The sequence below is a fragment of the Peribacillus frigoritolerans genome (genome assembly GCF_004358755.1).
Lineage (GTDB): Bacteria > Bacillota > Bacilli > Bacillales > Bacillaceae > Bacillus_P.
In genome coordinates this window covers 971,976-1,202,661 of sequence record NZ_SMZY01000001.1, presented here as the reverse complement: position 1 = coordinate 1,202,661, position 230,686 = coordinate 971,976, and the positions used below count along the sequence as shown (strand labels likewise).

231 protein-coding genes, 1 pseudogene, 2 riboswitches and 2 other annotated features (1 of these 236 running past the window's edge) are annotated in these 230,686 nt (G+C 40.9%); of the genes and pseudogenes, 53 read left to right on the top strand and 179 right to left on the bottom strand.

Annotated elements, in window-relative coordinates; genetic code table 11:
• From moaD to speD, 7 genes are all read right to left on the bottom strand, one after another.
• Positions 1-198, bottom strand: the 5' portion of a protein-coding gene (gene moaD, locus E2R53_RS06235) for a molybdopterin converting factor subunit 1 (protein WP_133310878.1). The gene continues 36 nt to the left of window position 1, outside the view; 198 of the gene's 234 nt are visible here — the first part of the coding sequence; the start codon lies at positions 196-198; the stop codon falls past the left edge of the window.
• Positions 199-666, bottom strand: coding sequence for a molybdenum cofactor biosynthesis protein MoaE (locus E2R53_RS06230; protein WP_133310877.1), 468 nt, complete (start codon positions 664-666; stop codon positions 199-201). It lies immediately after the preceding gene.
• Positions 647-1,177: a molybdopterin-guanine dinucleotide biosynthesis protein B gene (mobB, locus tag E2R53_RS06225; protein WP_133310876.1), complete on the bottom strand. Its 531-nt coding sequence runs from the start codon at positions 1,175-1,177 to the stop codon at positions 647-649. Before mobB ends, E2R53_RS06230 begins: the two co-directional genes overlap by 20 nt.
• A complete protein-coding gene (locus E2R53_RS06220) occupies positions 1,147-2,433 on the bottom strand; it encodes a molybdopterin molybdotransferase MoeA (protein ID WP_133311184.1) in 1,287 nt (428 codons plus the stop codon). The genes mobB and E2R53_RS06220 overlap by 31 nt, the downstream gene beginning before the upstream one ends.
• A gap of 25 nt (positions 2,434-2,458) precedes the next feature.
• A complete protein-coding gene (gene moaA / locus E2R53_RS06215; RefSeq protein ID WP_133310875.1) occupies positions 2,459-3,469 on the bottom strand; it encodes a GTP 3',8-cyclase MoaA in 1,011 nt (336 codons plus the stop codon).
• 77 nt (positions 3,470-3,546) lie between these two features.
• Positions 3,547-4,341, bottom strand: coding sequence for a formate dehydrogenase accessory sulfurtransferase FdhD (fdhD, locus tag E2R53_RS06210; RefSeq protein WP_133310874.1), 795 nt, complete (start codon positions 4,339-4,341; stop codon positions 3,547-3,549).
• 121 nt (positions 4,342-4,462) lie between these two features.
• Complete coding sequence (gene speD / locus E2R53_RS06205; RefSeq protein WP_133310873.1) at positions 4,463-5,281, bottom strand: adenosylmethionine decarboxylase; 819 nt, start codon at positions 5,279-5,281, stop codon at positions 4,463-4,465.
• Positions 5,282-5,516: 235 nt separating this feature from the next.
• Between speD and E2R53_RS06200 the strand changes: the two genes are divergently transcribed.
• The gene (locus tag E2R53_RS06200) at positions 5,517-5,801 is read left to right on the top strand and encodes a phospholipase (RefSeq protein ID WP_133310872.1); all 285 of its coding nucleotides are present in this window, start codon (positions 5,517-5,519) and stop codon (positions 5,799-5,801) included.
• Positions 5,802-5,893: 92 nt separating this feature from the next.
• Positions 5,894-6,460, top strand: coding sequence for a DUF6944 family repetitive protein (locus E2R53_RS06195; RefSeq protein ID WP_133310871.1), 567 nt, complete (start codon positions 5,894-5,896; stop codon positions 6,458-6,460).
• 39 nt (positions 6,461-6,499) lie between these two features.
• On the opposite strand, the gene E2R53_RS06190 is transcribed toward E2R53_RS06195, so the two are convergent.
• Positions 6,500-6,736: a hypothetical protein gene (locus E2R53_RS06190; RefSeq protein WP_133310870.1), complete on the bottom strand. Its 237-nt coding sequence runs from the start codon at positions 6,734-6,736 to the stop codon at positions 6,500-6,502.
• A gap of 104 nt (positions 6,737-6,840) precedes the next feature.
• On the opposite strand from E2R53_RS06190, the gene E2R53_RS06185 reads away from it, so the two are divergent.
• Positions 6,841-7,026: a hypothetical protein gene (locus tag E2R53_RS06185; protein WP_133310869.1), complete on the top strand. Its 186-nt coding sequence runs from the start codon at positions 6,841-6,843 to the stop codon at positions 7,024-7,026.
• A 13-nt stretch (positions 7,027-7,039) separates the two neighbouring features.
• Here E2R53_RS06185 and E2R53_RS06180 read toward each other — a convergent pair whose 3' ends face one another.
• A complete protein-coding gene (locus E2R53_RS06180; protein ID WP_133310868.1) occupies positions 7,040-8,959 on the bottom strand; it encodes an endonuclease MutS2 in 1,920 nt (639 codons plus the stop codon).
• Between the two features lie 487 nt (positions 8,960-9,446).
• Between E2R53_RS06180 and pxpB the strand changes: the two genes are divergently transcribed.
• The 4 genes from pxpB to E2R53_RS06160 are packed head-to-tail and all read left to right on the top strand — an operon-like array spanning position 9,447 to position 13,145.
• Positions 9,447-10,157, top strand: a complete 711-nt coding sequence (gene pxpB / locus E2R53_RS06175) for a 5-oxoprolinase subunit PxpB (RefSeq protein ID WP_133310867.1) — start codon at positions 9,447-9,449, stop codon at positions 10,155-10,157.
• Positions 10,154-11,149, top strand: a complete 996-nt coding sequence (locus tag E2R53_RS06170) for a biotin-dependent carboxyltransferase family protein (RefSeq protein WP_133310866.1) — start codon at positions 10,154-10,156, stop codon at positions 11,147-11,149. Before pxpB ends, E2R53_RS06170 begins: the two co-directional genes overlap by 4 nt.
• 13 nt (positions 11,150-11,162) lie before the next feature.
• The gene (locus tag E2R53_RS06165; RefSeq protein WP_133310865.1) at positions 11,163-11,933 is read left to right on the top strand and encodes a LamB/YcsF family protein; all 771 of its coding nucleotides are present in this window, start codon (positions 11,163-11,165) and stop codon (positions 11,931-11,933) included.
• 21 nt (positions 11,934-11,954) lie between these two features.
• Positions 11,955-13,145, top strand: a complete 1,191-nt coding sequence (locus tag E2R53_RS06160; protein WP_133310864.1) for an NRAMP family divalent metal transporter — start codon at positions 11,955-11,957, stop codon at positions 13,143-13,145.
• A gap of 135 nt (positions 13,146-13,280) precedes the next feature.
• Here E2R53_RS06160 and E2R53_RS06155 read toward each other — a convergent pair whose 3' ends face one another.
• The 26 genes from E2R53_RS06155 to E2R53_RS06030 form a co-directional block, all read right to left on the bottom strand.
• Positions 13,281-14,000: a LutC/YkgG family protein gene (locus E2R53_RS06155; protein WP_133310863.1), complete on the bottom strand. Its 720-nt coding sequence runs from the start codon at positions 13,998-14,000 to the stop codon at positions 13,281-13,283.
• Positions 13,987-15,420: a LutB/LldF family L-lactate oxidation iron-sulfur protein gene (locus E2R53_RS06150; protein ID WP_133310862.1), complete on the bottom strand. Its 1,434-nt coding sequence runs from the start codon at positions 15,418-15,420 to the stop codon at positions 13,987-13,989. Before E2R53_RS06150 ends, E2R53_RS06155 begins: the two co-directional genes overlap by 14 nt.
• 1 nt (position 15,421) lies before the next feature.
• Positions 15,422-16,144 carry a (Fe-S)-binding protein gene (locus tag E2R53_RS06145; protein ID WP_133310861.1) on the bottom strand — a complete coding sequence of 241 codons (723 nt, stop codon included), beginning with the start codon at positions 16,142-16,144 and terminating at the stop codon, positions 15,422-15,424.
• 132 nt (positions 16,145-16,276) lie between these two features.
• On the bottom strand, positions 16,277-16,849 hold the full coding sequence (locus E2R53_RS06140; RefSeq protein ID WP_133310860.1) for a DJ-1/PfpI family protein: 573 nt from the start codon (positions 16,847-16,849) through the stop codon (positions 16,277-16,279).
• A 270-nt stretch (positions 16,850-17,119) separates the two neighbouring features.
• A complete protein-coding gene (locus E2R53_RS06135; RefSeq protein ID WP_133310859.1) occupies positions 17,120-18,901 on the bottom strand; it encodes an L-lactate permease in 1,782 nt (593 codons plus the stop codon).
• A 249-nt stretch (positions 18,902-19,150) separates the two neighbouring features.
• Positions 19,151-19,918: an IclR family transcriptional regulator gene (locus E2R53_RS06130; RefSeq protein WP_133310858.1), complete on the bottom strand. Its 768-nt coding sequence runs from the start codon at positions 19,916-19,918 to the stop codon at positions 19,151-19,153.
• A gap of 73 nt (positions 19,919-19,991) precedes the next feature.
• Positions 19,992-20,768, bottom strand: a complete 777-nt coding sequence (locus E2R53_RS06125) for a fumarylacetoacetate hydrolase family protein (protein ID WP_133310857.1) — start codon at positions 20,766-20,768, stop codon at positions 19,992-19,994.
• A 13-nt stretch (positions 20,769-20,781) separates the two neighbouring features.
• Positions 20,782-21,969 carry an NAD(P)-dependent malic enzyme gene (locus E2R53_RS06120; protein ID WP_133310856.1) on the bottom strand — a complete coding sequence of 396 codons (1,188 nt, stop codon included), beginning with the start codon at positions 21,967-21,969 and terminating at the stop codon, positions 20,782-20,784.
• A gap of 30 nt (positions 21,970-21,999) precedes the next feature.
• A complete protein-coding gene (locus E2R53_RS06115; RefSeq protein WP_133310855.1) occupies positions 22,000-24,180 on the bottom strand; it encodes a malate synthase G in 2,181 nt (726 codons plus the stop codon).
• A 117-nt stretch (positions 24,181-24,297) separates the two neighbouring features.
• A complete protein-coding gene (locus E2R53_RS06110; protein ID WP_133310854.1) occupies positions 24,298-25,752 on the bottom strand; it encodes an FAD-binding oxidoreductase in 1,455 nt (484 codons plus the stop codon).
• Positions 25,752-27,116 carry a (Fe-S)-binding protein gene (locus E2R53_RS06105; RefSeq protein ID WP_133310853.1) on the bottom strand — a complete coding sequence of 455 codons (1,365 nt, stop codon included), beginning with the start codon at positions 27,114-27,116 and terminating at the stop codon, positions 25,752-25,754. Before E2R53_RS06105 ends, E2R53_RS06110 begins: the two co-directional genes overlap by 1 nt.
• Positions 27,117-28,424: an FAD-binding oxidoreductase gene (locus tag E2R53_RS06100; RefSeq protein WP_286166090.1), complete on the bottom strand. Its 1,308-nt coding sequence runs from the start codon at positions 28,422-28,424 to the stop codon at positions 27,117-27,119.
• A 60-nt stretch (positions 28,425-28,484) separates the two neighbouring features.
• Entirely contained in the window at positions 28,485-29,177 is a 693-nt protein-coding gene (locus tag E2R53_RS06095; RefSeq protein WP_133310852.1) for a FadR/GntR family transcriptional regulator, read from the bottom strand.
• 164 nt (positions 29,178-29,341) lie between these two features.
• Positions 29,342-30,364, bottom strand: coding sequence for a zinc-binding alcohol dehydrogenase family protein (locus E2R53_RS06090; protein ID WP_133310851.1), 1,023 nt, complete (start codon positions 30,362-30,364; stop codon positions 29,342-29,344).
• 128 nt (positions 30,365-30,492) lie between these two features.
• Positions 30,493-31,578 carry a Gfo/Idh/MocA family protein gene (locus tag E2R53_RS06085; protein WP_133310850.1) on the bottom strand — a complete coding sequence of 362 codons (1,086 nt, stop codon included), beginning with the start codon at positions 31,576-31,578 and terminating at the stop codon, positions 30,493-30,495.
• Positions 31,565-32,479 (bottom strand): sugar phosphate isomerase/epimerase family protein, encoded by a 915-nt coding sequence (locus E2R53_RS06080; RefSeq protein ID WP_133310849.1) that lies wholly within the window; start codon positions 32,477-32,479, stop codon positions 31,565-31,567. The genes E2R53_RS06085 and E2R53_RS06080 overlap by 14 nt, the downstream gene beginning before the upstream one ends.
• A 9-nt stretch (positions 32,480-32,488) precedes the next feature.
• A complete protein-coding gene (locus E2R53_RS06075) occupies positions 32,489-33,472 on the bottom strand; it encodes a Gfo/Idh/MocA family protein (protein ID WP_133310848.1) in 984 nt (327 codons plus the stop codon).
• Between the two features lie 16 nt (positions 33,473-33,488).
• Positions 33,489-34,316 carry a carbohydrate ABC transporter permease gene (locus tag E2R53_RS06070; RefSeq protein ID WP_133310847.1) on the bottom strand — a complete coding sequence of 276 codons (828 nt, stop codon included), beginning with the start codon at positions 34,314-34,316 and terminating at the stop codon, positions 33,489-33,491.
• Between the two features lie 11 nt (positions 34,317-34,327).
• Positions 34,328-35,272 carry a carbohydrate ABC transporter permease gene (locus E2R53_RS06065; protein WP_133310846.1) on the bottom strand — a complete coding sequence of 315 codons (945 nt, stop codon included), beginning with the start codon at positions 35,270-35,272 and terminating at the stop codon, positions 34,328-34,330.
• 62 nt (positions 35,273-35,334) lie between these two features.
• A complete protein-coding gene (locus E2R53_RS06060) occupies positions 35,335-36,618 on the bottom strand; it encodes an ABC transporter substrate-binding protein (protein WP_133310845.1) in 1,284 nt (427 codons plus the stop codon).
• A 208-nt stretch (positions 36,619-36,826) separates the two neighbouring features.
• Positions 36,827-37,963 carry a GntR family transcriptional regulator gene (locus tag E2R53_RS06055; RefSeq protein ID WP_133310844.1) on the bottom strand — a complete coding sequence of 379 codons (1,137 nt, stop codon included), beginning with the start codon at positions 37,961-37,963 and terminating at the stop codon, positions 36,827-36,829.
• Positions 37,964-38,131: 168 nt separating this feature from the next.
• A complete protein-coding gene (locus E2R53_RS06050) occupies positions 38,132-39,277 on the bottom strand; it encodes a Gfo/Idh/MocA family protein (protein WP_133310843.1) in 1,146 nt (381 codons plus the stop codon).
• A gap of 169 nt (positions 39,278-39,446) precedes the next feature.
• The gene (mgrA, locus tag E2R53_RS06045; protein WP_133310842.1) at positions 39,447-40,442 is read right to left on the bottom strand and encodes an L-glyceraldehyde 3-phosphate reductase; all 996 of its coding nucleotides are present in this window, start codon (positions 40,440-40,442) and stop codon (positions 39,447-39,449) included.
• A gap of 136 nt (positions 40,443-40,578) precedes the next feature.
• Positions 40,579-41,832: a YeeE/YedE family protein gene (locus E2R53_RS06040; RefSeq protein ID WP_133310841.1), complete on the bottom strand. Its 1,254-nt coding sequence runs from the start codon at positions 41,830-41,832 to the stop codon at positions 40,579-40,581.
• A 244-nt stretch (positions 41,833-42,076) separates the two neighbouring features.
• Positions 42,077-42,742, bottom strand: a complete 666-nt coding sequence (locus E2R53_RS06035) for a GNAT family N-acetyltransferase (protein WP_133310840.1) — start codon at positions 42,740-42,742, stop codon at positions 42,077-42,079.
• A gap of 12 nt (positions 42,743-42,754) precedes the next feature.
• Positions 42,755-43,639 carry a carbon-nitrogen hydrolase family protein gene (locus tag E2R53_RS06030; protein WP_133310839.1) on the bottom strand — a complete coding sequence of 295 codons (885 nt, stop codon included), beginning with the start codon at positions 43,637-43,639 and terminating at the stop codon, positions 42,755-42,757.
• A gap of 158 nt (positions 43,640-43,797) precedes the next feature.
• On the opposite strand from E2R53_RS06030, the gene E2R53_RS06025 reads away from it, so the two are divergent.
• A complete protein-coding gene (locus E2R53_RS06025; protein WP_133310838.1) occupies positions 43,798-44,310 on the top strand; it encodes an ion channel in 513 nt (170 codons plus the stop codon).
• 26 nt (positions 44,311-44,336) lie between these two features.
• On the opposite strand, the gene E2R53_RS06020 is transcribed toward E2R53_RS06025, so the two are convergent.
• Positions 44,337-45,446, bottom strand: a complete 1,110-nt coding sequence (locus E2R53_RS06020) for a histidine kinase N-terminal domain-containing protein (protein ID WP_133310837.1) — start codon at positions 45,444-45,446, stop codon at positions 44,337-44,339.
• A gap of 201 nt (positions 45,447-45,647) precedes the next feature.
• On the opposite strand from E2R53_RS06020, the gene E2R53_RS06015 reads away from it, so the two are divergent.
• Positions 45,648-46,544 carry an ABC transporter permease subunit gene (locus E2R53_RS06015; protein ID WP_165970906.1) on the top strand — a complete coding sequence of 299 codons (897 nt, stop codon included), beginning with the start codon at positions 45,648-45,650 and terminating at the stop codon, positions 46,542-46,544.
• Positions 46,537-47,448, top strand: coding sequence for an ABC transporter permease subunit (locus E2R53_RS06010; protein WP_133310835.1), 912 nt, complete (start codon positions 46,537-46,539; stop codon positions 47,446-47,448). Before E2R53_RS06015 ends, E2R53_RS06010 begins: the two co-directional genes overlap by 8 nt.
• A gap of 52 nt (positions 47,449-47,500) precedes the next feature.
• Here E2R53_RS06010 and E2R53_RS06005 read toward each other — a convergent pair whose 3' ends face one another.
• Positions 47,501-48,181 (bottom strand): cyclic nucleotide-binding domain-containing protein, encoded by a 681-nt coding sequence (locus tag E2R53_RS06005; RefSeq protein ID WP_133310834.1) that lies wholly within the window; start codon positions 48,179-48,181, stop codon positions 47,501-47,503.
• Between the two features lie 92 nt (positions 48,182-48,273).
• Here E2R53_RS06005 and E2R53_RS06000 point away from each other — a divergent pair, with 92 nt between their 5' ends.
• Both E2R53_RS06000 and E2R53_RS05995 read left to right on the top strand, forming a co-directional pair.
• The gene (locus E2R53_RS06000) at positions 48,274-48,696 is read left to right on the top strand and encodes a DMT family transporter (protein ID WP_133310833.1); all 423 of its coding nucleotides are present in this window, start codon (positions 48,274-48,276) and stop codon (positions 48,694-48,696) included.
• Between the two features lie 12 nt (positions 48,697-48,708).
• A complete protein-coding gene (locus tag E2R53_RS05995; RefSeq protein WP_133310832.1) occupies positions 48,709-49,158 on the top strand; it encodes a DMT family transporter in 450 nt (149 codons plus the stop codon).
• Between the two features lie 14 nt (positions 49,159-49,172).
• Here E2R53_RS05995 and E2R53_RS05990 read toward each other — a convergent pair whose 3' ends face one another.
• The gene (locus tag E2R53_RS05990) at positions 49,173-49,655 is read right to left on the bottom strand and encodes a CBO0543 family protein (RefSeq protein ID WP_133310831.1); all 483 of its coding nucleotides are present in this window, start codon (positions 49,653-49,655) and stop codon (positions 49,173-49,175) included.
• Positions 49,656-49,769: 114 nt separating this feature from the next.
• Here E2R53_RS05990 and E2R53_RS05985 point away from each other — a divergent pair, with 114 nt between their 5' ends.
• Entirely contained in the window at positions 49,770-50,012 is a 243-nt protein-coding gene (locus E2R53_RS05985) for a hypothetical protein (RefSeq protein ID WP_286166089.1), read from the top strand.
• Positions 50,013-50,034: 22 nt separating this feature from the next.
• Here E2R53_RS05985 and E2R53_RS05980 read toward each other — a convergent pair whose 3' ends face one another.
• The 16 genes from E2R53_RS05980 to E2R53_RS05905 form a co-directional block, all read right to left on the bottom strand.
• Positions 50,035-50,499: a DinB family protein gene (locus tag E2R53_RS05980; RefSeq protein ID WP_133310830.1), complete on the bottom strand. Its 465-nt coding sequence runs from the start codon at positions 50,497-50,499 to the stop codon at positions 50,035-50,037.
• The gene (locus E2R53_RS05975) at positions 50,499-51,200 is read right to left on the bottom strand and encodes a peptidase E (RefSeq protein WP_133310829.1); all 702 of its coding nucleotides are present in this window, start codon (positions 51,198-51,200) and stop codon (positions 50,499-50,501) included. The genes E2R53_RS05980 and E2R53_RS05975 overlap by 1 nt, the downstream gene beginning before the upstream one ends.
• A gap of 18 nt (positions 51,201-51,218) precedes the next feature.
• Positions 51,219-51,503 (bottom strand): hypothetical protein, encoded by a 285-nt coding sequence (locus tag E2R53_RS05970; RefSeq protein WP_133310828.1) that lies wholly within the window; start codon positions 51,501-51,503, stop codon positions 51,219-51,221.
• A 40-nt stretch (positions 51,504-51,543) separates the two neighbouring features.
• The gene (locus E2R53_RS05965; protein ID WP_133310827.1) at positions 51,544-52,074 is read right to left on the bottom strand and encodes a DUF3307 domain-containing protein; all 531 of its coding nucleotides are present in this window, start codon (positions 52,072-52,074) and stop codon (positions 51,544-51,546) included.
• On the bottom strand, positions 52,071-52,835 hold the full coding sequence (locus E2R53_RS05960; RefSeq protein WP_133310826.1) for a hypothetical protein: 765 nt from the start codon (positions 52,833-52,835) through the stop codon (positions 52,071-52,073). The genes E2R53_RS05965 and E2R53_RS05960 overlap by 4 nt, the downstream gene beginning before the upstream one ends.
• Positions 52,836-53,033: 198 nt before the next feature.
• Complete coding sequence (locus E2R53_RS05955) at positions 53,034-53,432, bottom strand: MaoC/PaaZ C-terminal domain-containing protein (protein ID WP_133310825.1); 399 nt, start codon at positions 53,430-53,432, stop codon at positions 53,034-53,036.
• The gene (locus E2R53_RS05950) at positions 53,429-53,878 is read right to left on the bottom strand and encodes a MaoC family dehydratase N-terminal domain-containing protein (protein ID WP_133310824.1); all 450 of its coding nucleotides are present in this window, start codon (positions 53,876-53,878) and stop codon (positions 53,429-53,431) included. Before E2R53_RS05950 ends, E2R53_RS05955 begins: the two co-directional genes overlap by 4 nt.
• 16 nt (positions 53,879-53,894) lie before the next feature.
• On the bottom strand, positions 53,895-55,070 hold the full coding sequence (locus E2R53_RS05945) for an acyl-CoA dehydrogenase family protein (protein WP_070877486.1): 1,176 nt from the start codon (positions 55,068-55,070) through the stop codon (positions 53,895-53,897).
• Between the two features lie 93 nt (positions 55,071-55,163).
• Positions 55,164-55,562 (bottom strand): acyl-CoA thioesterase, encoded by a 399-nt coding sequence (locus E2R53_RS05940; protein ID WP_133310823.1) that lies wholly within the window; start codon positions 55,560-55,562, stop codon positions 55,164-55,166.
• Complete coding sequence (locus E2R53_RS05935) at positions 55,543-56,745, bottom strand: iron-containing alcohol dehydrogenase (RefSeq protein WP_133310822.1); 1,203 nt, start codon at positions 56,743-56,745, stop codon at positions 55,543-55,545. The genes E2R53_RS05940 and E2R53_RS05935 overlap by 20 nt, the downstream gene beginning before the upstream one ends.
• Complete coding sequence (locus E2R53_RS05930; RefSeq protein WP_133310821.1) at positions 56,742-57,233, bottom strand: GNAT family N-acetyltransferase; 492 nt, start codon at positions 57,231-57,233, stop codon at positions 56,742-56,744. Before E2R53_RS05930 ends, E2R53_RS05935 begins: the two co-directional genes overlap by 4 nt.
• Before the next feature lie 64 nt (positions 57,234-57,297).
• Positions 57,298-59,520: an AAA domain-containing protein gene (locus tag E2R53_RS05925; RefSeq protein ID WP_133310820.1), complete on the bottom strand. Its 2,223-nt coding sequence runs from the start codon at positions 59,518-59,520 to the stop codon at positions 57,298-57,300.
• 98 nt (positions 59,521-59,618) lie between these two features.
• Complete coding sequence (locus E2R53_RS05920) at positions 59,619-61,070, bottom strand: CoA-acylating methylmalonate-semialdehyde dehydrogenase (RefSeq protein ID WP_286166088.1); 1,452 nt, start codon at positions 61,068-61,070, stop codon at positions 59,619-59,621.
• A complete protein-coding gene (locus E2R53_RS05915; RefSeq protein ID WP_133310819.1) occupies positions 61,067-62,269 on the bottom strand; it encodes an iron-containing alcohol dehydrogenase in 1,203 nt (400 codons plus the stop codon). The genes E2R53_RS05920 and E2R53_RS05915 overlap by 4 nt, the downstream gene beginning before the upstream one ends.
• Before the next feature lie 28 nt (positions 62,270-62,297).
• A complete protein-coding gene (locus tag E2R53_RS05910; protein ID WP_165970905.1) occupies positions 62,298-63,218 on the bottom strand; it encodes a 3-hydroxyacyl-CoA dehydrogenase family protein in 921 nt (306 codons plus the stop codon).
• 431 nt (positions 63,219-63,649) lie between these two features.
• On the bottom strand, positions 63,650-65,011 hold the full coding sequence (locus E2R53_RS05905; RefSeq protein WP_133310817.1) for an aspartate kinase: 1,362 nt from the start codon (positions 65,009-65,011) through the stop codon (positions 63,650-63,652).
• 187 nt (positions 65,012-65,198) lie between these two features.
• Here E2R53_RS05905 and E2R53_RS05900 point away from each other — a divergent pair, with 187 nt between their 5' ends.
• Positions 65,199-66,425, top strand: a complete 1,227-nt coding sequence (locus tag E2R53_RS05900) for an MFS transporter (protein WP_286166087.1) — start codon at positions 65,199-65,201, stop codon at positions 66,423-66,425.
• A gap of 130 nt (positions 66,426-66,555) precedes the next feature.
• Positions 66,556-67,833: a 3D domain-containing protein gene (locus E2R53_RS05895; protein ID WP_133310816.1), complete on the top strand. Its 1,278-nt coding sequence runs from the start codon at positions 66,556-66,558 to the stop codon at positions 67,831-67,833.
• Positions 67,834-68,060: 227 nt separating this feature from the next.
• On the opposite strand, the gene E2R53_RS05890 is transcribed toward E2R53_RS05895, so the two are convergent.
• Positions 68,061-68,672 (bottom strand): TetR/AcrR family transcriptional regulator, encoded by a 612-nt coding sequence (locus E2R53_RS05890; protein WP_133310815.1) that lies wholly within the window; start codon positions 68,670-68,672, stop codon positions 68,061-68,063.
• Between the two features lie 384 nt (positions 68,673-69,056).
• Here E2R53_RS05890 and E2R53_RS05885 point away from each other — a divergent pair, with 384 nt between their 5' ends.
• Entirely contained in the window at positions 69,057-70,550 is a 1,494-nt protein-coding gene (locus tag E2R53_RS05885) for a peptide MFS transporter (protein ID WP_133310814.1), read from the top strand.
• Between the two features lie 61 nt (positions 70,551-70,611).
• Here the strand turns inward: E2R53_RS05885 and metE are convergent, their stop codons facing one another.
• Entirely contained in the window at positions 70,612-72,891 is a 2,280-nt protein-coding gene (metE, locus tag E2R53_RS05880; RefSeq protein ID WP_133310813.1) for a 5-methyltetrahydropteroyltriglutamate--homocysteine S-methyltransferase, read from the bottom strand.
• A 150-nt stretch (positions 72,892-73,041) separates the two neighbouring features.
• Positions 73,042-73,245: riboswitch (cobalamin riboswitch) on the bottom strand.
• Positions 73,246-73,313: 68 nt separating this feature from the next.
• Positions 73,314-74,117 carry a GNAT family N-acetyltransferase gene (locus E2R53_RS05875; RefSeq protein ID WP_133310812.1) on the bottom strand — a complete coding sequence of 268 codons (804 nt, stop codon included), beginning with the start codon at positions 74,115-74,117 and terminating at the stop codon, positions 73,314-73,316.
• 229 nt (positions 74,118-74,346) lie between these two features.
• Here E2R53_RS05875 and E2R53_RS05870 point away from each other — a divergent pair, with 229 nt between their 5' ends.
• The 3 genes from E2R53_RS05870 (at position 74,347) to E2R53_RS05860 (ending at position 76,246) form a co-directional block, all read left to right on the top strand.
• Positions 74,347-74,733 (top strand): LytS/YhcK type 5TM receptor domain-containing protein, encoded by a 387-nt coding sequence (locus E2R53_RS05870; protein WP_133310811.1) that lies wholly within the window; start codon positions 74,347-74,349, stop codon positions 74,731-74,733.
• Positions 74,723-75,604: an ATP-binding protein gene (locus E2R53_RS05865; RefSeq protein ID WP_165970904.1), complete on the top strand. Its 882-nt coding sequence runs from the start codon at positions 74,723-74,725 to the stop codon at positions 75,602-75,604. The genes E2R53_RS05870 and E2R53_RS05865 overlap by 11 nt, the downstream gene beginning before the upstream one ends.
• A gap of 81 nt (positions 75,605-75,685) precedes the next feature.
• Positions 75,686-76,246, top strand: a complete 561-nt coding sequence (locus E2R53_RS05860) for a GNAT family N-acetyltransferase (RefSeq protein WP_133310809.1) — start codon at positions 75,686-75,688, stop codon at positions 76,244-76,246.
• A gap of 39 nt (positions 76,247-76,285) precedes the next feature.
• On the opposite strand, the gene E2R53_RS05855 is transcribed toward E2R53_RS05860, so the two are convergent.
• The 27 genes from E2R53_RS05855 to E2R53_RS05725 form a co-directional block, all read right to left on the bottom strand.
• Positions 76,286-77,158 carry a Cof-type HAD-IIB family hydrolase gene (locus E2R53_RS05855; protein ID WP_133310808.1) on the bottom strand — a complete coding sequence of 291 codons (873 nt, stop codon included), beginning with the start codon at positions 77,156-77,158 and terminating at the stop codon, positions 76,286-76,288.
• Positions 77,155-77,925, bottom strand: a complete 771-nt coding sequence (locus E2R53_RS05850) for a DeoR/GlpR family DNA-binding transcription regulator (RefSeq protein WP_133310807.1) — start codon at positions 77,923-77,925, stop codon at positions 77,155-77,157. Before E2R53_RS05850 ends, E2R53_RS05855 begins: the two co-directional genes overlap by 4 nt.
• Positions 77,926-78,095: 170 nt before the next feature.
• Positions 78,096-79,880 (bottom strand): IucA/IucC family protein, encoded by a 1,785-nt coding sequence (locus E2R53_RS05845; protein WP_165970903.1) that lies wholly within the window; start codon positions 79,878-79,880, stop codon positions 78,096-78,098.
• Positions 79,881-79,893: 13 nt separating this feature from the next.
• On the bottom strand, positions 79,894-81,204 hold the full coding sequence (locus E2R53_RS05840; protein ID WP_133310806.1) for a lysine N(6)-hydroxylase/L-ornithine N(5)-oxygenase family protein: 1,311 nt from the start codon (positions 81,202-81,204) through the stop codon (positions 79,894-79,896).
• Positions 81,194-81,745, bottom strand: a complete 552-nt coding sequence (locus tag E2R53_RS05835; protein WP_133310805.1) for a GNAT family N-acetyltransferase — start codon at positions 81,743-81,745, stop codon at positions 81,194-81,196. Before E2R53_RS05835 ends, E2R53_RS05840 begins: the two co-directional genes overlap by 11 nt.
• Positions 81,742-83,532: an IucA/IucC family protein gene (locus E2R53_RS05830; RefSeq protein WP_286166108.1), complete on the bottom strand. Its 1,791-nt coding sequence runs from the start codon at positions 83,530-83,532 to the stop codon at positions 81,742-81,744. The genes E2R53_RS05835 and E2R53_RS05830 overlap by 4 nt, the downstream gene beginning before the upstream one ends.
• The gene (locus E2R53_RS05825; RefSeq protein ID WP_133310804.1) at positions 83,519-85,039 is read right to left on the bottom strand and encodes a pyridoxal phosphate-dependent decarboxylase family protein; all 1,521 of its coding nucleotides are present in this window, start codon (positions 85,037-85,039) and stop codon (positions 83,519-83,521) included. Before E2R53_RS05825 ends, E2R53_RS05830 begins: the two co-directional genes overlap by 14 nt.
• 12 nt (positions 85,040-85,051) lie before the next feature.
• Positions 85,052-86,404 carry a diaminobutyrate--2-oxoglutarate transaminase gene (locus tag E2R53_RS05820; protein ID WP_133310803.1) on the bottom strand — a complete coding sequence of 451 codons (1,353 nt, stop codon included), beginning with the start codon at positions 86,402-86,404 and terminating at the stop codon, positions 85,052-85,054.
• Positions 86,405-86,455: 51 nt separating this feature from the next.
• Positions 86,456-87,415 carry an alpha/beta hydrolase gene (locus E2R53_RS05815; RefSeq protein ID WP_133310802.1) on the bottom strand — a complete coding sequence of 320 codons (960 nt, stop codon included), beginning with the start codon at positions 87,413-87,415 and terminating at the stop codon, positions 86,456-86,458.
• The gene (locus E2R53_RS05810; protein WP_286166086.1) at positions 87,412-88,149 is read right to left on the bottom strand and encodes a GNAT family N-acetyltransferase; all 738 of its coding nucleotides are present in this window, start codon (positions 88,147-88,149) and stop codon (positions 87,412-87,414) included. The genes E2R53_RS05815 and E2R53_RS05810 overlap by 4 nt, the downstream gene beginning before the upstream one ends.
• Before the next feature lie 92 nt (positions 88,150-88,241).
• Positions 88,242-88,697 (bottom strand): GNAT family N-acetyltransferase, encoded by a 456-nt coding sequence (locus E2R53_RS05805; RefSeq protein ID WP_133310801.1) that lies wholly within the window; start codon positions 88,695-88,697, stop codon positions 88,242-88,244.
• Between the two features lie 185 nt (positions 88,698-88,882).
• On the bottom strand, positions 88,883-89,539 hold the full coding sequence (gene thiE, locus E2R53_RS05800; RefSeq protein WP_133310800.1) for a thiamine phosphate synthase: 657 nt from the start codon (positions 89,537-89,539) through the stop codon (positions 88,883-88,885).
• On the bottom strand, positions 89,529-90,350 hold the full coding sequence (gene thiD, locus E2R53_RS05795) for a bifunctional hydroxymethylpyrimidine kinase/phosphomethylpyrimidine kinase (RefSeq protein WP_133310799.1): 822 nt from the start codon (positions 90,348-90,350) through the stop codon (positions 89,529-89,531). The genes thiE and thiD overlap by 11 nt, the downstream gene beginning before the upstream one ends.
• Positions 90,337-91,161, bottom strand: a complete 825-nt coding sequence (gene thiM, locus E2R53_RS05790; RefSeq protein ID WP_133310798.1) for a hydroxyethylthiazole kinase — start codon at positions 91,159-91,161, stop codon at positions 90,337-90,339. Before thiM ends, thiD begins: the two co-directional genes overlap by 14 nt.
• A 51-nt stretch (positions 91,162-91,212) precedes the next feature.
• Positions 91,213-91,321: riboswitch (TPP riboswitch) on the bottom strand.
• Positions 91,322-91,369: 48 nt separating this feature from the next.
• On the bottom strand, positions 91,370-92,485 hold the full coding sequence (locus E2R53_RS05785) for a GerAB/ArcD/ProY family transporter (protein ID WP_133310797.1): 1,116 nt from the start codon (positions 92,483-92,485) through the stop codon (positions 91,370-91,372).
• Between the two features lie 24 nt (positions 92,486-92,509).
• Entirely contained in the window at positions 92,510-93,688 is a 1,179-nt protein-coding gene (locus E2R53_RS05780) for a Ger(x)C family spore germination protein (RefSeq protein WP_165970902.1), read from the bottom strand.
• 10 nt (positions 93,689-93,698) lie between these two features.
• Positions 93,699-95,180 carry a spore germination protein gene (locus E2R53_RS05775; protein ID WP_133310795.1) on the bottom strand — a complete coding sequence of 494 codons (1,482 nt, stop codon included), beginning with the start codon at positions 95,178-95,180 and terminating at the stop codon, positions 93,699-93,701.
• A 136-nt stretch (positions 95,181-95,316) separates the two neighbouring features.
• Positions 95,317-95,940, bottom strand: a complete 624-nt coding sequence (locus E2R53_RS05770) for a LysE family translocator (RefSeq protein ID WP_133310794.1) — start codon at positions 95,938-95,940, stop codon at positions 95,317-95,319.
• A gap of 68 nt (positions 95,941-96,008) precedes the next feature.
• Positions 96,009-97,367 (bottom strand): sodium-dependent transporter, encoded by a 1,359-nt coding sequence (locus E2R53_RS05765; RefSeq protein ID WP_133310793.1) that lies wholly within the window; start codon positions 97,365-97,367, stop codon positions 96,009-96,011.
• Positions 97,368-97,430: 63 nt separating this feature from the next.
• Positions 97,431-97,655: a binding site (T-box leader), on the bottom strand.
• Positions 97,656-97,770: 115 nt separating this feature from the next.
• Positions 97,771-98,037: a hypothetical protein gene (locus E2R53_RS05760; RefSeq protein ID WP_070877517.1), complete on the bottom strand. Its 267-nt coding sequence runs from the start codon at positions 98,035-98,037 to the stop codon at positions 97,771-97,773.
• Between the two features lie 198 nt (positions 98,038-98,235).
• Positions 98,236-98,895 (bottom strand): prolyl oligopeptidase family serine peptidase, encoded by a 660-nt coding sequence (locus E2R53_RS05755; RefSeq protein ID WP_133310792.1) that lies wholly within the window; start codon positions 98,893-98,895, stop codon positions 98,236-98,238.
• A gap of 117 nt (positions 98,896-99,012) precedes the next feature.
• Entirely contained in the window at positions 99,013-99,834 is an 822-nt protein-coding gene (yidC, locus tag E2R53_RS05750) for a membrane protein insertase YidC (RefSeq protein ID WP_133310791.1), read from the bottom strand.
• Positions 99,768-100,151 (bottom strand): hypothetical protein, encoded by a 384-nt coding sequence (locus E2R53_RS05745; RefSeq protein WP_133310790.1) that lies wholly within the window; start codon positions 100,149-100,151, stop codon positions 99,768-99,770. Before E2R53_RS05745 ends, yidC begins: the two co-directional genes overlap by 67 nt.
• 123 nt (positions 100,152-100,274) lie before the next feature.
• A complete protein-coding gene (locus E2R53_RS05740; RefSeq protein WP_133310789.1) occupies positions 100,275-100,733 on the bottom strand; it encodes a DinB family protein in 459 nt (152 codons plus the stop codon).
• A gap of 21 nt (positions 100,734-100,754) precedes the next feature.
• Positions 100,755-101,585, bottom strand: a complete 831-nt coding sequence (locus tag E2R53_RS05735) for a helix-turn-helix domain-containing protein (protein WP_133310788.1) — start codon at positions 101,583-101,585, stop codon at positions 100,755-100,757.
• Positions 101,586-101,896: 311 nt separating this feature from the next.
• Complete coding sequence (locus tag E2R53_RS05730; protein WP_133310787.1) at positions 101,897-102,670, bottom strand: SDR family NAD(P)-dependent oxidoreductase; 774 nt, start codon at positions 102,668-102,670, stop codon at positions 101,897-101,899.
• Positions 102,671-103,051: 381 nt separating this feature from the next.
• A complete protein-coding gene (locus E2R53_RS05725; RefSeq protein ID WP_133310786.1) occupies positions 103,052-103,636 on the bottom strand; it encodes a YtxH domain-containing protein in 585 nt (194 codons plus the stop codon).
• Between the two features lie 189 nt (positions 103,637-103,825).
• Here E2R53_RS05725 and pepF point away from each other — a divergent pair, with 189 nt between their 5' ends.
• Positions 103,826-105,640 (top strand): oligoendopeptidase F, encoded by a 1,815-nt coding sequence (gene pepF / locus E2R53_RS05720; protein WP_133310785.1) that lies wholly within the window; start codon positions 103,826-103,828, stop codon positions 105,638-105,640.
• Between the two features lie 345 nt (positions 105,641-105,985).
• Here the strand turns inward: pepF and recQ are convergent, their stop codons facing one another.
• A complete protein-coding gene (gene recQ, locus E2R53_RS05715) occupies positions 105,986-108,124 on the bottom strand; it encodes a DNA helicase RecQ (RefSeq protein WP_206197355.1) in 2,139 nt (712 codons plus the stop codon).
• Positions 108,125-108,244: 120 nt separating this feature from the next.
• Positions 108,245-108,442, bottom strand: a complete 198-nt coding sequence (locus E2R53_RS05710; protein ID WP_070875891.1) for a cold-inducible protein YdjO-related protein — start codon at positions 108,440-108,442, stop codon at positions 108,245-108,247.
• 252 nt (positions 108,443-108,694) lie between these two features.
• On the opposite strand from E2R53_RS05710, the gene E2R53_RS05705 reads away from it, so the two are divergent.
• Positions 108,695-109,351: a hypothetical protein gene (locus E2R53_RS05705; protein ID WP_133310783.1), complete on the top strand. Its 657-nt coding sequence runs from the start codon at positions 108,695-108,697 to the stop codon at positions 109,349-109,351.
• Between the two features lie 16 nt (positions 109,352-109,367).
• Here the strand turns inward: E2R53_RS05705 and E2R53_RS05700 are convergent, their stop codons facing one another.
• The 3 genes from E2R53_RS05700 to E2R53_RS05690 all read right to left on the bottom strand — a co-directional run bounded on the left by E2R53_RS05700 (position 109,368) and on the right by E2R53_RS05690 (position 111,642).
• Positions 109,368-109,577: a cold-inducible protein YdjO-related protein gene (locus tag E2R53_RS05700; protein ID WP_133310782.1), complete on the bottom strand. Its 210-nt coding sequence runs from the start codon at positions 109,575-109,577 to the stop codon at positions 109,368-109,370.
• Positions 109,578-109,862: 285 nt separating this feature from the next.
• Entirely contained in the window at positions 109,863-110,975 is a 1,113-nt protein-coding gene (locus E2R53_RS05695; protein ID WP_165970901.1) for an ATP-binding protein, read from the bottom strand.
• Positions 110,950-111,642: a cobalamin B12-binding domain-containing protein gene (locus tag E2R53_RS05690; RefSeq protein WP_133310780.1), complete on the bottom strand. Its 693-nt coding sequence runs from the start codon at positions 111,640-111,642 to the stop codon at positions 110,950-110,952. Before E2R53_RS05690 ends, E2R53_RS05695 begins: the two co-directional genes overlap by 26 nt.
• A 235-nt stretch (positions 111,643-111,877) precedes the next feature.
• Here E2R53_RS05690 and E2R53_RS05685 point away from each other — a divergent pair, with 235 nt between their 5' ends.
• Complete coding sequence (locus E2R53_RS05685; protein ID WP_133310779.1) at positions 111,878-113,050, top strand: alanyl-tRNA editing protein; 1,173 nt, start codon at positions 111,878-111,880, stop codon at positions 113,048-113,050.
• 13 nt (positions 113,051-113,063) lie between these two features.
• Here the strand turns inward: E2R53_RS05685 and E2R53_RS05680 are convergent, their stop codons facing one another.
• The 9 genes from E2R53_RS05680 to E2R53_RS05640 all read right to left on the bottom strand — a co-directional run bounded on the left by E2R53_RS05680 (position 113,064) and on the right by E2R53_RS05640 (position 122,423).
• The gene (locus E2R53_RS05680; RefSeq protein ID WP_286166085.1) at positions 113,064-113,801 is read right to left on the bottom strand and encodes an SDR family NAD(P)-dependent oxidoreductase; all 738 of its coding nucleotides are present in this window, start codon (positions 113,799-113,801) and stop codon (positions 113,064-113,066) included.
• 438 nt (positions 113,802-114,239) lie between these two features.
• Positions 114,240-115,235: a class I SAM-dependent methyltransferase gene (locus E2R53_RS05675; protein WP_286166084.1), complete on the bottom strand. Its 996-nt coding sequence runs from the start codon at positions 115,233-115,235 to the stop codon at positions 114,240-114,242.
• Complete coding sequence (locus tag E2R53_RS05670) at positions 115,232-116,554, bottom strand: FAD-dependent oxidoreductase (protein WP_133310777.1); 1,323 nt, start codon at positions 116,552-116,554, stop codon at positions 115,232-115,234. Before E2R53_RS05670 ends, E2R53_RS05675 begins: the two co-directional genes overlap by 4 nt.
• 224 nt (positions 116,555-116,778) lie before the next feature.
• Positions 116,779-117,624, bottom strand: a complete 846-nt coding sequence (locus E2R53_RS05665) for a GNAT family N-acetyltransferase (RefSeq protein WP_133310776.1) — start codon at positions 117,622-117,624, stop codon at positions 116,779-116,781.
• Positions 117,625-117,710: 86 nt separating this feature from the next.
• Positions 117,711-119,150 (bottom strand): phospholipase D family protein, encoded by a 1,440-nt coding sequence (locus tag E2R53_RS05660; RefSeq protein ID WP_286166083.1) that lies wholly within the window; start codon positions 119,148-119,150, stop codon positions 117,711-117,713.
• 122 nt (positions 119,151-119,272) lie between these two features.
• The gene (locus E2R53_RS05655; RefSeq protein ID WP_133310775.1) at positions 119,273-119,761 is read right to left on the bottom strand and encodes a YhcN/YlaJ family sporulation lipoprotein; all 489 of its coding nucleotides are present in this window, start codon (positions 119,759-119,761) and stop codon (positions 119,273-119,275) included.
• Positions 119,762-119,847: 86 nt separating this feature from the next.
• A complete protein-coding gene (locus E2R53_RS05650; RefSeq protein WP_133310774.1) occupies positions 119,848-120,636 on the bottom strand; it encodes an STAS domain-containing protein in 789 nt (262 codons plus the stop codon).
• A gap of 138 nt (positions 120,637-120,774) precedes the next feature.
• Positions 120,775-121,560, bottom strand: coding sequence for a glucose-1-dehydrogenase (locus E2R53_RS05645; RefSeq protein ID WP_133310773.1), 786 nt, complete (start codon positions 121,558-121,560; stop codon positions 120,775-120,777).
• Between the two features lie 11 nt (positions 121,561-121,571).
• On the bottom strand, positions 121,572-122,423 hold the full coding sequence (locus E2R53_RS05640; protein ID WP_133311174.1) for a GRP family sugar transporter: 852 nt from the start codon (positions 122,421-122,423) through the stop codon (positions 121,572-121,574).
• A 231-nt stretch (positions 122,424-122,654) separates the two neighbouring features.
• Between E2R53_RS05640 and E2R53_RS05635 the strand changes: the two genes are divergently transcribed.
• Positions 122,655-122,864 (top strand): hypothetical protein, encoded by a 210-nt coding sequence (locus E2R53_RS05635; RefSeq protein WP_133310772.1) that lies wholly within the window; start codon positions 122,655-122,657, stop codon positions 122,862-122,864.
• A gap of 434 nt (positions 122,865-123,298) precedes the next feature.
• Positions 123,299-124,786, top strand: coding sequence for an aldehyde dehydrogenase family protein (locus tag E2R53_RS05630; protein ID WP_133310771.1), 1,488 nt, complete (start codon positions 123,299-123,301; stop codon positions 124,784-124,786).
• Positions 124,787-125,100: 314 nt separating this feature from the next.
• On the opposite strand, the gene E2R53_RS05625 is transcribed toward E2R53_RS05630, so the two are convergent.
• Positions 125,101-125,304, bottom strand: a complete 204-nt coding sequence (locus E2R53_RS05625) for a DUF6501 family protein (protein WP_070875904.1) — start codon at positions 125,302-125,304, stop codon at positions 125,101-125,103.
• An 807-nt stretch (positions 125,305-126,111) separates the two neighbouring features.
• Here E2R53_RS05625 and shc point away from each other — a divergent pair.
• The gene (shc, locus tag E2R53_RS05620) at positions 126,112-127,977 is read left to right on the top strand and encodes a squalene--hopene cyclase (RefSeq protein WP_435796780.1); all 1,866 of its coding nucleotides are present in this window, start codon (positions 126,112-126,114) and stop codon (positions 127,975-127,977) included.
• A gap of 402 nt (positions 127,978-128,379) precedes the next feature.
• Here the strand turns inward: shc and E2R53_RS05615 are convergent, their stop codons facing one another.
• Positions 128,380-129,162: a DUF2935 domain-containing protein gene (locus E2R53_RS05615; protein ID WP_133310770.1), complete on the bottom strand. Its 783-nt coding sequence runs from the start codon at positions 129,160-129,162 to the stop codon at positions 128,380-128,382.
• Positions 129,163-129,471: 309 nt separating this feature from the next.
• Between E2R53_RS05615 and E2R53_RS05610 the strand changes: the two genes are divergently transcribed.
• Positions 129,472-129,954: a hypothetical protein gene (locus E2R53_RS05610; protein WP_286166081.1), complete on the top strand. Its 483-nt coding sequence runs from the start codon at positions 129,472-129,474 to the stop codon at positions 129,952-129,954.
• 343 nt (positions 129,955-130,297) lie between these two features.
• Here the strand turns inward: E2R53_RS05610 and E2R53_RS05605 are convergent, their stop codons facing one another.
• The 5 genes from E2R53_RS05605 to E2R53_RS05585 form a co-directional block, all read right to left on the bottom strand.
• Complete coding sequence (locus E2R53_RS05605; protein ID WP_133310769.1) at positions 130,298-131,455, bottom strand: GNAT family N-acetyltransferase; 1,158 nt, start codon at positions 131,453-131,455, stop codon at positions 130,298-130,300.
• 67 nt (positions 131,456-131,522) lie between these two features.
• Positions 131,523-132,293 carry an SDR family oxidoreductase gene (locus E2R53_RS05600; protein WP_133310768.1) on the bottom strand — a complete coding sequence of 257 codons (771 nt, stop codon included), beginning with the start codon at positions 132,291-132,293 and terminating at the stop codon, positions 131,523-131,525.
• A 14-nt stretch (positions 132,294-132,307) separates the two neighbouring features.
• Positions 132,308-134,095, bottom strand: a complete 1,788-nt coding sequence (locus E2R53_RS05595; protein WP_133310767.1) for a S9 family peptidase — start codon at positions 134,093-134,095, stop codon at positions 132,308-132,310.
• A 185-nt stretch (positions 134,096-134,280) separates the two neighbouring features.
• Positions 134,281-135,060, bottom strand: coding sequence for an STAS domain-containing protein (locus E2R53_RS05590; protein ID WP_133310766.1), 780 nt, complete (start codon positions 135,058-135,060; stop codon positions 134,281-134,283).
• A gap of 69 nt (positions 135,061-135,129) precedes the next feature.
• On the bottom strand, positions 135,130-136,173 hold the full coding sequence (locus E2R53_RS05585; RefSeq protein WP_133310765.1) for a C45 family autoproteolytic acyltransferase/hydolase: 1,044 nt from the start codon (positions 136,171-136,173) through the stop codon (positions 135,130-135,132).
• A 134-nt stretch (positions 136,174-136,307) separates the two neighbouring features.
• On the opposite strand from E2R53_RS05585, the gene E2R53_RS05580 reads away from it, so the two are divergent.
• Positions 136,308-137,444, top strand: coding sequence for an NADH-dependent flavin oxidoreductase (locus tag E2R53_RS05580; RefSeq protein WP_133310764.1), 1,137 nt, complete (start codon positions 136,308-136,310; stop codon positions 137,442-137,444).
• Between the two features lie 471 nt (positions 137,445-137,915).
• Here E2R53_RS05580 and odhB read toward each other — a convergent pair whose 3' ends face one another.
• The 4 genes from odhB to E2R53_RS05560 form a co-directional block, all read right to left on the bottom strand.
• The gene (gene odhB / locus E2R53_RS05575; RefSeq protein ID WP_133310763.1) at positions 137,916-139,172 is read right to left on the bottom strand and encodes a 2-oxoglutarate dehydrogenase complex dihydrolipoyllysine-residue succinyltransferase; all 1,257 of its coding nucleotides are present in this window, start codon (positions 139,170-139,172) and stop codon (positions 137,916-137,918) included.
• 2 nt (positions 139,173-139,174) lie between these two features.
• Positions 139,175-142,033, bottom strand: coding sequence for a 2-oxoglutarate dehydrogenase E1 component (gene sucA / locus E2R53_RS05570; RefSeq protein WP_133310762.1), 2,859 nt, complete (start codon positions 142,031-142,033; stop codon positions 139,175-139,177).
• A 629-nt stretch (positions 142,034-142,662) separates the two neighbouring features.
• A complete protein-coding gene (locus tag E2R53_RS05565; protein ID WP_133310761.1) occupies positions 142,663-144,585 on the bottom strand; it encodes a nitric oxide reductase activation protein NorD in 1,923 nt (640 codons plus the stop codon).
• Between the two features lie 12 nt (positions 144,586-144,597).
• Entirely contained in the window at positions 144,598-145,446 is an 849-nt protein-coding gene (locus tag E2R53_RS05560) for an ATP-binding protein (protein WP_435796779.1), read from the bottom strand.
• 370 nt (positions 145,447-145,816) lie between these two features.
• On the opposite strand from E2R53_RS05560, the gene E2R53_RS05555 reads away from it, so the two are divergent.
• Genes E2R53_RS05555 through E2R53_RS05545 form a run of 3 tightly spaced genes read left to right on the top strand, consistent with a single transcriptional unit; the run spans position 145,817 to position 149,524 of the window.
• Positions 145,817-147,307, top strand: a complete 1,491-nt coding sequence (locus E2R53_RS05555; RefSeq protein WP_133310759.1) for a spore germination protein — start codon at positions 145,817-145,819, stop codon at positions 147,305-147,307.
• Between the two features lie 4 nt (positions 147,308-147,311).
• Positions 147,312-148,433, top strand: a complete 1,122-nt coding sequence (locus tag E2R53_RS05550; protein ID WP_133310758.1) for a GerAB/ArcD/ProY family transporter — start codon at positions 147,312-147,314, stop codon at positions 148,431-148,433.
• Positions 148,430-149,524, top strand: coding sequence for a Ger(x)C family spore germination protein (locus E2R53_RS05545; protein WP_133310757.1), 1,095 nt, complete (start codon positions 148,430-148,432; stop codon positions 149,522-149,524). Before E2R53_RS05550 ends, E2R53_RS05545 begins: the two co-directional genes overlap by 4 nt.
• 30 nt (positions 149,525-149,554) lie before the next feature.
• Here E2R53_RS05545 and E2R53_RS05540 read toward each other — a convergent pair whose 3' ends face one another.
• The 4 genes from E2R53_RS05540 to E2R53_RS05525 form a co-directional block, all read right to left on the bottom strand.
• Positions 149,555-149,854 carry an iron-sulfur cluster assembly accessory protein gene (locus E2R53_RS05540; protein ID WP_133310756.1) on the bottom strand — a complete coding sequence of 100 codons (300 nt, stop codon included), beginning with the start codon at positions 149,852-149,854 and terminating at the stop codon, positions 149,555-149,557.
• Positions 149,855-149,872: 18 nt separating this feature from the next.
• Positions 149,873-150,883, bottom strand: coding sequence for an LLM class flavin-dependent oxidoreductase (locus E2R53_RS05535; protein ID WP_133310755.1), 1,011 nt, complete (start codon positions 150,881-150,883; stop codon positions 149,873-149,875).
• Between the two features lie 99 nt (positions 150,884-150,982).
• Positions 150,983-151,987 (bottom strand): LLM class flavin-dependent oxidoreductase, encoded by a 1,005-nt coding sequence (locus tag E2R53_RS05530; RefSeq protein ID WP_133310754.1) that lies wholly within the window; start codon positions 151,985-151,987, stop codon positions 150,983-150,985.
• Between the two features lie 27 nt (positions 151,988-152,014).
• A complete protein-coding gene (locus E2R53_RS05525) occupies positions 152,015-153,454 on the bottom strand; it encodes a PLP-dependent aminotransferase family protein (RefSeq protein WP_133310753.1) in 1,440 nt (479 codons plus the stop codon).
• A gap of 142 nt (positions 153,455-153,596) precedes the next feature.
• Here E2R53_RS05525 and E2R53_RS05520 point away from each other — a divergent pair, with 142 nt between their 5' ends.
• The gene (locus E2R53_RS05520; protein ID WP_133310752.1) at positions 153,597-153,797 is read left to right on the top strand and encodes a hypothetical protein; all 201 of its coding nucleotides are present in this window, start codon (positions 153,597-153,599) and stop codon (positions 153,795-153,797) included.
• Positions 153,798-154,131: 334 nt separating this feature from the next.
• On the opposite strand, the gene E2R53_RS05515 is transcribed toward E2R53_RS05520, so the two are convergent.
• A complete protein-coding gene (locus tag E2R53_RS05515; protein WP_133310751.1) occupies positions 154,132-154,497 on the bottom strand; it encodes a winged helix-turn-helix transcriptional regulator in 366 nt (121 codons plus the stop codon).
• Between the two features lie 215 nt (positions 154,498-154,712).
• On the opposite strand from E2R53_RS05515, the gene hxlA reads away from it, so the two are divergent.
• From hxlA to E2R53_RS05500, 3 genes are all read left to right on the top strand, one after another.
• Positions 154,713-155,345 carry a 3-hexulose-6-phosphate synthase gene (gene hxlA / locus E2R53_RS05510; RefSeq protein WP_133310750.1) on the top strand — a complete coding sequence of 211 codons (633 nt, stop codon included), beginning with the start codon at positions 154,713-154,715 and terminating at the stop codon, positions 155,343-155,345.
• A 4-nt stretch (positions 155,346-155,349) separates the two neighbouring features.
• Entirely contained in the window at positions 155,350-155,910 is a 561-nt protein-coding gene (hxlB, locus tag E2R53_RS05505; RefSeq protein ID WP_133310749.1) for a 6-phospho-3-hexuloisomerase, read from the top strand.
• Between the two features lie 69 nt (positions 155,911-155,979).
• Positions 155,980-156,696, top strand: a complete 717-nt coding sequence (locus E2R53_RS05500) for a 3-ketoacyl-ACP reductase (protein WP_133310748.1) — start codon at positions 155,980-155,982, stop codon at positions 156,694-156,696.
• 37 nt (positions 156,697-156,733) lie between these two features.
• On the opposite strand, the gene E2R53_RS05495 is transcribed toward E2R53_RS05500, so the two are convergent.
• Positions 156,734-157,303 carry a YitT family protein gene (locus E2R53_RS05495; protein WP_133311172.1) on the bottom strand — a complete coding sequence of 190 codons (570 nt, stop codon included), beginning with the start codon at positions 157,301-157,303 and terminating at the stop codon, positions 156,734-156,736.
• Positions 157,304-157,436: 133 nt separating this feature from the next.
• The gene (locus E2R53_RS05490) at positions 157,437-158,330 is read right to left on the bottom strand and encodes a VanW family protein (protein WP_133310747.1); all 894 of its coding nucleotides are present in this window, start codon (positions 158,328-158,330) and stop codon (positions 157,437-157,439) included.
• Between the two features lie 283 nt (positions 158,331-158,613).
• Between E2R53_RS05490 and E2R53_RS05485 the strand changes: the two genes are divergently transcribed.
• Positions 158,614-160,551 (top strand): LTA synthase family protein, encoded by a 1,938-nt coding sequence (locus E2R53_RS05485; RefSeq protein WP_133310746.1) that lies wholly within the window; start codon positions 158,614-158,616, stop codon positions 160,549-160,551.
• A gap of 87 nt (positions 160,552-160,638) precedes the next feature.
• Here the strand turns inward: E2R53_RS05485 and E2R53_RS05480 are convergent, their stop codons facing one another.
• The 6 genes from E2R53_RS05480 to cdaS all read right to left on the bottom strand — a co-directional run bounded on the left by E2R53_RS05480 (position 160,639) and on the right by cdaS (position 168,460).
• Entirely contained in the window at positions 160,639-161,208 is a 570-nt protein-coding gene (locus E2R53_RS05480) for a superoxide dismutase family protein (RefSeq protein WP_133310745.1), read from the bottom strand.
• Between the two features lie 77 nt (positions 161,209-161,285).
• Entirely contained in the window at positions 161,286-162,950 is a 1,665-nt protein-coding gene (gene argS / locus E2R53_RS05475) for an arginine--tRNA ligase (protein ID WP_133310744.1), read from the bottom strand.
• Between the two features lie 47 nt (positions 162,951-162,997).
• Positions 162,998-163,215: a binding site (T-box leader), on the bottom strand.
• Between the two features lie 248 nt (positions 163,216-163,463).
• Complete coding sequence (locus E2R53_RS05470; RefSeq protein WP_133310743.1) at positions 163,464-164,483, bottom strand: LysM peptidoglycan-binding domain-containing protein; 1,020 nt, start codon at positions 164,481-164,483, stop codon at positions 163,464-163,466.
• A 608-nt stretch (positions 164,484-165,091) separates the two neighbouring features.
• On the bottom strand, positions 165,092-166,288 hold the full coding sequence (locus E2R53_RS05465; protein ID WP_133310742.1) for an MFS transporter: 1,197 nt from the start codon (positions 166,286-166,288) through the stop codon (positions 165,092-165,094).
• 108 nt (positions 166,289-166,396) lie between these two features.
• Positions 166,397-167,731: an NCS2 family permease gene (locus E2R53_RS05460; RefSeq protein WP_133310741.1), complete on the bottom strand. Its 1,335-nt coding sequence runs from the start codon at positions 167,729-167,731 to the stop codon at positions 166,397-166,399.
• A gap of 126 nt (positions 167,732-167,857) precedes the next feature.
• Positions 167,858-168,460, bottom strand: a complete 603-nt coding sequence (gene cdaS, locus E2R53_RS05455) for a sporulation-specific diadenylate cyclase CdaS (RefSeq protein WP_286166080.1) — start codon at positions 168,458-168,460, stop codon at positions 167,858-167,860.
• 148 nt (positions 168,461-168,608) lie between these two features.
• Between cdaS and E2R53_RS23515 the strand changes: the two genes are divergently transcribed.
• Positions 168,609-168,731: a hypothetical protein gene (locus tag E2R53_RS23515; RefSeq protein ID WP_286166079.1), complete on the top strand. Its 123-nt coding sequence runs from the start codon at positions 168,609-168,611 to the stop codon at positions 168,729-168,731.
• Between the two features lie 64 nt (positions 168,732-168,795).
• Complete coding sequence (locus tag E2R53_RS05450) at positions 168,796-170,160, top strand: MATE family efflux transporter (RefSeq protein ID WP_133310739.1); 1,365 nt, start codon at positions 168,796-168,798, stop codon at positions 170,158-170,160.
• A gap of 49 nt (positions 170,161-170,209) precedes the next feature.
• Here the strand turns inward: E2R53_RS05450 and bshB2 are convergent, their stop codons facing one another.
• The 4 genes from bshB2 to rarD form a co-directional block, all read right to left on the bottom strand.
• Positions 170,210-170,878, bottom strand: coding sequence for a bacillithiol biosynthesis deacetylase BshB2 (bshB2, locus tag E2R53_RS05445; protein WP_133310738.1), 669 nt, complete (start codon positions 170,876-170,878; stop codon positions 170,210-170,212).
• A 15-nt stretch (positions 170,879-170,893) separates the two neighbouring features.
• Positions 170,894-171,244, bottom strand: coding sequence for a YojF family protein (locus E2R53_RS05440; RefSeq protein ID WP_070875938.1), 351 nt, complete (start codon positions 171,242-171,244; stop codon positions 170,894-170,896).
• Between the two features lie 14 nt (positions 171,245-171,258).
• The gene (locus tag E2R53_RS05435; RefSeq protein WP_133310737.1) at positions 171,259-171,531 is read right to left on the bottom strand and encodes a hypothetical protein; all 273 of its coding nucleotides are present in this window, start codon (positions 171,529-171,531) and stop codon (positions 171,259-171,261) included.
• Between the two features lie 90 nt (positions 171,532-171,621).
• Positions 171,622-172,563: an EamA family transporter RarD gene (rarD, locus tag E2R53_RS05430; protein WP_133310736.1), complete on the bottom strand. Its 942-nt coding sequence runs from the start codon at positions 172,561-172,563 to the stop codon at positions 171,622-171,624.
• Between the two features lie 137 nt (positions 172,564-172,700).
• Between rarD and E2R53_RS05425 the strand changes: the two genes are divergently transcribed.
• Positions 172,701-173,177, top strand: coding sequence for an Hsp20/alpha crystallin family protein (locus E2R53_RS05425; RefSeq protein ID WP_133310735.1), 477 nt, complete (start codon positions 172,701-172,703; stop codon positions 173,175-173,177).
• 134 nt (positions 173,178-173,311) lie between these two features.
• On the opposite strand, the gene E2R53_RS05420 is transcribed toward E2R53_RS05425, so the two are convergent.
• From E2R53_RS05420 to E2R53_RS05400, 6 genes and pseudogenes are all read right to left on the bottom strand, one after another.
• A complete protein-coding gene (locus E2R53_RS05420) occupies positions 173,312-173,563 on the bottom strand; it encodes a hypothetical protein (RefSeq protein WP_133310734.1) in 252 nt (83 codons plus the stop codon).
• A 109-nt stretch (positions 173,564-173,672) separates the two neighbouring features.
• Entirely contained in the window at positions 173,673-174,035 is a 363-nt protein-coding gene (locus tag E2R53_RS05415) for a DUF2188 domain-containing protein (RefSeq protein ID WP_133310733.1), read from the bottom strand.
• Between the two features lie 335 nt (positions 174,036-174,370).
• On the bottom strand, positions 174,371-174,538 hold the full coding sequence (locus E2R53_RS23145) for a hypothetical protein (protein WP_165970900.1): 168 nt from the start codon (positions 174,536-174,538) through the stop codon (positions 174,371-174,373).
• A gap of 90 nt (positions 174,539-174,628) precedes the next feature.
• Positions 174,629-174,832, bottom strand: a pseudogene (locus E2R53_RS23510) (IS1595 family transposase); the annotation flags it as partial.
• Positions 174,833-174,879: 47 nt separating this feature from the next.
• The gene (locus tag E2R53_RS05405; protein WP_133310732.1) at positions 174,880-175,608 is read right to left on the bottom strand and encodes an SDR family NAD(P)-dependent oxidoreductase; all 729 of its coding nucleotides are present in this window, start codon (positions 175,606-175,608) and stop codon (positions 174,880-174,882) included.
• On the bottom strand, positions 175,605-175,931 hold the full coding sequence (locus E2R53_RS05400; RefSeq protein ID WP_133310731.1) for a winged helix-turn-helix transcriptional regulator: 327 nt from the start codon (positions 175,929-175,931) through the stop codon (positions 175,605-175,607). Before E2R53_RS05400 ends, E2R53_RS05405 begins: the two co-directional genes overlap by 4 nt.
• Positions 175,932-176,084: 153 nt before the next feature.
• Between E2R53_RS05400 and E2R53_RS05395 the strand changes: the two genes are divergently transcribed.
• From E2R53_RS05395 to E2R53_RS05385, 3 genes are all read left to right on the top strand, one after another.
• The gene (locus E2R53_RS05395) at positions 176,085-176,708 is read left to right on the top strand and encodes a nitroreductase family protein (RefSeq protein ID WP_133310730.1); all 624 of its coding nucleotides are present in this window, start codon (positions 176,085-176,087) and stop codon (positions 176,706-176,708) included.
• A gap of 101 nt (positions 176,709-176,809) precedes the next feature.
• Positions 176,810-178,096, top strand: coding sequence for a GntP family permease (locus E2R53_RS05390; RefSeq protein WP_133310729.1), 1,287 nt, complete (start codon positions 176,810-176,812; stop codon positions 178,094-178,096).
• Positions 178,097-178,118: 22 nt separating this feature from the next.
• The gene (locus tag E2R53_RS05385) at positions 178,119-178,895 is read left to right on the top strand and encodes a 3-hydroxybutyrate dehydrogenase (protein ID WP_133310728.1); all 777 of its coding nucleotides are present in this window, start codon (positions 178,119-178,121) and stop codon (positions 178,893-178,895) included.
• A gap of 70 nt (positions 178,896-178,965) precedes the next feature.
• On the opposite strand, the gene E2R53_RS05380 is transcribed toward E2R53_RS05385, so the two are convergent.
• From E2R53_RS05380 to E2R53_RS05370, 3 genes are all read right to left on the bottom strand, one after another.
• On the bottom strand, positions 178,966-179,571 hold the full coding sequence (locus E2R53_RS05380; RefSeq protein WP_133310727.1) for an alpha/beta hydrolase: 606 nt from the start codon (positions 179,569-179,571) through the stop codon (positions 178,966-178,968).
• A gap of 63 nt (positions 179,572-179,634) precedes the next feature.
• Complete coding sequence (gene wrbA / locus E2R53_RS05375; RefSeq protein ID WP_133310726.1) at positions 179,635-180,246, bottom strand: NAD(P)H:quinone oxidoreductase; 612 nt, start codon at positions 180,244-180,246, stop codon at positions 179,635-179,637.
• Between the two features lie 388 nt (positions 180,247-180,634).
• Entirely contained in the window at positions 180,635-182,038 is a 1,404-nt protein-coding gene (locus E2R53_RS05370) for a S41 family peptidase (RefSeq protein ID WP_286166078.1), read from the bottom strand.
• Between the two features lie 292 nt (positions 182,039-182,330).
• On the opposite strand from E2R53_RS05370, the gene E2R53_RS05365 reads away from it, so the two are divergent.
• Positions 182,331-183,026, top strand: a complete 696-nt coding sequence (locus tag E2R53_RS05365; protein WP_165970899.1) for a class I SAM-dependent methyltransferase — start codon at positions 182,331-182,333, stop codon at positions 183,024-183,026.
• A gap of 82 nt (positions 183,027-183,108) precedes the next feature.
• The gene (locus tag E2R53_RS05360) at positions 183,109-183,366 is read left to right on the top strand and encodes a hypothetical protein (RefSeq protein WP_070875952.1); all 258 of its coding nucleotides are present in this window, start codon (positions 183,109-183,111) and stop codon (positions 183,364-183,366) included.
• Positions 183,367-183,396: 30 nt separating this feature from the next.
• Here the strand turns inward: E2R53_RS05360 and E2R53_RS05355 are convergent, their stop codons facing one another.
• The 3 genes from E2R53_RS05355 to deoD form a co-directional block, all read right to left on the bottom strand.
• Positions 183,397-183,921, bottom strand: a complete 525-nt coding sequence (locus E2R53_RS05355) for a mismatch-specific DNA-glycosylase (RefSeq protein ID WP_133310724.1) — start codon at positions 183,919-183,921, stop codon at positions 183,397-183,399.
• Entirely contained in the window at positions 183,921-184,697 is a 777-nt protein-coding gene (locus E2R53_RS05350) for a M15 family metallopeptidase (RefSeq protein ID WP_133311170.1), read from the bottom strand. The genes E2R53_RS05355 and E2R53_RS05350 overlap by 1 nt, the downstream gene beginning before the upstream one ends.
• A 268-nt stretch (positions 184,698-184,965) precedes the next feature.
• The gene (gene deoD / locus E2R53_RS05345) at positions 184,966-185,667 is read right to left on the bottom strand and encodes a purine-nucleoside phosphorylase (RefSeq protein WP_133310723.1); all 702 of its coding nucleotides are present in this window, start codon (positions 185,665-185,667) and stop codon (positions 184,966-184,968) included.
• A 180-nt stretch (positions 185,668-185,847) separates the two neighbouring features.
• On the opposite strand from deoD, the gene E2R53_RS23140 reads away from it, so the two are divergent.
• Positions 185,848-185,991, top strand: a complete 144-nt coding sequence (locus E2R53_RS23140) for a hypothetical protein (RefSeq protein ID WP_165970898.1) — start codon at positions 185,848-185,850, stop codon at positions 185,989-185,991.
• Positions 185,992-186,115: 124 nt separating this feature from the next.
• On the opposite strand, the gene E2R53_RS05340 is transcribed toward E2R53_RS23140, so the two are convergent.
• Positions 186,116-186,739, bottom strand: coding sequence for a phosphatase PAP2 family protein (locus tag E2R53_RS05340; protein WP_133310722.1), 624 nt, complete (start codon positions 186,737-186,739; stop codon positions 186,116-186,118).
• A gap of 24 nt (positions 186,740-186,763) precedes the next feature.
• On the bottom strand, positions 186,764-186,907 hold the full coding sequence (locus E2R53_RS23135) for a hypothetical protein (protein ID WP_154319387.1): 144 nt from the start codon (positions 186,905-186,907) through the stop codon (positions 186,764-186,766).
• A 303-nt stretch (positions 186,908-187,210) separates the two neighbouring features.
• Between E2R53_RS23135 and E2R53_RS05335 the strand changes: the two genes are divergently transcribed.
• A complete protein-coding gene (locus E2R53_RS05335; RefSeq protein ID WP_133310721.1) occupies positions 187,211-187,984 on the top strand; it encodes a glycerophosphodiester phosphodiesterase in 774 nt (257 codons plus the stop codon).
• A 46-nt stretch (positions 187,985-188,030) separates the two neighbouring features.
• On the opposite strand, the gene E2R53_RS05330 is transcribed toward E2R53_RS05335, so the two are convergent.
• The 8 genes from E2R53_RS05330 to E2R53_RS23130 all read right to left on the bottom strand — a co-directional run bounded on the left by E2R53_RS05330 (position 188,031) and on the right by E2R53_RS23130 (position 194,068).
• A complete protein-coding gene (locus tag E2R53_RS05330) occupies positions 188,031-188,873 on the bottom strand; it encodes a sulfite exporter TauE/SafE family protein (RefSeq protein WP_133311169.1) in 843 nt (280 codons plus the stop codon).
• Positions 188,874-189,081: 208 nt separating this feature from the next.
• Complete coding sequence (locus E2R53_RS05325; RefSeq protein WP_133310720.1) at positions 189,082-190,122, bottom strand: class I SAM-dependent methyltransferase; 1,041 nt, start codon at positions 190,120-190,122, stop codon at positions 189,082-189,084.
• An 857-nt stretch (positions 190,123-190,979) separates the two neighbouring features.
• The gene (locus E2R53_RS05320) at positions 190,980-191,210 is read right to left on the bottom strand and encodes a hypothetical protein (protein WP_133310719.1); all 231 of its coding nucleotides are present in this window, start codon (positions 191,208-191,210) and stop codon (positions 190,980-190,982) included.
• A 98-nt stretch (positions 191,211-191,308) separates the two neighbouring features.
• Positions 191,309-191,596 (bottom strand): hypothetical protein, encoded by a 288-nt coding sequence (locus tag E2R53_RS05315; RefSeq protein WP_133310718.1) that lies wholly within the window; start codon positions 191,594-191,596, stop codon positions 191,309-191,311.
• A gap of 188 nt (positions 191,597-191,784) precedes the next feature.
• Positions 191,785-192,249 carry a helix-hairpin-helix domain-containing protein gene (locus E2R53_RS05310; protein ID WP_133310717.1) on the bottom strand — a complete coding sequence of 155 codons (465 nt, stop codon included), beginning with the start codon at positions 192,247-192,249 and terminating at the stop codon, positions 191,785-191,787.
• A 79-nt stretch (positions 192,250-192,328) separates the two neighbouring features.
• Complete coding sequence (locus tag E2R53_RS05305; RefSeq protein WP_133310716.1) at positions 192,329-193,099, bottom strand: sporulation protein; 771 nt, start codon at positions 193,097-193,099, stop codon at positions 192,329-192,331.
• Complete coding sequence (locus E2R53_RS05300) at positions 193,086-193,904, bottom strand: serine/threonine protein kinase (RefSeq protein WP_133310715.1); 819 nt, start codon at positions 193,902-193,904, stop codon at positions 193,086-193,088. Before E2R53_RS05300 ends, E2R53_RS05305 begins: the two co-directional genes overlap by 14 nt.
• A complete protein-coding gene (locus E2R53_RS23130) occupies positions 193,904-194,068 on the bottom strand; it encodes a hypothetical protein (protein ID WP_165970897.1) in 165 nt (54 codons plus the stop codon). Before E2R53_RS23130 ends, E2R53_RS05300 begins: the two co-directional genes overlap by 1 nt.
• Before the next feature lie 99 nt (positions 194,069-194,167).
• Here E2R53_RS23130 and E2R53_RS05295 point away from each other — a divergent pair, with 99 nt between their 5' ends.
• A complete protein-coding gene (locus E2R53_RS05295; protein ID WP_133310714.1) occupies positions 194,168-195,253 on the top strand; it encodes a DUF2515 family protein in 1,086 nt (361 codons plus the stop codon).
• Positions 195,254-195,468: 215 nt separating this feature from the next.
• Here E2R53_RS05295 and E2R53_RS05290 read toward each other — a convergent pair whose 3' ends face one another.
• Positions 195,469-195,645 carry a YozD family protein gene (locus E2R53_RS05290; RefSeq protein WP_133310713.1) on the bottom strand — a complete coding sequence of 59 codons (177 nt, stop codon included), beginning with the start codon at positions 195,643-195,645 and terminating at the stop codon, positions 195,469-195,471.
• 150 nt (positions 195,646-195,795) lie between these two features.
• Between E2R53_RS05290 and E2R53_RS23125 the strand changes: the two genes are divergently transcribed.
• On the top strand, positions 195,796-195,969 hold the full coding sequence (locus E2R53_RS23125; RefSeq protein WP_165970896.1) for a hypothetical protein: 174 nt from the start codon (positions 195,796-195,798) through the stop codon (positions 195,967-195,969).
• On the opposite strand, the gene E2R53_RS05285 is transcribed toward E2R53_RS23125, so the two are convergent.
• Positions 195,966-196,592, bottom strand: coding sequence for a hypothetical protein (locus E2R53_RS05285; protein ID WP_435796778.1), 627 nt, complete (start codon positions 196,590-196,592; stop codon positions 195,966-195,968). The genes E2R53_RS23125 and E2R53_RS05285 overlap by 4 nt on opposite strands.
• Positions 196,593-196,831: 239 nt before the next feature.
• On the opposite strand from E2R53_RS05285, the gene E2R53_RS05280 reads away from it, so the two are divergent.
• Entirely contained in the window at positions 196,832-196,954 is a 123-nt protein-coding gene (locus E2R53_RS05280; protein WP_133310711.1) for a DUF4023 domain-containing protein, read from the top strand.
• A 612-nt stretch (positions 196,955-197,566) separates the two neighbouring features.
• Here the strand turns inward: E2R53_RS05280 and E2R53_RS05275 are convergent.
• The 7 genes from E2R53_RS05275 to E2R53_RS05245 form a co-directional block, all read right to left on the bottom strand.
• The gene (locus E2R53_RS05275) at positions 197,567-198,280 is read right to left on the bottom strand and encodes a YwaF family protein (RefSeq protein WP_133310710.1); all 714 of its coding nucleotides are present in this window, start codon (positions 198,278-198,280) and stop codon (positions 197,567-197,569) included.
• A gap of 107 nt (positions 198,281-198,387) precedes the next feature.
• Positions 198,388-199,182: an ABC transporter permease gene (locus E2R53_RS05270; protein ID WP_286166076.1), complete on the bottom strand. Its 795-nt coding sequence runs from the start codon at positions 199,180-199,182 to the stop codon at positions 198,388-198,390.
• 13 nt (positions 199,183-199,195) lie between these two features.
• Entirely contained in the window at positions 199,196-199,984 is a 789-nt protein-coding gene (locus tag E2R53_RS05265) for an ABC transporter permease (RefSeq protein ID WP_286166075.1), read from the bottom strand.
• A gap of 12 nt (positions 199,985-199,996) precedes the next feature.
• Positions 199,997-200,992, bottom strand: a complete 996-nt coding sequence (locus tag E2R53_RS05260) for an ABC transporter ATP-binding protein (protein WP_133310709.1) — start codon at positions 200,990-200,992, stop codon at positions 199,997-199,999.
• Between the two features lie 139 nt (positions 200,993-201,131).
• The gene (locus E2R53_RS05255) at positions 201,132-201,665 is read right to left on the bottom strand and encodes a DUF6886 family protein (protein WP_133310708.1); all 534 of its coding nucleotides are present in this window, start codon (positions 201,663-201,665) and stop codon (positions 201,132-201,134) included.
• A gap of 40 nt (positions 201,666-201,705) precedes the next feature.
• Complete coding sequence (locus tag E2R53_RS05250) at positions 201,706-202,176, bottom strand: DinB family protein (protein WP_133310707.1); 471 nt, start codon at positions 202,174-202,176, stop codon at positions 201,706-201,708.
• 116 nt (positions 202,177-202,292) lie between these two features.
• Positions 202,293-204,149, bottom strand: coding sequence for an LTA synthase family protein (locus E2R53_RS05245; protein WP_133310706.1), 1,857 nt, complete (start codon positions 204,147-204,149; stop codon positions 202,293-202,295).
• 299 nt (positions 204,150-204,448) lie between these two features.
• On the opposite strand from E2R53_RS05245, the gene E2R53_RS05240 reads away from it, so the two are divergent.
• Positions 204,449-207,511 (top strand): efflux RND transporter permease subunit, encoded by a 3,063-nt coding sequence (locus E2R53_RS05240; protein ID WP_133310705.1) that lies wholly within the window; start codon positions 204,449-204,451, stop codon positions 207,509-207,511.
• Positions 207,512-207,592: 81 nt separating this feature from the next.
• On the top strand, positions 207,593-208,138 hold the full coding sequence (locus E2R53_RS05235; RefSeq protein ID WP_133310704.1) for a GNAT family N-acetyltransferase: 546 nt from the start codon (positions 207,593-207,595) through the stop codon (positions 208,136-208,138).
• A gap of 121 nt (positions 208,139-208,259) precedes the next feature.
• Here E2R53_RS05235 and E2R53_RS05230 read toward each other — a convergent pair whose 3' ends face one another.
• Entirely contained in the window at positions 208,260-209,420 is a 1,161-nt protein-coding gene (locus tag E2R53_RS05230) for an MFS transporter (RefSeq protein ID WP_133311166.1), read from the bottom strand.
• 235 nt (positions 209,421-209,655) lie between these two features.
• Between E2R53_RS05230 and E2R53_RS05225 the strand changes: the two genes are divergently transcribed.
• Positions 209,656-210,138, top strand: a complete 483-nt coding sequence (locus E2R53_RS05225) for a hypothetical protein (protein WP_133310703.1) — start codon at positions 209,656-209,658, stop codon at positions 210,136-210,138.
• Between the two features lie 93 nt (positions 210,139-210,231).
• Here E2R53_RS05225 and E2R53_RS05220 read toward each other — a convergent pair whose 3' ends face one another.
• From E2R53_RS05220 to E2R53_RS05210, 3 genes are all read right to left on the bottom strand, one after another.
• A complete protein-coding gene (locus E2R53_RS05220) occupies positions 210,232-211,749 on the bottom strand; it encodes a LysM peptidoglycan-binding domain-containing protein (protein ID WP_286166074.1) in 1,518 nt (505 codons plus the stop codon).
• A gap of 175 nt (positions 211,750-211,924) precedes the next feature.
• Positions 211,925-212,398 carry a GNAT family N-acetyltransferase gene (locus tag E2R53_RS05215; RefSeq protein WP_133310702.1) on the bottom strand — a complete coding sequence of 158 codons (474 nt, stop codon included), beginning with the start codon at positions 212,396-212,398 and terminating at the stop codon, positions 211,925-211,927.
• Between the two features lie 369 nt (positions 212,399-212,767).
• Complete coding sequence (locus E2R53_RS05210) at positions 212,768-214,297, bottom strand: alpha/beta hydrolase (protein ID WP_133310701.1); 1,530 nt, start codon at positions 214,295-214,297, stop codon at positions 212,768-212,770.
• 243 nt (positions 214,298-214,540) lie between these two features.
• Between E2R53_RS05210 and E2R53_RS05205 the strand changes: the two genes are divergently transcribed.
• Complete coding sequence (locus tag E2R53_RS05205) at positions 214,541-214,753, top strand: hypothetical protein (RefSeq protein ID WP_133310700.1); 213 nt, start codon at positions 214,541-214,543, stop codon at positions 214,751-214,753.
• A gap of 124 nt (positions 214,754-214,877) precedes the next feature.
• Here E2R53_RS05205 and E2R53_RS05200 read toward each other — a convergent pair whose 3' ends face one another.
• The 15 genes from E2R53_RS05200 to E2R53_RS05130 form a co-directional block, all read right to left on the bottom strand.
• A complete protein-coding gene (locus E2R53_RS05200) occupies positions 214,878-215,171 on the bottom strand; it encodes a DUF3817 domain-containing protein (RefSeq protein ID WP_070875978.1) in 294 nt (97 codons plus the stop codon).
• A 108-nt stretch (positions 215,172-215,279) separates the two neighbouring features.
• Complete coding sequence (locus tag E2R53_RS05195) at positions 215,280-215,462, bottom strand: hypothetical protein (RefSeq protein ID WP_133310699.1); 183 nt, start codon at positions 215,460-215,462, stop codon at positions 215,280-215,282.
• Complete coding sequence (locus E2R53_RS05190; protein ID WP_133310698.1) at positions 215,459-215,977, bottom strand: DinB family protein; 519 nt, start codon at positions 215,975-215,977, stop codon at positions 215,459-215,461. Before E2R53_RS05190 ends, E2R53_RS05195 begins: the two co-directional genes overlap by 4 nt.
• A 114-nt stretch (positions 215,978-216,091) precedes the next feature.
• Positions 216,092-217,717 (bottom strand): MDR family MFS transporter, encoded by a 1,626-nt coding sequence (locus E2R53_RS05185; protein ID WP_133310697.1) that lies wholly within the window; start codon positions 217,715-217,717, stop codon positions 216,092-216,094.
• Between the two features lie 10 nt (positions 217,718-217,727).
• Positions 217,728-218,153, bottom strand: coding sequence for a MarR family winged helix-turn-helix transcriptional regulator (locus tag E2R53_RS05180; protein ID WP_133310696.1), 426 nt, complete (start codon positions 218,151-218,153; stop codon positions 217,728-217,730).
• Positions 218,154-218,379: 226 nt separating this feature from the next.
• Positions 218,380-218,613, bottom strand: coding sequence for a YozE family protein (locus E2R53_RS05175; RefSeq protein ID WP_133310695.1), 234 nt, complete (start codon positions 218,611-218,613; stop codon positions 218,380-218,382).
• Positions 218,614-218,700: 87 nt separating this feature from the next.
• On the bottom strand, positions 218,701-218,982 hold the full coding sequence (locus E2R53_RS05170; protein WP_133310694.1) for a YokU family protein: 282 nt from the start codon (positions 218,980-218,982) through the stop codon (positions 218,701-218,703).
• Entirely contained in the window at positions 218,975-220,387 is a 1,413-nt protein-coding gene (gene ablA / locus E2R53_RS05165; RefSeq protein WP_133310693.1) for a lysine 2,3-aminomutase, read from the bottom strand. The genes E2R53_RS05170 and ablA overlap by 8 nt, the downstream gene beginning before the upstream one ends.
• A gap of 87 nt (positions 220,388-220,474) precedes the next feature.
• The gene (locus E2R53_RS05160; protein ID WP_133310692.1) at positions 220,475-221,875 is read right to left on the bottom strand and encodes a sigma-54 interaction domain-containing protein; all 1,401 of its coding nucleotides are present in this window, start codon (positions 221,873-221,875) and stop codon (positions 220,475-220,477) included.
• 48 nt (positions 221,876-221,923) lie between these two features.
• Positions 221,924-222,778: a putative beta-lysine N-acetyltransferase gene (gene ablB, locus E2R53_RS05155; protein ID WP_286166073.1), complete on the bottom strand. Its 855-nt coding sequence runs from the start codon at positions 222,776-222,778 to the stop codon at positions 221,924-221,926.
• Positions 222,779-222,849: 71 nt separating this feature from the next.
• Entirely contained in the window at positions 222,850-224,280 is a 1,431-nt protein-coding gene (locus tag E2R53_RS05150) for an aldehyde dehydrogenase family protein (RefSeq protein WP_133310691.1), read from the bottom strand.
• A 15-nt stretch (positions 224,281-224,295) separates the two neighbouring features.
• Positions 224,296-225,618 carry a peptidase gene (locus tag E2R53_RS05145; RefSeq protein WP_133310690.1) on the bottom strand — a complete coding sequence of 441 codons (1,323 nt, stop codon included), beginning with the start codon at positions 225,616-225,618 and terminating at the stop codon, positions 224,296-224,298.
• 12 nt (positions 225,619-225,630) lie between these two features.
• Positions 225,631-226,281 carry a 3-oxoacid CoA-transferase subunit B gene (locus E2R53_RS05140; protein WP_133310689.1) on the bottom strand — a complete coding sequence of 217 codons (651 nt, stop codon included), beginning with the start codon at positions 226,279-226,281 and terminating at the stop codon, positions 225,631-225,633.
• Positions 226,260-226,958 carry a CoA transferase subunit A gene (locus E2R53_RS05135; protein ID WP_435796777.1) on the bottom strand — a complete coding sequence of 233 codons (699 nt, stop codon included), beginning with the start codon at positions 226,956-226,958 and terminating at the stop codon, positions 226,260-226,262. Before E2R53_RS05135 ends, E2R53_RS05140 begins: the two co-directional genes overlap by 22 nt.
• Positions 226,959-226,975: 17 nt before the next feature.
• Positions 226,976-228,319 carry an aspartate aminotransferase family protein gene (locus E2R53_RS05130; protein WP_133310687.1) on the bottom strand — a complete coding sequence of 448 codons (1,344 nt, stop codon included), beginning with the start codon at positions 228,317-228,319 and terminating at the stop codon, positions 226,976-226,978.
• Between the two features lie 204 nt (positions 228,320-228,523).
• Between E2R53_RS05130 and E2R53_RS05125 the strand changes: the two genes are divergently transcribed.
• Positions 228,524-228,709 carry a DUF6954 family protein gene (locus E2R53_RS05125; RefSeq protein ID WP_133310686.1) on the top strand — a complete coding sequence of 62 codons (186 nt, stop codon included), beginning with the start codon at positions 228,524-228,526 and terminating at the stop codon, positions 228,707-228,709.
• A gap of 102 nt (positions 228,710-228,811) precedes the next feature.
• Here the strand turns inward: E2R53_RS05125 and E2R53_RS05120 are convergent, their stop codons facing one another.
• Genes E2R53_RS05120 through E2R53_RS05110 form a run of 3 tightly spaced genes read right to left on the bottom strand, consistent with a single transcriptional unit; the run spans position 228,812 to position 230,499 of the window.
• Complete coding sequence (locus E2R53_RS05120) at positions 228,812-229,261, bottom strand: GNAT family N-acetyltransferase (RefSeq protein ID WP_133311163.1); 450 nt, start codon at positions 229,259-229,261, stop codon at positions 228,812-228,814.
• Between the two features lie 10 nt (positions 229,262-229,271).
• The gene (locus E2R53_RS05115; protein WP_133311162.1) at positions 229,272-229,976 is read right to left on the bottom strand and encodes a nucleotidyltransferase domain-containing protein; all 705 of its coding nucleotides are present in this window, start codon (positions 229,974-229,976) and stop codon (positions 229,272-229,274) included.
• 22 nt (positions 229,977-229,998) lie between these two features.
• Entirely contained in the window at positions 229,999-230,499 is a 501-nt protein-coding gene (locus E2R53_RS05110) for an ankyrin repeat domain-containing protein (RefSeq protein WP_165970895.1), read from the bottom strand.
• Between the last annotated feature and the right edge of the window lie 187 nt (positions 230,500-230,686).

Here is a 230,686-nt window from a genome sequence, read left to right as displayed (position 1 = left end):
GTCTCCGTCTTTAATTAAATCACTTTCATTTGCAAAGGATTCATTAACTGCTGTCATAACGCTAGTTAAACCTTGGAGACCGTGGTTTTCCTGTACCCACAGTTTTAATTCGCCCACCGTAAGGCCGCTTTTGTCAATTTCCATTGCAGCGGTACCGGCCTCATCCTGCAAATGGGCAAAAAATAAGATTTTAATCATTTATTCAGCCCTCTTTCTTCGGTTTCCCTCAGGGTATGGTGTTTGTTCAAGCTGATCGCCGATCCACATTGTTCCATCCTCCCAATGTTCTTTTTTCCAGATGGGAACAATCTGTTTGATCCGTTCAATCGCATATTCATTTGCTTCATAAGCTGTTTTCCTGTGTGGGGAGGAGACGGCAATCACAACAGCTATATCTGAAATCTCGAGCTTTCCTATGCGATGGGTAATGGCTGTTATGGCATCCGGCCATCGCTCTTTTATTTCAGTGCCAATTTGTTCAAGCATTTTAACAGCCATCGGTTCATAAGCCTGATATTCTAAATGAAGCGTTCTTTTGCCTTTTGTAAATTCTCTTACTGTGCCGATAAAGGCTGTAATGGCTCCAGCTTCTCGTCGGGCCACTTTATCCGTTACTTCATCAGCTGAAATTGGATTTTTGGTCATCTCAAAATATTCCTGACTCATGCTGGTCCCTCACAATTTCCATAATGTAATGTATGTAGTTCTTTTCGTCCTTAATATGAAAGATTGGAACTTGTATATCTAAGTTAAGAATATCAATCCAAGTAATGATGCAGATGATGCTGCTTAATTTTAAGAGAGAAAGATCATTTTCATTTTTGATTAAAACGACTTTTGGAAACTGTTCTTTTTTATATCCTTCTATGAAAATTGTATCAATTGACATCGTTTGATAGATTTCCACGAGCTTTGCAAGCGGCCATTTTTGTTCGGCGAAATTCAGCTGCAGGAGACCATCCCCTTCAACCCCTGCCAGAACAGCTCCCGCTTTTGAATGGCGATCACTGTCTTTAGCTGTAAGCCTCGAATCTGGCATGCCTCCATGGCCGTGATGTTTGATTGTACCTGTATGATGGCTATTTTCTAAAGCTTTTTTTATGAGTTTTTCCATTAAAGTCGTTTTTCCAGAATTTTGATGCCCGGTTATTTGTATGACGGCACAATGTTTTCCCATGGATACTCACTTCCCCTTTGATCATCCAATAACAGGACATCCACCATCATGCCAGCCTGATAGCCTCTCGTTCCGCCCGGCAGAATAATAAGGGCATTTGCTTCAGCCAAAGAGGAAACCGCACTTGATTTATCAAAGCCTGAAGGAAGAACGGTCAGCCTTCCATCATCATAATGAAGTCCAGCCCTGACAAACCTTGTAAATGGATTAGCCTTTGGAAAATCCTTCCCCAAATAGGCTTTTTCTTTTCTTACATGCGGTGATCTATGAAAATTATGGTGCCGGATGACCGGCCTGACAAACAATTCAAATCCTACAAAACAAGCGGATGGATTCCCCGAAAGTCCGACAAGCAATTTTTGATCCATAGCAGCAACTGTAGTGACACTTCCCGGCCTCATCGCAATTTTATTAAAGAGTACATTTGCTCCGAGCTTTTCATAAATGGACGGCAAATAATCATAATCACCCACCGACACACCGCCTGTCGTAATCAATAAATCAACTTGACTTAACGCATCTTTGACGGCAATGACACATTGTTCAAGATCATCACTGAATTTTCCGAGATATTTTGCTTCCCCTCCTGCCCGTTCAATTTGAGCAAGAATCATATAGGAGTTGCTGTTGCGGATTTTTCCGGGCTGAAGCGGTTCATTTACTTCAAGCAGTTCACTTCCAGTTGCGAGCACTCCGATTATCGGCTTTTTCACACATGGAACCTCATCATATCCGAATGTTGCAAGCAGCGCGGCAATGCCTGGTGTAATAAAGCTTCCTTCAGCTGCCAATGTAGTGCCTTTTTGTGTATCCTCTCCCTGAAACGAGATGTTTTCTCCGCTTTTTAAGGATCGTTTTAATTCGAATTTTTTTCCTTCTGCAGATTCAAGCTCTTTCGTCAGTTCAAGCATGACAACCGCATCAGTACCTGCTGGTATTTGGGCGCCGGTCATAATCCTTACTGCCTGATTTCGGCCAACTCTTCCTTGAAAGACAGAACCAGCGCCTATCTCCCCGATCACTTCAAAAACTCCTGGATTAGTCCTGGAAATCTGAGCAGTATCTGCAGCACGGACGGCAAATCCATCATAAGGGGACCTGTCAAAAGAGGGCACATCATGATCTGCAATTAAATCTTCAGCTAAAAAACGTCTGTATGAGTTTTCAAGCGGCACTGGCTCCGCTTGTCCTCTACTGGCATAGTTCATAACTTTTTGAACAGCTTCAGAAACTGCAATGGGTGTTCTTTTTTCTATCAAACTGTTATCTCCTCTCTGCCAATTATCCTCCGATATGAGACATCTCCACTTTATTCTGCCGGCGAGTCTCGCCTGTCCTTTCGTCAGAGTAACGGTCGCTTCGTTTATTCCATATGTCCTGAATGATAGCTGTCAGCTCCATGTTGCTTTTTCCTGAACGGATCAGTTCTTTGAGATCTGACCCTTTTGAGGCAAAAAGACAGGTATAAAGCTTGCCTTCAGCCGATATCCGGGCACGTGAACAAGTTGAACAAAAAGAATCGGTCACAGATGAGATGATGCCGATCTCTGCAGATTGGTCTTGATACTTATACCTTTCAGCGACTTCCCCATGATAGTTTGGAGGTATCTTAATGATAGGAAACCGTTCTTCAATCAAGTTCAAAATTTCCTTTTTTGAAACAACATGGTCAAGCTTCCATCCATTTGTGTTTCCCACATCCATATATTCAATGAATCGGAGGGTATGTCCTTTCACTTTGAAGTACTCGGCCATTGGAAGTATGTCTTCGTCGTTGATCCCTTTTTGAACGACCATATTAATCTTGACCTGTAAGCCTGCTGCAGCTGCTGCTTCAATCCCGTCAAGAATCGTTTTCACCTTGCTGCGGCGGCCATTCATTTCCGCAAAGCGCTCTTCATTCAAAGAATCCAGACTTACCGTGACTCGTCTTAAACCTGCCTCATACAGTTCATCAGCAAACGCTCTTAATAGAGACCCATTTGTCGTTAACCCGATGTCTTCAATTCCATCAACTGTTTTAAGCATCCTTATCAACACAGGAAGCTCTCTTCTGAGCAGCGGCTCTCCTCCTGTAAGGCGGAGTTTTTTAACACCTAATGATGAAAAAATGACTGCTAATCTCTCAATCTCTTCAAAAGACAAGATTTTCTCAGATGACAAGAATGAATAATCAGGTCCAAATATTTCTTCCGGCATACAGTAGCGGCAGCGGAAATTACACCGGTCTGTGACAGAAATTCTTAAATCCCTGAGCGGCCGGTTCCATGAATCCAGTACAGAATTTGTCATATTCCTCGCCTCTCTTCTGTTATGTATTTTACATGCAAGCTTCAGAATATGCGAACTAAATGAAACAATCAGATATCTTATGTGTGAATGATTCTTTGCGGATGTGTATAGACATTCAAAGAAGAATCTCTTATAAAGCCAACGACCGTCATTCCAAGTTCATCAGCCAGATTCAATGCTAATTCAGTGGGAGCTGATTTTGATAAAACGATTTCACAACCGATTTTAGCTGTTTTCATTAGAATTTCTGAAGAGATTCTCCCGCTGAACACTAGGATTTTATCACGAACAGAAATATTGTTTTTTAAACAGTGTCCATATATCTTATCCAGGGCATTATGTCTCCCAATATCCATTCTGCTTAGCATCACGCCATTTTCATCACATAGAGCCGCATTATGCACGCCTCCTGTTTGATGAAAAACAGATGCCTGACTTTGCATCTGTTTCATAAGAAAAAAACAAGTTTCAGGGGTTATTTGCACATGAATGCCGTGCATTTTCTTCGCTGTCCTTGCATCACTGGCAAAAACAAAGCCTTGCCGGCTCATCCCGCAGCAGGAAGTGACATAGCGTTTATGCTTAAAATGTTGAAAGTAAGGATTGTCTCTCACTGTTTTGACGTGAACAAAGCCTTCTTTTTTCTGCATCCAGAGCTCTTTTATATCCCTGCAGCTTTGAATGAATCCTTCTGAGGCAAGATACCCGATTACCATGTCCTCAATATATTCAGGCGAGCAGACCATAGTAACGAATTCTTCACCATTAACCTTAACCGTTACCGGATATTCTGTTACGATTGAATCCTCTTCCTTGGCAGCGTTGCCGTTTGAAATACGGAGGATCTTCCGTTTGATCTCGACTGGTTTCATAATGGCTGCTCCTTTACCCCTTTTTTCTCCCATATTTACATTATGATAATCCAACTTCCGAATTTTTGAAAGCATCAAAGCTAAGGGCCTTCCCGTATATAGCGGGAAAGCCCTCGTTGCTTCATCCTGAAAATGGTTTCATATTCTTACCGTAAAAAATTTCATCCATTTCGATTTTCAGCCGGTCTGTAATTTCGTTTCTCTCATTTTTACTGAGTTTGTCCTTTGTATAGCCAAATAAATAATTATTCAAATCAAATTCCTTCAGCTTGCATTTCGTATGGAAGATATTCTGGGGGTACACATTCACATCAATCATGTCATATGCGTCCTTTACATTTTCTGGTATGTAATTTTGAATAGAATTGATGTCATGGTCAATAAAGAGCTTTTCGCCGTTTATATCCCTCGTGAACCCTCTAACCCGGTAATCCATTGTCATAATATCTGTATCAAAAGAATGGATTAAGTAATTGAGTGCTTTTAGGGGTGAGATTTCCCCGCAGGTTGACACATCAATATCTGCTCTGAAGGTGCTGATTCCTTCATTAGGATGGTATTCGGGATATGTATGGACGGTAATATGGCTTTTATCAAGCTGCATCACCACTGAGTCAGGAAGCGGACCTGGTGATTCTTCGTATGATTCATTAGGTACTTCTACAACTGGGCCCTCTGATACGAGAATGGTCACGCTTGCTCCCTGCGGAACATAGTTTTGCTGAGCAACATTCAGCACGTGTGCACCGATAATATCCGTGACGTTTTTTAAAATTTTGGTTAAACGCTCGGCATTGTACTGCTCATCAATATACTGTATATAAGCTTCTCGCTCTTCTTTTGTCTTTGTGTAGCAAACATCGTACATATTGAAGCTGAGCGATTTCGTAAGATTATTGAATTCATGCAGTTGAATCCTTTGTTCTGAAGTGAATTTCAAGGTTTTGTTCTCCCTTCGGTTTAGAAAAAATCTCTCTTAAGCTGCTGTGAATTTAATAGGTCATATTGTTACTATATTACCCACTTTAGAAAGGAAGAAACAGAACGTACTGATTTTAAAAAACATTTCATGTATAAACAGGATGGATTTTTAATATGGCATGGGATTTCGCCAATCCCTTTATCCATGTGCATACATATAAATAGAGTATATGAATAAAAAAGGAGATCTCCAAATGTCAGGAAGAAAGAATAGGAAAAGAAGGGCACGCTGTATTTTCCCTGAATACAGATGGTGCGGGCCAGGCTGCAGCGGGCCGGGTCTGCCAATAAATGATGTGGATGCCTGCTGTCAAAGGCATGACCACTGTTTAGACCGCGGGATTTCACCTTGTGAGTGTGATTATTCTTTTATTGAATGTCTTCGTCCAAAAATCAATAATCAAACGCAAAAAGGCAGAAATGCAGCACTTATGTACAAAGTAATGAAATTAAAAACGCTCTTTATATGCGGCCGCTAAAACCGCACTGCATTCCTGCCCAAATCAACAATCATTTAATATTCCATATGCTGTAATCATTAAACTCCATCTATGGCTGCGGGGTGTCCTGTATGAAAGCAACTGAAAAAGAATTAGATGTCATCGGCGCATGGCTTATTGTGGCGGGTACACTCATTAATGCATCTGGAGAAAGCATTAATCTAATTGGCAAAGAAAAACTTTCTTATAATTTGACCGGCCAGGGCAACAGTATTGAAGCGGCAGGAAATATCCTTCAGTCAATCGGGAGAGCAGACCATCCGGAAAAGAAAGTAAGTGTAGTTGGCAGCTTGCTTCAGGCAGCAGGAAATTCAGCAAACGCCGCATCCAGAGTCTTCCTTCTTAATGATCAAAAGCGAGATGGCTATTATGTTGATGTGATAGGCAATGCGGTTCAGACACTCGGAGCAACCGCAGAAGCACTCGGAGCTGCTGCACAGAAAAATCTCACCTATCATGAACAGCTTACTGCCGGATATCTTTTAATTGCGGGCGGTGCTGCTGCAGATGGCGTAAGCGGCATTTATTTTTTAAAGGAGCTTCCTGAAACAGGAAGGGTTCTAAGCTGGTTTGGCGGATACCTTCAGGCAGTTGGCGCGCTGCTTGCAGCTGATGCCATAACATCAGAAGAAACATGATGCTTATGACACAAAAATGTAAATAAGAGAAGCCTTTTCTTAAAGGCTTCTCTTTTCGTTTCCTCTTTTAAAATTTCCGGTAGCTTTAGCTAGAAGCAGCTGAATATCTATATCAGTTTCTGCTTTCTCTGCATTTGCAAGGAATTTAGCTGCAGCCTTCCCTTTCAAGACTTTTATTTGTTTTCCGTACCAAGAAATTAGAACTGCTTGATCCTTAGTTAATTGATAACTGAACATCTCATCATTTAACCTGTTTCTCTTATCAATATTTTTCATTCTTTTATTCTCCTTTCTTATTACAATCCTTCCATTCTTTGTTTAAACAATGGCAGTCTGGGTATTTAATGAATATAAATTCTTTTAATAGGAGGGGCAATTAGATGACCTGGAAAAAGAAATGCTTAACAGGCGGAATGGCACTTGCTATCATGCTTGGCGGCCTGACTGCATGCGGTGATGGCGAACAGGATGAAATGAACGATGATGTTGAAGAAGAAGTTGAGGAAGAAACAGACGGTGATATCATAGATGAAGATAATCAGGAAATGGAGGAAGAGGGACAATGATGTCCCTCTCTTTTTAATGATCTCGTTCAATGGTTAAATCAGAGTGTCTTTTTTGCATTTGTGCCGCTTTTTTTCGATTTTCTGCTGATTCAAAAATGATATCAAAGTCGTAATCTTCCGGATAAAGCTCTTCAGCTGAAATATGAAGCTGCATTCGTTTATGATTAATAGATTGTTTTATCCCTTTAACAAAGACCGTGTAGTTTCCCCCCTTATCCGGACCGCTGTATACAATTCCGTGCTCATTTGTTGCTTTTAAAAGCACATTGTCTCCTTTTATAAAAGTCTGCACCTCTGCCTCTATTGCTTTTGTCTGTTTCTTTTTGTAACGATTGACGGAAATTTGTTTATCCAGTTCCTTTTTTTCATATAGATCATATTGAGCTTTTCCGTACCTTTTTGTTTCTTTATACGTGATGGCATGTGCTTTTTCAATTAATTCCGGATGCATGCCTAAACGGAGGGCAATGGAAAACGCCTGACTCTCCCCGCCTACGCCTATCTTAAGTTTATAGGTTGGCTGAAGGGTTTCAATATCAAAATCCATCGATCCATTTTTGAAGCCTTCTTCTTTTTCAGCAAAGTCCTTTATTTCACTGTAATGTGTCGTGGCAAGCAAGGTCGCACCTTTTTGATGAATTTTTTGAAGAATGACACTTGCAAGCCCCATTCCTTCTCCCGGATCTGTTCCTGATCCTAGCTCATCTAGCAATACAAGGCTATATTCATTTGTTTTCTTTAAAATTGAAATAATATTCGTCATGTGTGAACTGAACGTGCTCAAGTTTTGTTCAATGCTTTGCCCATCACCAATATCAAGCAAAATCTGCTGGTAAATGCCAATTGAACTTTCCTTATCAGCAGGGATATGGAACCCGGATTGTGCCATTAGAACAAGGAGACCTACCGTTTTTAAAACCACTGTTTTTCCGCCAGTATTAGGACCGGTAATGACGAGGGCCTGAAAATCCTTCCCTATTTCAATAGTAAGAGGAACGGCTTTGCTTCCCAAAAGCGGATGCCTGGCATTTTTCAGGCTGATCATTTTTTGATCATGAACAGCTGGTGCCCTGCCGTCAATCATGCGGCTGTATTTTGCTTTTGCAAATAATACGTCATAATGCACCATCACTTCTATTGATTGAAGAAGCTGTTTTTCATGAGACTCTGCCAAGCCGGTTAAATAACTTAAAATCTTTTCGGACTCCAGTTCTTCCTGTGACAATAATAGATAAATCTGATCCTGAATGGACGCTGCATCTTCAGGTTCAACATATAGTGTTGAACCTGATGCTGATGCATCCATGACCGCACCTTTAATTTTCCCTTTATATTCTCTTTTAACAGATATACATAAGCGTCCGCCGCGTTCACTTACAATGGCGTCCTGCAAGTAGCTCTTATATTTCTGAGACTTGACAATGGAGTTCAGTTTTTCTTTCAAACGGTCATTTGCAATGGCCAGCTGTTTTCTTACTTTTGACAGCTCTTTTCCCGCCATGTCGTCAACTCTGCCGTTTCGAATGCATCTGGTGATTTCAGCAGCGATCTCAGGAAGCTCTTCAATTCCATGTACATATGAGGACACACGGGGTGCCAGCATTTCTTTATCATTCATGAACCGTTTCATTTTCAAGCCGTCTTCTATAAATGACAGAAGCTGTGAAAAGTGATGCGGTCTTAAGGCAACACCTTTATTAAACTGCTTTACTATGATTTCAATGCCTTCAAGACCTGAAATAGGGACACTTGAACTTTTCTCCAAAATGGCAGCTGCTTCGTCTGTTTCTGACAAAAGGGCCTGAATCTGTTTAACATGAGACATCGGCATAATGGCTAATACCCGCTGCTTGCCAGAGTCTGTCATTGCATAAGTGCTGATTGTTTCTTTTATAGTAAGGTAATCTAAAACGTTCAAAGTATGGTTGTTCATGTAAATATTCCTCCTTTAGTAACGAAAAAAAGCCGCAATGAACAAACGTTCATTGCGGCTGAAATGGTCTATAGAGCGCTTTTTCTCCATACTGCTCTCATCCTTTTTTGGACAAATAAAAAACTGTGCATAAAAACACAGCTGAGCAGGCACCTCTCATATGCTATGATTTGTTCTTAACTCATCGATCTGCGCATAGTTAAATAAGCATTGCAAAATCTATTTTTGCACGCCGGGCACAGTGATGACCGTATGAAATTACGGATTAGTTAAGAACGACACCTAACATATAACAAAACCCCTTTTTTAAGGATGATTGTATAGAGAATATAAAAGCTTACTTCAAATTTACTTCACTTTCCTTTTCTTGTCAAACCCAAATTTTATAAAGAGTCATTTGAATTCTGAGCTTTCTTATTATAAGATGAACTACATCTAATATGAATTGATTATTCATATTTATACATCAATTTTAGGAGGTGCTGAAATGGAATTTACCCTAAGTCCTTTAGGTGATGCCGCTATTATTATTGAACTTGGAAAGATGATTGAAAATAATACTCATGAAAACGTTCAGCATGTCTTCTCCTATTTTGACCAGCATTCACCAGACTGGCTGATCGAATGCATTCCTGCATTTACAACGGTGACGCTTATCTATGATCCCATAAAAGCGAGCAGAGTGAACCCGGATTCCTATCCCTATCAGATTGTTTCAGAATACATATCAGAAACGATGAAAACGCTTGATAAAGCACAATCTGAGTCTGGAAGAACCGTTCTGATTCCTGTATGCTACGGCGGAGAGCTTGGTCCGGATCTGGAATTTGTAGCAGAACATAACAAGTTATCGCCCGAAGAGGTCATAAGCATTCATTCTGAAAGTGAATATTTAGTGTATATGATTGGCTTCGCTCCCGGCTTTCCTTACATTGGAGGAATGTCTGAAAAGATTGCGGCTCCAAGAAGAAGTTCTCCGAGATTAAAAATCCCCGCTGGATCAGTAGGAATTGCAGGTAGTCAGACAGGGATCTATCCAATTGAGACTCCTGGCGGGTGGCAGTTAATAGGACAGACTCCTTTAAAGCTTTTTCAGCCTGAAAGAAAATCTCCAAGTCTATTAAAAGCCGGTGATGTTATTAGGTTCAAACCGATTTCATATGATCAATTTCTTGAAGAAAAGGAGAGAATGATATGACGATAAAAGTCAATAAATCAGGCCTTCTGACATCTATTCAAGATCTTGGCAGATATGGTTCTCAAAAGTACGGCGTGATCGCAAGCGGTGCAATGGATACCCTCTCCCATAGAATTGCAAATATGCTTGTCGGAAATTCAGAGAACGAGGCAGCCATTGAAATGACATTGATCGGAGCACACTTTGAATTTCAATCAGATTCCATGATTTCTGTTTGCGGAGGAGATTTATCTCCCATTCTGAATGACAGGCCTGCAAAAATGTGGAAGCCATTATTTGTGAAAAAAGGAAGCTTGCTTTCATTTGGCGGAGCTAAAAAAGGGTGCAGAGCTTATCTTGCAGTCGCTGGCGGAATTGAAGTCCCTGAAGTGATGGGAAGCAAATCAACCTACCTGAGAGCAGGAATTGGCGGATATGAAGGAAGAGCCATCGAGAATGGGGATATACTATCTGTTGGAAAGATGTCTGAACAATCCATTAAACTGCATGAAGCTCTTCATGACTCGGCTCTTTATTCAGAAATCGAATGGTCTGCATCTCCCGAATTTATTCCTTTCCTGCGAGAAGATGAAAGCGTGCGTGTTATTAAAGGAAGGCAATTTGAAGACTTTTCAGAGGAAAGCAAATCCATGATTTTCTCTGAAACGTTTAAAATAACACCTAATTCTGACCGAATGGGTTACAGGATGGAAGGCCCGCAGCTTACATTAGAAGACAAAACAGAAATGATTTCCGAAGCTGTCAGCTTTGGAACGATTCAAGTTCCTGCAGACGGCAACCCGATTATCCTGCTGGCTGACAGACAGACTACCGGCGGATATCCAAAAATCGCACAGGTCGCCTCTGTCGATTTGCCCTACCTTGCCCAATTTAAACCAGGTGAGGTTGTCCGGTTCAAGGAAATATCGCTTGAGGAAGCTCAGGAGCTGCTGATAGACAGAGAAAGAAGATTGCAGCTATTAAAACAGGGCATGCTGCTGAAATTGAATTAGGGAGATGAAAGACATGCATAAGGTTGATTTAAACTGTGATATGGGAGAAAGCTTTGGTGCTTATGTACTGGGAAACGATGAAGACATATTGAATTTCGTTTCTTCTGCCAATATTGCCTGCGGATTTCATGCCGGCGATCCTTCTACTATGAGAAAAACAGTTAAACTTGCGATTGAAAAAGGTGTTGGAATCGGAGCACATCCCGGTTTTCATGACTTAACCGGATTTGGTAGAAGAAATATGGACCTCACTCCGAGAGAAGTATATGATCTTGTTGTCTATCAAATCGGCGCTTTATCAGGCTTTGCATCCTCTGAAGGAGGTTCTGTTCAGCACGTTAAACCGCATGGTGCCCTGTATAATATGGCCTCAGTCAACAGCCAAATTTCAGAAGCCATTGCGGAAGCTGTCTACAAAGTTGATTCCAGTTTCATTTTATTCGGACTGGCAGGCAGTGAGTTAATTAAAGCTGGGGAGAAATTGGGTTTAAAAACCGCAAATGAGGTTTTTTCAGACAGAACCTATCAGGACAATGGCACGTTAACCTCAAGGCGGGACCCGCGGGCTTTGATTGAGGATCAAGAAGCGGCTGTAGCACAAGTCATACGAATGGTGAAAGATGGGAAGGTCACATCCCTTTCCGGGAAAAACCTATCCATTAAAGCAGATACAATCTGCATACATGGAGACGGCGTTCATGCCCTTCCATTTGCTAAATACATATCAGTTGCCCTGCAGCATGCAGGAATAAGCATTGAAAAAGCAGGAAGTATTCTTGCTTAACAAAATTCTGGAGGTCTCATCATGAAAAAACAATCCAACTTTAGCCTGCTGCTTGGCGCAGCCTTTTTGATGGCTACTTCAGCCATCGGGCCTGGATTTTTAACTCAAACCACACATTTTACACAATTGCTGGCTGCAAGTTTCGGGTTTGTCATTTTAATGTCCATCATAATTGATCTTGGTGCGCAGCTGAATATATGGCGCATCATTGCAGTCGCTGAAAAACCAGCACAGGATATAGCGAATGCAGTCTTTCCAGGTCTTGGGTATTTCATTTCAATCTTAATCGTACTTGGGGGACTAGCATTTAATATAGGAAACATCGGCGGAGCTGGACTCGGCGCCAATGTTATGTTTGGGATGTCCTCTCAAACAGGAGCTATTCTAAGCGGCATCGTCGCAATTGGTATCTTTCTTGTAAAAGAAGCCGGTAAAGTGATGGACCGTTTTGCACAAGTAATGGGCTTTGTCATGATCGCCCTTACTGTTTACGTCATGGTATCGGCCCAGCCGCCTTATGCTGAAGCTGCAGTAAAAACGGTTATGCCTGACACGATTGATTACCTTGCGATTGTCACTCTTGTAGGAGGAACTGTTGGAGGATATATCACATTTGCCGGAGGACACCGGTTGCTTGAAGCGGGCATTAAAGGACAAGCTGCCCTCCCTCAAGTAACGAAAAGCTCCATTTCCGCAATTGGCATTGCATCCATTATGCGCATATTCTTATTCTTAGCTGCTTTAGGTATTGTTGCTCAAGGGCTGGTTTTAGATCCTGCTAATCCTCCTGCTTCAGTATTTAAACATGCCGCCGGTAATGTCGGCTACAAAATGTTTGGAGTCATCATGTGGGCTGCTGCTGTAACATCAGTAGTAGGTGCTGCCTATACATCTGTTTCTTTCATAAGAACCTTCAGTCCAATGATTGAGAAATATCATAAATGGTTTATTGTTGGCTTTATTGCCGTATCAACATTTGTATTTTCTGTAATCGGGGAGCCTGTTAAAATCCTTATTCTTGTAGGCTCACTCAACGGATTAATTTTACCTGTCGCCCTTGGAGTTATGCTGATTGCTGCACATAAAAAGAAAATTGTCGGTGATTATAAGCATCCCGTATGGATGACTATTTTTGGCGCATTGATTGTTGTAGCCATGGCGCTTATGGGCGGATACACGCTTGTCAATGGCATTCCGAAATTATTTGCATAAACTCAGGAAGAAGCCGGACAGCACCGGCTTCTTTTTACCTTTTCTCATAAACTTTTCCGCATATATGAAAGGATATAATTCAGTAAGCGCAAAACCCTGGCTGATACTTGAACAGCCAGGGTTTTTGGATTGAATTTATTTATCTTGAACAACAATATATGTGGCTTTGATTGGCCCGTGTACTCCAACAATCAGATTAAGCTCGATATCTGCACTGTTGCTTGGTCCAGTAATAAAGTCAACACATGATGATAAATGGCTGCCCTGTTTGATTTGATTGCTTATATGTAGTGCAGCTTGAGTCAATCGCGGTACGATCGTGCTTTTTGGGATGATGCAAAGGCAGGTTTTAGGAAGTAGATTTATGGACCTTCCTTTGTTTTTATCACTGAATACCACAACGGTTCCTGACTCAGCAAGGGTCATATCACTGAATATGATTCCGATATCGGCTCTTTCTGAGGCTTCAATATTTTTCTCTTTTAAATGGGGCGTCCATTCGTGAATATGTATGCCAGCCATTGGCCATGCTTTGGTTATTTCATTATCCAAACCAAATTCTTGAAAACGGTTGTCTTTAGCAATGACCGCTGATCTCACTTCATACTCGTCAAAAACATGCATCATTTTATCAGAAAGCTGAGCAGCAGTTGTTTCGATAAACTGTGTATGGATTAACAGGCACTGCTTTTTTAAAACTTCCGCCAGCTCATCAGCATCCGCATTTTTTAATACTTCCCATTGTGGAGTGATCGACCAGTTGGGTTTAGTCACTGCTTTTCTTCTGCCCCGGCCGAGTTTTGCAGCAACTGTTTCAAGAAATGGCTCTTGATTTTGTATGTTACCTTTTATCATTTCTGCTCTCCTCCCTTCCCTTCATCCAGTCTCTGAATCTCTCTTTACTTGGAGCAGGAAAGTCCCTTACATCAGTCCATGGCTTGATAGGGCCTGGTCCTTTTTTGATGCTGCCTGCACTTGTAAATGGCGACATCACCGCTGATGCTGATTTTGTTCCTGCCCCGTATAAATTTGGCGAGCTTGCAGCCAGCTGATAGCCTTTCATCGCAAGCTTTTCACCAAATGTTGATTTTCCTTCATCTTCAACAATTTTCCGGCGGTGCTTTATTAATAGTTCATGCAAAGGTATTTTCACAGGACAGGCATCTGTACACGCTGCACAGAGTGATGATGCATACGGAAGCTCTTTGTAATCTTCATAGCCTCCAAGCAATGGCGAAAGGACGGCACCAATTGGACCTGCATAAATTGATCCATAGGAATGACCTCCAATATGCCGATAAACTGGACATACATTTACACATGCTGCACACCGGATGCAATGAAGCGCGCTTTGAAACTCAGTGCCTATTATATTCGAACGTCCATTGTCTACGATAACGAGATGAAATTCTTCTGGACCGTCTGCATCCCCATCATCTTTTGGACCCGTTAATCCTGTGATATAGCTCGTTAACTTTTGTCCAACTGCGCTTCTGCACAGCAAGCTGACTAATACATCCAGCTCTTCCCAAGTTGGAACGATGCGCTCCATCCCCATCACCGTAATTTGGGTTTTCGGCAATGCTGTTACAAGGCCTGCATTTCCTTCATTCGTGACCAAACTGATTGAGCCGGATTCTGCTACTGCAAAATTGCATCCTGTGATTCCAAGATCTGCACTCAGAAAATCCTTGCGAAGCTGTTCCCTCGCAAATAAGGCGAGCTCTTCAGGCATTTCTGATTTGTCGTAGCCGCGTTTTTCTTTAAATGTGTCACGGATTTGTTCTTTGTTTTTATGGAGAGCAGGAACGACAATATGCGAAGGCGGATCATGGTCATCCAGCTGAAGGATATACTCCCCGAGATCTGTCTCAATCACTTCACAGCCTGCTTTTTCTAAAGCATCATTCAAATGAATTTCTTCTGTTACCATCGACTTTGATTTAACAACCTTTTTAGCTTGTTTCTGAATCGCAATCTCTGTTATGTATTTGTTGGCTTCTTCTTTTGTTGAGGCAAAAAAGACATGACCTCCCCGTTTTGATACATTTTCACTCAGCTGTTCCAAATAATAATCAAGATTTTCCATCGTATGTGTGCGGATTTCTTCCCCAAGTTTCCGCCACTCTTCCCAATTTCCCAGCTCTTCTGTTGCATGCAGGCGCCTTCCCTGCATTCGTTCTTGTGCAGAGGCAACAGCATTTCTCATGAACGGATTATTTACCCCTTTTTCAACCCTGTCGAAAAAAGCTTCATTTCCTATTTTCATTGGCATGTCATTTCACCCCGCTATTTAGCACTTCTGCAATATGCATCACTTTAATCGGAATCCCTTTGCGGTTGATTCTGCCGCCGATGTTCATCAGACAGCCGCAGTCTGCCCCTATTAAAAGTTCGGCATCCGTATCTTGAATATGCTTTAGCTTTTCGTCGACCATCTGCTCTGAAATCGGGACCATTTTAACAGAAAACGTTCCTCCGAATCCGCAGCAATCATGACTGTTTGGAAGAGGTGTTACGTTTAAACCGCTTACATTCCGGAGCAATCTCTCAGGTGCATCCTTGACCCCGAGCAGTCTCGTCATATGACAGGATTTATGATACGTCGCATGTGCATGCAGAGCTGCATTTACGTTATCAACTTTCAGTACTTCCAACAAAAATTGAGTAAGCTCATATGATTTTTCAGCAAGCTGATGAGCTTTTTCTCTCCAGTCAGGATCATTTGCAAACAGTTCCTCATATTCATGCAGCATAGCCACACAAGAACCTGATGGCCCTACAACATAATCAGATTGTTCAAATGTTTTGATCATATGTTTTGCCACTTCTCTCGTTTCTTTGTGATACCCGCTATTATAGGCAGGCTGACCGCAGCAGGTCTGGGATTTAGGAAAATCAACCTCACAGCCCAGCTTTTCAAGCAGTTCCACCGTGCTTTTCCCGACATTTGAATAAAAAACATCTGCTAAACAAGTGATAAACAGGGAAACTTTCATGAACTCTCCTCCTCTTATCGAAATATTCTTACTTTTATTATACACCATTTTTTAACCATATTTTTAGAGCCTCTGTATATGAACATAAAAAGACCGTGAGATTAAGTTCCCACAGTCTTATCATTCCTTTAATTAAACCCCTGTTTTCTGAGGAACATGAAGGACTTTAAAGAATTCTCTCATAAATCCCGGCAAATCAGGCCAGGCGTGCCCAGTGACCAGGTTTCCATCTACGTGAAGCATTTCTTCAATATATGTTGCACCTGCTGCTTCAACTTCAGGTCTGCATGCACTGTACGCCGTGACTTCACGTCCTTTTAAATATTCCCGGACAGTTGTCAGGACAAGCTGTCCATGGCAGATAACACCCAAGGGCTTATCCTCTTTTAAAAAATGAGCAGCAATTTCCTGAACTTTTGAATTCATGCGAATATACTCAGGTGCTCGTCCTCCGGGAATAATCAGTCCGTCAAAATCAGCAGGATCAATTTCATCAACAGATGCATGTGAATCAATTTTATAGCCTAACTTCTCTGTAAATGTATCCATTTCCGGGAGAAAATCATGAACAACTGTCTGCAGTTTCTTCTTTACAGGGGAAGCAATCGTACACGAAATATTTTCTTCCAGACATCGGTAATAAGGATAAAATACCTCCAGGGCTTCAACGGCATCTCCAGTCAGAATCAGAACATTTTTACTCATTTTTTCTACCTTCCTTCATTATGATTTCAAAGCAGGGTACGTGAGTTTGTTCTTTGGTGAGATGACTTCAGTAATGTAAAATAATTCTAAGACTAGTATAGCATTGGGTGCTATTCATTTTTTCATTACAGTTTTTTTACAATTTCTTTCAATCTTTTGTCTGAACCGATTTTAATGAGGCTGTCAGCTGCTGTCTTTATTAAAGGCTGGAAGAGCCTAATTAAATTTGAAAAAACTGCCTGTACAACAGGCAGCTTACTCAAAAACAATTTATAATTTCATGCTCTTATCGCTGCTCACAATCATTTCGGATCGCTTCTGGTTAGTCGCGACAATATATATGGCTGCCATCGCAATCGCAACGGCAATATAGGAACCAAGGTTGAAGATCCCTTTTTGCGAATACCAAACGATGGAATATCCGACTGCTCCTGATAATAAGGCATAATAAGTGAATGGAAATAATGTTTTCCGAATAACAAGGCCTTCTTTACCGAAAAGGCCAACCACTGCTGATGCCGCAACGACATTATGAACACAAATCATGTTTCCTGCAGCTCCGCCAACAGCTTGAAGGGCTACAATCCATGTAGGATCTACGCCGATTTGAGTGCCGACATCATATTGAAATAAACTGAACATCATGTTGCTGACCGTGTTGCTTCCTGCGATAAAGGCTCCGATTCCGCCGATAAAAGTAGCGAAGAATGGCCAGAACTCTCCGGCAATGGCTGCTGCTCCGTTAGCGAGTTCAATTGGCATGGCGTCAAAGCCCGCTGCTCCGCCTTTTGAATTTGTGAAGACTTGAACCATCGGAACCGTAAAGATAAGGGCTGTAGATGCAGCTAATGTTGTTTTAGCTGATTGAGACCAGGCAGATTTGTATGCGCTACCATTCATTCCGTGAAGGAAGAACGTAATGAGTGATACTAAGATAAAGATGGTTCCCGGTAAATAAAGGGGCTGAAAGCTTGCGCTTACTTCTGAGCCAAACATGTTCGGAAATGATACAACCCATGATTGAAGCCAGTCTATGACAGGAAGCGCTTTCAATCTTGATATCACTAAAAATGCTCCAACCAGAATATACGGTGCCCACGCCTTAAGCATACTCATATTTCCGCTCTTATGAGTGATATCTTTTATTTCAAGTGAACCCGTCCACTCTGGATCCCATTTTGACTTTTCTTCAAAATCCCATGCTTCTTCTTTTGGCGGCATCAGGAATCCTTTTTTAGCTGCGAAAACTACGATTGCAAGTCCTGCTAACCCGCCGACCATGGACGGAAATTCCGGTCCTAAAGTATTTGCAACAATCACATACGGAATGGTCATAGCAAAGGCAGAAAATAAGGCGAATTTCCAAACCTTCAATCCCTCAGAAAATGATTTGTTTTTTCCGAAATATCTTGTCATCAATGCGACTACAAACAGCGGAATAAGCGTTCCGGCAATCATATGTAATATCGCAACCTGGCCTCCAATTTCTGTGACAAGTGCAAGAAAATCATCTGTAATGCCTGCATCTGCGGATAAACCTGTTTGCACGCCTACAAGCATCGGCGTTCCCACTGCCCCAAATGAAACAGGAGTACTTTGAATCACCATCCCGGCAATTACAGCAGCCATAGCCGGGAATCCAAGTCCGACCATCAGCGGTACAGCAACTGCTGCCGGTGTTCCAAAGCCTGATGCTCCTTCGATAAATGAGCCGAACAGCCAGGCGATGATAATAACCTGAATGCGTCTGTCTACAGAAATATCTGTAAAGCCCTGGCGAATGGTTTTAATTCCGCCGCTCTCCTGCAATGTGTTTAACAAAAGAATCGCCCCGAAAATAATGTACAGCAGCGTGGCTGCAACTACTAACCCATTGACAGATGCAGCTGCAACAGTTGTTCCAGGCACTTTCCATACAAACAGCGAAAGTCCGATCGCGGTTAGATACGAAATTGGCATGGCTTTGCTGGCTGGCCACCTGAGACCTACCAAGAAGATACCAACAACTAAAATCGGAAGCAGTGATAAAAACCCTAACATCCCCGTACTCACAAACAATTCCCCCTTTTTGTTTCGTAATGCGCAACATCATTTCTGTTTGTTTCCAATGAAGAAACATGTTATACAACAATAGTTAATATTGTTGTATAACACGAGGTGCCTCAAATTAATTATACAAACTATGATTGTAATTTCAACAATATTTAGAAAATTTAATTTCTTATTTTTCTCCAAAAAAAATTTGTCCGGTATACCTTTAGAAAAGTGAACTCCGAACAAATTTTACCATTGAAGCTTATTCTATTTTTCAAATCCAAGTCTTAAGGATATTTGCCTGCCTATATTTCGCATGCGGGACTGAAGATGTTCCAGTCTTTCTTCTGTCATGCGAATCGTTGGGCCAGAAATACTCACAGCTGCAATAGCATTACCCATATGATCAAAAATAGGCACGGCGATGCATGTAATTCCATTTTCATTCTCTTCCAGGTCAAGAGCATAGCCTTTTTGCCTGACTGTATTCAGCTCCAGGAGGAAGTCTTCTTTATTCGTAATCGTTTTGTCAGTATGCATCGGGAGGCCTTTTCGCTCCAGAATCTCCAATACCACGCTTGACGGAAGATAAGCTAGTATGGCTTTTCCAACTGATGTACAGTGCATGGGGGCACGCTTGCCCACCTTTGAATGCATTCGCAGCGTTTCACTGCCGTCCAGCTTTTCTATATACACTACTTCACCCTGATCATACACAACTAAATGGATAACTTCGTTTGTTTCATTTTCAAGTTCCTGTAAATACATTCTCGCTTCAGCTCTTAAATCTATGGATTCAAGCAGCTTTGAACTGATTTCCAGGAATTTATAGCCAAGCTTGTACTTTCCCGTCTCAGCATCCTGTTCTATATAGCCGTATTGCACAAGTGTAGACAAAATCCTGTAAACGGAGCTTTTATTAATGTCGATTTGATTCGCTATTTCGGTGACCCCAAGTCCGCCTTTTTTTAAACTTACGAGCGTGATGATATCCAGTGCCCGGCTGACGGACTTCACCATATTTTCTCGATCCAACCCTCTCACCTCTGGTGCATATTGACTTTAACTCTAGTATATCATGCCTGATACCGGGTAAAGAAAGGATCCTCTAGCTTTTTACGCTCTCTCTAGCTTCAGCGAATGAATTCCTTAGAATGCCGATTTCTTTGATTTCGCATTCGATGACATCACCTGTATTTACTAATTCTGCCCCAACAGGACTTCCTGTTAAAATGACGTCCCCTTCCCGCAGAGTCATGACGCTGGTTAAATAGGAAATCATTTTTCGAATTGGAATAATCATAAGATCGGTCGGGCTATCCTGCTTCAAAGCTCCGTTTAATCTCGCTTCCACATTCACATTGAACGGATCAAGCTCTGTTTCAATGACTGGTCCAAGAGGTGTGAATGTATCAAATGATTTGCCGATTGTCCAGTGTCCGTCCCCGTGGAAAAAGACAGGAGCTGTTACATCATTTCCTATTGTGTAGCCAAACACATAATCCAGAACCTCTGATTCAGGGACGTTTTTCGCCTCTTTCCCTATGATAATGGCAAGCTCTGACTCAAATTTCACCTGTTTTGCGCCGGCAGGAATGACAATATTTTCTTCAGGACCAATAACGGATGAGGTCGGCTTGAAGAAAAACACCGGAATTTCAGGGAGCACCTCAGGTATATCCACCTTATTTGAGACGTAGTTTGCGCCAATTCCGATTATCTGATTTGGCAGTATAGGTGCAAGCAGCTGAACCTGCTCTTTTTGAAAAGAACGGCCTGTATACTCCCAGTCTTTAAAGATATCACCTTTTATTTCTTTGATTTCAGAGTCTTTTAAAACTCCGCTATAGACAGCTGACTGATCTTTAAATCGGACAAATTTCATGGCTGTACCCCTTTCAAAACGTAGTTTTACGTGCAGCTCCTGATCTGACGGCTGCTTGTGCAACAGCTTCTGATACAGCTGCAGCGACTCTTTTATCAAACGCATGCGGAATGACATACTCATATTCAAGCTCTGATGGTGTAATTAAATCAGCAATGGCATAAACAGCAGCCATTTTCATTTCCTCATTGATTTCAGTCGCATGCACTTGCAGGGCTCCTTTAAAAATCCCTGGAAAGGCCAGGACATTATTGACTTGATTAGGCAAATCCGATCTTCCCGTTCCCACAATTACTGCTCCAGCAGCTTTTGCGGCTTCGGGCATGATTTCCGGATCTGGATTTGCCATGGCAAAAATAATCGCATCCTTATTCATTTCTTGAACCATTTCACCAGAAACAGCTCCTGCAGCGGAAACGCCAATAAAAACATCTGCTTCCCTTAAAGCGTCATCAAGCGTCCCTTGAAATAAGCTTTTATTTGTCAGCTCTGAGATCAATTCCTTCATCGGATTCATGCCGGCTGTTCGTCCTTTGTAAATCGATCCTTTTGTATCGCACATGATGACATTTTCTGCTCCCATTTCAAGGAGGAGCTTCGTAATCGCAATCCCGGCAGCCCCGGCGCCATTTATGACGATTTTCACATTTTTAAGTCGTTTACCGACCATCTTTAATGCATTTATCAGGCCCGCGGCTGTTACAATGGCTGTACCGTGCTGATCATCGTGAAAAACAGGGATGTTCATTTCCCGTTTTAATCGTTCTTCAACGATAAAGCAATTTGGTGCTGAAATATCCTCTAAATTTACGCCGCCAAAAGTCGGTTCCAGTGCTTTCACAATTGCAATAATCTCTTCAGGATCATTTGTATTCAGACAAAGCGGAAAAGCATCAATGTCGGCAAAGGCTTTAAACAAAGCGGCTTTTCCTTCCATTACAGGCATAGAAGCAGAGGCTCCTATATTGCCTAAGCCTAATACTGCGGAGCCGTCTGAAATGACGGCAACCAAATTGCCTTTCATCGTATAATCGTATATCTTTTCAGGGTTTTGATGGATTTCTCTGCAAGGCTCTGCCACCCCTGGGGAATAAACCAGACTTAAATCATGCGAATTTTCTACAGAAACTTTAACCGTAACACTTAATTTCCCATGTGAACGCTTGTGAAGGTCCAGCGATTTTTCCCGAAGGTGCTGCATTGCCTCATCTCCTTAAAATAAATGATTAGATTATTGCTTAACTGCAAATTTAGCTTTAGCTTCCAAGCGGCGGCGGTGCAGGATTGGTTCTGTGTAGCCATTTGGCTGATCATAGCCTTCAAAAACAAGATCGCATGCAGCTCGGAAAGCAACCGAATTTTCATAATTAGGAGCCATTGGCATATAAAGCGGATCCCCTTCATTCTGTTTGTCTACCACTTTTGCCATTCGTTCAAGCGTTTCTTTTACCTGCTCTTTTGTGCAGATGCCGTGGTGCAGCCAGTTTGCAAGATGCTGACTTGAGATTCTGAGCGTAGCGCGGTCTTCCATCAAACCGACATTATAGTAATCCGGCACTTTAGAGCAGCCGACACCCTGCTCGACCCACCGCACAACATATCCAAGAATTCCTTGTGCATTGTTATCAAGCTCCTGCTGAATTTCTTCCTTGCTCCAATTCGCATTTTCAGCAGCAGGAATGATGAGAATGTCGTCTCTTAAATCCTTCACTTCTTTTTTTAGCTGATTTTGGACTTCTGTTACATCTACCTGGTGATAGTGCAGTGCATGAAGTGTTGCTGCTGTTGGCGAAGGAACCCAAGCTGTGTTTGCTCCTGCTTTTAGATGGCCAGATTTTTGTTTAAGCATCTCAGCCATCATGTCCGGCATAGCCCACATGCCTTTGCCGATTTGCGCACGGCCCTGGAAGCCGCTTTCGAGGCCTGCATAAACATTTGATTTTTCGTAGCCCAAAAGCCAAGGCGAAGATTTCATCTCATTTTTAGGAATCATCGGACCCGCTTCCATAGAAGTATGAATTTCATCACCGGTACGGTCCAGGAATCCTGTATTAATGAATGCGATCCGGTCTTTTACTTCACGTATTGCTGCTTTTAAGTTTAGAGACGTACGTCTTTCTTCATCCATTACCCCGATTTTAATGGTATTGCGTTCAAGCCCAAGCAAATCTTCGACTCTATTAAACAGATTGTTTGCAAAGGCAACTTCTTTGGATCCGTGCATTTTCGGTTTAACGATATAGACAGATCCTTTTGAAGAGTTTTGATATTGTCCGGTTCCGAGCAAGGAATGTTTTGCAAGCAGTGCAGTCATCACACAATCCAGGATGCCTTCCCTGATTTCCTCTCCGTTTTCATCAAGAATGGCATTGTTTGTCATCAGGTGTCCCACATTTCGCACAAACATCAGCGATCTTCCAGAGAGAGTAAATTCTTCACCATTAACGCTTGTATACGTTCGGTCAGGGTTCAGGGTACGTGTCATTGTCTGCTTGCCTTTTTTGAATGTAGACGCAAGATTTCCTGTCATTAAGCCTAGCCAATTGCGGTACACGATCACTTTGTCTTCCGCATCTACAGCTGTAACAGAATCTTCGCAATCCATAATAGTTGTCAGCGCTGCTTCAAGCAGAATATCTTTCACGCCTGCTAAATCTGTTTTGCCGATTGAATGGCTTCGGTCGATTTGAATTTCAAAGTGAAGCCCGTTGTTTTTAAGAAGGATGGCAGCCGGCGAATCTGCATCTCCCTGGTATCCAGCCAATTTTTCATTGTCTTTAAGACCTGTTTTTTGACCGCTGCTTAATGTGACCGATAACGCTCCATCAACAATCGCATATTCTGCTGCATCTTTATGGGATGCATCTTTTAGAGGCACTGTTTCGTCAAGAAAATTTCGCGCAAATTCAATGACTTTTTCTCCGCGGACAGGGTTATATGAGCCTTCGCGGCGGGCACCGTCCTCTTCACTGATGGCATCTGTCCCGTATAAGGCATCATATAAGCTTCCCCAGCGCGCATTTGCCGCATTGATCGCATAGCGCGCATTATTGACCGGCACGACTAATTGAGGACCAGCCTGAACAGCAATTTCATCATCAACATTTTGAGTTGTAATCTTAAAATCCTCTGCTTTTGGCTCTAAGTATCCAATTTCATGTAAAAACGCTTTATAAGCTTCAAAATCAAATGTTCCGCTGTTTTCCCTGTGCCATGAATTGATTTTGCTCTGAATTTCATCGCGGACTACCAGCAGTTCTTTGTTTTGAGGAGTCAATTCCTTAACAATGGCTTCAAAACCTGACCAGAATGCCTCCTGATCTAAACCTGTCTGCGGGAGTGCTTCTGAATTAATAAATTGATAGAGTACGTCTGCTACTTGAAGATTACCTGATCGAATATAGCCTTTCATCGTTCGTTCCTCCTTGTGTTTGTTATTACAAAACGTTGTTTTTCTTTTTGTTAAAAAAATAATAGCATGAAAATCAAAGCGTTTACAATCATTTTCAGAACATTTTACCAATTTAATTTACAGGCCTGCTGCTTTCATTTCTTTTTTTACTTCAGCACAGCGTCCTGGACTCGGAAATAATTTACCTGCATTTAATAGATTATCAGGGTTAAAGACTTCCCTGACTTTTGTCTGTGCTGAAATTTCTTCTTCCGTAAAGACAAACCGCATTTCTTCTCTCTTTTCAATACCTACCCCATGTTCACCTGTAATCGTTCCGCCAACTTTGGCACAAACCTGCAGACATGCGCTGCCGGCTTTTAAAGCCGCCTCAGTCTGACCCGGAATTCTTGAATCGAACAAGACAAGCGGATGCAGATTGCCGTCTCCAGCATGAAAGATATTGGCTATTCGGAGACCTGATTCTTTACTGATCTGATTGATTTTTTCAAGGACTTCGGGCAGTCTGCTCCGCGGAATGACTCCATCCTGTACAAGATAATCAGGTGAAATTGCTCCCATTGCTCCAAAGCCTGTCTTTCTGTTTGCCCACCATCTTGCACGCTCTGCTTCACTTTCAGCAGCCTTTACCCCACGGACATTCCATTTCGTACATACCTCTAGAATTTGAGTGATCTGTTCATCGATGCCTGCAGAAATGCCGTCTACTTCTATTAATAAGACAGCTTCAATGTCTTTTGGATGTCCTACGGGAAAAGCTGCCGCCTCTACGCCTTCAATTGCAGTTTTATCCATCATTTCAAGAGCTGCAGGGACAATGCCAGCTGAAATAATGTCTGAAACAGCGCCGCTGCCGTCTGACACACTATCAAAGTAAGCAAGGACAGTCTGCTTAGACTCAGGGTTTTTCAAGATTCTTACGGTGATCTTTGTGACGATTCCAAGCGTTCCCTCTGAACCGGTTATTAAACCAAGCAGGTCGTATCCCGGCGAATCTGGAATACCATTTTTACCAATTTCAATGATCTCGCCATTAGGCAGGACAACCTCCAGACCAAGGATATGGTTTGTTGTTACGCCATATTTGAGGCAATGGGCGCCGCCTGCATTTTCAGCAACGTTTCCCCCTATGGTACAGCAATATTGGCTTGATGGATCCGGCGCATAGTAATACCCTTTATCTGCAATGGAGTTGGTTAATTTAAGATTGACGAATCCGGGTTCAACGACAGCCCGCCTATTTTCAAGATCTACACTGATCAGTCTTTTCATTTTTACCAGACTGATAATGACTTCGCCGTTAATAGGAATGGCGCCTCCGCTTAAGCCTGTTCCCGCGCCTCTTGCAAGGAATGGCAGCTGATTTTCTGAACAATATTTGACGAGTGCTGCGACTTCTTCTGTATTTTTCGGAAAAACAACCGCTCTTGGCAAATGCTTATGAATTGTAAATCCGTCACAATCATAGGCTATTAAATCTTCTTTATGATAGAGAATATTTGATGGACCGCCTGTCAGTTTTGCAAGACTATGAATATGTTTATCTTTCGTTTTAAGTCTTTTAACAGCCATTAAAGCTCCTCCTTTCCTTTCTCCTCCATTTGATAGGCCCAATCAAGGAGCTGGACCGTATGAACAACCTTTTGATTTCTGCCGTATTTTTGTACACCCATAGCCATTTGGAGCATACAGCCTGGATTCCCCATTGAGATCATCTCAACGTCATCCGGAACATTTTCCATTTTACTTTCAAGTACAGCGTCTGCCATTTCAGGGTTTGTTATGTTGTATATTCCTGCACTTCCGCAGCATCTGTCAGCATTAGGCATATGGACCATTTCCACGCCTGGAATATCAAGTAAGATATCTCGCGGCTCCTGGCGCACACCCTGTCCATGTGCTAAGTGGCATGCATCATGATAGGTAATTCTAGTGTTCAATTCAGCTTTAGGTTTTTCATAGCCGGTATCATGGAGGTATTTTGAAACATCGACTACTTTTGCCGCAAATTCTTCTGCTCTTTCATGCCATTCTGTATCTACCTCTCTGAACAATTCACCATACTCCTTCAGCATGCATCCGCATCCTGCTGCATTAACAATGACTTTATCAGAATCTTTAAATGCCTCAATATTCTGTTTTGCAAGCCTGCGGCCTGTATCTCTGTCGCCTGCATGAACATGAAGGGCTCCGCAGCATGTCTGATTTTGCGGAATGGTCACGTCATTTCCGTTCTTCGTTAATACATTTATTGTGGATTCATTAATATCACTGAACATAACGTCCATAACACAGCCTGTCAGGAAGGCTACTCCAGTCTTTGCCGCACCCTGTGCAGGTATGACCGTTTGATTTTTGTACTTTTGGCGCACGGGCTGCTTGATCTCCGGCATAATGGCTTCCATTTCAGCCAGGTGCTTTGGCATGACCTTCAGCATCCCGGTTTTTCTCACCGCTTTTTGCATTCCGCTTTTTTGATAAAATTTAAGCAGGCTACCGACAGTATTCAATCGATTTTGATGAGGAAACAGTCCTTTTAAGAAAAATTTGCTTACAGTTCCTTTAACTCCGGTTAAAGGCATTGCCTGTCGGATCTGGCCACGGGCTTCTTCAATGAGACCGCCGACATCCACATCTGCAGGACATGCTGTCGTGCAGGCGCGGCAATCAAGGCAGGCGAAAACCGGATCCATGAATTGTTCATTCACCTGAAGCTTTCCATCTGCGACTGATTTGATCAAATGCACCCGGCCTCGCGGGGAATGCTGCTCCTGTCCTGTTATCTCATAAGTTGGACAGGACTCCAGACACATGCCGCAGTGGACGCAATCTGCCCATTTGCTCTCATCCGGATGATCCTTCCATAAATAATTGCTGAGACTTGTTTCCTTGCATGCAGGGGATGCCTGCTTTAAGTCACTTTCTCTTTTGCTCACTTATATCCCTCCCAGGTAACGTTTGTTATTCAGGATTGATTTCGGATCAATTGCTGCTTTAATCCCTTGAATCAGAAAGAAATAAGATGGCTTTTCTCCCCATACTTCCGTTTTGTGCCTTAAGGCATATGGCAGGTGCTTGATGATTGTATACCCGCCCAATCTAACCGTGATTTGCTGAATACGTTCAATTGCATTCATTACGTCATTGCTGCTTCCCCTCAGAGTGACTTGACATAAACCGTGTCCTAATCCTCCATGAGCTTCAATCAACACCGACTTATGCATACCGGCACATTCCTTCACAATTTTGAAAACATCCAGATTTTTTACGCCGATTTTCAAGGCAGCTTCAGTAACTGAACCAGGCTTTGAGCTGACCCCGCTTGGTGCTGTCTTATAAAACGAATCCCAGAATAATTCTGCTTCCGCTTGAGGCAGCAGAGAAAACAGTGTACCATCCGGCACGATGCTTTTGATAAATTCTTCTTGATAGCGGACTGAGGGTTCAAAATCCTCAAAACTGATTGCAAGCGTATACATTTCTTTGTGTGTTAAACGATTAGATAAGGCCGGACTCAAAAGTTCTAACGCGATTGGCTCCATCATGGAATCCAGCAGATTTATAACGAACAGACTCATTTCTTCCTGCATTTCAATAGGAAAAGATAAAAGAATTAGGCTTTCATATTTAGGAATGGGTCTAAGCTTTAACGTGATTTCTGTCACAACGCCAAGTGTGCCCATTGATCCTATAAAAAGCTTATTCATATCATAGCCGGCAACGTTTTTTACAACTTTCCCCCCTGAGCGAATGATCTGACCGTCAGGATAAACGATTCTAAGTCCAATCACTGAATCTCTTGAAGATCCGTAACCAAGCCGTTTGGGACCGCTTTCATTAGATGCGATAATTCCTCCGATCGTCGAATACTCTGGCCAAGACGGATCAAGTGAAACCTTTTGCCGGTGCTTTGCTAAATAATCCTGAAGCTCTTTAAACGTTGTTCCTGCTTTGACGGTTACTGTCATATCCCCGGGAGTATGCTCTGTTATTCCGGTGTAATGAGCCAGGGACAACTGGATATCTGCATATTCTGTTAATCCTCCAAATCCGCGCTTTGTCCCGCCGCCGATTATGGAAACTTTTTTGCCATTTTGATCAGCAAATTTAAGAACTTGTGTGATTTCTTCTTCTGTAGTCGGGAAAACAGTCATTTCGCCATTATTTCCAAGCAAGTGATTTGTCTGCCCCTCCGTTTTTACTTTTTCTTCAGGGAAAAGTGAGATTAATTCTGTCAGGATCAAAACTCCACCTCCATATGTTTTGTAATACCAAACACTGTTTTGTTTTATATTCAAAAAAATTCAGCTATTCTGCTTAAGACTCTTGTGAAGAATGGATTCTACGAACGTTAAATGCTGCAGCATATATTCGTTTGATTGATTAGGTGTACCGGAAGAAATGCTTTCGAAGATGCGCTCATGGTGTTCTGCAATGGTTTCTAACGCCTCTGTATCACGTTTGATAAACTGGTGAAAATCAATCATTGCATGTTTAATCGTGGTGGATATGACTTGTACAAACTGAATCAGAAGTGCATTGCCGGTTGCTTTGGCAATCGATAAGTGAAACTGATAATCATCTTCCCAGGGGGCATCAGTATGGGTTGATAAGATCATTTTCATTCGCTTAAGATCGTTTTCGGAGCGATTGCATGCAGCCATTTCAGCCATGCCTGTTTCAACGATTTTTCTTACTTGAAAAAGCTCGGTAATATCTTTTGCATTCGGGAGCATGACAGCATGGCTGAAAATTTTTCTTGAATCAAACTTACTGACATACGTGCCCTCACCCTGTTTCACTATTACAAGACCTTTTCCTTTTAAAACTGTAATGGCATCGCGGACGGCTGATCGTCCTGCTCCAAACATCTCGCAAAGCTCTCTTACAGAAGGAAGCTTTTCGCCACCAGGAAACGAGCTGTCCAAAATCATCTTCTCAATCTGCTCGCTGATCGTATCTGAAACTTTCTTTGTTGAAATCTTTTCTATTAGCACTAATTCACAGCCTTTCTTTTCAGACATCACATATCTGACAAGTGATCTGTTATAGTTTCATTTAAACATGATGAACTTCATTTTTCAAATCATTTTCGAAATTTATTAAATAATTCTGAAAATAAAACAAAAATAGCGGCGATCAGACCGCTAAATCTTTGTTTCTATTTAAATTGTTCCAGCACAATTTTCCCGATCGTTTTTCCGCTTTCTAATGATTGATGCGCTTTCTTAATATTCTCGGCATTGATCGGTGATAGAGTTTGATTTATGGTTGTTTTTAAAACACCATCATCTATCAGGGCGCTGATTTTGTTCAGCAGAATCTGCTGTTCTTGCATGTCGTCTGTTTGATACATGGCTCTTGTGAACATAAATTCCCAGACGAATGTGACACTCTTGCTTTTTAACACATTCAAATCAAGAGGTTCCTTGTTTTCAACGATTGAACAAATTTTGCCCTGAGGCTTAATCACTTCGCTCATGCCATTCCAGTGCTGATCTGTGTTATTCAGACAAAAGATATAGTCGACTTCTGTTATTTGCCGTTTTTCAAGCTCTTCTTTCAAAGATTTATGATGGTTTATGATATGATCCGCGCCATACTTCTCTGCCCATTCTATCGTTTCAGGACGTGATGCTGTTGCAATCACGTTCAGCCCTGCCCATTTAGCAAGCTGAATCGCAATAGATCCCACTCCTCCTGCTCCGCCGATGATCAAAATCTGATTTCTTTTGTTTCGCTCTTTGTCAGCAGGATCAATCTTTAATCGATCGAAAAGCCCTTCATATGCTGTAATCGCCGTCAGCGGAAAAGCAGCTGCTTCTGCATGAGTTAGGGTTTTAGGCTTTTTCCCAACAATTCTTTCATCTACCAGATGATATTCGCTGTAAGTACCTTGCCTCGTGATGCTGCCGGCATAAAACACTTCATCGCCAGGTTTAAAATCGGTACAATTCTCACCGGTTTCCACCACTGTGCCGCTTGCATCCCAGCCAAGAATTTTTGGCTCATCCTCTATTTTTTCTTTAGGTGCACGAACTTTTGTATCAACAGGATTAATGGAAATGGCTTTTACTTTGACCAGCAGATCTTTTCCTGCAGCCGCTGGTTTTTTCATTTCAATGTCGAGCAAGCTTTCTTCATGTTCAATTGGCAAGTATTTATGCAGTCCGATTGCTTTCATAAATAATTCCTCCCTATCTTATTCTATTATTAAGTATGGGGAGAATAATCGAATAAATCAATTAAATCAACTTGGATAAAATAAAAAAAAACGCCTAAAATCATAGGCGTTTCAGCAAACTGATTTACTCAAACAAATACCGGAACCTTAATATCTACTTCTTTACCAAGCGCAGAGGAACGGAGCACCCCGTCAATAATCGCCTGATTAAGTAAGATTTGCTCTGCAGGGATTGGAGCTGGACGATTTTCTTTTATGGCCGCCACAAAATCTCTAACTTTTTCATGGAAAATATCAATTTTATGATCGATGACGGGAACCTGTGTTTCTGAATGCTGTCCGACAATATCGTGAAAGAGAGAAATACTTCCAATTCCGCCGTCCCAGACTCCGCTCCAAGGTCCTTGTCCTGCAGGAGTCAGCTTAAGTCCTGCGTCTGTTCCGAGAAAAATGGTAGGTCCTAAGGAATCCATGTGCATTGCCCATGAAATTTTAAAATTAAGCACCTTTCCCCCTTCTAATCGAACTATCGCCACTCCAAAGTCTTCTACTTCAAATCTGGCTGCTTCATGATGATACAGAGGATTCTTTCCAAAATGACTGGATGTGTAGGCTGAAACTGTTAATGGCTTAGGGTAATTCAGTGCATTTAAAGCCAAGTCCAGGGAATAACAGCCAATATCCGCCATTGCTCCAGCTCCTGCCAACTCTTTATTTATGAATGTTCCGCCTGGCATCCCCCTTCTTCTGCCGCCTCCTGTCTGGATATAATAGACATCGCCAAGCTGTCCGGATTGAACAATTTCTTTGATCGTTTTCATATTAGGATCATATCTTGGCTGAAATCCGACCGTCAGCATTTTTCCTGTGCGGCGTGATGTCTCAACCATTTCAACCGCTTGTTCTAAAGTAACTGCCAGCGGTTTTTCAACTAGTACATGTTTATCTGCAAGCAATGAATCAATACTGGTTCTGTGATGTGTAACATTTGGCGTACAGACACTAACACCATCTAAATCAAGTTCAAGCAATTCCAAATGACTGTCGAATGCCTGGGCATCATGGATTCCCAGCTGTTCGATAAATTCCTTTGCTTTTCCGGGAATGACGTCTGCGACCGCAGCAATCGTGACATCCTTCATTTGCAGATAGGCTTTAGCATGTACTGCAGCAATTCCTCCGCTTCCAATAATTCCAATTTTAATGTTTGACATCCGCAATTCCTCCTGATTTCTTATTATGAAAAACCGACTGTAGAAAATCTTTAGCACGCTTAATGCCTTCTTGTTCAGAAGAAAGTGAGCCCCAATAATGATGATCCTCAAGTTCTATGCTGATTGGACCTTTATACCCGAGCGCATCTAATCTGACAGCAACCTTTCTCCAGTCAACCTCCCCATGACCCGGTATCGTATAACGCCATGCTCCTTCGGAAAAGTCATACTTAGAATCGAATACGCCGGGCAAATGGCCTAAATCATATTGTTCCTCTTTAAGCAGCGCTGTATCTTTTCCATGACAGTAAAGAATTTTTTCACCAAACTCATCAAGAAACCGAAGATAATCAATGCCAAGTCTCACTAAATGAGAGGGATCATAATTGACACCGAAATGCTTGGACGGCACCTCACCAAACATATATCTGAGCACCTCCGGAGTCGTTCCAAGAGTTGGATACGCAGGTGCAGGACCAGGCCAGCCTTCAAGTGCCAGAAAAAGATTGTTTTTCTCGGCAAGCCCGACCACCTCAGGAAATGTTTCTTTCCATATTTCTAAGCTTCTTTTTTTAGGGATCAGGCTGTTTTCCGGCACAAGACACATGAAAATCACCTTGCCTCCCAATGCTGAAACTTGTTCAAACTGTTCCTTTAAAGATAAAACTGCATTCCAGCGTTTCCCCTCATCCTCACTTAAAAGATCCGTGTTCCCAACACACCCTTTTCCATCAATCGAACCAATATCTATTTGATAGTTTGCTAATATCTTTTTAACTGACTCGTCCAGGCTGGGAAGGTCAAGTATCTTAATCCCATTTTCATTCGCCCATTTTGCTGTGTATTCAATTCCTTCTTTTCCGAAATACGGGGGTATCCTCATGCCGATTTTATTGTTCATATTTATCCCTCACACTTCCTTAGAATGATAGTCTATTTGTGATTTCTCACTGGCACCTTCATAAATGGCTTTTGTAAAATCCAAAACCTGAACAGCAAATTCGCCGGGAACTTGAACCTCTTCTTTTCCAGTAATGGCCCTGATGAAGCTTTTATCAGTGTTTGTTTTCGCAGCTTCAATACTTTGTATTTCGGGTGCTTCCCCGTTTCTGACTAATGAAACCTGTCCATTCTCGAAGAAAATGGCTCCTTGATCGCCCAAAAATGAATATGTTTCAAGCCAGCATGGTGACATTCCAGCAATCGTGATCGTTCCCATCACGTTATGTGTGTATTTGACTGTTGTAAAGGAATCAATATCTACTTCTGTTCCTCTCTGATTAATAAATGATTTTGTTTCAACCGGTGTAAGTCCAGTAATCCATAGAATAGAATCTAAGATATGACTGCCTGAATCAAACAGCATTCCGCCGCCTGACAGAGCTGGGTTCTGTCTCCATGTACCGGCTGACAAGTAAATCCAATCCTGATAAAGAGATGCATTTACACTAGTAAGTATGCCGATTTGATTTTCTTCGATCAGCTTTTTCATATGAAGAAACTCAGGCTGATAATGACGCTGGTACGAGATTTGCAGCACGCATTTTCTCTCTTTTGATAGTTCAATCAATTCTTCCGCTTCAAAGGCAGAACATACCATTGGCTTCTCAAGCAATACGTGACAGCCTTTTAAAAGAGCAGCTTTGGCATGCTTGTAATGAAGCGTATGCGGAGAGCAAATAATCACTCCTTCTACTTCAGATCGATTCAGCATTTCTTCAAAATCATCAAACTCCAAAGCTTCAAGCTCATGAGTTTGAAGGAAACTGCGTCTGCTTTCAGGATTCGGGTCGGCAATTGCTGTGACGATGACATTCTCTAATTCTTTTAGATGTGAGGCATGGTAATGGGCAATTCCTCCAGTGCCTATAAAACCAATTCTGATCTTTTCCACGCGGATTCATCTCCTGTCATCCTTTTATACCGCTGAACGTAATGCCTTTAATAAACGTTTTTTGCAGGAAGAAGAATAAGATAATGATAGGAAGCGTCATTAATGTGGAGACTGCCATCATCAATCCCCATTCCGTTCCTCTTTGGCTCTGGAATTGCTGCAGGCCTAAGGAAAGTGTGTAGGACGTTTCGTCAGTAAGATAAAGCAGCGGTCCTAAAAAGTCGGTCCAGCTTCCCATAAATTGAAACAGACCTACTGCAAGCACTGCCGGTTTTGCAAGCGGAAGCATAATCTGCCAGTATATGCGAAATTCTCCTGCTCCATCAATTCTCGCTGCATCCATCAGCGTATCAGGCAATCCCAGAAAGAATTGCCGCAGTAAAAAGATGTAGAAAGGTACTCCAAAAAAAACAGGGACAATCAGCGGGAGAGGGCTGCCAACCCAGCCGAGTTTTTCAAACAGAATGAACAGGGGAATCATCGTAACTTGTCCAGGAATCATCATGACGGCAATGGTCACTATGAATAAAGCATTGCTCCCTTTAAATTTTAATTTCGCAAATCCGTATGCTACCAAAGGGCAAGTGAGAACGGCACCAATTGTGCTGAACACGGTAATCACAACTGTATTTTTCAAATAGCTGAAAAAAGGAATATATTCTACAGCCTCCTGATAATTGCTCCATTTAAAAGGGGTTGGGATCCATTCAGGAGGAAACGAAAAAATTTGCGTTTGATCTTTTAACGAAGTAGACAGCATCCAGAAAAACGGAACTAAAAAGAGAATCGAAATCAGAATCAGAAATGCATGGGCAAAAATACGTTTTGAAGTTTTTGTTTTCATCGTATCCCTCCTTATTTTCCTTGATAATGAACCCACCTTTTAGATGTTGAAAAGATAACGGCTGTTAAGATCATAATGATGGCAAAGAGAATCCAAGCCATTGCTGAGGCATAGCCCATTTTGAAGAATTTGAATCCATTGTCATATAAATACATGACATAAAACGTTAAGGAATTTGCTGGAGTACCCTGTCCGCCAGTAAGCGCGTACGGCAATGCAAACTGCTGGAATGCGCCAATGACACCCATTACGAGGTTAAAAAAGATAACAGGAGTTAACAATGGCAAGGTAATATGTATTGTTTTCTGCAGCCAATTTGCCCCGTCCACTTCAGCAGCATCATAGTAATCTTCAGATATATCCGTAAGTCCTGCCAGATAGATAACAACTGCCTGTCCTATGCCCCAAAGTGACATTATAACGATAGAAGGCTTGGACCAGGTTTCACTTCCTAACCATGCGGGACCTTGAATTCCCAGAAGATCCAGCATTCCATTGACTAAACCAAACTGCGGGTTTAAGAGCCACATCCAAAGTACGGCAAGTGCAACCTGAGGCACTAATGTCGGCAAGAAAAAAATGGTGCGGTAAACTGTCATTCCTTTTACCTTTAAGTTCAAGATCATCGCGAGACATACACCAAATATGATGCTGAGCGGAACATAAAAGACTGCGAAATAGATGGTATTTGATACAGACTTCCAAAAAAGATCATCACTCATCAGCTCTTTATAATTCTGCATTCCCACAAACTCTCCGGGCTGAAGGATGCTATATGTCGTGAAACTGAAATAGATGGATGAAATTAATGGAAAAGCATAAAAAATAATAAGTCCAATTATCCAAGGTGATACAAATAGTAAACCGTATAAGGAAGATTTGTTTCTCCATACTTTCTTTTTTGTGACAGGAACCTCTTTTATTGTGGCTGAGTTCTTTATAACTGGCTGCTGCATGAAAACATACCTCCTTTAGTTTTGTTTCAGGGATTCCCCAATTGGAGAATCCCGTTGCAGCCCTACTTTAAAGATTTCTCTACTTTTTCATTCACTTTTTTCAGAAGTTCCTCCGGGGTTCCGTTGCCTCTAGTAGCATTTTCAACAGCACTTGCCAGTTCATTCCAATATAAGCTTCCCTGTGTCATAACAGGTCTGTGATTGCTTGAAGGCAAGATCTCAACAAATTCTTTAAGAATCGGATCATCCTTGTACCCTAATTCCTCATTTACAGAATCGATAATTGAAAAGTCTTTAGCAATTCCGCTGAAGATTTTTTGTCCTTCTTCTCCGCTGAAAAACTTAAGAAATTCCCATGCTGCTTCTTTTTCTTTCGCACCTTTAGGAATGACAACAGACCAGCCGCCAGACCAGGTTGAGTAGTTATCTCCTGTAGGCGTCGGGATAGGGAAAACGCCATACTCTAAATCCGGCTTGAATTTATTGATGGCAGACACAGTCCAAGGACCGCTTATTTTCATGCTGATTTGTTCTGTTAAGAATGGATCCATTGCACCAGTGCCTTGAGAATTTGTGAAAGCTGTAATGTCCTCGATATTGTATTTTTTAGCGTAATCTGCGATCCACTTTAAAGCTTCAACATTTTTAGGATCATCAGCAGTTACTTCCTGTGTGTCAGGATTATAAAAATCTCCTCCAAATGCCCAGCCCCAGCCGTAAAACCAGCCTTGGTCAAGCCATGGAATAAAGCCGATCTGAGAGAATCTTTTTCCTTTTTTAATCGTTAATTTTTCTGCTGCTTCTTCAAGTTCTGCAATGGTCTTAGGAGGGTTTTCTGGATCGAGTCCAGCTTTTTCGAAATGTTTTTTGTTGTAATAAACTAAGCGGGAATCTGTCGTTGTGGGTAAACCGTAAAGTTTATCTTCGAAGGTTGCTTCCTCCCATGCAAATGGGTAGAAATTTTCTTTAGAAATCTTATCTTTCTTGGCGAGATCACTTAAATCTTCAAGCGAGCCTTGTGCGGCCCAAGAAGCAATCTCGAATCTGTCAAAGTACGCGACATCTGGAGGGTTTCCGCCAGCAATGGATGAAAGCAGTTTTTCATTTGAGCCTTCACCTTGATTTGCAATATAAACCGATTTCACTTTGATATCAGGATTTTCTTTTTCAAAAGCTTTTACAACTTCTTTAACCGCATCACCAGTAATATCTGTCATTGGATGCCAAAAAGTGATTGTCGTCTTGCCATCAGCACTTTCCTTGGTTGATGCTGAATCAGAACTGCAGCCGGACAAAAGGAGTAAAAATGAAACAGCTATTAAAAAAATACTTTTCAAATGCCTCATGAAAAATCCCCCTTTATTCTTTTAATGGAAAAACGATTCTTATAACAAATCCTCCTTTCTTAAAAATAAATAAAGCGCTTTCAAATAATATAATGACATGTCATGTTGTTATGTTTTATAGTTACTATATTAATAGCTTTTGAAATTATAAGTCAATATATTTTTCAGAATATTTAAAAATAAATAAAAAAGGCCTGATTACTCAGACCTATTTCATAGCAAGAGCTTTAGTTGTCACGCCTTCGACGATCGTGTGCGGAATAAATATCTGCTGAACAGCAAAGTCTGAATCCAGCATTTTTTCTTTAAGAAGATTCACTGCTTTTATAGCGATACTCTGTTCATCCTGTTTAATATGAGTAAACTGAGTTCTGGAATTCTGAGGAGAATCAAAACAAACGACAGACACTTCATCTGGAATCCGTCTTCCAAGCCTCGATAAACCTGCAGCTACTTGTTCTCCGATAGAATGTTCACAGGCTACTATGGCTGTTATACTGCGATGCCTGTCCAGGAAATTGTCTAATATCATGGTGTCCTTTTGAAAAACCTGAGAATCCGTCATTTCGTGCAATGGCATGCTGTTTTTAATTTCAGCCAGGATATAGTCCCTATTCAGCTTCACGCCGTGTTCAGAATGGGCAATATGAAAACCCATCACTCTCTCCTCAATAGCTGTCGTTCCCTCTGAAGGCGGAGAAATGAACCCGATTTCTCTGTGTCCCATTTCAAATAAATGATTCGTTAACTCTGCCGCTGCTTTTCGGTGATCCGTACATACAAAAGAGGCAGGTATCCCTTTAATGAATCGATCAATCAAAACAACGGGGAAATTCTTAGAAACCAGTTCAAGAAGTTTATTATTTACATGCTCTCCGTGAACCGGAAAGACAATCAATCCTTCTGCCCCCATATCAAGAAAATCATTTACGGCCTGTTCCTCAATTTCTTTCTTTCCGTAGCTGAGTTTCAAGAGAATCGTAAACCCAAGTTCGCTGCACCTCTTTTCAATTCCCTTTACAAGCCCCATTCCATAGCTTTCATCAAAACTCGGCAGAATAAATCCGATTATATGACGTTTTAACCGTTCCGGCTTTGCTGCTAGAGCAGATCCATTTGCGGCATCTGGATGAATAACAAATGAACCCTTCCCCTGAATTCTTTCAATATAGTTTTCTTCAGAGAGAAGATCTAATGCTTTTTTAGTGGTTATACGGCTGACTTGGAATTGATCTGCAAGCTCTTTTTCAGAAGGAACCTTATCGCCCAGCTTTAATTTTCCGCTCTGAATTTGGTTTAACAGTAAATTATATACTTTCAGGTAAAGAGGATTAAAAGTTGTCATAGCGTCACCTTTCAACGGTTGATATATTCAATATAACAACTATTACTCCACGAGAAAAGCATTTTGTAAGAAAACTAGGAATATTCATACTTTATTTATATAGATTTATAATGTCTATTAAATAGAAAAACCTCAACAATACATAAAAAAAGCAGGATTCCTCCCGCTTTAACTCAATTGTTCAATTTTCTTTGCAATGGAAATCCATTTCTTTTCTTTTGAGGAACGTTCGATTGCTTCAAGAATGAGCTGATTCTGCAAGCCATCATGGAAATTCGGCTGTTTATGTTCATTATTTGTAATCGCTTTCATCAATTCAGATATTAAGTTCACAAATGTATGTTCATACCCGATAATATGTCCTGCTGGCCAGTAAGCATGGGCATAAGGATGCTCTTCTTCCGTACAGTTAATGACCCGAAAACCCTGAAGGCCTTTGTCATCCTCTGTTAAGTACACGTGCAAATTGTTCATGTTTTCAAGATCCCATTTGATGGAACCAAACTCAGCATTGATTTCAAAACTATTGCGATTTCGATTTCCTGCTGCAAAACGGGTTGCTTCAAAAACTCCCATTGCCCCATTTTCAAATTTCGCGATGAATGAAGCAGCATCGTCGACATCAACCTGTCCTTTTTTCCCGGCTTCTCCTTCAATAGGCCGCTCTTTAATAAATGTCTCCATGGCTCCAACTACCTCTGATATTTCGCCAACCAAAAATCTCGTAAGATCAATGATATGTGCCCCTATATCTCCCAAAGCTCCAGACCCGGTAACTTCTTTTTTCAATCTCCATGCAATCGGGAAATCAGGATCCATAATCCAGTCCTGAAGATATGTTGCACGAACATGATAGATCCGGCCCAGCCTTCCTTGTTGAATCAGCTTTTTCGCATATTGAACAGCGGGAGCGAAGCGGTAATTATGCGAGATCATATGAATCACTTTATTTCTGGTCACTGCTTCAAGCATCCTTTCAGCCTGCTCTACATTTAATGCTAAGGGCTTTTCACATATCACATGTTTTCCGGCTTCTGCGGCAGCAATTGCGATTTCTGCATGAGAATTGTTTGGAGTGACAATATCGATTAAATCAATATCATCTCTTTCTATTAATTTTCTCCAATCTGTTTCATAGGTTTCAAAGCCGAGTTCATCAGCTGCCTGCTTAACACCCTCTTCATTGCGGCCGGCAATAGCTTTGAGTACCGGCGTTGCTGAGCCTGGAAAGAAAAATGGAACATTCCGATAAGCCAGACTGTGTGCTTTTCCCATAAACTTATATCCTACCATTCCCACTCGTATTTCTTTCATAACAGATCACCGGCTTTCATATTTTGGTTGTTATAAAAATGCGGTCATTATAATCACTAATTAGTCTTAAAATAGAAATATCCTCTTTTTCTCGTTATAATTTTTTTATTTGAATCTAATATACTAGATTTCATAAAGAAAAGCCTTGCTTAAAAGCAAGGCTTTTCCATTATTTATCGCCAAGAATATTTTCTATTCTATCAAGCTCTGCCTTTGTAAATTCAAGATGGTTCAATGCGGCAACATTCTCTTCAATCTGGCTTACTCTGCTTGCGCCTATAAGAGCAGATGTCACGCGTCCTTCTCTTAAAACCCATGCCAATGCCATTTGGGCAAGATTTTGACCGCGGCTTGCCGCGATTTCATTAAGCTGCTTGATTTTATGTACCGTTTCTTCTGTCACACGGTCTTCACTGAGAGCGCCGGTTGATTTCGCCGCCCGAGAATCAGCGGGAACCCCAGATAGGTATTTGCTTGTCAGCAAGCCCTGTTCCAGAGGACAAAAAGCGATTGAGCCTACACGATTTTCCTGAAGGACATCCTGCAGACCGTTTTCAATCCAGCGGTTGAGCATCGAATAACTTGGCTGATGAATAAGAAGCGGTGTGCCGAGACGGTTTAATATTTTTACAGCTTCTTCCGTTTGCTCAGCGGTATAGCTTGAAATGCCTGCGTATAAAGCTTTTCCCTGGCGGACGATTTGATCTAATGCTCCCATTGTTTCTTCAAGAGGTGTATTAGGATCCGGACGGTGGGAGTAAAAAATATCTACATAGTCCAGCCCCATACGTTTTAAACTTTGATCCAAACTTGCAATCAAATATTTTTTAGAGCCCCATTCGCCATAAGGACCGTCCCACATGTGATAGCCTGCTTTTGAAGAAATGATTAATTCATCCCGGTAAGGTGCAAAATCTGTATTCAGCACTTGTCCAAACATTTCTTCGGCAGATCCTGGCGGCGGACCGTAGTTGTTTGCCAGATCAAAATGAGTAATTCCCAGATCAAATGCGCGGCGAAGCATGGCACGGCCGTTTTCAAACGAATCGACTCCGCCGAAATTGTGCCATAGCCCAAGTGAAATGGCCGGCAGCAGCAGACCGGAATTTCCGCAGCGGTTATACTTCATTGATTGATATCGTTCTGAACTTGCTTTGTATGTCATTTAGATTCCTCCCTTTATTATCACTTTCTTTTGTATAGTAGTTGAAGAAAGCGATTTCGTAAATGAAACTGTCTTATTTTTTAAATAATTAGTCTTTTTGAACTAATAAAAAGAAAGAACCCTCCTAAGAGAGTTCTCAGCAAATAGAGTCTGTAGATTTAGGGTTTTTCAAACCGAACAGCGGACGGATAAACAGGGCAAGGAATGTACCAAGCATGGCCATGATCATCCATACCCAGCCATGAAGACTGAATGATGCTATTCCGCCAAAATAAGCACCGATGTTGCATCCAAATGCCAATCTGGCGCCATATCCCATCAGAAGTCCTCCGATGACAGAGGCTCCTGCTACACCTGGTTTTATTTTTCCCGGTTTGAAAGTTCCTTGTGCAGCCGCTGAAATAAAGGCTCCAAGGATAATGCCAAAATTCATGACACTGGTTGAATCAGCTAGCACTGTCTTAGTAAGTGCAGCTCCGTTAGCTCCTGCAAAATAGCCCCAGCTGGAAACATCAACGCCTGAAGCCATTAATGCCTTCCCGCCCCAAAGAGCAAACGCAGAAGTGATTCCCCATGGATTTCCTCTAATTGAGAGGGTTAATGCATTTAACAGGGCTAAAATGATGGCTGCAGCAAATAATGGCCATGATCCGCGAATGATTTTTTTCCAGCCATTTGTCGTCGGCAGAGGCTTCATCATCGGCGGATTTTTCTTTTTGGCAATTTGAACGGTAATCCAATAGATGATGGCAAAAACTGCCAGCTGAACAAGCAGTGCACCGAAATATCCGAGTCCTGTTGAAGTTGCAAGGGAAATCGGCGGCAGTGCAGGCATATCTTCCATCCAGAAGGTAAAATGATACGCACCTATGACAGAGCCTGCGATAAATGAAATCAAGGTCAAAATCATGGATGAGGATCCGCCTCCAACAGAGTAAAGAGTTCCTGATGCACACCCGTTTCCAAGCTGCATCCCAATTCCGAAAATAAACGAACCGAAAATGACGCTCACTCCAACTGGAGAGACATAGCCTGCAGGTGCTGTACCTGTAAAGCTGAAGCCTGTGCTTAAAATAATGGCAAATAAAACAGAAGCAATGGCAAGCATCAGCATGTGAGCCTGAAGTCCCTGAACGTTTCCAACTGACATCAGACGGCGGAAGGCAGATGTAAAGCCAAATCGGGCATGAAGCAATGTGACTCCAAGCAGGATACCGATTATATATAACACGCCCTGCGTTGCATTCGCTGCAGTTAAAATCGCAATGAGAAGGAGGACCGCTGCAAGCACCCCTGCCGCAACAAGCGGCTTTTGCACCGGATTTAACTCAGACACCACTGTTGTTCTTTTTTTTAATGATGAAGAACTATCTAAAGTTGTTTCTGGCATTCAAATAAACTCCTTTTCCTATGAATTTAGTCGGAATATATCTATCTATTAACCATACCCTGTCTCCAACGATTAGTAAACGGAGCTGCTCAAATCCAAAAAATTCCTTATATTCATATTATGTTTATTTTTCAAACTTGATGCAAAAGCGGGAAGACCCTGTGGGTCTTCCCGCTTTGCTTTTGTACTCATATTGATAAAACCCAAAAAGAGATAGACTTTATTAACTGAAATGTCTGCTCTCTTAATTCTTAAAAGGATTTTTCCATTGCATCAAAGCTGCGTAATTGCAGGAATCTTCATCCTCTAAGTAATTTGGTGCGACATGAAGAGGGGTTCTTCCGCATCTGAGCAAAAATGTAAGAACGGGATCTTTTAAATCACCTTTAACCACTTGATCGATATATTGCAAAGGCGTTAATTTGTCTGAATGCTTCTTATAGCCAGGCATTCTGCCCCCGCCAAGCAGCCTGTTAAATCCCTTGTGTACAACCACCTCATACATGGAAAACATAAGCCATTTTCCAAGACCTAACTTCCTGTATGCTGGACGAACACCAATATCAACGACATAAAGGGTATTTCCATTTGGATCATGATTGCGAATATACCCATTGTCTGTGATCTCTGCCCATGTATGTGCAGGATGATCTGGATCAAACTGTACAAGCAATCCTGTCATGGAACCGGCAACTTCTCCATTTATTTCAATGCAGAGTGCCCCCTCTGGAAAGAGTGAAACATGATTTTTCAGCTGCTCCTTATTCCACCATAATTCAGATGGAAATGGCGGCGGAAAGCTTTCCTGCTGAATACGGATCAATGCATCAAAATCCTTTTCCGTGTAGTTTCGAACGACTGCTTTTACAGGCTTGCCGCCATCAAAAACGAAAAATTCTTTTACGTACAAGAGAACTCCTCCTTATAACAAAGTCCGATCCCCCTGCTTTGCTTCCCAGTCAGGGTATAAATCAGTGCGCCGATCACGCCATGTTGTAACAGAACCGCTCGCACGGACCTTATAAAGAAGCTCAAGATCAAGATCTGCTGTTATAATCATAGGCTGATTGATTTCGCCTTCTGCCGCGATTCCTTTAGGAGGAAACGGTATATCATTCGGCGTAATAACAGCTGCCTGACCAAAGTTTCCTCTCATAAAGTCAACTGTCGGAAGTGATCCTACCGTACCTGTTGTAACGACATAGACTTGATTTTCAATCGCGCGTGCATGACTTGTATACCGTACTCTGTGGAAACCGTGGCGGTCATCCGTACAGGACGGGCAGAATATGACATCCGCTCCTTTTGCTTTAGCGATCCGCACAATCTCTGGAAACTCAATGTCATAGCAAGTCAGCATGGCGATGGTTCCTTTTTCAGTTTCAAATACTTCAAGGTCATCTCCAGGCGTCATATCCCACTCATGCACTTCTGTTGGTGTTATGTGAAGCTTGGCCTGCTCTGCAACGCGTCCATCCGGATAAAACAAATGCGCTACATTATACAAACGGGCTTCTCTTTTAATAACATGCGTTCCGCCGATGATATGCATTCCCATTTTTTTGGCTAAGTCCGTAAACAATTCCAAGTATTGATCCGTAAAATCAGGTAAATCGTTTATAGTTAATGCTTTTCCCTCTCTATCTCCAATTGACATAAGCTGAGTTGTGAAAAACTCCGGAAAAAGCACAAAGTCAGACCCAAATTCTTCTGCTGTTTTCATATAATGCTCTACTTGATCTGCAAATTCTTTAAAAGAACTGATTGTGTGGAGATCATATTGTACAGCTGATACTCTAAGCTGCATGTTACCCCTCTCTTTCTCTTTTCGTGATAAAAACATTATTAGATAAATCAGCATATTTAACAAGTACGCACTTTTGTGATAGATAGTGAAAAAAAGTATACCGTATTAGATTTTCATGAAAGGAGAAAATAGGAAAAATACATTTTTCCGGGGGAACTATGCAGGCAAAACGAGAATTTAATAAAAAAAAGCTTTATATCTACCTGGCTCTAAACTTTTTCATGATCACCCTGCTTCTTACAGAAACGTTTTTGACACTTGATATTCCTCATACAATACTTTTTGCGGCTTTATTAGTGATGCTGCTCATTTGTTTGTATTTTCTATTTGAATTTATTATCTCTATTCCTAAAACGGAAGAAAGCCTTCAAAGCATTTTTACAGGCTCCGGTTTACTTATCACACTAATTATTACAACTTATGCAAACCTTTTTATGCAAATATACCGGATCAAAGGAGAAAAATCCTTTAAGTTCTCGGGAAAAGAACTTTCAGGAGATGATTTCTTATACTATAGCATTACAACATTCACCACAACAGGTTTTGGAGACATTACATCAATCGGTGTACTCTCTAATATGATTGCCGCTTCTGAAATGCTGATCGGATTTATTATCAGTACTTTATTTATGGCCATAATCACATCAAAGCTTATCAAAAACTTAAAATAGACCTGGATCAGGTTCCAGGTCTATTGCTATGCGGTAATATGCGGGAGGGATAGGGAAAACCGGGTCATTTGCTCATCAGAAGAACATTGAATCGTTCCTTGATGGCTTTCGATTATTTTTCTGCAGATGTACAGGCCGATTCCCGTTCCTAATTCTTTTGTTGTGAAAAAAGGTTCAAAAATCGACTGAATTTGCTTAGGCGGAATCATGGGTCCGTTGTTTCCAATATGTACGTATGTTTTATCTTCTATCATTTCAAATTCAATCGTAATCGTACGGTCAGTCTCAATTTTTTGAAGCGCATCAATGGAATTGAGCAATAGATTTAAAAAGACTTGCCTTAGTTCATCTTTGCTCGCAATAACTCTGGTCTGTCTTTTTGAGATTTCCTGAACCTTTACGCTTCCGTCAAGAAGACTGGGATACATAAATGCCAGAACCTCATCTAATAATTCACTGAGATCAAGAAGTTCCCGTTTACTTTCAATTGTCTCTTTTTTGGAGGCGTGGAGAAATTGGGATACCCTAAAATTCAGCTGATCAACCTCATGACTGATAATGTCCAAGTACTTTAAATCAGGATTTTCATTTTGTATGAGTTTAATGAAGCCTTTTACAGCAGTAAGCGGATTTCTGAATTCATGAACAAAGCTTGATGACATTTGACCCAGAATGGTCAGCCTCTCTTTATGGCTTTGATCGATGAATGAAATTTTCTCCTGCAGAATCTCTTCTTTAACCTCTGTGTATTTCTTCACGGCAAAGTAAGAAAACTGATCAAAAAGAACATTAATTTCTTCAATATACGGCTGCAGGTCGCTTCGCGGTATTCCGGAACTGACAATATACCGGATGACTTCCCGTCTTCCAAGGTTCACATTATTTATGAAATCGCCGATGTTAACATTTGCTTCTACTCGTTCCAGAGCTACTTTACTTGCCAGAAAATCAATTTCATCTGAACTTAAAGGACACAGAATCGTTTTTTTCACCAAGTCGTACATCCTCATCCCGTTTTTCTCAACTTCTTCCTGATGAAGATCGTCTTCTGAAATCGTAATTTTCTGGCGCCATGCAGCGATAAAGGTTGAAATATTATCATCTAAAAACCGAATTAATTCGTCTGAAGCTGTCATTAGTAAAAGCACCCCTAATTCTTGCAAAAGAATCATATGTATTTCTATCTCTGTTTAGTTGCGGAACAATAAATAGGGCTGAATTTTGGAATATTCCTGCTAAACTATCCAATTTACATTCTATCATAATATGAATTTTTTCGGTATTTCCCTTTTTACTTTTGGTACAATAGAATGTGCCGAAGGATGTGTCTTCCATATATGTTAAATATTAGACTAAAAATATTTGTTAACCTCTTAATTAAATTTATCCCAATACTGCTGGGCATCTGCAGTATAGCAGCGTTACCCTCTTTAATCTTCTTTGAAGAAGATGGTTTCCCTGTTGAATTTGGATTTTTTCCATTAACTTATCTAAATGCCATTGGACGTATAACCGCTGAGATTCTTACTCCATTTGATATAACGTTTGTAAGCTCCGGAGAAGAACTTGAATTGTTTCCTTTTATTTTTCATGCTTATTTTTATTCGATCAGCATCTTATTCCTTTCATTTTTGATTTCCCTGACTGCAGCGTTGCTATTATCTATCATGTATATCCTTGCTTCATCGCATGTACGCAAAATCGCCAGCGGCACCCTGATGGTCTTTGAATCTATTCCAGATGTAATCTTGATTTTGGCCCTGCAATACGCCGTTATCTCATTCTTCAAAATCACGGGAATCAAGATGCTTCAGATTTATGGCTTAGAAGATAAGGTCTACCTGTTTCCGATTCTTTGTCTGAGTTTTGTTCCAATCGCACTAATGATCCGCTCACTTATCATTATTTTAGAAGAGGAGCAAGAAAAACTATACGTCCAATTTGCAAAAGCTAAAGGAATATCTAATCTTCCTATTCTCTTTACGCATGTTTTGCGCAATGTATTTATCTCTTTGAACCATCACATTTCCTCTATTTATTGGTTTATGCTATCAAGCTTAGTAGCGGTTGAATATCTATTCCAAATGAATGGAATCACCGGCTTTTTATTTGGATTCAAGGAACAGGAAGTAATCGCAATAGGCATTCTGCTTATCCTGATTCCATTCGGTTTTCTGCAGTGGATGGTTAAAAAATGGTATTCTTTGTTGTTTAGAGGTACTCAATATGAATAAAAAGAAGCTGTTATTTGTCTTTTTTCCATGTGTGCTTATTGGGCTTCTTCTCCTTACAAGTTTTTTTTATGAGTTTGGTTTTAACACCGAGACAAGTTCTGTGATCATCAAATACGATGAAAATGGAGATGTAGCAGGAAAAGCTCCTTTTCCCCCATCTCTTCAGCAGCCATTTGGCACTGACAGAAATGGAAATGATTTAGGCCTCAAATTATTACAAGGAGCAAAATATACGATCATTTTAGCTCTTGGAGTCTCCATTCTTAGAACAGTGGCTGCTGTGGCGGCGGGATCTATTTTAGTGTTTTTGCCAAGAGCCATCCAATCATTTGTAAAGTGCTTTTTGATCCCTTATCAGTACATACCTGCGTTCATTCTGGTGTTTGTCCTGATGTGGCCTGTGAATTTTATTAGAGATGAAATTGGATATATATCTTTGGTTGCCTTTCAGTTTTCAGTTATTGTCTTCGTTGGAATTGCACCGGTCATGCTGCTGATTTCCGGCGAAATTAAGCAAACCCTTAAAGAACCGTATATTGAAGTTTCCTATCATCTTGGGGCCAGCAATAGACATGTTATTTTCAAACACATATTACCTGTGCTGAATAAACGAATTCTGATTATCTTTTTCCAGCAGGTGATTCAAACTCTTTTGCTGCTCATTTATTTAGGGGTATTTGAAATTTATATTGGCGGAGATAAACCTGGCGGAATCTTTGGGGATGAAGAACGCTTTCTTTCTCAATCAAGTGAATGGGCAGGCATGATCGGCCAAAGCAAATTTGATTTGATGACAGCACCATGGATTGTATTAGGTCCTGGAACAGCATTTATCGTTTTAATTTTACTTTTAAATAGTGTATTAAACTATTTGCTTTATCCTGACAAAAAGGAAAATGCATAGGACAGCCTCTGCATTTTGATGAAAGAAGACCCAACTATAAAGTGGGTCTTCTCTAGCGATAAATATCCCCTGCAAGGCTTCGCAGTTCACTCTCATTCATCACTTCATAAGCATTTTCTCTTTTTCGGATTGTTCCTCTTTTACAAAGCATGTCAAGCGTCCGCAGGAGATGGCGATAGCTTGTGCCGAGCATTTCAGAGAGGTATGTAAGGTTTTCTTTAAATAGGATGTGTTCCTTTTTCACCCCGGTAGCCAAAATATAGCTTGAAAGCCTGTGTTCGAGCGGATAGTACAAATTAATGGAGCTGTTTTTTGAAAGCTTGTTCAGTTTGTCGGATAAAGAAAAGCCCATAAAGGTTAAAAATACAGGATCCCGCAGCAGTTTCTCTCTTACCGGCGGCAAATAGATGCCAATGCAATATGTATCGTCAATCGCCTGAACACTTGATGCCGCTCCGCGAATTTGGAACAGTTCTACATCTCCAAGCACTTTAAATCCCTCATAAAATGAGAGCAGCAGAGATTTCCCGTTGCTTAATGTCGTGTAAACCTTCGCTCGACCATCTACAAAAAAATAGAGATAATCCATATCTGCCCCTTCCCGGCATAGATATTCATTTTTTGAAAAGAGATAGAGTTCCATCCATTCTTTCACATCTGTGGAAAAATAGCCGGCAATTTTGTTTATGGAAAGGTACTCTTCAAACAATGGCTGATTGATTATTTTTTTCATATAAAACCTCTAATTATGTGACATATGTCATCATTATACCTCTTTTATATGTGGATAATGAAACAAGACATCTATAGAAGGAGTGAATATTTTTGTACAACCTGATCTCTGCTGCTGTTGGCGCTTTTATTGCCATCATGATTGTATTTAACGGAGAACTCTCAAATGGCATAGGAAATTACACTTCAAGTGTTGCCATTCATCTCGTTGGGCTTCTTTCTATTTCCTCCGTTTTCTTATTTATAAAAAAACCGATTCGTTTTCAAAAAGGACTGCCTCTTTATTTGTACAGCGCTGGCGCCATTGGAGTGGTTACTGTCCTTTTTTCAAACATTAGCGTCATGTATCTTGGGGTATCGGTCACGATTGCACTTGGACTCTTGGGTCAGTCGCTGGCTGCCATTATCATTGATCACTACGGTCTGCTTGGCATGAAAACCGTAAAATTCAATAAAACAAAATGCATCGGTCTTGCCTTTATTCTGTTTGGCAGTGCCGTAATGACGTTCTATTAAGGAGGTTTTACAATGGTTTACTTGATCATTTCTATTTTAGCTGGTGTTTCTATAGTTATCGCAAGAATCATCAATTCCAACCTTGCAGACAAAATCGGCTTGCTTGAAGGAACGCTCATTAATTTTGTGACGGGTCTGATGTTATCAATTATTTTTCTGTTATTCAGCAGTGAAGCTGTTTCCCTTTCGTCTCTAAACTTGGATAATGTTCCAATATGGGCTTATTCAGGCGGTGCAGCAGGTGTCATCGTCATCTTTCTCTCAAGCTATCTCACTCCTAAAGTATCTGCTTTTTATTTAACACTCTTTATATTCATTGGACAGTTATTTACGGGAATCGTGATTGACTACTTTACACTAGGTGAATTGTCTGAAGGGAAAATACTTGGAGGACTGCTTGTATTAGTTGGTCTCGTCTTTAATTTGAAAATTGACCGAAAAGAAGAAATGGGATCTGCTTAAGATCCCATTTCTAATTAATAGTCCTGATATGTGTAGGCATTTTTATCTGTCCTTTTCACTAAATCAGCAAGTGCTCTTATCGTAAAAAGCGTAAAGCTGATGCTTGCAAAAGTATGAAAGACTGACCACTTTTTCCATTTAAATAAGCGGGTCCTTTTTTCCATATACCATTGGGCAATGGACATCGGCACACTCCAAGTTAAGCTTTTCAGCAGAATTCCCGGCAAATTATCTTTGTAGGATTGACGGACCCAAATTACACTTAATAACGGAAAAAACACCATATCAAACAAAATATTGGTTTTAAAAATTTTTGGAAATGGCCTTATAGGGTATTCGACTCTTTTTGTATTGACCACATAAGCATCTATCAAGGTAGACAATATCCCTTTTGCAAAAAAGACAATCAGCATTTCCTTTACATTAGGTTTCCGTATTACAAAAGGGAACATGACCGCACAAAGAGCAAACAGCCCTTTAATCATCGTTTTTTCCATTTTCAACATCCTTATCCTTTTTTGATAGTATCTGCATTTATCAAAAAAAATAATACAGGAACTTAGCTATATAGCCTGCATATGCTAATGATGACCATATTGAGGAGGTTTAACATGTATCCTTACATGCCATATTCATATGCACGATATCCTAAACCAGCCATGCAGCAACTAAAAATGTCAACATTAAGTGCAGTTCAGCCAATTGTACAGCATGGTTTAAAAGAAGCACATTTCACTTCTTACCAGCATGCACTAATGGAAGTAGCCGCCATGTCCTATCTGCTCGGAAAAGGATATGATTACAATGCTGCTTATCAATTAGTCGAAGCCTGGGAAGTGAATGAATCATTTTAAAAGGCTTGGTATCCAGCCTTTTTTATTGTAAAAACCCTCTGCCTATGAAACTGGCTCCTACAGGTTCACTTCCTATTTCTCTTGCCCAGACAGATAGCTGTCCAATGTGGTGGATTTCATGGGCAATCACATGGCGGATAATTTCCCCTTTTTTATAGGTGCCATCCATCCACGGGGGAGTTACTTTTTCATGTTCACATGCCATGGTCCAATTTTGAAGATAAGAGATCATTTCTGGCTGCAGCTCTCTTGATAATTGGTTAATCTTTTCAAGTGAGTCGTATTCCCTGATTGTAAAGTCGATGACCTCATCACCTTTAAGGACATTGATCCAGCTGTATTCCACATCAATAATATGAAGCAATGTTCCGATTATCGTGCCGACCCCTCCTGTCCGTTTTTTCCGCAATTCATCTTCAGACAAATCTTTGCACCATTCAAACCACTCTTCTCTTACCTGCCAATTATATCTAAAAAACAGCTCCATTATTTTTCACCCAGATACAATGACATTTTTTCTTCTTCGTATACGGAATTTTCTGATTTTTTGACAAGAAATGCTTTAGCTTCTTGTCTTGAACTGACAATTTTATAAATTTTTTCATCTATAAAGTGAATGGCAGCACCATCATCAAGGCCGTATCCCGCTTTCATTTTTCCGGACAAAATATACTCTTGGTAAGCAGGTCTGCGTTTTTCCTCCCCATCATAATGAGGGCAGCAGCTGCCTTGCAAAAAGCCAAGTCCGTTCAATTTATACAGCGGAGCGTTCATTGGATCCGTAAGCCCCTCATCAAACCAGCAAATGGCTCCCGCACTCAAGCCGGCAAGAATCGTTCCGTTCCCATACGCCTTTCTTATAATAGAATCCAATCCCCATTCTTTCCATAAAACCAGCAAGTTTCTCGTGCTCCCGCCTCCAACATAAAGGATGTCCTGCGACAGGACAAAATCCTCCAGATCATGAAAATGAGGATCAAACAATGCCAAATGATCAGGCACACATGGATGGGTATAAAAGGCGTCATAAAACCGCTCGATATATTGATTTTGATCCCCGCTTGCAGTCGGCACAAAACATACTTTCGGAAGATCCTTCATACTTTGCTTCAATATGTATTGATCAAGCAGCGGATTTTCAGGTTCCATACTAAAACCGCCGCCACCCATCGCTATAATCTGCCTCACAAACATCATCTCCTTCAGTTAAATTAAAACTTCCCTCAGCAGCAAACCAAAAAAAATGCCAAGAAGCATGGATGTTAATGTCCCAAGAAGAAAATACTCAGCCCAATTCCGGTCGTCCATCTGCTTAAATCGCGCGATTGACTTAGCCGTCACAATAAATGCGATCGCAGGATAAGCACTATAAAAAGTTAAAATAATGACAAGCAGCCTCTCTATGTACCCGATCAGCTTTCCGCGGGAAAGATCATGCTTATTAAAAGTATAATAATTGTACTCTTCAACAAGGCCGCCCGCACCATTCATCTGCTCCTCTTTCCGCTCATTCTTAAAAGCATACCTTCCCTCAAACGAAAGCAGCTGAGTCGGCAGCGTCCCAAGGTATTCGGATAATATGCCCGCTCACACTAGTAACCAAAATCACAATAATGATAATAAAAAGAACTGCATTCGCTATGCTCAAAGCAGAATTCTCTGTTAAGAGCTCAACTCCTTTTTCCTGCAGGTCAGTAATCGTCACCTGAAAGAACAAATGACATGCAATAATAAGCATGGCCAAATGGATGATCTGATCGGCGATAAAATAGAACAGTTTTTTTATATTTTGATGGTCGGTTGTCCTGTCCAGCAGTTTAATTTTCAGAAAATCGATCAGAAAATGCGTACCTAATAAAAACAAACCCGGTAAAACTACAAATTCCAGAGGCTTTGCAAAATCATAGGACAACGCCCAGAACAACAAAATGACAGGTAAAAGCACCAGTAAGTGATGCAGCATATGCTTTTTCAAATTCTTCAGCTTTTCTCGCACCATCTCATCCGATTGGAGAAAAAAATCAGCAATTAAATGAGCCAGAATGAGACTTAATAAAATCATAGGTTTCCCTTTCCCTCCTCCTTTTCATACCATTCGCTGTTGTTCTTCTGTAAATGAGTGCGGATGGATTGCTGCAGTTCTGTAAGAGCTTGAAGTGAATCAGGGAATTCTTTTTGCTGAAGCGAGTTTGTGACAGCTGTCAAATTAGCGAAAATCATTTCTAATTCTTCTCCGCTGCCTTTTTTAAAATGACTTGAAATCGTTGAAGGGGATTTGCTGAGAATGCCGGAAATTTTTCTTTGCTGACGGAAAATCTCATATAATGAAAACACCACTCGCTGGATCTCTGTTTGTTCATTCTTTATTTTTTGGCATAAAACTAGGAGAGAATTGATTAACACTTGAATTTCATAGCGGCTCTCATTCAGATGGAATCTGAACTGTGATCTGTCTGCTCCCTCTTTTTTCAGAGATTCATTGGCTTCTCTCGCAAGCTTTATCATCGGATGAATCCACGTTTCTATATCAATTTCTTGTAGTTCTTTATTGATGTCCCCAAAAGAAACTCCGAAATATGGAGGATTGTCCCGCAGCTTCCAAATAACACTGATGAAATGGGCAATAACATAGGCAGCGGCATATCCATTTGCGATTAAAATCACTTCATCTCCCCTGCGATGCTTCACAATCACTTCTTCATTTGTCCAAGTCTTAATCCATTTTACCATTTTTTCTAAATAGGCTGATAATTCTTCACCCATTCCTTCTGCTGAAGAATTTTGGATGTCCATGATGAAGATTGAGGCTGGGTGTTTGGGCATTCGATGTTCCTCCTAATGCAAGTATCAAACGTTCGATTATACAATCGAATATATCAAATGTTCGATTATATAGTCAAACTTTAAGGTGTTATGATGATTTCATCGAAGTCATATTAATTTAAATCTACTAAATTCGATTTCACTGATTTAATTAAAACCAAAAAAATAACAATCATTGAAGATTGTTATTTTTATCCATTATAACTTTCTAAACACAACATCCCCCTTAACAACCTCTCCCCCGTCCTGATTCACAGCCCTCACATGGAACTTTGCAGATTTGTCTTTCATCTCATAAAGATCTGCCTGCAGTGTAATCACGTCACCCAGGAACACCATTCCTTTAAAACGGATGGAATAGTCTTCTATATAGCCCTCTTCATAGAATGGAGAGAAGAGTTTAGACAGGCTGCCCATCGTCCACATCCCATGTGCAATGATGCCCGGAAGGCCTGCTTTTTCTGCTTCTTCGTCAATTGTGTGAATCGGATTGTAGTCGCCTGAAGCTCCGGAATATTTGATGAGGTCGAGCCTTGAGACAGGCGGAAGTGTAAGGTCCAATATGTGCTCACCAAGCCGAAAGTCAGCGGTTGTCATACACTCATCACCTTTCTGACTGCTTCCGTTAAAATCACGACTTGTTTCATTGTGAATAAAAGTTCTCCGTCTTTTGTTTCTCCCATTCTCTCAATTGTAAGCATGCCCATGCTTCCCCCGCTCCCAGTTCTCTCCCTGTAGTTCACAAGTTTTGAAGAGCAATAGAGGGTATCACCAACTAACAGCGGTTTTTCATAATGAAACGACTGTTCACCATGAATCATGCCTTTAGACGGCAGCTTCAATCCCCTGATTGTGCCGTAGTTCAAGGTAACGGGAAATGTGGGCGGTGCCAGATTCCGCTCATATCTTGAACGGAGCCCGGTTTCTTCGTCGATAAAAAGCGGATTTGGATCTTCTATGGCTTCAGCAAATTTCCTGACTGCACCAAGCTCAATTGAATTCTTCACCTTTTCGGAAGCGCTTTCAATCAAGTGTTTAAACATGGATTCCGCCTCCTTTTTAGATGAATTGTCCGATTTTGACATTTCCTTTTAAGAGATTGCGGGACAGAATTAAGCGCTGAATTTCATCTGTTCCGTCATAAATTCTCCAGAGGCGGGCCTCTCGATACCAGCGTTCAATCGGGAGTTCTCTTGTATAGCCCATTCCCCCATGGATTTGAAGCACGCGGTCGACAACACGATTCCCCATATTAGAGCCGTATAATTTGGCCATCGATGCCAAGTGTCGGTTGTCTTCGCCTTGATCAAGGGTGAACGCAGCATTCAATACAAGCCATTTTGCAGCTTCAATTTCAGTTGCTGAGTCTGCAATTTGCCATTGAATCGCTTGACGGTCAGCGATCGGTCTTCCAAATGTCTCCCGTTCTTTGGAATAGTCGATGGCCATCTGCAGCAGGCGTTCTGCAGCACCGACAGCTGTGGCCCCTACGATCCATCTGGCAAAGCCAATCCATTCGAGCCCCAGTTTATAGCCCCCGTGCAATTCTCCGAGTATGTTTTCTTCAGGCACGCGGACGCCATCGAAAAATAAGCTTGCCGGTCCCCACTCGCCCATTGTATGAATATATTCTGAAGTCCAGCCCATATCTCGGTCAACGATGAAACATGTCACGCCGTCACGGCCTGTTGCCCGGTGTTTTTCTTTATCTGTTATTGCAATAACCATTACGAAATCGGCTTCGTTTCCGCCTGTAATAAACGTTTTTTCACCGTTTAACACCCATTCATTTCCGTCTTTTACGGCTGTCATCTGGATATTTCTGGTATCAGATCCTGCTGCAGGTTCTGTCATCGCAAAACACGATTTTTTGTCGCCATTAATCGTTGGAATTAAATACTTTTCTTTTTGTTCTTCATTCGCATAATAGAGAATGTTGTCTGCAGAGCCGCCAAAGCGGAACGGAACGAATGTTTTAGAGACCTCCATCTGTACGATGGCTAGCATCATCTGACCAATGTCTGCACCGCCGTATTCCTCCGGAGTATTAATGCCCCAGAAGCCGGACTGCTTCGCCTTTTGCTGAAGCTCGTGCATTTTTTCTTTTGATAGACTTGGCTTTCCTTCTAATTCATTTCTAAGAACGGTATTTTCAAGAGGCATTAATTCATTTTCAACAAATTTACGGATTGTTTTTTGAACCATTCTCTGCTCATCTGTTAATCGCAAATGCATGACAATCACTCCATCCCATTTAAATACTAACCAGTTGGTATGTTACTAGTGTATTTTGAAATTTCAGAAAAAACAAGCTTTAATTTAGAAAACTCACATGTTTTTATAGAGGTGTTTCTGCAATTCCAGTCTAATGGCATCGGGGATAGGTTCTGATTTTTTTAGAGGCACATTGTAATTCACGTAGATCACGGTTCCTTTTGCACATAATTCCCCATCCTGATGAATTTCTTCATAAAGCTCCAGACTTGAATTTCCGATTCTTTTCACCCAGGAATACACTTCCGCATTTTTGCCGTAATAAATTTGACTGATAAAATCGACATTCATATTTAAAATAATCATTTTCCAGTCTTTAAATGACCGGTCAGGATTGAATAAAGCAAACAGCTGATTTCTTCCTGCTTCAAACCAGACTGGGACTGTTGTGTTATTGATATGGCCGACGCCATCTGTTTCAGAAACACGCGGTTCAATTGTTGTATGGAACATGATTCAACACTCCTTCTGCCTTTAACGTTCCATATAATGCTGCATAGTAGACTTGTTTGACATCTTGAAGCTGAAAGGTCTTTGGACTTCTTGCCAGCAGCCGTGTTTGCTTGATGCCGCCCGCCGCTAATTTATCAAGATCCTCTTCCGTAATGCCATAAGCTTGAAGGGTGTTTGGCAGCCCAACATCTTCCATCAGATTTCTAATCTCCATTACGACTGACTGAGCAAGCTCGCGATCACTTTTCCCATTTCTTTGGATATTAAGCGCTGAAGCAAGAATCGTCATTTTATGCAGGCAGGAAGGCCAAATATAGTCCAGGACATATGGGAGCAGAACGGCGTTTGACTCCCCATGCGACACTTTAAACATCCCTCCGAGCGGATAAGCTAAAGCATGTACACCTGCTACTCCCGCATTAAAGAAACTGAGTCCGGCAAGCATACTTCCCCATGACATGCTGCTGCGGGCGTCATGGTCTCCGCCCTGCCAGACTGCTGTGCGGATACTTGAGGCGATTTTCTCCACCGCTTCTAAAGCAAGAGTGTCAGTGAGGACCGTAGCGTTAATAGATAAATAGGATTCAATGGCATGTGTGAGCGCATCAATCCCGCTCGCAGCCGTTACTCTTGGAGGAAGAGAATAGGTTAACTCCGGATCTATGATGACAGCATCTGCAAGCAAATAATCATGCGAGATGACATCCTTTGTTTCTTCCAATGAAAAGACGGCGATATCTGTCATTTCTGCACCGGTGCCTGAAGTTGTGGGAATCATGATTTTAGGCAGTCCCTGCTCTGACAGTATTTTTGATCCGGATAAATTTAAGTAATCTGCAATTGTTCCCTCATTTTTTGCAAGAACCGCTGCTGCTTTAGCAATATCCAGACAGCTGCCTCCGCCAATTCCGATGACAAGGTCAGCACCTGATTTCCTGAGAGCTTTGACTGCACCATCACCAATAGAAACTTGAGGTTCAGGCTGAATGTCAGTATAGCGTTCAAATTGGATTTGATTTTCGTCTAGCGTTTGTTCAATTGAAGAAAGAGCTCCCAGCTTGATTAAAATCGGATCGGCAAAAAGAAAGATTTTAACAGCTTGATATTCTTTAATAAGTTGAAGCAAGTTTTGTACAGACCCTTCACCCGTTACGATTTTTTTAGGCGATCTAAATGTTTTCACAGTGCTCCCTCCATTTTTTCAGAACAAAAAGTTTGAATGACGCGGCCATTTTCCGCTCGTTCAGAATAATTGCCAGATGCATAATCATCAATTACCTTTCTCCAAAAGCTTTGTGCCGGTTTATTTTTTTCACTCTGTCCTACTTCCCACTTTCCGCTATGCAGCCGGAAAAGATTGTGAGCAATTTGTTTGCCGAGTCCCGATCGCCGGAATTTTTTCATAATGAAAAATTCTGCGACCGAAAAATAATCTTCAAATGCAACGTACCTTACCAGGACAAAACCGGCATTCTCTTCCTTTACTTTGATCAGATAAGGAAATCGCCCTTCTTCATTCCAGTAGTTTTCGAAATAAGGATAATCATTGAATCTTCCTTGATCATTGACACAAGCGTCGTTAAATTCAGTAAAGTCGTAAAAGTAATATTGCATCAAATTTTCAATAATGGCCCTTTCCGAATATCCAGTGGGCTTTAACCTGTATTCCATTCCTTCCACCCTTTCATTCATTATAAAGGGTAATAATTCGCGAAAAAAATGCATGTTCCTCTTTTTATGAAAAGGAGAGCTGCGTGAGAAAATGCTTTACTGTTTTTTCCGAATTCAGTCTCGCCGCTACATAAGGGGGCTGCACTCTGTTTGTTCCTTCAAATGGCTGTCCGAGCCATAAAAGTTGATCATCAATGATAACAAATGGGAATGGCAGATTTTCTTGAATCCACCTGCATGGGATTTCTGGTTTTTTTTCAGAAATGATTGTAAGGGAATGCTGGACAGTTTTCAGCACATCTGTCAAATCATTTTGAAGAGTGACCGATTTTGGAAGGGATAGAATGATCCTGTGCTTGGCAGAACGAATGTCTTTCAATATAGGTTCTTGTTTTAGAGCATGGATCCATTTCAATTTTGGATGGTGATTTTGAATCCATTTCCCTATTTGCTGATGACTGACAGTTTGATGATGTTTCTCCTGATGGTCCACAAGCTGCCTGAGCGCTTTGCTGCGGTAGACATTTTGACGGATAAAGTCTGAATTGCTGACATGTATGAACTTCCCTTTAGTCCTGGTAATGGCTACATTGATAAGCCTCACACTGTCCTTGCCGGTTGTCAGCATTCCGGCGCGCTTCTCGGGAAAGCTGTCAACACTGTCAAAAATCATTACATCCCGCTCGCTGCCCTGAAATTTATGCACGGTTGCCGCAAGTATATCGGCATTCATGAGTTCTTCTTTATATAAATCTTCTAAAAGCTGCTGCATAAGAGATGCCTGTGCACGGTAAGGTGTCACATATCCAATGGATTTTACTCCTGATAGGTAAGATTCATGAATGCTTTGAAACGAAAGCAGCAGCTGCCACAAATTAAACTTGGAGTGGGACGTCCTCTCTTTCATGCAATGCTCGCCTGTATGACTTGCATCAAGCAGAATGGATGCTCTGCCTGGAAAAGGAGCGTTTAAAACGAGCTGATTTCTGCTTTTTTTGACACTTTGATGGTCGCCTACCTGATTTTGATAGACATATTGATTGGTAAAGGCAGAGATTTCCGGATGCATTCTCCGCTGTTCTTTCAATAAAAGCATGTGCGGGTGCAATTCCTGTTTGATGTCAGCAGCGCCTGAGCGGATGAATATATCTTCTTTCAGCCATTTTTCAACTAGTTCGTGCCGGGAAGAGGCTATTGGCGGCAGCTGTTTAAAGTCTCCGCACAAAATCACCCGTCTGCCAAGCGATGCTGCAAACGCAGCCTGAGGCACATAGGCCATGCTTGTTTCATCGACAATCACAACGTCAAATTCGTCTTCGTATATGGTTGAATCGCTTGCTGCTTTTGCAAGGGTTGTCCCTACAATAAATGCTTCTTTCACAAATTCAGATTCCTGCTTGCGTATTTTCTCAAGGACTCTGCTGATTTTGGTTTCTAGATCAAGCAGCTGATTGGAATCGCGCTTGCTGAATGAATCTGATAAATCCTTTTTAATAAGTTTTCGTTCATCGAGAAGCTGCTGTCTGTCCTTTGACAGCGCAGGATCTTTCTGCATGAGAAGTTCACTTGTTGTTAAGGGTACAGGAAAGGCTGTTTCGCCGCTCCCGGTGCCGTAGCGCAGAAGTTCACCTTCTTTAAATTTCTGCTTTTTGTTAATGAAAATGGCGATTTCTTTCATTAATACATCCACAGCACTGTTGCTGTGGGACAAAATCAGCACACGTTTCCCTTTAAAATAATGATTGGCTGCTGTTCTTGCAAGCGTGTAGGTTTTCCCGGTGCCGGGCGGTCCCCAGACGAAAGTGACTGGATTGTATTTGGACCTTACATACAATTCATGGACTGAGCTTTTCCCTTCTGCTGCAGGATGCTTCGGGGGCATCGTGGGTTCCATCAGCTTTTTGATTCTGGCCCGCTTGATTTTGCTTTTTTTCATGTCATCAAGCCTTGCAATGAGTTCCTCAAGCAGTTCCCACGGATCGTGGAAAAGAAAGGCCTCATGGATGAGATCTCCGAACGACCTCTCAAATGAGAGAATGATGCTTTTCCCTTCTGAAGACAAGACTCTTCCATTGTGCTTCACGCCGTCCCTTTCTAATTTGATGGAGGATCCAACAGGGATTTTCAAAAAGCCGCTGCTTTCAAAATAGTAAGTGTATGCATCCCCTGTTGATAATAAATGTCCATTTGCAACACGGTATTTCGTGCTCCCGTATTTTTTTAAATAGCCGATTTCAATTTGTATGGCCTGCTGCCATTCTTTTAAATATGTCTTTGTTGTAGTCACGTTAATCTGCCCCGTTCATTGAAAGAGGCAAGCCCGTGTATCTCTGAGCCTGCCTGTCTGAACTTTTAACTATACAATATTTTCACTCAAGCGTCATGTTAATTAAACCACCGCTGAGTCACCACTTTTTTCCTTGTGTAAAATTCAACGCCGTCCTTGCCGTTTGCGTGAAGGTCACCGTAAAAAGAATTTTTCCAGCCTGAGAATGGGAAGAAAGCCATCGGAGCCGGAACATTTACGTTCACTCCGAGCATGCCTGCTTCAATTTTTTCACGAAATTCACGGACTGCTTTTCCGCTTGCTGTATAAAGAACGGCTCCATTGGCAAAATCAGATTCATTTGTCAGTTCAATTGCATCCTGCAGATTTTTCACACGGACAACACTTAAAACCGGTGCAAAAATCTCATCCTTCCAGATGGTCATTTCTTTTGTGACATTGTCAAAAATGGTTGCCCCGATATAATATCCTTTATCATGTTTCTTAGCATCGATTCTGCCGTCTCTAACAAGCTTTGCTTTTTCTTTTTCCCCAAGATCAATATAATTCAGGACTTTGTCAAGATGAGAACTTCTGATTACCGGGCCCAAAAACACGCCCTCATCAAGGCCGTTGCCTATTGAGATGGCGTTAGCTGACTGAACGAGTTTTTCCACAAATTCATCGGCAATTTCATCAACCACAGCGACCACAGAACACGCCATGCATCTCTCGCCTGCACTGCCAAATGCAGCACCGATTATTCCTGTGACCGCTTTTTCAATATCACAGTCAGACAGCACGATGGAATGATTTTTCGCACCGGCAAGGGCCTGTACTCTCTTTCCGTGTGAAGCTGCTGTTTTGTAAATATATTCAGCAACAGGCTGAGACCCTACAAATGAAATGGCTTTTATGCCTTTATGTTCAAGCAGACCGTTCACGACATCGTGCGCTCCATTGACGATATTGAGCACCCCGGCAGGCAGTCCTGCTTCTGAAAAGAGCTCTGCCAATCTGGAAGCTAAAATAGGCGTACGTTCTGATGGCTTTAGAACAAATGTATTCCCGCAAGCGATCGCAAGCGGAAACATCCAGCACGGCACCATCATCGGGAAGTTAAACGGAGTGATTCCGCCTACAACTCCAACAGGATAGCGATACATAGCCGACTCAATGTCTGTCGCAATATCCGGCAGGACAGATCCCATCATCAAAGTTGGCGCTCCTGCAGCAAATTCAACACATTCAATTCCCCGCTGCACCTCACCGCGTGCTTCTTCTAAACTTTTGCCGTTTTCCGTTGTAATCAAGGAAGCGAGTTCTTCGGCGTGCTTGATCAGAAGCTGCTGATAGCTGAAAAGAATTCTTGCCCGTTTTGGCACAGGTGTTTTGCTCCAGGATTCAAATGCTTCTTTGGCTGAAGTAACCGCTGCGTCTACGTCTTCTTTTCCAGAAATCGCAACCATGGCAAGTGTTTCTCCTGTTGCAGGGTTTGGCACTTCATCAAATTTGCCGGTTTTTACAGGCACCCATTCTCCATTTAGATAATTTTCAATTGTTTTCATCATTTTTCCCCTCCCGCTGTTTGTTTGTCAGTCTGATATGAATAGGTAAAAGAATATCGATAAAGCTCTGCTATCTCATCCACCGACGGCACTCTCGGATTATGACCGGGGCTGCCGCTTTCCAGGGCATCTGCCGCCATTTTCGGGATGGCCATTTCAAACGCTTGCGGATCTATGCCCCATCCCTTTAAATTTGGAATATTTAAATCCCTGCATAGTGCTTTTATTTCATCAATTGCGAGCTGTGCCGCTTCACTGTCTGACATTTTCTCTCTTGAAAAAATCCGTCCTGCATCCGCGAGCCTGCCTGTACAATGATCCTTGCTGAATTCAAGTACAGCAGGCAGCAGCATGGCGTTTGATATGCCGTGCGGAACGTGAAACAGGGCGCCGATCGGACGTGACATCCCATGTACAAGACAAACAGATGCATTGGAGAAGGCCATGCCTCCTTGAAGAGACCCTAAAGACATCGCTTCTCTGGCTTCACTGTTTGAACCATCTTCATATACATGCCTGATGTTTGGCAGAATATGATTCATGGAAGATAAAGCAAGCATATCTGTCATTGGCTGGGCTTTTCTTGACAGGTATGCCTCAAGCGCATGGCTTAGTGCATCTATTCCTGTTGCGGCTGTTATTTCTTTTGGAGATGAATAGGTTAAAACAGGATCAACGATTGCAGCGAAGGGCATGAACGCCGGCTGCTTAATCATCATTTTCACATCATTTTTCGTATTGGTGATGATGGTGACGTCTGTTGCTTCAGAGCCTGTACCTGCCGTTGTCGGGATTGCAATAAGAGGCACAGGAGGATTTGATGCGATTTTTTTGCCTCCCATATAATCTCCTATATACCCCCCGTTTGCTGCAAGAACCGCAACTGCCTTAGCAGTATCAATACAGCTACCTCCTCCAAGAGCGATCACAACATCGCATTTTTCTGATTGCAGCTGATGGAGTGCTTCCTGTACATAAATATCCGTCGGTTCAGAGGCTACGCCAAGGTAAATACTGCTTTTGCCGCCGCACTCTGTTATCAAATGCTGAGCCTTCTCTATATATCCAAGATCCATCATCACGCGATCACTGATAATGAGTGCGTTCTTCCCATATTGAGCCGTAACTGATCCCAGCTTCTGAAAAGAGTGATTTCCATAAAAACACGTTTTAGGACTTCTAAAGACAGCAAATGAATTCAATCTGATCTTCCTCCTTTATATAAAACGCTTACATTTTAAGCAGGTGAATCAGCTGTTTATCCCGGATGTCTGAAGCTCCGTCTCCTGAAGCGCTGTATTCATAAATGCCTTTGCCGGTTTTCGCACCCAAATTTCCCTGTTTGACGCTTTCCACAATAAACCGCGGAGCTTCGGTGCTGCAGTCGAGTTCTGGGAACAAATTCCCGGTTACCTTTTCCCATATATCGAGTCCTCCCATGTCCGCAATCCGAAGCGGTCCGTTTAGAGCCCATCTCATGCCGGGTCCTTCAGACATGACCTGATCAATGTCATCTGCATTTGCAACGCCTTCTTCAAGCAGATAAAAAGCCTCCCTGACTACAGCAGCCTGAAGACGGTTTGCGATAAAACCGGGAATGTCCTTATTCAGCATGACAACTTTTTTACCGGCAGCTTTTAATAGATTGATAACCTCTTCTGCTGCCCATGGAAGAGTATCCTCATGTTTAACTATTTCAACCAATTTGACTAAATGGGCAGGGTTGAAAAAATGAGTAATGAGCAAGCGCTCAGAAAACGAGCATGCCTCAGCAAGCTTTGAAATCGGAAATGTAGAAGTATTGGATGCAATGATTGCAGTTGAACGTATCATTGTTTCAAGCAATTGAAACAACTGGTGCTTAAACGCAAGCACCTCAGGAATTGCTTCTATGATCAGATCTGCGTCATGAACCGTTTCAAAAAGGTCCGTTGAATACGAGAGCAGTTCCAGCGTTTCTTTTTGTTCACTGCTGTTTATGTAGGATTCTTTTTTCATCATCTCTAAATTCTGAATGATCATTCGCTCAGCCTTCAATAATAGGTCTTCTCTTAAATCATAAATTTTTACCGGACATTGAGCAGCAGCAAACACCTGGGCTATGCCGTGCCCCATCGTTCCAGATCCAATAACAGCAACCTTCTTTATCAAACTTAGCCTCCTCCTTCTATCTGAATTATCTATATATTCTATCATTATAGACTAGTTTCATAATAATTGTCAGGATATAAGTGATAGGATCTTTTGAGTTTCAGGTAACAAAGTTCTTTTAAAAAAGTCAGGGAGAGAGGTTCAGCTGAAAATACTGGTAAGGATAAGGAGAATTGACAGCACTTTGTGAGGCAGCTTCACATTGAAAAAATGGCACCACTTTGGGGAATGCCGCCACAACTGAAAAGACATCACCTGAAAAGTGGCTGCACTCCGGGGAGTGGCGCCACTACTGAGTATGGGCCATCAAATGTCCAACAAAAAAACTTTGGCTATAGAAGCCTTTTATACAGAAAAAATCCGAACTATTAACTCCCAGTTCGGATTTTTCTTTGGCTATCTGACTTTTGTCTCAGCCTCTCTATCCTATATTAAGCATAGACTCCAACAAAAAACTCTTCATAAAGTGCCTGAACGGCTTTTTTCTCCTGTGATTCTTTTACGCCGAACATCATGCTGACCTCTGATGATCCCTGATTGATCATTTCAATATTGACGCCTGCTTCTGCCAAAGCTTTAGAAGCACGGGCTGCGGTGCCGATATTATGCCGCATGCCTTCCCCTACCATCATGATAAGTGACAGATTATGTTCAACTGTCACCTCATCAGGTTTCAGGTCTGTACGGATTCGCTCTAAAATAAGCTCCTCGGTCTCTGCATTCATTTGTTTTTGTCTTAAGATAATGCTCAAATCATCGATTCCTGAAGGACTGTGCTCATAGGTTAATCCGAAGTCCTCTAAAATGGAGAGCAATTTTCGTCCGAAACCGATTTCTTTATTCATTAAATATTTATTCACATAAATACTGCAGAAATCATCATCGCTGGCAATGCCGATCACAGGTCCATTCGTATTTTTTCGTTCGTTCACAATTCTTGTGCCTGCCGCTTCAGGATTATTTGTATTTTTAATATGAACCGGAATGCCGGCCTCAAATGCAGGTATCAGCGCTTCATCGTGAAACACAGAAAATCCTGCATATGAAAGCTCACGCATTTCACGGTATGTAAGCTCGCGGATTTCCTTTGGATTTGAAACAACATTCGGATTAACGGAATAAACCGCATCCACATCCGTGAAATTTTCGTAAAGGTCGGCTTCGATGCCATTTGCAAGAATGGATCCAGTAATATCTGACCCGCTCCTGGAAAACGTAACAACTTCGGAAGCCTCATTGTAACCGAAGAACCCAGGAAAAATAAGAATGCCGGAACGTTTCCTCAGAGATTTGAGATTTTCGTACGATTTTTTCAGAACTAGTGCTGTTCCGCCGTTTTCCTCAACAAGGAGACCTGCTTCTTTAGGATTTATATAAGTGGCCTCAATGCCTCTGCTCTTGAAATATTCAGCAATCAGCTTTGCATTGTTGTCTTCTCCGCTTGCTTTTATTGCATCTATGTAACGGGCTTGCCCGGTTTTATCTGCATTAAGCAGCTGAATCAAATCCAGTTCAATCTTGGAAACGATTTCAGCCGGCAATTTCAGCTCTTCTGCGACTTGACTATATCTGGCAATAACAGCTGACAAATATTCGGGGGCTTCTTCCCCGCGCAGTGTTCTTTCGCCAAGTTCAATTAAGAGATCCGTCACCTTGCGATCTTCCGGATACCGTTTGCCTGGAGCTGAAACAACAACCACTTTTCGATCAGGATCAGATGTTACGATATCAAATACCTTCTTAACCTGATCTCCTGATGCTAACGAACTGCCTCCAAATTTCACCACTTTCATGCGAACATCCCCTAATGTTTAAATTTTCAGGTAAATTTTAAAATCTATTTTACTCCTTTTACATGAACATTCAAGGGTTTCTTGCCCAAAAGCTTTTTTTATTTGAATTTTTCGATTTCCGGCCTCATATTTTGTGGTAAAATACATTTCGTCTATCGAAATATTATGCCGGGAAAGGACTTGTTAAATGGAAAACGCAGCTGCATTTAAAAAACCAATTTCAAAATCGTCTCCGACAATGTACAACATCCTTTTCATCATAGGTTTATGCCATTTATTAAACGATTCAATACAATCTGTGATTCCTGCAATGTTTCCGATTCTCGAAAAAACGATGGGGCTTACGTTTACACAGCTTGGCTTCATTGCTTTTACGCTGAACATGGTGTCCTCTGTTCTTCAGCCGGTTGTCGGCTGGTATACGGATAAAAGACCGATGCCCTACGCCCTTCCAATCGGACTTACGAGCAGCTTAGCAGGGATTGTGGGTCTGGCATTTGCTCCTTCTTTTTCATTGATTTTAATGAGCGTCTTTTTCATCGGACTCGGTTCAGCGGTCTTTCATCCTGAAGGGTCAAGAGTAGCCTATTTAGCAGCCGGAGAAAGACGGGGTCTTGCGCAGTCCATCTATCAAGTCGGCGGAAATACCGGATCATCTTCTGCTCCGCTGATTACAGCGCTTATTCTCGTTCCATTCGGACAGTTTGGGGCTATTTGGTTCACCATTGCAGCAGCGCTTGCTGTGATGTTCCTTATCTATATAGCAAACTGGTACACTCTGAAACTTTCAGCCATCCGAAAGGAAGAAAAGAAAAATGGCAAAATAAAAAAAGAAGTCAAACTGACAAAAGCCATATACTCTGCATTAGCAGTGATCGTCTTTCTCGTTTTTGCACGTTCATGGTATGGAAGTGCCATATCAAACTTTTATACGTTCTATGTGATTGAGAAATATCATTTAAGTATTGCCCAGTCACAGGTGTATATCTTCATTTTCCTGGCTATGGGGGCTCTTGGAACCTTTGCAGGGGGGCCTTTGGCAGACCGGTTCGGCAAACGCACGATTATCCTTTATTCTCTGCTTGCTACTGCTCCTTTTGCCCTTATTCTGCCATTCGCAGGTCCCATTGCAGCATACCCGCTTATTGCGGCTATCGGTTTTATATTAAGTTCAAGCTTTTCGGTCACAGTTGTGTATGCCCAAGAGCTAATTCCCGGAAAGATTGGAACAATGTCGGGTCTGACAGTTGGTCTTGCTTTTGGAATGGGGGCAATTGGTTCTGTTGCTTTAGGCTCATTAATTGATGCTTTTGGATTAACAGCTGTTATGACAGGCATTGCATTGCTGCCAATCTTGGGAACCCTGGCGTATCTCCTGCCTGCAGATCAGACATTAAAAGAGTGGCAGCAATAACCGACAGTATTTGGCGTTATTTTAGAGAATATTTTCATTAATTTGTCGCATATTGAATGATTTAACAGATTTGTAATCTAAAAGGCCCCTTTTTTGTGGTATAACTGAAATACAAGAGAGGGGTTGTTTTATGAGATTTTCAATGCGTATGATTACCGCGCTTTCTGTCGGTTTTGTTGCTCTATCAAGCTATAACACTGCCTTAGCAGAAACAAATCAGGACACCTTACATAAAGCTGAGAAGCAGCTTGACCAAAATCATGAAGTGCTGAAGCTAAAAGAAAAACAAAAACAAGCAGTACATACCGCAGTTCAGAAAATGGAAAACGAACTTCAGAACATGGAAGCTCTTGTAGCAAAAAATGAACAAGAATATGCTTCCATTCAAGCAGAGATTAAAAAGACGAAGCAATTAATCGAGGAAAAGAAAATAGAAATAGTAGCGCTTCAGGACAAAGTGTTAAGCCGCGAGGAAATCATGTATGCAAGGCTAACCGCTCTTCAGGAGAATGATCACGCTGATATTGTCATTCACACTTTAGTTAATGCAGAAAGTTTTTCAAACTTCTTTGAGAGAATCGGAGCTGTTGCTACTCTATTAAATGCTGATAATGACATCCTTGAACAGCAGCAGGCTGATTTAAAAAAAATTGAAGAAGATAAAAAAGAGATTGACAGACAAGAGGTTCTGCTGACTGAACAGCAGCAAACATTAGCAGCAAGCGGTGCGAGGCTTGAGGAAGCAATGCTCAACAGACAAAAGAAAATGACTTCGCTTCAAACTGAATATCAAAAGATTTCAACTGAAGTGACGCTTGCTGAACAGGAAAAATCAGCCCTTCAGGCTCAAATGATATCGATTGAAGCAAACATTAAAAAAGAACAGGAAGCAGCAAAAGCGCGTGCAGCAAGTATTGCCGCCGCGAAAAAGAAAGAGCAGGCTGCCCTTCTCGCTGAAGCTAACGCCCGTGCAGAAGCTGAAAGAGCTAAGGAAGCAGCAAAAGCCAAAGCTGCTGCTGCGGAAAAGAAAGTAGTAAAAGCAGCTGCTGCTGCACCGGCCAAACCTGTCTCTGCAGAAAAACCAGCTGCTAAAGAACCGCCAAAAGCAGAAAAAGATGAAAGCAAAATCTTCTATGTAACAGCTACAGCTTACAGTCATGAAGATACAGCCAGTGACTTTACGGCCATCGGCATAAATATTAAAGAAAATGCTAATATGAAATTAATTGCGGTTGATCCTAAAATCATTCCACTTGGCAAGAAAGTCTGGGTTGAAGGATATGGAGTTGCGATTGCCGGTGATACAGGCGGAGCAATTAAAAATCATAAAATCGATGTTTTGATGCCTAATATTGCAGAAGCAAGAAAATGGGGCCGCAAAACGGTGAAAGTGGAAGTGTTAGATTAATAGAATTCAAAAAAAGAGAACATGACCGTTCTCTTTTTTTTTTGACTCTTTTCGTAATCATTGTTGCTAATGGACTCATTGTAATAAGGCCTAAATGATAAAAGTCTTAAGTGGATTGCAGCGGATAAACTTGACTCCTGCGGGAAATTGAGCAAAATGGGAGACCATGAGCGGAAAGGAACGGACAACGTTTATAATCCATAAGAAAAAATTTTTCAATATAAAGACTATTTCAAAAGTACAGGGTCTTCCCTGAACAAACTTTTCATCAAATCTGTAAACTGAGAGGTTTGAAATTCGTAATCTGATCCGCTGTGAACGTTTCTCATTCTAAACCCTGAAGACATCAGAACAAAAAGCTCAGCTGTCTGATTGGCATCAATCTTTTCGCTGATCACTCCATTTTTTTGCCCTGATACAATCCATAGCTTTGAAAACTCAAACATCCATTGATCAAATTCACGCAGAGCTTCCTTTGCATTTTTTTGTTCATTCCTGCCAATAAAGTACAGCAGGATTTGATTGACTACATCTTTTGGATGATTAATTTCCTCGAAACTCTCTGTTAAAACATCAATAGGGTCCTTCATATCCTCTTTACTCTGTCCCATTTTTTCGAAAAATTTTTCATTAGTTTCATGAATTCTCGCTTCAAGTACTTTAGCGAATAGTTCATCTTTGCTTTTAATATAGTGATAGATGGCTCCTTTTGAAAGACCTGTCCTCTCCATAATTTCCGCAAGGGTGGTTTTGGCGCAGCCCACTTCTTTTATCAATGCAGATGCAGCTTCAAGCAAAGCTTTCTCTGAACGCACTCTTCTTTCAAATTGCTTCATCATTCGACGCCTCCTTTCTACATCTTAAAAACAGACCGATGGTTTGTAAAGTAGATTTATGTCTTCATTTGAGGATTGAAGTCTGATTAAAGCTTTCAGAGGACCGGAGCTACATATATTAAAATTGCGAAAAAGGTAAAATTGGAAAGAGGTTTAATTTTTATTTACTTCAGTTTTCTTAACCGATTAAAAGCATGGCATTTCCCTACTATGAATTTAAGGAAATATGCTAAAAAACAGAGCTGCATACAAGTTCTGTTTCTTAATGTCATTTTTGTAAAATTATATTAAAAAAATAATTCATATAGTATTTTTTCCGATTTTTTTTGACAATTCAATTTTAATAGTAGTATTATTATACATGGTAAAAAGGAGGCTTCTTGTATCATGTCATCAATTGACAAAGACAAAATTGTACAAAGTGTACCGCAACATGGTTTTTTCGGTCATCCTAAAGGATTATTCACCCTGTTCTTCACAGAATTCTGGGAGCGTTTTTCTTATTATGGGATGAGAGCTATTCTTCTGTATTATATGTATTATTCTATGAAAGATGGCGGACTTGGGCTTGATCAGACTACTGCTCTTTCCATTATGTCCATCTATGGTTCCCTCGTTTATATGTCCGGAATCATCGGAGGCTGGATTTCCGACAGATTGCTTGGAAATGCACGGACCGTTTTTTATGGCGGAGTCCTTATTATGCTCGGTCATATTATTCTTGCTTTCCCTGGAAGCATTGCAGCGTTTTTCGTTTCGATGTTCTTCATTGTAATCGGTACTGGATTGCTCAAGCCAAATATTTCGAATATTGTGGGTGATCTATACAGCAAAGAAGATAATCGCCGTGATTCAGGATTCAGTATTTTCTATATGGGAATCAACTTAGGCGGTTTGCTTGCACCAATTATCGTTGGTACTGTAGGTCAAAAATACAATTTCCATTTAGGATTTGGTCTTGCTGCAATCGGTATGGCTTTAGGATTAATCGTCTTCGTACTGACAAAAAAGAAAAATCTTGGATTAGCGGGAACAGCAGTCCCAAACCCTCTTACTCCGGCTGAAAGAAATAAAGTTTTCGGAAGATTGGCTATTGGTTTAGCTGTTATCGGAATTTTAGGAGCTATTTCAATCACAACAGGCTATCTGACGATTGCAAAATTCACTTTCTTAATCAGTATTTTAGGAATCTTAATTCCAATTGTTTACTTCACCGTGATGTACCGCAGTCCCAAGTCAACTGATGTTGAACGTTCACGACTGATTGCCTATATTCCGCTTTTCATTGCGGCAATGGTTTTCTGGGCAATCCAAGAACAGGGTGCGACCATCCTTGGAGCTTATGCAGATAAACGAACAGACCTGACATTTGGCGGTTTTGAAATTCCATCATCATTATTTCAATCGTTAAATCCATTATTTGTTGTCTTCTTTGCACCTGTGTTTGCATGGCTTTGGGTCAAACTTGGCAACAGACAGCCATCTACATCGAAAAAATTCGCATTTGGTTTGTTCTTTGCCGGTTTATCATTCCTGATTATGATTATTCCTGCTTACGTAAATGGAACGGATTCACTTGCTAATCCGATTTGGCTGATCCTTAGCTTCTTCCTTGTTGTACTTGGAGAGCTTTGTCTGTCGCCTGTCGGGTTATCTACAACAACAAAGCTTGCTCCAGCTGCATTCTCAGCCCAGACTATGAGTCTTTGGTTCCTGACTAGTGCATCAGCTCAAGCAATCAATGCTCAAATTGTCCGATTCTATAAACCAGAAACTGAAATTCTCTATTTTGGAATCATTGGCGGTATTGCAGTCCTTTTAGGAGTTCTTATGCTCATTCTTTCTCCTAAAATTCAAAGTTACATGAAGGGTGTCCGCTAATACGCCGAACAAGCCTGTTCCCTTTTAGGAACAGGCTTGTTTTGTGTTTAACCGGAAATCCTTATACAGAAGTCTCTTGGCGTGCTTTTTCTCTGCAGCTTTTAGCCGCTGCCACCATCACTTTTAATGCTTCAACTGTTTCAGATACTCCTCTTGTTTTCAGCCCGCAGTCAGGGTTGACCCAAAAGAGTTCGGGGTCTAATACTTGCAGGGCTCTTTCAATGTTCAGAACGAGCTCGTCTTTTGTCGGGATTCTTGGGCTATGAATGTCATATACACCTAATCCGATCCCTTTTTCGTATGAATATTTCTCAAAGGAATGAATGAGTTCACCGTGACTTCTTGATGTTTCAATTGAAATGACATCTGCATCCAGTGCATCAATAGCTTCGATTATATCTTCAAAATTCGAATAGCACATATGCGTATGAATTTGTGTATCCGGCTGCACGGAAGCAGTTGACCGTTTAAATGCTGTCACCGCATCTGCTAAATATTCATTCCATTTCTCTGATTTTAGCGGGAGACCTTCCCGCAGTGCAGGTTCATCTACTTGTATCATCGCAATGCCAGCCTGTTCAAGCGCTTGGACTTCTTTGCGGATGCTGAGTGATAATTGATGAAGGACAGTTGATTTTGGCAGATCATTTCGAACAAAAGACCAGTTTAAAATGGTAACAGGACCTGTCAGCATTCCTTTTACAGGTTTTTCAGAAAGACTTTGGGCAAAAACCGATTCTTTTACTGTCATAGCCTCCTCAAGTAATACATCTCCATAAATAACCGGCGGTCTGACGCAGCGCGAGCCATAGGATTGTACCCAGCCAAAAGTTGTAATCGCAATTCCGGTTAATTTATCCCCAAAGAATTCGACCATGTCCGTTCTTTCAAATTCTCCATGTACGAGAACATCAAGCTCCAGACTTTCCTGGATGTCAATCCATTTTTTTATTTCTTCTTCTATATATGCAGTGTATTGCTGTTCTGTCAGTTCGCCTTTTTTCCATTTAAGCCGCTGTGCCCGAACCTCTTTTGTTTGCGGAAAGCTGCCGATGGTTGTTGTAGGCAGCAATGGAAGGCTGAACCGTTTGTTTTGCAGTTTTCTCCGCAGACCGGCTTCCGGTCTAACTGTTGAAAAGGAATCCAGCTGCTTCATCGCATCGTGAACTGCGCTTTGATTTCTGAGCTTTGAAGTTGATAATTGATCAGCTGCTGAATCATATTCTTTAAGCGCCCCTTCTTCAGCTTCAAAGTTGAAAAATTTCGTCAACAGGCTTAGCTCTTCAAGCTTTTCATCCGCAAAAGATAGTGCGCCCTTTACAAGCGGATCTAACTTCTTTTCATTTTCTGCCGTCACCGGCACATGAATGAGACTGCATGAAGGCTGAAGAATCAGCCTGTCCCGGTCTACAGCTTCAAGGATGGTGTTGACAAGCTTTACGGTCTTTTGGAGATTTGCCTTCCACACATTCCGTCCATCTATGACCCCTGCAGCGAGAACTTTATCCCTTGGGAATCCTGCAGTTTGGAGCTTTTGAAGGGATTTCCCGCTGTCGTATACGAAATCTAGTCCAATACCATCCACTGGAAGGCTGACTAGGTGGTCGTATTGTTCAACACTTTCAAAATAAGTTTGAATCAGCAGCTTCGTATTTACGGTTTCTCTTTTGATAGTTCCATAAATTTCTTTAGCCTTTAAAAATAATGCATCATCTGCATCCGATGTCACGAACAACGGTTCATCAATCTGTATCCACTCAGCGCCTGCATCTGCAAGCTCCTGCAGCACTTGAACATACAAAGGAATTAATTTCTGAAGGACTTGGTCTTTATTTTCCCCTTTTGATAAAGCAATTAAGGTAAGCGGACCGACAAGAACAGGCTTGCCGTTTATGCCAAGCTCTTCTTTTGCTTCATGATAGAGATTCAAAAGCCGGTTTTTGGTCAGTCTTGGCTCTGCTTGACCCAGTTCAGGTACAAGATAATGATAATTCGTGTTAAACCATTTTGTCATTTCAGCCGCCACTTGATCTCTGCTGCCTCTTGCAATATCAAAATAGGTCTGAAGGGAATCAGCATCCTGCTTCCAGAACCTCTCAGGCAGGAGGCCAAACAAAACGGCTGTATCCAAAATATGATCATAATAGCTGAAGTCACCAATCTGTATAAGATCAATTCCTTTATCCAGCTGCTTTTGCAAATGAGACAATCTGATCTGTTTCATCTGCTCTTCAAATTGCTGTTCTGTTATATCGCCTTTCCAAAACGATTCCAGCGTCTTTTTCCACTCTCTTTTTTCTCCGATTCTCGGATAACCTAAGTTTGAATTTTTAATGGTCATTGCTGTTCCCCCGTTTCTTATCATCTCTCAACTTTCTGTTCATGAAAAAAACTCTCTTGCATAAAGAGAGTTTGATGGACAAAGTTAACTTGAGTTGAGACACAAGACAGGTTTCAACATATCGCATCACCCTCCCTATTTCGCGTAGGCATGAAGTGCATACGATAGGCAGGTCTCCTGACTCAGGTTCATTGTATTCTATTCCCTTCCCATTTTTCATTTGAAAAACAGTGGGTCTTTATAGAATTCTCCCCATTACAGTGGCGCGACCGCGTCGGATTTTCACCGAGCTTCCCTTTTAAGCTAAGGCAGAAATATACTCTTGCCATTAGCACCTATCGCTTGAAAATATTAAATTTTTTAAATTAAGCAACAATTGTTTTTAAGCATAGCTGAAGTTTTGTTTTCATGCAAGTATTATCTTAAGTCTTTGCAGCTATTCCAAGGACTTTCCATTTTGCTGCTTCATAAAATCCAAGCTGTTTATAAAGATTCCCCGCATCCGGATTGTTATAAAACAAATAAATGGCCCTTTCTTCAGCTGAAAGCTCATGGCAAATGGCACGTATCATTTCAGAGGCATATCCTTTTCGCCGATGCGCGTGAGGCGTAGCTACACCAGCTATAATGGCAGTGCGGCTGCTTTCAATAAATACGCCTGCTGTCGAAACCATTTTTCCATCTTCAGCCTTGTATAAAACTTTCAATTTTCCTGCTTCTATGTTTTGATAGTGATCATTTGCAAAGAAGTCTTCATTTGGGCCAACCATTTTATATTCATCGACCTGCATGAACAAATCATAAAGTTTTCGGCATTCTTCGAGACTGGTAATCACTTTTACATCCTTGCTTGGCTGAAAATCATTGCTTCCTCCATACTTGAGCAAGAACGAATCACTCTCAAGATCCATTTGAAAGTGATGTTTAAACTCATCAATCAATTCTTTTTTCCCGACAATTTTGCGGATGCCAGTTTCCTGAATAATAGATGCAAATTCAGTTAATGGGAGATTGATGACAGGACTGTAGTAATAAATTTTTTCAGGATAGATCATTAATAGGGCATTCAATTGCATATTCAGATAACTTCCGTAAACCATCATATGTTCTTCTGACAAGTCCTCGATAATCAATGCATTCAATTCTATATCGGTCTGTAAAAATTCAGCTGCATGATCGTATTCTTTTTTATCTATTAATTTAATTTGTATGTGCTGATTGCTCATTTCGCTTCTCCTGACAAAAAAAATGAAGTCTTTTAGAATATTCTAACATTCTCTAGTTAATTTGATATATATTTTAATAGAGAAGTTTTTTAGTTCGCAGGATTATTAACTTTTTCTGATCGTTTTTCTATCTCCAGCGCCTTATTCATCGGCAAAACGGATTCGCCTGTCGGAGCCGGCCGAGGTGCTTGCGCTTTACTACTATTTTTGCTTATAAGGTGGGGACTGCATGGAAATGAAGGATGTATTACTCAATTTTTTACTCGTATTATCCCCTCTGTTGATTATACAGCTTTTATACATGAGAAAAGAAACAAATAAAAAAATGAATAAATGGCTCTTTGCTTTTTTGCCTGCACTTGCGATCATTTTGAGCATGCTGTATCCGTTTATGATTGAGAATGATTTTTTCTTTGACTTCAGGCGCATCCCCTTTGTTATGGGATTGCTTTACGGAGGGTATCGTCTTGGATTCTTTTTATTTGCGGTTACGATCGTAACCCGGCTGGCACTCGGGGGGGGACGGCATCTACCCGACATTAGTGATGGCAGGTATCCTGGTTCTCATCGTGCCGATGCTTTCATCCTATTATTTAAAAAGCAGATTGAGGAATAAATTAATTCTTGTCGTTGTCATTGTTCTTGCTTCTTTACTATTTTCGATTCTGCATATTGAAATGGTTTATGGATCATTCTTTGAGCCTCAAATGTACGCTGAACTATTTGTTCTGCACATATTTGCCGCAATCGTCGGGACTATCCTGTTTGAAACGATTGTCCAGAACTTCAATTTGCTGAAAAGAGTCATTAAAGCCGAGAAACTGGAAGTAGTCAGTCACCTGGCAGCAAGCATTTCTCATGAAGTCCGCAACCCTCTGACAACAACAAAAGGATTTCTGCAGCTTTTGCGGGAAGAAGATATCAGCCAGAAAAAAAAGGAAAAATACATAGAAATCTCATTAAATGAGTTAGACCGTGCCACAAACATAATCAAAGATTACTTGACTTTCGCAAGGCCAGAAGCTGAAGATAATCATTCAATCGATATTCATTCAGAGCTCAGAAACTGCATCAACGTCTTGACTCCTCTGGCGCAAATGGAAAACGTCCAGTTTAAGGAAAGCTTCAGCTCTGAAAACATTTTTGTCCTTGGAGATCCGTTAAAACTTAAACAATCACTGATTAATATACTCAAAAATGGAATCGAGTCTTATTCAGCTGGGGGATCAATCGAAGTTTCAACATCAAAGGATCACTCCAGCATCAAAATCGTAATATCTGACCACGGTAAAGGTATGACTGAAGATCAGGTGCTGAGACTTGGGGAGCCTTATTTCTCTACTAAATCAAACGGAACCGGTCTTGGAATGATGGTATCTTTCAGCATCGTTAAAGCTATGAATGGACAAATATATGTGAAAAGCGAACCTGGTGCCGGTACTTCATTCACAATTTTTCTGCCAATTTATTTAAAAAGTGAGCGGTAGTGTTAACGCACTGGAAAGTGAAAGTCAATTTTAAAGTTTAGGCTCAATGCGAAAACAGCCAAAAAGAAAGAGGGATATGCTTTGGCAAATTATTATACTAAATCCGGCCGCCTGATCATCAGGCCTTATCAGTCAACTGACTATTTAACTTGGCTATCTGCCTATATAAATAGAAGACCGAAACAGCACAAATATGATGAAGGCAGACTGGATATGAGCGTGTGCACACCAGAATGGTTTGCTGCTTTCGCAGAGAAACACCATCAGCTCATGAAAAAAGATAAAGCATATGTCTTCGGTATATTCAGGTCATCAGACGGGATGCATATTGGGTATGTAGATTTCTCTACTCTGATTCGTGATGATTTCCAGTGGGCCCGGATGGGATATACTATCCATAATCAATTTTGGAGAATGGGCTACGGCAAAGAAGCTGTTAAAGCGGCTATCGAGCTTGCGTTTGACCAGTTGAAATATCACCGTCTTGAAGCGCATATTAATCTTGATAACCATCCTTCTGTTAAGCTTGCCGAGAGTGTGGGGATGAAGTTTGAGTGCATCCGTCAAGGGTTTCTGTATGAAAATAACCAATGGACAGATCATCTTGTTTATTATATAAATAATGATCATTACAACGTTTAGAAAAGGCCGGCCTCTTTATCAAGAGGCCGGCCTTCTCTGTCAGACTTTCTGCTTAGCATCCATCATTCTTTTTATAGCTAGCTCTACCCCGTCCTGATCATTTGTTAAAGTAATATCCCTGCAGATCGCTTTAATTTCAGGGCGTGCATTACCCATAGCAATGCTCTTTCCCGCTATTTCAAGCATTGATTTGTCATTCATGCTGTCACCGATGGCTGCAGTGTCTTTCAGTTCAATGGCAAGATGGGCAGACAATTTCTGAAGAGCAATCCCTTTAGAAGCAAGCTCATGCTCTATTTCAAAATTATGAGCGGCTGATGTAACCAAAGTGATATTTTCTGTGTCTTTAAATGTCTCCCAGCCTGCATCCAGCTTTTCCTGGTGAAAAGAAAAAGCGAGAATATTATAGATTTCCTCTGTTTGATTCAAAATGTCCATATACGATTCAACAAACCTAAAGCCTGTTTGGCTGTATTGTTTTTCAGCAGCCTGAAGAAGCTGTGAGCGGTCCGCATCAGGATTGGCACTTTCAATCCGGTCAATTTCAATATTTAAAAGCTCTCTACCGCTTTGCGGGGTATAAATAGCATCACGGCCGAACACTTCATAATAGTAATGATTGCGTTCCAAAAATTGAAGAGCCTCAGCTGCTGTATCCTTTTCCATAGGCTGTGAATGAAACAATGCCCCTTCTGGATTGTGTATCGTCGCTCCATTAGCAGCAATAACCCATGTTTTTACGCCTGTATCCTTAAAAATTTCCTTGACATCAAAATGGGCTCTGCCAGTAGCTACAACCACCTCAATTCCCTCTTTTTGTGCAGCTTTTATCGCTTTCAGATTTTCTTCGCTGATTTTATTCTCACTGTTTAATAATGTTCCATCGAGGTCTATAGCAATTAATTTTGTCATTCCATTTCCTCCTCTGCCACAAGCAATTCAACGTTATGTTTATCAAGCAGGTCTCTGAATGATTTATCAGGTTCTTTATCTGTTATTAGCAAATCGACTTCATGAAGTTCTGCGTAAAGAAAAAAATCAGTAACACCAAGCTTTGAATGATCTGCAAGCGCGATAACCTGATTTGCCTGATTGATCATTTTCCGCTTGACCATTCCGTCCTCTTCATGCGCAATGGACAGCCCTCTCTCAGAAATGCCCACAACGCCTATAAATACTTTATCAACCTGATATTTTGAAAGTTTTTCCACCACTGAGGATCCATATAAGAAACGGTGCTCTTTCTGAAGTTCTCCTCCAAGGAGGTGAATCTGAATCCCTGGTTTCGTTGATAAAATATCGGCCTGATTAATGGAATTCGTAATAATGGCCGCATATTTCACATCAATAAACTCTGCACATGCCTGGACAGTTGTGGAGGCATCTAAAATGATTCTGTCGCCTTCATTGATCAGACTTGCCGCTTTTCTTCCTATTAATTCTTTTTCATAAGAAACTGTCTGGAGACGGTTTTGATAATCTTTAATTTCAGTATGCGAGCTTGGCAAAATAGCCCCGCCTCTTGTCCGGATAATCAGTTTCTGCTCTTCCAGCTTGACGAGATCGCGCCTCGCGGTATCTTTGGAAACATCATAAAGCGAACATATTTGATCGGCCGTTATTCGTTTATTTTCTTTTAAATAGTCAATAATGGAGATTAGCCTTTCTTCTTGGTACAAAATGCCCACCTAACTTTCAGAAATGTTTCTACAATAACATAGGTTTTAAGCTTTTGTAAGTGATTATAATGTATTACCCTTTATTATTCAAGTTTTTATAATGATATGTAAGTAATTTATGCACTTTTGTAAGTGTTATGCATAAAAAAAAGAGACCCTTTTGGTCTCTTTTATCCGATGACATATTCTTCAATTGCCAACGGGTTGTTCACTTGTCCAAACTCAGAAGCATGAGGCCGGTCATCTCCATCTCCATAGCCATATTCGATCATACGGTTGCGGTTGAGACAGAGCTTTTTAAATGTCGGCCTCAGGAGGTCAAAGAGTTCGAATCGTTCTTTCAGTTCCGGAAATTCAGCTTGATAGGAAAGGATTGATTCTCTCAGCTTATTCCAAAATCTCGTTTCATCAAAGTCAGTTCTTCTGTGAAGGATATCGGCTAAATACCTGAAATGGCAGACAAATAATCCAGTGAAAATGAATTGGCACAATCCTTCAGGCGCTTCACTCCTCAGCACGGTTTTTAGCTCTCCCGAAATGGTATTAAGCTCTGTCAGCGGCTGATCGCTGATATTGACATCATCCACAAAATCCTTCACAGCAAGTCTGTGAGGTTTATAGTCTTTTAAAATGACAACCGTATTTTGTCCATGCGGTGAAAAGACCGTTCCGTATTGATAAAGATAGTGCAGAAGCGGCGGCAGGAGAACTTCAAACAGCTGCTCTGTCCATTCTTCCACGCTGAGGCCGGACTTTTCTATCAATTCCAGTGTATATGATTTCCCGTCTTCCCCTTCATATAAAAGGGCGGCAAGAGTAATGGCCTGTTCTCCCGCGTCTAAGAATGAGTAGATGCTTTCGCGCCAAATGACTCCAAGCATTTCCATAAATTGATACGGAGCTCCTTCTAGTTTTACGTAATCAGGATGATGGTAATTCATGCTCGCCACTTCTCCAGGGAGAATAACCCTGCATTTATCTCTCAAAAATGAATCATTGTCCCGGATCCCTTGAATGTGAGCAGTAATTTCTGGTGCCAGCACCACACGTTCAGACGGCAATCCCCTATATACTAATGTATTCAAAATACTCATTGGCAGCTTTACGTGATGCTTCTTTTTATGATCTATATTGACAAATGTCCGGATGGACTGCTGCGGCAGGTAATGATCTTCTCCTCTGCCAAGGTAGATGATCCGCTTTTCAAAAAGCTCTTCTGAAAACAGCTGAACAATCACGTGATTCCACTGCCACTCATGGACAGGCATAAAGAAAAAGCTTTCAGGCTGCAGTCCTTTATTAATTAGCTTTTCATTAAATTCTCTTATTGCAGAATGCCCGATCTCGCTTTCTATTAACCTGTCATACTCTACTTCTTTTGTTGAATGGAACGTCCCCCACTCCTTTGAAACGGCAATCCAGTCAAGTGTTGTCTGCTGCTTTTGTTCAGGGGCATATTGCAGGTAATCTGAATAGGAAAATCCTATGCGCCCTTTGTTATAAGTGATCCAGGGATGCCCTGTCATCTCCCCTTCAAGCTCTGCATAGTCCGAATCTGTTAAATCTGCAGTCGAACTGTCCTGCTGATTGGCGATGATATGGGCATCAGCAAGCAGAGTGCGTTTATATTCTTCTATTAAATAGGCAGCGGTAAAAGGCTTTATGTTTATTTCCTTTTGCAGGTCCAATAAAAACTCAACGGGATTCCCAGCTTCTTCCCATGAACCATGTCTATTTGTTTCAATAGAATGAGCATCAACCCAATAGCTGTCCATAAGCCTTTTTTCAGCCAGAAAGCGGTAGGATATTCCGCTCTCAAAGTTCACAATATATTTGTCATCCTTTTTTTCCGCCTGGATCATTTCTTCGTATAAAAACTCGGAGATCATTTTAGCAAGCAGCCGTCTGCTCGCTTTCTTCCAATCTTCTGCATTCCACTTTTGTTCAGCTGACATCTCTCTCACTCTCCTATACTGTTTGTTTGCTGCGGACAAAATGGCTTGTTCCAAAATGCTGAAAGACATTTTTTTCAGGCAGATCAAACACTTCTCTACAAGCAAGCTGATTAATGATCTTAGCATTCCGGTAAGCGCCTAATCCAAGATCGGGTGCGCCTACCCCGTGAGTGTGCATTTCACCGTTTTGAATATAGATTTTGTTTTCCCTTTTATCATGCAGCTCTAGTTCATAATCTTTCGAGACAACTGGACGGTTCCTGCTGTCCCATTTCAAAAGATTTGATAGATTTCCAAAAGCGCTTGGCCATACAGTCTTATAGCCGGTAGCTGCGATGACGATATCTGAATGCAGGTTAAAGGCTTTCCCCTGCTCCCATTGATGACATTCTAATTGTAAATCTGAACTGGCTGCCGCAATATCAAGTACGGCTGTTTTGGCCAATAAGTGAACATCCGGCTTTTGTCCCGCAATCGTTCTTTCATATAAAAGATCATAGATTTCAGCAATCGTATCTGCACTGATTCCTTTATAAAGAGAATCCTGTTTTGGCACGATCGTATCCTTTACTTCCTGCGGAAGCCTGTAAAAGTACTCTGTGTAGTCAGGCGAAAAATGCTCAAGTCCAAGCTTCGAATACTCCATGGGGAAAAATCCTTCCGTACGAGTAAGCCAATTTAATTGATAGCCATACTCATTTTGATCTTTCAGCAGCTCAAGGAAAATTTCCGCCGCACTTTGACCAGAACCAATGACAGAAACCGTGTCAGCCTGCAAACTCTCTTTTTTCCTATGCAAAAATTCAGCCGAGTGAAAAAGATTGTCTGATTGCCCTCTAGCTGACCATTCCGGAATATTCGGAGCACTTCCCATTCCAAGAACGACATGACGGGCTATAAAGCGTTCCATTTCCCCGGTGCAAACATCTTCAACAAGGACTTCGTATCCTTCAGTATGATGCAAAACATCTGCAACCCGTTTTCCGAATTTGCAGCTATCAAGCTCTGCTGCTACCCACTGCAGATAGTGATTATATTCTCTGCGCGGAATATGGAACGATTCAAGAAAATAGAAATGATAAAGTCTTTTTTGATGATGAAGATAATTCAGAAAGCTGTATTTGCTTGTCGGATTGACCATGGAAACCGCATCAGCCAAAAATGGCACCTGTAAGGTTGTCCCTTCGATCAAAAGTCCTTCATGCCAATTAAATTCTGGCTTTTGATCAAAAAAGAGCACCTCTAAATCCTCTACATCATCCAATAATGCTGCCATTCCAAGATTAAACGGTCCAAGTCCTACTCCAATTACGTCATAAACCATTCTCTGGCCCCCGTTCGAAATCTTCTCTTTCACAAATCATGAAAAGTGCTTTTTTATCCGGCAGCTGAATTTCCTTTTGCGGAAGGAATCCGCATTTCTTGAAAACATGAATCATTTTTTTATTTCGGCTGTCAGGCTCAGCAACGATCCTCTGTGTCCGTTTGTCTGTAAACATCTGTTTCATGATTTCATGGAGCATTGGCAGAGAAAGACCTTTACCAAGATAAGCAGGATCACCGATCAGCAAATGAACACCCTGATCGTAAGGCTCTGATCCATAATAATCTCCAATGATGTCATCCTTTGCCCAATACGTTTCCCAATAGCTCATTGGCACACTGTCCACATGCCCGATCCACAGCGTTTGATGATCATCCGCCAAAAGCTTTTTTAGATGTTTCGTATATTGGCTGAACGGAAAATCTTGATTCCAATATGGAATGACGTGAGGTTCGTGGTGCCACTTATGAAGCATGGCAGCGTCATGTTCAAATTCCGCTTTTCGAAATGTTATGGATAAATTGGTCTCAAGCTGATTCATTTCCTTGCAAAGGCCTCCTTTTTTGTGAATAAAGGGTTTCGCACTTGTACATAAACTGACTGCGTTTCAAGCGGTCCAACCAGTTCATCTAGATCGTGGAATCTCGTTAATAGATTTGCTTTGCAGGGCAAAGTCCCGTTTTCAAGCAAGGTTTTCAGCAAAAGAGATGGATGATCTGCAGAAAGTGACATCTGTTCCAATTCCTCCCTGATCAGATGAAGAAGATCCTCCTCGTCTGCCAGATTTGCCGTGCCAAATGCATTGACAAGTCCAAATAAATGGTTAAAAAAGAAATAATAGCGCAATCGTTCATCTGCAACCGCGTCAGAACAAACCGTTTCACTTTTCAAACCGATCCCAGGGAGATATGAATTCAATTCATCATGTTTTGATTCGCAAAAGTAAAAGCCCTGATTGTCTCTATAAAAAAAGCGCGATGGATAACCATTTTCAAGTTTAACAACGCTGTTTTGCTGATGTGCTTCAAGCGCAATTCCCTTTTCAAAATAAAGCCAAAGGATTGGCTTTAAAGAGATAGCCAAATAGCGTTTCATCCAGTCTGTGCTGATTTCTTCTGTTGAACGATTTTCCTTTTTGGATAGGTCACGAATGATGCTCGCAAGTCTTGATGATTGCGGCGAAATTCCGTCCTGACAAAGGGCAACAAGAGCTGTTGCTTGTTCCGCCCTTTTTTTATAGAATGGGTTTTCCCTGAGTATGACTTCAAAACCTGATTCTTTTTGATCGTGCAGCTTTAATGTAATAAATGCAGGATCGTGAATGATTTCAAAATCAGGATATTGCTCAGATAACTCACTTCCGAGCTGTGTGACCATCAATTCTTTTACTTCTACTCCCCGTTCAAGCTCTTTTAACAGGTTCGCCCGGACAGAATTGGTGATTTTGATATTAAGTGAAAACTTGAGCATGAACAATACATCGGGATGATAGACCGTCCGCAGAGATGAAGTTGCATAAAATGCCCGTCCCTGCTGTCCAAGATTTTCAAGTTTCCCTGCCTGAATGAATTCTTGAACAGATGAGTCTCTAAGCAAATACTCTGCTTGCCACGGATGGATGGGAAGAAGCGCATACTCATCCTCGCCTGCGTACCTCTCTTTAAACGCATCATCGATCTCCGGGTCATCCTTGACAAGCTGCTTTATAAGGTCAATTGCGGACTTTGGCACTGTTGACTTTGAATAAATAGACTCTGCACGAGCTCTAAAATAATGCAGCGGAAATGCTCCTTTTAATTCTGGTGAATACGTCTTCATATCCGATTCAGTCATTCCCTGTCTGCTTTTTGGTGCCGGATGAAGCAAATGGCCAAACAAAAGGGACTGTTCAGCTGCAATAAAATCAAATGAGGTTTGATATAGCTCTTTCACATCTTTAGCTCGCTCTTCTAGAAATTGAGCCATGGATTCACAGCTTTGTTTGACTCGTAAAAGCAGTTCTTCGTTTTTTTCAGCTGAATTTGAATCCAGTTCTTTCATTGTTTTTTCAATGCATGTTATGTAATCGATTTCCTCATTTTCACAGTAAACAGGATATTCTAACAAGTGACGTCCTGTCTCCGATAGATAGCTTGCAGGGATATAAAGGTTAGAATTTTGCTTGTGTAAACGAACATGAATCCATTTCCATTTTTTAATGTGCTTCTTTCTTAATGCAGCAGGTGCATCTTCACTAAGATTCCCGCTGTTTGTTTCACGCAGAAAGCAATTTAAATAGCTTTGCAGAGTTGCTTTTTCAGCAAGAGCCATCGCTTCAAGTTTGTTCATCATGCAGCCTCCTTGTTTCATCTTCTCCGATTTCCTTCATTCTTCTGATGATTTTTTCAACATCACTCATTCTTGTTAATGGGTTCAAAAAGGTGAATTTCAGACAAGCATTGCCGTCCACCTTCGTCCGGGCTATGATCACTTCTCCATTTTTCAGAAGAATTTCCCGGATTTGATAGTTTAATTGATTGAGCTGCTCATTTGGTAAAAAGTCCGTCCCGATGTATCTGAAAACAACCGTGCTCAATTCAGGCTGGTGATAGACAGTGAATTCACAGTCTTTTTTCAGCAGCTCATACGTTTTCTGTGATAGAAGCAGCGTGTGATCAATCATCTCATCCCACTCTTCTTTTCCAACTAATTGAAAGGACAGAAACGGTTTCAGTGCATCAAAGCGTCTTGTTGTCTGAATGGATTTAGAAACTAAATTCGGGATATCATTTTTCTCGTCTTCAATTGGATTCAAGTAATCCGCATGATGCATGATAAATGAAAATGACTCCCTGTTCTTTACCAGAAATGCTCCGCAGCTGATTGGCTGATAAAACATTTTATGAAAATCTACGGTAATGGAATCTGCTTTCTCTAAACCAGCAAGTTTATGCTTATGGGTATCTGTTAAGACAAGTCCGCCTCCATAAGCAGCATCTGCATGAAACCACAGATCATGTTCTATAGCCACGCTGCTCATTTCCGCAAGCGGATCAATGCTGCCAAAGTCTGTTGTTCCTGCTGTGCCGATCAGAGCAAAAGGCAAATCGCCCTTTTGTTTCAGATCGTCAATGCATGAAGCTAAATCTTCCATACACATTCGGTATTTTCCATCCGCTTTTACTAAAACAACAGAATCTTCACCTAATCCTAAAATTGACGCTGCCTGCTGTACTGAAAAATGGGCTGCTTCTGAACAGAGGATTTTCAGACGATGCTGTTCAGGGTGAAGACCTTTCTTTTTACTATTCCAGTTCCAAAATTTTAAAGCAGCACGTTCTCTTGCAAGCAGCAGCCCCATTAAATTAGACTGAGTTCCGCCGCTTGTCATCACACCATCTCCATCAGGAAGCCCGAACAATCCGCACAGTCCATTCATAACATACTGCTCAACCATAGTAGCTGCGCCGCTTTGATCCCATGAATCCATGGATTGGTTTAAGCCGGAAATAATGGCTTCAGCTGCTAAACCCGGAATCATTGGCGGACAGTGAAGATGTGCAGCAGTTGATGGATGGCTGACATGAATGGTATTTGAAGTGATGGTATCCGTAAGCTTTTCATATACCGTTTGCTCATTTTGATTCGTTTTAGGCTGAAAGTCTGGAAAATCTTGATCTAATTCATTCTTCACGTCAAAAGGACTTAACCCGCTGTATGGATCCTTGGATGACATTATCCTTTTAACGGAGTTCATCGCATGCGTCATTTGATTTTCATAACATTGAAAGCTTAATTGATGATTTGATAAAAATAGATGTTCAAAAGTTGTTTTTTCTTTGACTGCTGACATCATATGATCCACATCCTAAACTAATCTTGGGCTGAGTGTTCTTTCTGCAGCTTTAACAGATTCGAAAAATATATCACATACCGTGTCAAGCTGTTCTCTTGAAATGATCAGCGGCGGCAAGAACCGGACCACACTGCCAAAGCGCCCCCCAAGCTCAAGGATAAGCCCCCGTTTAAAGCATTCCTGCTGGATAAGCTTCGCGAGCTTCGGATGCGCAGGATAACTGCCAATGGCATCTTCAGCTGCGGTTTTATCTACAATTTCAGCGCCTACCATCAGTCCTAATCCCCGAACATCTCCAATAGACGTTACTTCTTGCTTCATTTGTTTTAAGCGCAGCATTAAGAAATCGCCAAGCAGTGCTGCCTGTTCATCAAGCTTTTCCTGCTTAATAAATTTCATTGTTGCTGTTCCGGCAGCAATCGCAATCTGATTCCCGCGGAAAGTGCCGGAATGTGCTCCAGGTTCCCATTGATCAAGATCTTTATGATAAACAACAACCGCTAAAGGCAGTGTTCCTCCGATTGCTTTTGAAAGAACAACAACATCAGGGTTGATATCAGCATGTTCAAAGGCAAACATTTTTCCAGTGCGGCCAAAGCCTGTCTGCACTTCATCGATGATGAGAGGAATTTGCTGTTCATTTGAAATCTTTCGTACTTGTCTTACCCATGCATCAGGAGCTGGAATGGCGCCGCCTTCCCCTTGCACGATTTCCATGACCATGCCCGCAGGTTTCACAATACCCGATTCCGGATCGTTCAGAGTACGGTTTATGAAAGTGGAGCCGATCGCTGCACCCTCGTCTCCTCCTATGCCAAACGGACAGCGGTACGAATAAGGATATGGGAGAAAGTGAACGTCAGACATTAAATTGGGTATTTTGCTTTTCGGTCCAAGGTTGCCCATTAGACTAAGCGAGCCATTTGTCATCCCGTGATAACCGCCCTGGAAGGATAGCATGCCGCCTCTGCCAGTTGCTGTTTTTACAAGTTTCATTGCCGCTTCTATCGCATCAGAGCCTGATGGGCCGCAAAATTGGATTTTTGCATTTTCGGCAAATTTTTTCGGGAGAGCGTCGAACAGTTCCTCAACGAACTCCTCTTTCATTGGTGTAGTAAGATCGAGCGTATGCAGCGGGCGCTTGCCTTTTATCACATTTTCCATTGCTTCTATCACTACCGGATGATTGTGTCCAAGTGCCAGAGTGCCTGCCCCTGCCAAACAATCTATGTAGGTTTTATTCTCAACATCTTTCACATAAATCCCTTCTGCCTCACTGATCGCGATTGGAATTCTGCGCGGATAAGACCTTGCATTCGATTCTCTCTTGCGCTGGCTGCTTAAGTAAAACTCATTCGTTAGCATAAATAATCACCTTTCTTATTTGAAAATAATTCTCATTCTCATTTAAAAAAATTAAAAATTTTTTCTCAGCAATAGTTTTAGCTGATTAGTCAAATCAATCATCGCAAGATCCGCCCTGTTTACTTGCCCTATCATATTTGGGAAGCTGTGCAGCAGCTTTTCATAATATAGATATGTGACAGGAACTCCTGAATCTTTAAGCTTTTCAGCATATTGCTTTCCTTCATCTCTTAATGGATCATATTGGACAGTCACGATCATTGCCGGAGTGGCGCTTGCCTTTACAGCAAGGAGCGGTGATGCATATGGATTCTTCCCCTGTTCTTGATCGTTTAAATAATGATTCCAGAACCATTCCATTTTTTCTTTTGTCAGATTAAACGAATAGCCGGAACGATAAGACTCTGTGTCAAAATTGTGATTCAATACAGGCGTGATTAAAACCTGCAATCTAAACGTCTGTTTTCCCTGATCATTTATCCAATTGACAGCTGCGGCTGCAAGGTTTGCTCCTGAAGATTCTCCTCCAAGTGCAAGTTGTGCTGGATTCCCATTCCATTTTGAGATGTTGGGAGGAACCCATTCTGAAACAGCAAGAACATCCATAAGCGCTGCAGGAAATGGGTGCTCTGGCGCAAGCCGGTATCCGACGGACACAATCAGGCAATTGGCGTTTTTTGCAAAATACCGGCACATGGAATCCGCACTTTCGAGATCTCCAAATACCCATCCTCCGCCATGCATAAATATCAATACAGGCAGCAGTTCCGATGACTTTGGCTGATAAATTCGTACTGGAATAATATGATTAGCTGATTGAATCTTTTCGTTGTAAATCATTAAGCCGTTTACTTCAATCCTTTGAAAAAATGTTCGTGCTTCTTTATAAAAATACCTTGACTGCAGAGCAGATAACTCGCTTAATGGAGGGTGTTTGAGTTCAGCCATTCTTGCACCTATTCTGTCCAGCAGTTCTTTCATATCATCATCAATAGGGAGATGAGTTTTCACATATTGCTCCTGCCTTCCACATTTAATAGCTCAATATCTTCACTTGGAAGTTTGATAAAAGTTACTTTTTTATTAGACATATAATCTTTAAAGCGATAGTGTTCCCCTATAACGAGTGCAGCTTTTTTGTGAGGGAGCAAAATGGTATCTGCAACATATCCGCCAATCTCTTTTAAAATTGGAATGACGATCCGGTTTCTGATATCAGGTTCGCCAATGATTCTTCCAGGTCCGAATTTTTTCATAAGAAATGCAGTCATCGCCCTGACAATCATTAAGCCATCCTCTTTATTTAAAAGCTCTCTTGGTCCAATTAATAAATGCATCCCAAGATCGCCCGGTTCTGCCTGATAAAAGTCACTAATTGAATCATGCTGAATTGAATAAGCAATGAGATAGCCTGCAGGCAAGTCATCTACAAAACATAGAAACACTCGTTTGTGCTCTGCTTTGACTGAGCGTTCTAAATAAGCATAAAAATCTTCTATACTCACATTCAGCTTCCAGAAAGGAGCAATATGGGGCTGGTGCATCCAGTCATATAATATGTCTAAATCTGTCATTTTTAACGGACGAAGCGAAATCGTATGATTTAACTCTCTGTCCTCTATGATGGCTTCAAATTCATATCGCGTTTCTATAGGATTCAGCTCCTTACTTCCTTGTAAGTGAATACACATAAATCTTAATTGAAAATGATTATCAATGTCAATCACTTCTGAAAAATCAGTCATTCCTGCCTATACATTCTTTAAAAATACGCGTTCATTCTAGAACATCATACCTATGGTTCAATTACATATTCTCACAAAAAAAAGAACAGAATTTAATCTGTTCTTCCGTTTTGAAGCAATGTTATTTTTAAACCGGGAGCTGCTTCAATTTCTTTTGTTTTTTCAAAACCAAAAGATTGATAAAGTGCTATAGCAGGGTGATTCTTTGATCCGGTAGATACTGTCACTCTTTTATTCAAATTCTTTTTTAAAAGATAATCAAGCAGAGTTGAAGCAATTCCTAATCGAAAAAAGTCAGGATGAACGACTAATCTGCAAATATTGAAAGATTCTTCTCCCCTTTCATAAGACAGTACACCGCGAATATCATGATCCATCATCCAGCCAATAAAGGTTTCTGTTGAAGCAGCAATGTCATCCGGGGTTTCTTTAAGCTGGGGGATATCTCTGAACCCGATTATTTCTGCTTCACATAGGTAAGCTGGGATTTGTATCCCCAGAATTTTTTCTGCTGTGCTGTAATCTTTATGGTTTAGGTGCTTTATCATTTTATCCGCTCCACTTTACATAATAATATTATTGATGCTTTTTTATTAAAATCTTTCTCCCTTTAATTCTATGCTTTTTCTTTTAATCCTTTTTAAACAATTTAACATTCTGGTCAATCATCCAAGTTAAAAAATTAAAGAAACAAAAAACGTGCAAATCATTCTCAAGATTTGCACGTTTTCTATTACTCTGAAATTCCAGCAACTGCTTTCTTCAATGCAGAAGAACGTTCAAACACATCTGCCGCAAGACTGATTGCAGTAATTACGGATACTCCATCTGCTCCTGCATCTATTACCGCACTGGCATTCCCTTCATTAATTCCGCCAATGCCAACAATAGGAATCCTTATACCGGTTTTCCTTACTTCTTCAATAAGAGAAGTTCCTTTAACAGGTTCAGCGTCTGCCTTTGTACGTGTCGGATAAATGGGTCCAGCCCCGATATAGTCGGCTCCATCAGCAATAGCCTTCTTAACTTCCATAAGCGCATGGGCTGAAACACCTACTATTTTTCCTTCACCTAATTTCTTTCTGACTGTACTTGCATCTTCATCATCCTGACCGATATGAACCCCATCCGCGTTTAAAGCAAGAGCGAGTTCTATGTCATCATTTACGATAAATGGAATGGCATGCTCTTTGCATAGATGCTGCAGTTTCTGTGCCAGGTTTATTTTTTCAGTTCCTGTAAGAGCGCCTTCTCCCTTTTCCCTGAACTGAAACATCGTAATGCCTCCATCAATGGCATCCAGGAGGACTTTTTCAGGATCTTGCTTACAGTTTGTGCTTCCCATGATAAAATACAGCTGGAGTTTTGAACGCATTTCCTCATTCCACATGTAAAGATTGCCTCTTTTTCTGCTGGTAAGCCCAATGATTTGTAGGTCCGTGCCCCTGCCCTATTTCAAGATCTTCTTTAATCGCTTCCTGAATAAATGACACGGCGGTTTCTACTGAATGATAGACTGTGTTTCCTTTAGCCATTTCAGCTGTGATTGCTGCTGCAAATGTACAACCCGTACCATGCGTATTTTTTGTCTCTATCCGTTCACTTGAAAAATAACTGAACTCAGTTCCATCATATAATAAATCCACTAACTGGTTTTCGTTTTCAACATGCCCGCCCTTAATGACAACATTCTTGACGCCTAAAGAGTGCAGAATTTCAGCTGCAGCCCGGCGATCATCAAGAGTATGAATTTTCATGCCTGTCAGCACTTCAGCTTCTGGAATGTTTGGAGTAACAATCAAAGCAAGCGGAAGCAAATGGTTTTTCACTGCTTCGACTGCTTCATCCTGCAAAAGTGATGCACCCCCCTTTGCAATCATAACAGGATCTACAATCACTTTGCTCCAGTTAAAAATTTTAATTTGTTCAGAAACTGCCTCAATAATTTCACTATTAAAGAGCATCCCTGTTTTTATAGCGTCAGCTCCAAGATCTGAGCCAATCGCTTCAATCTGCTGCACAACCGCTTCCGCTGTTAAAGGAAAGACCCCATGGACACCCAGCGTGTTTTGTGCGGTTATCGCAGTAATGGCAGACATTCCATACACATTCAATTCTTGAAACGTTTTTAAATCTGCCTGAATTCCTGCTCCTCCCCCGCTGTCAGAGCCTGCAATCGTAAGTGCTTTAGAGATTGACATGGTTAACCTCCTCTAGCAAAGACATTTTTTGAATGTCTTCTGCTGATATATGATAAAGATTGTTCAAAAGCTCGATTTGAAAGCTGCCTGGGCTTTCATATTCAATGCCTTTCGCTGCAAGTTCCGCTGCAATCCCGTATACCGCAAGTGCTGCTGCTGAAGCAAGAACATGGTCTTTTTCAACTGCACAAAATGCGCCGATAACAGAGGTTAACAAACATCCTGCACCCGTTACTTTAGTTAAAAGGGAATCACCATTATTGCAAATATACGTTTTTGACCCATCTGAAACAATATCTTGTTCTCCAGTAATTACGGCAATCGTGTTTAACTGTTTTGCAGCTTTTACAGCAAGCGCAATTAAGTCTCCTTCGCTATCACCGGAGTCGACTCCTCTAATCGCCCAGTTTTCTCCAACTACATTAGCTATTTCTGCAGCATTCCCTCTTACAACAGCGACACTCAATTCCTTAACGATTTTGCGTGCCGTTTCCGTACGATACGGTGTTGCCCCTGCCCCAACCGGATCAAAAATAACCGGCACGTTATGCTTATTTGCAGATTTACCTGCAATCAGCATCGCTTCTACATTTTCTTCATTTAAAGTACCAATATTTAATACGAGTGCCCCTGCAATTTTAGCCATATCTGCCACTTCTTCTTTTGCATAAGCCATGACTGGGGATGCCCCGATTGCCAAAAGGCCATTGGCTGTAAAATTTGTGACTACCACATTTGTAATATTGTGCACCAGAGGTTTTTCTGTTCTTAGTTTTTCTAAAGCCGCTGCAATTGTCTTCGGTTCTATCATGTTTTCCCCTCCTAAAAATAAAGAGCACTCTGCCGCGGCAAAGTGCTCATATGTATCCTTGAATCACATCCCTGCGCTGGCATTATCCAACAGGTTCATTCGGTCTTCGGCAGTTAGCCGTACTCTCAGCCTGATTCCACAAGCTCCCGATTTCATATTTACGTTTGTTAAAAAGTCTACTCTTCCCCAGACGGTTTTGCAACTGTTATTATTGCACAGGCGCATTCTTTTTCTGAAGATGCGCTTTAATCAGAAGGATAATCAGCAACAAAATAGGAACCCCAAATTGAAATGGCAGGTGGATATATACTGGAACAACTTCCAGCCCGATCTTGATATGCTCATTAATGCTGTCTGCCATAAAAAAAGTTGAAGTAAATCCAGCGGAAATAGCAGCATATACAAGATAGTTATTTTTAACTTTTGGCAATACCTCAGATAAGCCTTTTACAGATGCATAAAGGAAAAGCACCACCTTAATAAAACCTACAAAGAAAAAGACTATGACAGACAAAATCTCCACATGCTGAAAAAAATCCAGCAAATCAATGGTTTCAATTGTTTTAATGAGAGGATAGGAAAAGAATTTCGCAATTTTTGCCCCTAACATGCCGATAATGGATTCTGTAATCGCAATGATGATCAATCCGCTTAATACGACAGCCGTCCAGCCTTTTTTCAGAAGAAAACTTTGATCATTAACAGCGGGGAAAATCATGAGAAAAACGACCAATTCTCCAAATGGAAAGGTAATCTTGGCAGGGAAAATATTTCCAATAACCGTCTTCCAGTCCGGTTTTATAAGCGGAAGAACATTTGTCCATTCAAACAATGGCGTTAAGACGGTAATTAAGGTAGTTAGTGCAATCAGCAGGATGCTTCCGAAAAAGAGCAGTTCTGAAACTCTTGCAATGGCCTCTAAGCCTAAGATGCAGGCATAGCCTGCCAGCAGAACAAAAACGAGACCAATTACCCATGTCTGAATGTTGTAAAAAAGAACGGAGCTGATAAAAAATTCAAAATCCTTCACCACTCTCATGCCGATATAAAGGAAATAAGCCGAATAAAGGCCAAGTACAAATTTCCCTCCCCATTTGCCGAAACCTGTTTTTAAAAGCTCTGAAAAGGTTATTCTGCTTTGATGAATGCGGAGCAGCCAGTTATACAGAAAATAGATTCCTACACCAGCAATCATCGCAATCAAGTTCACAAGCCATGCCTCTTCCTCTGCATCAATACTAAGTCCGACAACAACTGTGCTGCCGAGGAGAAACAGTACCATTAATGAAAAAACCTGATAAGGGGTTATCTGCTGATTGATCATTCTATCATCCTTTGTTTATATGGTTTAGGGTATTTTATTAACGTCCCCCATTTTCTCAATCGTCAAGTCTACATCTACTGTAATTGGAACAGATGGATACAATTCGCTCCAATTTTTGTTGATCTCGTTAAATTCAAAAGGATTTTTTAAATAAACCTCTTTTAAAACACCAAGATAATCATTGTTTTCCTCCTGACTTTTGGCTATCAGGGAATTCATTTCGCTTTTCAAGAACGCTTCAGCCTTGGATTCAAGATTTTTTATTTTGGCCTGTTTGCATGTGCTTTCTAATACTTTCCCTTTAGCCTTGAATATTACATGAAAAGAGGGCTTGCCTTCTTGATACTCAGGTTCGACTTTGGTTTTTGACCTTGTAATGCTAATCGTAAAATATCCCTGGTCATCTGTTCCGCATCCTGTCTCGATACTTGTCTTTTTTATTCTGTTCGTGAACGCATTATAGACTTTACTTTCATCCCTGTCCAAATAACCTGCAAGCTTATCCTGCTTGAAATAGGCCATTCCGTTTATGACCAGCAGAACTGCCGGTTCAGTAGCAGAAATGTTTTCTTTTGTAAAAGCAATCTCATCATCGCTGCTTAAGGTAACAAATGGAAGTGCGGTTTGCTTTATGTTTCTGAGCAAATCGTTCATGACTTTAATTGGATACATATTAACAGCGGTTCCAATGTTTGTTTCATTGTTATATAGAATTTCATTTATTCTTTTTGAAGAAACCTTTTGTACAGGGGTTATGGTCTTTAAGATTTTACTTGCGGGAAAATTTTTTGTAACCATGATTTTTATGCTTGATGAGATCTCAGACTCCGTTAAAAAAAAGGAGGTAATGTCTTTGATTCCTTTTTCTTTTGCTATTTCATCTCCTATCAGAATCAGTTCTGCGCTGTCAAGAAAAAGCTTCCTTGAATTTCGATTTGAGATGTTTTTCATTGCTTGTGAAATTGTTTTTCCCGATTGACGGTAAATGATTGAACCAGGTTCATCACCTGATGAATCGGGTTTTGATGCTGTATTAATTACCTGGAGGGTTACTTCATACCCTTCATTACTCGAATCAATACCAATCGCAGATACAATGGCAATGGATTTAATAAGCGTATCTTCCACGTTTTTTGAAATAAACACACTGCCGCCAAGAGTAAGGACGGCGAAAAAGATTGCTGTCCATAGTTTTTTCTTCATAGCATCCTCCCTAATCATTTTTCAGGCGGTCTTTTTCTTCCGTCGTAAAGGTTTTCTTATTATTCAGCTGTTCATATATAGGCAGCCTGACTGCAGCATCCTTTTGGTCTTCCAGCTTAAATGGTGCAAACGGCGCGAGATAAGGGACGCCGAATGATCTAGAGGATGACAGCTGCAGCAAGTAATACAAAATTCCCGCAATGATTCCAAAGAATCCAAGAATGGATGCCAAAAACATAAAGATGATTGTCAGCTTTTGTGAAACGGGTGCAAGTGTATAGACTGGTATAATGCTTGAAAAAATGTAAGATGCACTTAAGACAACAAGTGTAAATGGCTGAACAAGATAAGCTTCCACAGCAGATTGCCCCAAAACGATCGCAGCAAAAACAGTGACTGTAAAGACAACAGATTGGGGAAGTCTAAGTGAACTTTCTGTAATAATTAAAATCAGAAAATAAAAAACGACGGTTTCCACGACAGTAGGAGCCGGGACAAATTCCCTCTGTGTAACGATTCCCACAAGCAGATTCGTGGGTATCAGCCCCGGATGATAAATGGTGAACGCAATGTATAAGGCTGGAAGCAAGATTGCAAAGCAGTATATTAAAATCCTGGAAAACCGTTTCACAAATATTTTTTTAGTAAGAAAGTAGTAATCATCAGGCGACTGAAACAGCTGGACAAATACGGTTGGCAGTGTAACAACAAATGGCGATCCGTCAACAATGAGAGCAATCCTGCCCTCGAGAACTTCACTGCAGACAACGTCCGGCCTGTCGGTCGAAAGGGTTAGCGGAAAGATGGAACTTGATGAGCTTGTCAGGGTTTCTTCTAGATAATTGGAATCAAGGATCACATCCATTTTTATAGTAGATAATTTTTCTTTCAGTTCTTTTAAAATTTCCTGATCGGCTTTCCCTTCCATGTAAACAATGGAAATTTTGGTATTCGAATCAATAGATTCTGGAGACTCGATCCTGAGTGTTGGATCTCTGATAACTTTTCTGATAAGCGCTGTATTCGAAGAAATATTTTCATTAAAACCTATATCAGGGCCTTTAAGTGTACGCTGTGCTTTGGGATTTGAAATACTCCGCTCAGGAAACTTGTCCGTTCCAGCCGCAATGCAGCTAGTTTGGCCTTCTATAAAGATAACAGTATTCCCCATGAGCAGTTCATTCACGGCAAGATTCATATCTGTTATTCTTCTGGTCGCCTTTAAAGCAATAACGTGATTTAGAAGAAAGTCTAATGTATCATCTGCACTTTTTGCTTTTTCCGCGTCAAATGAAGCAAGAGAAGGAAGGATAAAATCTTCCAGTTGATTGCTTTCAACAATCGTGATGATATAAACGGCCAAAAAAGAATATCCGTTGTTTTCAACATTTTTAAATTTCAGATCTGAACTGTTTCCGAGTTTCTCACTTATCCAAGATTGGCTGTCAGCCAGTGATTCAGATATTTTAGCAGAAGCAACTAATTTAGACATTTTCGTCCCTCTGTTTCTTCGTAGTTATGGATTAATATTCCTAACCGGCTAAATAATTATGTGAGTCTTAGGCAAAGAAAAAAGAACCCGCTAAAAACGGATTCTTCTACCTAGAATCAAATGATTCTGATGCTTTTCACTTTCTCTCAAACGCTAATTTAATTCCGAATCCAATGAGTACTGCTCCAGTAATGCCTTCCATCCATTTTTGCACTGCAGGCTTTTTCATGAATGCACTTAACTGATGGATCAAGTAGATATAAATAATAAACCAGATAAAAGTAAGAAGTGTGTACGTTAATCCCATGATCATAAACTGTGTAAATGTATTCAATCCAGGCTCCAAAAATTGGGGGAGAAAAGTTAAAAAGAAAACAGCAACCTTGGGATTAAGGAGATTTGTCAAAAATCCCTGTCTGTAACAGTTGATCCGTTTTGGATCAGACTTTTGCTCTTCATGATCTTGGAGGCTGGCCTGTTTATTGATGGTCCATAAAGATTTAAGTCCCAAGAAAATCAGATAGCAAGCCCCCGCGTACTTCAGGATGGAAAAAAGAAAAGCTGATTTGACAATTAGTGCTGATAAACCCAACACAGCTGCAAACGTATGAATTAAAAGGGCTGTCAAAGTCCCAAGTACTGTTTTCATACCTCCTGCTCTGCCGCTTGTGATTGTATTTTTAGTAGCAACGGCTGTATCAGGCCCCGGCAATAGAATTAATAAGATTGACATGATGACAAATAATGATAAGTGCTCCAAGATGCTCCCCCCATATTCTGAATTTTACCAATTTTAACATATGGAGGGTGCGGCCGGATAGAGGTAATTTAACGGGACAACAGTTTCCAAACTCCTAACACATCCAGCAACACAAGGAAAATAGCGATTGGAGCTACGTATCTCATTAAAAAGAACCAAGTGTTAAAAATTCCTTTAGATAAAGACGAGCCGTTAGAAATTTCTGCGTAAAGCATCGATTTTTTCATTTTCAAAGGAACAAAGATTGAAATAAGCAGTGCGCCAACCGGCATGAGAATGTTGCTGACTAAATAATCGGCTGCATCAAAAATTGATTTTCCGAAAATGCTTACGTCACTCCAGATTCCAAATGATAAGGCAGATGGCACTCCGACTGCGAATATAGTCAGTCCAATGATCCAAGACCACTTAATCCGTTTATTAGCATCACCTTTAGCAATTACAGAAACGATAATTTCAAGCATGGAAAACGCTGATGTTAATGAAGCAAATAAGAATAGCATTAAGAAGGCAACAAAGAATATCATTCCAAATGCCATTTGATTAAAAACGGTCGGCAGAACATTAAATAGCAATACAGGACCAGCATCAGGCTTTAGTCCAAATGTAAAAACTCCCGGGAATATAGCTAATCCTGCCATAATAACAATAAAAATATTCATGCCTACAATCGAGATCGCAGACTGCGGCAAATTTGAATCCTTCGGCAAGTATGAACTATAGGTAAGCATAACTGAAACACCTACACTTAGTGTGAAAAAGGATTGTCCAAGTGCTGCAAGAATGGCTTCTGAAGTTAATTTTGAAAAGTCAGGATAAAATAAAAATTGTACGCCTTCCATTGCACCTTCTAGTGTAATGGAACGGAATATCAGCACTATAAATAATAGAAATAAGGCCGGCATCATAAATTTGCTTGTACGTTCAATCCCATTTTGTACACCCTTTGCAACAACGGCAATGGTTATGATTATAAATACAAGGTGAGCTCCGACACTCAGCATCGGATTTGATATTGTAGCTCCGAATAACTCCCCAAACTGCTGTTGATTAAGTCCATTCAGTTCTCCTGATATAGCTTTAACTAAATATAAAATGATCCATCCGCCAATCACACTATAAAATGAGAGCAAAACAAAACATGTTATCATGCCCAGGAATCCAATAGAATACCACTTTGAATTTGGTGCAATTTTTTTATAAGATTCAATCGCATCACTTTGTGTGCTTCGCCCGATTGCAAACTCTGCAAGAAGTAAAGGCAATCCAAGCAGGATCGTGAACAACAGGAAAATAAAAAAGAATGCTCCCCCTCCACTCACACCTGCGATATATGGAAACTTCCAAATCGCTCCAAGCCCGATAGCAGATCCTGCTGCAGACAAAATAAATCCTAGTTTTGAAGACCACTGCTGATTTTCTTTCATATTGCACCTCTCATAAATTCTGTCGATTATTAATGAAAACGCAAAAAAGCCGCCCCTATAAAATATAGGGGCGACTTTTCATCGCGGTACCACCCTAGTTGAGAATACGATCTATCCTCCGGCTCTGAAGTCTTTATCGGGACAATCCGTTAATCCCTTCCAATAATAGGTCGAAATTAAAACTCAGGGACCGAAATTCATCTTTTTTGTATGTACTGATTTCCACCAACCATCAGCTCTCTAAAACAGTGACAATAAGATTACTATGCTTCCCATCAACGTTACGTTCCATTAATTTATAGATAATTTAAACATCTAAGACATGAGCTTGTCAACATAATTCGTATTTTATAAAAGGATCATTAAATTTCCAGCTGCTGTTCTGCAGAAAAAATGCTCATTATTATTCATCAAAAACTTCCGGTTCATTAAAAACAGTAATCACTTTTGTAGCGCTATTTATCTTGCAGTCCAAATTCCAAATGGTTTTTTTAAAGCAGACAACATCCTCATTTTCAAGGTAAAACTTTAAGAGCACATCATCTTCAGCATCAATAATCGCATATTTATCCTTGCTTCTGAAAAGCTCATGGTCTTTATGCATGACAATTTTCCAGCCATGTTCCAATGAGAATTCTTTAAAATCTTTCGTGAATTTTTTTAAATTCATAAAGCTTTACCTCCAATCAGTCTTTATTTTAATAAAAAAGCTTGTGTAGAGATGATATAAATGGTATATTACTAGAGCGATGAGCTGATTTGTGTAAGTCGAAGAACGCGCGGTTTTCCGCACACATGAATGTGGTCATGTGGTTTTTCGCCTCAAAACGCAAGGAGACGACTGTTTTTACAGCGTCTCCTTTTTTATTTACTTTGTTTGCTTTAAAAGCCATTCATAAAACTCAGGATCATTGTATGCAGCTGTCCATGAATCATGGCCTGCTTCAGGATACGAAGTAAACTTGACATTTCCTCCGGCAGCTTTAATGGCATTCACCATATCCAGGCTTTCTCTGATTGGGATGACATCATCTCTTTCCCCATGAAAGATCCACGTCGGAATATCCTTTAGCCTCTCTGCTTTTTCAGGGCAGCCTCCTCCGCAAATCGGTGCAAGCGCAGCAAATAGATCAGGCATCCTTGATGCAAGCTTAAAAGCCCCATAGGCTCCCATGCTCATTCCTGTTAAGTAGATGCGTTTCATGTCTACACGATGCGTTTTTATAACCTCTGTGAGAAGTGCAGCCACTCCATCTAATTCCATAATCCAATTTGATCTCCTTGCAGTAGAAATTGGACATTGCGGCGCAAGAAATATGAACGGAAAGTCTCCTTTTTCAACGACCTCCGGCAGACCTATTGTTTTTACAAGCTCAGGATCTGTGCCGCGTTCCCCAGCCCCGTGCAGAAACAAAACGAGCGGTACCTCTCCTGTTTCATCCTCATATCCTGGAGGCAGTTTTAATAGGTAGGACAGATTAACATCTATTACTTTTGTGATTGTTTGCTGAAATACATCTGCTCTCATCCGCTTAACTCCTTCAGTAGTTTTCATCTATGTCATGTATTACATTCTGCCTGAGATACAGCAAATCCTTTTTTAAGCAGCAAAAAAGGCCAATTCCCTTGGAATTGGCCTTGGATGTTAAGATTTAGCAACTGATAATGAGGTTGATTCTGTCTGAAACAGTTTCTTTGTCAGCTTGGTTTGAAGGATGACAAAGATTCCGCCGATCGTCCAGTAAAGCGGCAATGCTGCAGGTGCTGTAAGCGAAAATACACCGATCATGATTGGCGACAGATAGCTGAACATGGCCATTTGCTTTCTCTGCGCCTCTTCAAGACCAATTAATGAAACTCTGGACTGTATATAATAGATTCCGGCAGCTAAAAGGGTCAATGTTAAATCAGGACTGCCAAGATTGAACCATAAAAATGAATGCTCCGCAATTTCAGGTGTTCTTTGAATGGCATAATAAAATCCTGTTAAAAAAGGCAGCTGAATCAGCAGAGGCAAGCACCCGCCAAGTGCAGCCAGCGGATTAATATTATGCTTTTGATAAATCTTCATCGTTTCCTGCTGAAGCTTAGTTTTTGCCTCTGCATCTTTTGCTGTTTTCATCTTTTCCTGCAGCGCTTTTAATTCCGGCTGTGCACCAGCCATCTTGCCTTTCATTTGCATTTGGTCTTTTGACTGCTTTAATGCAAACGGAAGCAAAACAAAGCGGATCATCAGAGTGACAAGGATAATCGAGAATCCATAGCTTCCTTGAAACCAGTCTGCAAACGTTTTAAGCAATACGGAGAAAGGATAAACAAAATAGTGATTAAAAAAACCTGGTGTCTGTCCTGTAATGTCCTGAATGTTTCCACTAGCCTGCTGACAGCCGCTCAGTAAAATCAGCAGTGTAATTCCTGTGAGTGCAAGTAATGTTTTCCGTGAAATGAATGCAGCTTTCTTTTCCATATAAATCCTCCTTGGTGTTTTTCATTTTGAGCTAAACTTCCAAGAAGGATCGCGGATGGTACATCATCACCTGAATCGTACCGTCTCATTTGTTTGGTCATCCATAAAAAGATGGCATTTGTTTCATTTTGCATCAGCTGAGAGGATAATTGGCTATCCTGCTCTTTTTCCAAAACTGTTTTTAATGACGGATGTTTCTTAAAAGACTGATTCAGCAAGTAGCCGAAAGCAAACATGGCTGCTACGGTAAAGAATAAACTCAGCAGCGACAAATATGGGGTTAAATCATGGGTGATTTCAATGATCATCTGCTGCATTCACCTCCTTTTCATATCATCAGTATATACCTATGCTTTTAAAAAAGAAAGAGGATGTCAATACCAGTCTTCTTCTTGCATAAACGAAAAATGCCTGCTGACTTATCATCAGCAGGCGTTCTTTCAGCTCTTCTTAACATACATAGGAAGATCTGTGTGTCCAAGCATTCGAGCATAAACAAAAAGATTTCCTTTATGATTCACTTCATGTTCAATGCCCATTTTAATGAGTGCGGACCCGGGAACACTGAAGCCAAATATATCCTTTAAATCAATGACTTGATTTAAATCTTCGTCTGTTAAAGATTCTAGGATCTGCACCGTTTTTTCAGTATAAGCCTCAGCAAGTTTCAGCAAGTTTGTCTCCGCTATTTCAGCTTCCTGCATAAGAGGCTGCGCATTTCCAGCTTTTACTACAGCAGTAAATTTATACATCGAAGTCAGCATGTGAGTAATTAGTTTTTCTGTCGTCATAGATGTTTCTGCAGGTTTAAATTCTGGGTTATCATGCTGCATTTTTGAAATTAACTCCAAAGTAACAGCTCGGTGTGATAGAAAATGATTAATCAATTTTGCGTTCATTTAAGGGCCTCCGGCATGTTTTTATTTAGCGAATCCCATGAACTGCTTCAGCATTGAAAGGCCATATTTGCGGTCAGATCTGTCATCTCTTGTTTTCTGATGCTGCTGAACAAACGCAAGAAATTTTTGTTCGCGGATTTCAATATGCTTCTTTGCAAGTTCCCGCTCGTATCTGATTTCTTCTTGATACATATCTCTTTCGCTGCTTGACGTTTCATGGATCACATCAAGCTTATCATGTAGAGCTCTGAATTGTCCTTCAGAAGCACTCCGCTCTGCAAAAGATTGTTCATTGATCTTATTTTGGAGGGATGAGAATTGTCCCTTTACCGCACTCAGCTGAATTTTAGATTGTTCATTGATCCTATTATGAAGCGCTGTGAATTGACCTTTCGCAGAATTCAGCTGGGTTTTGGAATGCGCATTTAGCTCCTGCTTAACAGTTCTTTTCATTTCATCTATCAGGGTGAGCTCCAGCTGATCCATTTTGAGTTCTAAAATCGAAATATCCTGTTTTCCTTTTTCTTCAATTAAATTAAAGATTTCCTCAAGCGCAACTTTTATATTTTTCTTAGCTGAGAGTTCAATGTCAGGATCAGCCTTTGAAGCAGCCGCCTCTGATTTTCCGTTCATATTCAGCATTTGGACGATCGTTTCATGATCTAGCTGACTGTCTTTTAAGTGCTTGATTTTTCGCAGCATCTCAATATTTTCGGGTGAATACACTCGTGCATTTTTATGATCCCTCTCGATGTCAAGGAATGCTGAGAATTCCAGTTCCCACATTTTCAAAATATAAGAAGATTCCCCAAGCAATGATGCAACCTTTGATATATTTAATGTTTTCCCCATTTAAAACCCCGCCTTTTCTAATTTTTTGTTGCTATACCATTCGAGGCGGGCATAAGCGGATTCCTGCTAGTCGACAAAGGTTCTAAAATAAAGTCATCATCCTTTGAAATCATATGTATTTCGGCATTTTCTGCTTATTTGGAATAAATGGCTTGCTCTTTATATGAAATTGCATCTCTTTATTCTTTTTGGCTGTTTTTGCATAGATTTTTGTTTTTCATGATAAATGATTTGTTCCGTTCCTTCCGCTGCAATCCACTTATGGTTTCTAATTTTTTAGTTAATAGCAAAAATATTTACGAAAAGAGCTTTTAAAAACCCTGAATTGTCATTCCTCCATCAACAAATAAAGTTTGGCCAGTGATGTAGCTGGCTGCATCGGATCCCAGAAATACAGCCGGTCCGACAAGCTCAGGAAGCTGGCCTATTCTTTTTAAAGGGGTAACAGCTAAAATATCTGCTACATATTTTTCATCGCTGAGTATTTTTTCGGTAAGCGGTGTTTCAAAATACCAGGGACCAATAGAGTTGACGGCAATATTATGCTGCCCCCATTCAAAGGCAAGCACCTTAGTCATTTGAATCATCGCCGCTTTTGTCTGGGCATAGACGACCCCAGTACGCAATGCAGTTTGTCCCGCTACAGAAGAAATATTAATGATTCTGCCGCCACTACTCTGCTGCTTCATCATCTCTCCTGCCAGCTGGGACATAAAAAAAGCAGATTTCAAGTTGGTATTCATGATCGTTTCCCATTCTTCCTCTGTTACATCAAACGCATTTGACCGGATATTCATTCCGGCATTATTGATTAATATATCCACAGAGAGATTGTTTTCCTTTATTTGCTCAAATGCCTGATTCATACTGGCTTTATCCGTGATATCTGTTACAATTGGATAAGCTTTTCGGCCAAGGGCTTTTACTTTGTCCGCAGCCTCAAGAAGATCTGCTTCTGTTCTGGAAAGCAGCACAACGTCTGCTCCTGCTTCTGCATAACCAATCGCCAATGCTCTTCCAATTCCCCGTCCTGCACCTGTTATAACCGCGAGTTTGTTTTCAAGATTAAAAGATGGTAAATACATGCCTATCCCTGCTTTCAATAAAATATCTATTATTTTATCATATAATTCAGATTTTTCTGCTTTGAAAGCTGTCTATATGCTGAACTCTATTAGGTGTAGATTGATATGATCATAATAAAAAAAGGCTGTGTTCGCGCAGATTGTTGTTTTACGATTATGAATGTAGTTCGTTCCTTGCAGCGAGAGGAACTTGATTTCCGAGGGGAGCATGTGAGCCTCCTCGACGTTGCCTGTGGGGTCTCCCATTTTGCTCTATTTCCCACAGGAGTCAAGTTTATCCGCTGCTATCCACTTATCGTTTTAAATATCTAGAATAGAATCAACAAAGTTTACTAAAAGAACATAAAAAAAAGAGCAGACAATTGTCCGCTCCCTTCTCTATTAAAACTTTCCGACATTGCTGCCTGGAATGGATGTATGAGTTGTTGGTGTTTCCGGTGCTTTTGAAGCTTCAGGACGATTAGTTTCAGTTCCGCCAGTTAATTCCGCGCCTGCTTCTTTAACCTTTGAACCAATTGAAGCCAGATCCTTTTGTGCGTCTTTAGCTGTAGAGAGTGTATCATTTGAAATTTGAACAACGTCATTCACGTTATCCATCACATCTTCATTTAAACGGTCATACAGGTTTTTTGCTTCATTAATTGCATCCTTTAATGAATCTGCAGCACTTTTAAATTGCGATACCATTTGATTTTTGACTTCACCTGGATTTTCTTTTACTTGTGTAAAAACATCAACAGATGAATCTTTCAAGTTAACAGCTGAGTCTTTCACTTGATTGCGGGTTTTGCGGTCAAACAGAGTAACCAGTCCGCCTACAACTGCTCCTACTAACATGCCTTTTACCAGCTTGCTGTTATTTTTATCTGCGCCTTTTTTCGCAATGCTTGTCTCAGTCTTAGAAATTTCTGTTGGAGCCGGTTGTGATCCCAGTGTATTATTTTGGTTTGTGTTATAGATTGTCATTGTATAAGTCCTCCTGTTTGGTTAATGTCATACTCCATACATACCCTGCTCTTTCTATTTATTAAACCTATTATATGAAAATCATAAATAATTTTTAATAATTTAGAATAATCTGTCCATATTCTCCCTCTAGTTGTATAATTACTTAGGAACACGAAAGACCAATATTCGTTTTGGAGGGATTGTCCATTGGAAAAAACGATTGAAAAACGTTTAAATCGAAATGAAGTACCTGAAGAACTAACATGGAATCTGGAAGATTTGTTTGAATCTCAGCAAGATTGGGAGTCAGAACTAACATCTATTGAACGGGATGCAGCACAAATAAGAAAATTCAAAGGAAAGCTCGGAGACGGAGCGGATTCTCTATTAGATTGCTTTCAAGCTGAAGAAAATTTGTCAAAAAAATTGGTGAGAACGGGAACATACATTAGTCTTCTTCAATCTGCAGACGGTACAAATCCCGATCATCAAGGAAATTATTCCAGGTTTTCCGCAATCCTTTCAAAAACAAATGCAGATATATCTTTTATAGAATCTGAACTATTGTCTCTTCCCGATGGAACAATTGATGCATACATAAAAGAGCAAAGCGGATTAGAGGCATTCAGCAAAAAACTGAATGATTTGCTTCAGTCAAAAGCTCATCAGCTGTCAGAAGAAACAGAAGAAGTATTGGCAGCCTTAGGGGAAGTCCACGGTTCACCATACCGAATCTATCAAACAAGTAAATCTGCTGATATGGATTTTGAGGCAATTGAGGACGAAAACGGCAATGTTCTGCCAAATTCATTTGCTCTCTATGAAGACCGCTATGAATTTACGCCAAATACATTTGTTCGTAGAAAAGCATACGAGTCATTTACAGAAACACTGAAAAAATATAAGAATACTTTTGCATCTGCCTATGGCACTGAGGTAAAAAAACAGGTCACTCTATCACGCTTACGAAAGTATGAGTCAGTAACAGACATGCTCCTGAAGCCGCAGCATGTAACAAAAGAAATGTACCATAATCAGCTGGATATTATCCAAAATGAACTTGCGCCCCACATGAGGCGGTTTGCTGCCTTGAAAAAAAGAGTTCTGAAGCTTGAGGAAATGCATTTTTGTGATTTAAAAGCTCCGCTTGATACAGAATTTAATCCAAAAACAACCTACGCTGAAGCCGGGAATGTTATTGTCGAAGCGCTTGAAGTTATGGGACCCGAATATTTGCAAATCATGAAAAAAGCGCTAGCAGACCGCTGGGTTGACTTGGCGGATAATGTTGGAAAATCTACAGGTGCCTTCTGTTCAAGCCCTTACGGTGTGCATCCATATATTTTAATTACATGGCAGGATACGATGAGAGGCGCCTTTGTTCTCGCACATGAACTTGGCCACGCCGGACATTTCTATTTGGCAAATAAAAATCAGCGCATTATGAATACAAGGCCGTCTACTTACTTTGTTGAAGCTCCTTCAACATTAAACGAAATGCTGCTGGGAAGGCACTTGCTTAAAAAGACTCAGGATAAACGAATGAGACGCTGGGTCATCCTGCAGCTCCTGGGAACTTATTATCATAATTTCGTTACGCATTTGCTTGAAGGAGAATTCCAGTGCCGCGTGTATGATGCAGCCGAAAATGGGCAGCCGATTACAGCTAAAATGCTTTGTGATCTTAAAGGGAATGTGCTCTCCTCTTTCTGGGGCGACTCGGTAATATTGGACGCAGGAGCGTCATTAACGTGGATGAGACAGCCGCATTATTATATGGGGCTCTATCCTTACACTTATTCAGCTGGACTGACAGCTTCAACCTTGGTTTCACAAATGATTGAAGAAGAAGGAAAACCGGCAGTAGACCGCTGGATCCGTGTATTAAAAGCTGGCGGAACCAAAAAACCAGTAGATTTACTCAATGATGCAGGCGTTGATATGACAAACCCAGAAGCAATCAGAAAAGCCGTCGCCTACGTCGGCATGCTGGTGGAAGAACTTGAGGACAGTTATGAGTAACCCGAAAAGCGGAACCGACTGGCCGAGGGGCTAAGAGGTGGAGCTAGACACCGGGTAATGCGGAACCGACTGGTCAGACCGAGGAGTCAATACAATACAGAATTGATGGGGTTTCCAATTTAATTGAAGGGGTTTTGGAATTAATTCATGTGGTTTCCGAATTAATTGGAGGGGTTTCCAGTTTAATTGGAGGATTTTGTTCTGGCCGGGGGGCCAGGAGGTGGAGCTGGACAATGAGAAAAGCGAAACCGACTGGTCATACCAGACAGATAAAAAGATTCCTGCTTTAACCTTTATCATCCAATAAAGACCAGCTGAAGTTGATTTCACCTGGTCTTTTTATATTTAATCATTCTTCACTAATAAGTGAACAAGTTGTCTTTTAACAATGGCCGCTTTAATCATAAAATAAGTTACCCCATCGGGAAGGCTTTCTTTCAATGGCTTCAGCAAGCTATACCCATGTGTGCGGATCGCATCTTCTATCTGTTTTTCATATTCAGCCGGAATCCAATCGTCAAAATCAATCTCCAGTCCTTCTTTGGCACAGCGCAGTAAATGGTTTTCAATGGTTATCTCTGACAACTCTCTTTTTTCCGCAATTTCTTTTACATTCAGACCTTCTTTGTATAATTGCAGAGTATCAAGATGAGATGATTCTTTCCGTTCTTTTTTAACAGGACTCATTGTTTGAACTGATTGCTGGACATCAGGGTTCTCGTTTAAATAGGCGGTTATTTTTTCAATAAATACTTCACCGTACCTTTCTTGTTTTGCTTCTCCAACCCCCTGCACAGCAAGAAATTCTTCGAGAGACTTTGGCATTTTAGCACTCATATCCTTTAAAGATTTATCTGAAAAAACGACGAACGGCGGAACATTCTCTTCAGTTGCAAGCTGTTTTCTAAGCGCTTTAAGCTGCAAGAACAACTCATCATTTGCTGCGGCTTCCGCTATTTTCATTTTTTCCTTTCTAAGCACTTCTGCATTGCCTTTCAGGACCTCCAGTCCCTTCTCTTCAACTACCAAAACGGGGAATTGTCCGCCAGTTATTGAAATATATTGTTCTGAAGTCAGATAATCAATAAATTCACTCACTTCTTTTGCCGTACGATGCTTTAATATTGAATATGTGGAAAGTTCATTAAATTTAAAATCGATCACTTTTTTGTTTGAAGAACCCGTCAGCACCTGGCTGATCATGGTTTTACCGAATCTTTGCCCCATTCTGATCATGCATGAAAGCACCATTTGCGCTTCTTTAGTAACGTCCTCATGCGTTCGCTCGTCCATGCAATTGCTGCATTTGCCGCACGGCTCAGCTTCACTGTCACCAAAATAATTCAGAATAAATGCTTGAAGACACCCTTCTGTATGACAATAATCGCGCATTTGATGCAGTTTAACAAGCTCTGCCTGCTGTCTTTCTTTCTGGTGGGTGGATTGTTCGATTAAATAACGCTGCAATCGAATATCCTGCGGGGAATACAGCAGAATACATTCACTGTCTAAACCATCTCTTCCCGCTCTCCCCGCCTCCTGGTAATAGCTTTCCATATTTTTAGGAAGCTGATAATGAATGACATATCTGACATTTGATTTATCAATTCCCATCCCGAATGCATTAGTAGCAACCATTACAAGAATATCATCCCTCAAGAACAGGTCCTGCTGCAGTCCGCGCTGCACATCACTCATCCCCCCGTGATATCTCCCTGCCAGAATTCCTCCTTTAATAAGGAGTTCATAAATGTGGTCTGCTTCTTTTCTTGTAGCAGCGTATATGATTCCTGACTCGGTGCTGTTTTTAGCTATGTATCTTTCAATAAAGTCGTATCTGTTTTCACCTTTGCTAACATTGAATGATAAATTTCCCCGCTCAAATCCAGTTACAGTAGTATATTGCTCTTGTATTCCAAGAGATGTGCATATATCTTCTTTAACAATTGGAGTCGCTGTAGCTGTCAATGCAAGAAAAACGGGATTTGATTTAAGTTCTGTCTTTAATTCTTTAATTCTTAAATAACTTGGCCGAAAATCATGACCCCATTGTGAAATACAGTGAGCTTCATCAACGGCTACCATCGAAATATTCATTCTTTGAAGCTGCTCAATAAACATGGATGATTCCAATCTTTCAGGAGCAACATATAAAATCCGATAATTACCCGCTTCTAAATCCAGCAGTCTGGCGCTGGTTTCTGTTTGAGAAAGTGTGCTATTGAGGAAAGTCGCAGGGATTCCTGCCTGATCAAGAGAGTCCACCTGATCTTTCATAAGTGAAATAAGCGGAGAAATGACAAGGGTTATACCTGAAAATAGGAGAGCAGGAATCTGGTAGCAAATCGACTTTCCTCCTCCAGTCGGCATTATGCCTGCTGAATGATTCCCATTTAAAACGTTGCTGATAATTTCTTCCTGTCCCGGACGGAATGATGAATATCCAAAATAGTGCTGCAAATGCTCTTTCGCTTGTTCTAACAAAATGATATCCCTCCTGAAAAATGACTGTACTCCAATTTTACATGCGCGGAATTGGATTGGCTATAGCCCGAGTTAAAATCGAATTTTGTATAAATAAAAAAAACTCTAAAATAGAGTTTTTTAGTACTTTTTATGATTATTTATAACCTCTAGCACTTTAGTGCTAGCTTTCATTTCGCTTTTGCAGAGCGGACAAACCGGTGTTTCACTTTCGCTGCTTTTAAAGTTATCGCGAACCCAGCCCTTACAGTCCTCAGATGTGCAGATCCATACCTTCGTTTCCTCTGTGACGATATCTTCTGGTTTTTTTCTATACATTCATGACTCTCCTCTCAGGTTCTGTTTAATAAATAGGATGAAACATTTTTAGAAAAATCATAAACGTTATTAACTGGAAGAAAAAAATTCACCAATTATAAAAAGTACCCTTTGCGTGATGACTCTTTATAAATAGTGAATTTAAATGCAATACTGCTTGATTATTTTATATGATTTCACTGCATTTGTCAATAGAAGTTCCCATTTGCAGATAACGGCCTTCTTGAATTAAGCTTGATTAAGGAGGTGTCAATGATGGACACAATTTTATACTTAATCTTTACGTTTACTTACATCCTATTATTTGCAATTGGAATCTTTTTATTAAGAAGAAAGACATCTGTCCCAGGAATGATTTTACTCCTCGTTACCCTTGGATTAATCATTGATAATGCGATTATTGCATCAGGTGCATTTATCGGGGAAGGTCAGCCGTTAAAATCAATCAGCTTGATTCGTTTTTGGACTCATGCCCTGTTCACACCTGCTCTTGTTCTCTTTGGCTGGTATATGGCAAATGGGTTCGGGGTGAAGTGGGCAAAATCACGCTTTTCCTTTAATTTTGCTCTTGTCCTTTCCTTAGTGCTGATGATGATAGAAATAGTCACAGAAACGCTTCCTCTGACTTTAACACCTGTCAATGAATATGGTGTCCTGCGCTACTCATCGGCAAACAGCTCTGGTCCCCCAATTATGGTTTTGGTTTTAATTGTGTATCTTCTTGCTGCAGGCTTCAGCATTTGGAGAAAAACGAAATGGCCGATTATGCTGTTCGGCGTCGTCATAATGCTGTTTGGAAGTGCTGTATCTCTTCCAATACCAAGCTCAGCTGCTATAAACGCGTTTGAACTTATCTTCATTCTTGCTTTATGGATTACATACAGAAAAAGTCTTAAGGCTGCCGATTAATTCGGCAGCCATTGTTTTATTTACTGAAAGGATTGTAGTCCATTTTTATTTGCGGCAGCTCACGCACTTCTTCTGTCATCTGACTTCCGCACATCGGGCAGGACATATCTTCCGTGGAGAAATCTTTTCTCATCCAGCCATTACAAGCTTCCGATTCACAAGCGTATACCGTTGTGTCCTCAATAATTGTAACGGGTTCTTCAGCACCCTTTTTCGCAAAGTACATGAGCATAACTCCTTTTTTTATTTAGTATACGCTTTTAAAAATAAATTATTTATGTCATTTAACTTTTTTAAAATGGAATAAAAAAAGTTATGGACATGTCTTTGACCTTCAATTCTCCTAATCAGTCATCTGTGACATTTGATTCGTGAATGATTGCTCATACAGCAGAGAATATTGAGATTTTTGTAATTTTCAGCTTCATTTTCAGGATCATTTATGCCATAATTAATACTGATTTAGTCGCACAAAAAAAGCCGGATCGAATGACGCAATCCAGCTTTTGACCTATATATGAATGGGCAAAGATATGCGGAAGGCGGACCCAATCCCCTCTTCGCTTGCCACTTCAATTCTGCCATTATTCGACTTAATGATTTCAAGACAAACCGCAAGTCCTATGCCGGTTCCTTGTTCCTTGGTAGTAAAGAATGGTTTAAATAGAGAATCTACTGTTTCCTTTCCCATTCCTATGCCGTTGTCAGTAATTTGGATAACAACATGACCATCTTCGATCCTGGTTGTTATTGCAATGATTCCATTATCTTTTTGGTGACTGATTTGAATGGCTTCCATCGCATTTTTGACAATGTTCAGCAGCACTTGTTTCATTTGCTTTATATCAACAGTAATCATAAGCTCTGGATCATTGACAGTATAAGTAAGCTCGCAATTTAACAAAATCGCTTCGCTCTTACATATCAATATGATGTCATTTATCAGTTTTCGAAGCAAAATAGGCTGTATGTCTTCGTTTTTTTCTTTTGAGTTATTTAAAAACTCATAGATGATATCGTTTGCCCGGTTTAATTCTTCTAATGCAACATCAGCATAGTGTCCTTTTCCGATTTCGATTAAATGAGGTTTTAACAGCTGGAGAAATCCTTTTACGCTTGTAAGCGGATTGCGGATTTCATGGGCGATGCTTGCAGCAATTTGACTTACCGTTGCCAGGCTGTCCTGCTTTATGGCAATTTCCTTCATCTGCTGCAGCGATTTCTCAAGCTGCTCCTGCTTTTCAAGCAAATTAAGGTTTGCATAAAGCAAATCACCTTCAAGCGTTTTAACAGCCTGATAAATCTGATCCACACTTTCTTCTTTATCGATGCAAAAAATATGAATAAAGTTTTTGCCCTCATATTGAATATATACGTCAAATAATGTCATAGGATTTGATTTCGTTTTTAAATTCAGCTCAATTTTCGTAATGGACGGCGTGTCCAAAATGAACTTAGCTGCTTTTTTCTTGCTTCCAATTCCAACTATATCAAGGAAATGGCTTTCCTCATCAAATATGTTAAACGTGCATTTTGAAACTGATACGATCTTAAGCTTTCGATCGACCAGAAAATAAGGAAATGGTATTTTATCATATTTACTTGCGATTAATTGCATTTCCATGGCGATCATTCCTTGAGTTAGATTTTTCAATCCAGCTGCCGAGCTGGTCTATGTTTTGAATCACCACGGTGTTGGGCGGGCAGTAATAATCGAGATCAAAATCGCTTGTCAGTTTTCCCCCAAGCATAATCGTCGGCGAATAATTCAGCTTTTGCAGATCATCCATATATTGAATAACAGTCGGAATGTTGCAGATTACGCTTGTCGAGAATGCAATGACATCCGGCTTCCACTTTTCAGCATACTGACAAATATTATCCATAGAAACATTTGACTCAATACAGCTTGCTTCCCAGCCATATTCTTTAAATAAGAAAGAAGTCATCATCATGCCGATTGTATGTTCTTCATTTCTCATTGAAAGCAGCATAACACGCGGCTTCATTGTGGCAGGCGATAGTATATTAGGTTCTTTATGTAATTGTTCCACTTTTAAATAGTAATAACTGGAGATCATAGATTTGCAGACAGCCGCTGCTACATATTCATCTGCCACAGTCGCACGATTCATTTCCCACAATTCCCCGACATTGTCCATAGTGTCTGATAGAAACCTATACACTTCCGTACTGGTTGTATCTGCTTCAATCATACTGTTTAAGTAGTTCCAAGAAAGACTGTGTGCGCCATCGATAAACAATTGACTCAACTCTTTAACGGGATTCATAGAAATCACCAACCAATCGTTTTCATCTTCTCATCTACCTGAAAACAGCTGTCAAGAGAGAATATGCGGTAAATGGCATTATAGTTTAAGGTTAACACATAAATAGACAACTAGATACAAATATTCGTTCGTATGACGAATTTTTCTCAAATCTTTACAATCCATCCTCTCTCTTATGTGCATAGGCAGAGTTTGATACAATAATTAAGAGAAGATTTTTGAGAGGATGTTTAAGATGAATGAGAAGTTATATTATACCTCCCCTAAAACATTTGAGTGGAAAACAACGGTTACAGAAACTGCAGAACGCAATGGATTAAAACTGGTAAAGTTAAAAGAAACCGCTTTTTATCCAGAAGGCGGCGGACAGCCTTCTGATCATGGCTTCATTGATCATATTGAAATCACGGGTCTTTTAGAAATTGGCGAAGAAATCTATCATATCGTCTCTGACTTTCCATCTGAAAATGAAGTAACATGCAAAGTAAACAGCAAACGCAGAATCGATCATATGCAGCATCATTCAGGTCAGCATCTCTTATCTGCTGTCTGCATAGAATTATTTGATTTTCACACAGAAAGCTTCCACTTAGGATCTGACACAGCAACAATTGATTTACGGACGCCTCAATTAACTCCTGAGCAAATGAAGTTAGTAGAGGAGAAAACGAATCAATATATCTTTGAAAACAGAAAAATATATACTTTTTTCGCTGAAGAAGCTGAACTTCGTGATTTGCCGCTGAGAAAATGGCCAGATTTGAAAGAAAAAATCAGGATTGTTCAAATTGAAGGCATTGATACTTCTGCCTGCTGCGGAACACACGTTGAACGCACCGGAGAAATCGGATTGCTTAAGCTGATTAAGACAGAAAAACAAAAAGGCATGATCCGTCTTCATTTCAAATGCGGCTTACGCGCTCTTTCTGATTATCAGAGCATTCAAGAAACCATTCAATTTGCCGGTCAGTTCTTTCAGACGTCCGCGAATGAGATTTCAGCGAGATTGACAGCAATGGATCAGGAAACAAAGATGCTGAAAAAAGAAGCAGAACAGCTGAGAGCAGAAAATGCCGCTTTTACTGCTGAAAAATTGGAAATGAAACAAGATGGCTCCTTTAGTCATAAGCTGTTTGAAAAGAAAACGATAAAAGAGCTCCAATTGATTGCTTCCCGATTAATAGAGAATGGAAAGCAATATGTCCTTCTCGGTTCCAGCAGTGAAAAATGCGTCCTTTTCTCACAAAAAGGCACTGTTCACGCAGGTTCCTTATTTAAAAGCAATCTTGCTGATTTCGATGGAAAAGGCGGCGGCAGCGAAAAGCAGGCACAGGCAAAATTCGCAGATGCCTCTGAAACAGAACGTTTCTTTTTACGGATAACAGAAACAATGGACCAGCTTTTATAAGCTGGTCCATTGTTTATATGCCGAACGTATTTCCCCCATTTACAGAAATGGATTGGCCTGTTATGTAAGCTGAGTCTTCAGAGGCAAGATAAGCCACTGCCTTCGCTATGTCTTCCGGAGTCCCCATTCGATTAAGCGGAATGGTTGATTGATAAGCATGAATATCCGCTGCTTGAACGTTCTCATGCCTTTCAACCGGAATAAAGCCTGGATTTACAAGGTTGACGCGAATTCCATATTCTCCAAGTTCACTTGCCCAGGAACGTGTCATCCCAAGCATCGCTGCTTTTGCCGTTACGTAATTAGAAAATGACGGATTGCCAAGTGAAATGACTTCACTGCCAATGTTGATGATGGATCCGTTTTTTTGTTTTTTCATACCGGGCATCACCGCTTTCAGTAATAAGAATGGTGCTTTTACAAAGAACTTCAGCTGATCTTCATAGTCTTCCCAGCTTGCTTCTTCAATTGAAAGCTCTGGCTGAGGCCCTGTAGCATTATTGACCAATATATCAAATGTTCGGTCCATTGTGACTTGGCGGACACCTTCCTCGCTCGTGATATCTCCTTTTGCGAGAAAAGCTCTCCCGCCAGCTTGTTCAATCTGTTTTTGAACTATTTTGGCATGTTCATCTGAGTGAGCATAATTCAAATAAACATCTGCCCCCATTGTCGCCAGTTCCGCTGCAATCACTTTCCCGAGTCCTCTTGATGCACCTGTGACTAAAGCCGTTTTACTTTTCAGTTTCAATTTGATTTCTCCAATCCAATGAGCGGTGATTTTCGCATCAATACCTATAAGTTTTAAGCATCGATCAATTGAAAAATTTGAACAGATAATTCCAAAACGGCTTCCTGAGCTTGTCTGACATGCTGCAAAAGGCTAACTGAAATAATAGACAACTTCATTTACCGTCTGATCTAAAACGTACAAAACGTCATAAAACTCTTCCAAAAAAAGCTCTAAACAATAAAAGGGTGATTTCCTGCTTAGTATAATCTCTATTAAGTTTGTGTGGCAATTTTTAAACTCTTCTGTCTTTTTCTCCATAAATAGATTAATAAGACTTTGACCGTTGTTTCAAAAACATTCACATTTCAGCAAAAAACGGATACAAATTGCTGTGCAATTTATTACCCGTTTTCTATCTGTATTTTTCTGTTTTCTCCATTCATAATCCTGTATTCTTCATCTCTTTTTAACGAAAGTGGCAAAATACCAGCCGCCTTCGCGAATAATGGGTTTTAAGCCTTTCAGTTTCATATTGGATTGCTCCGCAATGGATGAAAGCTCCTGTTTTGTCGGAAGAGCATAAAGATTATCAAATGCAGTAAAGAAACTATTAAATACACTTGAAAATTGTTTGCCGTGCTTTGGTTTCCGTATTGGGGTAATAATTGAGATCATCCCGCTTGAAGAAAGACATGTGCTTAGATTTTGGATCACACTGACTCTTTTTTCGGGGGAAATATAATGAAGCAAATTATTCATCATAACTAAATCGGCCGGTGACTCTGCCCTCCACTCTTCAACATCCATGCATGTAATGGAGATGTTTGGAATGTCCCTGCATCTGCCCGCAGCTTCGTCAGCTACTTCTTCATTGATCTCAATCCCTGTCAGCTTTATTTCAGGGAGTGCTTGAGACAATTTTTGTAAATAGCCTCCATGTCCGCAGCCAACGTCGACAATCGACTGAATATGATTCTTTTTCACGAGCTGAATCAGTTTCGGATAAGCGAGCTGCTCAAGCAAGGAAGATGTCTGGGCAACGGTTGTTCCGTGCTGCTCATGGTCAAAGGTCTGTCTTTCATCTGTTTTCATAATCGCAGGATAGGTTAATAATGCAGGGATGTGCAGCTCCATCATTTCTTTAAGGAGGATACCGACTGATTTTGGATTTTTTTTGCTGTCCGGCAGCATAAAGCTCTTTGATGTCTTAAAGCGATTTTTGGAAACTTCTTTTAAGTATTTGATGGATACCCCTACCTCAACCCAATGTTCAAGCAGTTCAAGTTCTAATGAATGTATCGCTGCCACTTCATCGATCGTTTTTGGTGATTTGAAGATTTCAAACAAGTCCAGTTCATACCCTACATATGCATGCCAGCTGTACAAAAAAGGCATATTGCGCTTCATCCAGCTTCTTGCTTTAAATAAGCGTACATATTCAGCGATAATCATATGCTGTACCTCCCCTTCACTTCCCATGGATAATCATTTTCATACGTAAACATATACCTTGTATGCAACAGTTCAATATTCTGAAGGGTTCTCGGAGGCAGCATGCCAATTTGAACAAGGCGGTCGAAAAAGGACTCTTTCCAAATGCCGAGTCCTGAAATGTTCAGCATTTGTTTCGTGTGGAGTTTTTCATCCTCTGTCATCTGTTTGAGACTTCTATTTCTAAGCGATCCGAAATAACGAAACGGCTTTGAGTAAGCAAGGGCTGATAAGTGGCTTAAATTCAATATAAAATCCACTCGGGATTTGCGTACTTTTTCATACCATTTTAAGTTTTCAGGATGGTGTTCATCATGTTTGTACATCCAGCACAGGAGTTCTCCCAGTACATCCCCGTCCTGTATGGCAAGGTTCATTCCTTCACCGGCCATGGGATGAACACTGTGTGCAGAATCTCCTATGATGGCCATGTTTTCTTTTACATAGGTCTCTGCATGAAAGTGAATGGGAATCATCAGCTGAATGTTTTTCCATTCTTTAAGTTTCGTCACGTAGCCTTCAAGTTCCGGGCACAAATCAATATACTTCTTATGAAAATGTTCAATTCCCCGTTCTTTTAAGGATTGATATTCTCCTGACTGGATGAGATAAACGGTTCTGACTTGATTGTCCGGAAGCGGAAATAGACCGAGAAAAGCGTGCGGTGTTGAAATAATCTTCCCCTCTGTCATAGACTCAGGTCTTTCAAACGTGACGGTTAAAAAATGATGATCATATTCATGTTCATTTAATTTTACATTCATGGCTTTTCTGACGTTTGATCTCCTTCCTTCCGCTCCAATGAAATAATCTGCCTCAATGATAAATTCTTCTTTATTGCTTGTGACAACAGCCGCCTGATCTTTGAATTCTTTAAACTTAGCAGGCTGTATATAATGAAAAGCAGGATACTCTTTCGCTTTTTCAAGCATCATTTCTTTCAGCTTTTCATGAGGAATCATAAGGGCATAATTGTATTCGGTCTCAATTATGCTGTATCGCATAGTGGCCGTTCCAAGCCTTACATACGTTCCTTTTTTCCGTTTCATTTCATTCATTTCAATTTCATTTATTTGATGTCCGGCTTCCATAATGGGTTTATTCAGACCAAGCTGATGAAAAATTTCAAGGCTTTTCGGCTGCAGCAATTCTCCTTTGTACTTGTGAGCCGATCCTTTTGTCTGCTCAACAACACACACATCAATACCGCATTTTGCAAGTTTCAAAGCTGCTGTTAAACCGCCTACTCCGCCTCCGATTACCAATACTTGTGTTTTCATCCACTCACCGCCTTTGTCCTTTAATTTCCACTTTTGTTAAAGAATGAAACCGTATAACTCTCTAATGGGTTCCCTATTTATAAAGGCTTGCTTTTTAATGCTGATATGACTGATGGTGCCATTTTGTACCTCAAATTCGGTTCTGACACGATTATAGGGCGCTAACCCTGAGTCTGGTCCGACAATGACAAATAAAAAGACGCTTTCCTAAAGAAAGCGCCCTTTTACGAAAACGTAATCATAATCGAATCTTGAATCGGCTGATAGCCTATTTTTTGATAAATGCTGTTTGATGTCGGATTTGCTAGGTCTGTATAGAGTGTGCAAAAGGAAAAGTCTTTTAATAGAAGCTCACTGAGCTCAGCAACGCAGCTGCTTGCATACCCTTTGCCTCTGAATTCATCAGGAGTATAAACCAGCGATACGCAAATTCCATTTTTAGTGGATCTTGATTTCTTCGCCATCGATACCGGTTTATCATCTGCCATCCAAAGAAAAACGGATCTCTCTGCAATAAACTGCTTCATTCTCTGTGCCGCCTGCAGCGCTGTAATTGGAGGCTCGTTCGTATAATTCATAAAATCCATCATCCACTCGGTCAGCAGCGGCAGATGGCCTAATTCTGCCAATACAAATTCCCCGTCACTGCGTTTTAGTTTCGACACTTCCTGGAGACGATAGATCTTTTGTTCCATTACAATTTCAGCTCTGCCTTCTGTTTCGGCAGACCATATTTTTGCAAATGCCTCTGTCCATTTCCTTTCCCCGACCACGCCGGGGATATGTAAATCCTTCATAACAAGTGTCCGAACAGTTTCATGGAGAATGATCTCAGTCATTACATCACCATTAAAAGACAGGATTAAATTATGCGGAGGTGTCATCAGCAGCGTCATCGCAAGCTCTCCATCTGCTTCCACTGAAGCGGTATAGACATTCGCAGCAGGAATGGTACGTTTAAAAGCCCCCATGAGCCCAAGTGTAAGATTGTTTTCTGCTTCATTTTTTAAAAGGAAAGGTTCAGCTAGTTCAATAAAAAGACTTCTATCCGTGTATTCTGTCAATTTCATCTGATTTCACCTCTGCTATATAATTAGCTTTCGGCTTTAAAAATCCCTCCGCAAAATGCAAAAAAACTCCGGCTTTTTCGCCAGAGTTAAAAGGTTGTAAATCTGAAAAATTTCTGAACAGCATAAATTGCCCGTTTAATAAACGGCATGTCATCTCTGTACTTTTCAAAATCCAGAGTGTAATCAGCACCGTCATTTGTCCATAGTTTTTTAAAATATGCTTCTACCTCTTTCATGACTGGCTCATCAGCTGGAGCTGCAATTTTAAGATCATTTTCAAGATTCAGGTCATCGAGGTTCCGCTGAGTAAAGTTGGCAGAGCCGCTGATTATAGTTGCTTCTTCTTTGCTTTTTATGAAGAGCATTTTAGGATGATACTGCTCTTTTGTCGTATTGTACCATTTAATCTCTATTTTATTGTTTGTGTCTTCTAAGAGTTCTTCGGCGACCGGACGATTCGGAATGCCGATTTTCTCCTGCCCGAACGCATTTTGATTCGGATCGAGAATCATTTTAATTTCTGCTCCGCGATTAGAAGCCGCAACCAGTGAATCTATGACTTGGCGGTCTGCGAGATAAAACATACCAATCCAGATCTCATCGTCTTTCTTTGCGTTTCGAATCGTTTCAAGCAGCCGTTTGTAAATTTTCCCTTCTGTTAAAACCTGTACCTTAATATCGCCTTTCTCATTGTTCTTTTTCTCATATACCGGCAGTTTTGGGCCTCCGGAATAATCTGAGACTGCCTGCTCTGACTCTAGGACATCCGCAATCACATTTCCGCTTACCTGGAACGCTACATTAGAATGGTATCCGCTCGCATCATGCGGGTTGGCTGATGACACAATGGCTGTTTTCTCCGTTGCAACTGCTTTTCGGTGATTGGCTTTTACATTAAATAGTTTCAAATAAGATCTGAATGTCATATCAGGGGCTGTTTCTCCGAATGGATTAGAAAGCCATGCGGGGCCTGACTGGCCAAACCATTGAAAAAACGTTCTCCATACACTTGAATAAAGCGGGTTCGAATCTCGCAAAGCATTCAAATCTGACATTACAACGTCAATGCCGGCCTTTTTAAAAGCTTCTAATTCTTCAGATGGATGTGATCCATAAGAGGTATTGATATCATCCGTAATAAAAACAATTGGCAAATTCGGATTTTCCTTTTTTTTCTGAAGAAGTTTATCTGAAAGTTCTTTGCTGACCTGAGGGTAGATTTCTCCCCGATCATAGTATCCATTGAACAAAAACAAATCAATGACAATAAATTCTTCTGCTTCATCAATCGCTTTGTAAATCGCATCAAAAATCATTTGATCCGCTTCAACCCGGCCTTCTATTTTGTAAGTTAAGTCATACAAAAAATCCACATCTTCAACTTTGTGGACATCTCCCTCATAGGAGATATTTTCCGGCAGAGGTTTATAGCTCTGATAAATAACCGTGCCGGTTAAAATAATTATAATAAGCAATAAAAGCAGCGGCCGTTTGTTTTTCAGCCTCATAAGACGAAAACGTGACAATAAGACTCCTCCTAAATTAAGATCATAGCTTTCATTATATGCCCTAATAAAGATGTGGAAAAACCTTTTTAAAAAGAAAAAAACAGACCTGATAATATTGCCTCCGGTCTGTTTGATTCCTCTTATTTCGCTTGAGGGAAAACTCGCTTGATCATTTCGTTAAATTCATCTGCCAGGCCGGCAACCGGCTCTCCGCTGCGGATTTTATCCCCGTAATCCTTCATACGGTCAAAGAAGTCCGGATTTTCTGAAACATATACATTGCTTAGTTCCCGGTCTGTGGATCTGACCTGATCTGCTACCCTGTTTTTAAGGTCATCTGAGAGCTTCCCTTTAGGATCGCCTTCCAGAACTACTGCAGCATAAGCATTATTGTTTGTAACAATTACGTTCGCATATTTAATTTCCTTCAGGTCAGCAACCTTTTTCGCTGCATCATCCGCAACAGCCATTCGGTTCTGTTCATTTGTTTGTTCGTCATACGTGACATTTTTCAGCTCATTGTTCATTATATTATCATTTTCACGTGCATTATTATCCATTCCGCATCCTGCACTTATGAAAAGGGATAGAGCGACGGATGCACCGGTAAGTAGCTTTCGTTTTTTCATGACAGCATTCCTCCATTCATTTCATCGCCCTTATCTTCTGCAAAAATGGCATTTTTATTCACAAAAAAACGATAAGCCAATTGTGGCTAATCGCTGATTTTTTGAAGGTGATATCCTTTTTCTTTCCATATAAATTGAATCCCCTGTTTAAAGGATTGAAACGTGCGGACATTTAGGGCTATGCCGTTTAATGTAATATGCTGAACTAGTTTTGGATTCAGTCCGACAAATATTGACTCAGTGCCCATCAGCCTCAGAGCTTCCACAATTTGATTTAAGTGAAAGGAAATGGTTTCTTCAAATGTTTCTCCTATCCCGGTGAAATCAAACATGATATAGTCCGCATGCCGTTTAGACGTTTCCTGAAGAATTTTTTCTTTCATGTTTTCCATTCTGTCTTCTGTCAGAGTACCGGTCAGTGCTATTAATAAAGCCGAATCAAGAGCCGTTCCAATGATAGGCGTATACATTTCTTCAAGTAAAGCTTTTCCTTCTTCAATCACATTTTCATATTCTGTCACGTCGCGCCATGTTAAGACGAAGCCCGTTTCCTGATTTTCGTGATCTCTTAATCGGTCAACAACGATTTGCGCTGTGTAGCGGTTAAATAACTTAATTTGCCCGCTATGAGGAAAAGGTCCGCCAGCGAGAATGTTTTGCTGACGTTCGCCATGAAACTTTTGAATATTACATCCAATAAAATCTTGTGGATCTTCCATTCCAACGTACGGTCCAATTTTTTCTAATATCCGTCTTGCCGTATCATTGTACCAAATGATATTAAAATCATTATCTGCAAATATGAGCCCCTCACCGATGCTGTTCAGCAGCGCGTAAACGTTCATATTTTCCAATATGGTTGTTTTATTTGTCAATCAAGTTTTCCCCCTAAAGCATTCTTACATATATATCAATTATAAACATTTCTTTACTTTTGGGAAGGATAAAGTACCTAGATAAGAAATCACAAAGGAAACCCGCAGTTCCTCTGCGACTGCGGGTTTTTCGCAAACTTAACCTTTTCCAGCCTGAAAACTCGGGTATTTCGTCATGCCTCCATCTGCATAAAGGGTAATTCCCGTTACATAGCTTGCCTCAGATGATGCAAGCCAAACTACACAGGCAGCAATTTCTTCAGGTTTACCGATATACCCCATTGGGATCAGATCAATGACATCTTTCTTTGCTTCCGGATCTGCAAATTTTTCTGCATTAATAGGGGTATCAATCGCTCCTGGTGCGATATTATTTACACGAATCCCTGACGAGGCATACTCAAGAGCCAGTGTTTCAGTCAAAAGCTTGATGCCGCCTTTGCTTGCTGCGTAATGTGCGAAGTGAGGCCAGGGAATCTGCTGATGAACAGATGACATGTTAATGATGGAGCCTTTAATATTATGATCGAGCATATGCCTGACTGCTTCCCTGCTTCCAAGGAATGCACCTGTCAGATTCGTCTGAATGACTTTGTTCCAGCTTTCAAGCGTAAGCTCCTCTGTCGGGATTTCCGCTTGAATACCTGCGTTGTTCACCATCACATCAAGCGTTCCATAAGTTTCTACAGCAAACTGTACAATTCTTTTTACATCGTGCTCTTGTGAAACATCTCCCTGTATTTTTGAAGCCTCGCCGCCATTTGCTTTAATTTCTTCAATGACAAGATCAGGTTTGTCATCTTCAGTCAGATAATTAACCACTACCTTTGCCCCTTCTGCAGCAAAGCGCTGTGCAATGGCTTTTCCAAGGCCTGAAGAAGCTCCTGTAACAGCCACTACTTTTCCTTTTAAACTCGGATACATAAGAATTCCTCCTAGCGTTTTGTATAACCAAGCAAGACTCCGCCTGCGATAATCAGGACACAGCCGATAATGACAAAGATAATCTGTTTTTTCGTTTTCTTTTCTCCCAGCAGAAAAATTCCGCCAAGCGTAGAAATGATAATGCCTGTCTGTGAAAGAGAAAAGCTTGTTGCGACTCCGATCTTTGGAAGAGCCAAAAGCAGTCCCAGATTTCCGGCCGCCCACATTAACCCTGTTAAGATATTGCGCAGTGCAAATTTATCAAATGGCTTATGTCTGGCTGTTAAAGCTGCTGCTGCTGCAACCATTCCGATCGCCTGCGGCAAAATGGCAGCCCATCCGTCAATTTCAAAATATCTGATAATTATGACATAGCCTATGTACCCTAATGATGAAATAAATAAAATCAGCAACCCTTTTCTGAGGCTTTTGCCTGCATCTTTATCGTCTTTTTGCCCAATTGAAGTTAATACAACTCCCCCAATAATGAAAAGAATGGCGATGCTCCCAAGAATGACCGTCATTTTTGTGTCCCATTCTTTAAAGAGCAGTACACCGAATAACGTTGTTCCGATCAGCTGCATTCCTGTTGAAATTGGAACGGTTTTAGAGACGCCGATGTGTTTGACGCTTGCAAGCTGATTTAACTGTCCAACGGTCCAAAAAATACCTGAGACAATCCCGATTGACCATACGAGTGGAGTCAGGTCAGGATTTGAAAAAAAGAACATGACAAGCGAGAATAAAAACGCTCCGACAGTTATGCCCATCGTTTGGCTGTAGGCATTTCCCCCAAGCTTTACACTGACAAGCACAAGGCTTCCCCAGGCAACAGCAGGAATTAATGCAAGAAGTATACCGATCATGATGATTTCCTTTCTGTTTACATAGTCTGAGTATCCATTTTAAGGCGTGCACATATTAAAATAAGAACAGGGAACCTGCACTTAATCATTTATATGGTTTCCTGAGAGATGAAAAAATAACACGCTTTGGCATGAATCTCTTACACCTTTCCACTAATAAGGCCGGCCTAAACTTTTCTGTTTAGAAAAAGTGGATCTACTTCATACTGGTAACAGGAAAGGGTGATTATGATGGAAGAGCTTTTTAAGGAATTTGGAGCTGGGGATTTCTTTGAGCAGCATCGTTATCCGATTGAAACGTCAGGGATATTGGATTCAGTCAGTGAAATACAGCTGGTGAGCTTCTTTGAAAAATTTGAATGTGATTCTTATGAAAACTTCATATATTTTCTCACCTTATTTTTATCCATCCAAGAGAAAAACAGACATCTGGTCTGAAGGATGTCTGTTTTCTCCGCTCCAAAAACGCAGCAAAAATCATCGAATCCGACACCAGGCTCTATCCTCCTATGAAAAACGAAGCAATAGGTGTTGATTCATAAAATACTGGTTGCTGGACTGCTCAACCTCCTATGGCGATGACTGCTTCTATTTCTATCTTTCGCCTTTTAAGTGAGACAACGTTTTAAAAAAAACACAATATGCATCTCAAGCAATATTTTTATTTCTATCACTCCACCCAATCATTTCTGCGATATTCATATTTTAATAGATAACAAAGACTTATATATTGTAAATTTAGAATTTTTAGTATATTATTTTACTGTAATCGCTTACATTCGTGTGGCGCTATAATGGGCAGTCTGCTTGCCCGTCTTCAGCATGATTTCTACATATATTTTCACCAATATTATTTAGGAGGCTGATTATTGATGAGTCAAGCTACATTGAAAGTTGGAGAAAAGCTGGAGAAATTTCTGCAGGGAAAGAAAAAGCTGTTTATTAACGGGGAGTTTGTAGAGAGTGTATCTAAAAAGACGTTCAACACTCCTAACCCCGCTACAGGCGAAACACTTGCAGCCGTTTATGAAGGCGACAAGGCTGATATCGATCTTGCTGTTAAAGCTGCAAGAAAAGCGTTTGACGCGGGCCCATGGTCTAAAATGAGCGCTGCTGAACGAAGCAGACTGATGTACAAGCTTGCTGATTTAATGGAAGCTAATAAAGAAGAGCTGGCTCAGCTTGAAACGCTTGATAACGGAAAGCCAATTAATGAAACAAAAAATGCCGATGTTCCGCTCGCGATTGAACATATGAGATATTATGCAGGCTGGTCAACCAAAATTGTCGGACAAACCATTCCGGTAAGCGGGCAATTTTTCAATTACACAAGACATGAAGCTCTTGGTGTAGTCGGACAGATTATTCCTTGGAACTTCCCTCTTCTAATGGCGATGTGGAAATTGGGCGCTGCACTTGCAACAGGATGTACAGTTGTATTAAAGCCGGCAGAGCAAACGCCTCTTTCAGCTTTATACTTAGCTGAGCTGATTGCAGAAGCTGGATTCCCTGAAGGAGTTGTCAACATCGTTCCGGGCTTCGGAGAAACAGCTGGAGACGCGCTTGTGATGCATCCTGAAGTAGATAAAATTGCTTTCACAGGTTCTACGCCTGTCGGCAAAATGATCATGGAAAAAGCATCAAAAACACTTAAGCGCGTAACACTTGAGCTTGGCGGCAAGTCGCCAAACATCATACTTCCTGATGCTGATCTCTCTGCTGCAGTACCAGGTGCTCTTACTGGGGTTATGTTCAACCAAGGCCAGGTTTGCTGTGCAGGTTCACGCGTTTTCATCCATAAGAAGCACTATGATAATGTTGTGTCAGACATGGTCTCCCATGCGAAAAATATCCGCCAGGGTGCAGGCATTGAGCCAGAAACTCAAATTGGGCCTCTTGTATCAGATGAACAGCAAAACCGCGTGCTGAATTACATTCAAAAAGGTGTAGAAGAAGGCGCTGAAATCTTAACCGGCGGCGGCTCTCCATCAGAAAATGGATATTTCGTCTCGCCTACCATCTTTGCAGCTGTTAAAGATGAAATGACCATCGCAAGAGAAGAAATTTTCGGACCGGTTATTGCTGCTATGCCGTATGACGATCTGGATGAAGTGATTAACCGCGCCAACCAAAGTGAGTTTGGACTTGCAGCAGGATTATGGACAAGGGACATTGCCAATGCCCATTACGTCGCAAGCAAATTAAAAGCTGGAACGGTCTGGGTCAACTGCTACAATGCTTTTGATGCTGCATCTCCGTTCGGTGGCTACAAGCAATCCGGACTAGGACGCGAAATGGGATCCTATGCATTGTCTAATTACACTGAAGTGAAGAGTGTTTGGATTAACCTTCAGCGTTAAATAGAAAAGCGGAACCGACCGTTTAGCTCCGACAGACAGATAAGGATCAGCCAGTGAAGGCGCTTTTTGCCTTTGCTGGATGAGCCGTTCTGGCCGAGGAGTTGGAAGGTGGAGCTGGACAATAGAAAAGCGGAACCGACCGTTTAGCTCCGACAGATAGATAAGGCTCAGCCAGTGAAGGCGCTTTTTGCCTTTGCTGGATGAGCCGTTCTGGCCGAGGAGTTGGGAGGTGGAGCTGGACAATAAAAAGCAGAACCGCCTGGTAACACATGTAAAAAAAGCCATCTGAACTTTTCAGATGGCTTTTTTATCATTTATTTCTCTTCAAAATAATCCTTGTAGAAGCCGCTCACTTTGCCGTTGTTATCAATAACAAAGTAAAATTCTTCTGTTTCGTTTTTAACTTCATATGTATTTCCCGCTGTCAAAACACGGTTTACCATGTATTTTTCTGCATTTGTATGTTTGCATGTTACCACTTTGATGGTTTCTTTGTTCAGCCAATCTTGATGAATCATTTGAGCATTCTCCTTTGTGCATTTTGACCTTATTATACTATATAAACCATGTGCAGAACACCTTAACTGTGGGGTTTAGCGCACTTCCTGCAGATCTGTATTCTCAGTTCGTGCTGTAAACGCCGGTTTATCACACTTTCTGAAATGCCACACTTGCATTTTGTGCTGTAAACTCGGGTTTAGCGCACTTCCTGAAGATCGCCCGTTTGCACCTTGTGCTGTAAACTCAGGTTTAGCGCACTTCCTCAAGATCGCCGCTTGCACCTTGTGCTTTAAACTCTGGTTTAGCGCACTTCCTCAAGATCGCCGCTTGCACTTTGTGCTGTAAACTTGGGTTTAGCGCACTTCCTGAAGATCGCCCGCTTGCACTTTGTGCTGTAAACTCGGGTTTAGCGCACTTCCTGAAGATCTCCGCTTGCACCTTGTGCTGTAAACTCGGGTTTAGCGCACTTCCTCAAGATCGCCGCTTGCACCTTGTGCTGTAAACTCGGGTTTAGCGCACTTCCTCAAGATCGCCGCTTGCACTTTGTGCTGTAAACTCGGGTTTAGCGCACTTCCTCAAGATCGCCGCTTGCACTTTGTGCTGTAAACTCGGGTTTAGCGCACTTCCTGAAGATCGCCCGTTTGCACCTTGTGCTGTAAACTCAGGTTTAGCGCACTTCCTCAAGATCGCCGCTTGCACTTTGTGCTGCAAACTCGGGTTTAGCGCACTTCCTGAAGATCCTCATTTCCACTTTGTGCTGCAAACTCATAACCTCCTCTTTTCGTGAATAGATTGAATAAGATGAGGTGAATTATGTGATTTCAATAAACGATTTAAACAAGCAAATCAATAGAATGACTGATGAGATTAGACAGCTGCAGCAAACCGACGGTTCCTGGCGCTTTTGTTTTGAAGGCGGTCCGATGACAGATGCTTTTATGATCATTCTTCTCCGTTCTCTGCAGGACGATGATGAAGTCTTGATAAAAAATTTGACAAATCGGCTGCTGAATCTGCAGTCAAATGAAGGCACATGGAAGCTTTACGAAGATGAAAAAGAAGGCAATTTAACCGCAACTGTTCAAGCTTATACAGCCCTTCTCTCTACAGGTTTATATAAAAAATCAGACCCTTTGCTGAATCGGGCAGAATCATTCATAGTCTCTCAAGGCGGACTTTCTAATGTTCATTTTATGACAAAGTGGTTCCTGGCAGTAAATGGTCTTTATCCTTGGCCCAAGTATTTCCGCTTTCCACTAGCCTATTTGCTGCTGCCCGCTAGATCCCCGATCAGTATGTATCAATTAAGTTCCTACGCCAGAATTCATTTTATGCCGATGATTCTGGCGATGAATAAACGATATATTCACAGCACTCATCGTTCCATAGATCTTTCTCATTTACATGTTTCAAAACCGAGGTCCATTGATTGGCTGTCGTTTTCAGACAGACATCGCACAAAGCACAGCTATTTTACTGAAACACTTCGGTCGTTTGTCGGCTTCCCAGCTTATGTTCACAGAGCCGGAAAGAACGCTGCTGAAAAATACATGCTTAAGAGGATTGAAGCAGACGGAACGCTTTTCAGCTATGCAAGTGCCACTTTCTTTATGATTTATGCCCTGCTCTCTCTCGGGTATAAGGAAAACTCCCCTCAGATTAAGCAGGCAGTTGCAGGACTTAAATCGATAATCTATCAAGATGACAACTTAACAACAGTTGAGAATTCAACCTCCACTGTTTGGGATACCGCCCTGCTCAGCTATAGCCTGCAAAAAGCGGGTATCCCCTATCATGATGCTATGATTATGAACGCTTCTTCCTATTTGCTTTCACGCCAGCATGTAAAAAAGGCGGACTGGCGCATTCATAACCCTTCTGCCTCTCCCGGCGGCTGGGGGTTTTCAAACATCAATACTAATCATCCAGACAACGATGACACAGCCGCAGTTCTCCGTGCCCTTACTCAGCTTTCCGCTTTAGATCCCGTCTATTTTGACGCGTGGAATAAAGGTTCATCTTGGCTTTTATCCATGCAAAATCGAGACGGGGGTTTTGGTGCATTTGAGAAAAATGTCAACAATCCTATTTTTGCATCCATCCCGCTTGAAAATGCTAAAGACGCAGCTGTAGATCCCTCCACAGCCGATTTAACAGGCCGTGTTCTTGAATACCTTGGAAATTTTGCAGGTTTAACAAAAGATCATCCTTCCATTCAGGCAGCGGTTACCTGGCTTTTGCATCAGCAAGAACAAAACGGTTCATGGTATGGCAGATGGGGAGTTTGTTATATTTATGGAACTTGGGCTGCGATTACCGGACTAAAAGCAGCAGGTCTATCAAACTCTCATCCTGCGATTACAAAAGCAGTGAAATGGCTGGTAAGCATCCAGAATAAAGATGGCGGATTTGGAGAATCATGCAGAAGTTCTGAAGTGAAAACCTACATGCCGCTCGGATTTAGTACTCCCTCACAAACAGCCTGGGCGCTTGATGCGTTATTATGTGTGATGGATAAAAAGGACAAAGTGATACAAACAAGTGTAAAACGCCTAATGAAGCCTTTCGATGAAAAAAGCTCCGCATATCCTACCGGCATCGGACTGCCGAAGCAGTTTTATATTCATTATCACAGCTACAATAAGATTTTCCCGCTGCTTGCTCTGAGTCACTATAGGAATCTCCATTAAGCAGGACTTTGTTATAAAACAAAGTCCTGCAGCATAGTGTTACTATCCTTTTTCATTCTATCAAAGCAAATTGTCGATAAGATAGAACAAATAGTAGAGAATTCATTCATTTCTCTACTTTGCGGCTTGCTTTTTTACAAAATCATCCATACAAGTAGTTCCTCCAATTTCAGAAATTAACCCTCACCATGCGGGCACGTGTAAAATTCTCCGAAGCTCCGCCATCAGCCCCCTGATTTTGAATATCCTCAAAAGAACAGGGGGAAATTTATAAAAACAAAAAAAGGACAAATTACTGTCCTTTTTGAAAAAAGTTCAATAAAACCACCCATTTAGTTATTTAAAGTATAAATCGATTCTGCCATCGGTCTGAACTTAAATAAGTAAATGCCTTTTCAAGGCCTATTCCAGACTAGCTTCAAATAAATCAATGATCTCAAGAAACCTCTCAGCTTCTCTAAAAGTATGATCTGCTAAAAGGGGATGAATATTGCTCTTAATACGACATGCTTCTATTAACTCTCTTGCTGTTTTCTTAAAATCTCTTAACGAGGCTACCGATACTCTATTTTGATTTAAGAATTGGCTTAGTATTGGCTTAGTTTCTGATTGTGGCCGCATAGATTCCAAATCAACAGCCTGAAAAACCAATTGATCAAAATCATGACTAAATTCTTTCGCCTGCTCTACTAACTTTCGTTCCGAAGGATCTAAAAGATGTCCGATAAACTTAGCATGATCAGCCATGATTTTAAGAAAGAATACATTTTCTTCAATAATAGCTTCAGGTTTTGGGGTTAGTATACCTTCATTGAGCTCTTTTAATCGATTAGCAAAGTAAGCTGCTTCTCTGCTAATGTGATCAACCAGTAACGGGAAATTATTAGAACGAATTTCGCAGCGTAATGTTAAACCTAACACTTTTCTCTTGTATTGCCATATAGAAGCAGCTGCTTGATAAACCTCACTATTAAAAGCCTGTATTTGGCCTAAATCTGAGTTTATCGTAAACCTGCTCAGCTTTTCCTCTATTCTTTCAAAAATAGTGATAAATTGCTGTGCTTCTCCAATCAATTGTTTTTGTTCATGTGTAAACCCTAAACTTAAAAATAAGGCGTGCTCTTTCATAATTCTTGACCAAAATTTTATTTCATCCAGCGACCTTGCAACGATTGAGCTAACCAGAGAAATCCCCCCCCCCCTTTACTCACTCCTGACTAAATATATATTTGTTTTGTTGTCCATATTCTTACTAATTTTAATTAGATGTGTGAGTTAGCAAATCCGGTCAATAAAAAGGCTCTTTATATAAGGGATTTTCTTCTGTAAAGCTACCTCTTCCATTAAATAAAAGGCTTACCTCCTTATTCAGAGTTCCGTGACGCTTAAGAAAAAGGCCTTTCTACTGCCAGGTAATACATTTACATTAATTCCGATCCTTAATCATAATATGGGGATGGGGGTTCCATTTTTCTTTAAAAAGGAGATGTTTATATGCAGCCTTACTATTTTTATCGAGTTAACAACTGGGGACATATATTAAATTTGTTACGCCAAAGTTTATATGCTGAGGAAATGGTATGTGCTATGAGCTCTGAACTTTTCCATATACCAAAAACCAAAGATTTAAAAGGGAATCTCGAGATGCATAATCATCTAGTGCCTGCTTACTATCACCTGCGTTACAGCAGTAGGTTCATCCCAGAGACTAGTAAATGGCGAGCAACAGCAATCCATTGTAGAAACACTGGCGGCTTGTATAAAAATGCTGAAAATCAAGATAAATATGTACGTGAAGGATTAAGAACGATGGAGGAAAATGCAAGTACTGAGTTTAAACCATTCATTAAAATCATTATCAAGTGGCAAGAACAAGCAGAATCCTATTTAAATCAAGCAAAAGAATCTTTGGGAACTATGGGAGTTCCGATTCCTGCTGGAAGTGAACAGCAGAGTGGAGAGTACAATTTATATTAGTATATTATCAGTTTGGTTCTAGCAGCCAACCTCTATTTGTTTTAATATTTCTGATTATGCTAATTTGCCCCATTTATTTAAGTGAAAGCCTTCACAATTTTCACTATGATCCAATTTTATTAAAAACGTTCTGGTCCTTTAACTGAAAGAAAGAAAATCAATTCCTCCAAGGTCCTGCCCCAGACTAACTCTTCTTTTCATATAAACATAAATAGCCAAAATCCTTATTGACTTATTCATGTAAAAAAGCACACCATTTAGTCTGTACAATGGTGTGCAAAATAATATGTGTCTTACCTTTTGCACTTCTGAAAGAAGCTAGCATGTCGCAGCACTTTCTTCATTAAAAAAAGTCGTAAAAAAATGCTTTTCTTGACGGAATCAATGCTTCCATTATGTTTACTGCTTCTTCCTCACCTTCAATATGGCCGATTTCATATAAATCAGCAGGCCTTTTATAGCCAAACAAAGCGGCTGACAGAGTATTAATGTCGAGCGTCAGTCCGTCAGCCTCTGATCCGCTAATTTTGATGACTTCTTTGTTCTTCATTTTAAATGTTCCATTATTCCATGGAGCATGCTGATCTTTTATATGAATGATCAGTTCTGAATCATCCTCCGGCCACTCGAATTCATAATTTTTCAAAAAGCTTTCCGCATCAACGATTCGCGCCATAAAATAAGGTTTCACTTCCGCTTTAATTCTTGGTTCATTCAGTGAAAAAAATAATGGGTCGCTCTCGTATGTAGACACCTCAAGTTCTTTAATCATAGAGTCATGCTGGCAGATGAAATTCCACAAGCCGATTCTTGCTTCAGATGTTAAAGGAACAAACTCTTCAACTGTCATTTTGTCATTTTTCACTTCATAGAGCATATAGCCCTTTGCTTCTCCTGCCTCGTTATAATAAACAGCTGCAGTCTGATCATCGAAAATGGACTCTTTCCACCAGGACGTTTCACGGACGAGCATGCCTGAGAATCGCATGGCAAATTCATCATATATTTCTCTGATTTCAGAAGGATGTGTTTCCTTTTGATAGCGTCTAATTTTTCCGGGCATTTGTTTTTTCATGACTAGATCCTCTGATTTTAAAGAAGCTTTGAGACTGCTGCTGAACAGCTCCCACCCATATTTCCGGTAAAATGGCACAGAAAATGGGTGAAGCATGGAAACACTGAAGTTCTCTTTTCTCATGTATTCAAGGAGAAAGGTAATCATTTCTTTCACATACCCGCTTCGGCGGTATTCAGGATAAGTGGCCACACCCGCTATGCCGCCCATTTTCCATTTCGTTTCACCAAGGTATACTTCAAGCGGCAGCAAATGAAGCTTTGCAGCAAGCTCCTCCCCTTCTAGGATCCCGAATAACTGATGATGCTTTTCCATCGTCTGCAGTCTATTTTCAACCTTTTCTTCAGGGACTTTATATTGAAACGCATATTCTGATAGGTTCATTGCTTCGCGATATCGTTCTTTTGTCAGTCTGATTACAGTCATATAGATCCCTTCCCTTTATACCATTCCGTTTTGTTGTTTTGTATAAATCTGCCCGGCATCTAATTATTCAGGACCTTAAAAATCCGCCCTCAGAATGGATTGTCTGGCCGGTAATCCATTCACCTGCATCACTTGCAAGGAAAGAAATAATCCGGGCAGCATCTTCAGGCTGCCCGATTCGGTTCATTGGAAATTTTTTAACAAGCACTGCTTTTAAGTCATCTGTCATCCACCCTGTATCTGTAGGACCGGGATTCACTGCATTTACCGTGATGCCTTTATAGCCCATTTCTGCTGCAAGCGTCTTTGTCATATCAGGAATACAAGCTTTTGTTGCCGCATATGCAAGCTCACCAGGCATTGGTCCTTGCGATTGGCCGGATGTCATATGAATAATTCTTCCTCCCCGTCCCTGCTGAAACCGTTTTGCAAATTCGGCACTTAACATAAGCGGTGCCCGGACATTCACAAAATAATGAAGATCGAGGTTTTCAGATGTCAGCGTTTCAAAATTATTTTCAGCAGAGTATGCTGCATTATTTATAAGAATGGACGGTTCTCCAAGCTTTTTCTCTACTTGATCAAATAAAACGCGGAAAGATTCTGTATTTGTTAAATCAAGCTCCATACTTGACGAGCGCACTCCAAAGGCTGCAATCTGAGACTCAAGCCTTTCAGCTTCTTCATGTTTAGATCCCCAAGGCTGCTCTGCATCGTACGGCCGGTAGTAAGTAAAAAATAGATCTGTTCCGGCTTCAGCAAGCTCGAGGCAGATGGCTGCTCCAATTCCTTTCAGTCTGCTTGCTCCCGTTACGATGGCAATTTTCCTGCTGTTCATTTATTCACCTTCTCTTATAGGTACTGATTGAAAAAATCAGCGATTGCGCGATATACAAGAATTTCATTCTCTTTTTTTGTAAAGCCGTGTCCCTCGTCTTCCAACACCATGTAGTCTACCGAACGGCCCTTTTGTCTCAGGGCTTCAACAATTTTATCAGATTCTGCTTTAACGACACGCGGATCGTTTGCCCCCTGAATCACAAGCATCGGTTTTGTCATACCATCTAGATGCGTGATTGGAGAAAAATCAATCAGTTTTTCGCGGTCACGTTCAGGGTTTCCTACCCACTGATCCATCGCAGACTTCCAAAATTCCGGTACACTGTTAATAAACGAGAAAAGATCGCTCGGTCCAAAAATATCAACCACCGCTTTGAAGTATTCAGAATGGCGACCGTGAAGAAGAAGGGCCATATACCCTCCAAAGCTTCCGCCCATTAAGAAAATCTTCTCTTTATCGGCAATTCCTTGTTCAATCAGCCAGTCAATTCCCGCTATCATGTCATGGCGCGGACCATTCCCCCATTCTCCCTCAACCATTTTCATGAATGAAAGCCCGTAACGGGCAGATCCTCTGAAGTTAGGTGTAAAAATACTGTAGCCGCAATTCAGCAAAAACTGAAAAAGAGCCCTGAATGAGTTTGTTTCTGCAGCCTGCGGACCGCCATGGGGCCAGATAATCATATGCCCGTTGCGTGTTCCAGCATGAGCTCTATACAAGGAAGCTTCAATCTCCATTCCGTCAAAAGACGCATATGTAACGGTTTCCGGTTCTACTAAATCTTCCGGTCTCATCCCGGTAACCCCATGATTCGTGATCTGCTCCCAGCTGTGCGAAGGGGTTCTTGTGAAAATATTTAATGGGATAGTTGCTGATTGACCGAGAATGAACAGCTCTCCAGCTTCTGTCACTTCCATTTTGTTGACACGGTCAACCGGAATTTCAAGGTTTTCTGAAGACTGGTCGGCCAAATCATATGAAACCAATTCGTCTTTTACCCCTTTAGCCGCTATCACATAAATTTTTTGCAGAGTATCATCATATTTCAGTGCACTTGCATCTTTCCCTTTCAGTTCCAGCACCTTAGAAAACTCACGCTTGGCCAAATCAAATTTTGCCAAATAGGAAAAGTCTGATTCATAGTTTGTAATAAAATAGATCTCCTGCTCAGACGTATATACTGGATCGCTTTGTGTAAATTGCTGATCACTTTCAGGTGTTGCCAGAACATCTTCCCCATCTATTTTGACAAATAATAACGAAGAAGTATTGCCGTAGTTTTTAGAGTAAACAAAGCTTTTCTCTTCAGGTGAAACGGCCATCAGATAGACTGATGTATCCGTCCCCTCTATTAGAATTTCTTCTGATTCATCCGAAAGATTATAGCGATAAGCTGCAAGATAGGCATCGTGGCCATCTTTAGTGGATGTATAATACAGCGATTCACCATTTTTCGAAAAGAACGGAAACATGTGACGTTCCCCTTTTTCATACCGCACCGCTACCTGGGAACCGCCTTTTGGTGAAAGCGCATAAAGCTGAGAATTTTCATCGCCGTCCTGATCAAAGCCTGCCAGAATAAAATTTGATTTTTTATTATATAGAAGACTGTCGCATGCTTGATTAATGGATGTTAATGGGTAAGGATACTGATTCGGCAAATCCATCGCCCATAAGTTAAAATGTCCGCCGATATTTGTACTGAACACCAGCTGTTTTTTATCTGGAGAAACCGTAAAGTCCTGAATCGTCAGCACCTTTAAAAACTGCTCGACATCCGGCTTTTGAAAAGTAATCATAAACGACACTCCTTTTTAAAAGATTCTCTTACCCTATTCTACAAAAATAGGAAATTCCCTGTTCTCTATGGCAAAAAAAGCTAGGTATGACGGCAGAAAAGCAGAAGTTTAAAAAGAATTTCATTAGTTTTAATTCATAATAATATTATGTAAACTTTAGACTGCAAAAAAAAGAACAGCGATCATCATCGCTGTTCTTTTTTTCCCTTCATCGTTACATATTGAATCCCTGTATGAAGATTAGAGAAGGTTTGGATATTATCCATCGATATCCCAAGGTTGATCAGAGTTTGGGCAATTTCGGGGCGAATGCCTACAATGATGCAGTTTGTACCAAGCAATTGCACGGCTTCAGATGCCTGCATCAAATGATTGGCAACAAATGTATCCACAACAGGGACGCCGGTAATATCAATAAATATATAATTGCATTTATAATGTTCGACACCGATCAGGAGATTTTCTTTAATAACCTGAGCCCTTTCATCATTAATGTTGCCGATCAGGGGCAGGATGCATATGTCTGTTGAGATTGGGATCATTGGAGCTGTCAGTTCTTTTACAATATGCTGCTGCTTACGGAATTCTTCGTTCCATGAATTTGAACAGTCACTGACTAAATCTGCAATGATGGGATCAAACCATTTGTCCACGCTCTTATATAAGTCATTTACAACGAAAGCGGAATTCTCATGTGAGAGGGCAAGTTCAATGAGAGATCTTCTGAACTGCTGAACCGATTTGACAAGATACGTTAAGGAATCATCCTGCTTAAAATATCTCTCATACCATTCTCTCAAATAATCAGCGGATTTTTCATCTGATCTGCTGATGATGCTGAAAATCATATCAAATAGTTTTTGCTTTTCATCTGAATCGACAAATTGCGGACTTTCGACGTTTCTTTCCCATTTCTCAAATAGCAGGCGCTCATTCTGGTTCATCATGTCTATTACTTGCTGCATATACACTCCCCCAACTTTCTTTACTCTATAATCCTGTACCCTAAGGGCACTCGAAATCAAACGTTTTCTTTAAAACGGAAGTTCAATATCTGTTTCAAGTGTTCCTCTTATTTTTTTCACGTAGCTGTCTTTTCCTTTCAGCCACTCTTTAAATGAAAAGACTACCGGCAGACTGTCACCTCCAACTCCGATCATCACCTGAAGTGTTTTTGGCAGATAAACCGCAGTATGAAGGGTTCCTGACCAATTCTGATATTCTTTTTTGAAAATCGAACTGCTTGTGCTGTTAAAGAAAGCAAAAGCATCTGATGCTGAAAAATCAGGATTGAATACTTCTGAAAGCTGATTCTTCCTGGAATGAGTTTCCACTAAATGATGACGGTTTTCGCTCAGTTTAAAGGGACTCTCAAAATGATTTGTGCACGCCATTTGAGCTTTTGATGTAATAGAAACTCCCTTGCTCGATGCTTCTGCTATGGCTGCATGTCCTGATGCATCGTAAAGAGAATAATTAAACGCGTGCCGGTGAGGAATTTCTTTTAGTTTCAGAATGGCTTCGGCAGTCGTTTTGCATGTGTCCAGGATAAATCTAGCAATGCTGCAGCAAATAAACCCGTCTCCAGGTTTTAGCCGATTCACAAAATGGTAGCCAATGACAAGCCCTTTTTCATTCATGCCGTCAATCCGTCCGATCATTCTTGTTGCGAAACCGATGCTCGCATAAGCGTTTTCAGGCTGCCATATCAAGAAACGGCCTTCGTATGTTTTCGGATGATAGTCGTAGTTTCTGGCATAGTAGCCGTTTTGCATGAGAGCACTGCATCCTGATTTTTTCCAATCTGCCTGATACCCGCTGTACTCATGGACAACATCTTCAAGCGGCCAGTCCAATCCTTCAGACAAGCCCTCCAGTTCCATCCATAATCCTGGTGCGAACTGTTCATACAGACTCTGAGCCGCTTTCAGTTCCGATTGATAAGATTTGATTGATTTTATTCTTCTTTTCCGGTGATTTTGAAAGAGTTTAGAATCTTTGTGGAATTTTCCCTGTTTGAAACCAAGGTCATAATAACTTCCGCGCCCCTGCATCACATCTGCTTCAATTTTCACCATCGTATTCACGCTCCATATCTTCTATCATGAATGATTTGAAAAGATTAAACAAATTATAATGAGCATATTTAGTGCAACTTTTAAAACAAGACAGTATCATGTAAAGGTACATATAAATACGGAGGTCGAGAATTATGAATTCAAACTATCAACCGTTATTTCAGCCATTCGAATTTAAAAACGGTATACAATTAAAGAACCGTGTCGTTATGGCGCCGATGACAAATTTTTCATCAAATAATGATGGAACCGTAACAGAAGCAGAAACTGCTTATTATAGCCGCCGTTCAAGCGGAGCTGGCATGGTTATTACAGCATGTGCCTATGTGACGCCGAGCGGCAAAGGATTCCCCGGCGAATTTGGAAGTGATTCCGATGAGATGATTCCTTCCCTGCGAAAGCTTGCTTCAGCAATAAAGGATCAAGGTGCTAAAGCGATTCTCCAGATTTTCCATGGCGGACGCATGGTTCCTGCAGAACTAGTTCCAAATGGTGATGTAGTCAGTGCCAGTGCAGTGGCTGCTGAACAGGGGCATCCCTCTGGGGAAGCACCGGTGCCGCGCGCGCTGACAATTAAAGAAATAAACAGCATTATCAAAGACTTCGGTGAATCAGCCCGCCGTGCAATTGAAGCTGGCTTTGACGGTGTTGAAATACACGGTGCAAATACCTATTTAATTCAGCAATTCGTCTCGCCTCATTCAAACCGCCGCGAAGATGAGTTTGGAGGAAGTCTTGAAAAAAGACTTGCTTTCCCTCTAGCAGTTGTTGATGAGGTGAAAAAGACGGTTGATCAATATGGGACAAATGAATTTCTCGTCGGTTACCGTTTTTCACCTGAGGAGCCGGAAACACCGGGAATTACGATGGAAGATACGCTGGCGCTTGTTGATGCGCTTACTGAAAAAGACTTGGATTATCTGCATATCTCCCTGATGGAATATTGGTCAGCTCCAAGACGCGGAATCGATGATACTCGCTCTCGCCTTGAAATTATTCAAGAACGTGTTGCCGATAAATTACCGCTGATTGGTGTTGGATCGATCTATACACCAGATGACGCCATGAAAGCGATGAGCACCGGAGTTCCCCTTATAGCTCTTGGACGTGAATTGATCATCGATCCTGATTGGGTGCAGAAAATTGCCGAAGGCCGGGAAAATGAAATTGAGACAAAACTCGATAAAAATGCCCAGTCCCGCCTGGTCGTGCCTGATCCATTATGGCAGGCGATCATTCATACGCCTGGCTGGTTCCCTGTTAAAGACTGAAGATAATATGAAAACGAGCATCGCTTTAGATGCTCGTTTTTGTTTTTTTACAGACTGTTTTCCGCAAAGAAAATGATAAATGTTGTCCGTTCCTTTCTGCGGTCCGGTGTGAGCCTCCCACTTCGCTCTATTTCCCGCAGGAGTCATGTTTATCCGCTGCAAACCCCTTAAGGTTCATGGGCTCTGATTCCATTTTACAGCAGCTATTCTGCATTTTTGTCCTCATACAGCACCTTAAATTCCACTTTAATATCAACATTCTGGATTTTTGTCCTCATACAGGGTGGGCGGTTCCATTTTACAGCCGCCATTCCAGATTCAAAAGACTCATACAGCAGCATCTTTCCGAATACAGGTACTCTCCAGCATTTAGTACCGTTACGTACGTTAACACAACAAAAAACGGGTACAAATTGCTGCGCAATTTAGTACCCGTTTGTATTAATTCTTTAACCACATGAGGTTTTAATATTATCCTTCAATCAATAATGATTCTGGATCTTCAAGCAAATCTTTGACTGTTGCAAGAAAACTTACTGCTTCTTTGCCGTCTACGATGCGATGATCGTATGAAAGGGCGATGTACATCATTGGACGGTTTTCCATTGTGTCTTTGTCAATGGCAACAGGACGAAGCTGAATTTTGTGCATGCCCAAAATTCCGACTTGTGGTCCGTTTAAGATTGGTGTTGACATAAGAGAACCGAATACACCGCCATTGGTGATCGTGAATGTACCGCCAGAAAGGTCGCCGATTGTTAATTTGTTGTTTTTCGCTTTTCCTGCAAGCTCACCGATAGCGCCTTCGATTTGGGCAAATGATTTGCGGTCTGCGTCGCGTACAACTGGTACAACCAGACCTTCTGGAGCTGAAACGGCAATGCCGATATCATAGAACTTCTTAATAACCAGCTCATCACCCTGAATTTCAGCATTCAATAATGGGTATTTCTTAAGTGCAGCAATAACCGCTTTTGTGAAGAATGACATAAAGCCAAGACGCACTTCATGCTGTTCAAAGAATTTGTCTTTTCTGCGTTTGCGGACGTCCATTACCGCTGTCATATCAACTTCGTTAAATGTCGTCAGCATTGCAGCTGTTTGCTGTACCTCGACCAGGCGTTTAGCAATCGTTTGTCGGCGTCGTGACATGCGCTCGCGCTCAACTGGTTTGTCAAAAGAATCAGCAGCATGCTTTGCAGGCTTAGCTTCAGGCGCTTTTTGAGGCGCAGGAGCCTTTGCAGGTGCCGCGTTTGGTGAATAAGCTTCAACGTCATGCTTGCGCAATCTTCCAAGCGGGTCTCCTGAAGGAACTTGAGTCAGATCAATTCCTTTTTCTCTAGCAAGCTTGCGTGCTGCCGGAGAAGCAATCGGACGCTGTGATTTACTTTCCGTTTTTTCCTGCTTATCCTCTTTTGGTGCAGAAGCTTTAGGCTGCTCTTCTTTAACCGGTTCTTCTTTTACTTCTTCAACTTGCGCAGCTGCAGTCTCTCCATTTTCATCGATCACTGCAATCACTTCGCCGACTTGAACCGTGTCTCCTGAATCTTTGACAACATCCTTCAGCACACCAGAATAATCAGCTGTCAGTTCAACGTTTACTTTATCTGTTTCAAGCTCAACCAGATATTCCCCTTTTTCAACGTAGTCCCCTGGTTGTTTCAGCCATTGTGCGATAGTTCCTTCTGAGATGGATTCAGCTAATTCTGGTACGATTACTTGTGCCATGATCAAATTCTCCCTTCGTTTTTCCACGTCAATGCTTCTGTTACGATACGCTCTTGATCTTTTTTATGAACGTTTGGATCTCCCTCTGCTGTCGAAGATCTTCTTTTTCTTCCAATATAGTTCACTTTTACTTGAGCAGGTGCCACTTCACGGAGTTCTGGATCCATATATGTCCATGCACCCATGTTCATAGGTTCTTCTTGTACCCAGACGATTTCTTCAAGTGACTCGTAGCGTCCAAGAATCGCTGTAATTTCCTTTTTAGGGAATGGATATAATTCTTCCACACGTACTACGTGGATTTCTTTTACATCTTCTTCAAGAGATTTTAATTTATCTGTTAAATCCGTTGCGATTTTTCCGCTGCATAGAACGATGCGCTTCACATCCGCATAGTTCAGGCCAAGTCCAGGCTGTTCCACAACCGGGCGGAATTCCCCTTCGCTCAGTTCTTCAATAGAAGAAATAGTTTGCGCGTTTCGCAGAAGACTCTTTGGTGTCATAATTACAAGCGGACGCACTTCTTCACGTTTCAGAAGAGCTGCCTGTCTTCTTAAAATATGGAAATACTGAGCAGCGCTCGTTAAGTTTGCCACTGTCCAGTTGTTTTCAGCTGCAAGCTGAAGGTATCTCTCAAGTCTTGCGCTAGAATGCTCAGGCCCTTGTCCTTCATAACCATGAGGCAGAAGCATCACAAGTCCTGATTTTTGGCCCCATTTTGCACGTCCTGCTGCGATGAATTGATCAAAGAACACTTGTGCAGCGTTTGCAAAGTCGCCGTATTGAGCTTCCCAAAGCACGAGTGTTTCAGGTGCAAAGACGTTGTAGCCATATTCAAAGCCGAGAACGGATCCTTCAGATAAAGGACTGTTATGAACAGCAAACGAAACATTTGACTTAGATAGTGTATGCAGCGGCGAATAAACATTGCCTGTTTCACTATCGTGAAGCATTAAGTGTCTTTGAGAAAATGTGCCGCGTTCAGAATCCTGGCCGGACAGGCGAATTGGCGTGCCGTCTTCAAGGATCGTCGCGAATGCCAGCGTTTCTGCTAATGCCCAGTCTGCTTTTTCTTCACCGGCAAAGATATTGGCGCGTCTTTCAAGAATTCTCTTCAATTTATCAAAGACATTGAAGCCTTCAGGCCATTTCACAAGCTCATCATTAATTCTGAAGAGAGATTCTTTATCAACGGATGTTTTGATTTTCGGCAGTCCATTGATAACGATTTCAGGAAGCTCTATGTCATGTACCTGAGTTACTTTTTTCGACGGAACTTTTTGATAAGCTGCATCAAATTTATCTAAAGTCTGCTGATCAATTTCTGCAATCTTATCCTTGCTTAAATATCCTGCTTCTTCAAGCTGTGCAGCATAGAGTGCACGAACGGTCGGATGCTTGCGGACTTTTTCATAGAGCTGAGGCTGTGTCGTCGATGGCTCATCCATTTCATTGTGGCCAAAGCGACGGTAGCCGATTAAATCAATCAGGAAGTCACGGTTAAAGAGCTTGCGGTACTCTATTGCAATCATGACTGCAGCAAGACAAGCCTCTGGATCATCTGCATTTACGTGCACGATCGGGATTTCGTATCCTTTTGCAAGGTCACTTGCATATTTTGTAGAGCGCGAGTCTCTGCTTTCAGTAGTAAATCCTATCATGTTGTTGGCGATAATATGAATGGATCCGCCAGTCTGATAGCCTGTCAATGAATTTAAGTTTAATGTTTCAGCTACGATGCCCTCACCCGGGAATGCAGCATCCCCATGAATGATGATCGCCATTGATTCTTTTTCATCTTGTTTAGGATAGCCTGTTGTTTTGCGGTCATCCTGTGCAGCACGTGTGTATCCCATGACAATCGGGTCCACATACTCAAGGTGACTTGGGTTGTTTGCAAGAGTCAGCCTTGCACGCTTTGTGCTTTCGTCTGTTATTTGACGGTCAGCTCCAAGATGATACTTTACATCTCCGCTCCAGCCGTAGTTAATGCCTACAGATCCTTCAGAAGGAACGAGCTCCTTATTCGGAGAATGCTGAAATTCCGAGAAAATAATTTCATAAGGCTTGCCGAGAACATGTGCCAGCACATTTAAGCGTCCTCTGTGAGCCATACCAATGTTTACATTGTTTGTTCCTGCGTGAACCGCGTTTGAAATCAGTTCATCAAGCATTGGAACAAGCATGTCCAACCCCTCAATTGAAAAGCGTTTCTGCCCTACAAACGTGCGGTGCAAAAACTTCTCAAAACCTTCAACCTCAGAGAGACGGCGCAGAAGAGACGCGCGTTTTTCATTTGAATGACTTTTAAAGATTTCTCCGGATTCAACCATTTTCTTAAGCCAGTATTTCTCTTCAAAACGGTGTACGTGAGAGAATTCAAAAGCAATCGTTTTCGTATAAGCTTCTTTTAAATATTGAATGGCCTGTAATCCATTCGTAACTTCATCAGGTGCATCCGCACATAATATGGATGCAGGGATTTCTTCTAGGTCAGATTCTGTCAGCCCGTAATCCTTCAGCTGAAGAAACTCTTTTTGTTTGACACTTTCAAATGGATAAATTGAAGCGTTTAAATGTCCATAAGTTCGGATATCATCTGCAAGCTTGACTGCATAAGCAATCTTCTTCATTTTATCCGCGCTTGTTGCGTTTTGAACAGACGTTGCTGTGCCCGCTGATGTTTCATTGCTAACTTGGGCCTGCGGTACTGTGTCCCATCCTTCAAACATTTCTCTTAATTCTTCATCAACCGATTCTGGATCCTGCTGATATTGATCAAACAGCTCCAGTACATAGCCAAGGTTCGGTCCATGAAAATCCTCAAGTCGAATCTTGCGCTTAGTTGTAGTTCCTGACATCTTACATAACCCCCAGCAATGGTAGTGAATCTGATTAAATTTTTTAAAAAACAGATTCAAATGGATATTATTGTAATATACTATCCTATCTTTCTTAGAATGATAGGCTTGGATTAAAACGCTTCCATTTCCATTTTAACACTCCTTGCCCGTTTTATCAAAGGAGTATCATAAGAAAATTTAAAATAATACTGAAAAACAAAAATTAAAAATGAATTCAATGATCAAAAGAACCAAATTTATTATTTTTCAAGACATAAATCAGCCTCTTTTCATCTTGCAGCTGACAAATTTTTTTCTTTTTCTTGTAAATTCGATGTATTTTGATAAAAAATAATCCGAATAGAAAAGGGATCGTGCGCGGTTAATTCATATGTATTCCATGAAGCCTTTTCATTCCCGGGTTTACGAAAGAAAATTCTTTAGATTTGAGTATACTATGATAATTTTTAAGACCTTCGCAACGGATTCATTGGAGACTTGCCAAGCAGTCACTGTAAGCCTCTATTGCATCCGTTCATCAAACCTGCTCAGAACCGGAATGACATGTTTCAAATGATCTGCACCTCCATTTATATAGTAGCAAAAGAATGAAAGCGTTACAAAAAGAGTGCCTTAAAAAGACACTCTTACGCATGGATGCTTTTTTGCAGCAGTTTTTTCAGAATTGGAAACAGCACTTCTGGAAGCTTCTCAATGTCGGGAACCACAATGCTGAATTTACCGTAAATGTTTTGAATCGTTTTTTGCTGCCCCTCGTCAATTTCTCCATTTGCGAGGAAGATATTAATGACTTCAATTCCGCGTTTTCTTGCTTCGAGCACAGCCTCGTGTGTATCGATAATGCCGTTTTGCTCGTAGCCTGTTGCCGCAGGCTCCCCGTCTGAGAAGACCAGCATAAATTTTTGATTTTCACTGCGGTTTATAAGCTGCTTTGTCATATGGCGAATAGCATAGCCGTCGCGATTATCTTCTTCAGGCTCAAGCTGCAGAATTTCAGGTCCTCTTTTCTTCTGGAGAGAGCTTCCAAAATCGATGACCGTCTTAAAATGGTTGGGCTGTTTTGTTTCTGTTGCTTCATTTGTATCTTCCCAAAAACCGACGACCTGGTGAACGACGGAAACGGATTTCAGCGCCTCATGAAACAAGGTGATTCCAAGCTTTGTCTGCTCCATTTTGTCAAACATCGATGCTGAGCAATCGACAAGCAGGCAAAACGCAGCATCAATTTGCGCAGACGGCTGATTTTTTTTATAAAATAAACGCGGATTATCGTCTGTAAGGAGCTTCAGCAGTTTTTTGCTTAAGCGTCCGGTATGCAGATCGCTCCGCGGCGAAATCTTTTTATGCTCAAGCGTTTTTTCGATCATCTGCTTAAGCTTTTTTTGATATGGAACGATGGTTTCTCTTTTTTCCATGTAAGCGGCTTGATCCGATGCACTTGGCTTTTCGGGTGATACAAAGACAGGATAGGCAAATTTGTTTTCTTTTCCGAAAGCCTCACTGTCCCCGCGCTCTTGTTTGTTTTCAGCGTTTTCCATCGCTTCAAGCTTAGAATAATCATTTCTCGCCGTTTTCTTGGACGACCCCTGCACCATTCCTAGCGCCTGATCGCCGTCATCGCCTTCTCTGACACCTTCTCCAAGAAGGTCTGTTTTGCTTCCCTGCTCAAGGTCAAATTGAAGAAAACTCTTTGTCGCTTCACTTGTTTCCCTGTGCCAGGTCGGCAGTTTATCCTCATGGATGTCTTCATCTTCTTCTTTTTTCTGATCAAGAATATCATCATTTTTCAGCTTTGATTTTCGTTTCAAATCATCAAAGGTTAAACCTGATTCTGCTTCTGAGTAGTTTAATAATGGCAGATGAAAATACATATTCAGCATGTCATTCGGAAGAATGTCTTCAAGGACTTCTGAAATGTTTAAAACAATCTTGCCTATGTCATCCGAATTGCGGGCTTCATAGAGCTTCAGCAGTTCACCCTGCATAAATGGCACCGCGAGATCAATTGAATTTGTCAGCGCCGGAAACTCCTCAAGCGGTGATTCCGATGTTACTTTTAAATAAAATGCATTAAAGAGTGCATCCGTATAAATGCTTCTCTCTTGGTTGATCGTTAATTGGCTTTTAAAAAAACGTCTGTACATCGAGCGTCTGGCAGCAAACACCTTTGTTGTGCCGGGACGTTCATGCTTGCAGTGTTCCTCAAGCCGCAAATCCTCAAGCATGACAAACAGCTGCTTCGCAAAGCTTGAAACGTCAAGTTTCTGCACTTGGGATAAGAAAGCATCAACTGCAAGAAAATCCGTGTATTTATAGCTGCCGATGCTTCTTAAAAATACATCGCTTTTCAAGCCATTCACCATATCCTGGCGCGGCCGGTTATCCCAGAAGTGGCTGATGTACACTTTCTGAATGAACGGATCATAGTACGACTGCACGGCAAATTCAACCTCAGTCTCATCTTTTTTGGTAAGAGTCTTTGCCAAGTCGGAGAGCTCCATAAATAAAAACGAATCGACCCGCTTGTCATTAAATTTTATATATTTCATGACACGGCCCCTTTACACAAAAAGAGTTTCTGCAATATTTTGAATCGCTGCCTTTTCCCTGTCGTCTTCAAGTTTTTCAGTGATGCCGCGTGAGATAGCCCGTAGCGGCGGCATATAGACAGCTAAGTCACATGTATCGATAAGTGCTCTTACAGACGCAGCTTCTTCCGAAATTTGACCATTCTGCACCTGTGTGATCAGATCAGAAGAAAGAGTAACAAACTGGCTGATCAGCTTTTCATTTGTAAGCATAGATTGCGAGCGCAGTACGGCCTTTAGCTGTTCACCTTGAATATAAGGCACTTCAATCACAACGAAACGATTTTTGAGGGCTTCATTTAAAGGAACCGTACCTACGTATCCTTCATTAATAGCTGCAATCACACCAAAGCCGCTGCTTGCTTTGATTACCTCTCCTGTAAATGGATTCGTAATCATTTTACGGTAGTCCAGCACTCCATTTAAAATCGGCAATGTTTCGGGCTTCGCCATATTAATTTCATCTATATATAAGATATGGCCTTTTTTCATCGCATGAATGACAGGACCTTCAATAAATTCAATGCTCGTTTTCGAACCTTCCTGCGAGATGGTTTTGTAGCCAAGCAGTGCTTCAGCATCAAGATCCACGCTGCAATTTATGCTGTGCATCGGCTGGCCGAAAAGGTTTGACAGTGTCTCGGCAAGCTTTGTTTTACCCGATCCTGTAGGTCCTTTTAATAAAACATTTTTGCCTAATGATAAAGCAATCATGGCATCAAATAAAATCGCATCTTCTGAAGGCATGTACCCGCCTTTGCCGATCAGCATCGCATCTTCGCTGTTTTTAAATGTTTCCGATCTTTTTTTTATGTCTGACATTATATGATTCGGGAGGTTTAAAGCTTCTAATTGTGATTTCATAGTATGGTTTTCCCTTTCCTAGTACAATTTCTCTGACCAAGTATACTAGAAATCCGATGCTTACTCAAAGGTATTGATTGCTGTATACGTGTTCATGCCGATAATAAATAATGTAATTGATCTTTCAACTGCACACAGTGCTGAATTTTTAAACGCCTTTTTACAGTTAACATATAAAAGAAAAGAAAGAAGACCCTTAAATAAGCTCTTATTCCGTAAAAAAAATTAGAACTATATTGCGAATAAATAGAAGTATTACAGTGAACAATAAATGCATTACTGCCCATTAAACACGGCTAGTTCATTGATTTACAGGTGAGGGATGTTTATGTTTTGGAATAAGAAAAAAAAGGGTTTAGTGCAGCAAGAAAGCACGAAGCAAACACTGGCTCTGGAAAATCAGCCCTTATCTATAGAAGAGTTAAAAAAAACACTCGAAAATATGGATGACGCTGAAATTATTGAGCCTGAAAAAAATGACTTTCATAAGCTGACGCTGATCTATATAAGGACATTAATTGACCTAGAGCGTTTGAATGAAAGTATTATTGAACCACTTAAAAGATCAGCACAAGAGCAAGTATTAAAAAAGATGGCTGCATCAAAAATTACGGAAGTTACCTCTATCGCTGAAGCAAATAAACAGCTTTTTTCAGGGGCTGTTTTGATCTATGATCCTGCTAATAATGTTTGGGCCGCTATTCCTCTTAAAAACCCTCTAGGCAGACCAATAGAAACTTCAGAAACAGAGACAATTTTATATGGTGCTAAAGATAGTTTCAGTGAAAATATTGAAGATAATATTTCATTGATTCGACATAGGCTTCCAATTCCGAGATTAAAAACGGAAAAATTCACTGTTGGATCTTTAAGTCAGACCACCGCAGTCATCATGTACATAGAAGGCCTGACCAATCCTGAATTTATAGAGACTGCAAAAAAGAGGATTGAAGAAATTAATTTTGACCTTTTTTTTGACTCTTCTCAGCTGGCCGCATTTATGGAGGAGAGCACTAACAGTATCTTCCCCCAATTTCAGCAAACGGATCGGCCGGATGTTTGCGCTTATTCGCTAGGTCTAGGTAAAATTACGATTCTTTTAGACAATACTCCTTTTGTGCTTGTAGCACCGATCACTTTTTTTCACTTGTTTCAATCACCTGAGGATTATATAAATCGATGGCCAGTTGCCAGTTTTTTAAGATGCATTCGTTACTTAAGCTTTTTTATTTCAATTACTTTAATCCCTTTTTATGTTGCATTGACTACACATCATTATCAGATGATTCCTCTTCAACTTTTATTTGTTCTGATGGAATCAAGAACAAAACTGCCCTTTTCGCCTTTCTGGGAAGCCTTTCTAATGCTGATTATCTTGGAGATTATAAAAGAGGCAAGCTTACGAATGCCGACAAAATCCAGTCAAACCCTTGGTGTAATTGGGGGTATAGTCATTGGTCAAGCTTCCGTAGAAGCAGGCTTTGCCAGTAAAGTATTAATTGTCATGGTTGGAATATCAACGATTGCATCTTTTTTAATCCCAAATTATTTAATGACAAAAGCAAATTCACTGATCCAATTTAGCTTTCTGATTTTATCTTCTTTTTTTGGAATCTTTGGCATTGCGATTGGTTTGATCCTGCTTTTTGCCCACCTAAATGGACTAAACTCTTTAAAGGAACCCTATTTTTCACCGGTTGCCCCCTTCTATGGAAAGGATTGGAATGATCTATTCATACGAGGTCCGCTGACAAAAATGAAAGAGCGTCCTGAACATTTGCATCCTGTTCAGAAATGGAGATACAATCAAAGGAGATGAGATAATGAAATCTATTTCTCTATATGATCGAACGTATGCCTTTAACGGTGTGTACATTATGCTTATGACAAATAGGCTTCAGATGCTCTATTTCTTTATTATCTTGCCAATGTACTTGATTCACCCCTATATGATTTGGGGAATTATCGTGGTTGGCATTCTTTCACAGTTAAATTTGATTTTGTTGTCTAAATGGTTTCAATCTGAGTATTCTAAAAAAGGATATCAAGGATTTATCGAATTAATAGGCAAGCCCATGGTTCGATTTATTTCTGTCCTGGGATTGTTTTTCATTCTTTTAAAATTAATTGTAATCGTGCTAGGTTACGCAGAGATTGTAGAACAGTTTATCTTCCCTTCCATGAACAGCAAGTGGCTGATCCTTATGATTTTGCTCGTTTGCTTCTACGTTGCCTCGAAGGGAATGGAAAAAACCATTGGCTTTGCAGTGATTGCTTTTTTTTGTACAGCTTGGCTTATTCTCTTATTTTATATTTTTTTCCTGCCTACAAATGCTTCTGTTTACGACCTTTACCCTCTCATACCGTTTGACTGGCCGGACGGTTCATGGAAAAGTTTATTGTTGATTTGGTCATCTTTGTCAGGACCTGAATATTTAATCTGTTTAGCATCTTGGCTGAAGCCAAATCAGAACTTCCTTAAATATCTCTCTTTTGCAAATGCCATGACGATTCTGGAATACTTACTTATATTTATTGCTTCCTTACTGTTCTTCGGGGCAGATTATTTAAGCTTCAGTAAATTTCCTATTGTTCATATGGCACGATATCTTCAATTTCCCATCATTGAGAGAATCGATATCATTTTAATTTCAATCCTTTTATTTAACGCCATCTTTGCGGGAGCATTGTTTTTATTGTATTTTTATGGAGGCTTAAAAATTGCTGCTTCAAAATTGAATAAACAATCGAGCAAGGTCGGTTTTTACGCCTGTTTTATTATTATATTTATCTGTCTCTATCTTTCTGATGAATGGCTTAGTCAATTTGGAATGGAACAGAGCGTATTATTGAACATTCAAATTTGGTCAGGAGCTTTAACTTATTTACTTGTTCCGTCTTTCTTATTTTCAGCCATGAAACGAAAAGGACGTGAAAAGACATGAGTAAACTAAAAAAAAGGACTGCCTGCTTATCGGTTATCTTTATGATTCTATTAACCGGATGCAGTCCCTTTGTCGAGAACAATACGATCGAAGAGATAGCACCCGTTACTTTTTGGTCTGTCAGGTCTGGTGAAAGTGATCAAGTAATATTAAGCACATTAACCCCGCCCCTGATCAAAGAAAAGAAACGGGTCATTACGATGCAAGTGGACCTTTTAAAACAGGGCAGCAAAAATTTTAATTTGAATTATTACCGCGAAATAAAATCAGGACAAGTTCGAATGCTCATCATTTCTGAAGATTTCGCTAAAAAAGGTATTACCTTTTTAATTAATACTTTGCTTGCAGATCCTGATATTTCACAGCGCATCTATTTGGTAGTCGTAAATGGGAACTTTGATGAATATCTTCAAAATCAGCTGGAACAGGAAGAAAACATTGACTATTATCTCTACCGTATGCTAAAGCATTATGAGGAAAATGACCAAGGGGAAATCACAATTGCAAATTTGCATGAATTTAAAAATAAATTATATACACCATACTCCGATCCTATTCTGCCTGTATTTAAAATTGAGGATGACAATTTCGAATACGCTGGAACAGGTATTTTCAGAAATGACAAGCTTCTTTATACCCTCTCCTATTTAGAGGATCAAATCTATCAGCTGATTGATAACAATTACTATTTAAAATTCCTTCCGCTGTCATCTTTCTCTGCTGTACTTGGGCAGGTCCGCTCAGATGTGAAGATCAATCTGAACCCAAGCAGTGATATCCTTTCATTAAATGTTAATTTACATGCAAGACTTGATGAGTACAGAGGAGATAAAAACCTTTTCAATGAAAAAGAATTAACGACGCTTACTAATGAACTGGAAACATATTTTGAAAAACAGACAGAAGAATTAATCAAAACGCTGCAAGATTTAGAAGCAGATCCTATTGAAATAGGAAAACGCATTAAAACACCTTTTACTAAGCCGACTACTGAAAAAGAGTGGCTGCAAAAATGGAGGAAAATGAAAGTAGAAGTGAGCTATCAGCTTGATATCGAGCCTCTAACAAATATGAAAAATAAAAAAGAATGAAACCTTTTACGGTTTCATTCTTTTCATCATTTAATGTCTATGAGTGCCTTTTTGTGAGTTTGTGATGACAAATCCTGGATCAGGCACATAAAAATACTGAATCCATACGCCGTCTAAAAAGTCTTCACGCTGATCAAGCAGCACATCAATCTCTTTATCTGTCTTTACAATTTCATCATGCTCACTCGGTGTATCGAGCGCTATGTCATAATGAGCATGATCGCCGTGCATTTCAGTCACAACGACACGTATCATTTTACCTTCAGCTTCTTCCTTACTCAGCAGCTTTTTTAATTCTTTTGCAGCATTACGATTTATTTTGCAGTTCATGATCTCTTCCTCCAATGTTTACTTGAAAAGCTGTGAAACAATTTCAAATGAGCGCAAGCGTTCCTGATGATCATAGATTGAAGCATTGACCATAATTTCATCTGCACCTGTCTCATCTAAGAACTTCTCTAATTTGCCTTTAACAGTGCTTGCACTTCCTACAATTGATGAACCGAGCTGCTGATGAATAGCTGCTTTTTCATATGCTGTCCAAAGCTCTTCCATATTTTCAACAGGAGGCTGCATTTTGCCTGGACGATTGCGGACAAGGTTTAAAAATTGCTGCTGCATTGTCGTTGCCAGATAAGCTGCTCTCTCATCGCTGTCTGCAGCTACAACATTCGCACCTACCATAGCATAGGGTTCTTGAAGCACTTCAGATGGTTTAAAGCTGCTTCGGTAAAGCCGCATCGCTGGAATGGTATGCTCCGGTGAAAAATGGCTTGCAAATGCAAATGGCAATCCTAATCTTCCTGCAAGCTGAGCACTGTATCCGCTTGATCCAAGCAGCCAGATCGGCACGTTAAGGCCTTTACCAGGAACAGCACTAACATGTGATGATTCTGTTGGCTGAAAATACTCCATTAGCTCATCAAGCTGTTCTGGAAAATCTTCTCCATTGCTCATGTTTTCTCTGCGAAGAGCACGGGCTGTCAGCTGATCCGTACCAGGAGCTCGTCCCAGTCCAAGGTCAATCCTGCCCGGATAAATGGATTCAAGCGTTCCAAACTGTTCTGCAATTACTAAGGGAGCATGGTTTGGAAGCATGATTCCGCCTGAGCCAACGCGGATCTTCGACGTTCCTCCGGCAACATGTCCAATTAACACAGCTGTAGCCGAACTTGCGATGCCCTCCATGTTATGATGTTCTGCAAGCCAGAAACGGTTAAATCCCCATTTTTCCGTATGCTGAGCAAGGTCTAGTGTGTTTTTAAAAGCTTCACTTGGTGTACTGCCTTCAACAACTGGAGCAAGATCCAGAACAGACAATTTCACATCTTTTTTTAAATTTATACTTTCATTGGACATTTCTTTGTCCTCCTTCAACAATTACCTTATCTATAAGCAACGCTATTGTATCAAGTATTATTGATGAATGAAAACAAAACGACTTGGATGATAAGTGGATTAACTTTGCTTAAGTTCAAAGGCTTCAGCAAGAAGCTCATAAGATTTAAGTTTGTCTTCAAATCTGAAAAGATTGGAGATCACCATGCATTCATCTGTTTTATAATCTGCTCCGATTCGAAGCAATTCATTTTTCACTTTTTGAGGTGTGCCAATAATCATGCGATCTCGGTTTCTGTTTATTTTCTCTTTTTCATCAGGAGAAAAATCAATCTTTTTCACTTCTTCAGGTGAGGGGATTTTTGTATTTCCTCCCTTTTCCACATTTAAAAGCCATGCATCTTGGCTTAACGCCAGATATTCAGCCTTTTCTTCTGTTTCTGCACACACAACAAAAATACAAAAATTGGATTTAGGAGATGTTAATTGTTGTGTGGGCTGAAATTGTTCCAAGTAATCTTTCATAGCTTTTCTCCCGCTTGCAGGATTGATAAAATGTCCATAAGTAAATGCCAAACCATGTTCCGCTGCAGTCCTTGCTCCCCGATGTGAAACACCTAACAGCCACATTTCTGGAGATGTTTCCGACCCAGGCATTGCTAGTACTTTTGAATATGCATGATCCACTGGCAGCGACTGGCTTAAAAACCCTTGCAGATCCTGGAGCTGCCTTGGAAATTCATTTAAGCTCTTTCGTATTCCATCAGTCAGTGCAAGACGGGTTTCAGCACCACCACCGGGTGAACGTCCAATGCCTAAGTCAATTCGGTTTGGAAATAGAACTTCAAGCGTATTGAACGTTTCAGCAACTTTAAAAGGACTGTATTGCGGAAGCAGCACACCGCCAGATCCGACTTTGATCCGGCTTGTACTTGAGGCAATGTGAGATATTAATATTTCTGGAGCCGTACTTGCTAAACCATTTGTGTTATGATGCTCAGCAACCCAAAAACGAGTGTAGCCCAGCTCTTCGGCTGCTTTTGCTAATTGCAGGGTCTGCTTCAGGGCATTTCTTGCACTGGAACCTTCTGAAATAGGTGACTGATCTAGAATACTTAGCTTCATTGCCTTTTCTCCTCTTTTGCTGAATTCTTATTTTTGCAGAAGCAGCGCTTCTGAAAATGCAGCAATGGCAGTGTCGATTGATTGTTTGGCCGCTCGTCCAAATGTGAATCTGACAAAGCCCTTATTCGAACCAAGAGCACTTCCCGGGGTATATATCATCCCTTTATCTACTGATTGATTAAATAGTTTTTCATCATGATGTGCAGGTTTTATTCGGCACCATAAGTGAATACCGCCTTTTGGCACTGTATAATCCACCAGTCCGGGGAGATGCTTTTCAATAGCTGAAACCAGTATATCTCTCCTTTCTTTTAATTCAATTTTCAACTGATGAAGATGCGGATCAAAAAAATCAGATTTTAAAAACTCTCTTGCCAGCCAATCCGAAAAAATGCTTGATCCAAAATCGATTTGCTGTCTGGCATCTGCTAATCGTTCAATAATTTGTTTGGGAGCTAAAATCCAGCCGATTCTCATGCCTGAGGATACCATTTTTGACAGTGAGCTGATATAGATCACAATGCCATGTGAATCTTCCGATTTTAAGGTTGCTGCGCTTTCATTCTCAAAAGACAATAAGGAGTAAGGATCATCTTCAACGATTGGAATTCCAAACTCATATGCAGTACTGAGGGTTTTTTTTCTTCGTTCAGAATGAAGAACGGCACCAGTTGGATTTTGATATGCGGAACCTAGAAAAATCATCCGAATCCGGTGCTTCATATAGGCATCATGAATAGCTTGAGGATTTACGCCATTTTCATCCGCATCAAGCAATATTGTCTTAATGCCAAGAGATTTGAAAATAGGCAAAGAATATGTATATGAAGGATTTTCTATTGCAATTGCATCGCCAGGTTTCAATAAACATTGAATGATAAGGTGCAGAGCCTGCTGAGCTCCTGAAGTAATAAGGATGGATGATGGCGTACAATCTATTTTTTTATAGGTTTTCAGATGACCGGCTATTGTTTCCCGCAATTTCATATTCCCATGCGGATGATCATAGCTTAAGGGATGATCGAAATGCTGATTCTTTAATAAGTGCTGAAATTGTTCGTTTGGGAACAATTCCGGTGATAACTGCCCGGTAGCCAAATCAATCAGATTTTTATGATGGGTTTCTTCAGCGATCCGCTGAATGATCGGCACATTTGGCAAAAGTGTACCGGCTATGAGCATGCGGTTCCAGTTCGGCAACCGTCCGCTAGAATAGTCCTGATTAACTTCACCGACCAATGTACCGCTTCCCCTTTTGCTGATAATTAAACCTGATGCACTGAGTTCAGCATAGGCAGTTGCAACTGTGCTTCGGTTTACCCCTAAGTCCTCTGCCAACATTCGTTCAGAAGGCAGTTTGCTTAATGGAGGCAGTTCCCCGTTGCGAATCTGCTCTTCAAAATACTGAACGATCTGTTTATAAATTGGCTGCTCACTTAAACGGTCGGGCTTCCATTCTTTCGTCATAATTATCAGCTCCTTACATACATAATGGTGCAATTATAAAAGTGGATGGCATTAAAATATGAAAATTGGATGGCCCCATCTCCTGGAACACATGTAAAATGATTGTTAAGAGCGGGGATATTATACAAAAGGAGTCAATAAATTGTCTATTTGGATCAGTGTCATTATTATCTCTATTATTAGTTTAGTCGGGTTAATAATAACCATATTAATCGGACAGAATCAAGCAGTTGAGACTTACCGTGAATCAACGAAGGCCAGAATGAAGAATTTATCCGCTATATATATTGTCAGCATTGCTCTCGCTTTGATTTTACTCGTTGTATTTTTCGTGAATATATAATATAGGGAGAAGAAATGAATCCTGATCTTACTTCAAAATGGCTAAACCTATTAAATCATCATCATAAAGAGACGTTCCATCAAAAAAAGAGCAAGATCTCCGGCATTCGGAATCTTGCTCTTTCATATAGGCTGTGTTCGCATTGCTTGTTGTTATTTGTTATCAATGTTACCGTTTCTTTCCGCGGGGAGGACAGGAGCCTCTTCGGCTAAGCCACCCGAGTCTCCTCCTATTTCCCGCAGCAGTCAAGTTCCTTCCGCTGCAATCCACTAGGTTTACAACATTTTTTCTAAAAGCAACTTTACAAAATGAGCCTTCATATATAAATGTTCAATTACTTAATCGACTCACGTATCTCCGGTTTTTCTTCAGCGACATTCTCCATATAATTCTTGCCCCATTCGTACATGGCGTCAAGAATCGGCATCAGGGTTCTCCCCTGGTCCGTTAAAGAGTATTCCACTTTGGGAGGGACGACAGGATACACTTTGCGTTCAACGATTAAGTCTTCTTCTAGCTCGCGCAGCTGATTAACAAGCATACGCTGGGTAATTCCAGGCATAAGAGACTTTAATTCGCCAAAGCGCTTTGTTCCTTCTTTACCAAGATGCCATAAAATCAGCATTTTCCATTTACCGCCAATGACAGAAAGAGTCAATTCTTTTTCGCAATTAAACAGTTTTCCATCCATTCGAGACATTTCGATCACCTCCGTCCCTAGTATAACCTATAGTATACTTTTTATCACTATGTAAATTAAAAGTGCGTACTTTTATTTTATTGATATACATATTACAATAGCAATTGTGCTGGTGAGCAACAGCAATAAATAATTTACCGAACTACTTTCCATGCTGAGGGAAGATCGTTTTAGAGTGCAGCAAAAAACTAGATTTTTATAGGAGGAACTTATTCATGGAATTACAATTAGCTTTAGATTTAGTCGATATACCAGAAGGAATTAAACTGGTTAAAGAAGTTGAATCATTTATAGATGTCGTTGAGATTGGAACACCTGTCGTTATTAACGAAGGCCTTCGCGCTGTAAAGGAAATGAAAGAAGCATTTCCTAACTTAAAGGTGTTAGCTGATCTTAAAATCATGGATGCAGCAGGCTATGAAGTCATGAAAGCTTCTGAAGCTGGTGCTGATATCGTGACAATCCTTGGAGCAGCAGAAGATATGTCCATTAAAGGGGCTGTCGAAGAGGCTAAAAAACAAGGCAAGAAAATTCTTGTTGATATGATCGCTGTAAAAGACATCGCTGCCCGTGCGAAAGAGCTTGATGAGTTTGGCGTTGATTATATCTGTGTTCACACAGGCTACGACCTTCAGGCAGTAGGACAAAACTCTTTTGAAGATCTAAAAGCAATTAAAAGCGTTGTTAAAAATGCAAAAACAGCTGTAGCAGGCGGCATCAAATTAGAAACATTGCCTGAAGTGATTAAAGCACAGCCTGACCTGGTAATCGTCGGCGGCGGCATTACTGGCCAAGCTGATATCAAAGCGGCTGCATCCCAAATGCAAAAATTAATCAAACAAGGATAACTCCATGACGCAGACAACTCACTATTTTGCAAAAATTTTAAATGAGCTTGGACCTGCCGCTGATTTAATTTCTGACAGTGATTCAGAGAAATTAGTCGATGCCATTCTTAAATCTGAAAAAGTCTTTACGGCTGGGGCCGGAAGATCTGGATTTATGGGAAAATCATTTGCAATGAGAATGATGCATATGGGGATTGATGCATATGTCATCGGAGAAACCGTTACTGGAAACTTTGAAAAAGATGATATCTTAATTATCGGTTCAGGTTCAGGCGAAACAAAAAGCTTGATCCAGCTTGCAGAAAAAGCCAAAAGCATCGGCGGAACGATTGTGACAGTCACGATTAAACCAGAGTCGACTTTGGGAAAACTCGCAGACATCACCATTCAATTGCCTGGATCTCCTAAAGATCAATCAAACAGTGAAAAGAAAACCATCCAGCCGATGGGTTCCTTGTTCGAGCAGACTCTTCTTCTGTTCTATGATGCAATTATCTTAAGATTTATGGAGAAAAAAGGGTTAGATTCCGAAACGATGTACGGCAAGCATGCAAATCTAGAATAAAGGGAATAGATAATTAGACCGCGGATCAAATGCGGTCTAATTATCTATATTTTAATAGGAGTGATATATGTGGGTTCATTAAATGGAAAAACAGCCATCATTACCGGTGCCGGAAGAGGCATTGGACGAGCAGCTGCCATTGCACTTGCCAAGGAAGGTGTCAACATTGGACTGATTGGACTGACTTTGTCCAATCTCGAAAAAACAGCTGAGGAATTAAAGGAATTTGGTGTAAAAACAGCTGTTGCTGCAGCTGATGTTACACATCTTAATTCTGTTGAGCTTGCGGTAAATGACATTAAATCAGCATTAGGAAAGATTGATATCCTTATTAATAATGCTGGAATTGCTAAATTCGGAGGCTTTTTAGAGCTGACTCCCGAAGAATGGGAAAGCATTATCCGCGTAAACTTAATGGGAGTTTACAATGCTACAAGAGCCGTGCTTCCTGACATGATTGAAGGAAAAGCTGGCGATATTATTAACATCTCATCATCTGCCGGCCAAAAGGGTGCTCCAGTTACAAGTGCCTACAGCGCTTCAAAATTTGCAGTGCTTGGATTAACAGAATCCCTTATGCTGGAAGTAAGAAAGCATAATATTCGTGTCAGTGCCTTAACACCTAGCACAGTTGCAACTGATTTAGCGATTGAGACGAATCTGACTGACGGAAATCCTGAATCAGTCATGCAGCCTGAAGATTTAGCCGAATTCATGGTTGCTCAGCTAAAACTTAATTCACGCGTATTTGTGAAGACAGCAGGATTATGGTCAACAAATCCATAAAAACAGACAAGCAGATCCTTTTTTTGGGTCTGCTTTTTCAATGATCAGAGGGTTTCATAATTATGTGTGTGATCAATCCTATAATTCCAATTGTGACACATGAAAAGAAAAAGCTTCTGGGTCCCAGGGTTTTATACCCTGCGGCTGCTACAAGACCGTCAATGATTAAAATCGAAATCCCTATATTTACTTTTGTGCTGTCTGAAATAAGCCGCGCCAATAAATCCGTTCCCCCTGTGCTAGTATCATTTCTGAGCATAACTCCAATGCCAATTCCTATTAATCCTCCTCCTATCAGGGAACTTAAAAAAATCGGCAAAGAAAATTGAGTTCTCAAGGGATCCAGCAAATCAATAAAAAAAGCAGATATCAATAAACCGTGAATGCTGCTGTAAAAATAGACCGGTTTGAAAAACCAGGAAAAAAAACAAAGAGGCAAGCTTAAAAATAGAATGCATAATCCCGTTTTATAACCAAAATAGTAATGTAAAATCAAGGCTATTCCGTCAACTCCGCCATCAATTAAATGATGCGGAACTAAAAAGCCGTTGATGCCAATACTGATCAATAAGCTTCCTATTATAATCGCTGCTATTTTTTGAGTGATAATGATCACCTTGCCTAAGAAAAGATTCTTCTAACTATATGTCCAAGCAGTAGGATTCAGAAGTATCATTTTCATTAGGCAATTCCGTATTAAGAGCGATTTTTATGTAGCTTGCAACTCAAACGTTTTTCCTTTACCTTTTTTTGACGGGCAGCGTTCGAGGTTCTAATCTTTTTTCATAAGCAACTTCATTCGTAGAGTAGATGGTGACCATAATACTTGCTCCATAGACAGCTGCCCTGATCAGCACAGGCTCGCTGTATTTATTCGTGAACCTAAAATCAGGTCCATACCAGCTTACAGTTGCATCTCTTCCTGCTGGAACATAAGGAACTCTCCGGCTGTGGGAATATCTCTCGATTACTTTTAAACCTGCATTGTCAATAGCATTGAATAAAGTAGAAGAAACCTGGCAGATGCCCCCTCCTATCCCTTCAGAAAGTTCACCCCTGATGATGATTGGAGCTTTCAAATAGCCTCTTGCCGATGTGCGGTTGCCGACAACCCCGTTAAAGGAAAACGTCTCACCCGGAAAAACGACCCTATTATTGATTGCCTCTGCAGCAAGATGGATGTTTTTTGTACGCTGTATATTATTCTTATTAAAAAAAGTCACATAAGTTCCAATCCTTGCAGTGCGAATACTGTTCAGCAATTCTTTATCTACCCTTGGATACAATTTCACCTTTGGTGCTTCCATACGGGCGGCTCCGCTCCCGAAAAAGTACGCATGGAATTTTTCATTGAAGTTCTCACGATGCAATCTGTAGCCGGTTTTTTCCGGAATGATTTTACCGCTTTTGTCAATTTCAGCATTTACTGGCGCCTTAAACATTTGATTATCTACATGATTCATGAGTTTATTCAATTTTGTTTCATCAATCATGGATGTCTCCGGAATTATTAGCGCAGCATCATTCCGATTCATTTTTCCGATAACATGATTATTATGGGTAATCGTTAAGCTGTTATCAGGCTGGATTTGCTGTGAAAGCAGGAGAATGGCACCAATTAAGAAGAATTTCATTCATAATCACCCCCAACTTTACTATGTATTAGGGATAAGCTTTTTATGTAAATCGGCCGATGGTTTTCTTATGGAAAATAAGTCTAAAATGTATAAGATCATTTCATATATTTAAGAATGATTGAATAGTTGAAAAGTTGACTTTTTGCACCTGTTTGCGTTATTATTGCTCTTATCTTTTGCTGAACGATTACCTGTTTCAAAACAGTGTAAAGCGGCTATATATAATTGGTTAAGATTTAATTAAGATTAAAATTTAATAGATTACTAGAGGTGTTAAAAAATGAAAAGTGTATTTGCTAAGAGTTTTCTGAATAAGCATCTTGGCTTTTTTCTGTTCGCAGTCGTACTGCTATGGATAAAAACCTATGCTGCTTATCAAACCGAACTTAATTTAGGAATTGATAATTCTATTCAGCAGTTTTTGCTGTTCATTAACCCGATAAGCTCTGCAGTGCTGTTTTTAGGATTAGCTTTATTTGCTAAAGGAAGAAAAGCATTTATTTGGATGATCGTTATTGATTTCCTTCTTTCTTTCTTATTATATGCAAATCTTGTGTACTATCGTTTTTTCAATGATTTTATTACAGTGCCAACCTTGACACAGACTAAAAATGCCGGTGACCTTGGACAAAGTCTCGGTGCTTTGGTTAAACCATATGATGTTCTTTACTTCCTGGATGTCATCATTTTAATGGTTCTTGTATTTGGTAAATTCGTTAAGCCGGAAAATGTAAGAATGAAAGGCAAACGAGTTTCGGCAGTTCTGATTTCAGCGGTCATGCTTTTCGGTGCAAACCTTGCTTTGGCGGAAATGGACCGTCCGCAATTATTAACACGCACCTTTGACCGCAATTACCTTGTTAAATATTTAGGCATGTATAATTACACGATTTATGATGCGATTCAAAGCTCAAAGTCATCTGCTCAGCGCGCTTTAGCTGACAGCAACGATGTAACAGAAGTTGTAAACTACACGAAAGCAACACACGCTGAACCTAATCCGGAATACTTCGGTAAAGCAAAAGGCATGAATGTTATTTATATTTCACTTGAATCACTTCAGACATTTGCTATTGATTACAAAATTAACGGCGAAGAAGTTACACCGTTCTTGAATTCATTGACAGAAGATAAGAATACGCTCTACTTTGATAATTTCTTCCATCAGACAGGTCAAGGTAAAACGTCTGATGCTGAGTTTATGGTTGAAAACTCTTTGTTCCCTCTTCCACAGGGAGCTGTATTTACAACGAAAGCAGAAAACACGTATCAGGCAGCACCGGCTATTCTTGATCAAAAGGGATACTCAACAGCTGTTTTACACGGCAACTATAAATCTTTCTGGAACCGTGATGTGATGTATAAGTCACTGGGCTACGAGCAATTTTTTGATGCAGCCTATTATTCAATGAAAGATGAAGATGTTGTGAACTATGGCCTTAAAGATAAACCATTCTTTAAAGAGTCGATTCCGCTTCTTCAATCTATGGAGCAGCCTTTTTATACAAAATTCATATCATTAACGAATCACTTCCCTTATCCAATTGATGAGGAAGAAGCTACTATTGATCCTCATACAACAGGTGATGGTTCAGTAGACCGTTATTTCCAGACGGCTCGTTACATGGATGAGTCTTTGAAGCAGTTTTTCGATGATCTGAAAAAGTCAGGTCTATATGATAATACAATGATCGTTATGTATGGTGATCATTACGGAATTTCGGAAAATCACAACAAAGCGATGTCTCAGGTAATGGGCAAAGAGATTAACGGGTTTGAACATGCTCAGCTGCAGCGAACTCCACTGTTCATTCATGCACCAGGCCTTGAAGGCGGACAACAGCACCAGTTCGGCGGGCAAGTTGATATCCGCCCTACTCTCCTTCACCTGCTTGGCATTGATACAAAAGAGTATGTCCAAATGGGTACGGATTTATTATCAAAGGACCACCAGCAAGTGGTGCCTTTTAGAAACGGTGACTTCGTAACACCTAATTTCACTTCAGTTGACGGCAAATTCTATGATACGGCTACTGGAGAAACGGTAGAGGAAAACGAAGACATTAAACAAACAGAAGAAATGGTCGATAAAAAGCTGAACCTTTCAGACCAGATTGTATATGGAGATCTCTTGCGTTTTTATACACCTAAAGGATTTGAGCCTGTAGATCCAACAAAGTACCGTTACATGGGTCCTGAAGAAACAGAAGAAAAATAAGCAAAAGCAGATGAGACTTGCTGTCTCATCTGCTTTTTTATTTACACATATTCTGCTCGTTCACTTTATGAATTCGTCTCCGCTCTTCTAGTTCACTATTGCCCCGCATGCAATCCTGTTCCCTGCGTTTCCGGCGGGATCTGTCATGTAGTCATCTTCTTTTTCGTGGATAATGATTGAAGTTCCGTCTTCATCCAGCAGCGAATTCTTCTTCCCCTGTTTTAGTGTGACCTCAGCTGCATGCAGTTCGACATCCACTGTCCCATCTTCGTCAATTTCAATATTCGGCAGGTCTCCTGCATGAAAGCCTTTAGGATTATCAAATCCATGCTGCTTTTTGGCAGGATTGAAATGCCCTCCTGCTGATTTGAAATCCGGCTTTTCGCATTTTCCTGTTTCATGGAGATGGATGGCCTTCTTCCCAGGCTCTAATCCTTCAGCCTTCAATCGGATTGTCACTCCTTTGGATGACTCAGTCAGATCTGCTGTTCCAATTTGAACGCCCTCGCTGTTTATAATATCAACGTTTACTGGAGCGACTGCCTTCTCACTGACAGGCAGTGATTCATCTTCTGACTCTATTTCTGCAGTAGCCTGACAGGCGCTCAAGCTTAATGATGCTGCGATTATTACTGTGTAAAAGCTTTTTCTGTTCATACACACAATCCCTCCATTTTAAAATTCTTTAGCATGATTGCCATAAAAGCAGAATTTTAAAACGGCTGATTCAGAGCCTACATCTTTTCAGGAGCTTGAATCCCAAGTATGGTCAGCCCATCCTTCAAGATGCTGCACACGGAATGAACAAGCAAAAGTCTGGATGTGAGGGATTGATTTTCTTCAAGGATTTTCACTTTTGCGTAATATGAATTAAACGCCCTGCACACTTGCAAAAGATATTTTGCAAGAATGGACGGGTCGTACTTATCAAACGCGGATAGAATAACTTCCTCATACTGAACAAGGAGTTTTAGCACTTCCCAGCTGGAATCATCTGTTAAAGCCATGACGTTCTCTGACTTAATCCCGCTGCTTTTTCTTAATAAAGAGCATCCGCGTGCATGTGTATATTGCACATATGGACCTGTCTCCCCTTCAAACTTAAGCATTTCACCCAATGAAAATTCTATATTATTTGTTCGATCATTCTTCAGGTCATGAAATATAATCGCCCCTACTCCCACCGCTCGTGCGACCTCCTCTTTGTTTTCCAGCTGAGGATTTTTCACTTCAATATTTGCTTTTGCAGCGGAGATGGTCTCTTTTATTACTTCATCTAAAAGTACTACTTTGCCTTTTCTAGTAGACATTTTCTTTCCATCCTTCAAAATGAATCCAAACGGTATATGATGAAGATCTTGATGCCAGCTGCACCCCATTTTCTTAAGGACGGCGAAAACCTGTTTGAAATGAATCGATTGTTCCATCCCGACCACGTAAAGAGATTTATCAAACTGATATGTTTCCTTTCTGTAATGAGCGGCAGCCAAATCTCTTGTAGCATAAAGAGTTGCTCCATCCCTTTTCCGGATCAGGCACGGCGGCAGATTATCCTTATCTAAAGAAACTACTTTTGCACCTTCAGAATGTTCCAGCAGGCCTTTTTTCTCAAGGATTTCACATATACCTGATAGTTGGCTGTTGTAGAATGCTTCTCCATTATACGTATCAAATTGAACGCCTAATAGCTCATAAACCCTCTGAAAGTCCGCAAGTGATGCCTCTCTGAACCATTTCCACAGCTTTAATGCTTCTAAGTCACCGTCCTCCAGCCGTTTAAACCAGCTTCTGCCCTCTTCATTCAGCTCAGAAAGAACGTCAGCTTCTTTATGAAACTTAACATACAGTCTAAAAAGCTCCTGTATCGGATGTTTCATGACAGCTTGTTCATTCCCCCATCTTTTATAGGCTGCAATCAGCTTGCCAAATTGTGTGCCCCAGTCGCCAATATGATTGATTCTGACAACATTATAGCCGCATTTTTCTCCTAGATTGGCAATGGCATGGCCGATGACCGTTGAACGAAGATGTCCCATCGAAAAAGGCTTCGCAATATTTGGAGATGAAAAATCAATGGCCATTACCTTTGATTTTTCAGGAATCAGATAGGGAACCTTCATTTTTAGACATTCCTTGCTTATGATCTCTCTGTTAAGATGAAAATTCACATAGGGACCTGCAGCTGTTGCACTTGTAATAAATTCATCTTTGATTGTTGCTGCAAGCCAGCTTGCAATATGAATCGGATTTTTTTTATAGATTGAAGCAAGGGCGAAACAAGATAAGCTGTAATCTCCAAACTGTCTGGCCTTCGGAATTTCAAGGATATCCACAATTGTTTCAAGGTTAAGATCGTTGTCTAATGAGGCATGAATAATGGCCCCTAGTTTCTTTTTCATTAGGTATCCTCCTTTTAAAAAATAAAAACGCCCGTCTCTTTGTTTACAAAAGAGACGGGCGTTTTCCCGCGGTACCACTCTGATTGTTCATTTCTGAACCACTCGCAGCGTATTAACGGACAGCCGGCCGGCATGCCCTACTGAAAAATTTCAGGCATGCTCCTAGAAAGTGCGCTTCATCATTCCGTTCATTTTAGGCTTTCACCATTCCTAAATCGCTGATAGATGAACTGGATATGACTACTCTCTTCATCATGGGATTTTTTTCTATTAAGAGTTATTATATGTAAATCTTTGAGGAATGCAAGAGTTTTTTTGCTCGTTTATAAATTTATAACAGACAATAAGTTGGTTTCTTTTCTGTCTGTCGGAACAGGCCTTGGCACTTGCTCTTTTGTTCTTTATCCATATTCTTTAGGCAGCGGACCATACAATCATATGAATGGATTTGAGCAATCATCCTTTAAAGGCAGATTGTATTTTTTCGAAAAAAAAAGAAGCCTTAATGGCTTCTTATTTTAAGTAGCGTTTTGCTCCAAGGTATCTTGCTTTCCAATAGGAATTATCTAATTTAGAGATCGTTACACCTGATGAACTCGCATGAATAAATTCTCCATTGCCAAGATAAATTCCCATATGAGACGGGCCTGCCTTGTATGTAGTGAAATAAACGAAGTCACCTTTTTGCGGAGAGCTGACTGACGTCATTATGTCCCAATATCCAGCAGTGCTTAGGCGGGAGACAGACGTCACTTTGTTCAGTACATAGTACATGAATCCGCTGCAGTCAAATCCAGAAGGAGTATTTCCAGCCCAGCGGTATGGGACTCCAACATGTTTCTTGGCTTCAGCAATCATCGTGTCAATTTTACTGTTTGCAGATGGCTTTGTTTCTTCCACCTTACTAGGCGCAGCTTGGCTTGAACCTTTCACTTTAAGGATCTGGCCAGCATAAATCACATCTGATTTAAGATTGTTCATGGCTTTTAATTCAGGAACGGTAAGATCGAATTGATTTGCGATCTTTCCAAGGTAATCACCTAGCTGCACTTTATAAGTTGCTGCAGCAGGCTTACTGGCAGCTGGTTTCGGAGCAGCTGCGGCTGGCGCTTGTGCAGCACTTTTGCTTACTTTTAAAGTCTGCCCTGGACGGATCAAATCTGACTTTAGTCCGTTTAAACTCTTTAGCTCATTCACTGATACATTATGGTTTCTTGCAATGACCCAGAGGGAATCGCCTGATTTCACTTTGTATGTAGAGACAGAGGTTTTAGCGGGAGCAGCAGATTTTTGGACACTTGATGCGGGTTTTACAGCAGTTCCGGATATCTTCAGGACTTGTCCTGGAAAAATCATATCTTTAGCAAGCTTGTTTGTCATTTTAATAGTTTCGACTGATGTTTTATACTCGCGTGACAACTTCCATAACGAATCGCCTTTTTTAACGGTTATGCTGTCTGCAGAAGCTGCGGAGCCAAGCAAGCCGGAACCGATGACTGCTGAAGCAGTTAACCCAATAATTTTCTGTTTCATTGTTCGCTAAGTACCTCCTTTTTTCTTACATGATTATTTTAATAGATTAGGGCATTAATTACTACAAATTTCTAAAAATAGCACTATATTCTTACTAAAATAGCTAATTTTCTCTTTTCTTATCCCGTTTTTTTGCAAAAAATGACAGAATTAGTCATTTTTGGCCGATTTTTGAGATAGCATATCCAATCTGAATTTCATATAGTAATAAAAAAGAAACAGGGTGTTTAAAATGGCGAAGAGAAATCGGGGAAAGACATTATACAAAATGGCATCAAGAGCCCGCGGCACTTGTCCAATTTGCGGAACAGAGAGAATTAAACTGCTCTACCCTAACCTGCAGGCGGATGGGAAGAAGCTTACAGTTTGTAAGAAATGCAGGGAGAAGTAGAAAAGCGGAACCGACTGTTCAGACTCGGGCAGACAGATAAGGATCCGCCGGTGAAGGCGCTTTTTGCCAATGCTTGCGGATCCGTTCTGGCCGAGGGGCTAGGAGGTGGAGTTAGACAAGTAGAAAAGCTGAATCGCCCGTTTAACGCAGGCAGACAGAAAACGGAAAAAAACAGCCTTATAGATATACAAAAAAGAGAGGGGCTCCCCCCTCTCTTTTACTTGCTTTCACTTAATCTGCCTACTTCTGTTTTTTGAAAATATTTCATTCCATAGATGACGACCATCAAGAGCGATAATGTTCCAAAGATTAGCACCATGAACTGCAGGCCGATTGTATCAAGGAACAGGCCCGTACCGAGGAGAACAACCTGGAACATCACCCGGTCAAGCATATTTCTAAACGAGAAGAAACGGCCGTGATATTCTTTTGGAATCTTTGTTTGGAAAATGGTCGAAACAATTGGGAAAAAACAGCCTACCCCAAGTCCGAATAATCCAAATGAGATGAGCGACATCCACATGATATCACTGAAAAATAAGCTTAGATGTGCGATTGAAATAATTAGAGCAAATGCAAACAGCATGTGAACGGATGAAAACCGGCTGGTAATTTTTTTTACAAAAAAAGCGCCGATCATAAACGCAATGCCTTCCACTGTATAAAGGAGGCCTTTAATGGACGTGCTGTCCTGAAGCTCGCTTATGTTAATGACCATCAGATTAAATCCGCCGATGAACAAAACCGGAATGATTGTCAGGACCAGAGCTGTAATGGCGATTGGGGTCCCTTTTAATACGGGAAGGACTTCTTTAAAGCTGCCGGACTTCCCTGATTTTGACTGCTCTCTCTTATCTTCTTTAAAATCAAGCAGAAAAGTAGCGCCAAAAAGAACGGCATATGCAGCCATCGACATGGCGTAAATAGATGTGAGACTCATAAAGACTAAAAGCGCGCCGGCAAGTGCTGTGCCGATGACTCTTGCCATAGTTGCAACATTCATGTGCACTCCGTTCATCTGTATCAGATCATTGTCTTTTACAATTATCGGAATCACTGCCTGAAGAGCAGGAAAATAAAAGGCTGCAGATAATTGTATGCTGATCATAAACAGGATCATAAAGAAAAGAGAATCAAATTGTATCGCCATAAACATAAAGATGACGCTGAGCATTCTTCCAAGCCCTGAGTATATAAGCACCGTTTTTTTGGAGCAGCTGTCAATCATTTTCCCCGCAAGCGGCCCTACAAGCACCCCGGCGAGCAGCCCAATAAATAAAATAAGTGATTTCATAAAATCAGATGGTACGTTTTTCTGCATAAATTCCAAGTTTCCAATTATGCCAAACCATAAACCAAGACCGGCAATAAATTCACCGCTCAGGACAATCCAGACGTTTTTATTTTTCCACATGGTGATATCTCCGTTTTCTGTTTTTTTACTATATCTACTATAGCATCTGAGCATTTATTTCGACTAGCGAAACTTTTTATAAACAAAAAAAGCCCTAATTAGGGCCGGTCAAATCATCGTATAGAAATTAATCAAGAAGGCAGCTGCAATGACATACATCATCCAATGCAGTTCTTTTGTTCTGCCCGTGAAAACCTTTAATAGTGTGTAAGAGATAAAACCGAATGCCACCCCTTCTGCAATGCTGAACGTGAGAGGCATCATAATGAGTGTTAAAAAGGCCGGAATCAATTCGGTTAGATCATCAAAATGAATTTCCTTCAATTCTGTCATCATAAAGGCCCCAATGATAATTAATACAGGTGCTGTAGCAGCGTTTGGGATGAATTGAATCAGAGGTGTAAACAAAAGCGTGAGCAAAAACAGTATTGCAGCAAATACTGCTTTTAAGCCTGTCCTTCCTCCTTCTGCAATTCCGGTCGCATTTTCAATGTAGGTATTCATGGCTGTACTTCCAAACACCGCACTGATCATTGTGCCGAGCGCACCTGTCGTCAATGCGCGTTTCATGTTAGGTGTTTCGCCATTTTCATCATTCAAATTCGCTTTTTTTGTTAATCCGATCAGGGTAGCCAATGTATCGAATAATTCTACAATCGTAAATGAGAAGATGACTGAGAAAATACCGTATCCGATGGCAGCCATAATATCAAGCTTCATAAATGTTAATTCAACTGAAGGCCAGTCAAAGGACAGGATATCCCCTGCTGATTTAGGCACAGGCGAGTGGCCGATCAGCATGGACAGTGCGGTAATGACAATGATGCTTAAGATCAAGCCGCCTCTGATATTTCTCGATACAAGCACCGCAGCAAGGATCAGCCCTGCAAGCGCAAGCCATGTTCCCTGATCGGCAATATTTCCGAGTGCCACATATGTAGCTTCATCAGGAACAATGATGCCCCCGTTTTTCAGGCCAATAAATGCTACAAATAATCCGATTCCTGCTGTGATGGATGCTTTTAATGTTTTAGGAATAGCAGAGACTACCTTTGAACTGACTCCTGTGACAGATAATAGAAAGAAGACAAAACCCGAGATAAATACGGCCCCGAGAGCCGTTTCCCACGATAATCCCTGACCGAGGACAACCGTATATGTAAAAAAGGCATTTAACCCCATGCCTGGTCCAATGACAATCGGCAGGTTTGCCCATAATCCCATTAAAAGTGTCGTAATGACGATCGCTAAAATGGTACCGGCAAGGGCTGCTTCCTTAGGCATTCCGGCTTCTGATAAGATAATCGGGTTGACAAGGATGATGTAGCTGACAGTCATAAATGTTGTCAGAGCAGCAATAAATTCCGTTTTTACGGTTGTTTTCCGTTCATCTAAACGGAAAAATGAGTTTAAAAACGATTGTAGGTTTTTCTTGTCTTGCATTTGTTCTTCCTCCTCATAAATAGAAGAGCGCTGTCTTATCATGCTGATGGCTGAAGCAAATCATGAAGGCATAGCTCATAAAGTAAAAACTACATTATAAAGGATTTTTCAAAATATGAAAAGCATTTATTCAGAGCTGAATGGATACAGCCCGCCATTTATCGCAAATGACATGTTCCCTGTCTCTTCCGATACAACAAGAGCAATCGCATCTGTAGATTCTGTAATGCCAAGGGCAGCCCGATGCCTTGTTCCGACCTTAGCATCTGAGGTTTTCGTTGAAAGCGGAAGTACATTTGCTGCTGATATAATTTTGGTTCCTGATACGAGAACGGCTCCATCATGAAGCGGATTCCCCGGATAAAAAATACTTTCAAGCAATGACGCCGATAAATAAGCATCAATCGGCACGCCGTTTTGAAGAAAAGAGATAAGAGGATCTTTTCTTTCTATCACGATTAAACCGCCGTGTTTATGATCAGACAGCTGCTGAATGACTCTAGATAGCACGGCATAATGCGGAGTATATTCAGATAAATAAGACTGCAAGTAAAAGGATGATGCCTGCGACTGAAGCTGCTGAAATATCTTATGCAGGTCTTCAAGCTCACAGAGCAGACAATGGTCTTTCTCATGAAGAGAGTTCATCAGCTGCCGGGATTCTTCAATGATGTTTCCCAGCTGGTCATAAATGTGTTTTTTTATGGGATCAATTAATTCGTGTTCCAAAACGTACAGCTCCTCTCCGCCATTTTTCACCGTTTTTCTTATTGTTTGGAAAATCTCCGCTTTCCATGCAATAATTTTCCATTTAGGGTTCATACTAAAATAAAATAACAGCAGCTTTGACACAGTTGCTAATATAACGGAGGTTTACATGATGACAACAGCTAAAATCATTCAATATCTTTTTTCTGGTATGGGTGTAATGATCTTAAGTTATTTTTACTATCAAATGTTTAAACCCGAGAAAAAAGAGCTTGAAGAGAAGTCGAAATAGTCACGAGTTCTATTTTTTCATGTTATAATTCTTTCGTTACTCTACGAAACCGAGGATAATGAACATGAATCAAACCTTCACTCTTTGGGAGAAAGGCAAGCAATTTTCTCTCATCCTTTTGCCGATTTTGATTACACAGCTTGCACTTTACTCAATGAATTTCTTTGATACGACCATGTCAGGAAAAGTCAGCCCTGGAGATCTTGCAGGAGTTGCAATCGGATCAAGCATATGGGTTCCTGTCTATACCGGACTAAGCGGCATTCTGCTTTCAGTAACTCCAATTGTTTCTCAGTTTGTGGGCGCTAAACAAAAGGAGAAAATACCTTTTACGGTCATTCAAGGTCTGTACCTTTCCGTTTTACTGTCGATTATCGTTGGAGTAATCGGAATTTTTGTCATTGACCCTATTTTAAACACAATGACACTCGAGGATCATGTCAGAGAGACGGCTAAGTTTTATCTGGCTGCTTTGGCTTTTGGCATATTGCCGCTTTTTGCTTATAATGTATTGCGGTGTTTCATAGATGCGCTCGGATTTACGAGGGTCTCCATGATCATCACTTTATTATCTCTGCCGATCAATGTTGTATTCAATTATTTATTTATCTATGGAAAGTTCGGTTTTCCGGCTCTGGGCGGCGTAGGAGCTGGTGTTGCTTCAACTATTACATACTGGAGCATCTTTCTGATTTCCGCTTATGTCATCATGAAAAAGCACCCCTTTGTGAACTACGGCATTTTCAATAAACTGTACCGTGCTTCTGCAAAAGCATGGCTCAGTCTCTTAAAAATCGGAATTCCAATAGGGATTGCCATTTTCTTTGAAACCAGTATTTTTGCTGCTGTTACCTTATTGATGAGCAATTATGACACGGTCACGATTGCCTCCCATCAAATCGCCATCAATTTTGCTTCTCTTCTGTACATGCTTCCGCTGAGCATTTCAATGGCGCTGACAATTGTCGTCGGTTTTGAAGTGGGCGCGAAACGGTACAGAGATGCGAAGCAGTACAGTTATCTCGGGATTGTCATGGCTGTTATTCTGTCGGTTATTACCGCAGCGGTTATCTATTTCCTAAGAAGTGAAATTGCGGAGATCTATACGAACGAAGACATTGTCATCAAACTCTCGGCTCAGTTTTTGATCTATGCGATTTTCTTTCAGCTGTCAGATGCAATAGCCGCTCCGATACAAGGAGCACTGCGGGGCTACAAGGATGTGAATGTCACCCTGGTGATGGCACTTGTTTCTTACTGGGTCATCGGACTTCCAACGGGATATTGGCTCGCAAACAATACGTCTTTCATGGCTTTCGGCTACTGGATCGGCTTGATTGCAGGTCTTGCCGCAGCCGCTGTTGCGCTGTCTACAAGGCTGTGGTTTATTCAAAATAAGGTTTATACACTAAGTGAAAAACAAAGATAAGCATTGAACATAGAAGAAGATGATCTCGAAGAAACGAGATCATCTTTTTTTATTCATCATTCCATTTATACGTCCAGAAAATCTCCTGCTCCACCCAATGCATGACTTCAGGATCTTTATTCTTAAACTTTTCTTCCATTTGCTTAAGCATGCCTTCTGTTTGGCTGCGATGAGCGCGCAAAGCATTTAGCTTCATTTCGGCAACACTTGAGATATCAATCGTGACATCATGCTCGCCAAGCACTTCTGCACGATTTCTCGTAATGGCAACACAGTAAGTCAGAGGACGCTCTTCAAGCGGCATTCTGCTTAATGCGCGAATGGTTGCAGCCCCAGTTGCATCATGATCAGGATGAACGCCATGTCCAGGATAAAAGGTCACAACAAGGGTCGGCTTCACTTCTTGAATAATTTCTTCTATTATATCAGCAAATCGGTCGATATCTTCAAATTCAAGGGTTTTGTCGCGCAGGCCAAGCATTCTTAAATCCTGAACATTAAGTGCATCACATGCATCTCTCAGTTCTTTTTTGCGGATTTCAGGCAGGATCTCCCGGTTTGCAAACAGCGGATTCCCCATGTTTCTTCCCATTTGACCAAGTGTTGCACAGGCATATGTAACAGGAATCCCTTCTTTGCGTTTTAACGACATCAAACCTCCAACTCCAAATGACTCGTCATCCGGGTGAGGCAAAACGACTAATACATGCTCTCTCATTTTCATTCTCCCTTTCTACTCTGCAAACGGAGTCTCGCTGATTTGAAGCGCAATGGCAAGCTTTCCTTCGCGGTCATGCCCTGCCATCAGCAGCTGATTATTTTCATTGTATACCCAGTCTGTCAGGCCTTCTGCATATATCCAGCCATGATCTATTTTAAGACCGACACGGTAAGGACCCTGTCCGGTGATCTTAGCCTGGTCAAAGGATACCTTTGCATTTCTGATAAATGCCACGACTGTCATATTATTTTCATTCATATGGGCAGAGTAGGCGCCTGTCGTTGTTTCGAGGTGAACATAAACTTCCTTGTTCACCAGAACATCTAAATGTTTTTGAATGTCATCTTTCGTAATGGGGACCATCTTTCTGCTCCTTTTTATGTAGATTGTCTGATTTCTTCATACACTTTTATATGCAGGTCAATCAGGGTAAGCTTTTCCTGATCGCCAAGGCTTGCCATGGAAATCCGTTTGACTGCGGAAAAAAACTTCTGCTCAGTATTTTTCCGCAGGCGCGGATGGGTCATTTCATCCTGCAGTTCAACTTTAATAGCGCCAAGGAGTGTCTGCATATTATCATCACTGACCTCAAGCTGCCGATTTGACCAAAGCTTACGGTATACCTCTAAAAGCTCGCGGCTTTCCGTCATCTCCTGTCATCATTCCTTTCCTGACTCTCTTATTGTATACTGAAAAATCATTTCAATGAAAGAAAAAAGCCTTGCACAGGGCAGGCTGTTTTACATCTCCATTGTTTTCTTCTTCTTCAGCTTCCATGAATGTTCCTTCATTCCTCTTATATGTGAGAATGAAAAGAGCACAAGCGCACTCCAAATTAACGAAAATGTAATAATTTCAGTGCTCGTAAATGATTCATCATATATTAAAACCCCAAGTAAAAGCGTGATGGTTGGTGCGATATATTGCAGAATGCCAACCATGAACAATGGAATATGCTGTGCTCCTTTTGCAAACAGCAGCAATGGAACGGCCGTCACAATTCCAGCTCCAATTAAAAATGCATTTGTACCTATACTAAAGGCGAAAAATGCAGACTCCCCTTTATTTGCAATTGAAACTAAATAAATCAGGGCAACAGGCATGACCATCATGGTCTCAAGTGTAAGTCCGATTGAAGCATTTAATTTCGTTACTTTTTTAGTTAAGCCGTAAAAACCAAAGCTCAGTGCCAGTATAATTGCTACAAATGGAAACTTCCCATATTGCATGGTCATGAAAAGTACACCAGCCGCAGCAAGGATAAACGAAGCATATTGCCATCTATTAAGCCGTTCTTTCAAAAACACCATGCCAAGGAGAACACTGATTAAAGGATTAATATAATACCCTAAACTCGTTTCCAGGATGTGATTATGATTAACGGCCCAAATGTATAAGAACCAGTTAATGCTTATTAATACTGATGATAGAATTAGTGAAAGCAGAAGAAGCGGTTTTTTTATCATTCTCTTGCAGACTTCCAGAAGCTGCGCCCATTGTTTATTGAACTGAATCAGCCCCATCATGAAAAGAAATGACCAAAATACACGGTGTGCCAGAATTTCTTCAGCCCCGACATGATCGATAAGCTTCCAATAAACTGGAAGGATCCCCCATAAAAAATAGGCTAGTGCTGTGTGCATCAGGCCTGTGCGATATGTATCTATATTTCTTTGCTCCATTTTACAGCACCTTCCTTTTCAAAACTCCATGCTCATTATAATCCCGATACAAGGACTTCCACAAGAAAAAAAACTTAACCAGGACCCATCCTTTTACATATAGTAAAGTATACCTGTAAAAAAGGGCGTGAACATGCATGTTTCCCTGGAAAAAAAACTTTCCATTTAATCAATCCGGGCAAATGCCTGATGCTTTTCAAAATATGAACCCTAAAAATGTAGAGGATTACATTCAAAACGTCATGGGAAATGTTTTCGGCGATGGCTTTCCTCAGCAGTTCCCTTTTCAGGGCAATATGCCAGGCAATATCCCGCAAATAAATAAACAGCAGCAAGCAAATCAAACCAATACTGAGCTTTTTGAAACCAACGACCACATCTTCGTCAAAGTGCAGGCTTCAGATGAACAGCTTAAAAATCTCCGTATTCAGCACAGCAGCAATCAGCTTTTCATCTTAGACTACCCCTCAATAGGTGAACAAAAAAAGCTTGTTTTGCCTGCTCTTGTTAAACGAAAAGGAACAAAAGCATCATACCGGAATGGGATTCTTGAAATTAAACTGCAAAAAAATGAGGATCTGCAAATATCGGAGATTGAAATAACGAACGACTGACAGACTTTTTTTATTCTGAGGTATCTGAAGACTGATAGTGGGATTTAATTTTATCATCAAATTAAAAACAATGGACCAGAGAGCAAGCTCTCTGGTCCATTGTTTTTATGATTATGCTTCCTCTAATATTCTTCTTAATACGGCCCTCCTGGGTATGGTCCTCCCGGATAACCTGGATATCCGCCCGGTCCAGGTCCTGGGTAGCCTCCGTAAAACGGTGCCGGCGGCGGTGGCGGCGGATAATAATAAGGTCTTGGATAGTTAAAAAGCGCACTTCCAAGGAATCCTCCCAACAATCCTCCTACAAGCGGAGCTCCAAATCCGAAAAAGAAAGGTCCTCTATTTCCTGCGCTGCGGTAGCCTCGTGCTGCATAGTGCGGGTACATGCATTCCCCTCCTCCATATATCACTTACCTTATAAGGGTATTCACCTAAAAGGTTTTGGAGTGGGCGAATATCTCAGGGAAAATCAATTTTATGAAAAAGCATTCCCCCTTATGCGTTTATTTTGGTTTCGACTGAACCGTCCTTTAGATGAACGACCAATGTGCAGTTATTTTGCTTCACAAGCTCTCTTCCTTTTTCAAGCGCCTCTTGTTTCGTATCAAAACGGTAACTGGCCCGTTTGTTTCCGTCTTTTTTCAGCATCCATCCATCGTCATCAGCCATCAGAAGATATTCATCTTTTTCAGAATCATTGTCAGCCCATTTTTCAGCCTGTGAAACAGCAATCGGAATGGCTCGTCCCTCTTCATAACCATCATCAAGCAGGGCATTGCCGATCTCAATTGCTTTTTCACGGGTTTCATCAGGAAGGTTTTTCATTGAGCTTGGGTAATCTTGTTTTGTCCAAGGCATTTCAGACTCATTCCTTTCAGGGTTATTTATTCCTACTTTACCCGGGTGAAATGAATTCAAACGAAAGGATTGAAGATTTGCATAAAGTGATAGCCTGTTTCACGGATTGCTGGCTTTTCGCTGTTGAATCGCAGATAAATTAGAAATTGAGAAAAATCCCCTCAGCTTCTATGGTAAAAACTTTTCTAAACCCTATGTCCAGCCCAGTCTTTTTATTTTAAAACAAGGCTGTTTTCGCATTATGTTGTTTACCCAAAAAGAAAACCACCCTTTAAAAGGCGGTTAATTAAACGATCGTTTCCCGTTAGCGGCAAGGAATCCCGATGCGTTGTTTACTAATCTTGCTCTAATATAACAAGTGAATAAACTGCTCCACCACCACCTGCACCTGACATAGCACTCTGAGAGACAACCTTCCATCCCTCTTGCAAAAGCTGATTTAAATCACTTAAGTTATTCTTCTTATCGGTCAAATAATAAATTACGATTGCCTTTTGCATCATACATCTCCCTCCAGAACTCATTAAATTATATAATTTTACCGATTAATCCATCAATAAGAAACCGTTCGCGAATTTTACAATTTGTTTCATTTAAAGTAAACAGACAACAGGCGACCAACATATTTTTCTTATTCGACGTTTTGTTCTCATATTCCTTGCTGTCTAAGTACCTAAACCAAGCCAGTAATTAAGATACTTGGTTGCTGCGCCGTTGCAGCAGTTGATCCAGCGTTTGAGTCGGCTATGGTAACTGTTCACGTTCTGAATGTTGTAAACGCCTTTCACACAATGTTTACGAAAGAGCCCAAAATAAAAAAAGACTGCTCATCAGCAGTCATTCCTTAATGTTCATATATCATCTTTCTTGTCATCCCGCCGTCTACTACTATATCCGTACCTGTTACAAAATCATTTTCAGGATCTGTTAAATAAAAACATGCTTTGGCAATATCAGCTGGCTTGCCAACCCGTTTTGAAAGGTGCTGATCGTGATCGATTTGTCTAAGGTTCCCGTAATCCTTCGTTTCGATCCATCCAGGTGAAATGCTGTTAACCTTAATCCGGTCTTCGCTTAAGGAAACGGCAAGCGAATGGGTCAGCGCAACGATGCCGCCTTTGGTTGCGGCATATGCCTCTGTTCCCGGTTCTGACATCGAAGCCCGTGTAGAAGCGATATTAACAATAAAACCGCCGGCAGAATTCTTTCTCATCACTTTTGCTGCCTCTTTTGAACAAAAGAATGTGCTTCTTAAATTTGTGTTTATGACATGATCCCAATCCTCTAAAGTAAGCTCATAAGGAGATTTAAATCCGGATACACCTGCATTATTTATTAAGATATCGATGGTTCCAGTCAAACGCACAGCTTCTTTTATCAAGTGTTCAATTTCCTGAACATTTTTTACATCTGTTTGCACAAAATGTGCATTTTCAGTGCTGCTTTCTATGCTTTTACCCTTTTTCGCATCTATATCTGCAAATATAACGGCATTACCGGCTGCAGCATACTGTCTGACCAATTCTTCGCCGATTCCGTTTGCGCCGCCTGTGATAATGACTGTTCGTTTCATTCCTTTTTCCCCTCCTCAAAGCAATAGCGATCTGCCCAATCTTTCACTTCTATCATCACTTTTTCTAAAGAGTGGCCCATTTCTGTCAGCTGATACGTAACCTTTACTGGTGTATCAGGAATGACAACCCGCTGAACAATACCGGCTGATTCCAATTCTTTCAATCGTTCCACAAGCATTTTTTGGCTAATACTAGGAATGGTATCTGTTAAATCCTTAAATCGCTTAGGTCCGTCTAACATGACATGGATAATTAAGCCCGACCATCTTTTCCCTAAAAATCCGAATGCTTTTTCCATTTTGGGACATAAATTAGATTCCATCCTGAATCTCCTTTACAGTCTTTTTCTTGACATATAATCTTAATCATTTTATGATAACAAAAGTCAATCACTCAACTTACGAAAAGTTAGTCTGTAACTTTTTGTATATTATACCTTATTTGTAAACGATATTCAACAATGGAGGTTTTCACAATGTCAACAGCAACTACTGAAAGTATCTTATCTATTATGTCTGAACGCAGCTCTGTGCGCAAATATGATCCATCTGCAAAAATAAGCAAGGATGATCTTAAAGAAATTCTAGAGCTCACAGGCAAGGCTCCATCTGCTTGGAACCTGCAGCACTGGAACTTCATGGTTTTCCACAGTGACGAGTCTAAAGAAAGACTTCTTCCCATTGCTTATAACCAAAGCCAAATTACTGAAGCGTCAGCGGTAGTTGCCATTTTAGGCGATCTTGAAGCAAACAAAAATACAGACCAAGTTTATAGCCCTCTTGTAGAAGCTGGTTTTATGAAAGAAGAAATCAAAGACACATTAGCAGGGCAAATCAATGGCGCATATCAAAACCCTGTTTTTGCACGCGACGCAGCTTTCAGCAACGCTTCACTTGCAGCTATGCAGCTAATGCTTACAGCTAAAGCTAAAGGCTACGATACTTGTGCTATCGGCGGTTTTAATGCTCAGCAATTATCTGAAACATTTAAAATTGAAGATCGTTTTGTCCCAGTTATGCTTATCTCAATCGGAAAAGCGGCAAAACCTGCACACCAAAGCTCTCGCATCAGCATCGATGAATTAAGCACATTCCTATAATCTTTTACCCCGGCAAAGGAAAATCTTTGCCGGTTTTGTTTTATTTAGTTTCTTTAGGGGAAATTAAGCCTAGGTAAATCTACTAAAGGAGCTTAAGCAGCATGATAAACATCATTATCGGTTTAGTTTTACTGATGGCGCTTGCCTATCTGGGCTGGTCTATCATCTGGATTGCCCCTCTAATCGCTCTAATTGTAGCAGCACTTGAGGGCATTGAACTCCTTCCGGCTTATACAGAAACGTATATGACGGGATTTGTTGAGTTCACTCTGAAATGGTTTCCGATCTTCCTTCTTGGAGCAATCTTCGGAAAATTAATGGAAGAAACGGGAATGGCGCAATCGGTTGCATTTAAGATTACCCAGTTCATCGGGAAAAAACGAGCGGTTCTTGGCGTTCTGGCTGGAGCGGCAGTCCTTACATACGGCGGTGTAAGCCTATTCGTTGTTGTTTTTGCAATCTATCCGCTTGCGATTGCCCTTTTCAGGTCTGCAGATGTATCGCGAAACCTGATTCCAGCTACAATTGTACTGGGCGCTTTTACCTTTACAATGACGGCACTTCCCGGTACTCCGCAGATTCAAAATATTATTCCAACGGACTATTTTGGGACGACCCCTACTGCCGGTCCGATTATGGGAATTGTCTCAGGATTGATTATGGCCGTCGGCGGATACTTTTATCTAGCATGGCGAGGAAAGAAATTACATAGCAAAGGCGAAAAGTTCACTGAACCCAAAGGCGGCGATGAAGTGAAGGACATCGATCCTGCTGCTCTGCCTAATGCGTATCTGTCAATCATCCCTCTTATCGTGGTTGTTGTCGTTTTGAATGTGTTCAAGCTTGATATTCTGCTGGCTCTGGTTATTGGAATACTCTCTATCATGCTGCTTAGCATTAACAAGTTTAAAACGTTCATCAAATCGATAAACGGCGGCGCCGCAGGATCCGTTATGGCGATCGTCAATACGAGTGCAGCCGTTGGTTTTGGAGCGGTTGTAACCGCTGTGCCGAGTTTTGAACAGCTGACAGATTTAATATTGGGTGTTAAAGGCAATCCCCTAATCTCAGAAGCAATTGCCGTTCAGCTTTTGGCAAGCATCACAGGATCAGCTTCAGGCGGTATGGGAATTGCATTAGAAGCGCTCGGAGGTCAATATATGGAACTGGCAAAAAGCACAGGAATATCTCCTGAAGCCTTTCATCGTATAGCAGCCGTTGCATCAGGGGCATCGATTCTGCCGCATAACGGGGCACTGCTCACCCTTCTTGCTGTAACGGGACTTAAGCATAAACAAACATACTTAGACGTTGCTGTAGTCGGTCTGATCATTCCGATTATCGCCGTCATTTCAGCCATCATCCTCGCATCACTTGGCATTTATTAAATCGAAAAAGGAGATTTTTATTATGTTAAAAGATAAAGTCGTTTTTATTACAGGAGCAGCACAAGGCATTGGTTATGAAGTAGGTGAACGCTTTGCAGAAAATGGAGCAAAAGTTGTTCTTACTGATGTAAATGAAGAAGGCGTAAAAAAAGCGGCTGACCAGCTTGCACAAAAAGGCTATGATACACTCGGACTGAAATGCGACGTAACAAGTGAAGAAGAAATCAAAAAAGCCATTGATGATACAATTGCTCATTTCGGAGAGTTTCATATCTTGATTAATAATGCTGGCCTTCAGTATGTTTCTCCTATTGAAGAATTCCCGACAGAAAAATTCGAACTTTTAATTAAGATCATGCTGACAGCACCATTTCTTGCTACAAAACATGTATTTCCTCACATGAAAAAACAAAAATACGGCCGGATCATCAATATGGCTTCCATCAATGGCGTCATCGGCTTTGCAGGAAAAGCAGCTTATAACTCCGCAAAACACGGCGTCATCGGCTTAACAAAGGTTTCAGCGCTTGAAGGAGCAGCTGACGGAATTACCGTTAATGCCCTATGCCCTGGCTACGTTGACACACCGCTTGTGCGCAACCAATTACAGGATCTTGCTAAAACAAGAAATGTAGACCTTGAAAAAGTGCTAGAAGAGGTCATCTACCCTCTCGTACCGCAAAAACGCCTTCTCTCAGTTGATGAAATTGCTGACTACGCTGTCTTCCTGGCAAGCGAAAAAGCCAAAGGTGTAACAGGCCAAGCTGTATTGCTTGATGGCGGGTATACTGCTCAGTAATTAGAAAAGCGGAACCGCATATCACAGCAAAAAAGGAGCGCCTAACCTGCGCTCCTTTTTGCTGAAGACTTTACTTTAATTTCTCATTGTACCAGGCAGATGCAGCCTCTACTTCTGATGAGGTGAGCTGATGTCCGTGGTTTTCCCAATGGATGACTACTTCCCCACCCGCTGCTTTCAGAATATCGGCAAGATCATGTGTTTCCTGAGGCAGGCAAATCGGATCGTTCATACCTGCTCCGATAAAAATAGGTGTCCCGCTTAACGCGGGAATTTCGATATTTCTTCTCGGCACCATCGGATGATGAAGAATGGCTGCTTTCAAAGGGTTTTCATAATGGAAAAGCAGGCTTCCTGCGATATTTGCACCATTTGAATAGCCAACTGCAACCAGTTCTGAGCGGTCAAAGGAATACTTTTCAGCCGCTTCCGTTAAAAAGTCATTTAATTCACCTGTTCTGAAAATCAGATCCTCTTCATCAAATACACCTTCCGCCAATCTTTTGAAGTAGCGGGGCATTCCATGTTCAAGAACGTTTCCCCTTACACTTAAAATATTGGCATCTGCATCAATATGCTTTGCAAGCGGAATGAGATCATTTTCATCCCCTCCTGTTCCATGCAGCAGCAGTAATGTACGGTTTCGGTTTTTGCCTTTTTCAAAAATGTGTTTCATGCTTGATCGCTCCTATATTAAATCAAAAGGTTTGGCTTGTAAGCCAAACCCTTTTTTTATTTTTTATTGCATGCCTTTTTTAATGGATTCTGCAATCGTAACAGTCCGTTTAGCCTGATGCTTGACTGCGGCTTCAACATTTTCTTTTAAATTTCCGTCCTGATCAACTGTGACAGAAGTACCGTAAGGATTTCCCCCTGCTTCAAATAGAGATTGATCTGTGTAGCCTGGTGCGGCTACAATCGCTCCCCAGTGATACATCGTTGTGTACAAACTTAAGATTGTTGCTTCCTGTCCGCCGTGCGGATTGCTTGCAGAAGCCATGGCACTCACTACTTTATTCGCAAGTTTCCCTTGGAACCACAAGCCTCCGGTTGTATCCAGAAACTGCTTCATTTGTGCAGGAACATTACCAAATCGAGTCGGGACGCTGAAAATGATGGCGTCTGCCCATTCCAAATCATTTAATGTCACTTCAGGAACATCTTTCGTAGCTTCAAGGTGTGCTTTCCATGCAGGATTTGAATCAATCGCAGATTGTGGTGCAAGTTCAGGAACTTTAAGGACTTTTACCTCGGCGAGAGCTTCTTTTGCTCCAGCTTCAGCCCAAGCTGCAAGCTTGTGGTTCGTGCCTGTAGAACTGTAGTAAATGACAGCTAATTTTACATTTGACATTCCGATCTCTCCTCGTGTAATGTACTTTTTTCAAGAACAACTATCTTTAATCAATATATCTCGAATTCAAATTAATTATAAGTTGTCCCAAATCTAAAGTCAACTTATAACAGGTTGATTTCCATTATTACTATACCCTTCATAGAAAAGAAAAAACTCCTTAATATGGAAAAAAGTGTTGTTCAATAAATCTTTGAATGTTTTTTTCTGTGAAATATTTATGGGGTCAGTCCCATTAGTATCACCACTATTGACGGTTCAAAGCTTAAAAACTGGCGGCACTCTTCTAAGTGCTGCTACTTTTGACGGGGCAAGGTCCCAAAAGAAGGGGCTGCCCAATAAGTCAGTAAAAATGACTTTATGGACAGCCCCTATTAAAACCTATTCTCTACATCTGTTCATTCAATACTTTGATGGCTTCTTCCATCTGAGTATCATTTTCTTTCAGCTGCGCCTGGAGTGTTTCAAGCATTTTGATTGTTGTTTCTCCGCTGATTGATCCAGTCGTCTTCAGGCTGTTTTTTGTTTGGAATTCAGTGACAGCCTGTTTTGTTGTTTCTTCATAAAATCCATCTGTTTTTACATTTTTGTATCCTAATGCCTGCAGCATTTGCTGAGCAACTTTTACTTCAGCAGATGAATCTCCCTGTTTTAATTCTTTGTCCGGATTTAAATATGGAAGATTTGCGTATGCCGGGAGTGCAGCTTTATACTGCGGCTCGATCCCTTTTTTATGAATCCATGATCCGTCTGGCGTCAGCCATTTCGCAATCGTGTATTTAATTGAGGATCCGTCCTCAAAGCTTTTTGCTGTTTGGATTGTCCCTTTTCCAAACGTTTTTTCACCGACAATTGGAATGCCGGCTGACTGATGCAAAGCACCGGCCATAATTTCAGCAGCACTTGCGGTTCCATTATCTACAACAACGACAACCGGTACATTCACAGCTGAATCATTTTGTGATTTTTGAACTTCTTTTGAACCATCTTTGTTTTCAATTTGCATGATGGTTTTTCCTTTAGGGACGAAAATATCACTCATTGCAATCGCCTGATCAAGCAGACCGCCGGGATTTTGTCTTAAATCAAGCACAAGCCCCTTAACTTCCTGCTCATTCAGCTCGTTTAAAGCATCAGCAAGTTCTTTTCCGGTCGTTTCTGAAAACTTCGTAATCTGGACCTTGCCTATACCGTTTTCAACCTCTGTATAAACAGTCTCCAGAGGAATGGTATCTCTTGTCAGATTAAAATCAAGCTCTCCCACACCATCACGTTCAATAACAAGCTGAACCTTTGAACCTTTTTCTCCGCGAATCAGCATAACAGCTTCGTTTACCGTCATGCCTTCAACGCTTTTGTCATCAACTTTCAAAATCTTGTCTTTTGGCTTTAATCCAGCTTTTTCAGCCGGTGAACCTTTAATGGGAGAAACGATCATAATTTTCCCATCAGATTCCTGAACCTCAGCACCAATTCCTTCAAAAGAAGATGAAATATTCTCATTGAAACCCTTTGCTTCCTCTTCGTCCATATAAGTTGAATATGGATCATCCAAAGATTGAAGCATTCCTTTAATTGCGCCGTCTACGAGTTTTTCCTGATTTGTATCCTGATAAAATTCGCCTTTAAGCGTGTCGTATGTAGAATAAAGCTTTTCAAAGGGGTCATTGCTTTTCCCCTCTGCCTGACTCAGGCCGCTGTCTTTCTGAACGACCGCAAACGTTATACCTGCGCTAATGATGGCAGTTAAAAGGATTGCAAACAGAAATTTCACATTGTTATTTTTAAACAATTTAACACCACCCTCATTATGTAATCATTATGAGTAACGAACACAAAAACGTCAAGAACAAAGCGGATACGTTCTGACAGAGGATCAAACCGCCGGGCTTTTATGAATTCCTAAGCAACTTAGAATTCAGCGAATCACAGGTTCCCTCAAACAGTATTTACTATTAAGCGAAAACCATTCTTCCTGTTTTTATTATATCTCTTTCTTGTTTAGATTTTCGGACAAATCAGGGTATCCCGCTTCACCGGATATGCAAAATCAGCATAATTTAGTTTGAAAGGAGTTCATGCAAATGCCTGGTTATCTTGATTTACTGGCACATCTTGGAGTTGGTGGGGCCCATCCCGGCGGCTTTATGCTGACAAAAGAAATTACACAGCTTGAAATGATTCCTGAATCATCATCCATTCTTGATGCTGGCTGCGGCACTGGCCAAACCATGCAGTTTCTGAAATCGCTGAATTATGATGTGACCGGTTTAGATATTGATCCCATTATGCTATTAAAAGCCAAAAACAGATTAAAAGAAGATACTTGCCTTGTTCAAGGATCATTAGAGAAGCTTCCATTTAAAGACAATCAATTTGATTTCATTTTTTGCGAGTCTGTATTAAGCTTTACAAATCCTGCTGAGTCATTGAGTGAGCTGAACCGTGTGCTGAAGGATAACGGCGTTCTGCTTTCGATTGAAGTAACACGAGCAGACCAGCCTGACCGCAAATTAATAGAAAAAATCCAGTCATTTTACGGATTTCATCATCTTTTTAATGAACAGGAGTGGAAGTCTGCATTTAAAACAGCAGGCTTTCAAAAAGTTGAAGTACGCACAGAACATGACTATATTATAGAAGAAGATGAACCAGCCACAGAATTTGATATGTCAGAAAACCTGGATTCCGTGTACTTTGATATGCTTGCTGAGCATGAAAAATTGCGGGAAGGCTATCATCAAGCTGTTCAATTCCGCATTTTCAGATGTATGAAATAGAGCCTATCGGGGTATTCGTACAAACCCTTCTTTCCTTTTTTTCATAGTTTATGAAGAAGCAGGTTGAAGGGAGGAAAAAAATTTGTCTCAAAATTATTATAATCTTTGCTGTCAGTATCATGGAAAAGTTGTCCGCATCAGTGACCGATTTGGAAATCAGCATGTTGGCAGAATCACGAATGTTACTAGACAAAAGGTCTTCATCCAGCCTTTTGGAGGGCGAGGACGCGGCGGTTACGGCATAGGATTCTATGGCGGCGGATATGGCTATGGAGCTCCATATGGAATCGGGCTTGCGTTTGTAACAGGCATCGTTTTAGGCGGGTTGCTTTTCTGGTAAAAAATGAAATGACAAAAAAGCAGGCTCTCTTCATTTGAGAGCCTGCTTTTCTTTTAGGAGTTTTGTTAATTCCTTGTAGATGCCGACGATTTCATCCTGCTTCATTCTCACCAGACCGCTTGAAGAAGGAGCTGTAAATTCCATGACGCCCCGCGCAATCGAATCAGGCTGAAGGCCCCAATCAGCTTTCTTTTTTCCACTATACGATAAGTAAACACCTTTACCGACAAAGCAGGCTATTTTGGGCTGATAGAACAAAAGCTTGTTCAAAAGCTCTTTTTTGCCTGTCTGATATTCTTCAGCAGTTATTTCAGCAGCAGCTTTCGTTGGCCGGTGGACGATATTTGTAAACCCAAACCCTTTTTCAAGCAGTTCCCCATCTTCACTGGGCATATATAGCCTGTCCGTTATTCCTGCCTGATAAAGAATTCTCCAAAAACGATTGCTTTTACTTGCATAATGGTGCATGACTTCTGCTGAATACAAACTCGGATTAAACCCGATGAAGATCACATCCAGATCAGGTCTCAACAGATCAAGATCAGGGTAATTCATTAAATTTTCTTCACTTTATCAAAAAATTCTTCGAGCGTCAGATCGTTTTCATAGATTTCAGCAGCTTCATTCACTCCTACATAGCGCAAATGCCATGGTTCATAAGCAAACTGAGTAATTTCTTCTTTTCCTTTTTGATAGCGGATAATAAAGCCGAATTTATGGGCATTCTCTTTCACCCATTTCCCTTCAGGCGTATCCCCGAATTTTTCGGTGATGTCCATACCTGCGCTTCTGCTCGTAACATCCATAGCAAGTCCTGTCTGATGCTCGCTTTGACCAGGAAGTGCGACTGTTTCAAGTGCCACTTCATCACCTTTTCGCGCTTTCTCAACATTTAGAATACCGGTTTGGCGTTCATATGATCGGTAGCCGGAAACGGCAAATAGTTCGATGCCTTCTTTTGTCGCCTGTGCAAACATCTTTTCAAGTGCAATGGCTGCCTCTTGGCGAATGTAACGCTGAGGAACATCCGTATCTCCGAATGAAAACTCAACCTTTGGAGATACAAGGTCAGCAGGCTCATATGTTGAAGGAAGAGAGTATTCCTTATTCACGAGAACCATTCGATTCTCGGGATTTGTAATTGTCGGCTTTCCATTTACTTCTTGAATCTTGTTGAAAAACTGTTCTTCTAATTGAAATTGAGCGGTTTTTTCTTTAGGTTCTTCCACTTCGCTCTGTTTTTCCTGCTGAGTTTCAGATTGTCCTTCTTTAAATGGGTTAAGATCCTTTGACAGCTGAATTCCTGAACATGCCGAAAGGAAAAGCGCCATTGGGATAATAGTTGTTACAGTTGCTTTTTTAAAGTTCAAAATTAGTTCACCCTACCTGCCTGTATGTCTTTCATGCTTTCATTTTATCACTATTGCCTAAAATGAGAAAAACTATATCTGTCAATTGTGGCAGATCTTGTCGAAAAAAAGAGAAAACGCACGAAAAAATTTTCGCGCGCTTCTTTTGTGCTCTCTTCTATAACTTTATTGTGATCAATCTTTAATAAAAAGTTGACTTTTGGATTCTTCACTGTCAAGTACAGTCTTTTTATTTAATTGCTGCCTCTAAAGCAATTTCCATCATCTCATTAAACGTTGTTTGACGCTCTTCAGATGTTGTTTCTTCGCCAGTTAAAATGTGATCGCTTACTGTAAGCACAGATAATGCCTGGCGTCCGAATTTAGCTGCAAGCGTATAAAGTGCTGCTGACTCCATTTCGATTGCAAGAACACCGTATTTCGCCCATTTTTCAAGCTCGGAGTTGTCATTATAGAACATATCTGCTGTAAAAACGTTGCCGACTTTTAATTTTAACCCTTTTTCAGTGCCGGCATCATATGCATGCTTCAGCAATTCAAAATCTGCTGTCGGTGCATAATCTACTCCGCCGAAAGTCATTCTGTTCATTTGAGAATCGGTTGATGCACTCATTGCGAGAATCACATCTCTTACTTTAACATCCTGCTGAATCGCACCGCATGTTCCAACGCGGATTAATTTTTGAACATTGTAGCTTTGCATAAGTTCATTAACATAAATGGCGATGGATGGAACACCCATTCCTGTACCCTGTACAGAAATGCGATGGCCTTTGTATGTTCCAGTAAATCCGAGCATGCCGCGTACTTCGTTGTAGCATACTGCATCTTCTAAAAACGTTTCTGCTATATATTTGGCACGAAGCGGATCTCCAGGCAATAAAATGGATTCTGCGATTTCATTTGGTTTTGCTCCTATGTGAACACTCATTGTTCATACCTCCAGTTATATGTATAAAAAGGTGCTTTTTCAATATACCATAATATGCGCTAAAAAATCATTTCTCCTTCTACATTTCCGATTTATCCAGCATCTTATACATGAAATTTATTTACTGTAGTGAAAATCGCTCATTATGTGAAAAATAGAATGGACAAGGAGGGATTACTTTTGGGCAAAAAACACCGCAATCGCATCAATGGACAGAAAAAGAACAATCACATACCGCCTGAAGCAATTGAAGCAGAGGAAAATGCACACGGCAAAGAAGAAACTTCAGCCAAACGTAAAAATGGGCCTGGCCATAACCTGTAAACTAAAGAAAGGCAGCGATGTCAGATCGCTGCCTTTTTCATTACTTAACCCCATGCTTAAGTCCCGCTTCTGGCCATCACCTTATGTATTAAATGGAAAACAGCAAATTTCCAATTTCCTTCATCTAAGCTGGTCTAGTTTTGTCAATTTTAGAATTTATCGTTTCATACATTTTTATTAAGATAAGAAGCCATACCATTCCTGCCGAAAATCCCGCCAATATATCGAATAAGTAATGAACGCCAAGGTAGATCCTGCTTGTTCCGATTAATCCTACCAGTATAGCGGTCATACTGATCCACCATTTTCTTTTGTGGTCCTTTGCAGAAGTGCCCTCAAGAATTAAATAGCAAAGAAAGCCATAAAATGCAGTTGAATTCATCGCATGACCGCTTGGAAAGCTGTAATGAGCGGCATGGATGACGGCATCAAACGATGGTCTTTCACGTTGAAAAAAATCCTTCAGCTCAACATTAATAAAGCGAATGGAATAAAATGTGCCCCATAAAAAGAAAACAGACAAAAATTTTCTGAAAAACAAAAGAAAAATGGATGCGATTATCATGAGGGGATATATCACTTTTATCGAACCAATATCACTGACGGTAATAAAAAAAGAAGTAAACTCGTCATTGCGAAATACTTCTGCACCTCTCACAACCGAATTATCCAGCATCTGAACGACATCCATCCGGTAAAGTACAGCGAAAAATAAAAATAGAAAAAGAAAAAGTGCTATATTTTTCAATGTTTCTCCTCCCCCGCTGCATCCCTAGATTTTTTTATGTTTTTTTTGTTCTTTATGTCCAGGAGCCGGCTTTGCTTTATGCGCAATCTCAGCTGAAAACTCTTCCTGATGCTTCGCAGGCTGTTTTTTCGCCTTTTGCTCAGCACTATTTTGATGTTTATGCGCCATACTGTTCCTCCTTTCAAGAAAAGCGCAAGCGCCAAGGCCCGATCCGACAGGCAGAAAAGGATCCTGCAGAAAAGTCCGGGTCCCGGCTTTTTTGGCGGATCCGTTCTGACCGAGGATCTAGGCGCTTCTGCTCGCCAACGATGCGCAAATCATATAATTTTTGATACTATAAAAACGTTGTCACCCTTTTATGTTTTCATAAAGACGCAGAAACATTCACATAAACGCTTTGTACATTAATGGCATATAGTAGGATAAAAGACTCAAATTCAGTAAGAAAGGGTGATTTAACTGAGATTTCTCGTGACCCTCATCTTTTTTCTTTCTTTTATTGTACATTATGCCTTTGCTGCAGATTCACAAGCTGCAGGCGGAAATCTCCTGATTGCACACAGAGGACTCTCTTCGCAGGCCCCCGAAAATACGATGTCATCGTTTGACAGGGCCGCCCGTGAAGGTTTTGATATGATTGAGCTTGATGTTCAAATGAGCAAAGACAAACATTTAATCGTGATGCACGACCTCTCCCTCAAAAGAACAGCAGGTCTTGATGAAAAAATAGCAGATCTGACGCTGAAAGAGCTGAAGAATCTTGATGCTGGCTTTTGGTATGACGAATCGTTTGAAGGTGAGCAAATACCTACTCTGGATGAGGTATTTATAAAATATAAGAATGACCATCATCTGCTGATTGATTTAAAACGCCCTTCTTTATATCCAGGCATTGAAAAAGTCTTAACTGATTCGATTTTAAATGCCTACTCTCCCCGCGAATTTTCTTTGCTTTCCATACAATCCACTGAACTAAAGAGCATCATGCTTTTAAACTCATTGCTGCCGCAAATAAACAAAGGACTCGTCATTTCCTATCCAATTCCCTATCATCAGTTAAACGAGCTAGGTGCAGAAATTGAGTTTATCACTCTGCACAAACGGTGCCTGAATCTTTATTTTTATCAGCAGGCAAAGCGGGCGAAGCTGACTTTGTATATTTGGGGCATACACAATAAATATGATTATAGGAACGTAAAAAGACTAGCTGTAGATGGTGTTGTTGTGAGGGAAAGGTTTGATTAGCAGTCAGAAAGGCAAATCCCAGTATGGCATATGTAAAAAAATCCGCTCAATTAGAACGGATTTTTTTTAGGCGGGTGATAACGGACGCTGCCATTCTTATGTATAATAACCCTATAAATAGAAACAGAATGACCATTCCCAATACCTCAAACCCAATCAGTTTCATTCCAACGCTTATTGCTGTGAAAAAATACAGCATCCCAAGAAGCAATTTCATTTCTGCATGTTCAAATTTGTCTGTCATAAAAGCTCCGGCCTGCGCCCCTGCAAGTCCTCCTGCAATCAGAAAAGCCCCAGTCGATAATTCAATCGGAGATTTAACGAAATATGTAATAAAGCCTATGCTGACAATAAATAAAACACTTAGAAGACTTGTCCCTATTGCATCTTTTGGCTGAAAACCGGATAACGAAATCAACAGCGGCACGATGATAAACCCTCCTCCGACACCAAGCAGGGTTGAGATAAATCCGCCTATTGCACCAGTAAGAATCAAAAGCACAATTGCCCATTTCTTAATTGGCTTTCCTTTACTGTTCTTCGTTTTCTTCCTAAATAGCAGGCTCCAGCCAAAATAACTCAACAGGAAAATATATGCCAGCGGAATCACAGCATCATCATAACCATGTTGATTTAAGAAATAAACGAAAGGATTGGCTGCCTGTGTTGCTGCCATCCCGCTTAAACCAATAATGAAAGCTTCTTTCCATCTCACATTTTTCATTTTAAGATGCGCAAACATTCCCGAAAGCGATGTTCCGATTGTATATAATAAACTGATTGTTATGGCTGTGATTGGCTCTGTATTCATCAGCAGCAGGACAGGCGTCAAAATAAAACCTCCCCCAACACCAAAAAAACCGGATAAAATCCCAATCAGCAGTCCCATTGCGATAAAAAGAATGAAAATAAGAATCACACCTTAAGGCAGATTTAAAACTCGTCTCTTATTTTATCGATGGGTACTGCAAAAGAAAAGGTCATGCCTTATTTTCAGAATAGAAGTATAATTTTAGAATGAAAATTATGATAGGCGAAAATTCTTCAATGTGCTCATTAAAAAAGGCCGAAATCTTCAGCCATAATCAAACGGTTAGTTAACGCGGTCTGGCAATTATGCCGTTATGGACTTTAATAAAACCATGTCTCAGGATATCGAAACCGTTTTCATAAACATACAGGCCCATTTGCTGAATCGTCATTAATTCCCTGTACGTATGGTTCATGACATCAGCCATTACTTGATAATATAATTTGGACTTCAGCTGAGCTCTTGGAGTTGTTAAAATCGCATATCCCCCATCTTTCAAAAACTTTCTGTGCCAATCAATCGATTCTGGTTTCTGCTCATCCGGAAAATGTTCAATCATCCCAACACTGATGACGATATCGAATTCCTTGCCAAAAGGCAGATTACGAATGTCATCAACTAGATAAGTGATAGTAAAATCATTCTTATACCAAATTTTCGGTGCACCAGTCACGGGGTTTTCACCTAAAAAAGGATAATGCAGAGGAAACTCGGCAAACCGGCTGTCACGGCAAAAAGGATCATAGTCCACCATGACAATTTCACCGCCCGGATACATGGCAGCAAGCTGCATCGCCTCATATCCTTCAGCTGCACCTAAAAATAGAATTCTTGGCTTTGAAACATGCAGCCCCTCAAACAAAGCTCTTTTCCCCCGGGGATCCCAGATGCCATCTTCAATGCGGTGAATATAATTCCAAAGCCTGAGCTTCATAGATTTACCGAGAACTTCCTTTACCTCTGCTGGGCGGAATGCGGCAAAGTTTTTCTTCAGTTCATCGTTTAAAGCATTCATTTCTTCAGGTACATCTTTTACAAACCATTCATGGAACGATTTATTAAAGTACTGCCAGGATGTATGAACGGGCATCGGCTTTTGATTTTCGTTTTCCCATTCCTTTCGATCTTTAGCATATGTTTTGACTTCGTATGGCTTTCCAACGTCTTTCCACGTAAGGAGCGACCAATCCCGAACCAGGTTTGCTGAAAAAAGCTCGTCTTTTTCTTCCTCCGTATAGGTGCGAAGATCAATCTTAAAACTTTCAGATAAAGCCGTTTTTCCAATATCACTTTCTGTAAAGGGACGTACAGCAGCTTCTGCCGGCATGGAAAACCTCCATTGTATTCTGAATTTTAAGTTAATTTTATCAACTTTTCTCCGTATTAGCAATCAATTGTTCAGCGCCCGGCGCTGATGATCAAAGGCTCTTTTCAATTTCTCAAAAGACATGATAACTGATCGTGAGATGTTTTAATTGCATCCACTCATTGTGTGCGAATCTTACCTTTAATTGATTATTTAGAACATGATTTATTTAAACCACATGTTCTCTGTGCTGCCGATTTGGGAGGTCACTATTTTTTGAAAAATAATATAAAACCTTGAAAAACTACGAAAAACAGAGAATTTGGATGATTAGCTAATTGTAATCGCTTTATTTGACCTTATACAGATTATTCTGAATGTTTAGTTATTGTAAAAATTTTGTTAAGATGAACTTACTCACTCATAGGAAGGCGTGATTCCAATGACGACGGTAAGCGAAGCATATCAGAATCACATCTGGCAAAAAATCAGCCTGTGAAAACTGATTTTGAGGTGTGTGGATATGCGGGGAAACGGAAATCTGACTGAGGGGATGATTCCAATGACGACGGTGAGCGAAGCATGCTAAGATCATGATGCAGATGAAAATAGCCCGTGAAACCTATTTTCGCACCATGTGGGCATGTGGGAAAATCAAAAAAGCATACGAATAAACTGATCGAATCCGTGCAAGACATTAATTGAAAGAAATCAATTGATTCAAAGCAACGAATGGTTATTAGTAAGAAAGGAAAGAACAAAAAAGTGAATATGTTTGATTCAAGATAAGACGCTGTTTATGTTCTGTATACATAGACAGCGTTTTGTTATGTGCTTAGAAAAAGACGTTTCTAAAAATAGAAACGCCTTCAGCCGGTCTATTCAGTTGCCTGAGTTTCCATAGACTTATATTCTTCCTCTAAATATTGCAGGAATCGGTCTGCTGCATCATGCACCGGTCCAAATTTCCCCGTGTCCTGAATCCGCTGTTTAGCAGCATCTATATAAGGATAATAAGCAGCCTGAATTTCCAGGTCCTTGATTAATTGCTCCCGCGTTTTATCCAATACTGTATACTTTCTAGTCCAAAGATTCTCACACATATCCACTTTCAACCCTTCCCTTTTTACAAGAAGCACCGAGCTCGCTTCGATTCTCTTTATGTATATAGTTTGCCGATATTAATCTGCGCTGTTTCTGCCCGAGTTTAAACTGTTTCTAATAGTGTCGAAGACAAAAACGGAAACTTTTCAGCAGTTTCTTCGCCGTATTCCTCTGTCAGAGCTGCTGCCAGCATGCTTGAGACCGTTTCTCTTTTTTGAATATCAAATGACACGATTTCATTGGCATTTAACCCAAATGTAAGGCCTGTATGCGTGTAGCCAATAAAAAAGCGGTCAGTCTGCAGGCTTTTAATGACATCTTTTTTCTCTACTCCGAGAGTAACTAAAGATAACTTCCCTTTTTCTGTGCCGATTTCAATTTCGTAGATCATGGCTGCATCCTCCTTAAATTGTAACGCTTTAACAATATCTAATGTTACTGACAAATCGTTTTCATTCAGTTTAGAAATGAATTGTCTTACTATACTATTCGTTTCTTACTGCTCTTTTTTTGTCTGTTCTCTTAAAATGCAGCAGTTTTTCCTGTTGAAAGCATTGATTCAATAGGATTGAAAAGGGCTTATTTCTCATGCCATGCCTTAACAGGGCGGTCAGCAGGGTAACCGAACGTTTCCCTGTATTTTTTGCGCTCCGCGGTAAAATCCCACCAGTTTTTATCACTGTCCGGATGATTCGCATGATGAACCACACATCGCATGACATCTTCTACACAAGGATCCATCCACACTCCGTATTTTTTCTCGAGTTCGTGAACAAGCTCTTCCCCTCTCATGTTCTTTACATGCTCTAAAGAAGAGAAACCAAGGTCCACAGCTAGATTATGGGCAAGCTTTGGGCCAACTGATGGAATAGACTGAAAGACAGCATGTCCGATCAATTCCCGTGCGCGTTCGTTTGGAACATCAATTAAAGCAGCTAATACGTCTGGTTTCATCTCTTTTATCTCAGTTCGTTTTATTTTGTTCTTTCTCAGCTGTTCCGTCTCTTTATTAGTAAGCGGAAGCTTTGGAGATTTTTGTTTCATTTCTGTTCTTCTCTCCTTTTCAGATTAATAAGAAAAGCAAAAAACAGCAGTGATAAATTCTTCACTGCTGTCGCTTTTTTTAACTATACCGCTGAATGACATCTTCAAGCGTTCTTTTGATTGCTGACTGATCCTGGTTGGTAATCATGACTTTTACCAGTGATTCATCCATTTCGAGTGCTTCTGATAAAAAGCCTCCAAGTCCTCTTGCCCGTCGATCTACCTCGAGCAGCAGTTCTACGCCCTGATGGCTTACATTAGAAATAACGACTTCGAGTTCATCAAGCTTCCCGCGAAAAGGCCCTGCGGTAGGATAGAATTCAAATTCCTGAATGAATGGCAGTCTTTTTCGCAAATGATAGGGAGCTGCCTCGTTTTCTACTTTTCTCAAGTTAAAGCCAAGGTCTCTCAGTGCGGAGAAAATGGTTTGCACGATCGGCGTCGGAGCCACCTCTAATAAGTCTTTATCACTCGGGTCAACTGCGCCTTTAATATCAAGGCCAGTTTCAAGCCAAACCTTTGATGAGCCAAGGGTGATCGGTGTATCGGAAGGCAATGGAAATGCAAAAGGAATTTCTTTAATTTCATTGGCCATGATCACAAATGGTTCATTTATTTTCACCTTTGTAATGGTCGCAGTCTGATGGTATTTCTTATCATCTGATTCTTTTAAATAGGTTGTTTGAAGAGACAGATAGATTTCATCGATTTGCTGTTCGATGTTTCCGCCTTGAACGTGAATGATCCCTTTCAGCTCTTCCCCCAAAACAATTTTATCAGAAGCTAAACGTGCATCCACCTTTGCTGCACCTATCCCGACACTTGAAAGAATTTTATTAAAAAATGACATTCTGCTCTCTCCCATCCGCACACTTCAATACTTCCTCCATAAGCTCATCGATTGAATCATATGGCTTCAGAAGCTTGAGCATCCGTTTTATAATTTCTTTGCCGAGTGCTGATAATTCAAGTTCATCTTCCCAGCTTCTGTTCTTTCCGGAAGAAGGAACATAGCCTGAATACAATAAAAAAAGCACGAAATGCCCCAAAGCAAAAAAATCGCTTTGATAGGAAACCTCTCTGAAAAGCACCTTTTCTTCGGAGTATTTTGTTTCCGATTTACATACTTCTTCAGAATCACTCATTCTTCTTGCTAATCCAAAATCAATAATATGAATGGATTGATTTTTCATGAGAATGTTCGGTATTCTTAGATCCCTGTGAACAATTCCATTGTCATGAAGAATCTTTACAGCCTTTAATACTTTCAACAGTATATGAAAGGATTCCTTCTCTCCGAATGATTCTTTCTGAATAAATATTAAATCCTCGAAGGTGTCCCCTTCTGCATATTCCATTGAAATAAAATGTTTCTTTTCCCATTGAAAGGATTCGTAAAAATCGGGAAATGCATCATGACACAGGCTTGATTGAATATCTGCCTCCCGCATGAACGAGTGCAGCCCTTTGCCTGTACGGGCTTTATACGCTCTTAGCTGCTTTACAACGGCATGCTTTTGATCATGAAGATCTTCTGTGAGATACGTAATGCCATAGCTGCCCCTGCCCAGCACTTTTTTTATGTGATATTTTCTGTTAATCGTCTTGCCTGGTTTTAATGGCCTTTCAAAATACTTTAATAAAATGTTGATCATTAACTGCTGTAGGATCTTGAAAAACGGCTGGATCCGGATTTCCGCTTATAATGCTTGTGGCCATATTTAGCAGGATTTGCGTAATGTCTGTTCCTGCGGTCACTGCTGCTGTATCTGCGATGTGATTTTTTCCCTAAAAATGATTTGATCAGTTTTTTTAGCATATTAATATCCCTCTTTCCTTATTTACTACGTTTCATAAGAACAAAAGTTTCAGCTTTTTCATATGTAAGTAGGAGGCACGGATATAGGAGCTGGCTATAATGAATATCCTCCCGCTTTTTAAGAAAAAAGCATTACCTGTCCTTTTACCCAATGCAGAAAAAGTAAACCTGGAAAAAACTCTGTCAGAGTCATTGAAAATGAAAAGTCCCCTTGTACTATATGGTGAGGAAAGACTTGCTGTTCAGGAAATTAGAGCAATGACTGCCGCGCTGAACAGGAACAACCTGACAAGAACAAAAGCTTATATAGCTTTTTATATCAAACACCCTGAAATTCATTGGGCATTTCTTGCACATATGGTGTCAAGAAACGGAGGCTACAGCATGACCGATTTGAAAAATGGACTTGTCGGGCAGTTTCTGCCTGAAAAAGAAATCACCGCTCTTTTTCAATTTCTTGAAACCGCTAACGCCCTCATTTTCCATGATGCCTATCCTCAGCTGCTGTTATACGAAAAAAGCCTGTTATCAGGGAGGCCTCTTTTTCATTTATTGCCGGCATTAAATGTTTCGCGATTTATGAAACCAATATGGGAGCTGTTTTTTAAAAAGAGACAATCTGACGTTCTTACCCTTGCCCTAATTACAAACGAACAAAATTATGTGGAGAAACAGCTGGTGTCAAATTCCTCCATTTTGAAAACATTCCCTTATGCGGTGCAGGAAAAATGCGGACTTACAAAGGTTGTATTTCCTTACAAAAAATATTTTTATGATTCTAAGTATTCACTTGCAGGTACGGAAGTAGAAAACTTTATTAAGCCTGAAGCAAGAATCAAAATAGGCAAGACGCTTTATCAAACGCTTTTCCATCCAGCCGTCTTTGAGGAGGCCTTGTTTTTTTCAAAACATACGCCTCATACAGGCTCCAGAAGCGACTACTGGCCTCACCTCTTCACTCCCAATAAAGAGAAGTTTAAAATTCAGAGCCCAAAACTGCAAGAAGCGTGGGAAGATGTTCCCCACCATTTTCAAAGATACAGTGATTGGCTGCTAAATACAGAGCAGATCTCAGAATTTGATGCATTTCATCAAACAGGCACTTATAAGGACATGACAAAGAATGTAAAAATGGATTTGCTTAAACTAAGCTCACTCCAATTGATTACGAAACAAATCTTATAAAGAAAAGCGGAGCAGACTGTTTAGCCCCGATAGGCAGATAAGGATCTGTCAGTAAAGGCGCTTTTTGCCTTTACTGACAGATCCGTTCTGACCGAGGGGTTAGGAGGCGGAGCTAGACAATAAGAAAAGCGGAATCGCCTTCGCTTGCGCCAGACATCTAAGCACAGAACGGTCAGCCTGATTAAAACTTAAAAAACGACGAGAACTCTCGTCGTTTATTCTATGTCTTCCAAATCTTCATCAATTATGCATTTTTCGAGTAAATAATCGAATGCGATATCTGCTATTGTATCCAGTTCTAGTTCTGAGGGAATGTATCCCCTTTTCGTCAGCTCATTGTAAAAGAATTCTGCCATTTCTTCTGTATCAATAATAACTTCAATTTCTTTCACAACATCGCCCCCTTAGTAATTGTTTATATGTCCCATTTTTCAAAACTATGTCTGGAATGAATAAGCTTTCGGTAAATTTTCTTGTTCATAATCTGTCCCTTCCTGCATACCATGAAAGTAAATGGACAAGCCAAAAAGGAGATGAATGAAATGAAGAACTTACAAGCGGTTTCAAAAAAAGAAGATGGAAACATCTTCCTTCAATTTATAGACGGTGAAGGATTCGATCATTTGCTTGAGCAAACGATTAAATTCCTGCAGGGGGCCATGATCTTCGGGTGTGTGCCGTTTTTTATTTATTTGCTGATTTCATTGCTTTCTTAGTGATCCTTTGTATATTTATTTAAACTGTCGATGATAAAATCCATCATTTCTTTATACTCAGCATCGCCAAAAATTTCGTACAATGATAAATAATCGTTGTATATATCAAGAAGTTCATCAACAATATCTCTTTTGCTCCGCTTTGCTTTGCGAGCAGCCGGTTCTTGCTTTGGCAGCTTTTCTTTGGCAAGGAGCTGATCCATTGCCTTGCTTTCAGGAGAAACAATATGCATCAGGCTCAGCTGCTGCACAAATGTACCTGCCTGTTTTTTTCCCATGACGAATACAAGCTCTTCCTCGGATGCTTCAAGCCATTCCCCGTCGTTGATGCGCATGAGCTCATAGATAATATCTTCCCAGCCATCCTCTGTATATCTCCAGATTTCTGTCCGAAATCCGACAACCTTGAACAATTCTTCATCATAGCCCTTTACTTGAACAATATCTCCAATATGATACTGAAATTCAATTTCTATTTTTTCGGAATCAATCACTTTTCCGTTGTATTCTGAGTAAAGCTGGATCGCGTTTTCAAAGTATAAAATCTCGCTGTGATTCACTTCATATAGATAATGCTGATCGATTTGATGAACGTTTGTGACCGTTCCGACCGTACTATACATAACAATCACGACAATATCACCGACTTTATACTTCGGAATTTTTTTGTTCACTAAAAGATCCTCCTCTGCCGCGATTCATAAAAGTTAGAATAGTATATGCCGTTATACACCAATGCGTAATAGGCAAATCAACAAAGGAATTTCTAAAATAATTTCCAATTTCAACTCATGGTGACTCATTTTTTCACGACAGTTGGAGACAGTAAAAATAAGCAATTATCCAAGGAGGTCAATTATTTATGGAAAACACATCTAATTTCGTTCAGGACTTACACGAAAAACAGCAAAAAGACGAACAAAACAGACAGCACCAGGGCAAAGGAAACCCGGGAAAGAAAAAACCTAATAAGACGAATAAGTAAATAGAAAAGCGGAGCCGACTGTTTAGCCCCGACAGGCAGATAAGAATTCACCCTAAAAGTCCGGGTTTGACTTTTTGGGTGAATTTGTTCTGACCGAGGGGTTAGGAGGCGGAGCTGGACAATGTGTATTACGAAATCCCCGTTTAGCACAGACAGGCAGATAAGGATCAGCCAGTGAAGGCGCTTTTTGCCTTTGCTGGATGATCCGTTCTGACCGAGGGGCTAGGAGGCGGAGCTGGACAATGTGTATTACGAAATCCCCGTTAAGCTCCGACAGACGGATCCGTTCTGACCGAAGGGTTAGGAGGCGGAGCTGGACAATAAGAAAAACAAAATCCCCCAAAAAGTTCTGTTTTGACTTTTTAGGGGATTTTGTTTTCTCATACTAATCGGACAGAAAATCATTCCGCGCAGTCATCTAGGAGATTTATGGAAAAAAGATAGTATTTCCACTAAATTGGCAAGTATCTTACCAAAACCTGCAAGTAAAAGAGGCATTTTGGAAAGTATTTCACTCGTTTCAGCAAGTAAATCTTCTTACCCCGCATGTGTTAAATCACACCTGAAATGGATATTGATACTATCAGCATGTCTGTTATCCTACCATCTCCATCAAGACCTTTGTTCCTTAATCTTTATAAAACCATATAAAAAGAGAAAACTCGCAATCATAATAGCCTCCATCCATAGCAAATACCACGGCCAACCCCCAAGGTAATCTAAAAGTGAGGCATTCTCAGGTTTTTTCATGATATATAAATAATTTGAGCCGATTATTTTATTAAAAAGATAAATACAGCCGGCATATCCATTGACGATCAGCACCGAAATCCATAAAGAGCGCCAGGATGGAAGAAAGTGATAGCACACAATCATAAACATGCATGCAAGAATCACTCCTCCATGTGACAAAAAGAAAACGATATATTGAAAATGAGGAAAAGAAAACGGCCCAAGGTCCGGTGTAAGTATGGCCTGAATCGAGCTTGCAATTCCCGCGAAATACAGAAACTGAAACATTCTGAAGCTTTTCGCCATCAGCATAATGATGGCCAGGAGAACAGCAAGATCACTGAGCTGAAGCGGAAGTGAAGATTTGAGTGTCCATGCCCTTTCGCTTATCAGCCACAGCTGCTGCACAAACATGAAAAGAAAAAGAATAACTGCTAATGCAATACGCAAGGGGCCTCTTATTAAATTTACCCTTTCCTTAAAAACAACTAGAAGAGCAGTCAAAAATACGATGATAGCCAATGTCCAGATATGTTCCGCTGAAAACAAACGGAAATCTTCAAGCTTAGGGTCGTGCTGAAAGTATTCATTCATTCATGCCACTCCCTTTTTCTCAATAGTTTGCGGCAATAGCGAAAAGTCTATGCTGAAAAGCAGGGCAAAAAAAACGAGCTGACCCAAAGTCAGCTCATAATCCTCTATTACGTTCCTGTACTCGCATATGCCCGAAGACCGTAAAGCCAGAATACATAAGCAAGTGCGATGCTCCCGACTCCAACCAGAGGCGAGACTGCACCGACAAAAGTGTAGCCATTCCGGTCCAAAAACCACGCTGCCGGATAAAAGGCAGTAAAACCATAGGGAATGATCCATGTTAAAAATACGCGAATGGTTTTGTTATATATGGTAAGCGGGTATTTCGCAAATTCACTTAAATTAAAAACCGCATAGACAACAGGAAGACTATCAACCATCCAAAACGAAAACGTGGCAAAGAATAAATTAATGGCGATGTAGATCAGACCGCTTGAGATAATCATTACAACAAGCATGACCCAATCCATCATCCCGAATGCAAGGTCCAAATGTGGAAAAGCAGCTGCCAAAATAATGATTCCAATGGCGAGCTGTCCGAGACCATCCTGCTGCAGTCTGTCAGCACAGACATGGAACAGCGGATTGATCGGTCTGATCAGCAGCCGGTCCATTTGCCCCGGGCGGATATACTGCCAGCCAAGAGTCCATAAATTGTCAAAGAAAATATGATGCAGCGATCTTCCCGCAGCTGCGATTCCATAAATAAATAAGATTTCATAAAATGTCCAGCCATTGATTTGCTCAATATGGTCGAAGACAACTTTTACAAAAAAGATGCTTGCAAACTGCTGCAGCATAACGCTGATCACACCGATAAAAAAATCCACTCTGTACTCCATCATTACTTTTATATGATTTTTTGCAAAAATATAATATAGCTTTGCGTAGCGTTTCAGCACAAATCCGCCCCCTTTACCCGCCAAAAATCGTTACCTTTTTAATTGCCTGAGCCCAAATCAGCTTCATGACAAGGAACATCCCAAGACACCATCCAAGCTGGATCAGCACCGCCATATATGCATCTTGCCCATCAATAATCCCTGTATATATAGACACAGGCGTGAATACCATCGCCTGAAACGGCAAATAAGAGCTGATTGTCTCAAGCCATCCTGGAAAAAGAGTAATTGGAACGAGTGCACCTGAGAAAAATGTAATAACCCCTTCTTTCAAAACCCGAAGACCCCATACGTTTACTGTCCAAAATGCGACAATCCCGATCATCAAATCAAAAAATGTTCCAATCCAAATGCCAAGACCGGCACTGATTACAAATAAACTCGCAGCTTCAGGCGAAGCAGGCATTGTAATATGTATAAAGATAAATGCGATGACCATCAGCGGAAGGGTTTCTCTGAATAAGTGAGTAATTTTTCCTCCAAAGTCCATAAAAATCAGTTTAAAAATCACATCATAAGGCCTCATTAGTTCAATGGCGATATTTCCATGCCTAATTTCTTGTGCAAGCTCATTGCCTGCACCTGATACGTAGCCTTGAATGAACATCGCAACAACGATGTAGGTCAGCATATCCTGAAGCGTCAGATTTTGGATCGTGTCCTTGCCCGCATATACGGCATGCCAGAAATAAAACATAATCATCAGGCGCATGACAGATGAGATCGTTCCGGACCAATACCATGCAGAATACGCTGTATTGATCTGCATTTGGGATTTGGCGAACATCAAGTATTTTGTCAACTCTCACACCCCCTAAAGTCCGCGGTTATATATTTCTTCCACAATCGTCTCTATCTTTGGATCATTTAACGAAAGATCGATAATTTCATTTTCAGCAAGAACGGCTGAAATCACTTCTGATGCAGAGATTTGTTTTTGTGAAAAAGCAAGAATCACTTTCTGCTGCTGTTCCTCATCAATCAAGCTCATTTCCACCCGTTCTTTTAAAGACTGGGGATATGAAAATGATTGTACATTTCTTACTTCAAAATGGATTTCTCTCTTCGCTGCAAACTTGTCTTTAATGGCATGCAAATCCCCATCATATAAAATTGCACCATTATCGATGATAATGATTCGATTGCAGATTTCTTCAATGTCCTGCATGTCATGTGTGGTAAGCAGAACAGTCGTTCCAAAGCGTGCATTCATTTCTTTTATAAATTTGCGGATTCTCACCTTTACTGCAACATCAAGACCAATGGTCGGCTCATCCAAATAAACGACATCAGGTCTGTGCAAAAATGCAGCCGCAAGCTCACATCTCATTTTTTGCCCCAGTGAAAGCTGTCTCACGGGAATGGACAGCAGCGGTTCCAGCTGAAGCACCTCTGTAAATAGCCCCAGTGTCTCCTGGTACTGCTCTTCCGGAACTTCATAAATGTGCTTCAGCAAATCAAACGACTCTGATACCGGAATATCCCAAAACAGCTGGGTCCTTTGGCCAAAAACGGCGCCAATCTGTTTTGCATTTTGTTTTCTGTTTTTATAGGGAACAATTCCTCCTACCTTTACTTCACCGGAAGAAGGCGTCAGAATGCCTGTCAGCATTTTTATTGTTGTCGACTTTCCTGCTCCATTAGCTCCGATATAACCAATCATTTCCCCTTTTTCAATCTTAAAATTGACCCCTTTTACAGCTGTCTTCGTCATATAAGTCCGTTTGAAAAGGGATTTCATCGCGCCTCTAAGACCCGGATCCCGTTTCACCAGCTTATATTCCTTCTTTAAATCTCTCACTTCAATCACCGTTTGATTCCCCCTTTCAGAATCAGAGTCTCAATTTAACTATAAAATTATAGAATGATTTGAAATTTTTGTAAATCATTTATTAAACGATTACATTAGCTTTTTCTACTAAAAAAGAGCGGAATATTAAATCCCGCTCTTAGTCATTCCCTAGCTGTTCTTTTCCGCCCGCATTTCGAAATCTGATGATTGAAAAATCCAATGAGGATGCAAGTATACGATTTCGGATCGGATACAAGTTTGGCGTAAATCTAAGCTCAACCTTTTCTTTCGTAATCTTATCAAGCAAATCTCCCGCAGGCTCAACCTTCAGAGGTTTAACCTCTTTAAAGGAAATATAGTATCCAGCCGTTTTCGCTTCTTCAAACAACTCAAACGATTCAGGGCTAAATGAATATATAAAGAGGTTTGTGCTCCGCAGCTTACCGAGCCATGAGTTTTCAATGACAATAATTTTATCGGTACTCGTCTCTGCAAAAAAACTCTCTGAATCCTCTTCCTTCGTTTTTTCCCCCTTCCAATAAATAACTCTTGGACAATCGCGCGGAAAATAATAGTGAAGTGCGTGCTCCTGATCTATTGCCCAGACTGCTGGATGAAGGTTTGGAAAAGAGGATGATTGCCTCGGTTTAAATATTTCTATAGAAGGATCTTCACTAAAGTGATACAGCATATATTTAGGGCTCCTATTCTTTTTTTGAATGCTGGGCTCCCTACTCAAACATCATCACCCCAGGATCTTTGTCATAACAATGCACGAGCATCGCGTGCAGCTGACCGCGGTGATGATACAGATGAGCTGTAATTTCCAGCAGCCATTCAAACCGGGTATAGACTGTTCCCCAATAGGAAGTCATTTCGCGGTGAAGGTCAGATTCCTTAAATTGACTGAACCGCTCTGCTAAAATACCGTAATTCTTAATTAGCCCGCCTTTTAAATCTTGAAGATTCTTTAATGCAGATGCAGAATAAAAAGCAGTCATCTCTTCCCCGCTTGCTCCTTCAGATATGAGCAGATCTGCTTGACAGATCATTGCGATGTGTTCGAGCAGTTCTCCGATTGAATGCTTGTCAGCTGTCGGCCTTTTCATCAGATCACTATCTTCCAGCGTATCCATGATTTTAATAATCGTTTCAATGGCCACTTCAATTTGGTGCAAGGCATTTTCAACATATGGATTCAAGCGTCAAACTCCTCCCCAGCGATTTACCACTTTTCATTAATTATCGGCTAATTCCCATTCCTCTACAAGAAAAAAAGCCGCTCTATTCGTTAGAATAAAGCAGCTGATTCAAAAGGTTAATATAGCTTGTGAATTAAATCATTTTCTAAAAACATCGTTGATAATCCGATGTCTTTATACAACTTGTTGTAGCTCTCTCTGCATGCCTCAATGTCTGTTTCTTTTTGAGTTTGATTATCAATGCATTTACCAGATGAAAAGACCCCATCATGTGAAGCGATGTAATCATAGTCATCCGAGTAGAAAGAATAGCGGGTCGTCTCATATGCAAAGCCTGCAAAGCCTTCATGTTCAGCATCAAGCGGTTTCCCAAACTGAATCAGCTTCTGATCGATTCCAAGCAATGATGTAATCGTTGGAAAGATATCCATCTGACTCGCAGTAACTTCATTGACGATTCCCTCTGTCTGCTCGGGGTGATGAATGATCAGCGGGATGTTGAATTGTTCTTTTTCATTAAAATCAACACCAAGCAGCTTGTTGATTTCCTCTTTATCCATTGGGAGCGGTCCATAGTGATCGCCATACACAACAAAGATTGTATCATCCCACAGGTTTTTTTCTTTCAAATCTTCGATAAATAGACCGATTGTCTCATCGAAGTATTTTACAGCCTGCAAATAATGACCTGTATTTGTACCTTCAAATCTTTTTGGAAGATTTAAATATTGATAATCTTTCGGCATAACAAACGGACGATGGTTTGTCAGCGAGACAATGAAGTTATAGAAAGGCTTTTTCTCTTCTGTGTATATCTCAGCCATTTGATGAAAAATGCTTTCATCTGAAATACCAAGCCCAATCAGTTCATCGGCTTTAATTTTCGGATGATTCTTATGATAAAACGTTTGATATCCCTGTTCCGGATATGCTTGATGACGATTCCAGAAATCGGGATCATTGCCATGTGTCGCACTTGTTGAATAGCCTTCACGCTTTAAAACATTTGCGAGTGACATGTATTCATTAAAAGGATAAGCATTATATACACCTTTAGGCGCCATCGGATACAAAGAATTATTGGAAACAAATTCAGCATCAGACGTGTTTCCGCGGCCTATTTGCAGATATGCGTTCGGATAATAATGACTTTCTCCAATCAATTTATTCAGATTTGGCGTAACCTCTTCCCCGTTCACTTTCATTCCAATCGGAAACGTGTTTAAAGATTCCGCTTGAACAACGACAACGTTTTTCCCTTTGAATTTACCGTAATAAGGTGACTCTTTCTGCAGTTCCTGATTTTCATTAAAGTAAGCCTGCAGTTCTTTTACTTGTTTTTTGTCATTCATGAAGGTTTCCCTGGCAAAAGCCTGTTTCAGCATATTTTGTTTTAAATCGTAAATGTGCGCTGGCAGAATGCCTGTCAGGGAAACCTTATATTGATCGGAAAAAGTGTCTTTCAAAGGATAAAATGACGTGAATAATAGTGCTGCAGCCCCAGCGGCAAAAGCAATTCTGCTGAAAGCTTTACGTGGTTCATCCTGTTTGATCACATAATAGAAGATTAATAAAACAGCAAAGAGCACGACATCAATCCAGTAATAATAATCGGCCGGATAGACAAGGGATATTATCGAATCTTTCACATGGCCTAACTGATCAGCCTGTCCAAGCAGCTTCACGTTTAAAATGGCATCATAATACCGTTCATACACAGCGTCTGCATATAGCAGAAAAGATAGAATGAAATAGATGATGAAAGCGGTGATGAATTTAAATTTCGATCTTCCAGTTACTAAGAGGCTCGTTAAACATAATGCAAAACCGGCAGAGGCAAGCAGGATATATTTCTTATGGGGTGATAATTCCAGTTCGTTTACAAAGTACAGGGTTTTGAACATCCAAAAGATCGTAACAACCCCTATGCTCACAAGAAAAAGCACCATATTCTTTCTGTTTATCGATGACAATCTATATTCACACCTTTTCGTAGATTAATAGAAAAATAGATCTTTATATTCAGTTAATCATATCAAAGCAAGGTAGCTTTATAAAGATATATTTAACAAAAACTTAACATTCCTTTACAAATAGTTAAAGTATGTGAAATCTATTGTTTACATAGGCGTAAACCCCTAAACCAAATAAAGATTTATTCTTATACAAAAACTTCACAAAACTTTAACACATTTAGGAATGAAAATTGAATAAATTTTATGATATAGTTTTCTTAGTCAAATTTGACCAAAGAATAAGGAGGACACCATTTATGTTCGAAAGCTTTCTCAAACGGGGAAAATTAATCATTATTTTATTTTTCGTCATTATATTAGTTGGAGGATATTTATTTTATCAGCTTCCAAAATGTGAATTGCCGGAGTTTTCCGCCAATATTTTATCCATTTCAACTGTTTATCCGGGTGCGGATGCCGAGGCTGTTGAAAGTGATGTGACGGAAGTTTTAGAAGACGCTCTCAAAAATTTAGAAGGCATTGAAAGCATAAACTCCGTTTCCGCACAAGAATTTTCAAATGTCATCATTGAAGTGGATGACAGCGGGGATTTTGAAAAAATATCAGGTGAGATTAAACAAAAAGTCTCAGACAATGTCTCAAAACTTCCAGAGGATGCGTTTGATCCTGAAGTGAAAAAGGCTGCCACAGGACTGCCGGTCGGTTCCTATATGTTTACTGCAGATAGTTCGGAATCATTAAAAGAGAGTCAAGAGGAAATTCTCAAATTAAGAGAAAAGGTTCAGGGTCTTGACGGTGTATCAGGCGTGACGATTAAGGGCTTTAAAGAAAAAGAAGCCCTCTTAAAGCTTGACAGTGATGAGTTAGCTGAAAACGGACTGAACGTATCAGCGATTATTGAGGCTATCAATAATGAGTATAAAACAACGCCACTCGGTGAAACAAAACAAGACGGAGAAAATGTCCGCCTTTCGCTGAATCAGTACAAAGATATCGAACAAATTAAGGAGCTTGCCGTTCAATCTCCGATTACGAAAGAACTAATACAGGTCGGCGATCTCGCGGAACTTGCTTTTGAGGAAAAAGACCAGGCAGATATTGTTTCTTACAACGGTAAACCTGCCTACTCGTTTACAGTCACGATTGACTCAGGACTTGATATTCCTGCTGCTTTTACTAAAGTAGACGAAGAAATCAAGAATGAACTGAATTTGCCTGAAGGAGTAGAGCTCGAAACGTATTACTCGCAAAAAGCAGATGTTGATACAATTTTTGATGATTTGATCAAAGAGGCAGTTATTGCGGTTCTTGCCGTTATTTTGATTACAACTCTTGGATTAACATTAAGCGGAGCGTTTATCGTTTCTCTCGCCATCCCTTTATCCATTACCTTGGGGACAATACCGCTTCCCTTTCTTGATGTTGATTTGAACCAAATTTCAGTGATTGGTCTAATTATCGCACTAGGGATATTGGTAGATGATGCCATTGTTGTCAATGATAATATACTGCGGCAATATAAGCTTCAGAAAAACGGAAATGCCCTGCAGGCAACTAGAGATGGCGTGAAAGAAGTGTGGGGATCGATTGTCACGTCAACGCTAGCCGTCGTTTTTGCCTTCTTGCCGCTTACCTTGCTGTCAGGCTCGAATGGTTCCTTTATCCGGTCCCTTCCGTCCGTTCTTATCTTAACGGTTGTGGCATCTATGATCATCTCTCTGACACTTGTTCCGGTTTATCAATATGCTGTAAATAAGAAAAGCATACGCTCAAGTGAGAAAGAGCCGGGCTTTTTAGGAAAGCCGCTTAAAAAACTGTCCGACTTTTACGCGGATACTCTCCTAGCGAAAATTGTAAAGCGTCCAGTCATAATAGGCGTGGGAGGAATTGTCGCCACATCTTTGATCTTTTTGCTGGCGTTCTACGTTCCGTTTGAGTTTTTCCCATCAGCCAATAAAAAAGAAGTAACGGTTACTGTCACAATGCCCACAGACTATACGCTCGAAGAAACTAACAGTGTTTTAGAAGAGCTGGAAAAAGATTTGCTTGAGATTAAAGAAACCGAAGAAACAGCGATTTTTGCCGGTACCGGCGTACCTGGCCTCTTTAGTGAAACGGTTGAAAATGCAGGTCCAAACACAGGTCAAATTGTTGCACGTATTGATAATGAAGCCGTGACAGCTGATCAATATATAGAAGAAAACACAGACGGACTCAGGGAAAAATATCCTGATGCAGAAATTTTCTTAACCACAATCGTACAGGGTCCTCCGACAGGCGCACCTGTAACTGTGAAAGTAAGCGGTGAGGATTTTAACAAGCTGAATGATATTAAAAATGAGCTTGCAGGTGAAATTCAGGAAGCTGACAACGGCTTGATTATTGATAATGTAAAAGCACCCCTGTCATCAATCCAATATAATCTTGACCGTGATGCTTTAACTGAAAATGGTTTAGATCCAACATTCATCAGTGATCAAATACGTTTAGTAACAGAAGGCCTCCCTATGGGCACCTTCAAGTCCGATAATGAAAACATTGATTTAGTGATTAAGCAGGATACAGAAATTCATCAGGAAGGTATACAGCTTGATGAAATCGAGGTTCCTCTTCAAACGGAAGGTCCTGTTCCGCAAACAGCGCCGCTCAGCGACTTTGTGGATACAGATACAATTGAACAATATCAAACGATTCCCCGTGAAGATGGCGAACGGACCATTACACTTAAAGCATATCCGGGTGAATCGGAAACGTTTAAAGAAGACGTTGCTGCGATTGTGGATGAGTTTAAAGATCGATATACAGATGAAGGCTACAGCCTGACCCTTGGGGGAGAAAATGACGATCAGACTCAGTTCTTTATTGAAATCAGTCTGCTCTTCCTAGTCGTACTCGTCCTGATTTACATTACGATTGCGTTCCAGTTTAATTCCCTTTCCCTGCCGCTGCTTGTCCTTGGAACGGTTTACTTAGCGGTAGCCGGAGCTGTCGCGGGACTGTTTGTGACACAAACTCCATTCAGTTTCATGGCAACAATGGGCATCGTCTCGCTTGCAGGAATTGTAGTCCGAAACTCTGTCGTCCTGTTTGAATTTATTGAACAGCGGATCAAAGCGGGCTATGACCGTACAGAAGCTGTAATGGAAGCCGGAAGAGCAAGAATACGTCCTATCCTTCTGACGGCATTTACTGCTTTAGTGGCTCTTTTGCCTGTAGCATTCAGCAACGACCCATTATTTAAGCCGCTTGCAATCAGCATCGTATCCGGAGTCCTCTTCTCAACGATTCTGACGCTGCTGATCGTTCCTGCTTTATATATAGTAGTTGATAAGCTCCGTGCGAAAAGAAGAAAAGTATAATGGACAAGGCTGCCTATTATTGGCAGCCTTTTTGTTTCATAGTATAGTAAAAGAATAGAAAATCAGATTGGGGGATCTACTTTGTTCGTACATATAATAGATGAGGAAGTTTCATTAAAATTAATGGATGTAAACGATGCAGAAAAGCTGTTCAGCCTCACTGATCAATCAAGACAGCACCTGCGAGAATGGCTTCCATGGCTTGATTTCACAACAAAACAGGAAGATACAAAATCCTTTATTGAAGGCTGTCTGCGTGCACATGCAGAAAATAAAAGTCTGAATGCAGTGATTTTATATAAAGGAGAACTCGCAGGAACAGCAGGCTTCAACCAAATCAACTGGTCGAATAAAACTGCTTATATCGGCTATTGGCTAGGGTCAGAGTTTCAGGGCAATGGCATCATGACAAAAGTTGCCGGAGCATTGACCGATCTAGCCTTTGAGGAATACGGCTTGAACAAAGTTGAAATCCGGGCGGCTGTAATGAACAGTAAAAGCAGAAGCATTCCTGAACGGCTTGGCTTTGTGCATGAAGGAACCATCAGACAAGCTGAATGGCTCTATGATCATTTTGTCGACCATGCCGTTTATGGCATGCTTGCTGAAGAATGGAACCAGAATTAAGAATAGGGAAATCGCCCGTCTAGCGCAGGCAGATAAATAAGGAAACGCCATGAAACTTCATTTTCTTAATTACTTTCTTAAATCAAAAAGCACCTGACTGAGTCAGGTGCTTTCTTCTAGTTTAATAAGTAGAGGCGGCTGTCTGTTTTTTTTGCATCCTTCTACCCTTTCCTTCTAAAAGAGTAAGAATCACAGGTACGATCAGAAAAATGCTTGAAATCTGAAAAAGAACCGCTGTTTCAAGAAATTGAGCCAGCAAGCCGAAAACAATTCCGCTTAAACCTATCCCAAAATCAATTGCAGAGAAAAACATTCCATTTGCCACACCCCTGCGGTTATCAGGCGTTTTTGAAAGTGTCCATGACTGCAGAGTCGGAAGCAGGGAACCAAATCCAATTCCAAATAAGATACCCGCAATGGCAATTCCTGCATTGGTGTGAGAGAAAGAAAGTGCCCACATACCTGCAAAGGTCAAAGCGCTGCAGACGACGATCAGTCCCTTAGGTCCTCTGTCGTCAAACCACTTTCCTGCAATTGGTCTTGAAATCGAAGCCATGACCGCATTAAAAAGATAGAAAATGAAAATCTGGTCAATGCCCCGCTCTTCACCGAAAATCACAATAAATGTCACAACAGAACCATATCCGAACGTTGCAATCATTGTAATTAAAGCCGGATACCAGCTTGTTTTTTCAACGAGCGAACCAAGATAAGAGAATTTCAAATCTTCTTTTTTGGTCAGTCTGACCGTTTCAGGGGTATAGTAACGAACTGCTGCTAAAAGAATAATCGCAATGATTCCAAGAGCACAGGAAATATAGATTAAATTGTTAAACGTTGTAACACCGAATAAAAAGATGCCGAGGCTTGGCGCAATAATCATGCCGAGTGTTACAGAAAGACCAAAATACCCCATTCCTTCGCCAAGACGGGATTTTGGTATCACATCCACCGCCGCCGTCCCGTTTACTGTGGTTGAAAAACCCCAGGCAAGACCATGGATGAACCTGAACATCAGGAAAATAAGAATCACATTTGAAATTGGGTAAAAAATGGTGATCACAAGAAGCGCCGCAGCTCCAATCAAAACAAGCGGCTTTCGTGCTTTATATTCAAGCATGTACCCGATAAACGGACGGCTGAGAACAGCTCCTATTGAAAATAAAGCCGTCACTAATCCAATCTCCAGACCCGTTGCTCCCAATGATTTAATATAAGGCGGAAGTGTGGGAATCAGCATCTGAAACGACATAAAAATAAATAAGTTTCCAAGCATAAGCATAACAAACGACTTCGTCCAAAGAGGTGCTTTCGTTAAATGATTCACTGTATCTCTCCTAAGTTAATTGAATACCATATAAATTTATTTCGGATTACTAAATAATATCACAATCAAAGAAGCTATGAAATCAAAAAGTTTTACTCTTAATCTGGCTGTTAATACCAATTAAAAGGATTTTTGACCTTTGAGAAAGAAATAATCTATTAAAATATTGTTTTCACAGGAGAAGATGAGGTTGAGATTGAAATGTCTTGTTCTTTTAATTTTTCTATTGCTTATTGGATGTTCTGCTAATGAAGATCACTTAAAATGGTTTGCTACGAAAGAAGAAGCCATTAAAAATGGTCTAAAAGAAGAAGACTTATCAGCAGGCAATCTTTTAGGGGAAATACAATCAGACGGGGAACTGTTTGTTTTTTTCAAAAGAGAAATGAATGATGGAGAAACAGCAGGCGTTGTCCACTTAAGAGAATCTAATGGAAAATATGCATGGTATAAAACCAATGCTGAGGTACAGGTCAAGTATAAAGATAGAAAAAAAGCACCCCATGTCTCATTTGAATTAAGAACTCATTCAGACAAAGCTTATAAAGCCTATTTTGGAAGCGCTGATTCAGCTGACATGGCCATTTCAACAGATTATGGACCAGAGGTTACCCCGGAAATTGATAAAGAAAGTCAAATTTATTTTTGCATTGTTCCAATGAATAATTACTAAGGAATGGTTCTTTAAATTCACAAAAAACGGATACCAAACGCTGTGCAATTTGGTATCCGTTTTCTCTGTATTATGTTTTCATCTTAATATCCATCATTCATTAAAGTGATAAACATCCCAAATATCCGAAGTTTCTGAGCCTATATACCAGGCAGCTGCTCCGCCTAAGTGATTTTCCTTCATCATTTTCATTCTAAGCTCAATGGATTTCTTGTCTTCTATCCACAGTTGATGTTTTTCGCCTTTTTCAGTAAATTGGACATAATGTTGTGAAGCCTTTTGGTCCCATACTTTTTTAAGTCCTTTAGAGGAAATGATCTTATTGACTTCTGACATCGTGCGGTCGATGCTTCTCAATTTGTTAGAAGATAAGTCTGTCACCCATTCTCTTGTATAAAACGGAACAGCGAGAAGGATTTTATGTGAGGGAACATCTTTCATTAAGAGCTTAATGCCTTCTTCCACCCACGGAAGGGAAGCAACTGAACCAGCTTTTGGCCCCCCGCCCCAATGCTCATCATACCCCATCATCACAATATAATCGGCTATTTTGCCGAGTTCTTTTCGGTCCAGGCTTCCAGACCAGAATGGGTCATCGCTCGTTCTTGTTACATCGACAGAAACAATGATTCCATGAGGCTTCAGGGCTGTTTTTAATTCCCGGATAAAAGATACATATTCCTGTTTGTTTTTTATATCAATGTTTTCGAAATCAACATTTATTCCATCGCTTTTGCTAGTGATTAATGCAGTCTGAAGCGCAGAAATTAGTTTTTGTCTTTTTTGAGGATTCCCTATGATGGAATCTGTCAGAATGGGGTCAAAGCTGTTGCCAAGGAGCGGCCAGACTTTTTTCCCGGCAGCATGTGCTGCATCTGAATAGGCAGAATCCATTTTAATAGAAACACCTGTTTCCGATTGATTTAACGTAAACCATCGCGGTGAGACAACATTTAGATTGCGTTTGTTTTTCATCTGCTGAATGTAGGTATTGGCTGTTCCATTAAAACTCCATCCCATCACGACACGTTTGCTGTTTTTAACTTGAAGCTGCGATTTTTTAATCCAGCCTTTTTTTCCGCCGAGCAGCTGCACTTCATAATAATACACAGGGATTTTTAATTTTTGGCCAATTTTAAGCTGAGCTGTCTTTAAACCATTAAGCTTGGTAACATCATTGACTGTTACTTTATATTTGTTCGAAATTTTCCACAGAGTATCGCCTGAGATCACTTGATGAACTTGAACGGTCTGAGGAATCTTCAGTAGTTGTCCATGAGAAATCGCATCATTTTTTAAACCATTCAATTGTTTCAGTTCATGAACGGTTGTTCCATATTGATTGGCTATTTTCCATAATGTATTTCCTCTGACAACTTTATATGTTATCGCATCGGCCGAGTCACCGGCTGCAGATTGAATAAGAGGATATTCATCTCCTTTTTCCAGAACAGCTGCCACTTTCGAGCTCAATTTTGGAGAAGAATAAACATTGACGCTGTTTCCTTTTACAGATCCGATTTGCTGAATATTGGACTCAGCTTTGCCTGAAAGAGGCATCTGATTTAAAATCAGGAATAAAACTAGTAAACTGCTAAAAACCTTTCTCACTGCTTCATCTTCCTTCTGTTATCTTTTAACATATAAAAGTAATCATACTCCTGGAAGATATGATATGAATAGTGGGATTTAGTGGGGATTTTTATGAGAAAAAATCAAATCAAAAAACAAGATCCTTTTTCGGAATCTTGTTGTTGTTCTTATCATTTCTCAAAAACACTGCTCTTTATAAACCTTTTCTAAAGTAAATCAGCGTAGTGCGTGCATTCAGCTTTTTCAAGACTCCTGTTTCTTCGCAGCCTAATTTTTTGTACAAATAACAGTTTCCTTCTTCCTCAAGAATGGTTGCAAGCTCGAAGCTAGAGGCATGCGGGAACATTGTTTCTGCTGCGATCATAGCCTTTTGGCCAATCCCTATGCCCTGGAATTCAGGAAAAATAAAGATTGGACTTATCCAATATTTCGATGCCTCGCTTTTCGAATACACCCGTAATGCTCCCGCTAATGTTTCATCAAAAATGATTTTGTAGAAGCCGCCATTTGGCTCATTGATCCTTGAGAGGATTTTTTCAAGTGTCTCATTTGCTGGATTTGTTTCAACATCCATATACTTTTCAAGAAGCGGCGTGAAGGCACGCACTTGACCATCTAAAATAGCTGCTGCATCTGATTCTGTGGCTTTTACTAAATGTACGGTCATATCATTCTCCTTTAATAGTGATACATAATACTATTCTGCAAAATTCAAATTCCTCCTTCTAAATAAGAAATGCGCTGTTCAGAAAGTCTGTTTAAGCATCATTATTTTTTTCGATTGTAAATGTTGTCCGTTCCTTTCCGCGCTCCGCTGTGAGCATCCTCGGCATGCCTGCGGAGTCTCCCATTTCGCTCTATTTCCCGCAGGAGTCAAGTTCCTGCAGCGTAGATCCACTTAAAGTTTTTTTACAAAGAGTATGAAAACAACAAAGTTTACGAAAAGAGCCTACAGAAAAAAGCAGACAGGTAAAACATTTGTTTTTCCTGCCTGCTCATTTTAGAGACTTATTGGACAATACTTCGCATCAATCTCTTATTTTGGATCAATCTCTCTCCCTGTTTTAATGTCAATGACCTTTGTGGCATTCTGTGGAACAGGAATTGATCTGCTTTCAGGCGCTTTTCTTCCGTTTTCAACCCAATCAACCAGCAGGTCAAATGACTGATGGGCGTATGGAAGCAGGGGCTGCAGCCTTTTATTTGAGTCTGTCGATGTGTTCCATACTAGACTGTCCACATGATTTCCATTTTCAATCGAATACATGCGGTGAAGTTTTTCCTTGCCCGCTTTTTTAACAAGTTTTTCATAGCCTTTCGCATGAATATCCGGGAAAATCAGCGCATCCAGCGTTCCTGTAAAACTGATAAGCGGAACGTCTATATCCCCTGTATTGGCAATTTCTTTTATGTTCTCTTTCACGCTTTTCGGACGGCTTTGATACTTGTAGTTTTCAAAAATAGAATCGTAGCTTCTGTCCCTGGCTCCGCTTGAAGTGAAATTCAAGTAGTTTTTCCATGGAATGCTGTTTGGGGCATCAGGGTCAAAATGATCCCGGTAAATGTTCGCTGTAATAAACCAATACACTTGATCATGATACGGCCACAATTCCTCTGATCCTTTTGGAAGACCTGCTTTATACATTTCTTTTATGGCTTTTTCTTTCTCTTTTCCAGTGCCGTAAACGGCATCTTCAGCTTGATTGACGACTGTTGTGAGAGAAGAAATTAAGTTTGGCTGCTTTTCTGTCCAAAGAACACCTTCCCAATCTACGCCTCCATCAAAAAGACGATTCTCTTTTTTCTCCCTGCCGTCTTGCTCAAGGGCATACCTGACGACATATCCCCCATTTGAAATGCCCATCGCATACGTCGGCACGCTGTGATTTTTCCTCACCAAATGATGGGCTGGATTTGTTTTATCTTTTGCAGAAATAAGCTGCTCACGGAAATTTTCTTCTAAATACGATTGAGCGGCTATCGTGATCTGCCTGAAACGTTTATGCCATTCTGCGACACTATCATCTTCTGCAGCGAGGGCATTTTTTGCTTTTGCAAATGGGTCATTAGGATCAAATTCTCCTTGTGTTCCTTTATCAATCGCTGCAAACGCGTACCCTTTTTCAAGAACAAAATCGCTGAACAGAAGGTCTGTTGATGTTTCATTTCTAGTAGCAGGAATGCCGGCCACTACTAATTTTCCATTCCAGGTATCCGGGACACGTATGACAAACTGAGCGTCTTCAAAAGCGCCATTAATCTGAGTTCCGGTGATGGCGGCTGGTTTATACATTTGATGCCAGCCAGTCCCATCTGCAGCACTTCCCCAATTGTAAGGAGCAAGCCCTATATTCCCAAACACGGTTGCTTTTCCAAATTGAGCCGGATTTTTTGTTGTTAAATAATTTCCATCCACACCGTCAAAATAAGTTTCAACCACATTATGTGCCCCTGGGATGAGATTCTGCTGCTGTGAAGCTTCTGCTCGGACTGCATGATGCGGGATTGGCAGCACGGATGCAAGCATTGCCGCTGATAAAGTAAACGCTATCATTTCTTTTTTCAAAAAACCACGTCCTTTATTTAGAATTTTCTGTAAACTTAACAATTCCAGTTTACTCTTTTATGAAATGATAGACATGGTGCAAATGACGTGACTGAACTAAGAATCGATAGACCTATTATCAATTAGGATTACTTTACTGAAATCATACGATTTTAAGAAAAATTTTTTATTATTAATATAATTAGTAATTAGAGGAATATCTCCATTTGTGTCGAATTTGAATAGCATGAAGGGGTTGACCCAATGAACAAGGATAAATTGTTGAAAAAAATTCATCATGCCAGCCGCGGCAATTTGTTTTCGATTGAGGTTCAAAAAGCATCGAAGGAAGAAGAACGGCAAATTAATGAATTCGTATCGGAATTAGAAAGAGAAGGAAAAATCAAATTAAGAGAATGTGTGCAGCGCGAATACTCCGTTTTTTTGCATGGAATTGTCAAGTATGCATCCGAATAATCGGATGCTATTTTTGATTTCTTAATTGTACGGGCAGGAAGATGGCACTTCCTTTTGTTTTGCTATTTTTGATTAGATTGATCAAAAAAAAAATAACCTTTTTGAAAAGGTCATTTTTAAATCTTCATAAATTCGCTTTTTTAAGTCTCGCATCGAGAATCATATTCCCAAACGGTATAAATGCCACAGCGACTGCACTGAAAACCCATGCGAAGGACCATCTGATTTTATACGTTGTATAGGCAATGATAAGCAAATACGTGATAAAGAAAAAGCCATGAAGCGATCCCACGATCGTGACAGCCATAGGGATTTCTGCCAAATATTTTAGAGGCATGGCAATGAAAAGAAGAATCAGCAAAGATGCTCCTTCAATGAATCCCATCAGTCTGAAGCGTCCAATTGGTGATTGAAGCATAGATGTACCTCCAGTACACTTTTTTCTTTTATTATAAGATAGGAAAGGCCTAAAAACTACTTAAGCAGAGCAGACGTCATAGAATGTTCATTTCTATATGTATGTCCTCTAGATGGTTTTATTCTTATGTTTGATTTGAATAACGATTGCCATATAAAGAACCGCACTGAATCCAATGATTCCAAAGATGATTGCCATCATATAAGCCAGCGTGAATTCGAAATAATAAAAGCCGGGAATAAAAGAGATTCCTACTAAAATAACGAGCAGCCAATGACCGTATTTATTCAATGGGCAAGCCCCTCTTTCTTTTCATAAAGGTAAAATACGTAATCTAAAGGCACACCGGGCACTCCCTGCTGCCTAAGCATGGCTGTAATGTTTCCGCGGTGATAGGTTCCATGGTTTGTTACATGCTGAATCAGCTCAGAAACATTGGTTTCTAATTTTCCATATTGCGGGTGTTCGATTGTGAATGTTCTTTCTGGATCTGCCTGTTCATTTAAAAATAGTTCGTATTCGTTCCCCAGTTTTTCAAACATCCTTTCTAATTCTTCCAAACTCCTATTCTCTGCCTCTTCCCGGACTTTTCCAAGATAAGCCATTATGCTTTCAAAAGAATCCTGCTTGATCACTTTCAGCCAAAGGGCATCTGTAAGGTAAATGTGTACCATAACATGAGACAGCGCCGGAAAAACACTGACTATCTCGTTTGTATACAATTCCTTGGGCAACTCTTTAAGACGATTAAATACTCTAGTATTCGACCACTTGTGAAAATCATACAGCCGGACCGCATTTGACATTAAGTTCATCCCTTTCTTAATTACCGAATTCTATCCTCTCAATTATATCTCATTATGGAAAAATTTTCTTTTCAAAAATAAAAAACCAAGGCACTAAATGCACCTTGGTATCAATTAATTTTCGCTGCTCTGCAATTTACCTGTGTTAATCTTTTCTTTTTTTACAGCTGGCTGATCCTTTGCACTTCTTAGCGGAATTTCTTTAATAAAGAATGTTAAGAGAATCGCTAAGACCATCGTGATGGTGACAAAGAGGAAAACTCCAGATAATGCATAGCTCAGTGAATCCTGAAGCTTGAGAATGACGTTTTCAAAGAAGGGAATCGCTTCTTTAGGCAGCGTGTTTTTGAGTCCATCAAGTTTTTCGTGATCCAGCAATAGCTGCGGATTTTGCAGAGATTCCATTTTGCCGGCAAGTTCAGGGGAAGCAGCCATTTGATTCGTATCGCCAGTTTGACTCATTGACGCCATTTTATCCTTCATCCGCGAGTTAAGCAATGTACCCATGATGGCAACCCCAACCGTTCCTCCAACAGATCTAAATAGCTGCGACGAAGCAGTTGCTACACCCAGAAGCTTTTGATCAACGGCATTTTGAACGGTTAAGGTAAAGACCGTCATGCCAATTCCGATTCCAAACCCGACTAATGTTAAATAAAACACTAATAGATATTGTGATGTTTCTACATTCATCGTAGACAGCAAGTATAGACCTGCAGCTGAAATACATAGACCGACGATGGCCTGCAGCTTATATTTTCCCGTTTTCGAAATAATCTGGCCGCCAAGCGCACTTGCAAATACCAATCCGAGCGTCATCGACATCGTCAGAAAGCTCGAATGCGTAGCAGAATAGCCGAGCACTCCCTGAATGAAGTAAGGAACGTACATGACGCCTCCAAACATGGAAACACCGATGACAAAACCAATCATATTTGAAATCGTAAAGATGCTGTTTTTAAATAAATCGAGTGGCAAAATCGGACTGACCGCTTTTCTTTCAACAAATACAAAAATGATCAGGGACAGCGCTGTGGCTCCAAACAGAGATAAAATCTGAGCAGAATCCCAGTCGTATTTCGTTCCTGCCCATGAAAAAGCAAGCAATGCCGTTGTGATCGCTGCAGATAAAAAGACCGATCCAAGATAATCCACCTTCTCTCCTGCTTTTTTCACAGTTGAAGGGAAAAGCTTCCAAATTAAGACGAGAGCTACTATACCAAGAGGCAAGAAGACCCAGAAGACCCATTTCCACTCAAGATTATCAACGATATAACCTCCAAGTGTCGGGCCAAATACACTTGAAATTCCAAACACGGCACTCATGGCACCCTGCCATTTTCCGCGTTCACGCGGTGCGAAGAGATCTCCTACAGCAGTAAAAGCTGTAGACATAATCATCCCTGCTCCAAATCCTTGAATACCCCGGTAAATGATCAGCTGAACGATATCCATTGAGGTTCCCGCTAAAAATGCACCGACTGAAAAGATAAGGATACCGATAATAATAAAAGGCTTTCTACCATAAATATCGGACAGCTTACCCACAAGGATCGTTGTGATCGCACTTGTCAGCATGTAAATCGTAAATACCCAGCTGTAATAATCAAGTCCGCCAAGATCCGAAATAATCTTCGGCAAAGCATTCCCTACGATCGTTTGATTGACAGCCGCAAAAAACATCGCGGCAATAATGGCGATCATAATCGTGATCTTTTCTTTATGACTTAAATGTTCCATAGTTACACCTCTATTGTTCTTCTAGTAATTTTGTTAATAATCGATTAAACACAATGATTTCTTCATTCGTTACGTTTTCCAGCTTCTGATGAAAGTATTCTGTAATGGTCGTTTCCACTTCAGTCTTTACTTTTTCACCCGTTTCAGTCAGCTCCAGATAGACCACTCTTCTGTCATCAAGTGCGCGTATGCGGGTTAAATAGCCCTTTTTGATCAGTTTCTCACTGACAGAAGTGATATGACTTGCAGACACACTTAATTTCTCAGCAATCTGGCTGATATTTATATGTTTTTGCTCATGAATGAGGCGAAGGACCATAAATTCATTGAACGGAAGATAAGTATCCAGCAGTTCATTCAAATGGGTCCGGGTCATTTTATTTAACTTCCGGTAATTAGAGAGAAATTCATACGTAAGTTCCTGTCTTGTTTCCATTTTCCCCTCCTGTGCACTTAATGTAATTAATATTTAACCTACTTAACTATTAACTTTATTAAATATAAGATGATTCGAAGGTGTTGTCAAGAAATAAAAATTCAGGAACTAATTCACTTCTTCCAGGTCCTTTTCAATTTAGTTACAACGTTATACTTAGTACGTTTTCTCACAAAAAAAATATTACGAAAGAGCAAAAAAAAAACAACCTACAAAGTAAGTTGCTTTAGTACGTTGCTTTTTTAAGGATTTCGTTTTCATACAGGTCCCAGGCTTCATCGAAAACGACGAGGCTGCGGAGGTATGACCCATTCAGTTCAAGGTAGGAGCTGATTTCATGGTAGTCATCTGAAGCCTTTGGAAAGCTGTGGTCATCATAAGCGTCGTTTGCAAATTGGCTTATATCATCGGCTGGTTTTGGATGTCGATATTTCATTAGATAGTGGTAAAAAGATTTCAAGGTAAATCCCCCTGTCGCCATTACGTATGGAAAGTGACCCTATTATAACGTTTATTGGACAAGAAGAAAACCTAAGAAGTTCTAATGTCAGGTGAAATCAAAGTAGTTGCGCTTCAAGTGACGCTTCCACTTCATCAGTTCTTCGTAAGCTACGCGGTTTGGCAGCTCTTTTACGGCAATCAGAAGGAGCTGATTTTCGATTTCGTTGATCGTTTGTTCGCTTTGATAACTAATGCCGCAGTCCGGACAAGAGATGCAAGGTGTGTCTGAAATCTCAATGGCGCGAGATCCGTCAGGCAGTTCCCAATGGACAAGGTTGGTTGTGTGCTTTGCATGTTGCGATTCACACCATTCGCAGCGCTCACTCATTTTCTGCTGCCTTCTTTTCTTCAGATTTTAATAACTGGGCACGGTATTTTTTATCTTTTAATTCGTCGCGTTTTCCCCGTTTATCTTTTAATGTGGCGTGAGCAGGGTTTGTTTCAAACGTTTTTCTTCTATTGATTCTGCCAATACCTTCAGGAATCAGGTTGAACTGGGCATCCTCGTATAAACCTGCGATTCCGGACAGTGATTTTTTGGATGCAGAATCAGGATATACTTCATTAAAGTAATCATCTGCAAGACCCGGTGTATAATTTTCCGGCTCCGGATAGGTCGTGATGACGCCTTCAAAGTTACGGAGCACGACTTTGTCCGGACTTTGAGAAATTAAATAGTTTGGCTGCAGGGCAATTTTCCCGCCGCCGCCAGGAGCGTCAACGACAAATGTTGGCACCGAATACCCGCTTGTGTGTCCGCGGAGGCCCTCAATAATCTCAAGACCCTTTGAAACAGGTGCGCGGAAATGCCCGATGCCTTCTGATAAGTCACATTGATAAATGTAATATGGCCGCACTCTGATTTTAACGAGGTCATGCATCAGTTTTTTCATGATTTGCACGCTGTCATTGATGCCTGCAAGGATAACGGCCTGATTTCCGACCGGCACGCCGGAGTTCACAAGCATTTCACATGCTTTCTTAGATTCTTCGGTAATTTCAATCGAAGTATTGAAGTGAGTATTCAGCCAGACTGGATGATATTTCTTCAGGATATTGCACAGATTTTCTGTAATGCGCTGCGGGAAAACGACAGGCGCGCGCGTGCCGATCCTGATGATTTCGACATGATCAATTGCGCGGAGATTTTTAAGGATATATTCAAGGATCGTGTCATTAATGAGTAATCCGTCACCGCCTGAAATCAGCACATCCCGCACTTCAGGTGTCTGAGCGATATAATTGATCGCATCATCAAGCTGTTTTTTAGGCACACCCATGCCAATTTGACCTGAGAAACGCCTTCTGGTGCAATATCTGCAGTACATCGAGCATTGATTGGTTACTAGAAACAGCACGCGGTCCGGATAGCGGTGAGTCAAACCCGGAACAGGCGAATCTTCATCTTCGTGAAGCGGATCTTCAAGGTCATATTTTGTTTTATAAAGCTCCTGTGAAATTGGAACTGACTGCATGCGGATCGGACATCTCGGATCATCTTCATTCATTAGCCATGCATAATATGGAGTTATATTTAAAGGGATGGTTTTCGTTGATATTTTAACCCCTTCTTCTTCATCAGGAGTCAGGTTAATGACTTTTTTAAGGTCATCCAGTGTGCGGATGGTATTTGTCAGCTGCCAGAGCCAGTCATTCCACTGTTCATCTGTGACATCTTTCCAGAGTTCGATGTCTTTCCAGTCGCGCTTCGGCTTGTATAGATCGTATTTCATGGCAGTTCCCCCATTTCGGTCTTTACCATTATTACATGCAAAAACCATGCCAATGTGACTGGAAGCTTTTAAATTCACATCCATTAATTATACGTTCTGTTTTGGTGCCGAAAATTGGTCAGGAAAATATTTTTTCACTTTATATTGAAGGGTTTGTCTCGGAATTTGAAGCAGCTTTGCTGATTTTAAAATATTGCCTTCACATTCTGCAAGCGCTACTTGGATGATTTCTTTTTCTATCAAGGACATTTTTTCATGAAGAGAATGCGGTTCTTTTGCCGTCTCTTTCACATTCAGCAAGTACGGCGGTAAATGGTCAATATGAATACGATTGTCATCACACATATTCATGGCATACTCGATGCAATGCTTTAACTCCCTGACATTCCCCGGCCAGGGGTGGCGCTTTAACAGTGCATGCCCTTCATCTGTTAAACCTCCAACACGCTTCTGAAATTCGTGATTGTACATATTAATGAAAGACGAAATCAGAATAGGAAGGTCCAGCGGCCGTTCTCTGAGCGGCGGAAGATTGATGCTGAAGACGTTTAAACGATAATATAGATCTTCCCGCATTTTTTGCTGCGAGAGACATTGTTCAGGACTGATGTTCATGGCGGCAATCACTCTGACATCGACGTTGATTGAATGACTGCTTCCGATTCTCCTGATCGTGCCATCATCAATGACTCTAAGCAGCTTTGCCTGCAGATTCAGAGGCATTGATTGCAGCTCATCCAGGAAAAGGGTGCCTCCATGTGAAAGCTCAAATAAGCCAGCCCTGTCAACAGCACCAGTATAGCTCCCTTTTGCTGTGCCAAATAATAAACTTTCAAGCAAGGCTTCAGGCAGAGCTGCACAGTTTTGGGCGATAAAAGGAGCATCTCTCCGCTGAGATTCGTTATGGATCGCCTGGACAATTAATTCTTTTCCTGTTCCTGTTTCCCCGTAAACGAGGACATTTGAAGAGGTTTTTGCGGCTTTTTTAACAAGTGTTTTAATGAGGAGGAGGTTCTTGCTTGCTGTAATAATGTCACCTAGAACATACTTTGTGCCATTGGATCTCTCCGCTTTTGGAGGCGAATGCACTTGCTTTTGAAGATCGGCCAGACGCTCTGTCAGCCGCTTGATCGCCGAGTAATCTTTTGCAATTTCAACCGCGCCGATCACTTTGTCCTCTGATAAAATCGGCAGGCTCGTGTTCACCGTTTCAATTTTTTCGCCCTTTATATTTATGTAGGTTTGGGGATGATGATAAATCGGCTTTTTTGTTTTAATGGCTTTCAAGAGCGTGCTCGTTTCCTCGGAAAGGGACGGAAAAACATCAAATAAATGCTTGCCCACAACCTCCTCGACTTTTAAACCATCATGATAGGCAGCAATTTCGTTGTAAAAAACAGTGGTTCCATTCTCGTCAACCGCATGAATCCCTTCATCAATTGTTTCTAAAATATCATGAATGATTTGCTCCCGATTTTGATTTGTCAAAAGTTCCCCTCCTTTAACGTAAGCTGCCGGATTTTCGGCATCGATTGCTCAATTTCCGGCAGACAGATCCTTGCACCATACATTCATGTTTTCAAGATCTGTGCTGATGACACAATTATTTGTGAGCCTGCCGGTATATTCGTAATCCAGCTGATGCAAAACGGCATTCATGCCGAATGATTCTGCTCTTGCAATGGAATAAGCACAAAATACACCTTGATCACAAAGCTTTTGCTCAAGTAATAAGATCAGGCTTCTCATTAATTTATGCTTTCTGACCTCTGGCAGCGTGGCACAGTCTGTAATTTCAGCATTGTTGTATACAGCATTGATTTCAGCAGAAGCAGCGCTTACGATCGTGTTTCCTTTTTCAGCAAGATAATAGATGGTGCCTTCCCTCATCGTTTTTTGGATATAATCACTTGAATGGAGCGGTGTTGGATACACTTCAAATACGGCTCTGTATAATTCTGAAAGCTTTTTTGCATCAAGTTCATCTGCAGCACGGAATCCAAATTCGCCTGACTGCAAGTGAACGGTTTTCTTTTTTTCATAGATTGACGTGATGATGCTGTCCTGCTTTGTCCAGCTGTCTGTCTTTCTTCTAGCTTCACTTAAATATTTCGTGAAAAAATAGGCATCTTCACCGTGAAAATAATTCTTAATGATGGCTTCAAGCTGAAATTGCTCCTTTAATAGATTAGTGATGTCACATGCTTTTCCTTTGACAATCACTTTTGTGAAGCGATTATCTGAAGCTAATTTGGAAGCATCTTTCAGCAAGGAATCTGTCTTTCCGCGATAATCATCGATTCTGAGCCTTTTGTTAAAATAATCGAGTACGGCTTCAGCTCGATAATCCTTTTTAGACAGCATTTTTATTTCAGAGTACGTTTTTTTCAAGAACGGGCCCCCCTTTAGATAAAAAATCACCTTAAAAAATAGAGTGCGGATGCACACTCTATTTTTTATGCTTAGAACTTGGCATGATTAAAAGAAATCAGCTTTAGTTCAGTCAGTTCTTCAATCGCATATTTAATGCCTTCTCTGCCGAATCCGCTGTCCTTTACTCCGCCATAAGGCATATGATCAACACGGAAAGTTGGAATGTCGTTGATCATGACACCGCCGACATGAAGGGCTTTTGCCGCTTGAAAGGCCAAGTCAACTTTATTTGTAAATACGCCGGCCTGGAGTCCGTATTTTGAGTTATTTACTTCATCAATTGCCTCGTCAAAGGTTTTGAAGGAGTTGATGATGACAATTGGAGCGAATGCTTCCTGGCAGGAGAGGTTTACGTCAGACGGGACATTCAGTAAAATCGTCGGCTGAACCGTCTGATTATCACCGTTTTTGCCGCCGCACACAATTTGTGCTCCCGCACTCTCCGCTTCCTCGATCCAGGAAATCGCTCGATCAACATCATCACTTGAAATTAAAGAGGATACATCCGTCTCTTCATCAAGAGGATTTCCAAGCTTCAGTTTTTTCGTTTCCTTCACTGCTTTTTGGACAAATTCCTCAAACACACTTTCATGTACATAAATGCGCTGCACGGAGATGCAGACCTGGCCCGCGTAAGCAAATGCTCCTGTCACGCATCTTGGTGCAATTTTAGATACATCTGTATCATCATCTATAATGACGGCTGAATTTGAACCTAATTCAAGCAGCGTTTTTCTCATGCCGGCATCGTTTTTAAGCTTTTTCCCTACTTCAGGACTTCCTGTAAACGTAAGTGCTTTTATGCGCTCATCGTTTGTGAAATGTTTTCCGATCTCGCTGCCTTTACCTGTCACAATGTTCAGTGCACCTTCAGGCAGACCCGCTTCATGAAAAAGCTTTCCGATGAAGTATGAGCTTAATGGTGTTTGAGTCGCAGGTTTCAACACAACTGTATTGCCTGCCGCAAACGCCGGTCCGAGCTTGTGTGCGACGAGATTCATCGGAAAATTGAAAGGCGTAATCGCTCCAATGACACCGATTGGCTCCCTCACTGTGTAGGCTGTGCGGTTTTCTCCGCCTGGGGCAGCATCCATTGAAATGGTCTCACCGTTCAGCCGTCTTGCTTCCTCAGCTGCAAATGTATACGTCATAACGGTGCGGTCTACTTCTGCTCTCGCCGTTTTAATTGGTTTAGCGGCCTCTTTTGCAATAATCGCTGCCGCTTCTTCTTTTCGTTCTGCAAGAAGCTTGGCTGTTTTCAGTAGAATATCTGCACGCTTATGTGCAGGCAAAGCGTTCATCTTTGCGATTGCTTCACTTGCAGCGTCAACTGCCGCTTTTACTTGATTCTGACCTGCAATGGCAACCTCTGCGAGCAGTTCATCCGTGTAAGGAGACTTTAATTCCTGATACTTGCTTGCTTCCATATGCTGTCCATTGATCCATAAATGCTGCTTCATTTGCGAACACCTCAATTATTTAGTCGTTTCCTTCTTGAATTTACCCTCTCCGTCAGTCGGTAAAAACATCTCCTCTGACACTCCGCACCATTCCATTAAGAAAACAGCCAGAATTTTTGTGCAGTCGATGATTTTATCAATTTCGATATATTCATTCGGAAAATGAGCCACCTCTGTTTCCCCTGGACCAAATACAATGGAAGGAATATCGCCTGCATGAGAAATGAGGCCAGCATCTGTCCCCCAAGGAGAGGCTTCAATAACCGGCTCCTTTTTCATGATCTCTTTATAGGATTCTATCAATGCGGCAGTCAATGGATGATCGCTTCCGATTTCATTTGGAAGCCATCTTGCCCCAAACCACTCGAGTTCCACTGGATGTTCATTGAACCATTCGTCCTTTGAAGAAAGCTCAGACACCCATGCTTGAAATTCGGCCTGCACTTCTTCTATCGTTTCATTTGGTGCAATTCCGCACCTTCCTTCTAGGGTGACAAGATCTGCGACAGATGACGGCCACGTGCCTCCTTCTATTTTTCCAATATTAATAGGGACTGGAATTGGAATGCTTTTATAGAGAGGGTCGGTAATTTTTTCGTTGCGCTTTTTTTCAAGCTCAAGGATGTGCTTTACAACGAGCGTGCTTTTTTCAATGGCGCTGATTCCTTCATATCTTGTTCCCCCGTGTGCAGACCGCCCTTTTATTTTCAGCCTGAACCACATGGATCCCTGCTGTTTTTGAAAGATTTTCATTTTAGTAGGCTCCGGAATGATGGCTGCATCTGCTTTGTATCCGCGTAATATGGCGGCAAGTGTTCCAGCTCCGCCGCTTTCTTCTTCAATGACGCTTTGAAAAATAACGTCTCCTTTTAAGGAAATGCCTGCTGCTTTAATGGCCTCTATTGCCATCAGCAGACAGACGTTCCCGCCTTTCATATCTGTCGATCCCCGGCCGTAAAGACGGTTTTCTGTTACCTCAGCCTGATAAGGGTCGACATCCCATTGCTTTAAATCTCCTTCTGGAACAACATCGATGTGACCATTAAAAATGACAGATTTTCCGCCCCCTGTCCCTTTTAGAACACCGACAATATTAGGGCTGTCTTTAAAGGACGTTCTCGTTGCGACAAAATGCGGGTGCTGTTTGAGAAGTTTCCCGCCAGGCTCCCACAGGTCTATATCCAGCCTAAGCTGACGGCACTTTTCGAGCACGACCGCCTGGGCTGAAGCCTCATTGCCCTGAACACTTCTCTGCTCGACCATCTTTTTAAGTAATTTAATCGACCGGTTTCGATTTTCGTCTATCCATACGCAAACTTGCTCCTGCAAGTTTTTCATCGTATCACCCCTTCAAAGATTCATGCCGATTTCAAGGTTTGCTCCTGTACTTTTTATGACATCCTGAACGGTAAAAGGCGCCATGATTTCTTTTAAAATAAGTCGTGATTCTCTAACTTCTATCACTGCCATATCCGTAATAATCAAATCGACACATTGTTTGGATGTGAGCGGGAGAGTGCAGCTTGTGAGAATTTTCGGATCGCCGTTTTTATTTACATGATTCATGACGACAATGACTTTTTTTGCTTTCCCGGCAAGTTCCATGGCTCCGCCCATTCCAGGGACCCGCTTACCTGGTACAATCCAATTGGCGAGATCTCCTTTTTCGCTTACCTGGAGAGAACCGAGTATCGTCAAATCGATGCATCCCCTTCGAATCATGCCAAACGCTGTAGTTGTGTCAAAATAAGAAGCGCCTTTTTCAAGGGTGACAGGATAGCCCGCAGCATTGCACAGTGTCTCCTCTTCTTCGCCTTGCACGGGTGTTGGCCCAATGCCGAGAATGCCGTTTTCTGCCTGTATCATGACTTGCGGTTTATTTTTTAAATAATTCGGCACGAGAGAAGGAATCCCTATGCCAAGATTCACAATCATGCCGTTTTCAATTTCCTGTGCTGCCCGTTCTGCGATTTTCCCTCTTATTTCGGCTCCCATACCCACTTCCAGTTCACCCCTTCACTTTGTACGACGGCCTGAACAAAGACACCCGGGGTGATAATAGCTTCCGGATCAAGCTCCCCCAAGCTTACGATTTCCTCTACTTCTGCGATGGTGTATTCTCCTGCCATAGCCATCAGCGGATTCATATTCCGTGCACTTTTTTTATAGATGATGTTTCCAAATTCATCTGCGGCCTTGCCGCATATGATAGCCACATCTGCCGTCAGGGCTGTTTCAATAAAATAAGTCCGCCCATCCACCTGCACAAGCTCTTTTCCTTTTTCTGCAATCTCGCTTCCCATTCCTACATCCGATAGAATGCCGCCAAGGCCCATTCCGCCTGCACGGATTCTCTCGCCAAGAGTTCCCTGCGGTGAAAACTCCACCTCCATCTTGCCTTCTGACATCAAGGTGCCGGCAATCGGATTTGAGCCAATATGCGAAGCAATCACTTTACGGACACGCCCGGCACAAATCAATTTTCCAATTCCGATATGCGGAAAACCGGTGTCGTTGCAGATAATTTCGAGCTCCCGTACTTCTTTTTCCAAAATCGCGTCAATTAAAGACGGAGGCGTGCCAACACCGCCAAAGCCTCCTGCCATTAATGTGCAGCCGTCATTGATTTTGCCTATTACCTCATCAATTTGCCTGATTTTCTGAAATGAATTTGCGATCATACAGATTCTCCTTTTTATGACATCGGCAGCACTTCTGCTTCTATTTCTGCAATCGTTTTTGAAAATAGCTGGACAAGTTCGCTCAGCTCCTCGTCATTTATGGTCAGCGGCGGGGCAATGAGAATCGCATCGCCGTCTCCGCCTTCAATTCCTGCTGCAGACGGATAAACAAGAAGCCCGTTCTGCTGTGCTTTTTTAATGACTCGGCTCGTAAGATTATAAGATTTTGGAAAAGGCTGTTTTGAAGTCTGGTCCATGACAAACTCGATGCCTATTAATAACCCTTTTCCCCTGACATCTCCAATGATCTCTGTTTTTTTCTGCAGTTTCTGCAGCTGTTTAAACAGCGTCTTTCCTTTTTCAGAAGCAGCAGTGTTCAACTGATTTTTTTCAATATAATGCAAGACTGCAAGGCTTACAGCTGCAGATTGAGGATTTGCGCTGTATGTATGCCCGCTCATGATTAATTTAGATCCCTGCTGAATGGGCCGCATCACCTTGTCGCTGATTATGGTTGCCGCTACCGGTGCATATCCCGCACTTAAGCCTTTCCCAAGTGCAACGATGTCAGGAAGGGCTCCCCAATGCTCCATCGCCAGTGTTTTTCCTGTTCTTCCTATGCCTGTCATTACTTCATCCGCGATAAACAGAATGTCGTTTCGATCACAAATATCACGGATTTTTTCGTAATATCCTTCCGGCGGGGTAATCGCTGCTCCAGCTGCACCGACAACCGGCTCTGCCACAAATGCTGCAACGTGATCAGCACCGACCCTTCTTATCGCGGTTTCAAGTTCTCCTGTACATTTCGCTTTGCAAGAAGAGGGTTTTAATCCGTATGGACAGCGATAACAGTACGCCGGAGAAACAACCGGATTTGCTTCCAGCAGCTGCTGAAAACGGAAACGGCGCTCTGGATAGCCCGATAGAGACAGAGCACCTATTGTAATCCCGTGGTAGCTCATCCATCTGGAAATAATTTTTGTTTTTTTCGGCATGTTTTTTTCCTGATAATACTGAATCGCGGTCTTCATGGCCGTTTCAATGGCTTCAGATCCGCTGTTGACCAGAAAAGTCCAATTAAGGTCACCCGGGGTCATCTCTGCAAGTTTCTTTGCCAGTCCCTCTGCAGCATAGCTTGAAAATTGGGACCGGTAGACAAACGATACCTCCCGCGCCTGCTCCACCATGGCCTCTACTATCTCACCTACCCCATGTCCGATCGAACAGGTAACAGCACCAGATGATCCATCCAAGTATTTCTTGCCAGCTGTATCATATAAATAAACACCTTGTCCATGACTGACTTTTTTATAGCTTTCATCAAGCATTGGTTTGATTAAGTACTCCCTCTCCATCCGGAAACCCACCTCACTTGCAATCTGAATATCGTGCTTCTTTCATTCTATGTGAAGGATAAACAGGTTATTTCTATAGATGATGGAAGCATGGAATTAGATGATTCACACAATTTGAAAGCGTTATCATTTTTATTGAGGACATCTGTACCGCCAGTTTGTCTTGAAACATAGGATGTATGAAAAAGTAAAAGGTGATATTCTTTGAAGTGGATTGTAAATGGGGTCTTCCTGCTTTTATTCATGCTGCTTGCTTTCTTTGGAATCGGTCCTGTGCTGTTTTCTGACGGCGCTTTGGATGAACGGATTGTCACAGCATTTTTTGTCATTATGACGGCGAGTTTTCTTGGAGTTGTGTATCATTCTTTTTCAAAAAATTTCTTTAAATAAACGCTTGGAAGCCTTCCAAGCGTTTATTCTTTGCACTTTCCTGTGTTGGCAGCAATTGTCTTACTCCCGTATTAAGTTTTCATTCGTGTCTTTTCAAAGAGTTCAAATGGAATAGGTCAGAAAATCTCCCTTTTTGCCCCCCATTTTTTCATAAAATCGCTGTGCTCTTGCATTATCGTCCGCTGTTTCCCAGGTCATGGCGGCGTATTGATGCTGCCTGCTGAATGTGTGGCAGCTTTTGAAAAGTTTTTCAGCTGCTCCAGTTCCTCTGTATGCTTCACGTACATAAAGATCATTCATAATCGTTATAGGTTCGGCTCTTGTTGTACTGTACGTGAAATAAAGAGTCGCAAATCCTGCAGCCTTGCCGTTCTCCTCAGCCAAAAATTGAATGCCTTTTTCTTTTTGCTGAAGTGTCTTAATCAGCTGATGAACGTTTTGTTCTGGAGGTTTTGGACACTGATAAAAATCGACAATGTATTCATACATAAGTTCTGTCAGAGATTCTAGATCCGATTCGTTCGGGTGACGTATGATAAAAGACAAATTCATCTCTCCTATTCTATTCTTTTTTCCCAAGTAAAAACCCTGCAAAAAATCTGCCGCCGTGCGGCTTTAAGATTGAATCGGTCAAAGCAACGACTTTATCTTTGCGGCCAGTACGGTAAAACTCGTCAAAAACGGAAGTGAATTCACCTGCAAATTCAGGATCAAATTGCATGAGCGCCCGCGGAATCCATTTTGATTTACCTATGTATCTTCCATTTGTCAGCAGGACAAATTCATGGATCAGCCGAGCGAGTAATCCTGCAATAAAAATTTCTTCAGACCGTTTACTGCTGCCAATAAAATCATCAAGTGCATCTGTTATAAAATAGCGTTTCATTTCTATTTCTTTATTTGAAAGAGGTTCCGGACCTTTTTCTAAGAGCTCCTGTGCTTCCCTTTTAATTGGCTGCAGCCGTTCTTTTCCTTTTAAAATAAGGCCTTCAAAAACCATCCTTGGCATGGAAGGAGTCCCGCTTTTGCAGTCGCTTTGGAAAAACTGGCGATAGGACTCGAAATTATGAACGAATGCTTCAACAGGCCATTCAAAGTCAACAAATGATTCCCTGTAAGATGATGGGAGGGATTCATCAAAAATAACGAGATCAAGATCCGACGTAATTGTGCCTTCGCCTCTGACCACACTGCCGGATAAAACAGCAGCGCTGCATGTTGGGTAGTGTTTTTTGATGATTCTTTTTGCTGCTTCTAATGGCTCCATTCTCATGATTATCACGCTCTCTTTATGGTGTTTTTAGCACATTGATAAAATCGGAGTGATTTTTAAGTTCTGCAATTTCAGCAGCACTTCCTTGTCCTCCATTTAAGGAAATGTCTGCTCCGTTATGTTTTAATAGACTAGCAATCTCTGGATTCCCCTCAAATGCTGCGGTTTGAATCGGAGCATGCCCATCACTGTCGATTGCGTTTACATCTGCACCGTTCCGGAGAAGCAGCTGAATAAGCTTGGGAGACTGTTTTCCGGCAATTGCTGCATGCAGAGCGGTATTTGATGGAATAAATGAAAGTTTAGAATGGGAAGCGGCATTGATGTCAGCACCCTTGTTCAAAAGCAGTTTTACAAATTCTGTTTCACCGTAATGACAGGCTAACCCGAGCAGTGTGAGTCCATTGTCATTTTCTGAATCTGCTAAACTGGCATCATCATTCAACAATTCATTGAATCTGGCCAAATTCTTTTTTTCAAGTGCTTCAAATATTTCGGTTTTCTTTAATCCAATCATATTCATCACCTGTTTGTTTGAATTTTTTTTTACATCGCGATTTGAAATATTCCAATTTCATTCCCGAGAAGGTATAGTAGATTTTGCGGCTCTTATCCCTAAGTTGATTATACCAATTTTTTCAATAATTGTAAGATTGCAAGATTCCTACTATTTATCATTAAAAAATGATTAAGTTCACCTATAA

Coding starts and splice junctions, on each gene's coding strand:
- E2R53_RS06230 (WP_133310877.1), bottom strand. CDS start 666: ATGAGTCAGGAATATTTTGAGATGACCAAAAATCCAATTTCAGCTGAT.
- mobB (WP_133310876.1), bottom strand. CDS start 1,177: ATGGGAAAACATTGTGCCGTCATACAAATAACCGGGCATCAAAATTCT.
- moaA (WP_133310875.1), bottom strand. CDS start 3,469: ATGACAAATTCTGTACTGGATTCATGGAACCGGCCGCTCAGGGATTTA.
- fdhD (WP_133310874.1), bottom strand. CDS start 4,341: ATGAAACCAGTCGAGATCAAACGGAAGATCCTCCGTATTTCAAACGGC.
- E2R53_RS06200 (WP_133310872.1), top strand. CDS start 5,517: ATGTCAGGAAGAAAGAATAGGAAAAGAAGGGCACGCTGTATTTTCCCT.
- E2R53_RS06195 (WP_133310871.1), top strand. CDS start 5,894: ATGAAAGCAACTGAAAAAGAATTAGATGTCATCGGCGCATGGCTTATT.
- E2R53_RS06190 (WP_133310870.1), bottom strand. CDS start 6,736: ATGAAAAATATTGATAAGAGAAACAGGTTAAATGATGAGATGTTCAGT.
- E2R53_RS06185 (WP_133310869.1), top strand. CDS start 6,841: ATGACCTGGAAAAAGAAATGCTTAACAGGCGGAATGGCACTTGCTATC.
- E2R53_RS06180 (WP_133310868.1), bottom strand. CDS start 8,959: ATGAACAACCATACTTTGAACGTTTTAGATTACCTTACTATAAAAGAA.
- pxpB (WP_133310867.1), top strand. CDS start 9,447: ATGGAATTTACCCTAAGTCCTTTAGGTGATGCCGCTATTATTATTGAA.
- E2R53_RS06170 (WP_133310866.1), top strand. CDS start 10,154: ATGACGATAAAAGTCAATAAATCAGGCCTTCTGACATCTATTCAAGAT.
- E2R53_RS06165 (WP_133310865.1), top strand. CDS start 11,163: ATGCATAAGGTTGATTTAAACTGTGATATGGGAGAAAGCTTTGGTGCT.
- E2R53_RS06160 (WP_133310864.1), top strand. CDS start 11,955: ATGAAAAAACAATCCAACTTTAGCCTGCTGCTTGGCGCAGCCTTTTTG.
- E2R53_RS06155 (WP_133310863.1), bottom strand. CDS start 14,000: ATGATAAAAGGTAACATACAAAATCAAGAGCCATTTCTTGAAACAGTT.
- E2R53_RS06150 (WP_133310862.1), bottom strand. CDS start 15,420: ATGCCAATGAAAATAGGAAATGAAGCTTTTTTCGACAGGGTTGAAAAA.
- E2R53_RS06145 (WP_133310861.1), bottom strand. CDS start 16,144: ATGAAAGTTTCCCTGTTTATCACTTGTTTAGCAGATGTTTTTTATTCA.
- E2R53_RS06140 (WP_133310860.1), bottom strand. CDS start 16,849: ATGAGTAAAAATGTTCTGATTCTGACTGGAGATGCCGTTGAAGCCCTG.
- E2R53_RS06125 (WP_133310857.1), bottom strand. CDS start 20,768: ATGAAATTTGTCCGATTTAAAGATCAGTCAGCTGTCTATAGCGGAGTT.
- E2R53_RS06120 (WP_133310856.1), bottom strand. CDS start 21,969: ATGCAGCACCTTCGGGAAAAATCGCTGGACCTTCACAAGCGTTCACAT.
- E2R53_RS06115 (WP_133310855.1), bottom strand. CDS start 24,180: ATGAAAGGCTATATTCGATCAGGTAATCTTCAAGTAGCAGACGTACTC.
- E2R53_RS06110 (WP_133310854.1), bottom strand. CDS start 25,752: ATGGCTGTTAAAAGACTTAAAACGAAAGATAAACATATTCATAGTCTT.
- E2R53_RS06090 (WP_133310851.1), bottom strand. CDS start 30,364: ATGAAAGCAATCGGACTGCATAAATACTTGCCAATTGAACATGAAGAA.
- E2R53_RS06085 (WP_133310850.1), bottom strand. CDS start 31,578: ATGTCAAACATTAAAATTGGAATTATTGGAAGCGGAGGAATTGCTGCA.
- E2R53_RS06080 (WP_133310849.1), bottom strand. CDS start 32,479: ATGAACAATAAAATCGGCATGAGGATACCCCCGTATTTCGGAAAAGAA.
- E2R53_RS06070 (WP_133310847.1), bottom strand. CDS start 34,316: ATGAAAACAAAAACTTCAAAACGTATTTTTGCCCATGCATTTCTGATT.
- E2R53_RS06065 (WP_133310846.1), bottom strand. CDS start 35,272: ATGCAGCAGCCAGTTATAAAGAACTCAGCCACAATAAAAGAGGTTCCT.
- E2R53_RS06060 (WP_133310845.1), bottom strand. CDS start 36,618: ATGAGGCATTTGAAAAGTATTTTTTTAATAGCTGTTTCATTTTTACTC.
- E2R53_RS06055 (WP_133310844.1), bottom strand. CDS start 37,963: ATGACAACTTTTAATCCTCTTTACCTGAAAGTATATAATTTACTGTTA.
- E2R53_RS06050 (WP_133310843.1), bottom strand. CDS start 39,277: ATGAAAGAAATACGAGTGGGAATGGTAGGATATAAGTTTATGGGAAAA.
- mgrA (WP_133310842.1), bottom strand. CDS start 40,442: ATGACATACAAAGCAAGTTCAGAACGATATCAATCAATGAAGTATAAC.
- E2R53_RS06040 (WP_133310841.1), bottom strand. CDS start 41,832: ATGCCAGAAACAACTTTAGATAGTTCTTCATCATTAAAAAAAAGAACA.
- E2R53_RS06030 (WP_133310839.1), bottom strand. CDS start 43,639: ATGCAGCTTAGAGTATCAGCTGTACAATATGATCTCCACACAATCAGT.
- E2R53_RS06025 (WP_133310838.1), top strand. CDS start 43,798: ATGCAGGCAAAACGAGAATTTAATAAAAAAAAGCTTTATATCTACCTG.
- E2R53_RS06020 (WP_133310837.1), bottom strand. CDS start 45,446: ATGACAGCTTCAGACGAATTAATTCGGTTTTTAGATGATAATATTTCA.
- E2R53_RS06015 (WP_165970906.1), top strand. CDS start 45,648: ATGTTAAATATTAGACTAAAAATATTTGTTAACCTCTTAATTAAATTT.
- E2R53_RS06010 (WP_133310835.1), top strand. CDS start 46,537: ATGAATAAAAAGAAGCTGTTATTTGTCTTTTTTCCATGTGTGCTTATT.
- E2R53_RS06005 (WP_133310834.1), bottom strand. CDS start 48,181: ATGAAAAAAATAATCAATCAGCCATTGTTTGAAGAGTACCTTTCCATA.
- E2R53_RS05995 (WP_133310832.1), top strand. CDS start 48,709: ATGGTTTACTTGATCATTTCTATTTTAGCTGGTGTTTCTATAGTTATC.
- E2R53_RS05990 (WP_133310831.1), bottom strand. CDS start 49,655: ATGGAAAAAACGATGATTAAAGGGCTGTTTGCTCTTTGTGCGGTCATG.
- E2R53_RS05985 (WP_286166089.1), top strand. CDS start 49,770: ATGTATCCTTACATGCCATATTCATATGCACGATATCCTAAACCAGCC.
- E2R53_RS05980 (WP_133310830.1), bottom strand. CDS start 50,499: ATGGAGCTGTTTTTTAGATATAATTGGCAGGTAAGAGAAGAGTGGTTT.
- E2R53_RS05970 (WP_133310828.1), bottom strand. CDS start 51,503: ATGAATGGTGCGGGCGGCCTTGTTGAAGAGTACAATTATTATACTTTT.
- E2R53_RS05965 (WP_133310827.1), bottom strand. CDS start 52,074: ATGATTTTATTAAGTCTCATTCTGGCTCATTTAATTGCTGATTTTTTT.
- E2R53_RS05960 (WP_133310826.1), bottom strand. CDS start 52,835: ATGCCCAAACACCCAGCCTCAATCTTCATCATGGACATCCAAAATTCT.
- E2R53_RS05955 (WP_133310825.1), bottom strand. CDS start 53,432: ATGACAACCGCTGACTTTCGGCTTGGTGAGCACATATTGGACCTTACA.
- E2R53_RS05950 (WP_133310824.1), bottom strand. CDS start 53,878: ATGTTTAAACACTTGATTGAAAGCGCTTCCGAAAAGGTGAAGAATTCA.
- E2R53_RS05945 (WP_070877486.1), bottom strand. CDS start 55,070: ATGCATTTGCGATTAACAGATGAGCAGAGAATGGTTCAAAAAACAATC.
- E2R53_RS05940 (WP_133310823.1), bottom strand. CDS start 55,562: ATGTTCCATACAACAATTGAACCGCGTGTTTCTGAAACAGATGGCGTC.
- E2R53_RS05930 (WP_133310821.1), bottom strand. CDS start 57,233: ATGGAATACAGGTTAAAGCCCACTGGATATTCGGAAAGGGCCATTATT.
- E2R53_RS05920 (WP_286166088.1), bottom strand. CDS start 61,070: ATGATGAAAACAATTGAAAATTATCTAAATGGAGAATGGGTGCCTGTA.
- E2R53_RS05905 (WP_133310817.1), bottom strand. CDS start 65,011: ATGAAAGTGGTGAAATTTGGAGGCAGTTCGTTAGCATCAGGAGATCAG.
- E2R53_RS05900 (WP_286166087.1), top strand. CDS start 65,199: ATGGAAAACGCAGCTGCATTTAAAAAACCAATTTCAAAATCGTCTCCG.
- E2R53_RS05895 (WP_133310816.1), top strand. CDS start 66,556: ATGAGATTTTCAATGCGTATGATTACCGCGCTTTCTGTCGGTTTTGTT.
- E2R53_RS05890 (WP_133310815.1), bottom strand. CDS start 68,672: ATGATGAAGCAATTTGAAAGAAGAGTGCGTTCAGAGAAAGCTTTGCTT.
- E2R53_RS05885 (WP_133310814.1), top strand. CDS start 69,057: ATGTCATCAATTGACAAAGACAAAATTGTACAAAGTGTACCGCAACAT.
- metE (WP_133310813.1), bottom strand. CDS start 72,891: ATGACCATTAAAAATTCAAACTTAGGTTATCCGAGAATCGGAGAAAAA.
- E2R53_RS05875 (WP_133310812.1), bottom strand. CDS start 74,117: ATGAGCAATCAGCACATACAAATTAAATTAATAGATAAAAAAGAATAC.
- E2R53_RS05870 (WP_133310811.1), top strand. CDS start 74,347: ATGGAAATGAAGGATGTATTACTCAATTTTTTACTCGTATTATCCCCT.
- E2R53_RS05855 (WP_133310808.1), bottom strand. CDS start 77,158: ATGACAAAATTAATTGCTATAGACCTCGATGGAACATTATTAAACAGT.
- E2R53_RS05845 (WP_165970903.1), bottom strand. CDS start 79,880: ATGTCAGCTGAACAAAAGTGGAATGCAGAAGATTGGAAGAAAGCGAGC.
- E2R53_RS05840 (WP_133310806.1), bottom strand. CDS start 81,204: ATGGTTTATGACGTAATTGGAGTAGGACTTGGACCGTTTAATCTTGGA.
- E2R53_RS05835 (WP_133310805.1), bottom strand. CDS start 81,745: ATGAATCAGCTTGAGACCAATTTATCCATAACATTTCGAAAAGCGGAA.
- E2R53_RS05830 (WP_286166108.1), bottom strand. CDS start 83,532: ATGAACAAACTTGAAGCGATGGCTCTTGCTGAAAAAGCAACTCTGCAA.
- E2R53_RS05825 (WP_133310804.1), bottom strand. CDS start 85,039: ATGATGTCAGCAGTCAAAGAAAAAACAACTTTTGAACATCTATTTTTA.
- E2R53_RS05820 (WP_133310803.1), bottom strand. CDS start 86,404: ATGCTAACGAATGAGTTTTACTTAAGCAGCCAGCGCAAGAGAGAATCG.
- E2R53_RS05810 (WP_286166086.1), bottom strand. CDS start 88,149: ATGACTGATTTTTCAGAAGTGATTGACATTGATAATCATTTTCAATTA.
- E2R53_RS05805 (WP_133310801.1), bottom strand. CDS start 88,697: ATGATAAAGCACCTAAACCATAAAGATTACAGCACAGCAGAAAAAATT.
- thiE (WP_133310800.1), bottom strand. CDS start 89,539: ATGTGGAATGAGGAAATGCGTTCAAAACTCCAGCTGTATTTTATCATG.
- thiD (WP_133310799.1), bottom strand. CDS start 90,350: ATGTCAATCTCTAAAGCACTTACGATTGCAGGCTCTGACAGCGGGGGA.
- thiM (WP_133310798.1), bottom strand. CDS start 91,161: ATGATAGAACCGAAGACAATTGCAGCGGCTTTAGAAAAACTAAGAACA.
- E2R53_RS05785 (WP_133310797.1), bottom strand. CDS start 92,485: ATGATCAATCAGCAGATAACCCCTTATCAGGTTTTTTCATTAATGGTA.
- E2R53_RS05780 (WP_165970902.1), bottom strand. CDS start 93,688: ATGAAGAAAAAACTATGGACAGCAATCTTTTTCGCCGTCCTTACTCTT.
- E2R53_RS05775 (WP_133310795.1), bottom strand. CDS start 95,180: ATGTCTAAATTAGTTGCTTCTGCTAAAATATCTGAATCACTGGCTGAC.
- E2R53_RS05765 (WP_133310793.1), bottom strand. CDS start 97,367: ATGAAAGAAAATCAGCAGTGGTCTTCAAAACTAGGATTTATTTTGTCT.
- E2R53_RS05760 (WP_070877517.1), bottom strand. CDS start 98,037: ATGAATTTAAAAAAATTCACGAAAGATTTTAAAGAATTCTCATTGGAA.
- E2R53_RS05755 (WP_133310792.1), bottom strand. CDS start 98,895: ATGAGAGCAGATGTATTTCAGCAAACAATCACAAAAGTAATAGATGTT.
- yidC (WP_133310791.1), bottom strand. CDS start 99,834: ATGGAAAAGAAAGCTGCATTCATTTCACGGAAAACATTACTTGCACTC.
- E2R53_RS05745 (WP_133310790.1), bottom strand. CDS start 100,151: ATGCAGCAGATGATCATTGAAATCACCCATGATTTAACCCCATATTTG.
- E2R53_RS05740 (WP_133310789.1), bottom strand. CDS start 100,733: ATGAACGCAAAATTGATTAATCATTTTCTATCACACCGAGCTGTTACT.
- E2R53_RS05735 (WP_133310788.1), bottom strand. CDS start 101,585: ATGGGGAAAACATTAAATATATCAAAGGTTGCATCATTGCTTGGGGAA.
- E2R53_RS05730 (WP_133310787.1), bottom strand. CDS start 102,670: ATGTATTTACCATCTTTTAATCTTGAAAACAAACTCGCGGTTATAACA.
- E2R53_RS05725 (WP_133310786.1), bottom strand. CDS start 103,636: ATGACAATCTATAACACAAACCAAAATAATACACTGGGATCACAACCG.
- E2R53_RS05710 (WP_070875891.1), bottom strand. CDS start 108,442: ATGTATAGAAAAAAACCAGAAGATATCGTCACAGAGGAAACGAAGGTA.
- E2R53_RS05705 (WP_133310783.1), top strand. CDS start 108,695: ATGATGGACACAATTTTATACTTAATCTTTACGTTTACTTACATCCTA.
- E2R53_RS05700 (WP_133310782.1), bottom strand. CDS start 109,577: ATGTACTTTGCGAAAAAGGGTGCTGAAGAACCCGTTACAATTATTGAG.
- E2R53_RS05695 (WP_165970901.1), bottom strand. CDS start 110,975: ATGGAAATGCAATTAATCGCAAGTAAATATGATAAAATACCATTTCCT.
- E2R53_RS05690 (WP_133310780.1), bottom strand. CDS start 111,642: ATGAATCCCGTTAAAGAGTTGAGTCAATTGTTTATCGATGGCGCACAC.
- E2R53_RS05685 (WP_133310779.1), top strand. CDS start 111,878: ATGAATGAGAAGTTATATTATACCTCCCCTAAAACATTTGAGTGGAAA.
- E2R53_RS05675 (WP_286166084.1), bottom strand. CDS start 115,235: ATGATTATCGCTGAATATGTACGCTTATTTAAAGCAAGAAGCTGGATG.
- E2R53_RS05670 (WP_133310777.1), bottom strand. CDS start 116,554: ATGAAAACACAAGTATTGGTAATCGGAGGCGGAGTAGGCGGTTTAACA.
- E2R53_RS05665 (WP_133310776.1), bottom strand. CDS start 117,624: ATGAAATTGACAGAATACACGGATAGAAGTCTTTTTATTGAACTAGCT.
- E2R53_RS05655 (WP_133310775.1), bottom strand. CDS start 119,761: ATGAAAAAACGAAAGCTACTTACCGGTGCATCCGTCGCTCTATCCCTT.
- E2R53_RS05645 (WP_133310773.1), bottom strand. CDS start 121,560: ATGTATCCGAGTTTAAAAGGAAAAGTAGTGGCTGTTACAGGAGCTTCT.
- E2R53_RS05635 (WP_133310772.1), top strand. CDS start 122,655: ATGATGGAAGAGCTTTTTAAGGAATTTGGAGCTGGGGATTTCTTTGAG.
- E2R53_RS05630 (WP_133310771.1), top strand. CDS start 123,299: ATGAGTCAAGCTACATTGAAAGTTGGAGAAAAGCTGGAGAAATTTCTG.
- E2R53_RS05625 (WP_070875904.1), bottom strand. CDS start 125,304: ATGATTCATCAAGATTGGCTGAACAAAGAAACCATCAAAGTGGTAACA.
- E2R53_RS05610 (WP_286166081.1), top strand. CDS start 129,472: ATGCAGCCTTACTATTTTTATCGAGTTAACAACTGGGGACATATATTA.
- E2R53_RS05605 (WP_133310769.1), bottom strand. CDS start 131,455: ATGACTGTAATCAGACTGACAAAAGAACGATATCGCGAAGCAATGAAC.
- E2R53_RS05600 (WP_133310768.1), bottom strand. CDS start 132,293: ATGAACAGCAGGAAAATTGCCATCGTAACGGGAGCAAGCAGACTGAAA.
- E2R53_RS05595 (WP_133310767.1), bottom strand. CDS start 134,095: ATGATTACTTTTCAAAAGCCGGATGTCGAGCAGTTTTTAAAGGTGCTG.
- E2R53_RS05590 (WP_133310766.1), bottom strand. CDS start 135,060: ATGCAGCAAGTAATAGACATGATGAACCAGAATGAGCGCCTGCTATTT.
- E2R53_RS05585 (WP_133310765.1), bottom strand. CDS start 136,173: ATGGTGAAAATTGAAGCAGATGTGATGCAGGGGCGCGGAAGTTATTAT.
- E2R53_RS05580 (WP_133310764.1), top strand. CDS start 136,308: ATGAATTCAAACTATCAACCGTTATTTCAGCCATTCGAATTTAAAAAC.
- odhB (WP_133310763.1), bottom strand. CDS start 139,172: ATGGCACAAGTAATCGTACCAGAATTAGCTGAATCCATCTCAGAAGGA.
- sucA (WP_133310762.1), bottom strand. CDS start 142,033: ATGTCAGGAACTACAACTAAGCGCAAGATTCGACTTGAGGATTTTCAT.
- E2R53_RS05565 (WP_133310761.1), bottom strand. CDS start 144,585: ATGAAATATATAAAATTTAATGACAAGCGGGTCGATTCGTTTTTATTT.
- E2R53_RS05560 (WP_435796779.1), bottom strand. CDS start 145,446: ATGTCAGACATAAAAAAAAGATCGGAAACATTTAAAAACAGCGAAGAT.
- E2R53_RS05555 (WP_133310759.1), top strand. CDS start 145,817: ATGTTTTGGAATAAGAAAAAAAAGGGTTTAGTGCAGCAAGAAAGCACG.
- E2R53_RS05550 (WP_133310758.1), top strand. CDS start 147,312: ATGAAATCTATTTCTCTATATGATCGAACGTATGCCTTTAACGGTGTG.
- E2R53_RS05545 (WP_133310757.1), top strand. CDS start 148,430: ATGAGTAAACTAAAAAAAAGGACTGCCTGCTTATCGGTTATCTTTATG.
- E2R53_RS05540 (WP_133310756.1), bottom strand. CDS start 149,854: ATGAACTGCAAAATAAATCGTAATGCTGCAAAAGAATTAAAAAAGCTG.
- E2R53_RS05535 (WP_133310755.1), bottom strand. CDS start 150,883: ATGTCCAATGAAAGTATAAATTTAAAAAAAGATGTGAAATTGTCTGTT.
- E2R53_RS05530 (WP_133310754.1), bottom strand. CDS start 151,987: ATGAAGCTAAGTATTCTAGATCAGTCACCTATTTCAGAAGGTTCCAGT.
- E2R53_RS05525 (WP_133310753.1), bottom strand. CDS start 153,454: ATGACGAAAGAATGGAAGCCCGACCGTTTAAGTGAGCAGCCAATTTAT.
- E2R53_RS05515 (WP_133310751.1), bottom strand. CDS start 154,497: ATGTCTCGAATGGATGGAAAACTGTTTAATTGCGAAAAAGAATTGACT.
- hxlA (WP_133310750.1), top strand. CDS start 154,713: ATGGAATTACAATTAGCTTTAGATTTAGTCGATATACCAGAAGGAATT.
- hxlB (WP_133310749.1), top strand. CDS start 155,350: ATGACGCAGACAACTCACTATTTTGCAAAAATTTTAAATGAGCTTGGA.
- E2R53_RS05490 (WP_133310747.1), bottom strand. CDS start 158,330: ATGAAATTCTTCTTAATTGGTGCCATTCTCCTGCTTTCACAGCAAATC.
- E2R53_RS05485 (WP_133310746.1), top strand. CDS start 158,614: ATGAAAAGTGTATTTGCTAAGAGTTTTCTGAATAAGCATCTTGGCTTT.
- E2R53_RS05480 (WP_133310745.1), bottom strand. CDS start 161,208: ATGAACAGAAAAAGCTTTTACACAGTAATAATCGCAGCATCATTAAGC.
- argS (WP_133310744.1), bottom strand. CDS start 162,950: ATGAAAAAGAAACTAGGGGCCATTATTCATGCCTCATTAGACAACGAT.
- E2R53_RS05470 (WP_133310743.1), bottom strand. CDS start 164,483: ATGAAACAGAAAATTATTGGGTTAACTGCTTCAGCAGTCATCGGTTCC.
- E2R53_RS05465 (WP_133310742.1), bottom strand. CDS start 166,288: ATGTGGAAAAATAAAAACGTCTGGATTGTCCTGAGCGGTGAATTTATT.
- E2R53_RS05460 (WP_133310741.1), bottom strand. CDS start 167,731: ATGCAAGACAAGAAAAACCTACAATCGTTTTTAAACTCATTTTTCCGT.
- E2R53_RS23515 (WP_286166079.1), top strand. CDS start 168,609: ATGATGACAACAGCTAAAATCATTCAATATCTTTTTTCTGGTATGGGT.
- E2R53_RS05450 (WP_133310739.1), top strand. CDS start 168,796: ATGAATCAAACCTTCACTCTTTGGGAGAAAGGCAAGCAATTTTCTCTC.
- bshB2 (WP_133310738.1), bottom strand. CDS start 170,878: ATGAGAGAGCATGTATTAGTCGTTTTGCCTCACCCGGATGACGAGTCA.
- E2R53_RS05440 (WP_070875938.1), bottom strand. CDS start 171,244: ATGGTCCCCATTACGAAAGATGACATTCAAAAACATTTAGATGTTCTG.
- E2R53_RS05435 (WP_133310737.1), bottom strand. CDS start 171,531: ATGACGGAAAGCCGCGAGCTTTTAGAGGTATACCGTAAGCTTTGGTCA.
- rarD (WP_133310736.1), bottom strand. CDS start 172,563: ATGGAGCAAAGAAATATAGATACATATCGCACAGGCCTGATGCACACA.
- E2R53_RS05425 (WP_133310735.1), top strand. CDS start 172,701: ATGTTTCCCTGGAAAAAAAACTTTCCATTTAATCAATCCGGGCAAATG.
- E2R53_RS05420 (WP_133310734.1), bottom strand. CDS start 173,563: ATGTACCCGCACTATGCAGCACGAGGCTACCGCAGCGCAGGAAATAGA.
- E2R53_RS05415 (WP_133310733.1), bottom strand. CDS start 174,035: ATGCCTTGGACAAAACAAGATTACCCAAGCTCAATGAAAAACCTTCCT.
- E2R53_RS23145 (WP_165970900.1), bottom strand. CDS start 174,538: ATGATGCAAAAGGCAATCGTAATTTATTATTTGACCGATAAGAAGAAT.
- E2R53_RS05405 (WP_133310732.1), bottom strand. CDS start 175,608: ATGAAACGAACAGTCATTATCACAGGCGGCGCAAACGGAATCGGCGAA.
- E2R53_RS05400 (WP_133310731.1), bottom strand. CDS start 175,931: ATGGAATCTAATTTATGTCCCAAAATGGAAAAAGCATTCGGATTTTTA.
- E2R53_RS05395 (WP_133310730.1), top strand. CDS start 176,085: ATGTCAACAGCAACTACTGAAAGTATCTTATCTATTATGTCTGAACGC.
- E2R53_RS05390 (WP_133310729.1), top strand. CDS start 176,810: ATGATAAACATCATTATCGGTTTAGTTTTACTGATGGCGCTTGCCTAT.
- E2R53_RS05385 (WP_133310728.1), top strand. CDS start 178,119: ATGTTAAAAGATAAAGTCGTTTTTATTACAGGAGCAGCACAAGGCATT.
- E2R53_RS05380 (WP_133310727.1), bottom strand. CDS start 179,571: ATGAAACACATTTTTGAAAAAGGCAAAAACCGAAACCGTACATTACTG.
- wrbA (WP_133310726.1), bottom strand. CDS start 180,246: ATGTCAAATGTAAAATTAGCTGTCATTTACTACAGTTCTACAGGCACG.
- E2R53_RS05365 (WP_165970899.1), top strand. CDS start 182,331: ATGCCTGGTTATCTTGATTTACTGGCACATCTTGGAGTTGGTGGGGCC.
- E2R53_RS05355 (WP_133310724.1), bottom strand. CDS start 183,921: ATGAATTACCCTGATCTTGATCTGTTGAGACCTGATCTGGATGTGATC.
- E2R53_RS05350 (WP_133311170.1), bottom strand. CDS start 184,697: ATGGCGCTTTTCCTTTCGGCATGTTCAGGAATTCAGCTGTCAAAGGAT.
- deoD (WP_133310723.1), bottom strand. CDS start 185,667: ATGAGTGTTCACATAGGAGCAAAACCAAATGAAATCGCAGAATCCATT.
- E2R53_RS23135 (WP_154319387.1), bottom strand. CDS start 186,907: ATGGCGCATAAACATCAAAATAGTGCTGAGCAAAAGGCGAAAAAACAG.
- E2R53_RS05330 (WP_133311169.1), bottom strand. CDS start 188,873: ATGGGACTGCTGATTGGGATTTTATCCGGTTTTTTTGGTGTTGGGGGA.
- E2R53_RS05325 (WP_133310720.1), bottom strand. CDS start 190,122: ATGCCGGCAGAAGCTGCTGTACGTCCCTTTACAGAAAGTGATATTGGA.
- E2R53_RS05315 (WP_133310718.1), bottom strand. CDS start 191,596: ATGATCTACGAAATTGAAATCGGCACAGAAAAAGGGAAGTTATCTTTA.
- E2R53_RS05310 (WP_133310717.1), bottom strand. CDS start 192,249: ATGAAACAAAAATCTCCAAAGCTTCCGCTTACTAATAAAGAGACGGAA.
- E2R53_RS05305 (WP_133310716.1), bottom strand. CDS start 193,099: ATGTCATTTTTTAATAAAATTCTTTCAAGTGTCGGGATAGGTGCAGCA.
- E2R53_RS05300 (WP_133310715.1), bottom strand. CDS start 193,904: ATGATCAACATTTTATTAAAGTATTTTGAAAGGCCATTAAAACCAGGC.
- E2R53_RS23130 (WP_165970897.1), bottom strand. CDS start 194,068: ATGCTAAAAAAACTGATCAAATCATTTTTAGGGAAAAAATCACATCGC.
- E2R53_RS05295 (WP_133310714.1), top strand. CDS start 194,168: ATGAATATCCTCCCGCTTTTTAAGAAAAAAGCATTACCTGTCCTTTTA.
- E2R53_RS23125 (WP_165970896.1), top strand. CDS start 195,796: ATGAAGAACTTACAAGCGGTTTCAAAAAAAGAAGATGGAAACATCTTC.
- E2R53_RS05285 (WP_435796778.1), bottom strand. CDS start 196,592: ATGTATAGTACGGTCGGAACGGTCACAAACGTTCATCAAATCGATCAG.
- E2R53_RS05280 (WP_133310711.1), top strand. CDS start 196,832: ATGGAAAACACATCTAATTTCGTTCAGGACTTACACGAAAAACAGCAA.
- E2R53_RS05275 (WP_133310710.1), bottom strand. CDS start 198,280: ATGAATGAATACTTTCAGCACGACCCTAAGCTTGAAGATTTCCGTTTG.
- E2R53_RS05255 (WP_133310708.1), bottom strand. CDS start 201,665: ATGCTGTATCACTTTAGTGAAGATCCTTCTATAGAAATATTTAAACCG.
- E2R53_RS05240 (WP_133310705.1), top strand. CDS start 204,449: ATGTTCGAAAGCTTTCTCAAACGGGGAAAATTAATCATTATTTTATTT.
- E2R53_RS05230 (WP_133311166.1), bottom strand. CDS start 209,420: ATGCTTATGCTTGGAAACTTATTTATTTTTATGTCGTTTCAGATGCTG.
- E2R53_RS05215 (WP_133310702.1), bottom strand. CDS start 212,398: ATGACCGTACATTTAGTAAAAGCCACAGAATCAGATGCAGCAGCTATT.
- E2R53_RS05205 (WP_133310700.1), top strand. CDS start 214,541: ATGAACAAGGATAAATTGTTGAAAAAAATTCATCATGCCAGCCGCGGC.
- E2R53_RS05200 (WP_070875978.1), bottom strand. CDS start 215,171: ATGCTTCAATCACCAATTGGACGCTTCAGACTGATGGGATTCATTGAA.
- E2R53_RS05190 (WP_133310698.1), bottom strand. CDS start 215,977: ATGTCAAATGCGGTCCGGCTGTATGATTTTCACAAGTGGTCGAATACT.
- E2R53_RS05185 (WP_133310697.1), bottom strand. CDS start 217,717: ATGGAACATTTAAGTCATAAAGAAAAGATCACGATTATGATCGCCATT.
- E2R53_RS05180 (WP_133310696.1), bottom strand. CDS start 218,153: ATGGAAACAAGACAGGAACTTACGTATGAATTTCTCTCTAATTACCGG.
- E2R53_RS05170 (WP_133310694.1), bottom strand. CDS start 218,982: ATGAGTGAGCGCTGCGAATGGTGTGAATCGCAACATGCAAAGCACACA.
- ablA (WP_133310693.1), bottom strand. CDS start 220,387: ATGAAATACGATCTATACAAGCCGAAGCGCGACTGGAAAGACATCGAA.
- E2R53_RS05150 (WP_133310691.1), bottom strand. CDS start 224,280: ATGAAGCAGCATTTATGGATCAATGGACAGCATATGGAAGCAAGCAAG.
- E2R53_RS05145 (WP_133310690.1), bottom strand. CDS start 225,618: ATGAAAAACTTGCAGGAGCAAGTTTGCGTATGGATAGACGAAAATCGA.
- E2R53_RS05130 (WP_133310687.1), bottom strand. CDS start 228,319: ATGGAGAGGGAGTACTTAATCAAACCAATGCTTGATGAAAGCTATAAA.
- E2R53_RS05120 (WP_133311163.1), bottom strand. CDS start 229,261: ATGAATTTGTCTTTTATCATACGTCACCCGAACGAATCGGATCTAGAA.
- E2R53_RS05115 (WP_133311162.1), bottom strand. CDS start 229,976: ATGGAGCCATTAGAAGCAGCAAAAAGAATCATCAAAAAACACTACCCA.
- E2R53_RS05110 (WP_165970895.1), bottom strand. CDS start 230,499: ATGATTGGATTAAAGAAAACCGAAATATTTGAAGCACTTGAAAAAAAG.